Here is a 230,686-nt window from a genome sequence, read left to right on the forward strand (position 1 = left end):
CGCACTGATCTTGGAGATCCATTTTGCAGGAAGCGCATAAGACAAGCTTGCGTTTTTCATTCTGATGAATGACGCGTCTACGAAAGATGCATCTGACACCGTATAGTTACTATATGCAGTGTAGGCTGCCCTTCCGGCCGGCGTATTGGTCACTGCTGTAACCAGCTGATCTTGCGAACCCAATGCCAGGTAGTCATTGACAACGCTTGCCGCGGCATTGTATCCAAATCCCGGCGGATAGAATGAAGATCCAAGCAAACTCCTGCCTTTTTGTTTGACAAACTGAAAGGTAAAATCGAGGTTAAATCCCTTATAAGTAATTGAATTGGTAAGTCCCCCGAAATATTGCGGATAAGTGGTACCAACATAATACCGGTCACCCGCACCAGTGGCGGCAAAACCGGCGCCAATCAATCCGTTTCCGTTTAAATCTGCGACAGTTGGTAAGCCGGTCGTGGGATTAATACCTGTAAATTGATACAGATAGGCTGAACTCGTGGGATTTCCAACCTGATATCTGGAATAGTAACTGGTTCTCTCGATTCCCGGATATGAGCGAAGCTTGTTTCTATTTTTGGAAATATTAAATGAAGAAGTCCAGGTGAAGATTTTGCTTCTAAAATTTGTGCTTGTTAATGAAAGTTCAATGCCTGAATTCTCAATAAGTGCAGGTAGATTTGACTGGTATCCTGAGAAACCTGATTGTGTACTTACAGGAAACGTCAGCAACTGATTATCTGTTCTGTTTCGATAAACCGAGCTTGTAAGGGACAACCGATCGTTAAAGAATCCCAGTTCCAAACCAATTTCAAGTTTTTTGGTTTGCTCCCAGCGAAACTCGTTGTTAGCCACTCTAGAGGGCTGAAGACCTGCTGAATTATTATAGATATATGGATTGTTGGTATAACTGTCGAAGTATTGATAGTTACCGATTTCATCATTTCCGATGATGCCAAAGCTACCTCTCAACTTCCCGAAGCTAAACCATTTGGTTTTGTCCTTAATGAACTTCTCTTCAGAAAATATCCAGGCTGCCCCTGCCGAACCAAAATTGCCAAACCGTCTATTGGGTCCGAATCGTGAGGAGCCGTCACGGCGAAATGAGAAGTTGGCGATGTAGCGGTTTAAAACATTGTAGGTGGCGCGACCGAAAATCGAGGCATACTTGAATTCTGATGAGGATGTGGTGTAAAGCCTGGTCCTTGCTGCCGCGATGTTACTTAGGAATTCATCAGAAAGAAAATCAGTTGCCGAAACATTGTAAGGCTGGTTTGATTGTTTGAACTGCCAGGAACCACCTGCTAAAATATCCAGATTGCCTTTCCACACGGGGAGCTTATAAGTCAATTGGGGTTCAAAAATGTAGTTATTGGTATAGGTATAACTTTCGTTCGCTGTACCGCTGGTCGGAACGGGAAATGCGTTCATATTCAATGAACTCAGCGGCCTCACATTTTTAACCCTGGAGTCGATCTTGCTATAGCCTATTGAAGTCTTGATGTCAAGCCCTTTCAAGATATTATACCTCAGATTGAGGCTGGTGAGAAAATTACTCGAACGTGCATCATTTGTCTGTTGAAGAAACGCCAGTGGATTGTTGAAAAAATTGATGGCGTACAGGCTACCGTTGGGATTATATAGTGGAAAATTAGGCGGTAGGCTGTAAGCATAGTTTGCTAAATCGGTAGCCGTTATGTTGTTTTGGTCTGCGGTATACAATGCTGAAAGTCCAAGTGAGAACCGCTGATCTGAGGAGATGTGGTTGACGTTCAAATTCGCGCCACCTCTTTTATAACCTTGCTCGCCTGGATACACATTACCTTCTTGATGGTAAGTTCCACTCAGGTAGAAATTTGTCCTGGCATCCCCCCCTGAAATGTTAGAGGTGATGTCGTGGGTCTTTGCCGTTTTTCCCAACAGGAATCTGGGAAAATCTGTATAGGCGTTCTGATCCCACACCAACAAATCAGGATCAAAAGTAGCATTTGGAGATGCAGTCGGATTGTTAGCATAACCCTTCCTTCTCAAAGCCAGGTATTGATCTGTTTTCAAAAGTTCAACGAAGTTGGGAACAACCGAGGCTCCTGTTGAGGCATTCACAGAAAACTGGGTTTTTCCGGCCCTACCTTTCTTGGTGGTGATCAAAACCACCCCGTTTGCGCCGCGTGAACCGTAAATGGCTGTCGCATCGGCGTCCTTAAGAACCTCGATACTTTCTATATCAGCAGGATTAATGATATTCATCGGACTTGTTTGGCCCTCTGCTGATTGAACGGCATCTGTGCCGGAGACTGCGGCAGTAATTGGTTCAGATAGAAATGGAACGCCATCCACAACATAAAATGGTCGGTTAACTCTGTCCAAAGAATTGGCTCCTCGTATGGATACATTCATACCAGCCCCCGGAAGGCCATTTGCCTGAACGATAGAAACCCCTGGCATTCTGCCCTGAAGCGCCTGAAGAACATTTGTTACTGGCTGCCTTTCGATTTCCTTGGCCGTAATGGATGCCTGGGAGCCTGTACTGGTTCGCCTGGTCGTGGTACCATATCCGATAACCAAAATCTCATCTAGTTTTGATGGATCAGGCTTCATCATAACATCTACGGTTCCTGCGGCGTTCACGGGAACGGCTTGTGTTTTGTAACCTATAAAAGAAAATTCAAGTATATTGCCCGCGTCTGAAACGCCGATGGCATAAATACCTTTGGAATTTGTAACAGTAGCTTGAAGCCCGTTTCTTACTTTGACAGACACGCCCGGCATGCCTTCATTATTTTCATCGGTAACCCTTCCCTCGATAACAAAAGGCTCTCTGGTTTGCGTTTTTCTAGATTGTGGGGTGAGCGTGCCTGATGGAGACCCTGGATTCGCTTTTATCAGGACAAACTGGTTTTTGAGTACTTCATAAGTCAAGTTATTCGCCGCCAGGAGGTTTTGTAAAATATCTTTAATGGGTGCGTCTTTAAAAGTTAAGTTTACCCCGGCTTTTTTGTTGACAAATTGATTGCTGTATACGAGCCTGAACGCGCCCTGATCAGCAAGCAGTTTGACTGCATCTTCAAGTTTTTGACCGGTAAAAGTGATGGATATGCGTTTATCCATCAGTTGGGCCTTAACCGGTGTCGCCCATGAAAACTGGAGGGCAAAGACTGCTATCAAAATTTGAATCAATGAAATCTTCATAATTTTCATCAAAATAGTGCGAAGATCACTGGGTTTCGCTGGTCGGGCAAAAAATCCGGCAACATGCCGAGAATTTAGGGCAGGGTTTAGCCCTACGAACATTTTTTTGTACATTTGTTTGGTTTTAGTTGATTTGAAAGGCTTCTAATTCTACGCAGCAGGGTGTTCGAGCACGCCTGCTGTATTTTTATATATGGTAATCTATTCCATTAATTGCAACCTCCTCCTGTAAGGGTCAATATATTGTCTGTTTTTGTATATTTTGCATTCAGCGCCGCAGCAACAAGGGACATAGTGTTTTCTAATGACTGATCAGTAAGATCTGCAGAAATAATACAGCCGGCGTATGCATCAGCATTAGCGTTGATGGTTACATCAAATTTTTTCTCTATTCTTTCTTTCACCGCAATAAACGGGGTATTGGAAAATCCCATGTCATACTCGGTTCCATTGAAAATACTTTTTTTGTTGTCCGCTCTGGCTACCATAACCTTGGGTGATGGTAGCTTTACACTGGCTTCCAATTCGTTACCGGAAGTGATGACCAGGGGAGCAGATTGCTGTACAGCTTTATTTTTAACATCTAAATTAAACACAGCAACTTTTCCGGTGAGGACGGTTAACTTAAACATGTTACTGTTTTCATTAATGTTGAAGCTTGTTCCTAAAACTCTTGCCATATACCTGTTGGTTTTTATGATAAACGGGTGTTTTTTATCTTTGGCAACCTCAAAAAGCGCTTCTCCTGAAAGAAGGACATTTCTGGTTGAGTCCTTAAAGGACTCCGGGTATTGTATCTGACTTTTCCCTTTTAACCAGACAATTGAACTGTCGGGAAGATATATTCTGATTACTTTTCCAGCTGTGGAAGTAACGGTTATCATAGTGGGTTGACCGCTACCTAAATTCAGGGAAAAGAAAAGGATAGTGCCCAATGCAAAAAACATTATCGCAGCGGCAGCAGCGTATTTAAGAAACGGATGAGTTTTAGGTTTACTTAAAGTTAAATTGCCTTTTACAGCGCTTAACATTTCATCGCGTAATTCCAATCTACTCCCCTCTTTGAGATCCCAGATCAATGGGGAATCACTAGTTAAGGAATACCATTCTTCCAATTGTTTCAATTCCTTTGGGGTGATCTCCTTTTTGTGGAGCCGCTCAATCAGAATTTCTATTTCTGCAGTATTTAGGTTTGGCATTTTTATGTTATTACAGCATATAGTCTGTAAAAAACTAAAATACCCTTGCTCAAAAATAAATAAAAAGAAAAATTTTAGAAAAAAAATGCATTTATAGATATAAATACCATCCGGAACCTTATTTTCAGAACTTTTAAGGCTTTAGTTAAGTGGCCCTCGACCGTTTTTTCATTGATTTGCAATCGTTCGGCAATTTCTCTTGAAGATAAACCTTCCTCCCTGCTTAATTTATAGACTAATCTGCATTTTGTGGGCAACTGTTCTACAACAACCTCTAATTGCCTTCTTAATTCATTAAAATCTAAAAGATAATCTGTTGTATTCTCGGCATTACCGACAAGAGATACATCATCCAAAGAAACTTCTCTGTTTCGCTTGCGCTCCAGCAATTTATCATATATCTTATATTTGAGGGCGGAGGAAATATAGGTCCTAAAAGTATAAGTAAGTTTTACGCCCCCTCTCCTGTTCCAGAGTTGAGTGAATACCTGCTGAACAACGTCTTTTGCATCATCTTGTGACTGAAGCTTTGAAAAGGCAACCTCCAAGAGAATTTCCCAATACCTATTGTATAACAAAGTGAAGGCACGATCGTGGTCATCCTGCATTAAGCCAAACAAAACTTCGTCAGATTCCTCACTCAGTACCATCAATATTGGTTTAAATATTCACGAATATAATAGCTAGGTTTTATTTAATTTACACAATCGATAAAAAAAGTGTATTACGTGGGCTAAAATGGAAGGTTTTAAGAATAAAAATATCGTACGCAATTTAGGATCGAATGTTTATATTGCAGTTAAGATCAAAACCGTCAACAAGGTCTCCGGTAACACTTGCAATCTCCACCCCTGACCGATCATCCGAAAATACCATATCTGCGTTGTTATAAGTATATCCAGCCATGCCCTTTCCATAGCCGTTTACCAGGGACAGGGCCGTGCCATTACCCTCGGGAAAAGCAATCTGGGTAATCACCATCGAGAGGCCGGCCGCGTTGTAGACATGAACATGTATATGAGTAGACCGGCCGGGGTACCATCCGGGAAAGATAGAATTGAATAGCACAGCGCCGGATGCATTTGTAGTTTGTCTGCCCCGCAAGAAATGTGCGTTTCTCAAATTTGCACTTTGCAAATTTGTCCCGCCGTACTCTGAATAATTCCCTTCCGCATCACAATGCCAGATGTCAACAATGGCTCCCTGTACTGGCGAGCAGTTGTTGTTTGCATTGCGGATATTGATCCTGATCCTCATTTCATGACCGGTTCTCCCGTCAGTGATGTTGCTCCTCACCAGACTATTCGGCACATTTGTAGGAAACGGGCCTTCTATCTCCGCAGGCGTTGCAATGCAATTGGCATTAGCGGAGGAGACCGTTCCCGGTGTACCCGTTCCGGAGGATTCAACATTAACTGATCCCTTTTTACAGGCATCAATAAAAACGGGAGTTGATATGGCGCCAATCAACAGGCTTTTTATAAAATTCTTTCTTTCCATGTTAGCTTATTATTTACAATAATAGTGTTCAGTGTGGGATAGTTATCGTTATAGATAGTCAATAAAAGGCATCTGCCGGATACGGTTGCCGGTGGCGGCGAAAATCGCATTGGCCAGGGCCGGTGCTGCAGGCGGCAGTCCCGGTTCTCCGAGGCCTGTCGGATTTTCCTGCGTATCAACAAACCTGACATCTATTTCCATAGGGGCCTGGTTCATCCTGAGCATTTGATAACTATGAAAGTTTCGTTCCGCTACAGCACCATCGATGAAAGTCGCCTTTGGGTACATCGCGTGAGATATACCATCGATAATCGCACCTTCAACCTGATTCTCCGCACCACTTAAATTGATCACCCTGCCGCAGTTCACCGCACAAAAAACCTTCATGATCTTAGGTTTTCCATCAATTAGCTTGACTTCAAAAACCTGAGCAGCATAAGATCCGAACGAGAACCAGGTCGAAAATCCCCGAAACACACCTTTTTTTTGTCTTCCCCAATTGCTCATGCTCGCCACCAGCTCTACCACACTCTTAAATTTGTGCGGGTCATACCCTAACTTCGCATAATCTTTGGAAATCGCCTGTTGAAAAATATCCAGCCTAAAAGCCACAGGGTCCTTTTTTAGCTTCACACAAATTTCGTCTATAAAACTCTCAGCTGCAAAAGCCAGCGTATTGGCTCCTGGCGCTCTCCACCATCCCGTCGGGATATTGGTTTTCAGAACATGGGTTTTAGTACTATAATTCTCCAAAACCCCGGCTATGTAGCTGTCACCTCGGATTCCGGCCATTCCTGCCGCAGACTGATGCCAGGATAAGAGACTGTCAGCTGAAAGTTCTGCACGGTAGCGGAACATTTCGGTAGGCCTAAAGAAATCATTCTGCATATCATCTTCCCGGCTCCATTGAACCTGCACTGCGCATTTTGCTGCTGCTGAAATCAGCGCGGCCTCAACTGCACTGTCGGTCATCAGCTTTCTTCCAAAACCACCACCTTGGCGCGGAACACCTACACGAATCTTTTCCTCGGGAATGCCCAGAAGCCTGGACACCTCACTTCGAACCTGTGCAGGAACCTGCGTTGGGCCGTATAGGTCAGCCTCACCCGCTTTTACCTCGGCGAAGAAGTTGAGCGGTTCCATTTGTCCATGTGATAGCGAGGGCAGCTTATAGGTAACGTCCAAAACATTGACTAGCCCTTTGCTTTCATTCCCGGAGTTTTGCTTGCTAATTGGCTGCTGTTGAATTCCCTTGTCAATTAATGATTCCAGGAGCGCAAAATGTTCTGCGGTACTTTCAAGTTTTTGTGAATTGTTCCAGGTGAGCTTAAGCGCTTCACGACCTTTTTTTGCTGCCCAGGTGGACGTTGCCAGCACCGCGACCGCATTTTTTAGTCTTACTACTTTTTTGACGCCATTTACTTCAAGGGTGGCCCTATCATCGAACGCTGCAAGGGATTTTCCATAGGCAGGGGCGCGTGCAACCATCGCGTATAACATTCCCGCCTTTCGGGTGTCGATGCCAAAAAGTGGTACTCCTGTTGCGATTTTAAAAGCATCGGCATCAGCAATCCGGGTGCCTATTAACTTAAAATCCTTCGGATCTTTAAGTAATGGATTTATTGGGACTTCCAGTTTTGATGCTACACCTGCTAAATCCCCATAAGAAAGTATTTTAGATGTAGGCCTATGGACAACCTTTCCGTTCTCCGCCAGACATTCCTTAACAGACACGCCCCAGGTTTGGGCCGCCGCTGAGACAAGCATTTCCCGGGCGACAGCGCCAACTGTACGTAGGGCGGAATATCTTCCTCTGACAGAACCGCTTCCCCCAGCTGTCTGACGGCCAAGCCTTGCATCAAGTGGTGCAAGTTCAACGTTTACATCCTTCCATTGAACGCAGAGTTCCTCTGCGATGATCATTGCCAATGAGGTTTTTACCCCTTGACCGATTTCTGGATTCGGTGCCAAAAGAAGGATCTGACCACTGGGATTTATCCGGATATAACCATTAGGTAGAAATTCGGCGAAACCAGCGTCATCAGCTTTGACGATTTCGCCCAGACCAGAAAGCCCCAGCAAGAGACCTCCGCCTGAAATTGCAGATGCTTTTAAGAAAATCCGCCTTGAGATTGTTGGTTTCATGATGATTGTCTTTTGTTTTTTTGAGCGGCGAGTTGAATGGCTTTTCGTATTCGTATGTATGTTCCGCACCGGCATATGTTCCCGGACATTGCATGATCAATGTCGTGAACAGAAGGATTGGGGTTTTCTTTGAGCAGAACTGCTGCTGACATTATCTGTCCGGCCTGACAGTAACCACATTGTGCAACATCTACTTCCTGCCAGGCCAGTTGGAGGGGATGTTTACCATCCGGACTTAATCCTTCTATGGTTACCACTTTTTTCCCTCCGAGGCTAGAAACAGGCAAGATGCATGAGCGCACGGCCTCACCGTTGACATGAACTGTACAGGCTCCGCATTGGGCAACTCCGCAACCGAATTTAGTACCCAAAAGATTTAATTGATCGCGTAGTACCCAAAGCAGTGGTGTATCTGCATCCGCTTCTGTTTCAAAAGCATTACCATTTACTATTAAAGTATATTTAGGCATTATTATTAAGATATTTGTAGTAAATAAATCGAAAAAAACTCAAGTTATTTTTCATTTGCAAAAGTATGCAGGGAAAGGATGGGCAATAAATTTTGGTTTTCAGCAACACTATATTTGATGAATGTTTACGGCTTGTTCTTTCGTCCATTACAGCACTGATTATCTAATTGTCTGATTTTGACAGGCTCTGCTTTTACAAAAAATTGCATTTTTGAAAATCATCCCTGCGCACACGGTTAAAAAAACCAGTGCATACAAAAGCATCAAATTTTTAAAGAAGAGCAACCTAATTTTCCTCAATTTCATTTCTATAGCTATTGTCTGTCTATCCTGTATAATCTCCCTGCATCCGTAACCGCATACAAAGCCTGGTCAGCGCCTTGGGTAATATCCCGAAATCTTTGATTTTCCCCAGCAAGCAATCTCTCTTCTCCTGTAACCCTGTTATTTTCTATAACCAACCTGACGATGTGCTGGCCGGATAAGGCGCCAATAAACAAATTATTTTGCCATTCGGGAATACGGCTTCCTGCATAAAATGTCATTCCGCTTGGGGAGATCACCGGATCCCAGTAATAAACAGGCTGTTCCAATCCATTTTGCTGTTGAATGCCGGCACCAATTCGTGCTCCATCGTATTCTATGCCGTAAGTAATCGTTGGCCAACCATAATTGGCGCCTGGGTTGACTCTGTTGATTTCATCTCCGCCTCTGGGACCATGCTCGCTCTGCCACAATTCACCTGTAACAGGATGCCGTGCCAAGCCTTGCGGATTTCGGTGGCCGATACTATACAATTCGGATAAAGCGCCAGCTTGGCTAAAGCCCGGGTTTCCAGCTGCCGGTACCCCATCTGTTGTGATTCTAACAATCTTCCCTAATGCCGCTGTGGTTGACTGAGCAAGTGGCCGGGTAGCTAAACCTGAACGCTCACCGGTACTTACCATGAGGTTTCCGGTTTGATCAAAAAGAATACGCCCGCCATAATGGGCGGTGCTGTTTGCGGCAGGACCTGCGCGATAAATTATTGAAACATTGGTCAAGCTGGTTTCATTTGCTGATAGCATACCCTTTGCTACCGAAGTTAGGGTTCCTCCTGCTACATTTTCGGAGAACACCCAATACACCATTCTATTGGTTGAAAAGTTCGGTGAGATGCATAAGCCTAACAATCCTCCCTGCCCGTTTGAATTAACTGGTGGAATACCGGTAATCGCGGCACTGACATTTCCAGTTTGCGTAACGATACGCATCGTCCCTTGTCTCTCGGTAATGAGAAAGCGACCATCGGGCAAACTTGTAATGCCCCATGGTGCATTTAAGGAAGCGGTAAGGATTCTGTTTTGAATGGGCGTACTTGTTCTTACTCCAGCAACTCTGGTCTGCCCTGCAAAAGCAGAACGATAAGTGGTATTGGCCTGACCCGTCTCTACAGCAGTTGGGGACGGCGGATTCACAGGACCTGGATCTATGGGATCATCGTTGTCTCCCTTTGAACAGCTTAAAAAACAAGTTACCAAAGTTGTAATAACTAATAATCGAATGTTATCTCTCATATATTTAAGTTTATATTATTAGAATGAACAAGTGCTGCCGTTGCAGTAGGGAATTTCAGTGTACTTTTAGCAGCGCAACTTCTAAATCGGAATATGTTTAGAACATGCTGTACCAGTCGCTCGCTATCTCGCCCCTCAGGTCAGAACCCAAAATAATCTACATTTTTCGGCCTTATTTCTGATAATCAAAGTTAATCAACGACATTCAGGTGAGGATTATAATATTCAAACAGATGTGTAAGAAAATCAAATAATCAACCTGCTCTCCAAGAAGGTTTCTGTTAAAACTTTGATATTTAGCCAAAATAAAAACCGCTAGTTCCCTTCGGTGATGTATGATAATGGAAAGACGAAAGCGAATTAATCAAAATGTTTACATCGATACAGGGCGCATTCGCATAAAGTTTAAACCTCTACAAAATATCTTATTTCCTTTCACAAGTCATCAATCACTTGCAGACGGTCTATCTCAAACTGAGGTGTTCAGTATATTTTTTGATTGTGCCGATATTTTTTATTCTGGTGACAAGGCGACTATTTAAAAGAGGTGGATTCTGAGGGTTTGATTTACAGGCAACTTGAAATGGAAACCTCATTGATGATTAAACTTTTCAGGAAGGGTCATAAAAAGAGTAAGGCGGAAAATCCATCCCGCCAAACCGTCATCTACCTATGAAAACTTTGTATATAAAAATCACTTAAATAAACTATGCTACAAAAATAATGGTCTATACAATGGACAGATAATAATTATCAAACAAATTATTAAGCATTTCAAACAAATTTTACTAATTTGAAGCAAATATCTCTTTAAGTGTAAAGCCTAGAAAGATGTTTGCACATTATGTGCGTCGGGGGCTTGGATCTTAAAACGATACATACACAATTCATTACGGCATAAATGATTGAAAAACTTAACATTTTATTTGATTTCCGTTAATTAAAAAACGATCCTCGGCATATCTTTGTAGGATAAATCCTTAATTTAGGGGTATAGAGGAATATTTATAGATTGAGCCTTCAGTTGGGCTATAGGGCCTCAATGCCGCTCTTTTAAAGTAGATCCATAAACTCCTATTCCAATTTTGAAAGGGAATTAGGAATGGGTATTAATCGTTCGAATCAGTTTTTTTTCAGCAAGCATTAATTATCAGAACATATGATAACACTAAACATCAATAAACGGTCGTATGAGGTAGAGGCCGATCCGGATATGCCCTTATTGTGGGCAATCCGGGATCTGGTAGGACTTACCGGCACTAAATTCGGATGTGGGGTAGCCCAGTGTGGGGCATGTACGGTACACCTCAACGGCGAGGCCGTTCGATCCTGCGTTACTAAGGTTTCAAGAGCTGTTGGACAGGAAATTGTGACCATTGAAGGCCTATCGGTCAATGAAGAACATGTCCTTCAAAAAGCGTGGGTTGAGCAGGATGTACCTCAATGTGGGTATTGCCAGTCAGGTCAATTAATGTCGGCTGCTGTATTACTCAGAGAGAATCCCTCTCCGAGTGATGAGGATATTGATATGGCGATGTCAGGTAATATTTGCAGATGTGGGACTTACCCAAAGATCAGATCGGCGATACATTTGGCAGCAAAAATGCAGCGGGAGGGCAAAAGTCATGAATAGACGCAAATTTATACAATCGGGAGCGCTCTTGGGCGGCGGATTACTGATTTCCTTTACCATTCCCCAGGCAAACAAACTGACGAACCTTTTGGGCAAAAATGAAGGGACTTTTAAGCCCAATGCTTTTCTCCAGATTGGATCGGACGACAGTATTCTGGTTTATCTGAGCCACGTCGAAATGGGCCAGGGCATTTGGACCACGCTTCCCATGCTGATCGCCGATGAGCTGGATGTTGATCTTGAGCGGATTATTATCAAACATGGAACAGCCGACAAAGCGTTCAACCATACCGGCTATGGAATCCAGATCACCGGAGGCTCATCCACCACATGGTCAGAATTCGATCGTTACCGCAATGCAGGTGCAACAGCGAGAACGCTATTGCTTCAGGCCGCCGCTGCAGCTTCCGGTGTTCCTTTGACTGAGTGCAAGACCGCCTCAGGTGTAGTGACCGCAGGCAACAAGCAGTATACCTATGGAGAGCTTGCCAATGCTTCTGCAAAACTTCCGGTACCTGAAAAAGTTTCGCTTCGTGCCGAGCAAAGCTGGAGATACATTGGCAAGGGAACCAAGCGCATGGATGCGAAGGTAAAGACCAATGGGCAGGCAGAGTATGGCATAGATATAAAATTACCCGGACTTCTGACAGCTGTTGTGGCACATGCGCCTGTTTTTGGCGGAAAGGTAAAGTCCTTTAATGCAGATCAGGCTAGGTTGGTTTCTGGGGTAAAAGAGGTTGTGCAAATCCCTACCGGAATTGCTGTATTGGCGGAGCATTACTGGGCGGCGATGCAAGGCAGAAAGGCGCTGAAAATCGAGTGGGAATCCGGTTCAGGGCAAAATCTGGATACTGTGACCCAGACTGCCGCCTACCGTAAGATCGCATCCAGGGATGGTTTGATCGTCCAGAAAAGAGGAAATGAAAAACTGCGCATGATGAAAGCAGATCGCATTTATAGTGCAGAATATGTATTTCCATATCTTGCTCATGCAGCGATGGAGCCTCTTAACTGTACGGTAAGTATAGATAAAGATATTTGTGAAATTTGGACCGGCACGCAGCTTCCTGGCGGCGAACAGGCGACTGCTGCAAAGATATTGGGTTTCAAACCTGACCAGGTTAAAATAAATGTTCCTTTTCTCGGTGGAGGCTTCGGGCGAAGAGCTACTCCTGCATCTGATTTTGTCAGTGAGGCAGTGCATATTGCAAAGGCTAGCGGTAAAAAGATTAAAATGGTCTGGAGCAGGGAAGATGATCTGAAGAGCGGCTATTATAGGCCTTTCTGCATACATAAGATAAAAATTGGTACCGACGAAAACGGACATCCTATCGCATGGAATCACAATATCGTAAGCCAGTCCATTATGGCAGATGCAACGGCTTTATTTGGACCTGCTCCACCGGTTGATGATACAAGTGTAGAGGGTGTTAAGGGTTCCCCGTACCTATCAGGTATAAATGATCATTTTGTCGGCCTTCATACTACAAAAGAAGTTGTTCCTGTACTTTGGTACCGTTCAGTTGGCGGCACACACACTGGTTATGTCATGGAGACATTAATCGATGAGCTGGCCCACAAAGCTGGACGGGATCCCTTGGCATACAGACAGGAATTACTGAAAGACCATCCTAGACACCTTGCTGCATTAAATTTGGTAGCCGCTAAAGGAAAATGGAATGAATCACTTGCCAAAGGCCAATTCAAGGGAATTGCCGTACATGAGGCATTTGGAAGCTACGTGGCCATAATTGCCCGGATAAGTATTATTGATCATGCAGTAAAAGTGCACCAGATCGACTGCGCTATTGATTGCGGCCTGGCTGTGAATCCAGATGGTGTTAAGGCCCAGATGGAAAGCGGAATTATTTTCGGTCAAAGTATGGCTGTTTATGGTGAGCTGACCATCAAGGGAGGTGTGCTGCAACAGAACAATTTCTACGATTACAGAATTACCAGAATGCACGAGGCCCCGAAAATCAACGTTTTTATTGTGGAAAGCAGAGAAAAAATGGGAGGAGCTGGAGAATGTGCTGTACCGCCCACTGCCCCTGCGATAGCAAACGCAATTTTTGCGGCAACCGGCATGCGCATATATGACCTACCTTTTATAAACTACAAGTTGAAAAATATCTAATATGGAAGCAAATAAAATGAAAATTAAAAAGAGTAGCATGAATCGATATGGCACCTTTATTGCCATAGCACTAATATTTAGCGGGCTTGTTTCCTTATCATCTAAGAGCGAGAAACACGTCTTTATAGTTCCCATGAACGCTAAAAATGACAGTATCGCTTCAAGAAAAGCTTTTATGGAAGCTTATGCGGTTTTGAAACATCCAAGATGTATGAACTGCCATCCTTCAGGAGATGTTCCATTGCAGGGTGATGATAGCCATATCCATACTATGCTTCCGCAGCGAGGGCTTGAGGGCAAAGGTGTTTATGCAATGAAATGTAAAAATTGTCACCAGGATACAAACACGCCCGGACTCCATACGCCACCCGGCAACCCAAATTGGCACCTTCCTCCGGCAAATATGAAGATGGTATTTCAGGGCAAGTCTCCACGTGAACTGGCCGTCCAGTTATTGAATCCAAAAACAAATGGTGGAAAAACCAAACAACAGCTGATTGATCACGTCACTTCAGATAGTCTGGTTTTGGGTGGCTGGAATCCTGGTGAAGGCCGAACACTTCCTCCAGTAAGTCATCAATCTTTTGCAGCATCCTTCAAAAAATGGATAGAAACTGGTGCATATATTCCAACTGAGAAATCATCAGTAAGGAAAAAGTCGAAATAAGTTTAGTCCCTAAAACCAAACAGCGGATCATTCTTGTCTTTTTTGAGATATATGTAAATTTGGAAACATATTTTTTTTCAGCGGCTGAACATCAGATATCATCTATAAACTGGTAAATTTATAGGTGATATCTGATGTCTTGTGTACTTGACAAGTGTAGTAACAGACCTGAGTAGAGCGTTTTAAGTAACGAAAATTATATATCAAAACTTATTTCGCCCAGGGCATTCGGTTTGCAGATCACCCTTACCCCACCGTCTATTGATATTAGTTGGTTTATGATAAAATTACTGCGGGGGACTTTTGGAGAAGACAATTATCATCCAATGGCATTCGACAGCTACGGGCACATACTGCCACAATGCTAAATGCCGGAGGCGTATTTTCCCCATTTAATGATTTCATCACCTGACAACAATTTTTCGGTCGCAATATAATCTGATTGATCAGTTTAAGGAATATATATAGTTATCACAAATTTGTTTGCTTACCTTCCCAGGCGTACCGGATGATGATTGTAATGCGGCTGATTTATCGAAATTTTTAATGGAAAAGTGAATGAGCAGAAAAATCAACTGTTGAAGGTACTCTTTCTTGAATTTGTATTGACAGCTATTAATAGACTCAATTTTATCTACCATCAACTCATATTCAATATTTTGCGAAACAGAAAGCAATAACGTTTGGTGAATGGGTAATCTACCAAACGCCGAGTTCATAAATTCGAAATGGCGCTCAGAGAAGAAATCCTTTTCCAGCATAATGGACTTATAGAACGGAAAACCTCTTTGCAGACTGGCATTACTATCGCCCTGATGAGAAGTGATATATAAATAGTTGCAATCCTTTGCATCAACAAAGTGCGTAAAACTTAACCAACACCGCTTATCATCATATGCTGAAAACATACCACTCCCCGCATGAATGCTTAGTCCATGGTCCGGTAAATACAAATTAGATTCTCTGACTTTCTCAGGCATTATTTTTTTTATTAAGCGTTTGATAAATAATCTCATCTATTTTTGTGGCATTAGCGGTTAAAGCGAACAAATATTGTTTATAAAACTTAATATTCAGAACACGATTCTTTAAGTCTCGCACTAATCTACCAAAGGGCATATTTAGAATCTGACGACTCCTCTTTTATAAGTATCAGAATCTCTTCAAGAAATATCATTATACAAAATTAACCGGTAAAAGATAAGGTCAATAAAGAAAATCAAACCAAAGATTAAGCTTTTCAAATGTATTTCCATTGAGCTGTGATCGTGGGATGAATAGCGTCTGGATTCCTTACCTGCCGCAGTAATTTTTATGTCCATATAAAGGTCGCTTATTATAAAAAAGAAAACCGAGATCTTCATCCCGGCTCGCTACCTAACCCATATACATCATTTGTGCCTGTATAAGCTTTTAAAGTTCTGGTGAATCATTTTAAACAAATTTGCAAAGATTCCTACTGTAAGGATAATGATTAACAAACAAATACTTAAGCATTTCAAATATTTTAACCGGTTCGACTAGGTGTAATGACACAGGCGCAACGTCGATTGATGAGCATATTGACACATACCTCAGCGAATCCTTTGGACATCAACCGTAAATACGTGATTAAACAGGCATTTCCCGAAATGTTGTTGGATTGATTCCGGTTTGCTTCTTAAAATAATTATTGAAATAGGTCGGGTAATCGAATCCGAGGCTAAAGGCTATTTCGGCTACACTCCAATCTGTGTGCCTTAGCAAAGCCTTCGCCTCTGTAACGATCCGCTCAATGATGTGCGTAGTGGTTGATTTCCCGGTAGCCTCCCTCATCGATCGGTTGAGATGATTGACATGAATGGCCAGGTTCTCAGCAAAATCGTTAGCGTTTCTTAACCTAAGTGGATCATTTGGCGATTCTATTGGAAACTGCCGTTCAAGGAGTTCCAGAAATAGCGAGGCTACTCTTGACGATCCTTTATTGGGCGTTTTGTAATTAGAGGAGGGCTCCATCCTAAGCGCTTCATGAATAATAAGATTAACATAATTTCGGGCTAGATCATCACGATATAAATAGTCAGCGGTATAGCCCCTGATCAATTTCTCCATTATATCGATAATTGGATCTGCCTGTTCCTGACTAAGGTTAAAAATAGGGGTACCACCAATCTTGAATAATGGAGATTGTTGGAGGCTTTCTGAATTATTGTTTGTTTTTAGAAACTCTTCAGTAAATAGACAGGAATAGGCCTTAACTTTCGCAATGTCCTCCCATGCATATGGAATACGTGGCGTGCCAAAAAATAGAGTTATGCCTTCCGTATGAATCGAGCGATCTGCATATTCTATAATACATTCTCCGATGTAGAGACAAATTTTATAGAAATCTTTACGGCTATAGGTAGTCATCGCACTATCAGATGCTAACGAGCACTGAACGTTAAACCCACGGCTTTTACTGATGTGAGTGTCATTTACATCCAGGCTTGAGTAAGAAACCATTTTTTTCATAAACGAAATTAAGAATTTCAAACAATATTAAAACATTCTTTCTCCCAAAATTTAACTATAAAAATAACTAATGCTGTCCTTAGCGTCAATAAATGAATTACACGGGGTTTATTAACTTGTTTTACACGAATCACAGTCCTTGTATAAAAACAATAATTATTTTGCCCCGGATCTCGTGGCTTTACTATTTTAATCCTTTACAACAAGCAAATCTATTTGTAAAAAAAAGGCGGCAAAGATTCGTTTAGCTTGAAATCAGGCTGATGAAAATATTTGATATTCTTAATCAATTCTTTGAATTTCGTTAGCGCAACAAATTTTATATCTGGATATTTGTTTGTAAAATAATCATACTGCCACTTATAAAATAGGACATCAGCCCTGTAATGAGTATAGAAAATTTAAGGGCGCATTCTCTTGGCAAGATAGATAAGAGATAGAATCACTTCGCTTCAACCATTGGAAAACCGAAAATGATAACGATGACCTTTAACTGGGTTGCAATAAACACTTCTTCGAAGAAAAAGGATTGATTTTGCATTTGGGTAACTTAACATAGCATGAAAGAAATACAGGATATCATCAAAGCATACCGACAAGCTGTTTCTGAAAATAGAAAAACTGCATTGGCTACGGTGGTAAAGGTGGATGGCTCATCTTACCGGCGTGCCGGAGCGAGAATGTTGGTTACTGATGAGGGCGTTCTAACCGGAGCAATAAGTGGGGGATGTTTAGAGGGGGATGCTTTGCGAAAAGCGCTTTCGGTAATTCATGCCGGGGAAAACCGGTTGGTGACTTATGACACCACTGATGAGGATGATGCCAAGTTCGGGGTTCAATTGGGCTGTAACGGCATCGTCCATATACTCTTCGAGCCCATTGATCCCACCAGCAAGAATACTCCGATTTCCATTCTTGAATGGACATCTCGATTCCGGGAAAATGCAGCAATTGCGGTACTTTTTTCACTAGAGAACAAGCATCAGATTGGAACCTACCTTGCTCTAAAATCCTGGGATGAGTATAAGTTGGTGATATTGAATGCACCTGAAGGATTAAAAACGGATCTTCAGATTGTCCTGGATGGGAAGCGTTCATTCTTTAAAGATTATTTATCCGATGAAGGAGAAAAAATAAGTGCGTTTTTAGAATTTCTACCTCCGCCCATTTCGATAATAATCGTTGGGGGAGGCAATGATGCACAGCCACTTTCGCAAATTGCCCATTTAATCGGATGGAATGTGGTGGTCGTTGATGGCCGTCCTACACATGCAACACCCCAGCGATTTCCTGAAGCAGATCAGGTTCTTGTTGCAAAGCCGGAAAAGGTCCTTTCTCAGCTGGCAATCGATAAAAGGAGCGCCTTCGTTTTAATGACACATAACTACAACTATGACCTGGCCATACTCAGTCAACTCCTGAGCATTGATACCGGATATATCGGAACACTGGGGCCTAAAAGCAAATTAATAAGGATGCTCAACGAAATCTCTTCGAATAACCAGGATAATATTGACCGGATACACGGACCGATAGGACTGGATATTGGCGCGGAGACTCCAGAGGAAATAGCAATATCAATCATTGCGGAAATCAAAACAGTATTTTCCTCAAGATCAGCCAGTAAATTAAAAGAGAAAATGAGTTCGATTCATTCAATTTAGAAAAAAGCATAATTATGCAAACGGGTATCATCATTCTATCTGCAGGTAATTCGGGTCGGCTCGGTCACCCAAAACAGCTACTAAAGATCAAGGGAAAAACGCTTATTCAGGTGGCTGTTGATGCGGCACTGGCAACCGGGTTCTCTCCTTTACTTGTCGTTCTCGGCACCTATGCAGCAGAAATTTCTGTATTCTTACCAAAAAGCATAATTACCATAATTAATGAATCATGGGTGGACGGAATCTCGTCCAGTATAGCAGTTGGTCTTTCCTCACTCCTTGAAAATTCCCCTGCCTTGGATAATGTAATTATTAGCGTTTCAGACCAGCCCCATATTTCATCATTAGTATTTGTTGCCTTGGTTGATAAATCCAAAGAAACAGGAAAAGGCATTATAGCAAGCAGTTATGAGAATATTAATGGTACCCCAGCATTATTTGATAAAAAATATTTTACTGCCTTGTGCTCACTTAAAGGCGATAGCGGCTCTAAACCAATATTAAAATCAAACCCCGAAGATTTAGAAAGTATTGAGTTCCCAAAGGGAAAGATTGATATAGACTACGATCAAGATTACAAAACACTAACAAAAAACCAATGATAAGAGACTCGTTTGGAAGAATACATGATTATCTGCGTATATCGCTGACAGATAACTGCAATTTTCGTTGCTTTTATTGCATGCCCGAGGAAGATCACGAATTTACAACTCAATCCAGGCTGATGCAAACTGATGAGATTATTGAGATAGCCAGGGTCTTAGTAGAACAAGGTGTAAAAAAAATAAGGCTTACCGGTGGAGAACCACTCGTACGCAAAGATGCAGCACAGATTATCTCTGCGCTTGGAAAGCTTCCGGTAGAACTTGTTATCACTACTAATGGTACCAGAATCGCCGAAATGTTTCCCGTTTTAAAAGAGGCTGGCATAAAAACGATTAATATTAGCCTGGATACACTGCAGCCTGAAAAATTTTTACTGATCACCCGCCGCGATGTCTTTCATCAGGTAAGGAGCAATATTGAGCTGTTACTACATGAGGGAATAAAGGTTAAAATCAATATGGTTGTGATGAAGGGGCTCAACGAAAATGAGATAAATGATTTTATCTATTGGACAAAACACAATTCCATTGAGGTTAGATTTATTGAATTTATGCCCTTTGAAGGAAATAGATGGACCAGTAACAAAATGTTTTCTTTACAAGAAATCCTTAGCGAGGTACAAAAAGATTATACCATACTTCCATTACTGGGAAGTCCGCACGATACGGCCAAACACTTTATGATACCAGGGCATCAGGGATCATTCGCTATAATCAGTACGATGACCGCGCCATTTTGCGGCACTTGCAACAGAATGAGGCTGACAGCAGATGGAAAGCTTAAAAACTGTCTATTCTCAAACGGAGAAACCGATTTGCTCGCACCATTAAGAAAAGGGGAAGCTATTTTACCCCTTATTTTGAGCTGCATTTGGGAGAAGAAAAAAGAACTCGGAGGACAGCTGTTAAGTCATTTCGAACAATTAGATCCCCGTGCGATAAATAATAGAAGTATGATATCAATAGGAGGATAATGCTCACAGTCACACAAGCAAAAACAACTGTTTCGCAATATGCCACACCGCTGAGCCCGGCAAGAATAGTCTTATCCCAAGCCTCGGGATTAGTCTTGGCAAGTGATGTATATTCGGCTTATGATATACCCGGTTTTCGGCAATCCTCTATGGATGGATATGCCATAAAGTATGATAAAAATGCCAAGAGCTATGAGTTAACTGGAGAAATGGCCGCTGGAATTACTACGCCAATGAATTTAAATCAGGGAGAGGCGATAAGAATATTTACCGGAGCGCCCCTTCCCGAGGATGCTGACACGGTGATCATGCAGGAAAAAATCAGCAGGGTTGATCAAAAAATCAGTTTTAACACTACGGGGGTTAAACTTGGTGATCACGTCCGTGAAAAGGGTTCGGAAATTAAAGCTGGGGAATTAGCCATGCAAATGGGAAATTTACTTGGCCCAGCTGCAATTGGATTTCTGGCAGGTATCGGCGTTACCGAGGTTGAGGTTTTCCCTAATCCAACTATTGGGATTATTTTAACAGGCAACGAATTACAAAAACCTGGAAAACCACTATCATTTGGCCAGGTTTATGAATCTAATTCCTATTCGTTAACTGCTGCGCTCGAAAATGAAGGGCTCAATCAGATTAATATATTTAATGCAAAAGATGATTTACAATTTCTAACAGGTGTCTTAACGGAGGCGTTGGCTATTCACGATGTAATTCTGTTAACAGGGGGAGTCAGTGTAGGCGAATATGACTTTGTGGTTCAGGCGACTGAAAAATGCGGGATTATTCAGAGATTCCATAAAATAAAACAAAAACCCGGAAAGCCGCTTTATTTTGGAACTATCGGCAAAAAGTTAATTTTTGGCCTACCGGGAAACCCTTCATCCGTGATGAGCTGTTATTACAACTATGTTTTACCGGCAATAAAGGCACTATCAAAAAAAGACAATAGCGCCAAGGAAATGTTTGCCCAGCTTGATCATGAAATTAAAAAACCCTTGGGTTTGACACACTTTTTAAAGGGTAGATATGATGAAGGCAAAGTGCAGGCCTTAAGCGCACAGGAATCCTATCGTTTACGATCTTTTGCTCAGGCTAACTGTTTAATCGTTTTAGATGAAGAGCGTCAGGAATTCTGGGCAGGAGAAATGGTCAGGATAATAAAGCTACCGCATTAACTATTTGTCAAAGTTTGATCATTTACCAATTCCTTTTTATCATTGAATTAGATTACCAATAGAAAAAAGAAAAAATCGCACAAGTTACGAAAGTATATATTGAACAATAGTTGCCTTGGTGAGGCTCAGATTATTTTTTAACAAAGCTTGAAATTTGAGATGGTATTTATGAAAAGTTTCCATCAAGTCTCGCTATCGCAAAGGCAACTAGTTAGTATTTACATTTACCAGTTATAGAATTAAAATTGTAAAATATGGAAATAGAGATTATTAGTTTTGGGCACATTTCTGAATTCATTCCCATTCAGAAAATTGACATCCGCTCAATTGGCGATACCGATGTGCTAAAAAAGCATCTAGAAGAAAGATTTCCCAGATTAAGCGAAGTAAAATATAAAATAGCTGTAAATCAAGATATTATACAATCAAAACAATCACTCGCTAACCACGATATTATTGCCATCATGCCACCTTTTTCCGGAGGATAATAAAATGCTTGGCGAACGATACAATAGACAAATTATTTTACACGGTTTTGGGATAGCTGCTCAGGATTCACTTGCATCTGCAAGCGTTCTGGTCATCGGGGCCGGCGGACTTGGATGCCCTTCCCTACAATATCTCGCCGCCGCAGGCGTGGGCAATATTGGGATAGTGGATGATGATCTAGTTTCCATAACAAATCTCCACAGGCAAATTCTATATAGGCAATCCGATATCGGAAAGCCCAAGGCGCAAACAGCGGCCGCTCGATTGAACGAGGCAAACCCTGAAATCAGTGTTACTGCCTATAATCTGAGACTAAAAAAGGAAAACATTCTAGCCATCTTGAAAGATTACGATTTCATTCTGGATGGCACGGACAACTTTGAATCCAGATACCTTATCAATGATGCCTGTACCCTACTCAAAAAACCACTGGTCTTTGCCGCCGTTTCCGGATTCGAGGGTCAGCTCGCAATTTTCAATATTGCAGAGGAGACGAGAGAAGCGACTAATTATCGTGATCTTTTTCCCATTCCCCCAAAAGCAGGTGAGATTGCCAATTGCGCTGAAAATGGCATTATAGGTGTATTGCCTGGAATTATCGGAACCATGGCCGCAGCGGAGATAATTAAGCTGATCGCCAATATTGGCAGCACATTGATTAATAAACTTTCCCATCTTAATATGCTCACCCTGGCCAGATATGAACTTAATATATCTAAAGGAAAAGATTACAAGCTTCCTGAGACAGAGGAGGATTTCCTAGCCCATCATTATGGAAGTAATTCTTCTGCAAAGGCCGTAAGAGAAATAACCTTTGATAAGGTACTGGAACTGATTGAACTGGGATCTACTTTGATTCTGGACGTTAGGGAAAGGCATGAGCAACCAGATTTACCTGGTTTAGCTGTTAAGAAAATTCCATTATCTGAACTCCCAATATTTTTGGATGGAGATTTGAAGGCAGAGAACATCATCCTCATTTGTCAATATGGAATCAGAAGCCTGGCAGCAGCGGAGATTTTGTTTGAGCGGTATGCAAATACGAAAAATATCTACAGCTTGAAAGGTGGGATTTTTAAACTGGGATCACAACGAGATAGATTATGAAAAATGAAAGAAAAGTTAAAAACGTATTTATTGAAGGACCGATAACTTCGGATTTCATAGCATTGAGCATTGCCAACCATGCTACCAAGACAGGCATCGGAGGGCACAGCATATTTTTGGGGCAGGTTAGACGCGATCAGGTAGATAATCATTTCGTAGCCGCAATCAACTACACCACATACATAGAATTGGCCTTACCAAAAATTGATGAGATTAGGGAGTCGCTATTCCAAAAGTACCCCCTCAACTGCTTGCACGTTTACCACAGCCTCGGCCAGATCCAAGCGGGTGAAATATGCCTTTTCGTATTCACCTCCTCAGCGCACCGAAAACCAGCAATAGATGCCTGTAATGAGCTGGTGGAAAGGATCAAAAAAGATGTACCAATTTGGGGCAAAGAGATATTTGAGGATAATACCCACCAATGGAAAGAAAACATATAACATGGTAAATATCACAAAAAAATCAAATAGTTTAAGAATTGCCATAGCGAGTGCTACAGTGAAGGTTTCCGGACAGGAAACTATAGATGCTATTGTACAGAGAAAAATCCCAAAGGGTGATGTTTTTGAATTTGCGCGTGTAGCGGGGCTGTTTGGCGTCAAGCGTACAAGTGAGGTGATTCCGGACTGTCATCCACTCCCCATCGAATACACCGCGATTAATTATGAGATTGAAGGCCTAAGGATATTGATTTCCGTTGAGGTGCATACCATTTACAAAACCGGAGTAGAGGTTGAAGCCATGCATGGCGCTACGGTTACTGCCCTAACCCTATATGATATGCTCAAACCAGTTGATAAGGGTATAGAAATTGAAAATGTAAGGCTGATAAAAAAGTCAGGTGGAAAATCGGATTTAAAACAATTAAAATTTCCGAATCTCAAAGCTGCAGTGATTGTGTGTTCAGATTCAGTATTTGAAGGTAAGGCAATAGATGTTTCAGGAAAATCTATTATCGAAGGACTTAAAGATTTTGATATTAACTGCGAGCACTACAAAATCCTTCCGGACGAGATAGATGCGATCAGGCAAAATGCGATTGAATTGTCGCAAAGCGGGATTGACTTGTTGATCTTTACCGGAGGAACGGGACTTTCTCCAAGAGATGTTACCCCTGACGCCATTAATCCCTTACTTGATCAAACCATTGGCGGGGTAATGGAAACAGCCAGGAACTACGGTCAGCAGCGCATGCCTTATGCCATGCTATCCAGAGGTGTAGCAGGCTCTATTGGCAATACTTTAGTATTGACTTTCCCAGGCTCGAAAACCGGAGCCGAAGAATACATGGATGCACTTTTTCCACAAATTCTACACCTTTATAAAATTAAGAGCGGGCAGAAGCATTTTAATAACTGAACTACCTAAAATTCTTATGCGCAACCTATCACGCAGATTATTATTGTTAATCCAAGCATCATGTTTATTATCTGGCAGTTTACTGGCCCAGGTAGCAAAGCCAGATAAAAGTACACTGGACACTTTAAAAACTAAAATACTTGGTGAAGTTGTCGTTTCTGCCTCCAGAACTGCTGAAAACATACTAAAAGCACCCGTAAGCATTGAGCTGCTTAAAGCAGACTTTTTTGCAAGGAGTGCCTCGCCCAGTTTTTTTGATGCATTGGAAAATGTCAAAGGCATACAGATGTTAACCCCAAGTATGGGATTTAGGATAATCAATACCAGAGGATTTGCCAACACTACTAACGTTCGGTTTACCCAGATGGTAGACGGCTTTGACAATCAGGCACCTCATATCGGAGCTCCAATCGGGAATGCAATGGGCCCGAGCGATCTTGATATTGAAAAGGTTGAAATCCTCCCGGGAACGGTCTCGGCACTCTATGGTTTAAATGCGATAAATGGTCTAGCTAACTTTATTACCAAAGATCCCTTTACCAGCGAGGGAATAACCTTTCAACAAAAGACAGGCATTACGCACATCAATGATGCAAATTCGCCGGCAAAGCTATTCTCGGAAAGTAATGTTCGGATTGCTCAAAAAATTTCAGAACGTCTGGCCTTTAAGATCAATATCGGTTACATGAAAGGCTTTGACTGGGTGGCCAATAATACGGATGACCTAAATCCGCTTGCAAATGCGGGATTAGGCATTAGCGGGGGAATTCAAAACCCGGCATATGATCCGGTAAGTGGTTACGGAAATGAATCCTCGAACAGGCGAAGAATTACCCTTCAGGGCAGACAATATCAGATATCAAGAACAGGATACCGGGAAAGTGAAATGACTGATTACGATATCAAAAACATCAAGGTGGATCTTGGTCTGAAGTATAAATTATCAACAAGCTCTACCCTAAGCTATAGCTACAGATTTGCACAGATCAACAATGTTTATCAGAGAGCAAACAGATTTGCTTTAAAGGACTATACTCTTCAGCAACACGCGGCAGAATACAAAGGTGGTATCATTCAGGCCAGGGCATTTGTTACAAGCGAAAATACAGGCAGATCATATAACCTTAGATCTGCGGCAGAAAATATGGATAAAAGTTTCAAAAGCGATAATCGATGGTTTGCAGATTACACTTCGGCTTTTAATGGGGCGGTCTCACAAGCCGGAAACACGGTGACCGAGGCTTTCAACATTGCCAGGCAAACTGCTGACCTAGGCCGCCCCCAGCCCGATACAGAGGCATTTAATTCAAAACTTCGCGAACTCTCTGATATCAACAATTGGGATATAGGCGCGGCCTTGAGGGTTAAGGACAAATTGGTCAAGGGAGAAGTCCAGCTTGATTTGTCCGGAGCGATTAATAAAGACTTTATAAGAAACACCGGACTTGAAGTCATTGGAGGTATGGATTACCAGGCCTACCTGATCAATCCTGATGGCAATTATTTTATCAATCCGGTTGCCCAGGATCAGTTCACATCATTTTCTTATGCTAAAACCGGTGCTTTTCTTCAGGCAGGGAAAACACTAGTTAAGGATTTGGTTAAAGTTATCGCAACGATCAGAGCCGACAGGAATGATTATTTCCCTATTACCTACAACCCACGTATTGCGGCTATAATCAGCCCAGGTAATGGTCAAAGTGTACGGTTTTCATTTCAAAGCGGCTCCAGGTTTCCAAGTATATTTGAAGCCTTTTCAAATGTTAACAGTGGTGGGGTGCGAAGAGTTGGGGGACTGAAAATAATGTCGAATGGTGTATTTGAAAATGCTTATCTCAGAAGTTCGATAGACCGGTTTCAAGCGGCAGTAACTGCAGATTTCAATAATGGCATAGCCACCAATACCGGAATAGAACGACAAAAAGGGTTACTCATCAAAAATTATTACAGCTACCTTGATCCGGAAAAAATCAAGTCTTTCGAACTGGGATATAGGGGCATATTTTCTGGATCAAGGTTAAAAGTAGATGCTGATGTTTACTACAATAAGTATAAAAATTTTATTGCCCAAGTAGAGATGAATGTTCCAAATGTGGATAGCCCTGACGCTATTCCTACTGCCCTTAATGATAGAAACAGGCAATCAAGATATAGGCTATATACGAATTCAAGAAGTATTGTATATAATGTGGGCGGAAGTTTGGGCCTCTCTTATCATTTTTTACAGAAGTATCTCATAAGCGGGAACCTAACTTATGCCAATCTGAGTCGAAGCGAGAATACTGATAGTTTTGAGGATGGCTTTAATACGCCCAATTGGATGAGCAATATATCATTGGGTGGTGATCATTTGCTCGGCAGATTAGGTTTCCAGGCAAGTTACCGCCACCAAAGCAGCTATTACTGGCAGTCTTTTTTAGTCAACGGACAGGTTGGTGCTTTTGGAAGCATGGACACTGAAATAAACGCTACGCTACTTGGTGGAAAGCTTGATATAAAAGTTGGTGGCACGAATGTGCTCAATAATTATTATTACTCCTATCTGGGAGGGCCGTCAATTGGAGCAATGTACTACACCACTTTAACATATAAACTATAATCTAAATTAAGAAGGAGAAGAAAGTCCGGACTTAATGAGTCGCCAAAGATCTCACTTCATTCGCTATTATGTGTTCGGAATGTATATATTTCTGATTTTGAGATAAAACCCGAATTTTCCTAACATTAAACAGAACAATTTTTGGTAACTTTCCAGTTCCATTAATAGATTTCCTTGAACTAATTTAACCCCCTATACTCATTAGGCGTCATACCCGTTTTTAATTTAAATAACCTGGTAAAATGCTGTTGATATTTGAATCCCAGATCACCGGCGATCTCTTTGAAGGTTTTTGAATAGTCAAAAATATCAATTTTGGCCTGCTCAATCATCCTGGACTGTATGTAATCCAGTGCTGTGTTACCGGTTTCTTTTTTAATTAAGTCACCAAAATAGTTTGGGGATAGGTGCAATTGCGCTGCACAGTATGCCACACTGGGAAAGCCAAGTTCTAAGGCTTTACCGGAATGAAAGTAATCATCTAAAATATTTTCAAAACGTACAAGTATATCCCTGTTTTCATGGTTCCTAGTAATAAACTGACGATCATAAAAGCGCATGCAGTAATTGAGAAACAGTTCGATATTAGACACAATCAACGTCTTACTATGCTTATCGATATTCTGTTCTATTTCAGAAGAAATTTTCTCCAGTAAACCCACAATTATTTTTTTCTCTTTTTTGGAAATATGGAGCGCTTCATTGACCTGATAAGAAAAAAGTTATAATCTTTGATCCCCTTACTTAAGTTTGTTCCACTGATCAAATCTGGGTGAAAAACCAGTGCATAACCGGATGGAACAATCGCCACGCCATTACTGTCTATTCCATAAACCTGCCCAGGCGATACAAACACCAAAGTACCATCTTCGTAGTCATAGGGCTGGCATCCGTAGGTAATGTCTCCGCAGCTAACCTGTTTAAAGAAAACTGCATAAATACCCATATAGTGCCTATGGCGGATGATAGTCGGGATTTCACTGAAATTGACGACACTTACCAGGGGATGTAGGGTATCTACGCCCACATATTCATTATAACCCCTTACTGTATCTATCTTTTTGAATTCTTCCATAGCCTTGTTTTTTTAAATTTAAATTTAGCTAAAAAAACCCGTGTTAATCAATACTGACCCCCAATCAGTAAAAGTGGTAAAAAATTCCGTATTATATATAAACAGGAAACTCAGTGTAAAGCAGACCTTTGTAAGGTTGGTTGTTTCGAAAAGTTAGAAAAACAGGCACACAAGCAATAGTGTTGGTAGAATAAAGATAATAGTAAGAAAAACAGTATAATTATGGATAATATTAAAGACAAGGTAATCGTTATTACCGGAGCAAGCAGTGGAATGGGTGAAGCGGCAGCAAAGTATCTCGCTCAGCTTGGGGCAACAGTAGTACTTGGCGCAAGAAGATCTGATCGCATCGAAAAGCTAGCTCATGAGATCAATGAAAATCATGGTAAAGCGCTTGCTATTGCTGTGGACGTAACCCAGGCCGACCAGGTAAAAAAATTAGTGGATTCTACGGTAGAAAAATTTGGGCGTGTAGATGTGATACTTAATAACGCAGGTATTATGCCCTTATCGCCGATAGATCGCTTTAATATCAAAGAATGGAATGCAATGATCGATGTAAATATTAAAGGCGTACTAAACGGCATTGCCGCAGTTCTTCCATATATGAAAGCCCAAAAATCCGGTCAGATTATCAACACTTCTTCTGTAGCCGGCCATAAAATATTTCATGGATCTGCGGTCTATTCTGCTACTAAATTTGCTGTTCGGGCATTAACTGAAGGTTTACGTATGGAGGTAAAGCCCTATAATATTCGCACCACAATCGTTTGTCCTGGGGCGGTAAAAACAGAGTTGCTGGAACATATCACTGAGGCAGACATCCAGCAAGCAAATAAAGATTATGTGGGTGAAGTGGGAATTAGTCCAGAAAGTTTCGCACGAGTTGTGGCTTTCGCTATCAGCCAGCCTGATGATGTAGACATTAATGAAGTCATCTTTCGTCCAACTTCGCAGGAACTTTAGATAACATAAGGTAGCAGCGTTGATCCTATTGCATTCACATCGGATTGGCCCGAAGTCCTGATCCGATGTGAATGCATATCAAAGTAGCACCGATAGACAAGTCTATAATAGATACCAATGTTAAATTATGAATAAGCGAAAATTAGGTAGTTGTGGATTAGAAGTGTCCGCATTAGGTTTGGGATGCATGGGAATGAGCTTTGGGTATGGGCCTACGGGCGAGAAGACGGAGATGATCAAGTTGATTCGTGCTGCAGTTGAAAAAGGTGTTACCTTTTTTGATACAGCAGAAGTTTATGGTCCGTTCACCAATGAGGAGCTCCTGGGCGAAGCCCTTGCCCCCTTTTGGCGAAAAAGTTGTCATTGCCACAAAATTCGGATGGAAGCATGGCGGTGAAGGACCTTCTAGCTTCAACGGTCTGGACAGTCGCCCCGAGACAATAAAGAATGTAGTGGAAGGATCTTTGAAGCGGCTTAAAAGGGAGGCTATCGATTTGTATTATCAGCATCGCGTGGATCCCAACGTACCTATAGAGGAAACTGCGGGAGCAGTTAAGCAACTGATTGACGAGGGAAAAGTCAAATATTTTGGACTTTCAGAAGCCAATGCACTAAACATCCGAAAGGCGCATGCAGAACAACCTGTTTCTGCCTTGCAGAGTGAATATTCACTATGGTGGAGAGCACCGGAAGAATCTATTCTACCTGTATTGGAGGAGTTAGGTATAGGCTTTGTACCATATAGTCCGTTAGGAAAAGGTTTTTTGACCGGCCAAATCAATACAAAAACAGAATTTGATTCCACGGATTTCCGCAATACCCTGCCACGGTTCCAAAAAGAAGCCAGGGATGCAAACCAAATTATAGTAGATTTGGTGAACAGCATCGCTGCAGAAAAGCAGGCAACGCCTGCACAGATAGCCTTGGGATGGTTGCTAGCCCAAAAGCCCTGGATTGTACCCATACCGGGAACAATAAAGGTGCACCGTCTGGAAGAAAACCTGAGGGCCTCCAGTATTGAGCTGAAGGTAACGGAATTGCAACATATTAATGATGCAGCTTCGCGCATCAAATTAATTGGTGATCGATATCCTGCAAGTGCGCAAAAGTCAATAAATCAGTAGTAAACAAGGGCCTATGCAAACTTCGTCTTATTGATTTGCCAGAAATAAGAGCACCTTCATAGGAAGATCCCAATAACCTACTTGTGTCATATCAAATGTAGGAACCGGATCCTGGATGAGTGTTGTTAGAATGGTCATTGGTGCCAACGCAACCACAGTCCAGTAAATTTTTATATGCTTTTCTGACTTCCTCATCGACTCCGAGTCGGTTTTTCGACCATGAATTCAATGGCAGATACTGCCGATGATAAATCACGCGACTTTACCCCACTATCCGTGCGTCACCGTAGCCACAGCACAGCGGTGATGGGAATATGTGGCAGAGAAGCTAGATTCTTTAAGGCAAATCCATTTTTATACAATTATCAACTTAATTGCCAGATCAGTTGATTTTCCGAGCTGAACAGCAATCAAAGGAGAAGGTCTTTAAACAATTCCATTGGGTATTATCGAACAGGTCTCTATGTGCTTTTGCAAGTTTGCAGGAATACTTACAGATACATACAGGCTGCTTTCTGTCAAAAGATCGCCATTGGATTGGTTACCTGAAAAACTAATCTAACTAAACCTGCATTCTCTAAATATTTCAACATTCAGAAACGTCGGCCTTCACCGATTTTGTCTTCCGACACCACAATAGAACAGGCCAAACATTTATTACTTTTTGGGAGCAATGCCAACTAAACCTGCTATAGTCTAGGATTGGAATGCCTTTCATGCTTCAACATAATCTACAAGAAAATTGACGGAAGTACCCCCTTCAAAATTTTAAAAAAAAGTTTGGTCAACAGAGATTAGCATTTGGTGAATATGAACTTAATTTATAGCCTTAGAAAACAGTAATTTGAAAAGCACCAAAAATAAGTTTTAGTGAATAAGGATCAATGGCAATAAGTTAGATTGATCAAGCATCGCTTCGGATTCTAACAGGCGCCTGGTTGTTCCTCGGCAAGTCAGGCAGGTAACAGTCCGTCCCCCACTCTCCTCCTAAGACAAGAAAATTAAAATATTTCCGATCCCTTACCCCCGGTCCACCCCATTTGTCGCCTTATAGCTATAAACTCATTTATTTGATGTATAAAAGAATCACAAACCCATTTTTATCGTGGCATTATGCCGTTGGCGTTAAAGTGGCCAAAAGTAACGATCAGTATTTCGATTGCATTGAGCGTATTGGCCTTTTTACTCTTCCCACTGGCAGGGTTTAAACTTTTCCCTACCTCAGAAAAGCCGATGTTTCTGATCAATATTAAAATGCCGCTACAGGCAAATATCCCAGAAAGCGATAAAGCTGCAAAGCTGGCGGAAATGGAACTTAAAAAGCATAAGGAAATCGTTTATTACACCTCAAATGTAGGAAAAGGTAATCCACAGATCTATTACAACGTGCATCAGCAGGATATAAAACCGGATTTTGCACAGATTTTTGTGCAATTGGAAGAAGAGACAAGCCCAAATGACAAAACTGAACTGATCAAAACGCTCAGAAGCAAATTAACTGATTTCCCCTATGCAAAAATAGAGGTGAAGGATTTTGAACAGGGTACTCCGATAGAGGCGAATATCGTGGTCAGGATTTTTGGAGAGAATCAGGATACCCTGCGATCGCTCTCGTTCAAAGTGGAGGAACTGTTACGTAAACACCCAGGTACTTTTTTCATCAACAATGAACTCAATGCCTATAAATCAGATGTAAAAATCAAGATTGATAAGGAAAAGGCACGGACATTAGGCGTACTGTCCAGCGACATTGACAAGGTGATCAGGTTGGCTGTTGCCGGACTGACTGTTGGGGATTACATTGATGACCGGGGTGATTCGAGGAATGTGGTGATCACCATTCCACGTGATAAGTTTTCAAATCTAAATGCATTGAAGAACCTTTATGTGAACAATTTCCAGGGTGCACCAATTCAGATCGATCAGATTGCAACCATTGCGCTGGAAACCTCCCCCACTGCAATTAACCATTTCAATAAATCACGGTTTGCAAAGGTTACCTCGCTCACTAAGGATAATGTTTTGGCGAACGATATTCTCAAGGATATTGTGCCCGAACTCAACAAGTTAAAAATGCCCAAGGGATATTATTATAAATTATCTGGGGAGGCTGAATCGGAAGGTGATGCGCTAGGCGGAAATTTCCTTTCGGTGATTATCCTCAGTACCTTCCTGTTTATCGCTGTGCTACTGCTACAGTTTAAGACATTTAAAGGAATCATTATCGTTTTGTCAATTATTCCATTGGGCGTTTTGGGCGGGGTGATATTTCTGCTGATGACAGGAAATCCGATGTCGCTGGTATCTATCATTGGTTTCATTGGTTTATCGGGCATACAGGTAAAGAATTCGCTGTTATTGGTTGATTTTACCAACCAATTGCGGGAAGATGGAAAAAGCATAGATGAGGCGATCCATATTGCCGGTGAAACCAGGTTCCTACCTGTTGTACTTACTTCTATTACGGCCATTTGTGGTCTGATCCCGATTGCCATGAATCCCAATCCGCAGATAGCGCCACTTGCCATTGTATTGATTGGGGGTCTGATCAGCTCTACCATATTATCAAGGATCGTTACACCGGTGATGTATAAGCTCATCCCTCCTCAAATAAATGAAACCAAGGATGATTCGCAATAAATTGCAGGAAATTTTACTTAACCTTAAATTGTTTTTGGTTGAACAAGTAAACAGGATTTTAAAAAGTTGAACGGCAGAAGCTTCATAAGTCGAACTTTTAAGGAAGTATCGGCTTATGATGGCCTAAGCGGTGAGCGGGGTAAAACGTTCGACCAAGCATAATAACATGCCACTGAACTAACCTACAGTGAGCTGCAACAGCGCAGTAATGAACCTTAATCATAAAAACCAAATCATTTAGGACTAAGTTATCTGCTGTTTTTACTTTTATCAACATTGATGGCGCTTTATTAAAACTTCCCTTAGCTTTCATCCTCCAAAATGCCGATGTTGAAAGCAATACGTCTTGCGGAGTTAAGCTGGCCGGCAGAACCATTTATTTATGATAGGAGGATCGAAAAGTATAGCTACCGGATGCAACCTGGTAGACCGCATAACCATTTTGATATGCTATGAATTTTACACAGGGTGATTCAGATGCTTTTCTGCCACTTTCAGTTATTTCTCCTATACCTGAAAAGGGTACATGTATACTCGCAATTGTATTAGGAGGGATGGTAACATTTAAGGTGAAAAGATCTTCATTTCGTCGCCAATCAGAGGAAACCGCGCCGCGAATGCTTTTGTAGCTTCCCTTTACCCACTTCAAATCACCTGCCGGTGAGGGTTTTACGATTATTCTTTGGTAGCCCGGGCCTCGGTCATCTTCACTGATTCCAGCCAGTCCATGGAAAAACCACTCATTAATCTGACCGGACATGAAATGATTTTGTGAGCCGAAATCGCCTACGCCTGCATCCCACTTTTCTGTCAGCGCAGTTGCGCCCATTTTCAGTTGATAGCCATAACCTGGCCTGTCTGACTGGTTGTTCATATCATAAATTACATCAGAGTATCCCTCCCTGTCTAATGCTCCCAGCAGAAAACGGTAACCCACCTCACCTGAATTAAAAGAATTCCCTTGCCTGCGGATATCTGCAACCAGAAGTTGAATGAGCGGTTTCCGCTGGCTACTATCTGCTATTCCCAAAAAAACCGGCATCGCATAGGTGGTGTTCGATCCGGTCGCGTATCGTTTTTCCTTGCTGTTGTAAAATTCCTTATTAAAAGATTGCCTGATAAGCTCACTTTTCTTCATATAAGCGATCGAATCTTGCTTAAATCCGAGTACACCGGCCATTCTCCCCATTAGCTGGGTATCATAAAAGTAAATGGCAGTTGCAGTAAAACTCACCGGCGTTAGCTGAGAGCCCCAGGCGGGTTTAGGTCCGATGTCATACCAATCCCCCAGACCGGTGTAAATCAGGTTGTTTTCCCCGGTTGATTCTAAGAAACCTACATATCGTTTCATTCTCTGATAATAGGTTTTTATCAGCGACACATCCCCATTAAAAAGGTACTGCTGCCATGGCACAATGATAAACGAACTCCCCCACTCCGGCGAGTTTCTAAAACCATTATTGATATCACGACTGGCATAGAAAAATTCAGGGGCAATATTTGGAATCAATCCGTTTGCAAGCTGGCTGTCAGACATATCATTCATAACTTTGCGAAACAGGGGCATCAGGTCAAAGTTATACCTCAAAGAGGGGCCGTTCAGGTGGTACTGTTCGAGCCAGCCCTGTTTTTCCCTCTGCGGACAATCGGTCATTATGCTCATCATGTTGCTTCTCTGGGCCCAGCGCACCAGGCTATAAATCTTGTTAAAAAGATCATTTGATGACGAAAAATTACCAATGGCTTCTGCCGATGAGTGAACGACAACTCCAGAAAGTTTCTCTACTACAGGCAACTCTTTCTCATCGATAGCTGGAAAAGTTTCTACCTGAAGGTATCGAGCGCCCTGGTAAAAAAACTTTGGAAAATACTGTTCAGTTTTTGTTGAGCCTATGGTGTATTGCCACCATGCCGGACGAACGCCGTCCTGGGTTGAGGAAGTTCTGTCTACTGTTCCGTCAGGCTTGAGTAATTCTGCGGGAATTATTCTGACAAAGGAACCTTTATTACCTTTAACACTTATCCTTGGCATCACGGATGCGTTCTGTCCAAGGTCGTAAACCCATTTGTTTGCTGAGAGCCTGGTAATTTTCAATGGCTTTAATTCCTGAATGATTTTTATTGGCGCGGAAGAACAGGACAGACCTTTCAGCTCGCCCCCCGGAGCGGTTGAAAGAATAGCATTGACCCACTTATCTGTTGGCAAAAACTTATCGGTGTCCCAACCGGGCTGTAGCAGGCGAACATCATAATCTTCTCCGCCATATAGATTTGAGTATGTTATCGGCCCGGGTGAGACCGTCCATGACTGATCAGTTCCGATAAGTTCCGTTGTACCATCTGCGTATTCCAAACGTAGTGTGGCATTGGCTTTGAGCGGGCCGTAAGAATTGAGAAATTTCACATATCTGATAGAATCGGCCTGGATATTATACATTCCGTTTCCTAAAATAATGCCAATAGCATTATTACCGTTTTTCAATTCCTTACTGATGTCAAAAGTATCATAGAGGGTCGTTTTAGTGTAATCTGTCCAACCTGGCGAGAGGATATTGTCACCAATCTTCTTTCCGTTCACGCTTAGTTCGTATTGGCCCAAGCCGCTGATATGGAAAATAGCCCTGGTTGGCTTAGCTTTAACTTTAAGAGATTTTCGCAGCAGCATTGATGAAAAATTTAAGTCTGAGGGTTTTGGACCTTCGGCTCGATACTCAGGCAAGTCCCGTTTGAGGCTAAAGTCTGATTTTGCGGATTTGTACTGATGGGCATATTTTTCGGCACCTTTTGCCGAAATCCATTTGCCCTTCCAATCCTGGCTGTCCATTATCCCTGTGATAAAAAAAGCCGTTGGGCTATAATTTGAGACAATACCGCGCTCATCCCAAATTCTTACCCTCCACCAATATTTTGTACTGGACTTAAGCCGCTTTCCGGAAAAATTGATATTGTTCATCCGGGATGAATTCACTTTTCCGGAATTCCAGACTTCTGCGATTCCCTGCTCAAGTTGTTTTGGGTTTTGAGAAACAAATATCTGGTAGGCTTGTTGAAAAACCCCTCTGTTGGTTGACGGAGTTTTTATTGTCCAGCTCAAGACAGGCTGAAAGACATCTACTCCCATTGGGGACTGGAAGTGCTCGCATTTAAGTTCTATAGGAAGAGATTTGCTGCCAATTTTTATTTTTCCCTGTACTGGATTAAGCAGGCAAAAAAATAAAACGACACATAATTTGCAAGATAAGCACTGTAGTGTTTTTTTCAATAAGACATTTGTTTTCCAGGTTATCGATTTCATACTTCGGTTTTAGTTTTCTTATTGTGTCAAATTAGAAAAAATTAATATTATTTGGCTTGGGAAAAATCGAACTTCAAAAAGCACTTAACTTGTTTTTTTTCTAAATATTAAAAAAACAGGCAGCTAATTTAGTTAAATAGTCTACCGGTAAATTAGATTAGAAAAATGGGCTCAACACCGCCTCCGATGCCGGCAGCAGACAAAAGGTATTAATCGTTATAAATGCTGCCGGGGCAAAAGTCATACCGATAGGGAGATAGTATGCCGATGGATTGGCTTTTACCCTTTGCCCGTATGCGCCCATCACTTGGCCAGCTGTAACGGTTCTTACCAGATCCAGCCACCTTTTATTTTCAAATGCAAGTTCTACCCTACGCTCACTGATGATTGCATCGCGCACACCACTTTGCCCAACCGCGGTACTTTCGGCCAGTCCGGCATGGGCACGAACCTAATTCAAATAACCCAATCCTTCTATAGCCTTATTTTGTTCGTTTAACGCCTACGCAATAAACAGCAAAGTTTCTGTAAAACGACACACAGGCCAATTGTCATCAGTAGAAACCTCAAAGTCGCACTCCACTTGAATAAAGTCATGCATTTTCCATTTGGGATAGCCCTGAAAATTCTGTTACGAATAGATTAAAATAAATAAAACTTTACAGACCCGGTTGATTTTATAGACTTTCTCTTGTCCCGCAAATCGAAAAAAAGATTCTGGATACACTCTTCAATAAATTCGCCATCCCTAATTATTCTTACTCTGTAACGGTACAACAGAGAAGAAAAAATGGCCATCAGTGAAGAAAAAGCTTTCTCATCACTGCCTTTCATTTTCTCCCATAATGCCACTACCTTTATATTAAAAATAAATTCCTGCGGATTCACTGTCGATTTTAATTTGGTTATGACTAAGCTGCAGGATATGCGACACAAGAATAACAAAAAAAAAGCAGAGTTAGATTATTATTTGAACGCATGAACCTATGATTTACAATTTAGCTGAGAATTAAAATCAAACCAGTTATTCAGTCTCAATGTCAATGTTGCCTGAGCGAGATAAGACAAAATTTCACAGGTCCTTACAGATTCCATTTTTGCAGAAAATTGACGAAATGATAAATGGGGAATGGTTTGCACAAGCAGCTATACTAAATTATGTTTTGGTATGTAATCATAAGTAGTACCGGGAGCTACCGGTAGAATATTTGCAAAATGATTTTTTTTCATTAACATTGGCATATAGAATATCCTTAGGAGCATTCAGGATTGTTTGAGCAATGTGTTACCGTGTCCTGCAATCAAATCCGAAAAATCTTTGTCAACCCCGGCCTGTCAAGAAATCTATCTGTAACGAAATTACGCAACAATCTAAAATATGGTTGTGCTCACAGATGATCGGGCTAATGTTAAGCAGCATAATATGGTAGACTTAGGAGAAGGAACCTGATGGATATTATGGGAAAATCAATGAGACTTTGTGGTCGGTAGGGCCGACTTGGGAAAGCTGGACCTGGCCAGGATATTATGGAAAGCCCATCGAGGTGGAAGTGTATTCCAGATATCCAAAAGTCAGGCTATATTTAAACGGCAAATTAATTGAGGAGAAAAGGTCCGGTGAGTCCGAAGCATTTAAAACCGTTTTCACTCTTCCTTATCACCCTGGACAGATTAAAGTATTGGGATTTTCTAAAGATGGAAAGTCTCGCGAAACTGTTATGTTAAATACGGCCGGAGCTGCTAAAAAAATATCACTTGTTGCAGATCGTAAAAAAATTTCGGCAGATGGCCAGGATCTGTGCTACGTGAGTGTGGAAATTCAGGACGCGAAGGGCATACATCAATCCAATGCAGAAAACCTGCTAAAATTTGATCTTGAAGGTCCGGGTGAGATCATTGGTGTGGATAATGCTAACTTAAAAGACCTGACTTCTTATAAAGCCCATGTGCGCAATGCTTGGAAGGGGCGGGTGTTGGTGATTATTAGAAGCTTCAAAAGGCCAGGAAAAATGAAATTAAGAGTGAGTGGAGATGGCATCAACTCTGCCGGAGCGGTCATAGAATCGATATTGCTATAATTGAGGTGGTAAAGGAAAGCGCCTTTTAACGAAAAGTAACTGTAAATGAGAAATGAGTACATATACACAAACTCTTTCAATCTGTGATATTTTTTCTTAAAATTTAGTTCGAGTTGATTATAATTCTATTAAGAAACCTATTACCGGATTCCAGACAAATAAAATATTCATGATAGGCTCAGTTGCCTGACTGTAAAGTAATTAAGATTTATCGAAACCAACTTTTATAAAAGTTTACACTTGTAAGTATGATTTACCTGATGCTTAATGTATCAAGTGATCTTAAAGATTTTTTTGCCAATTTATATCTATAAAGAAACATAGCCACCCAATAGGAGCATTTACTTACATCGTTACCACTAAATATCCGGATAACAAGCTCAGGGCTTGGTTAAGCGAAAATGCAGGCTGCTTTTCTGACCAAAGATAAAGGATGATTTTTGAATTTCCACGCGCTCCCTGGTGAATTCTGAAGTACTCTTCCATACATTACGAGCGTACGCGATGCGTGAAAATGACCATATAGATATGCGATTTTATCCCCCCTAAAATTTAAGAAAATCTTTCAATTTGCAGAATAATAAGGGCGCAGGAACATACGATTTAAGTAAGTTGTACCCCGAAAAAAATTCTAACCAAAATTTAAAAAATCATTATGAGAAATTACTATCCTTATCAGGGAAAGATGGCCATGCTACAGATTTTTTTGTGCCTGCTCATTTTCACGAGCTGTAAAAAATCCACGACAGAACAAACTGAAACAACCTCAACGTTCAAAAATCCAGTGGACAATAAGAAAGCATTATCCAATGTACAAGGAGATGTGAATGTGCATGATCCCTGCGTCTTCAGGGTTGGCTCAACAACTTACTGTTTTTCTACCGGACCATCAATTAGAATTCGCAAAACAACTGATCCGTCAATGGAAACCGGATGGAGCTATGTAGGATACGTCTGGACTACACAACCAGCTTGGATAGCAGAGCGGCTTGGCGCAACTCCTCCTGATATATGGGCACCAGATGTTAATTTTTGGAATGGAAAATTCTATTTATATTATGCAGCCTCTATCGTGGGTAATGGATTAAAGGCAACTATGGGGCTAATGACAGCGACCAATATAGAGGGTCCATGGACGGATGAGGGTGAAGTGACCAATCAAAATTACCCAATAGACCCAGACCTTCAATGGGTTGGTGCGCAACCATATATGACATGGGGATCATGGGGAGGAACCTACATTGCAAAAGTAGATCCTGCTACAGGCAAGTTATCAACCACCGATACCAATATCATTAAAATTGCGAGCGGAATTGAAGCCCCTTCAATTGTTCAAAACGGAGGGTATTTTTATCTTATGGGATCGAAAGGCACGTGTTGCAGCGGTGTGAACAGTACATATTATACTTCAGTCGGAAGGTCAAGTAGCATATTAGGACCTTATGTAGATGCCAGCGGAAAAACAATGCTCAGTGGCGGCGGGACAACAATCTTAACAGGTATGGGAAATGAAATCGGAACAGGTGGGGGAGATTGGTTTTCGGTAGGCTCAATTAAATACTTCGGCTATCACTTTTATGACGGGGACCAAAATGGCCGGGCAACACTGGACATTCGACAGATTAATTTTTCCGGGGGATGGCCGGTTCTCGCCCCCCCTATCGGTGGGATAGAATCCGGTGCTACTTACAATATAATCAACACGTATAGTAAAAAAGGAGTGACGATACCAAACTCATCAATAGAAAACAATACGATTATCCAACAATATGATTACTCCGGGACTTCGAATCAGAAATATGTAATTACGGATTTAGCCAACGGCTATTACAGGATATCTCCGGCCTACCAAACCACGCTTGCGCTCGATGGTGCCGGTACAAACGATGGGGCACGTGTGCAAATATATGCTTGGTGGGGCGGCAACAACCAGCAGTGGCAAATTACTCCATCAGGTTCTCAATATAGAATTACAAACCGGGCAAGCGGCAAAGTCTTGGATGTTCCCTCATATTCCACGTCCAATAATATTGAAATCGACCAGTACACCTGGAATGGTGGATCAAATCAACTGTTTTCTATTTTCAGGCTAAAACCAGTTCAATAGAACTTTCACCGTAAACACTGAATATCAACTTGCTTTAGGGGATTGCTTAAAAGAGCAGTCCCCTAAAACATTTCCGGCCAACAGCTATTGAAATCAGAAATAAGATAGATTAGCCTAAAGATTCAAATTTCTATCTTATTTGGGCCCTGATCACTTAAACTTGAATTGATATATGGCAAGGTGTTAAGAGTACTTAACCATCGAAATCACATAATTGATAAGTTTCGGATGATCGGTTATCCTTTTCAAACAGCTATTTAGCTTTACTGAAGTTTTGGTGTAATACCAGGAGACCTCATCTTAAATTCACCAAACCTCATTTCAAGGCTGTTTCAAATGTCAAATTAACCCGACTTTATAGCTGCGGCGATTTACCTTAACCATCATTGATAATTCAAAATTTAGAACTTCTGAAACTTTCAGATCATTGTCTGGCTAGTGAACCTATCTTTACCTACAATGTTGGTATCCTATGTTTTAAGCCTAATAAAAAAACGCCATTCCTTTCGGAATGACGTGCAAACTAACCTAGTGACTTATTTATTTTAACCGTAGAAAAATCAAAAGTGTAAACATAGTTCAATAAAGCTAAGGGCATCCTACAAGACCGTTCAAAGCACAACCCTGGTGCTTAGCTTAAATATTTACCATTCATCTTGAAGTTACATTTGACAAAAACTATCAAAAGGTTAGGTATGAGGTTCGAAATAGTATTCCGTGTCCCAATTACATATTTTTTAATCCGCTTCGGGTTGATGAACATGCATATTACTATTGAAAAGGCTGCATTAAGATTATTTATTTTAATATATTTTGCCAGTCCCTTAAGTTTTAATCTTGCACTGATATCGAAAATCAGTGCAAAATGTTAATACCCGGGATTTTGCAAGAATGACGGCAATTTTAAAATCTCGCTCTGTGGAATAGGCATAAGGTAATTTGCAGGACGAAAGCTGTGCCTACGGATGGAGTTAGCAACATTATAGTTATATGATGTGGGATCCAACGAGGTTGAGGCAGTTCCTGCTTTAGGCGTTATCAACATAATCTTATTGAACTGATTTTCGGTTACTTCAGCAATCTTCCAGCGTCGTTCATCAAAAAACCTCATATCTTCGAAAGCCATTTCTGTACGTCTTTCTTTTTGAATCACCAAGCGAAGTTCGTCTTGCGTAATACCCTGTTTAATGCCGTAGCGCAAATCAGTGCCAGGCAAAATTCCTGCACGTGCTCTAATTTTGAAAAGATTGTTTAACGCTTCTGCAAGTTGTCCCGATTCATTTAGCGCTTCAGCGTAATTCAAGATGATTTCAGCATATCTTATTAATGGATAACCTCTATCTACATTGGCCGAGCTACCTGCCGCCACGTTAACATCACACATCTTTCTTCCATAATAACCGGTTGTAGTTGCTATTCCTGTTCCATCTGCAGGTGCATTTACGTAAGTAAAAACAGGGGTTTGCGCACCGGCATTATTTGCATACAATGAGCCATTAAAGATGACTGTATATGCAAATCGCGGATCACGGTTTGCATAAGGGCTGGCCGGATTGTAACCTGATGTTGGATCAGTAATCTGCTTGCCATTCCTCATATCAAATGCTTCGACAAGACTATGAGAAGGGAAACTATTGAAAGCCCCGGAGCGCGATGGAGGGCCGAAATGAAACTCAAAATCCCGGTTTGGAGCCTGCGTAAAGGTAAAGATCAATTCATCATTTTTTCTTGCCAGAAAACAGCTATAAAACCCAAAACCCGGAGCAGTTGTATTGTCTACTATCAAACTATACTTGTTCATATCAATAACCTCTTTAGCCGCCTGGGCTGCCCTTGTCCAACGGTTTGCGTCATAGGTAGGATAAGCAATAACCGATGCAATAGGTCCAGATTTTTCAATCCCACCCCCGTTGAACAATGGGCTTGCAGCGGTTAACAGCACCCTTGATTTCAGCGCAAGGCACATTCCCCTGGTAATGCGGCCATAATCCTGATCCAGTCGATCTAAAGGTAAGATTGCCGCCGCCGCGTCCAATTCGCTAACAATATAATCTACACATCGCTCATATGTGCTTCTCGGTACATCAATAATGTCATTATTGCCATAAGTCTGATCTCCAAGGATTGCTATTCCCCCGAAAGTTCTCACCAGATAATGATAGTACCAGGCTCTTAAAAACCTGGCCTCGGCTGCGGCAGTTCTTTGGGTTGACGGACTTAAAGGCGTCGAGGGCAACTTTTGTAAAAACAGATTTACGGCCCGGATCTGAAGATATGGCTGGATATACATGTCTGTAGTGGTTCCTTTGACCACGTTAAGTGGGCTTACGTTGCCGGAATAAATAATCACCGCCTGCTGACCGGCCCCGCTAAATTTATACTCGGCATCATCAGTAGCGATATCTAAATTGCCATGGCTGTCCCAGCGTCCTTTATTAAAAGAAAATCCACGCCCGGCATAAATTCCATTTAAGAAGCCAAGTGTCCGTACACTGTCACTGAATACAACTGTTGCATCTTGCCCCGCGTTGGCCTGATCAAGATAACTCGTTGCTTTCTTGCAGGAATATAATCCTGTTAGTAGGAGCATAATAAAAAAATATTTCTTCATTGTCTATTGCTTAAAAAGTTACAGATAAACCTAAGTTGTAGAGCCTTTGTGGCGGGTAATTAGAATTGGTATTGTTACTGGAAATTTCCGGATCATATTCGTAAAGCGAACCTAGTTTCGTCCAAGTGATCAGGTTAGTCCCGTTGGCGTACATCCTGGCGCCCTTCAAGCGAACTTTTTCTACCCATGCCTGTGGAATGCCATAACTGAGCTCAATAGATTTCAGCCTTACATAATCCCCCCTTACATTCCAAAAATCGGAAGGTGAAGTTGGAATAGATATCGCGTTTGGAGTTAATGATAAGATTGGGTATTTAGCATTATCGCCAAGTTCTGGTGTCCAGCTTTGCTGATGGATGGCTTGCGCATTGGATGCGAACGCCTGAATTGATTCACGAACGCCCGCCACGTTGAAATTAAGCGCTCCCTGAAAAAGAACATTTAAACTTAATGTTTTGTAATTTGCGCCAAAGTTAATTCCTAGTATTGTATTTGGTGTATTTGAATAACCAAAATAAGATTGGTCTGCATCGGTAATGGAACCATCTCCGTTCAGGTCTGCATACTTCAGATCTCCCGGTCTGGCCCCATTCAGTGGTTTTGCACTATTGGCAACGTCTGCTGCATCTTTATAAAAACCTAGAAAAGTATATTGTCTTGGTGTATTGATTGGATTCCCGGTAGATTGCTGATAAGGAAAAAGCGGTAATGCTTCATCCTGGAATAAAATTTTGTTCTTTGCCACCGAAACATTTCCCCCTATCCTGTAGCTAAATTCCTTACCGATCTTACTATTAAATGTCATCTCTGCCTCAAAGCCCCGATTATTGGTACGACCCAGGTTTACAGGAGGAAGTAACTGACCAAAAATAAATGATACGGTTCCTCTATTCGTTAAGATATCATACCTATCTTCATTGAAAATATCTACACTACCCGTTAGGGAGCCTTTAAACATACTGATATCAGCACCAATGTTTAACTTTTTTACCTTCTCCCAGGTTACGTCCTGATTTGCTAGGCGACCTTCGTATATAGCAGTGAAGGCATTATGAGAGTTGCCGAAAGATGCACTCCCACTATTGTTATAAGTTTGGAGATAGGCATAGGCAAAGTTTCCTATATCATCGGTACCTACCAGTCCATAAGAGGCCCGCAATTTTAAACGGTCTACAAATTTGATGTTATTTTTGAAGAATTTTTCTTCAGATATATTATAGCCTATTGATACTGCAGGGAAAAAACCATATTTTTTTCCATCAGCGAAAACCTCTGATTTATTGTAACCAATGTTGAAATCAGCAATATACTTTCCTTTGTAATCATAGCCCACGCGTCCGGAAAATCCGCTGGTTGGTACCGGTATAAAGTTCAGGATCCTATTGGTGTTATTTGGATCCCTTAAGCCAAAGAAACTACGGTTGTTATATAAGGCCAGACCTGTAAAATGGTGTGAGCCGAAAGTCCGGTCATAATTAAGGGATGCCTGAGGGTTAATTGTTCTTGTAGTTGCGCCCGGACTGTAGTTAAGCGAATATACACCAACTCTATAAACATTTGGATCTCTTGGGGTATAGGTTGCTGTTAAAGGGTTGTAAATGAACGATGGAAAAGCATTTCTGGACAAGCCGCGGGTATAGGTATAAGTACTTCCGTAAGCTATTGTTCCCGTCAACGACAAGCCTTTGGTTAAAAAATCCAACCGTTGTGTAGCAGAAGCGTTGAGGTTCATATTATTCTCAAAATCCCTGCTGTAGCCGCCCAATGTCAAAGCCTGCACCAGGTTTGGAGAATTATACCGGTTTGGCTGATTATTGCTATATCCATAACTTCCATCAGGATTGTTTATAGGATAGGCAAATGGTGCCAGGGTTAAAAAACTATTGTAGAAATAAAACACATTTGTTATACCATTAATGTTCGGAACTATCGGATTATTCCGCTCCCCAACATTACCGAATAAATTTAGTTTAACATTTAAGGTTTTGGTCGCCTTAATGTCTAAATTTGAACGATAATTGTACCTGTTGTAGTAAAAATTGTTATTAACGTCTTCATTTTTCCCAAAATCATTTAAGATTCCATTTTGGGAAACCATACCTAACGAGGCGAAATACTTAATCACCTCGTTACCTCCGCTAATGTCAAAATTATTGCGCCATTGATAACTAAAATCACGAAACAAGACCTTCTTCCAATCAACATCCGGATGCCCATAGGGGTCAGCTCCGGATTGGAACAGATTCAGATCATTAGGTGTGTAAAAGGGTGTTAGTCCGTCATTTACCCTAGCTTGATTGTAAAGCTGAGCTGACTCATAAGCATTTAAGAACTTAGGCAACCTTGTTGGCTGGGAAAGTGCATATTCAGTTCGGAAGGTTATTGATGGAGGGCCAACAACTCCACGTCTGGTGGTAACCAATACTACGCCATTTGCACCCTTAATTCCGTATACCGCCGTTGTGGAAGCATCTTTCAGGATACTTACACTTTCAATTTCATTGGCATCTAAACGGGCAAATTGTGCATAGGTAAACTCTATATCATCCACGATAATGAGCGGTTGATTAGAGCCCGTATAAGATCCGGTTCCACGAATAAAAAAAGTTGCACCATCAGATCCCGGCTGGCCACTGGTCTGCTGTGAGCTAAACCCAGGTAAACGGCCCGCCAGTGTATTCTGTAAACTCGCGGATGGATTTCTCCTGATGTCTGCACCAGATACTGAACTGATTGCTCCTGTTAAGGTAGCCTTTTTGGTGGTACCGTAAGCAACAACCACAACTTCCTCTAAACCCTTCACATCTGCATCTAAAGTAATTGTCATGGGGTTAAACTGCCCTACGCTTACTTCTTTGGTTAAAAAACCTACCCCTTTCACAATCAAGATTCTGCTCTTTCCTTTTAACGTGATGACAAATTTTCCATCCGTGCCTGTAGAAGCTCCATTTCCGGGTATATCTTTTTCAATTATACTTACACCAGGAATCCCACCGGTATTATCAACCACCTGGCCATGGAGTGTAACATTCTGAGCAAAGATGAATTTTGACAAAATGGTTAATGCTATAAAAAATATATATTTTTTCATAAAATAATTTCAGTGCTAACTTATATATGAATAATTACCAACCTTCATTCTGTATCAAACTCCTATTTCTGATGATCTCAGCATAAGGAATTGGCATGATATAATTTCTGGAAGCAAATGTGATGTTTGCAACATTAGATGTAGTATAGGTGAAGGTGCCTGTTGTAGATCTGGTGATCATACTACCATGTAAGGTTCCGTTCAACACCTGACCGGCAATTTTCCATCTTCGGATGTCCCAAAAACGCTGTTCCTCAAATGCCATCTCGATCCTGCGTTCATTTTGGATAAAGGCGCGCATTTCATCCTGGGACATTCCTGCCCTGATGCCATAAACCGAACCTGCCCCGGGAGTAATTCCTGCTCTGGCCCGCAAGCTTCGAAGTGGTGCATATGCATCATTGGTTCGACCTACCTCATTCAAACATTCAGCATAATCAAGTAGTACACCGCCATAACGAAAAATGATGAAATTGTGATCTTGAGTACTATAGGCCGTACCTGTGGTGAAATCGGCCATAAATTTTTTAGCATAATAGCCAGTTCTGGTTTGTACCGATACACCTCCGGGTTTGTCTCTTCCGCCTTCAAAAGTTTCTACATTTCTAGCGTTCAACCATCTCATCCCATTATAGAAAACGGTATTATCCAACCTTCTGTCTCTACCCGCATAAGGATTGCTCGCTATATATCCGGAAGCAGGATTACTGATACTTAGCCCGTTTAACATCGGGAATGCGTCAACCAGCTCCTGTGTTGGACTAGTCAGACCATTATTTAAGGGCGTAGTATATCCAATAGGACCATTGCTTGTTTCGATATCAAAGGTTTTGCCACGTTGTTTGGCCAAAATAACTTCAGTATTTTTTCTTGCAAGAAATAAACCGCTGAAGTTGTTTACCAGAGAATAAGAATTTAAACTGATTAAATCCTGAACTGCATTTAAAGCAGTTGTCCACCTGGCGGCATCATAAGTTGGATACCCTGCAAGTGATTTTTTCACCGGATCATTAGATATACTACCTCCATTATACAAAGGGCTTGCGGCATAAAGTAACACTCTTGCCTTAAGGGCAAAGGCACAACCTCTTGTAATTCTTCCCAAATCTGTATCCGCTACCGGCTCAACCCTAAGTAAGTTTTTAATAGCTTCGCATTCGCTTACAATATAATCGACACATTCCGAAAATGTATTTCGGGGGATTTGAAGATTATCCTCAGGAGTTAATATTTTATCTCCAATTAAGGGTACTCCACCATAGCGTTTGATCATCTCGAAATAGTTCATCGCTCTAATGAAGCGGGCCTCAGCTTTCCAATACTGAATGGTATTGGGTGCATTTGCATCAACCGGCACGACATCTACATTAGATAAAAAATCATTTGCAGCCCTGATGGCGCGATAGGCATTCCCCCAATTATCATCCGGATTATTGGTAGAATTTAAGCGCCCGTTACTAAAATTTTCTACCACTCGGTTGAGTCTAGAAGGAAGGGCATCATCACTTCCCGATTCAAGATAATCTCCATCAATTCGATTAAAACCATCTGGCAATGATGTGTACAGATCAGCTAAGACCTGCCTGGCAAAATCACCATTTCTATCCAAGGGATCGTAGATATTTGTTCTCCGCAGACCTTCTAAAGGAGTTTCCTCAAATTTACTACATGATGCCATACATAATAGGGCCACCACAAAAGCCATTATAATTCTTTTCATTTTTTAACGATTAAAATTTAACACTTACACCACCATTGATCACTCTTTGGATTGGGTACTGACCAGCAGAAGTTTCCGGATCAACCCGATCGAATGCTGAGCTAGTTAACAGATTTGTTCCATTTACAAATAACCTAATGGAACTTACTTTCAATTTGCGGGTAAAATTAGATGCAATGGTATAACCAATTTCTACATTTTTAAGACGGAGATAATTTCCGCTGTGCATCCAAAACGAGGAGACAATATTATTATTAAAATTGTTCCCAACCGTGAGCCTCGGATAGGTAGCGGTTGTAGCAGTAGCTGGTGTCCAACGATTTAAGCTGTGTTCATAAGCTTGACCAAATCCACCATTTTGGAATTCCCATTCGCTGTTACCTGTTAATAACAAATTTCTGTTTGCTACCCCTTGAAAGAGTGCGCTAAAATCCAATCCACCGTATGAAAAACCGATGGAAGCACCATAATAAATCAATGGATTATCCGTACCGAGCTTAGCCTGATCGAATTGATCAATTATACCATCACCGTTGAGGTCCTTGTACTTGATGTCTCCGGGTACTGGAGCATAACCGACAATTTTAGCCGAAGCGTTAATCTCCGCTTGAGATTGAAATAGGCCTTCGGCAATGTAGCCAAATGGGGTACCTACCGGCAGGCCGGTACGGGCCTGATAAGCATATTCTCTAAAAACTTCATTTTGAAAAACAACTTTCGATTGTAACGTACTTGCATTTCCGGAGAAATAGTAACTGAACTTGCCAAAGGATTGCTGCCAATTCATCTGCAGTTCATAACCGGTATAGCGACTGACACCTATATTCAAGTTGCGAACAGTAGTACCAACGATTGAAGATAGGTTTGCAGCAGTCAAAAGGTCTGAATATTCATTATCGAAGTATTCGGCCTGGATAAATAACCTGTTATTGAATAAGCTGGTTTTGACACCCAGATTAAACTTATCGGCTTTCTCCCAGGTTACATCAGGATTGGCAAGAATATCCTGTCGCAACGCTGCCTGGCTTGCAGCACTTGTGCCAAAAGTGTAAGAACCCGGGCTTCCTACATAGTATTGCTGGAAAACAAAATACCCTGAAGCATCGTCACCTGTCCTGCCATAACTTGAAAATAATTTAAGTTCATTGAGCCATGACAGTTTAGGCATGAATTTTTCTTTGGTAATATTCCAACTCAGACCTGCCGCAGGGAAAATCCCCATTGGGGTGGATTTAGGATACCTATTGGTTTTGTTTAGGCCCGTGGATATCTCTGCGGTATAGCGTTCGTCAAAGTTGTAGGATACATGGGCAGAACCGCCGTAATAATTCAGCTTGAGATCCGAGCCACTATTGATGTTGTCGCTAGATGCTCTAAACTGAGCATCCAGGTGATGCAAACCAAAACTTCTTTTATAACCAATTGCACCTTCCAGGTAGGACTGTCTGTTTTGAAAATCTGTTGCTGTTGAATTGTTCTGAGTACCGTTTGTCCCAAACAACTGATAAGTAGCTGCCACAGCACTGCCGGTCTGCCTGTAAACCGCAAAAGACTTGCTCCTATCGGTATTCTCTGAAACCCCGGAATAAAAAGACACTAAGGCCTGTGCCCACAATCCCGGCGTTATATCGTCAAGATTCCTCCGAAGGGTGAAGTCAGTGATGATATCTCTTCGATAATTTAAGCGGTAACCGGAGTTCACCGTTTGAGCGTAAATGTTATTCTGGAATTGGGTGGTGCCACCGTATGAACCGTTTTCATTATAAATTGGATAGGCATTATTTGGCGTATTCAATATTGAATTGAAAATGTTATCTGCGCCGCTCCCAGGCTGAGTAGTATTGTTGATTCTGCCGAAAAGATGCAGTCCTAATATTGTTTTAGGTGTTAAATTAATGTCTACGTTTGAACGGATCGTGTAATTATTAAAACTACTGGTGGTGGAATAAGCATTTACGTCACTCTCTACAAACTGGCCGCCGAGTTTTTGATATTGCGCACCGATATAATATCGCGCTGTATTATTTCCTCCTCTGAAGGTTAGATCATAACGCTTGAACTGGGTACTGTTTTTAAGCACCTGATCCTGCCAGTTCACATTTGGATGGCCTACCGGATCAGATCCGGTCCTGAAGGCCTCTAAATCTGATTCGGTATAAATCGCCGGATCACCGCTATTTGCTCTTGCTTCATTATAAAGTAGGGCATAGTTGTAGGCATCTAATATTTTTGGCATTTTTAGGCTACTCTGTACACCTTGTTGAGCATTCAGCGTAATTTGTTGCATGCCTGCTATGCCTTTTTTCGTTGTGATCGCTATAACCCCACCCGATGAGCGTAAACCTAACATAGCCGTAGACACCGCATCCTTAAGTACAGTAACCGACTCGACTTCTTCTAAATCAATACGAGATAAATCTCTTGGGATTCCATCCACCAATATGATGGGGCTCTGTCCTCTAAGCAAAAGATTGGCTTCATCGACCGCGGGCCTTCCAGAGGTTTGGTTGGTATATAATCCGGTTAATCTTCCTGGTAGTGCATTTTTGACGCTCGTCACAGGATATTTGACTAAGTCGGCATTGTATACGGACTGAATAGAACCAGTAGTTCGGTCCTGAGAAATTAAAATGTCATTTGTCAGAACAACTGGTTTTTGCCTCATGACCAATGGATTTCTACTGCTTACCATCAGTAGTTGCCGCATGGTACCATTTGCTTCAAATTTGCGCAAAAGTGTATTGCCAATGCTCACGACAATAACGTCCTTGGCATTGGCCGTTAAAACCGCCTTACCTATACTATCGGTAATAATGGATTGCTTAGTTGATTCGTTAGTTACTGTTGCCCCCAAAACCGGGAAGTCGTTTTCATCACTAACCGTGAATACCACATTTCCAATTTTGACAGTATCTTGCTGCGTTGATGGCACCAGAGTACTGGCAAAACTTTGACAACCCATGTTCAAAAAAAATATTTGAATGGATAAAAGCACCAGGTTCTTAAATGTAAATTTTTTAATCATAATTATTAATTTAGATGGAGACTCGTTTTTTTAAGTCCCTTATTTGCAATGGACATCAACAGACTTTTATATTAATAACTTCATCCTCAGCGAACAGGAAAGCTGAATGAAGTTGTTCCTGAAGTTGAAATGCAGAACAAAGCATCTCTGGAATGGATAAACGCGAAGGGATCAGGTGTACTGCTTACATTCATGCATGATTTGTTGATTGCTATGAAATATCCTATTGAAACCTCGCTATGAAAGAGATGATGCGCAGGAGGATAACTTGATGATTTTTTTAAAAAAAAAGCCAATGCAGATCGCGGTGTTTTAGTTGATTTGGTCATAAAGTTTATATTTGGAGTAACAAAGTAACTGTTAATAATGGTGTCGCTGTGAGGGATAATTTCGTAAATAAAGGGGGCAAATTTCAACTGCAATTGTCAAAAAAGGATTTAGACATAATTGAAAGGCATTTTACTAAAGTGGCCTACCCATCACTTCCATGACAGCTGGCTTAGACAATATCACAGGGAGAAAACAGTTTTACAGATACCAAAGTACCTGCAGAGAAAAATATAAAAGGAACAAGTGTATTGTCAAGGGTTGTTTAAACAATTTCAAAATTGCATCAGGCATATAATGCTAAAGGTCGGAGATCTAATTTACACCAGGAAAGATCCTATATTCACCCCCTTGGGGCGGCAAATTAATCTTTACTTTTGGGATAAAACCATGATTAATTATTGTTTATGATAGCAGCCAGAATAACTACGCTTTTGCTTAGTCTTTTATTTTCCATTCATCTTTTTGCTCAACAGAAAAATATAGGAGGAACTCGAAATGGCATTTCTTTGGATTCCATGCAGCTTAGTGATCCTTTCATCTTGGCTGACCATAAATCCAAAACGTATTACCTTACGGGCACTGGGGGTAAGGTATGGAAAAGCAAGGATCTTAAGCGGTGGAGTGGCCCATTTGTAGTGGCGCTGACCGATTCGACATCATGGATGGGAATTAAGCTGGAAATCTGGGCGGCGGAAATCCACGCCTACAAAGGCAGGTTCTACTATTTCGCTACGTTTACTAATAAGTCAACAATTATTGATACTGTTCGGGGCAATAAGATCGAGCGTCGGGCCAGTCATATTTTAGTAAGCGATAATCCGGGCGGCCCGTATGTTCACATGAAAGATAAAACCTACTTACCTGCAGGCAAACCTACTCTTGACGGCACATTTTGGATTGATTCAGACGGCAAGCCCTACATGGTTTACTGTTATGAATGGCTGCAGAATTGGGATGGTACGGTTGAAAAAACAGAACTTAAAAATGACCTTAGCGGCTCGATTGGCGATGGTAAACTTCTTTTCAAAGCAAGTGAATCTCCCTGGAGCAGGGAAATAGAAAATGGCAGAATACGCAAAAGTAAGGTAACAGATGGTCCTTTCATGTTTCGTACAGCTACCGGGAGGCTTGGTATGCTATGGACGAGCTGGATCGATGAGTTTTATACTCAGGGTGTTGCCTACTCCAAAAGCGGTACGCTTGATGGACCGTGGATTCAGGAAAAAGAACCTATTACGCCACCAAACTTTGGTCACGGTATGTTATTCCAAACATTTGAAGGCAAGTGGCTGATGTGTCTACACAGCCATGATAACATTAATGGCAGATTCCGCCGGATCCCGAACTTTTTTGAAGTCGAAATCGGCGGAGACAAATTGGTTGTCGGGCGGAAATATATTACTTAAGATTGAAACTTTCCTTAGTCTAGAGGGCGTTGTACCGGCAATGGGTTTCTACACAATCTCTTAAAAATATTCTTTTACTGCTCAACGCCGCGGGGGATGGTACTTTGAAGTGCCAAAGTATCCGAAGCGATTTGTAAATCCTCAAACATAAGCCTCTACCTATCAAAAAACAGAAGCACTTATTCTGTTTGTCAGAGCAGAATGAATATTTTTCCAGACATGAAATTCAAACCAGTACCTGTTGGGTTTGATAGTACCATTTGTACTACTATTTTTTGATTTCCCGCCCCCTGGGATTGAAGTGTGTGATTTGGCAAGGAGTGTCTTATTCAAAGCAAGCTAGCATAGTGCTTAAAAAGATCAGTCCACACGAGAAGGCATTACCGGAAATCAAACCATAATACATTGGTAATACGGCCGTTTAATTGTATATTTTTCTGACTTTGCGGTCCCATCTCCATTGTTTTACTAAACTTTGTACCAATTGGCTGTATGAAGTCCATAAAGCCGAGATTACCTACAGGGTAATTTACGGTGGTATAATCATTATAAGCATTTTTAGGACTGCCAGTCTTTAACATTTGTAAGAACATATTGTTGCTTTCGGTAAATACCTTGAAAGGAAACTCATGATTTTCGAGTTGCAACCATCGCCACTCGCTGTGATTGCCTTTAAACTCCGGGTATTGCCAACCACTTTCACCTGTTACCGTATTGTTATATTTTTTCTCCCAATAGCCGAACTCCAGCCCCTTTAATCTGTTTTTCCATACATGGTAAGGCCCCCTACCCAGCCATTTCATACCGTTTATCTTTTCTTCAGGATAATTAAAAGATATCCCCATGAAATCAGCTTCGCCTTTTTGTTCGTAACTGTAGCTTAATTTTATCGGCAAACCGGGCGAAAAAGTCCATTCGACATTTAAACTGTTATCTTTCCCTTTGTAACTCGCATTTACTTTTAGATCAGTTCCATCTTTTCGGTGCGTAAAACCGACTAATTTCTGATCGACACCTGCAAGTGCGGGCCCCTCTGTTAGCGACAGTATATCTTTCCCTTTAATTACCTTTTCCAGATAACCCGTTTTGCTGTCAAAACTAAGCTGCACCACACCGTCGGCTACGATTAATCGATCTCCGTCAAGATTGGCAACGATAGCGGACGGAGTGGAATGTCCAACCTGCAACCATTGCGAAACAAACTCACTAGCTTGTTTGATTGGCCAGCTGTAGGTAAATAGTTCGTGCTGATTTGGATCCAGTACAGTTAGATACAGTACATCCTGGTTTTCCCATCCCGATGGCAGATTAAGGTCTAACCATCCCCGTTCACCTGGCTTTAAGGAAAGTGATTTGGCCTTACCTTTTATACCTTGTCGATGCTGTCCGGCTTTTAGACCCGTCCTGTAGCTTTTTAATTCCCATTTAAAAGAACATTGATTGGCATTGGTAAACATGTATCTGTTTTCGACTTCGAGCAAACCCTTAAACCCTGGAGCCAGGTTTGTCTTCGCAATGTAAATCGGTGACCAGATTTCTTTAATCGCATAATAGCTACCCTCCTTTTCATGGTATGGACCCAATATCCCATCAGGTGCATCTGTTCTGGAACCATCAAGGCTATCTAATTTATCCTTACGTTCTACCAATTCATCAGCAAAAACCCATAGAAAACCTCCTGCACCATGAGGATGTTGCCTCATCAAATTCCAATAATCATCTAATCCTGCACCATGTCCGCCATCGTAAAGGCCATGCAGAAACTCGGTTGGGAAATATACCTTATCATCATAAAGAGCCGAGTTCACAATGTAGTTATAGCTTGGATAATGCTTGGTATCGGTATCTTCAAACCTTGCCCATGGATGGATCAACGGCCTTTTCTGGAGATCATATTTCCTAAAATCCTTATCCAGGTTAAAGTTAAAGCCTCCCTCATTGCCATTATCCCACATGACCACACTTACATGGTTAATGTCTCGTTTGATCATTTGCTCAACCAGGCGATGCCCTGTGCTATCATCATAATTATTCTGCCATCCGGTAAGCTCATCTAAAACCATTAGGCCCAGGGAATCACAAACATCCAGGAAGTACTCATCAGGTGGATAATGAGACATTCGAACTGCATTCATATTCATGTCCTTCATCAGATTCACATCTTCGATGCTCAATTTCTTGCTGCTTGTGCGTCCGCTTGATGGCCAGAATGTATGCCTATTTACACCTTTGAAAAGCACTTTTACATTATTAAGATAGAAACCGTCCTTAGGCCTTAGCTCTACCGTTCGGAATCCAAACTTCTTTTGTTGAGTGTGTATTATAGTTCCATTGACATTTTTCAGGTTGACGATCAATTTATACAGGGTCGGAGATTCCGGACTCCATTTTTTTACATTGCTTAGTTGGCCCTTTAGAGTAGATGACCCCTCCTTTATGGCTGAATGGAGTACTTTGAGTACTTTGTAGCTTGAGATTTCTTCTACAACGGCTTCCACAGACCCTGCATTGCCAACGGTAGCGACTTGTAGGTTTAGTTGGCCATCTGCCTTTGCATCCAGATTGATCTGTTCTATGTATTGTTGTGGTAGGACCTCAAGAAAAACAGGGCGAAAGATACCGCCAAAGATCCAGAAATCAACATCTCTTTCGGCGTGGTTAATTGAATTATTTGCTGACTTTTTGCTAACAGTAACCTCTAACAAATTATCGCCACGAAAATTCAGCATCTCGGTAACATCATATTTGAAGCGATAAAATGAACCCTGATGTATTTTGCCGGCTGATTTACCATTAATCTTTACTTCGGTATCAGTCATGGAGCCCTCAAAAACCAAATTAATGGTCTTCTTCCCCTCCCAATGAGGAGAAACCTTAAATTTATATTTATAGAGTCCCTGTTCACTGGACTGTTTTTCAGGTTTTATTTTACCATAATCATAATTACCGAAACCTTGCAGTTCCCAACAGGAAGGCACCTGGATTTTGCTCCATTTTTTACTATTCCTTCCCGCTGTACAGTAAAAATCCCAGTTTACCGTATGGTCCTTATCTACTCCGGATAGATATTGGATCTGTGTTGTTTGCGAAAAGGAATCAATAGGCCAGCTGGTGACAAGTAATGATAATAATATCAGAAATCTAATATTCTTGGGCATGGAAAAAAAAAGAAATGATTTAATTTTCATATGAGGTGTTGGATTGATTAGGAAAAAATGAGCTTCGCAATCTAATCAAATAGCCAAGTTGGCGTTCAATTTCGGACAGCAAATTTCATGTTAATATACAAACATTGCGTGGTAGTCTTTGCCTGGCGATCTTTTAAAAAACCGGAATCATGGTGAAACCATAATGATAGGTTTTGTTGCGCAATCTGTATTGTTTATGAGGGTAGGCACCCCAGCTCGTGTCGCCGCCAATTCCCATCTGCTGCATATCGAGGTGAAGCTCGACAATGTCCTTTGAAACTATTTCATTGGAATGTTGCGCCCTTTCCAGATCTGGCTGTGTGTAGTTATGGGCATTGACATTCAACAGTGAGTCCGCTGTAATCAACAGGCCTATTCCTTTGTTATTTACCAGCTTCGCCCACCTCACATCCGTCTTATTTCCATTTTCCTGAGGAGAAATGTATGGTGTGGTCTGGTCTTCTACGCGGCCACTGTAAATCCCGATGAATGCAGCCGTTTTCCGATCCCAATAACTCTCAAAGGGGCCTCTTCCGTACCAGGTCAACTTACCAAATTCACCACCCATGGTTAATCGCATTCCAAATCTTGGCAGCTCCGGCAAAGTTTCTTCCCCTTTATCGAAAGTGGTTTCTACGTGCACCTGACCATCAGCGGATATTGTATATTCTGTTTGCAATGTTGATGATTTTCTATTCTTTAGATTTGATCTGACTGTAATTATATATTTAGAATTACCGTGAGCCATTCCCTCAAACGATTGCACGTCTAGATTAGATTGGATGTTCTTCCAAATGGCCAGTCGGTCAGGCGATTTGTTGCCAATATCGTTACTCGTCGGCACTCGCCAAAAATCAGGATAAAGGCCATCTTGCAATAGATTTCGCCCCCTAAACATCATGGTCAGGAGTGCACCCGATTTTTTGCTAAAAGTATATTGAAAGTCTTTTCCGAAAACGATGAGTTTCGAGGAATCGCTGAGGTAGGTCACCTTAACTGTAGTATCGATTAAAGCCCTTTTCAACAGAACTTTATCGCTTAAAGGCAGTTGTTCGCTTGCCACAATATGACCGGCTTTCAGCATTCCGGAGGATGTTTTTAAGCAGACCTCGAAATTGATCAGGTATTCCTTTTTCTTGTCTGAAGTAAATCTTGAGGTCGGTATGTTAACCAGCATGCTATCCCCTGGCATCACCTCAAGTCCAGGATCAATAATACCCTTGGCTATTGGCACACCATTCTCTAAGATCGACCAACGAAAATCAAAGTCGGACAGGGTGGTGAAGGCGTAAACATTTTTGATCCAGAAACTTCCTTGACGGACTCGGTCCCTAAAAATCTTTACATTCTGATAAACTTTTTTAACTTCGTAAAGGGAAGGTTTCGGCGATCGATCCGGAAATACGAGCCCTTTAATGGCAAATACGCCCTCACTGGGCGTTCCAACCGGTGAGAGGTCTCCTCCATAACCGTAAAAAGCTTTACCATCTGCCGTAGTTTTTGCCATTCCCTGGTCTACCCATTCCCAGATAAATCCGCCCTGTAATTTGGGGTAATTTTCTATTACATTCCAGTAGTCCTGAAGGTTACCAACACTATTATTCATCGCATGGGCGTATTCGCACATGATCAACGGACGCGTCTGCGGGGAATTGGAGTATCGAATCAGTTCTTCAATGGTATGGTACATCGGAGCAACGATATCGGTATACTTACCGGTCCACTCCTGTTCATATTGAACCATTCGGGTATTGTCCTTACCTTTCAACCAGGCATAAGTTTTATGGAAATTTTCTCCTTTTCCTGCTTCATTGCCTAAAGACCAGATTACTATCGATGGATGATTTTTATCCCTCTCAAACATTCTTCTTGTGCGGTCCAGATGCGCGGGATACCATGAAATCGAATCAGCTGTTGGCGTCCGCATATTGTAACCATAACCCTGACTGATATATTTGCCAAGCCCATGGGCTTCTATATTGGCTTCATCAATAACATATAGCCCATACCGGTCACAGAGTTCGTAAAAACGAGAATCATTTGGATAATGGCTACATCTTACCGCATTAATGTTGTTTTCTTTCATGAGTTTGATATCAGCTGTCATGCTTTCCAGGCTTACAACATGTCCGCTCGCGGGATCGTGTTCATGACGGGTGACGCCTTTAATATAGACTTTCCGTCCATTAATGAGAAAATTACCTGAAATGATTTCAACTGTCCGGAAGCCGACCGCTTGGGAAACAACCTGAATGACTGCGCCTTTGTTATCCATAACTTCAATCAACAGCTCATACAGGTTCGGCTTTTCAGCGCTCCACTTAAACACTTGTGATACTTGTTTCTTAAAAGCCAGGGTTTGCAAACCATTTCCTTTCAGGCTCCAATCTTTTGTCCCCGAGTACACAACGGCTTGACTTTTAGGATCGAGTAGTGATATGTGTAACGCGCCACTCCTGGTCATCGTACCAAGATTCCTCATTGAGATGTCGACATTAAGTTGCCCGTCCTGATAGTTGTTTTTTAAACCGGCATCAACGCGAAAATCCCAGACTGAGGCATCTGGAACTGTATAGATGTACACATCACGTTCGATTCCGCTAAAGCGCCACATGTCCTGGTCTTCCAGCCAGCTTCCGGCATTCCAGCGATAGACCTCTAAAGAAATATCATTATTTCCGGGTCGTACAAAACCGGTGACATCGAATTCAGCCGGCGTTTTACTGTCCTGGCTATAGCCAACCTTCTTTCCATTCACCCAAACATAAAAGGCAGAGTTTACCCCTTTGAAATGCAGGAAAACACGATTTCCTGCTAAACTCTGCTTAAGTTCAAATTTACGTTTGTAGGAACCTACGGGGTTGAACCTTTCTGGTGCTTTAGGAAAAACAGCCTGAAAGGGATAAATGGTATTGGTATAGTAGGCCACATCATATCCTTTCAGTTGCCAGTCTGCGGGCACATCGATCTTATCCCAAAGTTTGGTATCAAAGGTTTCCTTGAAAAAATTGACCGGACGCACAGAAGGGTTAAAACTCCACTTAAACTTCCATTCTCCGCTCAACAGTTGGTAAGATGATTTAGGGAGCTGGCTTTTAAGCAAAGCCTCAGAGACCGATTTATAACTAATAAATGATGTCCTTGGTGCTTGGGCATTTACTTGGAATACGCGGTAATCCTTCCATTCCTGCTGACCGAAAGAAACCGTGATACAAAAAATTGTTGGCAGTAAGATCAGATACCAATTTTTCATGATAAAAATTTAAGTTTAGGTTGGCACTTAATACATTCAAAAAGAAACCAGACTTACAAAGTACGCTCATGAAGGCTGAAAAAAGGGGGGTATCTCTTACAATTTAAAGGGGGGTATTTCCAATAATTTGGAATATCTCAGTGCATTACTTCATTTTAATACTATAAAGCGTTGCGATCATAGGTCGCTTGGTCTTCCATCAGATATTTTTTTTTAAAGGCTGCTCTGTGTCTCTTTATAAACTCTGAAGGTTTGATGCCATAAATTTTAACAAAATGCGCTCTGAAATATTTGATATCATTAAATCCCACGTGGATAGCCGCTTCATTCACATTACAATTGGTGTTGATCAGCATTTCTGCTGCTTTCCTGATGCGAACGAATCGTATAAAATCATTCACCGTGCGCCCTGTGATAAGCTTAATTCGTTTGTAGAAGCTCGAATAACTCATGGCCATCTCATCAGCAACCCTTTGCACATCAAGGTCATTCTCCAGCAAGTTGAGCTCTATGATATCAATGCATCTGTAAATAAAGTCTCTGTCCACTTTTCCAAGGTCATAGACGCTATTTTTGAGAGTCACTTTATTGTAAAAATAATGTTGTAGATCTGCCCTACTTCGAAGAATACTATTCACTCTAGCCACTAGAAGACTACGCTCAAAGGGTTTGGCTATAAAATCCACCGCGCCGATTTCAAAGCCCTGCAGTTCGATGTCCGAAGTGGCTTCCCCAGTAATCAGTATCACTGGAATATGGCTCAGAGCAGTATCAGTTTTCAACGTTCTGCAGAGTTCCAGCCCGCTGAGTTCATCCATATTAATGTCACTTATGATGATGTCCGGGAGATATTTCCTTATCATCATAAGCCCGATTTCGCCATTTTCAGCCTGATAGATTTTATATTCGCTGAGGAAAATCGAAGTGATGTATTCTCTCATGTCAGCATTATCATCAATAATCAGAATCGATTGCCTGTCGGATATTAAAATATCTAGTTGCGAAGGTGCTAGATCAGCGGTAGTGGCAGGTTGTCCTGAATTGCTGTCAGATTGGTAGCGTTCTTTATCAAGGGGCTCAAGGAAACTATCTTTTTCAAGCAGTTCCCCGGCTTTAAAATGATCCGTGCCTTTACACAGCCCCATAACAAATGTTGCGCCTCCAAACTCATTGTTTGAATATCGGATACTTCCGTGGTGGAGGTCCAAAAAGTTCTTCACGAGATAAAGTCCTATCCCGAAGCCAGCACGTGACCCCGCAGCGTCTTTAACCTGGTAGTATTTATCGAACAGTTTGTCTTTTGTCCCCGGGGGTATGCCTGGTCCGGAGTCTGAAACGGAGAGGTAGACCATATCTTTATCCTCACTGATTTCAATTACAATCTGACCGCCCAGGGGGGTAAATTTTATTGCATTGGAAATCAGGTTAAAGAGTACAATCTCTAATTTTTCAACATCTGCATATATGGGAGAATTCAGCCCCCCATCCTTAAATTCATAAATAATCTGTTTTGATTTAATCTGGGAGCCGAAACAGTCATAAACCTCTCGAGCTAGTGATACAAAATTTATTTTCCCTGCTACGACCGCACTACTTTCACTTTCCACCTTTCTAAAGAGCAACAAATGATCGACCAAACCTAGCAACCGCTTTGCATTTTTGTAGACAATATTTAGTTCACCGTTTTTGTCCTGAGGATTGGCCATTAGCATGTCCTTGATCGGATTGATGATTAGGGTCAATGGCGTTTTAAATTCATGACTTATACTGGTAAAAAATGATAACTTCTTCTCATTTAGCAGATGCTCCTGCTCGGCTTTGATTTTGGTCAGTTCCATTTCATGCTTCAGTTTAAGCTGCCTTGCTCTGTACAACAAATAAAGAATGGGAACGGCAACAAGTATTGCCAGATAGGCAAGATAGGCCCCCCATGTACGATACCATGGCGGAAGAATTGTTATCTTGACTACCAACTCTTTTCCAGACCAACCTTCATTAATATCGATGGACTTGATGCGAAGGATATAGTCGCCTTCACTCAATCTGGAATAATATGCGGTGCGTAAACTGCCAACCTGATTCCAGTGCTTATCCCAGCCTTCAAGGTAATAAGCATAATTTACGTTCTGGGAAAATGGATATTCCAGTGCCACATAATCTATGGCGATGGATGCCTGGTTATAAGTTAGCACGATTTCCTTCATGTTTACCACGTTCTTACTTCCTTCAAATGTAGAATCCTTTTGAATAGAGATGTTGTTGATCCTAAAGTCTGTCAGGTATACCTTCGGGGTATCGGCCATTGTGGCGATATTTTTGGGATAGAATTTATTAATCCCTTTCAGGCCGCCAAATAAGAGTTCTCCGGAACGGAGTTTTAACGCGGCATTTGCATTAAACTGATTACTCTGCAGCCCCTGGGAAGCAAAAAACCGTCGAAACTTTCCCGTATTAGCATCAAAACTGCAGAGTCCGTTAAAAGTGCTCATCCAAAGTTTTCCTTGTTCATCCTCAAGAATGCTCAGCACCGTATTATCAGATAGACCTTGAGCAGTGGTGTAGCGCTTTATACGACCATTATTACGATTCACCAACAGCAGGCCACCACCACCGGTTCCAACCCAAAAACGCCCCTGCCTATCTTCATATATCGCATGAATAGTGTTTGAAATGACAATGGTCGTATATTTTTTTTTTTCCGGATCGATCTTAATCAGATTATTGTTTGCAACCCAGAAAATCCCTTTCCTATCCTGGTACATTGCAGATATATCAATCAGGCCGGCATCATAGAGGGCAAACCTGTCAGCTACACGGTCATACCTGTAGAGTGCGCCGCCACGCGTAGCAGCCGCCCAAATCTCACCACTGGAGTCGAGATATAGCTTCCATATGCTGGGATCATAATTTCCGGTAAGCTGATTAAAACATTTATAATGAACAAAGTCATCACTTTTGCTGTCATAGCGATTAATTCCACCATTTAAGGTAGCAAGCCAGATGTTCCTTTTATTATCTTCGATGATGCTGAATACAAAATTACTACTTAAAGATTTCAAGTTGCCTTTTTCCTGAAGATAGTTTCGAAATAAATTTTTCCGGGGATTCCAGTAACTCAGACCGCCGCCAGAAGTCCCAATCCATATATTACTATTGAAGTCTTCGCAAAAAGACCGTGTAAAGTTATTAATCAGGCTATTTCCATTATCTGGGTCATTTGCAATGGTTTCAATGGGCATTCCGCCCCTGATTCCAAGAACATTCACACCTCCGCGCAGTGTTCCCAGCCATATATTTGATTTAGGATCCTCAAAGATCACATGAACTGACGCGGAGCTGAGTCTTCCATTGGTTTTTCCGGCGCCAATGATACGAGCTTTTGCACCAGGTCTATCGAAGAGGTTAACTCCACCTCCATCAGTAGCTACCCAAAGCTGATTATTGGACCTTTGATGAATCTGCATCACGCTACTGTTATTCAGTTGGTAAGATTTGTTGAGGTTTTCAATTTTACGGGACTTTATATTGAAGCTGAAGATTCCGGATTCCGAACCCATCCACAATAAATTACCAGACTTATCTGCTACCATGCAGGTCATCGCCTTGAGCTGGGTATTTACAAAGATGATTCTGTTTGTTTTTGAATCATAAAGCCCAAGGCCGCCTTCCTGCACAAATACCCAGACTCTTCCATAATCATCTATTGTCAGCGTCTGGACATTGTTGCTTTTGCCCCCTGTAATTAAAACCTGATTAAAAAAATTAGCACCTTTTCTTTGCAAGAAAAAACCCTGCGAGCAGGCCATGTATACATTACCTTTGAGATCGGCTGCCAGAGCATTTACCTTGGCATCGCTTAGCTTCATCTTTCCTCCTAACCGTTTAAATTGGGTCCTGTGAATGTTACCGTCATTATAATCATAAAATGATAAACCTTTATCGGTACCTATCCAGATTTTATTATCCTCACCTTCAGCCAATGCAGTAATGTGATTATCCGGAAGGGTTGAAGCCGCGTTCCAGCTGCTTTGATAAAGATTGAATTTAGAACCGTCATATCGGTTCAATCCGTTATATGTTCCAATCCACATGAATCCGAAATGGTCGCGATGGATACTAGTCACCATGTTATTGGAAAGTCCTTGATCAAGGCCCAGGTAGCTTACAGTATAGGGAGTCGCAAATGTCAGAAATACGTTCAAAGACAAAAAGCCCAAGCAAAAGAATAGTTTTTTTATCTGGCCCGGTTTAAACATAAAAGATTGAATATTTGGTCTTGGTAAGAGTTCAAAGTTAGTTTTTTTTGTTTGATATCTTAAATACTTTAGCGAAAGAGATTACTTATTTCACATTATTTATTATTTACCAACGGGAGAATTAAATATTCCGCTTCTGGTACATACCAATCGGAGTGTGCCTTTTCTTTACAGAAACATAATATTTTAAAGTTCTCAATCTATTTAATTACAAGCGTTTGAATTGGAATAATGTTCCTCGCAGCAGGACAACTTTACTTGAATTCTTAAGTCACTTACTATACTGTATTAAATAAGAGGTGATAGCGTAACGCTTTAACAAAGCAAGCCTTCCGAATGTCCGGAAGGCTTGTCTAGATTGGAAAAGTACGAATTTTTTACTAGCCGAAGATTAATCATGATCATCGCGAACAGGATTTTTACACTTAATTGCCAGTAAGTTTTGTTTTGCTATCGCTCATTGCTTTTTATAGTTAATTTCTAACTATAAAAAAGATTTAGGTCACTTAATAAATGAACTGTTCACCGTGGTGCCAGAAACTTTGATCTGATAGGGCCATTGCTCATCATTGTTATTATTGTAATCTGGGTTATGTTTCCAATGCTCGTTGGGTGCTCCCATGACCACCAACCATAAAGAAGACGTATTGGCCGGGACAGTAAAGTTTATGCTTCCGATCGCCCTATTTGCAATTGGACCATAAACCCGCATTCCATCCGACTTTTCGGCAACAAATCCATAGCGCCATCCTGCTTTGTCCGGATTCATAACATTATATCCAGCGGCTGAAGTTAACCCCTTAAAATCAACTGTTACATTCGTGTTTGCAGCAGGTATATCTAAGCGGACACCATTATAACCATAATTCTGCGGAGCATTACTAGGTGCAATTTGTAGCCAGCCGTTACTAACCTGATTTAATGTAGCAGTGTGTAGGTTTGCAAAGCTGGACATCGTAGTTCTATCCCTATCGATATCCCAAGTAATGAATTTACTGTAAGCATCGAACATTTCGTCGTTAAAAGCAGCCTGGGTTCGCCCTGTTAATCTTTTGTAGGTCATTACAAAATCGTCGCCCACCTGAGCAGAATTCCACAAGGTGCCCAGAAAATTTTCGCCCCGCTTACTGGCCCAATATTCTAGTACGAAAGGCGAGTGGTATTGGTTATCTTCATGCGTGTAAGATAGGTAGGTTTGGCTAAGAAATGCACTCACGTGATAAGATTCAAATAAAGGCCAATTACCATAATACCTCCATAACATATATTGAGAACTCATTTCCCAATGTGTACCGTCAGTAAAACCTGCCTTCCCATCGCAATGAACCATGTATTGGAAAGCATGGCCCAACTCATGGGCAAGAGCTCCATAGGGCTCGCTTTGTAGGCGTAAGGGGTAAAGAAGCAAAACCCCAGTCTTATCATCTGCTCCAGCCCCATATACTGTCCCAAAATCTTTATTATAAAACAGGTAAACAACCATTCGATAAGTATCGGTAAGCGAACTTCCCTTATTTACAAATTTAAGACCATCCCGGTAATAGGTGTACATGGATTCCAATCTGGAGATGATGTTAGTCATCGAGACCTGATAGCCCGTGGGTGCTGTTTCAGGATTAGCTCCGTAACCCGCTTCCCAGAAGATGATAAAATTATCACTTGCGATCGATCGATTAGTGCAGAAGCGACTGGCAGGACTATCATAATCCGTTCTGGATTGAACAATGTACTGGTTGGCCGCTCCATCCCAGATGTAAGTTGGAAAGTAGATCTGTTTTCCCTTAGCGTTGTTAAACGTTGTAGTTTTGACCGTTGTTAAATCTTTTTTAGGGGATGTTTCTTTCGGGACATCAGTTGGCAGTGGTATTATTTTCTGACAGGATATTGCCAGCATTACACAAAATACAAGCATTGCTCTTAAGAGAGATTGCTTTACAAAGATTAATCTCATAATCATAACAGAAGTTTTAGTTGATAAATGGCACGGTTAGCTATGCCGTTAAATTTCATGCACGGAACTTAACGAAGTTGAGCATTTTACTCATGCTTTTAACTTCAAATTTTACCAACTAATAACCAAATTTTGACTACGAATTTTATAAAAATGAAAAAAGGAATTTATGATCTTATCATTTGGGTGTGGGCTACCATTGCCTTTAACCCATATTAGGGTTGGCCCTAGGTGATTTTGGAAGAGGTATTTGGAAGCTGGCCATTGTTTAACATTCCCGTTATTATTTGGCAAGTATTTCCTTCAATCTTTGCGTTACCCTATTATCATACAGACTATGCCTAAAAGATATTCCTGCTCGCCCAGCGGCGCATACCGCTTGACCAATCTGATACAGTTGTAGATCCATTGGAAGATTCTATTTCTCCAGCCTCTGAAAACAAAATTGATCAACTTTCCATTTTCGAAAAGAATGGTCAAGATGGATGAAAAAATATTAGAAACCACAATAAATAGGTCAAATAAAACCGCATTCAAAACCTTTCAAGGTTACTGAACAGCATAGAAAAAGGTGAGATTTCTACAGAACTCGTTATTATGCACGTATTTGAAAGGGGCATAGAACTCGAAAAAAACTTGACAGCTTTAGCACGAAATTCACTCATCTAGCAGATATTGCCAGGAAAATAACAGAAATACATGCACTGCATTTTCCCAACAGTTCTTTTCAGAAAAAAGAAGACAGCCTAAAGGCCAAATATCTTGCCCAGATCTTATCGGATATCCCACGGAAACGCAAAAGATCAAGGTACACTGGATCTTTGGGATGACCTTATCTGTTTTCACGAATTTTAAGAGATCTTTAAGGTATGTTTCCGTCTCCGCAAGAATTCCGTGCCTATTGGCCGAACAAATTTCTGCCAGGGTCCAGCCCGCCTTAAATTTTTAAACATTGGAAAGATGCTTGAACGAATAAAGTGTATAGTTATTATTTAAAAGATTTGTCTCTTCCAGGCATTTCTGAAATCTATTATAGGGCGTATTTTCTCCAATCCTTTCCGGTCCGACAATCGAAGTAGTAGAACCAAGCAGATAATAATCATCCGGATAAGTCGCGATCTTTAGTGGCTTTAGCTCCTTCAACAAACTAGGGTCAATATGTACGGGCAGTGACTTTTTATTCTTAGCGACTGATGCCGGAACCGTAATTACATTTCTTTTTAGATCGATATACTTCAATTGCAGGTAACGGAGCTCCTTAGGCCTGATACAGGTATAGTAAATCATGCGAACGAATAAAAGACAATACTGATCGTGTTTTTTTAACCAAGTCGTAATCTTTTTGAAGTCCTCATCAGAAAATATCTGGTGCGATTCGGTCTTGATTTTAGTTCTGGTCTCCGTATCGGTAACTGGATTAACAGGAATATATTTGTTAACCTTTAGATACCTGAAATAGTTGTTGAGAATGATTCTAGCACTGTTATAGGTCACACCAACCCATTTCTCATTTCTTTCCATTGTATTGAGAAAATCTGTAATCTCATAATCTGTGATATCGGTTACTTTTTTATCCTCGCCGTAATAACTGATGAACTGGTTAACCTTGGAAAGGTAAGATCTGCGGGATTTCTCCCTGGTACCCTTTGTTATATGGTATTGTTCAAACAGTATTTTAGCCTGCAACAGGTTTATCGAACTGATCTGTTTTTTGAGTCCGCATTGGATCTTTCATCAAGCGGATTCCAGCCATCTTCCAATGCCACCGTATAAGCTTCGCACAACCTTGTAAAATGCTTAAGCTTTTCGTTTGGATCTTTTATCCGGTTAAGGTTCTTAGTCGGCCTGAACCTTTCCATCTGACCAGTCTGTGGGTTGTGAAAAAAAAATCGACATACCAGCTCTGGAGGGCTTCTTCTTTAGCCCAGGTGCTACCTTTAGGAACAGATTCAATCTTATTTCCCTTAAACAATCTTGGAATGGTATAGGGCAAGTCCGGAATTTCCATAGAATTCAAAGTTCTATTTCATGGTGGAATTCTATCGGAGATTGGATTTCTAAAACCATCAAATAACTTATCTCTAGTTGTTTGATGGTTTTTTGTGGAGAATGCCATATTAATTGACCTCTCTTTTTTCTGTGGCTGAGTTTTGGCTGAGCAGACGCCATTTAATTCAATAAAACACTGAACATCAGTATTTTTACGAGTACCTATAAAGAATATCGGAATCTCCATTGTTAACATTGCTTATCAGATCCTCCCCCTTCGTTTACTTTCGAAAAACTCCTCTTTCAGCTCACTCTTATAAAACCTGTCCCCACCTGGTAGCTTACTTGGCTTCAAGATCCCCTTTCTTACCTTTCTCTTATAAGTGCTTTCACTTATCCCAAGATACTCCATCACCTCAAGCCGGGTCAGTATCTGATCCTCCGGCAGTTTTAATTGGCCATAGGACTTAGAATATATCAGTTGCATAAGTTCATAAATTTTGAGCAAAACGTCCAGGATAGCATTAAGTTTGTCCATAGTGATTTCCGTTAAATCAGATAGAAAAATCTGGTTTTGATACAATAAACAGTTGATGCAAAAAGACTAATCTATGATCAATGTGTCAAGTTGCAACATGGTGGTAAAAATTACCACCCCATTTTTACAGGCAATATGAGGCAGTCTATTTAAACATTAAAAAACCTTACCTAATAAATTTATCACGGCAATAGCGCTATTCATCCTCTCAGGATAACTGCTGGTGTAGTTTATTTCCCGAAAAACATTACCTCAACTAAATTTAGGAGAAACTTAACGCCTCCTAAATTTTCAAAATGGATTTTCAACTGGATTATTTTAGACAGATTATCTATCTCATCAACAACAACCTTGGTTTGAATGATGATGATTTGACGAGTCAGACAGCCATCGAGGAAGAAACTCAAAGAATAATTAAAAAGATAGATACCTACCAACCACATGACATTTCCAACTTTCCCGATTTTATCCATTTTCTGCTCGGAACCCTAACACGGACCGCAAAGGAAATAGAGGATATTCTTTCATTCAGGGAGGACCTGACCGACGATCTGAAAAAGCTACTTGAATTAATGTTAAACGGAATAGAAACCATCATCCGACACATACACACTTATTTCAGCGACCAGTTTGACTACAACACCCTTTTGACCAAAAAGACAATTTCAGACCATGTGAAACAACTTGATATAACAACCGAAGAATATCTTTCGTTGTTAAAAAAATCCAATATAGACCAGGAGCTTATCGAAATATTGTTAGATGCATTATATTTAAGGTTGGCAGATCCACCACGCTTTCGGCATTTAGCATTCAGCGACAAGCTACTTGATTATCTGCACAAGAACATAAAAAAGCATATACCAAAGGAGACACTGATAAATAACCTGATTTCCTGGGAATTTAACCATCCCAGGTTCTTCGAATATTACGTACACGGTATAAACGGAAAACTTAAGGATTCTATTACCATTTCAGAACATTTCAGGGAACTGATCTTTCTGAAAAAGCAGATCTCCCAGGTACCAAGCGAGAACACTATTTCCTATAACCCTTATCTACCCCAAATAAACTGTTCACTGCTGCAGGTGCTCGAATCTGAACTGGACTTTATGAAACAACTTGATTTCCTTAACTCAGAGCTGATGAATTCAGGGATACTTGATGCTAAGTACAAAGTCTCGCTTTCGGTAAAGCAGCTGGCCTACCTTATATTTCTAGCTGTAGAAGTGGGTATCATAACTGAGCGCAAGGCCAAAAGGGTACATGAATACATCATTTCACACGTCAGTACAACAGAAACGGAAAGAATTTCAGAGAAAAGTTTCAGTAACGGCTACTACGTTCCAAGTGCTGTTGATATCGGCGTTGTAAGCGATAAGTTGGCTGAGATGCTTGCCAAAGCCCAAAACCAATTTTAATCTTTTCATGAGTATAGGATACCCACGCAATAACCAGTGAATCTACCGGTTTAGAAACTGTGTCATGCAAATAAATGAATCACAAAGGGAGTAAAAAATCAAAAAAAATTAAGTTCATTTTTCTGGGGTGGTGTGAGGTGGTAGAAAATACCACTTGACCAAGCACCGAAATCCTTTTTATTTGGATTTAAAAACATGGATTACGAATCATTTTACGCAAAACTTAACGGATACCATCCATTGAGCAGCCCCTTAAGGGCTTATTTAAAAGTTGTTTTAAGGGAGATCTTTTTAACGGCCAATAACCCGATTGATACATCACACTGGAAGGACTACCCACTGATATTCATCAGTAAAGGGACACTTAAAACAAAACTGGACAGTAAGGTTGAACCAGGAAGATCCCTACTGCTTTTCCATTTTGAAGGCATGATGCTGCCACAGTTCCTCGAGAGGAACCAGGAAGACTTCCAGTTAAAGACAACCGCCATCGGTGAAGCTACATTGATAGCGATCCCCTCGGACCACCTCCACAACCTTTACAAACTGTTCCCAGAATTCCACAAAGTGATCGAAGGAATCACCCTAAATAATTTCACAGAACTTTTTCACCTGGCATTCGACATCAAAAATGTAAAATCAGATGACCGCTTGGCCACATTGTTAGAACTCCATCCAAATATATTTCAGCTGGCCCCATCCATAGATATAGCCGATTCAATTGGCATGCATGCCCATACACTTAGTACACTGAAGAATAAATACTTCAAAAATAAATAGCCCTCAGTTCTGCCCCAGGATCTAAAATCTAAATCCCGATATGCATTTGTTCCTAAGCAGGAACCTTAAAACAGCCTGGGTATGCTCAATTTTGATCGGTAATCAGAAAAAAATGAAAGAACCTATTATAAAATTTGCTTCAGGCCTGCTTATAATCCTCTGGACCTATACCGGAGGTTCAAAATTATTGAACTTCATTTCATTTGAACACCAGCTCACACTGCAAAATTTTTCGCCCCTTTTAACCAGTATCTTAAAATATACAATTCCCATCTTGGAGGTTTTTACCGCGGTTTTGCTTTGTGTCAAAATAACCTTTAGGATTGGTTTAGTTCTATCCCTGATAATAATAGGCAGTTTTACGGTTTATACCCTGTTGGTCCTTACAGGATATTACCCAAAAATACCCTGCAGCTGTGGGGGCATCATCAAAGCTTTAAGCTGGAGAAACCATCTGATCTTCAACCTATTCTTCTTTGCCCTCAACATAACAGCGCTCAGTTTATCGATAATTAAAGAAAGGAGGCCTCGGCAGGTATAATTATCCGGGACGCTCGGGGAAGTAAAGTACCTGACCCAGACCGAAAGGTCCAGCAATAATCAATCACTTAAATTAAAGTGGCACCGCCACAATACCTAAATGTCAAAAACAACTTTAACATGAAAAATTTAAAAAAAATCTCGTCAGGCTTTTTAGCCTTAGTTTTCGGAATCACATTGGTGGTTACCCAATCTGCATTCAAAACCCCTACCTCTGCCAAAAGTGGTAAACGTATCCCGGTAACGGTATATTATCACGGCCCGGATTTCAGTCAGGCCAATGTGACCACTGAAAGCAACTGGAACACAACCCCGAATACAGGCGGATGTGACAGCGAACCTGAAGTTGCCTGTTCTGTAACTATTGATTCTGACTACCTATCAGGCAGTACTTTGAGGACAGAAGCCGACTTACAGGCCCTTGAGTCAACTTCAAGCAGATACTATATTTCTGGCTCCGACGACCCATCAGCTGTTTATGTAAATAAAACCTTTTAACCAGCTATTAACAAGGTCAGGGCCATCCGGCCCTGCCTTGCCATTAACTAAACCTAAATTCAATTCTGTGGGATACCGGTTTCCGCTATGATATCATCCGGTAATGGAAGCGCATAAAAAGGCGCATTCGGTAAAAGCTCAGATACCGCTCCATTGACCGACCTCCTCAAGATGATCCCTGCACCTATTTTGTTCAGCCGCTTGATATCGGACCACCTGATATTCCTCATCAAAAGCTCCTTCCGCCGTTCAGCGCGGATCCTGGCAAGTGCATCTTCTACATTAGATGCAGCAACAGGAACATAGGCAACCGTATTCTTCCACCTTGATCTTAACAACAGGTTAAGATCATCCATCGCCCCGCTCAGATTTCCGGCAACCGCCCTTCCCTCAGCCCGCGTGAGGTATAGTTCATCAGTGGCAAAACCACTAAAAAAACCGGTAGCGCTGGAACTGTAGCTGCCCTTGAACTGTTGATAAAGCCCGTTGGCACGGAAAAACGCCCTTTTACGGAGATCATTAGCGGAATACGAGGCATATAACGCCGTATCGATCTTAGCCCTGGTTGTATTCAACAATCCAAAACCAGCATACATTTCAGTATAAAATATCGTTTCCCTGTTGAACCTTCTAAAAGGGATATTCTGATCTAAACCGATAATATCCGGATCCCCATTATAATCCATTAAGCCTCCTTTTATTTTCAGGCATTCATCAGCGTACATCGCAGCATGTTCATAGTCATTCATGCAAAGATAAACTCTTGAAAGAAGCGCAAGAGCTGCTGCCTTGGACGGTCGCAACGGATTCAAAGGCGTCTCCGGGAGCAGAGAAAGAGATTCTTTTGTATCGACGATAACCCTGTTCAGGCAGTCCTGAACGCTGGACCGAACCGATCTGACATTAAAATCAGAAACGAGCCGAAGCACAATACCCGGATCAGTTGGAGAACCCGCCACATCATAGGCAGCCCCAAAATTTACAGTAAGAAAATAGAAATAATAACTTCTGAAAAACAGTGCCGAGCCTTTAACATTGTTCCAGTCTCTCCCGTTTTGCGAAGTCCGTGCAATACCACCCAGGAGGTCCAGACAAAGATTGGCATTGTATATCGGCAGATAAGCTGTCGACCAGTCATTGGCAAACCGATAGGGACTTTTTCTCCATCTATAGATATCCTGCATCCTTTCCGAAATTGCATCATAATTTACTTTTGGCAAAAAGAAATCATCACAGGAATTTTCCCCATAAGATGGTGTCCTGGCCAGGTTCATCAAGGTCGCATCATCAAGTATCCCCTGGAGATCAGCAACGGTGCCAGGAACCACCAGCTTCGCATCAGACTTGACATCCAGGTATTTCTTGCAACCGGCAAATGTTATCATAGTCAACACGGCCATAGATAACAAAACATATATTTTTTTCATATTCATCCATTATTTGGTTAAAACGTACCCCTAACACCCAGTGTGTAAGCCTTAGTAGCCAAAATCTGATTCTGAAAATCCGGATCGGCAACAGATTGGTCAGCCTTCCATAACAGGCCAAGATTGGCAGCATTCAGAAAACACTCCAGGTTACGGAAAGGGAACTTCCACTTTATTGTATTTACCAGCCAGCTGAAATTCACATATTCAAGCCGGATATTATCTGCCCGTATCACATTGGGTTCAGCTACTGAATAAAAAGAGTCCCTGGACGTATTCAGCGGATAGATAAATGCCGGGACCGTAGTCAGCAGTTCATCCCCGGGCTTCTGCCAGCGTAATCCAAAGTCAGCATGCCCGATCCCTGAATTCACCAGCGTAGAATATTCAATGGTCTTTTTCATTGCGTAGTAACCTAACCTATAAGAAATATTAAAAGAAAGGCCAAAAGACTTATACCTGAAGGTATTGACCAGCGAGCCAAAATGCTCCGGTGATGCTGAACCAAAATATTTAAGATTTCCCCCTGTCAGATTCGCCTCGTTCAGCATCGCCGCGTAATCTGTACTCAGCTTACCATTGAGATACCCCTGCGGATTTCCAGAACCATCAAGTCCTCCCCATCTGTAAGCAGAAATCGCATAAAGCGGTTTACCCACTATCGGATTGATCGACGCGCCCGCGCCCAATAAACTCGCCAGTGCGTTTATATTTCTTTCCAGATATTTCACCGTTTTACTTCTGTTGAAATTGTAATAAAGATCCGTACTCCAGTTGAAAGAACCTGCTGATACATTCTTACCGTGCAGCTCAGCATCTATTCCATAACCCTTCATATCGGCAACATTCCTCATCAGCTGGGGAGCACTGCCCCAGGTCGTATAATCGTAATCAGCCAGTCCATAGAGATCCGTTCCCTTTTTCAGAAAGTAAGAAAGCGCACCACTTAACCTTTGCCCCTTTGAAGCAAAATTCAGCGTGAGGTTAAACTGAGAGAGTTTCTCCCACCGCAGATCAGGATTATTGATGCTCCGGATCCTGGCAAATGGAAGTCCTAAAACCGCATTTGTACCATAAATACCAACAGGTAATGCCGTTCTGGTCAGATCCACATTGCCGCTGTAACCAAATGTCCCTGTAATGCGCAGCACAGGCAGCCAGTCAATAGGGTAAAAACCCTCATCTGAAACGGTCCAGCCCAAACCCGCCGACCACAACGGCTTCCAACGGTTATTGGTATTCGCCCCGAAAATATTCGAGCCGTCCCGCCTGATACTGCCCGAGAACGTATACTTGCCCTTATAGGTATAACCGACATTGGCATACATACTAATAAACCTATATTTTAAACTCGACAGCGCATCCCCCGATCCGATCTGCATTGAATTTCCTGTAACAAAATCCTGGAAAACACCCGTATAATCCACATTCCCAAAACTCAGCGGATCTTCCTGATAACCATAAAACATATTGGCATTTGCTCTGGTATCACTCTGCCTAGCTTCAGTTCCGGCAATTACATTTAGGGAATGAACACCAAAGAGTTTATTGAAACTCACCTGCACCCTACCTGTTGCCGAACTCACCTCCTCGTCCGTAGTCCGGAGCATTCCCCCCCGTGGGATATTATATCTCAGCGTGCCCGTAGAAGGAATGATCTGACTGAAAGAATTGACCAGGTTCCGTGCATAAAAACTCTCCGCATCAGAAATATAGGAAACCTTCGAATTCTGGCTCTCGTGCTGATAACTCACATCCAGACTCAGATAATCCAATATTTTGTATTTAAGCAAAAGACTTCCGAATATATCCTGTCTGAAAGAAGTATTATAAACATGCTTATATTCTTCGGTAGGAAAATAATTCCAGTCCAATAACCTTCCCCCGCCCAAAGTATCCGTAAAGGACGGCCTGTAAACCTGTGCCCAGCGGAGCGGTTCCCCATTCTCCCCCCGCAGCCTGACATAAGGAGGCTGGCGGTTGGCATAGGCTAGCACCCCGTATTCCGGCGCACCTGAACGTAAACCGGAAGAGTTTATATATAGGTTAGTAGAAAGACTCAACTTTTCATAAAGTTTAAAGTCGTCACTTACCTTCAAGTTATACCGGTGTGACCGTGCAAAATTCTGCTCCCTGACATGATCATAAGCCCCTGAAACCGTATAGGCATGCTTAGGGCTCCCTCCCTTAATATTGACACCATATTGCTGCGTCAATGCGTTGGTATAAAATTCATCAAGGTATTCCCTCCTCAGATCCACTGTTTTTAGCTTCTCCAGCTCCAGGTTAACCTGTTCAGAACTGATCTTCCCTGACCGTTCGGCCAGCAAAAGTTCCACCACAGGTGTCAGCGACTGGTATCCTGTCGCGATCTGGCTATCAAAGAAACCTTTACCGAAAAGCAGCTTTTCTACAGCTATATAATCAGCGGAACTCATCTGTGAAACCTTCGTAAGATCCGGTAGCGCCCTCAGAGTAGCATTTGCAGTGAAACTGATGGTTGCCGCCTGATTGACACGGCCTTTCTTGGAAGTAATCACGATCACACCGTTGCCCGCTCTGGCGCCCCATATGGAAGCAGCAGAAGCATCCTTTAAAATTGATATATTTTCAATATCAAACGGATTTATATTGGCAATATCTCCATCATAAATAAACCCATCCAGCACAATCAGCGGATCCAAGGGGCCATTGATTGTACCCAGCCCCCTGACCGAAATACCCGTCTTATTCTGCGGGTTACCGTTTGCTTTGCCCACATTCAGCAGCACACCCGAAGACTGCCCAATAATCCGTTCAAGGATATTCGTCCCCGTCCGCGCATTAAGCCGCTTTTCATCCACCACTGAAACCGTACCGTTTATTTCATTTGGCCGCACCTTCTGATAACCTGTATTGATCTCAACCTGCCCCAGATCCTTAATATCCGGCACCAGCCTGATTTTTACGGGCTGATCGGCATCCGAGAGATTTCTGATGATCCGCGTCGTGGTAAAATAGCCAAAGGCCGATATCGTAACCGTATCGGGAAACTTTCTGATCGGAATTGAAAAATTCCCCAGCGAATCGGCTGATGTACTGATACTGGATTTCGCCCTTATAAAAATCTGCACCCTACTGAGGTCCGGAGCAAACACATTCCCCTTAAGCACAGCGAGATTGACCTTAGGCCTGCTACCTCCAACCTGGGCCAATGCGCCGGAAACCTGCAGAAAAAACATCAGCAAAAAAGCACCTAAAGAAATAGCGGACCTCCACAAATATTTGTTCATCAATCCCATCATCTTAAAACTCCTTAACCGGTATAACAAGATCCAGACCGGCGATAAGCCTGGCAATATTCTCATCCGTTACCGCCCTGGCATTGGTCATCGCCTTCAAACGCCTGTCCGCCCCGATCCAAACCACATGGGGATAAAGCTTATGAGGGAAAAGAATCTGCGTAAAAGTCCTTTCGGAAATTACCGGCAAGCGGACCTCCTCACCATCCGCTATCCTCTTTTCCAGAAACAGTGCGATATTTTCCACAGAATCAACATTTGAGTCATTGACCAACAGCACCTGTAGATTCTTACCATACTTCTCCTGATATTTTTCCATCTTTGGAAAACCCTTGATGCAACTACTACACCAGGTCCCCCAGAAATCCAGGATCAAAGCTTTACCTTTTAGCGAAGACAAAGTGAACGGCTTTCTATCACCATTCACCAGATTTTGAAACAGAAAGTCCGGAACCTTTTCCCCCACCTTCAATGGGATTTTACCGTAAGGACTATCAATTGCTTGTTTTTTGCTTTGCGTATATCCCTTAAAAAAAAGGCATAGCACAGCCATTCCGATAAAAATTATCGATTTTTTCATAATTGTTCAGTTAGTTGATTAATAGGAAAACCAGATCTAAAAGCAATTTTAGATCTAATAGAAATGCCTACAGATGGTTTAAGAACCAATACCCAAACCATAATAAAATTTAAGCGTTGCCACCTGCAGGCAGAAGCAACATCATTCAGGATTTTTTGGTTTCAATGCATACATCCGATCGAACGGGCATGAACATAGGGAAGAAATTTGGGACCATAAAAAAATAAGGATACCTGGGCCATAGCAAGATAATCCACACCTAAAGTATTGGTCAGTCACTCGAAAAAATGGATTACTTTTTTTCATACCCGTATTGGTTATACGAGTCTTGATGGAATGTGCTCAATAAATGTGAGAACTACAAACCGTGGTGCAATAAAGTTTCTGACGCCTTACGTGACACGGAATTACAGCAGTTCCCACATCTATTTCGAAACACAAATATATTATATTTCTACATATAGATATGGGCATTAATCTGCTGTCCTACGTCACGGCGTCAGAAATTGCGACCGCAAGACTCTTATTAATACCTATTTAATACACTCCAAATATAACTAAAAAATCCAAAAACCCTACTATAGTAGGGCAAACAATTTTTTCATTATTCTTTACTTAGTTTCAATGGGCAAAGCATCTGAAATTGAGCAGTTTGTAATTGATAAAGTGAGGGAGATCAGGCTTTTAAAAAATGTTAGCCAGAAGCAACTGTCGATTTTAATGGGCTTAAATGGAAAATTTGTCGGGAACGTTGAAAGTACAAAAACTCCTGACAAGTATAACCTAAACCATCTAAACAAGATCGCAGAAATCTTTGAATGTTCAATCAAAGATTTTTTTCCAGAAAAGCCAATATCTGGAGAAATCGAAAGGACATATCCGAAGTAAATTCTGCTAATTAATCAAAAAACCGTAATATCCTTATTATTCACATTTAACAATAAATAAGAAAATGAAATAAATCAAGTACACATCAAACCAACCTTAAGCTTATGAAAAATAAGATAAGATGCGTGATCATCGACGATGAGAAACACGCCATTGCGCTACTCAAAACCTACATCGGTTCAATGCCCAATCTTGAACTGTTCAAAACCTTCAACAATCCACTCGAAGCCCTTTCGGGCATCACCGCTGAAGACGAGATTGACATCATCTTCCTGGACATTGAAATGCCACATCTTTCAGGCATAGAACTCGCGAAGGAACTCAGGCCAAAGGCCAGGTCCATTATCTTTACCAGTGCTTATAACAGATCGCTTGAGGCCTTTGAGGTCAGGGCTAACCATTATCTGCTTAAACCAATTAACCTCGCTAAATTTACCCAAACGGTCATGGGTATAATCGATAACGAACTTTCCAAAACCGACGGACAGGGAAAAAACATTAAATTTTTTAAGACCGGTGAAAAGGGGAAACTTTCCAGGATCCATAAACAGGATATCCTTTATTTTGAAAGTGCAAAAAATTATGTCAGTATGGTTACTGCTGAAAAAAAGGAGCTGGTATACCTGACATTGAAAGAAGTAGAAAAGATTTTCAATAAAGACCTATTTTACCGGGTACACCGTTCCCATGTAATCAACGCGAAAAAAATCCAGAAGATAGTGGGCAACACGATCAACCTTGGACAGGGATATCAGGTACAGATGGGAGGCACTTATAAAAGTAACCTTTTGAAGTTTTTAGAAGAAAAGACTTTGTTAACCGGCCGGATTTAACAGATCTTAAAATTTAACGGTCTACATTGATATGTGTCCCGGTAACGGTAATGGTGAGACTGGTCACGGTTGGATCAGTACTCTGGAGATTTCGGTCTCCTGCCGTGCGGAAGATAAAAACTGTTTTTTTCTTCAGCCTTTTCTGCTGGTGTTTCATAGTTTATTTCCTGAAACTAGGGGCAGAAAAATGCCAGAAAAAAGTTATTACACCGGGGATAATTCAGGGGTGACCAATACGATTATAGCCGTGATGAACAAAATTCTAAATTTTATAAAAAAGCAAAAGATCCACCTGATCGGATGGACAGTCTTCATCCTATGTGAGATATTTATTGTCGGCTTTTCCACTGGCCTGTTCGGTGATACTGAAAGCTATATTATCCATTACATCATAAATATTTTGCTCTTTTATTTCTGTGCACATTGGGCATATCCCATAATATTCAGAACTAACTTTCACTGGATATGGAAACTTCCACTAATCGGGGGCTTCACTTTTTTATGTTATCTACTTATAAATTATATTGTAGATACCAGGATTCTAAAGCACCAGTCCTGGAAGACTGTTCAAGAACTCGAGATGGGCCATAAATATGTTCTTGGTGTGTTATATCGGGCCGCGATGTTTATGGGAAATGCAGCCTTTTACCATCTGTTTCTTGTCCACCTAAAAGAAGTCAAGATCAGAGAGGCTGCTGAAAGAGCCAGTTTTCAGATCCAGCTTACCAAAAGGGATATGGAAGCAAAACTCGAACAGTCTAGAAACTCCTACCTAAAGGCACAGATCAATCCCCACCTACTCTTCAATACACTCAGCTTTATCTATCAGGACATATTGGCCAGCTCCCCAAAAGCAGCTGAAGCAGTAATGACCTTATCCGACCTCATGCGTTATAGTATAGATTGTGAGTTTACAGAGTCTACTATCCCCCTGAAAGAAGAGATAACCCAAGTAAAAAGCCTCATCTTGCTTCACAGTACACGGTTTGAGGAGAAACTTAGCCTTACCTTTGAAACCGGAGACGGCATAGAAAATATAAAGTTCATTCCCCTTGTACTGGTAACACTTGCCGAGAACATATTTAAACACGGAATCTTTCTTGATCCCCAACATCCTGCCAAGCTAGTAATTAGCTACTGCGGTGAATTCCTTAGCATACAATCACGAAACCTGCCGAATAGAAAAAGCAGGGCAACCAGCATGCACAAGGGATTGGAAAACATACGCCAAAGATTGGAGATAGCATATGGAAGCGACGCAAAAATGCGCTATGGGATTAGGGAGCAATACTTTGAAATTGAAATCAAAGTGAGGATCGATTGATGGCCAATTAACAAAACCAACCATTTTCAGCCTTATAAAACTGTATCAAAATCTATCATTATATGAAAATACTAACCGCAAAAATTATCGTTATAGTTGGCTTGTTTAGTTCCCTATCATCCCGGGGGCAGCTTCCACAGACCAAAAGTGTCAATGGCCTGCTAATGACCGTTGAAAGCAATCTACTCCATGTACCGCCCAAAGACAAATATATAAAGGTGGCAGACAGCCTTGATAAAAACCTCATCAGGAATCCTGATGATACAACCAGTCTTTTCTATCGCGCTCTAATCTATTATACGCATAACCAGATGTTGGCAGAACCCTATCAACATACAAAAGGTACTTTAGAAAACCTGACCAAGGCAAAAGAGCAGATAGAAAAAGTAATAAAAACAGGCATGAAAGACTTCAGGGCAAAACAGCTCAGGGCCCAGATTTATAGTGAACTCTGCTTCCGTTTTACGAACGATGAATCCTGGATGTTCAGCAAGGCACAGATGATATCCAGAAAAAAGTTGTTTGATAACTACAAAGTTATGGCAAACGGCTATATCGATGAACTGGCCATGCAGGACAAAAATAACGCCTATCAGTATACAAAAAGGAAAATAAGTTATACTTATAAACTTTAAAGAACGCCTATCTGAAGTAATTTGCTCTATCTTACAGAAGGCCCGTATACGAAAAAATTATTTCTTACATTAAAACCGTTTAACCCTTTTTTGCGTATAATTGTTTCGTAAGGGGTGAGAGCCTTACATCAACTTTCAGTTGAGAGCGTTAATTTAGATGGGGGTAATCATTAATTTGATTATCCTTTTTTGTTTTCAAAACGAGACTTATCATTAAAAGAAAATCTCAAGCTTGCCTTTCTTATAACCAGGCTTATCCCACTCTCCGACTATAAAGTAAAATATTCCAGATTTCTCCTGAAAACACTAGCATCTCCATTCCCTTACCGCAGTTGAAGCAAGATTTTTAAGTTTCCGGTTTTTTATTTATTTTGTTTAGATGGAAATAAATGAGTCAAGCGAATTTGTTAAAGCAAGAGCATTGCTCCTAGCCGAATATTTCAGTCAGCGCGGATGGCTAGTAACCGCAGGAAAAAACAACTGCATACTGATTTATGTACAAAATGAAGAGATATACAATTTTACGGAAGACCAATTGATGGAGATAATATGTGAATCAGACTGGCATATACCGGGAACAGGCTTAAAGACCAGCCCGGTTACCTACATGTTTTACCACCGGGGCGAATTTTACAAAAAATTCGAGGTACTTTCCAGTAGTGAATATGACATCTACGATAATGATTGAATAGTAGGTAACTCAATGAAAAGCTGACAAATCCAGTGAAACCAAATATTTATAGGCTGTGTTGACAATTTAGAAACATCCTAATAGCGGCAGTCAGTTTTGACCGGGCAATGGTGCATGGAAAACCGCTGCCGAAAAAACGGGCGGGCGAAGCCCGCCGCCGGACAGTTTTTGAAAACCTTACATCGGTATCTTCTATGAACAAAAACTGTCACGGCTCAGAAAAAACCACAGTTTTCCATGATACCAACCCGCAACCTCTGCCATAGGAATGATGCTCACCAAAATTTATTCTTATCGTTTTATCCCCTTTATTTTTCTAAGTGCTATGCTTTTGCTTCTATATAAAATCTCATACCCATTGTTCCCGATCACATCTTTAATAATGTGCTCTGCATGGCGGATGCGAACGGCATCCCCTGCCGATATGCCCATATCTGATAAATTATCGAAATGTGGCAAGGTCTGTGCAATTTCCAGTAAAGCACTATAATCTGTATTTTCCTTTAGCCTGCTCATGATCTTAAGTTTTATGGGAGCGGTGCTGCCGCTCCCGATGAATTAATTTAACTGAAAGGCCAAATTGCCATTTTTGCCAAGGTCTAAACAAAGGTCAAATGCTGACTGTCCCCTTTGCTTAGCTGTTCCCTCAATAATGGATTTAAATTTGGCTTCGCTATCCTTAAACTTTCGGGCATTCTGATAGTAGCCCGTTACGGCATTGTATGCCCCGAAAAGTGTTCCTTTGGCAGTATCGATCAACTGCGAGGGTGCGCTCAAGGCATAGGTATAAACTTCATCTACGATATTCTTATATACGCTTGAAGCTTCATCGATCAGTCCCTTTTGCAGCTTGTCCAGAACCTCCCTATTTGGAGCCATTGCCGTCTGCACCAGCTTTTTTAGTTCAGCATCGGTAATGCGTACCCTTGACCAATGGTTAAAAATGGATTCCATTTCGTCCCCGATCCTACCCGAAATGCCCATCAGGGTATGCGCCTGTTTAAGCCTGTCGTTAGCCCCCGAAGAATGACGGATACGGACAACATTAGAAGAATTTTTCAATGCAGCATTAAGCGTATTGTTACATACAATACGCACAGGTGTAAAAGCCGCGGTAATGCTTCCAAAACCATCATGGGAAGTGGTTAAAAACAGATACTGTTCGATAAGGTCATCCTTTCCCACCTTGATATATGAGGGCAGTTTAGCGGTAATAAAAATACGTTCTCCCTTACCCAATGCACCTGCAGTTTCGTAAAGGATACCTTCGCCACCTCCGACGATACTATCAAAAAAAGCAAACGCCTCTGTATTCTGCACCACTTTATAGTCTTTGCCCACTACCCCGAGGACTTCCTCGGTATCCGTCCTAACCGTCGAATAAAAGTTCGGCACTAAAATATCGGGCAAAAACCCGTCATACATTTCATCCTCATCAGGGCTTTTAAAAGTTGCAAGATTATGCGAGTCCACGGTAAACAAAGGCCGTTTCTCCACTGTATAATCAAGCCCTGCAAATTTCAAGGCTTCGGCAGAATTGGGATACGATTCCACTATGGTACCCAGTCCATGCCATGCTTTTTCCTTTACCGAAAAAAAACTGTGTTTATCTGTTCTGCTGTTATAATTTAAGTAATGTGACATATTGAAAAATTTTTAATTAAAATTTGATTAATCGAGAGCGCTAACCGTAGCTGAAATAATGAGCTTTTAAAAAGGGAATGTCTCCGCCAAAAGCCTTAGCATTGTCTAGCTCCGTTTCTTCCTCCTTTGCGTCCCTTCACCTCTATTTCTACCCGTTGGCACAGCTGCCTTCCCACTACTTCCCGTCGAACCTAACAGCTTAACTTCTGAGGTATGAAAGGTCAGCGATGCCTTAGCCTCACCGTCACTATTGATGTATGCATTGGCACCCACCCTGCCGTAAAGCTGAACCCATCCCCCCTTTTTAAGGTATTCTGCGATACCTGTGTTCAACCAGTATGAACACTCAAAAAATGTAGTAATCTTCTTTTGTTCCCCGCCACTGCGGTAACTGTCATTGATAGCAATTGAAAAGTTTACCACTTTCCGTTCTCCGCTCAACGTCTTTACCGTTGCATCTCCTGTTAATCTTCCTGTAATTTCCATGATCAAAAATTTTAAGTTTTACATTGTTTTTGTTTCCTTTCCCCTTTTCCCAAAAAATCTTTTCAAAAGAAAAAACGGAAAAAAAGAAAGTCCGGAAAAACGGGGGCATAGAGAACGAAGAGCTATAAGTCCCGGAGGGTGTTCTGGCGCAGCGAGAACATTATGCGCTCGCAGAGAAAGGAGCGCCCGAAATTCACGACCTTTTTATCCGTTTCGATTGAAAAGTTGATGCTGGAGATGACCGAAGCAGATCTGCAAGGGCACAATCAGCTTGCCGTGTATAGTCTAATTTAATAGTGGCTTAGTAGCGCTCCAAATTAAGCTAATTAATTTGCTAGCTTAATAGGATTTCAGGTGCTTAAACCCCCTTGATAATGATTATCTTCGTGCATCTAATAAAAAGTTATGCCCTTAATTAAATCAAAAAAAAACAGGACAAAAGTTCTAAGTTTATCAACACTACCTTCACTCCTACTAACCTTCCTATTGATTTTACCTTTAGTCACTTTATCTAAGCCTGATGACAATATCAAGGTCTTACAGAATAAAATCGAGAGGTTAGAAAAAGAACATGCCATTCAGAAAAACCAGATGGAAAACACCGTTCTTCTCTATCAAAGTACAAACGACAGGCTCAACAATTACTTAAGTTATACCGCCAACATAGCGACAATCTTCGGGATCCTAATTGCGCTTGCAGGGATATACATCGGTTTTGAGAGTCTAAAATCGCAGAAACGAAATAATCAAGCTATCCGAACACTGGAAGAAGCCAAAGCCTATGTAGAAGGGAAAAAAAATGAATTCGACACTCTTCTCTCCTCAAAGAAGACCGCACTTGAAGACGACTATAAAAAAATTATCGATTTGGTTCGGGATCGGTTACTCACAGACATCGAAGTCGAAACAAGTAAGATCAAACGAATTGCAGAACTCAAAACAGAAGAAATCAGCAGTATGTCGATGCCTGAAAGCCAGGAAAAAACGTTAAGTTTATTAGAAAAACGATTGGAGTTCTTTGAAAACATCGGGATACCAGACGACCCAGAAATCCTATTCTCAAAAGCAAAAATTCTTGTTGAGAAAAAAATGTATGCTGAAGCCAATGAACTCTTGGAAAAAGTTGTCGCAAAAGTACCAGAACATAAATTAGCGTATTTTCATCTCGGCTATAACTACGGACAGATAAATAATTCTGACAAATCCATAGAAAATTATCATAAACACCTTTCCATAGATCCAAAAGCTTCAGGTGCACACAACAATCTCGCCCTTCAGTACAAAGATAAAGGGAAACTGCTGGAAGCGCTGGAGCACTTAGAGAAAGCCATAGTGGAAAGTCCAGATAACGAGCTCTACATTAACAACAAAATTACGGTACTTTTAAAACTGGACAGTATTAACAAAGTAATAGAAGCTTATAAGAAACTCATCAGCATTAAGCCAGGTTCGAACTACTATAATTTATTACTAAAATATCTGATTCAGGAAAACAGGCAAAGCGAGGTTATCGCCTATTTTGACGAGGCAATAGAAGTTTTCAGTGACAATGCCGAGTTTTCCAACCAATATGAGTTCCGTAAAGCGACATTTATCGGTGAAAAGGGAAAAAAAGATGAAGCAATCAATATTTATCAATCTCTAATCAGTGAAGGCTACCGTGTTGAAGCCTGTTACATCAATATCGCAGAACTAAAAAATGATCTCGGTGACAGAAACTCTGCTATAGAAATCCTCGACAATGGCATATCAAGTAATCCCCTATCATCATTATTATATATCAACAAAGCATTCGTTCAGCTCCCAGATGGTCAGAATATTGCAAAAAACATTTTGGTAGAAGGAGGCGAGAAAATAAATAATGAGAACTACTATCAAACTGCAGGCAGATTTTTCAACCTGAAAAACGAATTTGAAATAGCAAGATTTTGCTATGAGAACGCCGTGAAGATATCAGAAAGTAGACTTTCCAGTCAAGGCGAACCCGAAGAAGGAAATCTATTAAACCTTTATGAGGCTAAAATCATATTGGGTGAAAATACTAACGATTTTAATCAGTATTACCGGGGACAAATTAAAAGTGAAAAATATAAAACTATACTTTCAACTCTAGACATCTTCCTATCAATAAGCACTGAATTCACCGAAGCAAAGAAGTTGGAAGCAATCAAAAAACTTAAAGAGCTAAACATTGAAGCAAAAGAAGAAAAAGAAACCGGTTGGGATTTCACAGATATGAGGTTACATGTCGAAAAAAACTGCAGTGCTGATAGCGCTGGCTTTGTCGACAAAATGATAAAGTATATTGATAGGGAAATCACATTTGAATCACTTGAGCTTTAATTGTTCTATAAGCCATTCTGGGGTTTACAATTTTGCAATGTTTTTTCTTCTTTGTCCAAGAAAACCTAACTTACAGTCATAAATAGTCGTTTCGGATATTTATGCTTTTGTATATTTTTTAAATAATCAAAATAATTAATGCTCAACTCAAACTCGCTTTCCAGTCACAAGGTATTTCACCTACCATTTAGTCTTTACCTGATGATCTGCTTATTGGTTCCTTTTATTTTTGGATGTAAACAAAGTGATGAGGGTCAAATCAAGGAGGTTTGCAGAAGTTTTATCAGCGGTAGGATTGCATTGAGAGATGGAGATTCGTTGGTACTAAAATCTGTTACAGAAGACTCCTTGTTTAGATTACTAATGCTTAATGAACAGTATATAAAAGTCGTGGATGCTCCAACCATGAGGCCAAATCTGGACATCTATCCAACAAAAGTTACTATTGAAGGAAATCAGGCCACATGCAAGATGAGCGGAGATGAATTTTATTATATAAACCTGTTGAAGAAGAATGATCGCTGGATTGTTAAAGGAGAAAATGATATATATGCAAGCCCGGATAAGATTGCCGCTGTTAAAGAGAAAATACGAAAGTATCAACTATTTCTTGTAGATAAACCTGCAAAAGACTCTGTTCTTCGGGTTGTAAACTTTTTTTTCCCCGGAGTACAAAGCGGTTTTAAAGATAATAATTTTAAATATCTGGAGTCGCTGTGCGATCGTTCTACAATAAGTTTTATCCAAAAGTTTTTTGACTACGCTAGACAGAGAACTGGAACACCCATACTGATCTCTGAAATCAATAGTAACAATTCTATTGTTGGCAATGTTTCTTTTAAAGGTAATGAGGCAAGCTTTAAGTTCTACGAGGAAGAAATTACTATAGAGCTGAAGAAGGTTGAAGATGATTATATCATTACAGGGTTTAATCATATGGCCTCAAAAGATATTAGCCGGCCAATTATGGAAAAAAAATATCTGGATCTACTCAGATCAATGAAATTTATAAGTCAAAAGGAGTTTCGCAGTCAGGATATCAAATGATTTTCCAGATTTTATACGATGCCCACAAAAAAACAAATATTATCACTGCCGGATAACGATGGGTGGACAGAGCAGATTGTTAAAAGGTAAGCCGCGGATTAAGTTTAGATCCTAAATGAAGTTAATTATAGATGTATCCTATAAAGGAGCACAAGCAAAAGTAGTAGGTGGTTTCTTCGAAACCTGGACCGATAGCTCGCTACTGCAAATCAGTTCAAAAATTGTAGATAATGTAGCCGAGTATGTGTCTGGGGAATTTTATAAAAGGGAGCTGCCCTGCATACTGGAATTTCTGGAGGATATCGATCTGCAAGAAATAGATTTGATCATCATAGACGGTTTTATATATCTAGATGATGGTGGAAAAAAGGGCTTAGGTGCCTATCTTTATGAGTCCATGGCCATGGCAATTCCTATAATCGGTGTGGCTAAATCAAAATTCTATAATAACAACAAACTGGTAAAAGAAATATTCAGGGGTCAGAGTAAAAACGGGATATACATCTCTGCAATTGGTATCGATTTAGATACTGCATCCGCTCTGGTCCAAACGATGTCCGGAGATTTCCGCTTACCTGACCTGATTAAAAAAGTTGATACCAAAACAAAAATATGGCCGAATCATTCTTAAAGAAATATCCAGCTGATCAAAGGCTTTTCAAGTCTGAAAACTCAACTTATCAGGGTTGGAATAGCAATTCATGCATTTTTGGGATCCGTCATCATAACAACCCGCTTCCATCTATCGACAAATTGCCCGATAATACACCAGCGTTTATGCTTACTTTGGGGAGGGGAATTTTGAGATCATTGAAAACCTTATAGAAAAAGGTTTACATAAGCATTTGGAACATTTAGCAATCGGTTCTCAGATTTCCAATTATAAGTTTGGGTTTAAAAATTATGCCAGGATATCGGAATTGCTATCAACGGTCGAATTCCCAAAATTGAAAACTTTTGAATATGGTGACGAATTTCTTTTAGCCAATCAAGACATGTATTATCCGAATTTGGGAGATATTACCGGAGCACTTAAAAATATGCCTGCTTTGGAGCATCTGGAATTATTTGGTGTATTTGAGCTTAAGGCTAAGGTAAACTTACAAAAGCTAAAGGAAATTACAATAGGATCCAACTGGGTAACTGATGAGCAACTGGGATTCATCTCGCAAAATACGCTCGATATACTTCTGGCCTCAAACTTTGTAAGCCTGGAGGCGCTGGAACTTGATCTAATCTGCGGTCACTCCTATACCACTGGCGTAAAGCATTTCTACGAATTAAATGAGCGCCTATTATTAAATTTTAGGGCATTGAACAGGCTATATATCTGTGGGCACTTTAAACAGGGCACAGTTGACAGGTTATCAAAATTACTTTTTGGTAAAATACAAAAACTCTCATTAAAAGATATAGAAGAGTCTTAAGCCGGATCATTGATAAATTATCTAACCCTTGAGGGCAATCCCGGGCTTGGTATAGGAAAACAAAGACAACAACAATAAATCAAATAGCATCAGTCAAATCTTCAATCTGCCGATTATTTCAACCTCTTATTGAACCCATGGATATACAATACACCATGGCAACAGTCATAAATATCGGTAAAGCCACACCCATCCCCCCTAAAAAGCAATATAGCAAGTTCATGATCGATCTAGTTTTTATAGAATAACGCAAATAATGATCTGGCGGACATGAATTTAAACAGTTAATCCGAAGACTGAAAGAGATTTAACAAAAATCTATCCAGTGTAAATTTAGAAGACAGCATCTTAAATATCAAATAGTGCCAGTTATCTTGTTTTGTGGTATACCTTTAAAACTCCACGCTTCTCCGAAATACTGGATATATATTTAATCCTTACCAGTTTTTCCAAGAACTGCCTAATAATGGAATGATCAGCAAAACTCGGACGCTTTGTAGCATCGCTGATTTTCGCATATTCACCTCCGAGATTCTCCAGAAAAACATTTATCCGTTCGTGATTGCTTATGCCCTGGATCAGTAATAAGTTGATCCTGTTCAAATGCGAAATCCATTGGCAGTTTAACAGTTCCACTTTTAAAGCATCACTCAGATCAAGTGTGTGATCATCCAGCATCATCTGCCCAAGGCCCACCATAATCTTTTTGTTTGCGACCACTTCCGCCTCATCGCACCTTTTTAATATCCTCATTTTTTCGGGATTGCTCAACAGAACTGAAGGCAGCACAAGTTCTATATCCGGTGCATCAAATTCCAGTTCATCAAGTTTATCCAGCAAACTTTTCTTATAAAGTTCGAGGAGTCTGATATTCTGTCCCGGATGATGTTCTTTCAGTGCATCAAAACTTTTTTTCACCGGTTCAATATCCCTGTTATTGACCAATGATCTTGCTTTTTCGGAAGATATGTTTTCGATTTCCAGATTACTAAACCACCATGGTGAAGATTTGGAAATATGCTCAAAAGCCTCCTCACTAATCCCATTAGTAGTCAGTAATGCCCGGCAAAAAGGAGAAAAGATATCTTTTTCTTCCACTTTCAGTGGCATTTTCACCAAAGACAATGCCTTCGCATTATCCAGTACATTGATAAAATTTATCGATTCTGCCGAAACTGTACTATCCGAAATCTGAAAATCATACAACAGGTTTTCCCAGTTCGGAGCAACCTTATCTTTGGCCAGCAGATATTTCACGATAACGGTATCTTCCAGATCTGAAAGCCTGGTAACCTTTGTCTTGACCTGGTCGATAACCTTAAGCGCATAATCATGCGCCAGATATTCACTCTTTAAAAGTTCGATATAGTACGGTTCTTCTTCAGCATTATTGGAAACAATCTGGAGATAGATATTGGTCACATAATCATCAATATAATCAGTCAGATAAACAATAAGTTGATCACAGCCCGAGGTTTTAACCGCTTTAAAATTGGAAACATCAAAATTCACTTGATCCCAATCTCCAAACATCAATATCAATGAGCTAACCATATGGATGTTGATCTGATAATGATCACCCTCATAGATAAAAGCATTAATATCATCGGAAAATGCAGATAAATCTAAATTGGCGAACTTAAGATCCAGCACTGTAATCAGATCTTTTAATATCTGTTCATCATTTACGCTAGAAAGGGTATCGTTATCATTTTCCAATCTTCTTTCCAGTCCTGAATTAACCGCCAAAGATTTAAACGAGCTAGTATTGACCGATCTGATCATCAAAATAAGCATCTGGTCCTGTTGCACCTCTGTAAAATCTGTTCCGCTCTCCACAAATCCCCAAAAACCCGCCCAATACCTACAGATATAATCCAGGAACAATGCAATTCCCACCCCATCTTTTAAAAATCCTTTAATAAATTTCAAAGAAAGTTCCGAGCCATCTTTCAATACACCAAATATAGCCGTAAGCTCTTTTTCATAAGCATCCTTATTTTCCAATAAAAAATCTACTAGGTTATAATTAAGTATAAAATGGTTCTCAAAGTCGAGTGGATTAATCTGAAGAATAAGCTTATCGATCCTGTTAAGCTTATAATCAAACTCACCAATTGCCCTATTTCTAAGATTAATCTTGAACTGGTAATCTGCACGGGTGATGCTTCCCTCATGGAAAAGTGATATATAGTCCAGGTAATCCTCGGCGATATAACTGTTCCTAAGTGCCATATCCACAAAGGCAATGTTAAGCCCGCATTCTTTTTTGATACCCAGGTCCACCCCATCCAATACCAACTGGGCGATATTGAATTTTCTCACAGCAGCTTTCTCTTTTTCCAGATCCTGTATCTTAACCTTAAGTACATTGATCCTATCCGACTCCAGATCCACCAATTCTTTTTCCCGCACAACATAAGCTTTCTTGGGATTAACTTTTTTTTCAAGATCCGCAAAGGTAATATTCAGATCAGTTGTCGTCAGGGTTTCTCTCCGATTGTAATAATCAATAGTCCGGTTATTATATTTCAGCCGATCCGTTCTGAGATATTCAAAGTTTTTATCTTCCGCGAGCTCCTCAAAGGATATTACATTACCTGCCACAAGAAAGGAGTCTAACCGCGGAAGTCCTTCCAGTGCTTTAAGAACATAAACCGAACGCAGTTCTTTTATATGCCTTGCATAAACATTGCTCAGCAGCTTGATCTCATCCCTTAATACCTCTATCGTTTTTTCCAAAAGATCGGCCTGCTCTCTAATATATATAGCTTTTGAGTTAAGAATTTTGAAAAGTTCGCCCTCGTTATAGCTCAGTTTCACAAAATCGCCCGGATGGATATTCTTATAAACGATTATTGCAAAAAGTTTATCCTGGACCAGATTTTCATTTAGTTTCAGCTTGTACAGGTAGAACTCGTTATTAATATTGTGCAGAAGCCGCATATCATCAATATAATAACCGATATCCTCGATAAAAGTATCGCTAAGACTATAACCAAATATTTTTTTCTTACCCAGGATAATATTGCTCGAATTGGAAGAATTGATGATAGGGATAACTGGGATAATGAAATCAAAAAATTTTGTCCGGTCCTTGTCCGCAAACATTTCATCCCTTACCGCGTAAATGAATACGATTTCTTTACGTTTTGTCTTCCGGGAATTATTGAGTAGCAGATTGATTTCCCGCAGTTTGGTAAATATTTCCGTTTCCTGAAAACGGTCCAGGTCTTCGATCACCACAACATTGTAAGGCCGCACACTAAAAAAATAAAGGATCTCATCGATATGATGGTTAAGGATCGACTTGTTGATGTTATCACCAAGCCCAAACTCCGCATCCTGAATGGTCAGCTTATTAAGCGTAATCGCACTGATCACCCTGATTGACTTAAATATGACCCAGAAAATCCCGGTTATAATAATTGCCCTACTTGCATAAAATAGCACATCACAGCCAAATGCAGAAAAGGGAAAATCTTTGAAAGTCCCCTGTACCATATAAGGAAAGAAAACATCAAGAACAGCTAAAAGGAACAATGAGTAGGCCAGTGCATAAAAAAATAGTTTTTTAGCACTATAACTTTTGATCTTTTTGAACCTTGAATCCGGGATCTTCCGGTCTTCCTCATGATAAAAAATCTGTTGAAGGATACTGACCTCAATCAGCCGGAGCAGCTCAGTCTTATCGGTCTCGATCAAATTACCGTCTGCATCTTTTTTAATCTTCTCCTCTTTAAAGGTTGCTAGAGAAATATTCAGGAATTTAAGGTCATTCCCCAAATACCTTTCTTGAAAGGTCTTGAGGATGCTGCTTTTCCCAGATCCATAAGGTCCAGTTAATGCAATGTTTTTGATATCCTCGCTACTCCGGTTTTTCAATGCCCACAAAAGTGCCTTCCCATAGTTGCCATTTTCATCACCATTGGCAATAGGAGACAACGAGGTATAATCCATTTTGGCATCATCTTTTTCCAATAAGAGATAATGGATTTTTTTTGCTTTTCCCTCTATAAATTTAAACAAGGAGAGCAGGTGTTGCCTGATCCAGATTCTAATCTGCATAACTATCATTAATTTAGATAAAAGTCTGGGAGCACAGACATTAAAATGTAAATATAACAAATTATCCACCGTATCCATTCCCTATAAAACCTTCACATAACACCTACATATGGAATAGTTGATCATTTCAATTGCACACCAAACTTAATACAAACTTTGCTGTGTCTATATTTTTACTTGGTGGTTAGAGAATTTAGATTTTTCCATGCCTAAATGTGATCAATAAAAAAACAAGCCACTTCTTTGTGCTAATTAGCAGGATATAAATTAACCCACAATAAATCTAAACAAATAACCATCTAATCCCCCCAAGCCCCGTTGAGAATTTATTGCAAACCTTATCCGTTCGTTGCATAACCAATTCTTAAAGTATTCTGTTTATTTCCTTTGTTTCCCCCTTTTCCCAAAAATCTTTTCAAAAAAAAAAAAAAATCCGGAAAAATGGGTGTAAAGAACGGAGAGCTGTAAGTCCCGGAGGCTGTTCTGGCTGCGCCAGTACATTATGCGCTCGCATAGAAAGGAGCGCCCGAAATTCATGACCTTTTTGCAACAGATAGAGCTACAAATCAATCATCCGACAAAAGCCATCGCAGATTATAAATTACCGACAAGGTTATCCTGTACAATTTCTCCTCGGCCTGTATCAAACAGAATATTTAACCCTAAAAAATAGCAGTAGTATCTTGTAATTTGACCTTAATCGCCGATGGCTATTTATCCAAATATATACCAAGGTCATGGATGCCTACCAATCATAACAGATAATCTATCCGATATCCTTATCTTTGGTGTGAACTGAAGATAAGATTTAAAGCTCTATCAATGAAAATCCTAATTGACACTAATATTTTCCTGGATTTTTACCGCTCCAACAGAACGCCGGTAAACGTTTTTGCTACGTTGTTAGAAAACATTGATAAAGTTATCCTCACCGACCAAATTATTCAAGAGTTTGATAGATCACGGGAAAAGGTAATAAAGGTTATGCAGCAGAATTTTCAATCTGAATCCTCCCTGGACAATTTTTCCAGTTCATACTTAAAGAATCTTGAGGTATTTAAGGAACTGATCGAATTACAAAAACAATATAGGACAAAACAAAAAGAAGTAATTCTTGCGATTGATCAGATACTAAAAGATCCCTCAGAGGATGAAATCGCAACTTATTTCAAGGAATTTGTAAACTTATCTCTTGAAAACGGAACTGTATACTATACCACCGAAGAAATCATTGTCAGGGCAGAAAAACGAAAAAAAGTTGGCAATCCACCAACATCTGACAAGTATTCCATCGGGGATGAAATTAACTGGGAAATCGTGTTAGAAAATGTGAAAGAAGATATCATTTTGGTGGGAAGAGATAACACATATACCAACAACCTTAGTTTACTCCAAAAGGACTTTCACAGGGCAACTGGTTTTATTATTTCGGATCTGACCGAAAGTATAACAGAGGCGCTACAAAAAGCAGGCGTCAATACCAATGAAGATACAGTAGAAGAGGAAACCAAATCCATTGAGGAAATCAGACACTACAATAAATACTGGAAGCGCAATATAGAAGAAGCGTAACCGACAATCATATATAGTTATTAAAACAACAATCAGTAAAAGCCGACATGAGTAAATTTGTAATAACAAGACGATCAAATGGGGAGTTTCAATTTAGGCTTCTTGCACCAAATGGCCAGACGATATTAGTCAGTGAAGGTTATTCTGCTTTAAGTAGTTGCGAAAATGGGATACATTCGGTGAAATCAAATTCGCAAAGCTATTCCCAATATGACCGAAAAACATCATCAAACGGCAAATATTATTTCAATTTAAAAGCTACTAATGGACAGATCATCGGTAGTAGCGAAATGTATGAATCAATGCAAGCTAGAGACAATGGAATAGAAAGCGTAAGAAATAATGCACCTGGGGCAAACATTGAATTATAAATATTAGATCAAATTCTGCATAATAAAAGAGATTTAATCATACAAAAATGGCGAACAAAACCATTATCATAAAAGCCTCAGACTATTGTTATCCCACCAGGGAAGAACTTCAGGCAGTCTACAAAACCAATCCCGATCTCTATCCCTTTGGCTATAAATCAGATCATCCAATCATATCACTTGCCTCAAGACAAAAAGGTATTATAGAAGTCTATCGAGATGATCATTTACATTATTGGGACGGTGTGCTTCTCAACAGAAACGGTGCACTTTCCCATACCTACCATAATGCCATAGTTCATTACACTCGTGGTTTTCCGGAAGATGAAAGCGTTTTTGACCATCAACACTACATTAACCGGATACAGTTCGACTATTATTCAGAAATATTCTATTACCATTTCTCAACGGTAAAAGATACTATCGGTCAGATACTGAATGTATATTACACCATGGGATTTGATGTGACGAAGGTATATTTCAAAGATGTCCTTGTAAAGGTCCCAAACAAAGCGGTTTCAAAGGCCATCAAGGATTTTAACATGCGGACCAAAGTGACCACCAACTTCCGCAACAGCTTTACGCACCGTACTCCCATCAATTATCCAGATTCCAGGAGCACCATCGAATTAAGCGCCAGCAAACTTACTTATGGATCGGCAAAACACAGTTTCGTTAAACCGTCGGTTATCAGGGATAATATGGAATTAACCTTTAAGGCACTCGCGACATTAATAAATGGACTTAAAATGTTGTTACCACAAACGATAGAAAAAGCCTAAAATTTTTAAAGGTTTAATATTTCAACTACATGTCATAGTGCTCCGCGCAATCGGGGCAACACTTTAACGCTTGAACCCTCATTTTGCTAATTCCTTCCCAGAACTTCGTATTGGTTAAAAAAAATGCGCACGAAAATCTTATTTTATTTGCTGCCCAATTTGGCGGAGAAGATCCGCAATCAATCCAGTCTCCGGATCCTTAAACTTAATGTACTGCGCATAAAGTTGCCCAGTGTAAGCTATAAGCTCCTCTTTATCTTTGAAACTGTAAGTTTTAGTGCCCGAACTCGCCGATATGAATGTAGTAGGCATAGGGATATCGACACCATTGGCCGTGGAAATTTGCAATGTTATTTTTATATCTTCCATATTAAAATTCTTGGTTGCAAGAATAGCTATTTTTCTTTATTTGCCAATACAAAACGTTATATTACTCATTCTTAGATTACGCTCATTCAATGCAAGCAAAAGACACTATCGAGAACCTAGCGGAATATATCCGTTCAGACCTAAAAAAATCTAGCAAATTTGAATACTTAATACCATCCAAAATTATTCTGATAACTCTTTTCGATACGTTATTTTTCGCAAGCATGAACTCTGAAGAGGGAGAACTAATCAAAGTTAGAATTGCTTTTTATGATCCTAAATCCTCAGAAAGCCTTAAAAGGAGTAACCAAATTGAGCGGTTCAACTTTATACCCTTTGAAAAACCTATCCCATACGGCATTAATGCGATTGTGAAACTTTCAAAATCCGCAGATCCTTGGAGTAGTTCCCTTGCTGTTTTTTATGACGAGGAAGATAACTTGATCATCCACGGTTTAATCGATCAAGCAGTGCATTCAGAGAGTTTTTTCAACAGAGAAACGAGTAGTAGACCTGATCAGGCTGGGTTTTTCCAAGTTTCCATCATTGGAATTGGCAGCCTTTCGGTCATTAAAGGTTACGAACTGATTGCTACATTCAAGCAAAATGTCTTAGTAACTGATTTTTTGGATGTATTAAGATTCGGACCAATATCTAAATTATTACGGAACAAGTCAGCAGCTTTCATTCCAGGCATTGATAAATTCATTCAATCAAATAATTTTAAGGTCGACATTGCAGATTATGAAAGTGATGCCGTAAATATCTGGCGTGATACCATTTCCAGAATACTGATTCACATCCGGAATTATCACCATGGCGGTGCATTTTTGATTACCCCAGAAACTAAGGGACTGAGAATAAACTATCCCATAGAATATAATCGGCTCTCCAGATCTATGTCCAGGATAATCAAATGGAAAATTGCGAGCGACATCGTAGAAGAAGAGATTAACGAGCTTGATGGCAAGAAGATAAGTTCAGGATTATTTGACGAATACCGTTTCGGCGTTGACAAAAAAAAATCCACAGAGAATGAACTGAAGGGATCTATTCGGTTTATTGCCTCGCACAGTTGTGTGGATGGTCTTATCCTGTTTGACAACAGCTTGAATGAAAAAGGCTATGGTGTGATAATTGAAGAAATTGATCCCCCAGAATATTATTACCAAGCCAATGACAATACAGGTTCGGAAGCAAAGTTAGAACCTAAGTTGAGCAAACAGTTTGGCACCAGACATCAGTCCATGATTTCATTCTGTAATACAAATCCTGACTCAATTGGATTCGTCATCTCACAGGATGGAGATATTCGGGTCTTTACAAAAGTTGGCGAAAAACTAATTATGTGGGAAAATATCAAAACGCAAAAATATTTTAGAACTCCAGTGCTCAGAAAGACACCTACTACCAAATTGAAAGCACTATAATCATGACATTGACAATGGGTAAAAAAGATAGATCGGCGAAAAAGTTGATCACTCGCATTTCAACTGGCCGATAATTCCAGCCGAGTGTCCGCAGGATGCGAGGCTTCCGGCCGTCCAGATGGACGGCCTTCCCAATTTCCCCAATCACCTTGAAGCAATCAGTTTCTGATAAAAATACTCCCAATAGGCATGCAACCTCTCGTCCAGCGCTGCAAACCTAGGATATTCATCCACCGAGTTCTAAAAACATCCGCTTCCTCGATAGTAGCCTCCAAGTCTCTGCCCCTGATAGACCTTCCTAAAAAATCTATTACAACAACCATAAATTCCTATTTACCCTTAATTGTAAAATCCCTAAACTTCTGATTTTTTTGGTTAAAAAAATCTAGCCGATATCCCTTATCCATTGCTATGCCCCGCCCTTACTCTCCAAAGCTTTCCAGCTTTACCTCATTTTCACCAAGCCAATATCTTGCACAATCCGAGAGTTCGCCCAACTGTTGGCCAAATGGCAAAAGCGCAGACCGTAAACGCTCCCGATCCTCCTCTACCCCTTCAAAAGAGGAACACATAAAATTGCCATAAACATAAAAGTTAGCATCATTGCAAACATCAAAACCGCACAAGCCGTCTATTTCATTTCTAGCCTGCTGCAGAATACCATCCATCACGATATAACAGGGATCAACGTCCGATACCTTCAGCCCACATTCATTACAAAACCGTTCTATCTGATCAAAAGCCCAAGCCCCATCAAATCCTGCATCAACCGCCTGTGAAACCGCTTCCTTAATATCCAAATAACCAAAAGGACAAAAAGCCTCCATAAAACTTACCATCTCATTTTCTAGGTTCGCCAAATTTTCCATAACCAAATTCTTAAAGTATCCTGTTTATTTCCTTTGTCTCCCCTTTTCCCAAAAAATTTTTTCAAAAGAAAAAACGGAAAAAAAGAAAGTCCGGAAAAACGGGTGCATAGAGAACGGAGAGCTACAAGTCCCGGAGGGTGTTCTGGCATAGCCAGAACATTATGCGCTCGCAGAGAAAGGAGCGCCCGAAATTCACGGCCTTTTTATCCGTTTCGATTGGAAAGGCCCAAATATTAGCCAACAGTCATGAATGTTAACTGATACAAGTTTTCATTTAATGAAACCTTATGGGCAACTGAGTAAAGCTGAAACATTTTTTGCATCTCTAAGAATGTATCAAAACACAATGTACTATGGAACCGCCCTAAAGAATAATTTCAATAATCTTACCTCGCTTTATTAATCATAAAAATGAATAGCTACTTATTCCATAATCACTCCAACCAAATACCTAGTAATGGGTATTTTAGATGTAAATGTAGATTTCTAAATTCGACTATCTAATCAGCCAAATAAAATATATTGCATTTGGTGACCGAGACCAATACTCAAATTAATCGCTCACACTCCATGAAAAAAACACTACTTATTCCTATTTTATTGCTGTTGCTTTCAGCCAGCGCACAATCACAAAATTTAATCGATTCAACCAAGAGTATAATGCTCTACACCGATGAAGATTTCAAACCGGTCCAGATTTTTGGAAAAGCTAACGATCAGAACTATACTATGGGATTTGGCCTGGGATTTAGTTCGCAATGGTTGCACAAAAGCTGGGTGCTTTTTCCAAATGAGATCATATCTTCCCTTTTTATCCGAAAAGAAAAAAAGCAGGACACCAACATTGTTCGGCTTTCGCCGTCCCTAACACTGAACGGAACGGCTTTTACACCGCTAGATCTAAGGCGAAGCGATCCCGTAATTGGAGACAGGCCATATGCATTTTTATTGGCACTTTCTACCAAGGAGTTATTTTTGAACATTAAAAAAAATAGCCTTATCACCACAGAATTTTCCTACGGATTAATAGGAACAAAGGTGGGGCAATGGGTACAGACCAAGATCCATCACATGATAAACGATACAGCAAATACCCCTATCCCTATGGGCTGGGACAACCAGATATCGAAAGGAGGCGAACCCACGTTCTTATACTCCTTTAAATATGAAAAATTATTGGACAAAATTAAACTTGCTGAAATAAGAAATCTCTTTGAGGTTAAATATGGTGTCGAGGCTATGATAGGATATTACACAGGTGTTGCTGGCAATCTAGGTATCCGTTTTGGTCTGCTTGACCCCGCTAACTGGTATAAAGGTACTTCTCATCTGAACAATCAACATGGAATACTGAAAGCTACCCCCAGATCGCATACTGAGGCTTACGTTTTCGCCAATGCAAGGCCCATGTATAAAATATACAATGAGCTACTGAACGGTGGATTTAAGACTTCTACTTACACGCTTTCTTTTGATGAAGTCCAGCAAGCCTCGGTGGAATGGAATTTTGGTATTGGGCTCGCATTTCCAGGGAAACGAAACAATGCTTTTGCAGTCAATTGGATGTTAAACGCAGGTAGAACCAGCGAACTGAACACCGCTTTCAGCAGGTCTCACCAATGGGGTACAATAAACTTAACCTACAACTTTGGTGGTAGCAGGCCTTAGATAAAGAAAGGGCTTCTCCATCTAGATTTCCAAATGATAATATTTTTATTGAAAAGTGTAAATTAACAAGATTAATCATCGGATATGGAAGAAATACTACTAAACGAGGCAGAAATTGCAATAATCAGAATCCTGAAAGATTTCAATGATGATGAATTTCATATCATTAAACATTCTGATTTAAAAGCCCTACTAATTAATGACTTTAATTATGCGGTTGAAAGACTTGAAGACATGTCTTACGCAGAAACAATGGGAGTGGGAATACAATCGTTTTACGCTGGAGGGGAAACTCCACAGAACAGCCTGCAATGGGGATTCAATATCAGGCTGATAGACCGATCTATACTAGAGAATTGTGACCCCATAAAGGAATTTTTATTTTAAAGTAAATTGACGAAACTGGTGGCCACATGATGGAGGCATGTGACATTTCAAGCGATTATAGGTTTTCTGGTGAGGCTATGCCTCGGGAATATATGGACCACCTGGCATGGGATTGTACTTTTGTGGATACCGAAAAATTAACATTGATTACTGGCGAGCATGATACAAAGAGGCAGTCTTTAAAAAGGACTGCCTCTTTGCTAACAGTTGTTTCTTTTAGAATCATCTAGTTTAACTTTCTACCGAATGTTAAACTAGGGAGTAAACCTATTCCCAAGATTTTTATGCGTGCGTTCCGTAATTCCGCAAAAATATTCTTTGGCTCATCTGGTGCCTGCGTAAGTGTAGAAGCAAATACAGATCTCATTTCCGACCACATTTCATCTGTAATAACCTTGGGCTTATCCATTTTTAAAAACTTAGCTGCCAGTGCTGCAATTCTTGGAGATGTTATTTCGTAATCTGCCATATTAATGATATGTAGCGGATTTTATGCTACAATACAAATATACCTATAACTTTCAAGCGATTCCGAAGGGGATTCCTGTTCCCGAAAACCGGCAAGATACATCTAACTCAATGCAGCTTTTTTTCAAGTTCTTCACACAACTTATAGAAGAACGACTGTACGCTACCTCCATGTCCTAGAGGAATGTTAACAATTATTAATTTTCAAAACCGGATGAAATGGGTATGGATAAGTGATATCATATGCACCCTTTGTTCAACAAAATTCTTACTGCTGCCCTTAATACTATTAAACAGAATCATCCTATTTTTTCGACGCAAAACTTCTCTTTGTAATTGCGATATGATTACCTTTGTACAACAACACCATGCCAAATTCATCAAACAAAATCACAGCGATATCGGCCAATAGCCTCGCAAGAAGCTACTCGCCACTACTTTATCCAAGGAAATTGCGTGAACTTTTGGAGGCGGTTGTTCCAGGCAGCAACTACTCGGCTTTCGATAAATACTCCCTTCACTTTGAGGTCAACAGACTTCTTTCCGGAAATTACAGAGGGGAGGAGCTGATCAAATACCAGATTGCCAAACGCTACCTGCTAAAGGATACAGTAGCAGCTTTTGAGATCAGGGTCGGAGAAAGCCGTGCGGATTTTGCAAGTATAAATGGCGTCAGCCGCTGTTATGAAATCAAGACTGCATTGGACAATCTCGACAAACTCGACAAACAGAGTTGGGACTACGCGAGTGTTTTTGAGTACAACACGATCATATTGGATGAAAAACATCTTTTACGCGCAGAACGGGATCTTCCTATGGGGTATGGAATCATGATCATCGGAAAGAACTCACTCAAACAGCACCGAAAGGCTTTAAAAAATGATAGAATTTGTTCGCTTTGCCAGCTTGAAATGCTCACGGCAAAGGAACTATCACTATTTTTCGGTGGAAAAAGGAATGACCTGGAAAGCATTTCCCTGAAAACCACACCTACAATGATCAATAAAAAGTTTAAACTGGCGCTAAAAAAACGCTACCAGGATAAATGGAATTTTGTCCGTAAACACCACGGTCAGATCCTACCTATCGACTTCCAGTTTTTCTTCAGCACACAGGAACAACCATCACTGCTATATCAAAAGAACTTCTAAATCGCTCCCTGTTCGATCAACGTTTTGATCGAATGAAGGTAGTGCATAATCGAAATCCATTTGTATTTGGCCTGGTTCTTTGCTGGTTCCTCATTCTGACTGATCCTCACCAAACGGTCATAACCTAGATTCCCGCTGACATATGGCGAACCCGTTTGAACCCACTGCTGCACATAACCGCTGGATAACACCGCAGGGATTATCGTCGTCTCAAATTCAGAAAGGTTTTTTGTTGGCCCACGGTAACCATAATACAAGTTGTCATCCGGATTGTAGAAAACCATCCCAGGACTGATGCCACCGCCGGCATTCAAATCATCACGTTTTACCCCCGCATAATCTCCAAAAGCATCAAAACCAAACTGCGGGAGCGAGAAAAGCTCCATCAGGCTGTTGTCTGCCAGGGAAATAACCTGTTCATGTTCAAGATCTACATTCTGGATGTCCGTATTGATGGCACTTCTCACCACCACCTGAAAATTGTCCGGAAAAATATCCCTTAAGTATTTGCGGTGTTTTTTCACGATCGGATTGGTTATACTTGTCTTTTCCAGATCGTAAACGATGATATCACTATCCCTTAACTGAAGCTGTTGAAGCTGCTCAAATGCAAGATCAAAACGTTCATTGTAGATCCGGAAAGCGAGCTGGGAAAAAATATCCGACAGCACATCGAACTGTCTAATCAATGTGTCCCTTTCCTCAGATATGGGTTCAAGGATCGATATTGTGGGGATCAATCTATCGGCCATTGCTGAAAACTGCGCATAAAATGCTATCCGCTCATCCAGCCTACTGATTGTCGAAAGGAAAAATGTCCTCACCTCTGAGCTGGTGCTCACCTTTGGAGCCAGGTAAATTGGCAGATCAATCAGTACTTTTTCAGCCCGAGTATTTGCAATGATATCCGAATAAATCTGAAAAGGACTTCGCTGGTTATCCTTACGGTCCTTATCCTTAATAATTTCAATCAAGGGTACCATACGGTCGCCAAAATCAAATTTCTGAAGCACATCGATCTCCTGCTGCCTTGCCCTGAGAACGGGAAAATATTTATAATCCATGTTAATTTATCTTTAAATCCCTAATCGCCAAAAGCTCCTCTTCTTCCCAGGTTTCTGCAAGTTCATAACTTTCCTGATTTTCGATATAGTCTTCGACAAATGCATCGAATTTATCGGCTGTCCATTTATACTTTGCGTACACCCGGTCGATGGCTATATTTTTATTCAATGCCGTTTTTATTTTTTTCTGGCACATCATCAGATAATCTTTTTTCCCGGCACTATCCTCAAAATTCTGGATATGAACATAGCCATTAATAAACCAAATACCATCCTCTTCAACAAGAATCCTGTCCAAAACCGATTCTTCATCCGCACTGAATTCCCCTAAGCTACGCATTTGCCCAATAAGCGAGTAAAACGAATCGGATATTATGACCCGCGGTTGCACGGCCTTCTCACTTTCCAGCCTGTAGGCATTTACCAAGGGTACCCCAGCTGCCATGTCGCGGCTGTCCAAAAACCAGCCTGCATCGATCCCGCCCCTGATAAAATACCCTTCTTTGATAAATTCATAGTTTAATAAATTTACCAGTTGGATAATCTCTAGGAAAAGTGTTGGCTGTTCGGTTTCCTCAACTACATAATCAATGGTGATACATATATTGTCACTGAACAGGTAATGGTTGCAGCTTTTTTCCTTGATCCATCTGACTGAGTCCTGGAATATCTGCAGTAACCTGTTTAGTGTTGGAGACTCATGATAAAGTTCATCTTCGGGGATACTGTTATCCATTGCCTCCTGCTCAAATTCGGGCAGCATGTTGCTAAAACCCAAAATGTCGATAAAAACTACAATCTGTTTGGTATATTTCGGCACAATCTACTATCTGTTACTATAAATATAATAAAAATCGATGAACTCGATATTACGGCTAGGCTTAATGCAAATAATATATTTTGTAGCAATAAGAATTACTCAACAAATTCAATGATAAATTCATACATCACTTTCGTACTGGTGTAGGCAGCATAAGTTTGATAAAGATCATTTTTTGCCAGGTTGGCGAAATCCGAAACAGATTTTAGTGCTACTGCAATGGGTTTTGGATTTCCACAGTTATACGCACTGTAATACAATCCATATGCCTCCATTTCCAATCCGAGCAACTTTCTGTCTTTCCCTTTCAATTCGCTGATTACGGCAGTGTTCTCGATTATACCTGCCACTGAACTTACCGACCCTATATGAACTGCAAGCTCAGTGTTGGGCACATCGTTCGGTTTCCATCCATCCTTGATCGATCTTAACAGATTCGAATTATTTTTAATCTGCACCATTCTCTGGGAAACATCTACATTCAGCCGCAGATGGTTTGCTGCCGGAAGGAAAACTGAATTTCCGTCTGCATCCTCGGAAATCTTGCCCGCTCCCCCATCCCAGCATTCATCTACAACAATAACATCTCCAAACCCGTGGGTATCGGATTTCTTTACGCTCGCAGCGATACCAGGCATAAAAATATATCTTGGCCGAAAATTATAGATCAACTTCATTGATAATACCGCACTAGCATTCATGCCCATCTGCGGTGCACAGGCTGCAACTACCCGGAACCGTTTATCATCCCTCTCAAATATAGTTTCAATAAAACTCGACGAATCGCCAGGAAAAACCAGCTCCTTCCATTCCTTTGATAGTGCCTTCACTGCTTGGAATTCCCTCTCAACGGCGGTGATGATGGCTATATCGAAGTTATATGACTGCTCGGTATTCGCTGCCGCCATCTTCGCCAGCAAGCGCTGCTGAACACCTTTTAGCAAGGCTTGCTGCCACTCAATATCAGATTCACTGTATTGTATAACTGATAATATATTCTCTTTAAAACCGCTGCTAGCCTTTTCCAAAATTTCCGCCTTTGCCGTAAGGCCTATGATATGGGAGGGAACTTTATAAATGTCCCTAGTCAGCACTTCTTCGAGCAGTTTCATTCCCCCATCCAGATCAACCGGATCCTGCTTTCTTTGCGGGATAGCAATATCCAAGATAAGCAGATCGTAAAAGTTAGCTTTAAGTCTTTTTTTAGCGCTCAAACAATCCACCTCATGATCTATAGCTTCGACATCAATCCCCTTGATTTCTTCCAATGTTTGTAGAATATTCCGCAACTTATCGGTTGTATCCTCAACTATTAATATTTTTAACATTTATATATTTTTTAAACCTGCTTCCTGTATTTTGGAAAGCAGAATTTCTTCCCAACTTGTATAACTTATCCGGTAAGGAACAGCTCCCAAATAGTTCTCAGGGTACTGTTCGGTTAACCTGGCATCCAGATCCGCTAAAGTTATTTCTTCCTCCCCCTTACCAAACAGATCAAACTGGGTAACAACGACCGCCTTGGTACTGATTTCCTTTCTTACCATCTCGGCCAAAAGCATTTCGCCACCAAAGGATTGGGAACGACCTCCGCTTTCCTTTGGTGGATTGATATCAAAAGTTGGCATGGTCATATCCAACAATATCAGATCAAAGCGCTCCGCTTTTAAAGCCTTCAGACCGCTTTGAAATGATCTTGCCTCAATTAGTTCACACTCCAGATGAAGTTGAACAAAATCAACGAGTAGTTTCCTTTTATCCTCGTCATCTTCTACTAATAAAATTTTCATCATGATTATATTTGCTCAACAGGTTCAAATTTGTAAATTCTAAAAGGGACACTTAAAGTGATCTGAAACTGGTTTCCGTCGACTCCAAAATCAACGCTTGGCCTTTGTGTAAAATCGGCATTGTACATATCCCTGATATTGGTATAAATTTTGAATAACCCTGAACTTTTATCCTTAGCCAGGAACTCGACAAATTCACCGGTATCGAGAATTGCCTGCTTCTTCTTTAAATCGGTACTGAGTGTATTAGCATCTATTTCGACACCGAGGTCATTCACGACCTTACAGTAGACCATAATGCATTGATCAGACTCTTCTACAGCCCAAATTTTGATGTAGGCTTTTGGAATTTCAAGACCTGACCGTTTCACCACATTCTCAAAAATATTGATAAATACATCCACAAAGCGTGCGATCTGTCCATGTATAGAAAACTCAAGCTCTTCTGCATCAATATCAATTTCAAACAAGGGATTCTCTTCCTTTATACTCGCTTCAGCAACCCATATCGCATCTTCCAATTGATAAGGAGTAGAACTTCCCGCCGATGATGGAATGAACCACTCAATTATTTTATCAAACTGTGCCTGCAGATCGGTTCTTCCCTGACTTATTGCACCTTGAAGTTCGAGGAAAGGTCCATATTCACCGGTAAGTGCGGCCTCTTGAAGATTATTTAAAAGTGTCTTTGCTTCCTTTCTTGCTACTTTGTTAAGCTTTTGGCGAATCTCCAAGAGCACATAGATTAATTTTTGTTCAAAAAGGCTAATGACATTATTGACAAACTGCTTTAGGGAAGTATCCTTGTTGGTGGTATCGTAAATCCTTTCGTAATCAAATTCAAATAATACAAAATCAAATAAACCATTTGGTTTACTTGGTTTTGTAATCTGGAGCCAGTTATTTGCTATTTCGGAAATCAATCCATCATAGGCAGAAGAAAATTCCGTAAATGAACGGTCTAGTTCCTGTACAATCTGCTGTGAATACCCCTTAAATTTGTCCAGCCAAAATTTGTTTTTCATATAAGGTCCATCCTTTGCCTGTTTCTTTGTGATAAGATTATGCTTCTGAAGTGGAATCCGCATTGTCCTTTCGAGTTCTCCATGCCGTATGCGGGTGCTGATAAAACGGTCCAGGCCAACATCTGAGGAAAGGTAAGATTTGCCGATAGTTTCAATCATATAACTCAGCAAAGCAAAAACCTCATTGACCGGTACATTGATTTTTGATGCGTCCTTAGTGTCTGGAATTTCAAGTTTGAATTTTTCAATGTTCTTCGAATTTTGGCTAATTGAATTCACACCATGACGAAGGTACGCCTGATACCTTCCATAAGTTTCTGCCAGTTCTCCCTGTGCCCACTCCTTAACACTCTCTATATCTACGTAAACTCTACTTTGGTCAATTTCCTGTCTACGGCTTAAAATTACCTGTCTCCGAACCAGGCCATTGATTTCCTGTTTGTATTCTTCCTCATTGTCCGGATCAATCTCAACCAACCATCTACAAACATACAGCCTTTCGGCAAGGACTTCTTCAGTCCCACCTTCAAAAGCATCTGACATATCCATTGTCGATTCCACACAGATGAACCTTAAATAATAAATAAATTTTTCCTTTGAATTGGGACCAATATCACGGGCTAGTTCCGAAGGTTTGCTTACGCCATTTTTTGTTAAATAATCTTCATAAGCAAACCTTCTGGCAGTTTCAAATGAACTGTCCAGGTTTCTTACGCACGCATCAAAAATAATAGGTAGCTCAATCAGCGAATTAACACTCTTCCAACAGGCGGTGCCAGGTTTAATTTGTGCTGCAAGCTCTTTCAGGGGTAAAAATGGGTAATATGATCTGTTATGGACAAAACAATCTGCCGCAGTTTTTGTCGCCTGAATCAAATCGTTGCATTCCAAATGGGCATGGGATATAATTCCATAAGCCCTACGTTCAAAATAGCCCGAATGGCTATGACAAAGTGGCCCTGCATGTAAGATTGCTGCACCAAAATTAGAAGCCTCAAAATATTTTCTGGCCGATAAAAGGTCAGCTTGCATCGAAGACAGTCCCCCTAATCCAAAATGCTCTGACGGCTCCAAAAGGAAACTATGGTACCCGACACTAAGGCTAGATGGATAGATAAGATCACACAGTGCTCTATAACGGCCTGCCATATCCAAATCCAGCTGATAATCTATCAGCACCGGATTCAGTTTACTATCGCTCAAGAGCATTTTTTGCCCAGCTTCTATCCGTCGCGGGAACTGATTCTCCTGGTTTATGCTAATCGTAATAGCCGATATCCAGCTAAAATTTGAAAAGTTCAACGCTATCTTACTCAACGTATTATAGATATCATTAACCCCTTTAACTCCTTTATTAAAGACCTTGCTAATTCCATCAATCATCAAATCACGGAGGGAACCATTTATATAATCGTCTGCTTCCTTATCATAAACTGCTGGGTCTAGAGCATCCGACCCTAATATTGCACAGGAATAGGACTTGACCAAAATGCCCATAACATTGCATGGATCTATGTCAAGAGCCTTGTCCGCCTGCGCGAATGCTTCCTCATAATTCCCTTGTAAATAAAGTTCATACGCGTGATTGCCCGCAGATTTCAGCTTATCTTCCTGAAAGTCCATCCCCAACAGCGCACACATCAGGTCCATTCTGTCATCAGCTATCTTATTCTTAAAATGCGCCAATGCAGAAAACACTTTGATCAGGTCTATGCTATTTTTACTGACCACCATATGCTGTAGGGCTAATATAAAAGCCTCATAATAATCAATGATCGAGGTAGAGTAACTCTGCCTAAGTATATGTGCATAACCATCGAGGTCTGCAGGTAAAATATTCAGCAAATGATAGCCCGCAAACTCTTTATAACCGGGTTGCAGGTCTGGATCCAGCTGGTCAAGGATCGGCTCAAGCTCACCTTTCAATCTTCCCAATGAAGTCTGGGGTTCGTTTGCTACGCTATTCCAATATACAATAAACTTAATCAGACTACGGTCCCTCAATTGTGATCTTATCTTCTGGTTAAATTTCTTTTGTGGTTCCAGACCCAATGTCAGCTGTAAAAAAGCAGTCCTTGTTTTGATTAGCCAGAGAGAAGATCCGAACTGCCGCTCAATGGTGTCCAAATAATTACCGGCAGACTCATATTCTCCGCACATCAGTGCATTAGAATAACTGTTGGAATACCTTATAAATTCTGAAATATACTTGGTGTTTACCGAGATAATGTATCTGGCCCATAAAAGTTCTGAATTGGCTTCTGTTTTTAAAAGCCTTAATGAATCCAGGTCCCTAACTGTCCTCTTGCTTTTCCCATTCAACAACATAGTGGTCCAATCCGGAGACTTGACCATTTCATCAATGAATGCCTTGTAATAGTCTGGCAGTAGGTTTGCCCTTAAAACCGGAATATTCTCATAGGCTTTTGCCGATCGGATACGAAAATATTTTCCTTCGAACCTTTCTGATTTTATATTGTTCGAGGCAATTCTTACACGTTTTAAATGTGAAATTGGTTTATGTTTTGACATCCTATATTACGAGTGCATTATTTTAGACTTCACCTAGCTTCAACGGGTTGTTGTCTTTATTAGTTATTGAATTAATAGTTATTTGGTTAGGGCCTATCATTTTCAATTACGCCCCAAATTCAAGTCCGCCATTCAGACGCAGACTTATTGATGCTCGATCATTCCATCTAAAGGAATGTTCGAGTTGCTTAAATTATATGCAAGTTATACGGTAAATAATCATTTTTGTAACTCTCATTACCTGCGCCACGTACAGCGCAACCTCGTTGTGAGGCACGACATTGATTTTTCCCATTTTTATTAATTTATTTTGACTTTTTAATTGTTTGAATATATGTTGTTTTCGGACTACTCTTAACCTGTGCATTAGATACGAACCTACCCGTAATAGATATCCCGCCCCATACTACACCACCCATTCCGAGGCATAGCATCTTTAAGTTACCCGCCAGCCAAAAGGGAACACAAAACACGGCTAACCAATCTCCCCATAGACTATAAACCACGGCATTCCCAACTGGTGAAAAAACCTGCAGGATATATCGCTACATCCTGCAGTATCTTAGCTGAGCGCGCCGTCAATACCTTGATGAGACGGAGTACTTTCAATATCATTTAAAAAGCCTACAAAATCCTGCAACACATTAGTAATGTGCGCAAGCTCATGCTCTAGGAAGCCCATGGCTACCGGATCCCGATGCAGACTAAATATATCCTTAATGTTATTTTCGTGCTCGATGAGCAGACTGTTGAGCTTTTCAATTTGATCACCCGCAGTAAGCGGCAGCAAAGGCCCCTCCACTCCACGGCTGGCCGCATAAGCACCCAGGCCACCGACAGTCCAGACCTGCCTGGAACTGAGCAGAAAAAGCAGTGAATCAAAGCACTGGAGCAGCGCACTGTGTCGGATGAAGTAAGCCATACCAGCCATACCCCTTTCACGGGTAGAGTTCTTCCAGAAAAAATCAAATTCATCACGTAAATGACGTGCCGTGCAAACGTTGCGGAACAATGCAGCAAATAAATTTTCCACCCTGACTAATTCTTTTTTCATCTTTCCGAATCACCTCTAACAGAACCAATTTGACCAAATAGATTTAAAAACGAATATTTTAAGGACGAAAAGAGAGAATACCTACATGAAAGGATATTTTTTCGGGATGAACTTTAGTTTAAGTTAGTGGTCAAAAGTTGTTTTCGCTCTCCCAGGCGTAAGATCCTGTTTACAGGAACAGCGATTCTTGTAATAAAAAGTTCGCCTTCCCTAGCAAAATGGAATCCTATATCGCCTCCATAAGCAAAACGGAGGCGTTGCCCGATATTTTTCAGACCAGCATTTGTACTGGCCGCCCCAGGCCTAAGGTTTACTGCATTTGAAGTTTCGATAACCAACTTACCCTCATCCACAGTGGCACTGATGCGAATTTCGTGCAGGGCATGGCCAACATCACCGTGCTTGAATATATTTTCCACCAGCGTCAGCAGCACTAGCGGGATAAAACGCAGTTCCATTGCCTGTTCCGAAAAATAGCTCATTACCTTAAGCTCCATATTCTTTCTGAGCTGATAAAGATAGATCAGTTTTTCAACCTGCTCAATCTCCTCACCAAGGGATACCGTATCATCAAGATCACCCGAATCCACCGCATAACGCATCATCTCAGAAAGGGTCATAACTGCCTGGGAAGCCTCCAAGGAGAGTTCTGCGATGCTATGGTAAATAAAATCCAGCGTATTAAAAAGAAAATGCGGATTGATCTGTGCCTTTAAAAAATCGTTCTGCGCCTTTGAAAGTGCCCGCTTTATCTGTTCCTCCTCGATCACCTTTTCCAGCCGCTGCTTCTCCATCTCTTCAGCCCTGCCGCGTTCAACCAGATAGTTTTTAAGGAAAAAATAGGCGGCAGAAAAACCGAACACATAGATCCACCGGTAAAGGATCTTGGAACTGTAGGCCCATGTAAGCGAAAAACCCTCCGAACGGTTGGCAAAACGCCAATGGATCATCATCAGGTCAGTATAATAATTAGCCAGAAGAAAGACCACAAAAAGAAGTGCCACACCGAGTGGAGCGCGCCAGAACGCATGTGTTTTAAGCTTAAAAGCTTGGGGCAGAACCAGGAGTGCAGATAGATAAAATACCCCGATAGTAATCAGATAATGAGAAATATAATTCACTGGATGCCCGAAAGCCCCTACCATCAGGCCGACCGCCACAACCTCATAACAAATAAAGAGAAACCAGACCAGGATATGTACCCAATACTCCTTAAACCTTGCTGAAATAGTTTTTTTCATGTGTTTTTTCCTTTATAAGTAGGATAGTACAGGTACTATCCGAGTACTTTTTTGGGCCTGTCCAGGGCGGCTAGTTTTCATAAAAAAACATTATGAAACAGCCAAAAAACACCCTAAAAACAAGAACCGTATTTGTATTCAGATCAACCAAAAAGCAGTTCAGAAACTTTGATACCACTCCTACAGATGCTACCACAGCGACCTTTACTACAACAGCAACAGGCTCCGGGGTGATCTTCCAATAAACGGCAACTCTTCAGGGCCTGCGCTCAACCTTTACGCTTCGCCCTGAAGAGCTTATCGTCAACAAACTCGTTGAAATATTTCTTATAGTAATCTCCTACCGTGATCTTTGTCCCGGTCACCATCTTGATGGTATTCCCCTCAATATATTCGATATAATCCTGCGCAATGATAAAGCTTCGCTGGAACTGCAGAAAACCTTCCCTGGGAAGCAATTTCTTTGCTATTTCACCCAGCGTGCTGTAAGTCAGAAAACTCTTGTCCCTGGTATGCACCTGCACATAGTTCATTTTGCTTTCCACCGCAACAATGTCACTGTAATTCACTTTGATCAGCCTTAGGTTTTCTTCCTTGCTCTTGATAAACATAAAATCATCGGCAGCTGTTAGACCACCATCCCCCGTTTTCTGCGGAAAGAGCTTATTGAAGATAACAATGAACTTTCCCAGGGAATAAGGTTTTAACAAAAATGCATCCGCCTCAACCTCGTAAGCATCAAAGGCATATTGACGGTGCGCAGTAGTAAAGATCAGTTTATCAGTCTTCTGCCTAACCTCCTTAGCAAGCTCAACCCCAGTAATACCAGGCATATCCACATCCATAAGAATCAGATCCACAGGCTCGCCTGCAGTAATCTCTATAAGCGCTTTGAGCGGATCAGTGTAACTTTTGATCAATTGCAGCTGGGGAACCGAGTCGATGTACCGCTTCAATCCCGCCACCGCATGCGGCTCATCATCTACAATTATGCACTTGTACATTACGACTAGTTTCTGTTTGGGTTTTAAATATAGGGCTTTAATTTTTTTTTGATGGCATTCACGCATCTTTTTCCCGAAAACAAGTTGTTTTATGTAGAAAATGAGTCTTATTACAGAGACAGCGGACCAACAAACCAATCATCAGCTGCTACGTATCACCCTTTACCACAGCAACTTTCAGCACCCCAGCCCGTTATTTGGTTTTAACATGACAGGAGTAGCTTGCGGCTACACTTACACTAATCACCAAATATCTAAATAGGAATTCGCCGAATAGCCAGAATTAATCATGAGCACATATAAACAAGATGGTAGACAAGTTTTTTAGTTACCATTTTTTATCATGACATGGATTTGCCCGACAAAAATATAGAGGTGATTTTTTGGCATCAAACCAGAATTAACAAAACTTAAAACACTAATCAACAACCCATTACACTCCAAGGTTCGACTCCCTTTCGCTCCATCATGGAAATGATAAACACCACCCCGCATCTACAGGAACAAAAACAGTAATATTATTGTGTCTCATTGTTTATAGATCAATTTAGATAACGGACACAAATTCATTTAGCTCAAATGGCACAGCCCGCCAGCTGATAATCCTGCATATGCGTTATGATAAACCGAACGGCTTGGGATCAACAAAAAGTACTAATCCCACATCGTGCCATTAAGCCCCAGTATCAGACCCATCCACAACCCAACCATTACAGCAAAAACGCTCAAAACAAAAAAGACCGTACCTATCCACCCTTTTATTCTTCTAAGTGGCTCAGTTAAGTCATAAAGCAGCCCGATAAACGCACCAAACAAAGGCGTGAGTAAAAGCGGTTTTATACGCCAGTTACTTCCCCATGCAGGATCACCTTTTCCAGCTCCAATAACAAAAACGCTGACCATCACCAATCCGATTGCGCCAACCAACAGCATTCTTTTCAACAGCAAATGGGTAAACAATTTTTTTTCACTTAAATTTTCCTGTACTGTCATCATCTTGATTTTTTTAACAAAACTAAACATTTACTTTGTAATTCAAAGTACTTTTTAATTTATTTTTTTTTTTTAAGCAACTGCCTATCATATATCTGGTAGCAATTGTTAGGATTGATTATTCGGGAAGATTCAAGTCCCCCTGCAGATCCGTAGCAATATCCTATCTTATATACTTACTCCCCTGTCAGGGACAGACGTGGCATCCTTTCGGAACAAAAGATACAGCAGATGGCCCGGCCCTTTAGGGAACAGCGAATAACAACTCCCGCCCTTCTTAATACCAACCAAACAACACCCCATTTTACTGACACAAACAAACAAATAAACAAACCCTCACCTAGCCAATTGCCAAGTCAAAATGTACGATAACCTGCAAAATAAGAGAACTATTTGTTTTTACGCCAGGGCTTTATTAAGTTTAAGAAACAAACCTTTATGAACCAGAACCCAATTGTATTATACATAGACGGCGACAACAATCACAACTTTCTGAACTATACTCAAGATCCAGATAAGATTTCTAAAAATATCAATCATTTTGGAGAAGAATATGCCCAGGATATAGCAATACGAAAACCTATACACACCGATGATGTGGTCAGCATAAACATTGTTGGAAAATACATCTGCATTTTACATACAAACACAGAATTAAAAAGGATGCTGCTTTTTGATTCTATGGCTATTTCGGATGTGGATATGGTTGAGACCTTTTTATCCAAACTATTCAATAGCGCGTTATCGGATGATTTCTTACACAAACTAGAATATCTAAAGTCTCATTCTTCCCCGTCCTTTTATCCAGTTGTGTTAAGCAGTGATATCCCTTTTGAATAATACGATGAATTAGAATACTTCTAGCCGACTACGTTATTCAACAGATTATTGCTCAGATTTTCTGTTGTGAAGTTTTCTTGGAGGAAAAAGCACAAAAAATACAATCAATGACGATGCCACCTGAACGCTTAACCGAATTTCCAACTTCAACAAATAGTTTACACAAAAGAACACTAAGTTATAAACCAGTAGAGCAAGTACTATTTTGATCGAATACCTCATAAGCTATTTGGAGCAATTGATCCATCTATAGGCATTATAAATTTTAAGCTGATCTTTAGATACATTAATTATTATATTCCCTTTTATTTGTTTTTGCTAAACATTACAGCACTACAGCTGCTAAATAATTATCCTTCACTTCGAAACTGTATATTGTACTGACATATAGATATTTATTTTGCAAACGTATGTTTAATTATTGTCTATTGTAAATAATTCTTCATGTTCTACACATATCGTTCCGTTTCCTCCATGTTTAGGTTTGTTTTCTTGATGAATAGTACTCCAGAACAAGCACGAGGTAAAAAAGATGATCATCGAAGCATTTCCGCGCCCACTTATAAACCAGAAATACTAAAGCCTTTAATATCCCGCTTTTACCTTTGAAGTCATTTTCTGATGGTGCCAATACACAATAAGGTTCGCAGCGCTGAATAAAAACACAAGCACTGCAGCTATTTCCAATGATTGACATTTGCTCAACGATTCTTTCCATTCTTTTATTTTCGGATCCCATAACTTCCAGTATTCCTGCTTAGTGATCGAGTGGATTTGCAATTCCGCCCAGAGTTGTTTCCTGTAAGCATCGAGTTCCCTGTTCCTTTGATAGTAATGGTAATAAAACCCACATACCAATACACACAGGGCAAAAAGGAATAACTGTATTTTACGATGACTTGCTTTTGTCATTGGAGGTAATTCATCTGCAAAGGTAGATTATTATCTATTTGTTAAAAAAAATCAAACTAACCTATCTCCATCCAAGTCCCGGCGCAACGTGCTCCAGTATGGCAGATAGCACATGGATGTTGTAATCTACGCCCAAGGTATTTGGAATGGTCAACAATACCGTATCCGCTTCCCGTACCGCTTCGTCGCCAGCCAGTTCCTTTATCAGCTGATCGGGTTCAGCGGCATATCCCCGCCCGAAGACCGCCCTTTGGGTTGGTTCGATATAGCCAAAACTATCCGACCCTTTCCCCTGCTGCCCGAAATAATACCTGTCCTGATCGTTCATCAGCGCAAATATTGAACGGCTGACAGAAACCCTCGGCTCGCGGTCATGTCCCGCTTTCCTCCAGGCCTCCTTGTACAGCCTGATCTGCTCGGCCTGCTGGATGTGGAACGGCTTACCATTTTCATCAAACTTCAAAGTAGAACTCTGCAGGTACATTCCGTGCGCTGCCGCCCAAACAGCAGTCGCATTGGAAGCGGCTCCCCACCAGATGCGCTCGCGCAGTCCCTCAGAATATGGTTCCAGCCTTAACAGTCCCGGCGGATTGGGAAACATCGGATTGGGATTGGGCCTTGCAAAACCTTCACCTTTCAGTCTATCCAGAAACTCCAAAGCCTTTTGCCTTCCCATATCAGCATCGTTCTCTCCATCCTTGGGTGCAAAACCGAAATACCGCCAGCCTTCGATCACCTGCTCGGGCGAACCCCTGCTGATGCCCAGTTGTAACCTGCCACCAGAGATCAGGTCGGCCGCACCGGCATCCTCGACCATATATAAAGGGTTTTCATAGCGCATATCGATCACGCCCGTTCCGATTTCGATCTTAGCAGTTTTTGCGCCAATGGCCGAAAGCAGCGGAAAGGGCGATGCCAATTGCCTTGCGAAATGGTGTACCCTGAAGTAGGCTCCGTCAAGGCCGATTTCTTCAGCCGCAACGGCAAGGTCGATAGATTGTAGCAAAGTATCACTGGCGGTACGCGCCTGATATGAGGAATGTTCCGACCAATGCCCGAACGATAAAAATCCGATTTTCTTCATTTCATTAATTGCTAAATCCAAAGTTACCATTACGCCTATAGCGCCAAGGTCATCGTGCAGTCATAACCTCCATTACCCTTCAGCAAACAATTGCCATAGCTAATTGTTCCAAAGTCAATTATGTCAAGAAGAAAACAGATACGGTCAAAGGAGCAGTTTGCTGCTGCGCTCGAACTGGAAAGAGCGGGCGATAAGGCGGCCGCATTAAAACGCTACAGGCAATCCGCCATGACAGATCCTGCTAATTTCCACGCCTGGAACAGGCAGATGGTGCTTTTGCGCAAAACCGGATCAAAAGAAGATGAGGCCAAGCTCATCAAACTGGCCATAGCCGAATACCAGAAATCCCACGAAACCAAACAACAGGACTGGCTGAAAGAAAACCAGGCCAAGGCAGACAGCACCCGGGAACTGGCCCATGTACTCGGGCTTTTGGAACCAACAGGCCTTCCGAAAAGCGACGACACCATCATCGGGAAATGGCAGGCCAGGCTATACCTGCTAGAATACCGGATCAAAAATGCACGGAAGAAAAAAACCTTGTCCAAAAAGCCTGTACGCAAATTGCCAAAAAGTGCAGCTTCTGCACCTAAAAAGCGTAAGCAAAACGCCCCTACCAAAGCGAAGCCGGCAAAAAAGCAATAAGGTCAATCCAATCTGAACAGGTATTCGTTACCGTTCCCCAGCGATTCGCTGAACAGATTTTTAACCGCTCAAATTCTCCAGGCACCGTAAATACGCCGCCAGTCCGGACAGATATTTACGCTCAAGAAAGCCCCTAAGATAACAGTATACGTTTCCGCCAGCCGTTAATTGCTGCCTGATCTCTATAAATTTTATTTTTCCATATGGATTATCGATCCAAAGATAAAGTAGCAGACCACCGGCCATAGCAAAAAAGAAAGAAAATAATCCATGAAAAACGACAATCAAAAAATGGAAGAAATACCCAGCATCATTAGATAATACTTTGAACCCCATCTCATAACGATGGCCATAAACAATAAAAATTCAAGTGTAATAGAGCCCCATGTAACCAGACTAACCCCGAAAGCATTTTACAAGACGGTTCAACTCCCTTTCGATCTAACCCATTATCAAAACATTTTTTTCCTTTGCAACAGGGATAAATCGGATACCTGCCAGTGAATAAGGCCTGCAGGCGTATGAGCGGATAGCCCGCCATTTGCCCAAACAACAAAGACATATTATCAAAACCCTAAACAAAATCACTATTTCTATGTCGTACCCGTTAATAAAGTGTCCACACATCTGCAGTACGTTTTGCTGTCCTGTTGGCAGAAGACCTTATAAACGATAAAACAAGTTTAAAAACGTTATAAATCAGCCAATACACACTTTAAGCGGTAATCAGTGCACATTCTGGAGCGAAATGAGTGGCCATTTTAGATGGGAATGACGAGTTGGCTTCAACTTTTCAGTGATAACGATAGATATAGTAAGTATTTAAAAAAGTAAAGTGTTCTAGGACAGATTCACGTAATCATTTACTTTTTTTGTGTATAACACTTCTCTTATTATTATTTTAATTTGTCTTGAACGACAATGCTAATTAGCGATTAGATTCCACGTTAACTGATCGTAAGGTAAGAGAAATATAAAGCTTTCCATCCATGAAGATACTATTTACAAAATCAATCTTATTACTATGGGCTATAAGTTTATCTGCCCAATACAAGAATAAAACTCCCTTGAAGTTATGGTACGAAAAGCCTGCAAAAATCTGGGTGGAAGCACTTGCGTTGGGCAACGGAAAAACAGGCAGTATGGCTTTCGGAGGCATCAATTCCGAACATTTTCAATTAAACGACAATACCCTATGGTCAGGATTTCCTGAACCTGGAAATAACGCTAACGGTCAAAAACTATTACCGCTATTAAGGGAGGCCATTTTTAATGATGATGCTACGAAGGCTAATCAGATTTGGAAAAAAATGCAAGGGCCGTATAGTGCGAGATACTTGCCGTTGGGCGATCTACACATTGAATATGGATTTAAGGATAGTACCGTTTCAGCATATTATAGAGATTTAGATATTGAAAACGCCGTTTCAAACGTAAGTTTCAAGCTGGGGGAGGTTACCTATAAAAGAGAGAGTTTTATCAGTTATCCCGACCGGGTTATGGTTATCAAACTAACTGCTGATCAAAAAAGAGCTATGAACATAAATATTTCAATGAGCAGTTTACTCAAATACGTAGTTAATACATCAAATAATGATTTACGTTTAATTGGAAAGGCTCCTAAACATGTAGCTCATAGAAATTCGGAACCAAAACAAATCGTTTATGACGAAAAGGAAGGAATGAATTTCGAGGCACTGCTAAAAGTATTGACGACTGACGGAAAAACAGAAAACTTTGAAAAAGGATTGACAATAGTAGGTGCAAGCGAAATTGTATTATTGTTATCTACCGCTACAAGTTATAATGGATACGACAAATCGCCGGGTTTGGAAGGTAAGGATCCATCAATTGAGAACAGCCAAAACATCTCCCTTGCGTCTAAAAAAACTTTTGATCAACTAAAATCTGCTCATATAAAAGACTATCGAAGGCTATACACTAGGGTTTCTTTTAATTTAGGAAATGACGGAGAATACAACCAGGCAACCACAAATAGGTTAAATAATTTCAAAACAAACAAAAGTGATTTAGGGCTGCATGTGCTCTATTATCAATTCGGCAGGTATTTAATGATCGCCAGCTCAAGACACAACGGTCTCGCAACTAATCTTCAGGGAATTTGGAACAACCTGATCCAGCCAGCCTGGGGTAGCAATTATACGGTAAATGTAAATACACAAATGAACTATTGGCTTGCAGAAAACACCAATCTTTCCGAATGTCATGAACCGCTGTTTGATTTTATATCCCACCTGTCCAAAAACGGTGCAGTAACTGCAAAAGTAAATTACGGAATAGACCAAGGATGGGTTGTTCATCATAATAGCGACATATGGGCAAAAACATCTCCAGCTGGTGGTTATGAATGGGATCCGATGGGTATGCCGAGATTTGCATGTTGGCCAATGGCCGGTGCCTGGCTGAGCACGCATTTATACGAACATTATCTTTACACAAACGATAAAGCTTTTTTACGTAGAAAGGGTTATCCGCTAATGAAAGGCGCAGCACAATTTATGCTGAAATGGTTGGTTACCGATCCAAAAAGTGGTTATCTGGTGACAAATCCGTCAACATCTCCAGAAAATGTGATAAAAATTGATGGGAAACAGTCAGAGTTAACAGTGGCATCCACCATGGATATGAGCATCATCCGGGAGCTTTTTCAAAATTGTATAGATGCCGCTAAAGCTTTAAAAACCGATCGGCATTTTGCAGTCACGCTAGCGAAGACTAGGGCGAAGCTCTATCCTTACCATATAGGCAGATACGGGCAATTACAGGAGTGGTTCCAGGACTGGGACAATCCAAAAGATACCCACCGTCATATATCGCAACTCTATGGGCTGTACCCGGGTCACCAAATTGACGTTTATAAACAAAATGCACTTGCAAATGCCGCAAAAACGTCATTAATACAGCGCGGCGATTTTAGTACTGGCTGGTCTATGGCATGGAAAATAAATTGGTGGGCAAGATTACAAGATGGCGATCATGCATATAGAATGGTTTGCTCCGGATTAAACATGATTAGTCCGGATAAAGACGGTATTGACTATGGTACCGGTGGCGGTGGGGTGTATCCAAATCTTTTCGATGCTCATCCACCATTTCAAATTGATGGGAACTTTGGGGCTACTGCTGGTATAACTGAAATGTTAGTACAAAGCCAACATAAAGAAATATTTTTATTACCCGCATTACCAACTGCCTGGAAAGATGGCTCAATAAAAGGTGTAATGGCAAGAGGAGGCTATCAAATTTGTGAGGAATGGAAAAACAACAAATTACTTACTGCCGAAATCAAAGCTGTCACAGGTAGTGGAAAATGTAGGATCAGAACGTTTAATCCAATCAGAATAAAAGGAGTAATTGCTAGAAGCCAAAAATATCTACTACCAAAAATAACAAACAAATCAATAAGCAAAGACAAATTGCAGTTAAAAGATAGTTATCTCACTGAATTTATTGCTGTAAAAGGTAAAAATTACCAGATCATTGGATTATAATACCCTGATGACAAAAAAACGATAACATTGTATCGGGACCATAACCTACTTGAGATAGTTTTTTAAAGCAATTTTGGCAATTCACCTTTCAAATGTGAAATCCGGATCGCAGGTTCAATCCCAGCCTGAATCTAGTGTTGTTTTCCAGTTGATCAGAGCTAAGAAGCAGTTGAATATCGTTATCGATACGATATATGCAGAACCTTAATTTTACCACAGCCCGCCTGCGCATCCTTTAACTAATTCGCCTATATTTAATATTTATTGCTCATCAATCAAATGTTGGATTTTAGTAGAAACCCCGTAGCAGCTGTGAATCGTTCATCTTACGCTTCAAAATTTTACAGGAGGGTGAGCGCAATTTTAATTCTTGTAAAAATGGGCAAATGGCATTGAGCAGGTATAAAAAGCAAAGCTCAATTAAGTTTTTCTCTTTCTGATAATGACAAATCCGATTGAGGCCAAAGCACCTAACGAAAATAAACTGTAGCCATCAAGTGGACATTGAACAAAATTCACCGTTGCCACATAACCGCAGCGACTTATTCCTGAAACCACAACTTTACAATTCTTATAATTGCTTGGGGATGGACTGATATTATAACACCTGCTGCCTATATCTCCTGAAGAAAAGCTATTCTGATATATCATTACACTGTTTTGCGCACCTTGAGGCATGCAGCCAGAAGCGGCATAAGATTCTGACGTTCCTGTTGGAAGGACATAAATAGGAAAATCTGTTCTTACCGCGTAATCGACCCCGGTAATTACACATCCACTATAACTCTGTCCCCAAAGCCCCAGACAAGGCAAAATAAAAATGAAAACCAATAAATATTTAGGCAAATAAGACATACGATATAAACTGAATAACAAAGATTTCAAAAGAAGATACCAGCAACATTTACAAATAAACAGCTTTGTAACATTTCAAAACTTAACCAAAACAACAAATGACTGAACGAAAACAGCCTTTCTTCAGGCGCATTATTTGGATTAAAGCGGCATGAATTAAATAATGTCATACCCTTATAAATAGTTATTTCCAAGCATAATATCATTCTAGCATCTGTGTATGGCTAAAATATATAAGGTGGCGAATGCAGATATTTTTATGGTTGCATGCAATTTTTTATTTTAAAGAAAGACAAACGCATTAATCATCTTGACAATTGCGTTTACATTTCGAACGCAATTAAACTATACTTTTGGGCAGGTTACTTTTTTAGCAGCTGGTCGTATCGATACCTTTACTATCATTTTTAAAACCAGTATGCTACTTTGAAAACCTACATCAAAGTAGCATATACCGGAAGAAATATCTTGTAGCTATACCTTGGCGAATCAGCTAATGATTTGTTTACATAAGAAAAGTTAGTGATGTTCATCACTTAGTATACACATAAGATTAATTTATTCAGATATATAGCCCCCCTCAAAATAAACTATTGACTTGTCACATTGTTAAGTTGATGATGATGCTTCCAGATCAGATCATCAAGATGGGAATAGATGTAAATAGTATTACATGGCAAGCAAAAAACTGTTGGCTGTTCTAGCCTGGTGTAATCAGTGAACTGGAAATAAAAAGTGTAATTGTAAAATAATAGAAATTGATGCTTAATTGAATGTTAGAACTTTCAGTTGTTAATCGAAAAAAATCGTCCCAAGCAGAAACTGTATTGGTAATTTTTATTACCTCTTCCAGGAATATAAAGCTTGTGTTTAGGGTTCGCATTACATTGTTAACTACATTTATACTTAACGGATATTACAAACCGGGTGTGGTTGGATTAAATTTGTGAAATGCTAATACATGTACAATTCTAAAAACATAGTCGGGATTTTACTACTGCTGAGTTAATTTTCTTTTTCTCATGAGAAGACATTATATCGAGTTTATCAAAAAAATAGGCGTTATAAGCATAATAGTGCTCTGCTTGGCATCATCCATATCCACAGCGCAGCAAACCAAGTTAAAATTCAGGCGGATTACTGTTGATAATGGGCTACCTCAAAATGTTGTGATGAGCATTTTGCAAGATAGAAAAGGCTATATGTGGTTTGGCACCTTTTCTGGGGTAACCAGATTTGACGGTATCCATTTCGAGACTTACAAAAACAACCCCAAAGACAATCACACCTTAAGCAATAACAGGGTTTTAAAAGTTTTTCAAGACCATGATGGATTTATTTGGGTCGGTACATCGGATGGCTTAAACTGTTATGATCCGTTAACCAACTCCTTCATCCGTTACCAATTTAAAGGTTTGAATGCCATCAAGAATGTCTATGATCTGGTTGAAGACGCCCGTGGCAACATCTGGGCGGGAACAGACTATGGTCTTTTTTACATTGCGGCAAAAAATAAAAAGAAGGGCTTATTTTTACCTGGGAAAATTGTAAACTCACCTATTCAGAGCCTTTATGTGGATGATAAACAGAGACTTTGGATAGGAAATAACGATAAACTGCAAATTTATGATCTTAAGAATTCAGTATTTGTAAAACTCGCTAATCACCTGCCAATTCACTCAACCCTATTTAACAGTGTCGTTCAAAGGATTGTTCAGGATCATGATCAAACCTACTGGATAGCGACGGAGAATGCGGGACTTTTTGCCTACGATGCCAAATTCGGAAGGTGCAAACAATACACCAAAAATGAGGGACTTTTGAGCAACACCGTCCGGGGTATCACCGAGGCGGGTCAAAACTTATTTTACATCGCTACTAGAGAAGGGTTAAATGTCCTGAACAAAAAAACTGGCCAACTCGGTTCATCAGTACACGATCCCAATGACGAAACATCAATTGGACATATATCGATAAGGTGCATAACCAAAGACCGGGAAAATAACATCTGGTTGGGTACATTTAATGGCGGATTGTACATCAGTTCACAACAATCTGGCAATTTCGGGCACGTTAAGGTAGGAACACGATTGGGAGCAGGTCTATCTTCCGGGATTGTGAATGCAGTTTTTCAGGATACCGATAGATCTTTTTGGGTTGGAACCGACGATGGTGCATTAAACCATTTAGACTCGAACTTCCTAGCCAATGACATCATCAATAACAACATCGATGTGGTAAGCGGAAAACCAGGAAGTATAAAAGCCATAGCACAACATCCTGATAAAAATAAATTTTGGGTCGGTACGGGCTCAGGGTTAAAAATATTCGACAAACGGCAAAAAGTATTCATTGATCTGGATATGAAGGCAAAATCGTTGAGGCCGGCCACCCTACAAAGTTTTGTTCTGTTAAAAGATAAGAAGGGCATTTGGATCGGTACTAATGTACTTGGATTATATTATTTAGACGACAAAATGATACGCTCAAGTAATGCTATTTTCAGCAGCATCGGGTTAGGAAACTTACAAAATATTACCGCACTTTTTGATGATGGGGAACATTTATGGATAGGAACAAAAGTATCTGGTCTTCATCGATTGAATAAGAAAACCCATCAGTTAAAAACCTTTACAAGCAATCCGAAGTTTGATCATACCCTCACCAATAATGCTATTTTGAGTATCTATAAAGATAAAAGTAGAAGACTATGGATTGGTACAGACGGCGGGGGACTAAATTATTTTAGCAGCACAGATGACAAATTTTATACGATTGATGAATCACTCGGGTTAGCAGATAATAGCATTCAGCAAATCTTGCAGGATAGCGCTGGACATATTTGGGTTAGTACAAATAAGGGGCTTTGCCGTATTCAGTTTAATACATTCACACTTCCTTTTTCCGTTCAAAAGATCAAAATATCCAATTATGTTGTTGCGGACGGTATTCAAAGCAATCAGTTTACCACCAGTTCACTCATCGCAAAAAATAATACCCTGATTTTTGGAGGCATCAACGGTTTAACCGTTTTCGACCCAAGCAGAATCCTTTCAAATTTGACTAAACCGCCTATTGTTCTCACCGATTTCTTAATTTTTGATAAATCGGTTGATTTCAAGGATCCGAAATCACCATTGAGACAACCTATCGATGAAACGAGCGAAATTGTGTTACCTTATGATAAAGCCTATTTCAGTATTAAATTTGCAGCTCTTAGTTATGTGAACCCGCTAAAAAACAGATTTGCTTTTACATTGAAAGGGCTGTCAAACGACCGATGGCAGTATACGCGCGAGCCAGTGGCGACTTATACCAACCTCGAGCCAGGAAATTATGTATTTACTGTTAAGGCTGCTAACAATGACGGAATCTGGAATGACACACCAAGAACATTAAGAATCGTCATATTGCCTCCATGGTATAGAACATTGTACGCATACCTATTGTATACAGCTTTGGGAATAGGTGCTATTTATGCTTTTATAAAGTACTCCAAACGTACAGCAAGGCTTCAGGCGCAGCTGGAGTATGAGCAAAAAGTACATCTCAAAGATCAGTTATTAGCGAAAGATAAGCTCAATTTCTTTATGAATGTTTCTCATGAAATCAAGACACCGCTAACCATGATTCTAGCTCCAATAGAGAGACTGATTAAAGTGAATGTAAGTAATAAGCAAGTCATCCAACAACTTAAGTTACTACAGAATAATGGAAACAGATTATTTAGACTTGTAAACCAGTTACTGGAACTGCAAAAATTCGAAACCGGAAATGTAAACTTACATGCTGGTCAACATGAGCTAATTGCTTTTTTAAACGAGCTGATCCAGGCTTTTAAAGAGCTGGCTAATCAAAAAAACATCCACCTTTCGCTACATACAAATTTGCCTAACCTATTTCTTTGGTTTGATGAGGATAAAATGGAAAAAATAATTTTTAACCTCTTATCAAATGCAATAAAATTTACCCATGAATTTGGTAAAATAGTAATTTCGGTTAAGCCGGTAGCAGCACCACAAGAAACAGAATCGATCGAGATTGCGGTCTCCGACAATGGTAGAGGAATGGATGAGAAGCAGATAGCAAACCTTTTTGATGAATTCCCTCATGATGAATCTTATTATTCGCAGACTGGGAGCACAGGCTTAGGATTGGCTTATACCAAAAAACTGGTCGAACTCCATCATGGCCAGCTTACTGTAGAAAGCCTGCCGGAAACCAAAGCTGAAACAGGCAGCACCACTTTTACTGTCATTTTGCCATTGGGCAATAGCCATTTGGGAATCAACGAAATGATAGATAATAAAAGATCAGGGCAGATGCCGGATTCGATGGTGGCAAAACATCCTGATCTAGAGGAAAAATTCCTGCTTAGAAAAGCCGCGATAATGAAAAACGAAGCCAGGAAAAAGCTGAATCTCTTAATTGTTGAAGACAATCTTGAACTGTTAATTTTTTTAAAGAGCGGTTTCGAAAAGGATTTTATTATCGATACAGCCTCAAATGGAATTGAGGGTTTAAAAATTGCTAAAAAAGTAATTCCGGACATCATTATTTCCGATATCATGATGCCAGGCATGAACGGCATTAAACTGAGCAAAATACTCAAATCAGAGGAGTCTACCAGTCATATCCCTATTATATTGTTAACAGCAAGAAGCCAACAGATTTTTCAGGCAGAGGGCCTAAACACCGGTGCAGATGATTACTTAAATAAGCCATTTAATTTTGATATCCTGGAAATCCGGGTTTGGAACCTGCTGGAAAACCGTCAAAAAATGCGTCTGAAATTTCAAAGGGCCATCATGCTTGAACCAAGACAAATACAGATTCCAGAGACAGATGAATTGTTCATCAACAGACTTATCACCTACATAGAAGAAAACGTGGATAACGTTGATTTAAGTGTTGAAGATCTGAACAAAAAATTCTCAATGAGCAGAAGTACTTTTACCAAAAAACTTAAAGCATTAACCAACCAAACCGGCGTGGAATTTATACGAAATATTAGATTAAAATATGCTGCAGCTTTGCTTTCCAGCGGAAAGTTTACCGTAAATGAAGTGGTTTTTAAAGTCGGATTTGAAGATGTGAACTATTTTCGTAAATGTTTTAAAGCTCAATTTGGCTATCCCCCTAGCCAACAGTCGCCAAAATAACATTTCCACACAAAACACTAAATTACAGTCATTTAAAAAATAAATCATTCTAAAATTCAGATAACCGAACGATTATGACATGGTATTTTGAATAAAATGCCATGAATTCTGAGCACCCCATAGGACTAAATTAGCATCAATCTGCCAACTTATAGGATAAGGCATACATGGCAAGATTTATAATTTAACAACTAACTGAATATACTATGGGTTACGTCAATTCCAGCGCTGCGCTGCTACCTTTTGCAGTATGGCAGTCATCGACTAAAATTTTCTCCGCTGCCGCAAATAATACCGGCAATTTTAGTGTAAAATCATTCATTTTCAAATCTGTTAAGTTTTATTCGAAATGAAACCACAACACCTAAAAGTCATAGCAAATCCTGCGCATTCCTTCAGTGTACGGCGGGACTATGCTCCGATCTTCGAAAATGTCTGGCATTTCCATAAAGAAATTGAGCTCATTCATTTCGAAAAAGGAAATGGTACCCAATTCGTTGGAGATAATATCAAAAAATTTAAATCAGGTGATCTTGTCATGATCGGGGCCAATCTACCCCATTTTTGGCGTTTCGACGGAGGAAAGGAGTCCACATACGATATAGATGTGATTCACTTCGATACAGATGTTTGGGGCGAAACTTTTTTAAATCTTCCTGAAAATAAATTGATCAGGGAACTAATCGACTATAGCCGATATGGTATTGAAATTATTGGAGAGGTAAAAAAGAAGGTTATTCCTTTGATAAAACACCTAAGCCATGCCCCAACGGTGCATAGGCTTACAATACTGATACAAATATTAAGTTTACTGGCCGATAGTGTTGAACATATGCAGCTATCTTCAACCCGCTTTAACTGTGGACTGCAAAGTTCGGAAAGTAAACGAATTAATGATATCTATAAGTATTCCTTTGCAAACTACAAGCAAAAGATTGCCATAGTAGACGTTGCCTCCGTAGCTAACATCAGTCCATCTTCCTTTTGCAAATATTTCAGGAATCAGACCGGAAAAACCTATTCGCAATTTTTGATAGAATACCGAATTGGTCTGGCATGCAAACTCCTTATAGAAGATAAACTGACTATTCAACAAATCTGCTATGAGAGTGGCTTCAATAACTTTGTGAGTTTCCATAAACACTTTAAAAAATTAACAAATAAAACACCCGCAGCCTATCAAAAGGAGTTTTTTTTTAAACGAAAAAACTGATTCGACAGATCATTTTTCGTGAATTACCCTTTAGCATTAAGACATTTTTATTTACTGATTGGCTGAAATCGTTAAAAATATACGAGTATAAAAAGCTGTAATTGCATTCCACAATTAACCAAATATGATATCGCTTTTTAATCTGTTTAGCAGACTGAAAAGATAAAATTCCAAATTTATGAGAGAAAGAATGTTTACTATTTTATTTAATACACCGTTATGGCTGCTAAAGTGCCTTGCATTAATATTACTGCTGGCATGCTTTTACCAGTCAGCAAAGGCCCAGGATCTAATCACCGTGAACGGAACTGTTAAAGAATCCACTGGTGTGTTACCCGGTGTAACCATTACCGTTAAGGGCACCGCTCAGGCAACCTCAACAGATGATAGCGGTAAATTCAGCATCAGGGTTACTCCAAACGCAATATTAACATTTGCGCTGATCGGGTATGCGCAGCAGGAAATAAATGTTGGCAACCGCACAAGTATCAATGTGGTGCTGAGTTCGACCCAAACTGATTTGGAGACCGTCGTAGTGGTCGGCTATGGGGTACAAAAAAAGGCTAACCTGACCGGTGCTGTTGCATCGGTTTCAGGAGCAAGCTTAAATAAGCGGATTTCAACAAACCCCACCCAGCTTTTACAAGGTCAGCTACCTGGATTATCCGTAACTCAGGCATCGGGTGAAGCAGGTGCAGAGGGCAACGTCTTAAGGGTGAGAGGGCTGGGGTCTTATGGAGCCGGAAGTGCACCGTTGATTATTATCGATGGTATACCAGGAAGCTTAACAGCTTTGAACCCCGAAAGCATCGAATCTGTAACATTGCTAAAAGATGCCGCATCGGCGGCAATTTATGGCTCCCGTGCGGCTAATGGCGTATTAATTGTAACCACTAAGCAGGGTAAAGCCGGTAAAACGCAAATTTCTTACAGTTACAACAATGGCATTACCTCGGCAACAAGATTACCGGATTTTATTTACAATTCTGCACAGTACATGCAGCTATATAACCAGGCGGCAAAAAATTCTGGAGTGGCGACACTTTATACTGATGCCCAGATTGCAAGCTACACCAATCCAAACGAAAAAGATCTATATCCAGACTATAATTGGCTTAATTTAATGCTTAGACAGGTAAATGTTCAGACGCATAATCTAAATGTATCTGGCGGAAATGAGAAAACAACCTACAATGTGGGCTTGGGCTATATTGACCAACCCGATATTATGCGTGGATTCAGTTATAAAAAGTACAATATGCAGTTCAACATGAATGCCAAAATCAACAACCGGATCACATTTGGAAATAACATCACCCTGAACTACGGACAACGAAAATTTCCATCAATAGGTACAGTTTCGCTAGCGAATTCTCTAAATGGTTCAATTAGTCAGGATATTTTTCTTTCAACATTATCTCAATCTCCATTATATGGGCCGGTGTTACCTGACGGCAGTAACCGCTATACCCATGTTGTGTATACGCTTCCAAATGGTACGATCACAAATGGCCCTTCGCCAAATAAAAATCCTTATGCAGTAACCGAAAATGCAACTGGCAGCAACAATGAATACACTTTGCAGGGAAATATATTTATAGACGTAAAAATATTAGATGGCCTGCAATGGAAAACCAGTCTAGGTGCTAACGTTGCTTTCAACAAATTGTACGCATTTAAACCTGTAATACCCCAGTATGCCTGGCTTGCCAGTCCTAATGCCATAGCGACTAGGCTACTGGATGTAGGCGGTCAGGGCCTAACAGTAGTAGACGAAAACACAGTCAACCCGGCTGGTTATTCACAATTAACCTATACAAAAAAAATAGATAAACATAATATCTACGCTTTAGCCGGTACTCAAACGGACTACCTGAAAACACAATCATTATCTGCTGCCCGTGTCAATTACCCAAATAACCAGGTTCAGGAAATCAATGCGGGGGGTACTGGTGCCCAATCCAATACAGGAACAGCAAGTGAATGGGCCCTTAATTCGTATTATGGTAGGATAGCCTATGATTATGACGGAAAATACCTGATTGAAGGAAATGCAAGGTACGATGGTTCCTCCCGTTTCAGAAACGGACGAAAATGGGGCTTCTACCCATCCGTATCACTAGGCTACCGCATTTCACAGGAGGCTTTCTTCAAACCTTTGCAAAAAGTGGTATCTGATTTGAAAATCCGCGCTTCAGTTGGAAAGCTGGGTAACCAAAATATTGGTACCTATCCATATCAGGATGTTTATACCACCGGCTTTTCTTACCCAACCATCACGGGCTTATCCGACGGCGTACGCCAGACACGCCTGGTTGATAATGATATAACCTGGGAAACCACCAGACAAACTAATATTGGTATAGATATCGGATTTTTAAAAAACAGGCTTTCCCTCACAGCGGAATACTATAACAGACTCACCACGGATATCTTGAGCGAGGCGATCATCCCATTATACATCGGCTATGATGCACCTACCATCAATAATGGCACCCTAAGAAACAGGGGGCTGGAATTCAACCTATCTTATCGGGATAAAATCGGTGAGTTAGGATATTCAATAGTGGGTACCCTTCAGGCAAATCAAAACAAATTGATAAAATACGGTACCCAGTCCATCGGCGCTACCAATATCATAAGGGAGGGACTTCCATATAACAGCTTTTATGTCTATGAATTTGAGAAAATATTCCAGTCAACAGCCGAAATCACCGCCTCTCCTACCCAGCCCTTTAGTCCTGTACCAGGTACTTTTAAATTTAAAGACATTGATGGTAATGGGGTGATCAATGAAAACGACAGAACGGTTGTCTCGGGAATGTATCCCCGGTTCGATTATTCACTGAACCTAAACTTTGATTACAAAAACTTTGACCTCTCCATCTTTTTATATGGCTCGCAGGGGCAGAAACAATATGTTAACGGTTGGGGGTTCCAACCATTTAACCAGGGCTCCGTGCCAACAACAGACTGGCTAAATGCCTGGACGCCAACTAACCCCAGCGAAACTATGCCATTGATCTACCTTACCGGATCGGGCTTGGTCAATTCAAATATTTCTACAGTGTCAACATATTATCTGCGAGACGCGTCTTTTTTGAAAATAAAAAACGTGCAACTGGGCTACTCATTGCCGGCAACTTGGGTAAAATCCATAGGAATGAGTGCCTTACGGGTATATTTTTCAGGGGAGAATTTATTTACGTTGACCAATTACCCCGGACTTGACCCAGAGCGTGTGCCAAACAATACACGTTTTCTAACACACCCACAAAATAAGGTAATCAACTTTGGAGCCAGAGTAACATTTTAATTGTATTAACATGAAAAAGATAACAACATATTTATGCATCATTCTGTTTACAACCGGTGCAACATCGTGTAAAAAAGATTTTTTACAAAAGGATCCCTTAGCACAGCTTTCTGAAAACACATTCTATAAAACTCAAGGCGATCTGGACCTGGCCTTAGCAGGCTGTTACAACTATTTGGTGCGGGGTGCAAATGCAACCAGTGTTGGCGCATCGGCTGCAGGCGTCGGCGGTGCATATGCACTTTGGGAAACGCTAACTGATAATGCTTTTACGAATAGCTCCAGCGGATTGTTAAACACGGTAACCCTTGGACAATACGAATCTACAACGGGAGGGATACTTAAGGATATGTATGATTATAGCTATGACGCCATAGCCGCCACCAACTTGCTTATTTCGAAAATCCCGGGCGTTCCATTGGCGGATGCATCCAGGAAAACATACATCGCCGAAGCGAGATTTCTAAGGGCATATCATTACTTTATATTGACGCAGTTATATGGGGATGTGGTATTGACAACCACACCTTTAGGTTTCTCTTCAGCAGATATTTCTATGAAGAGAACTGCAAAAACGATCGTGTTGGATTCGATACTCGCTGACTTGGATTATGCCGCAGCTAACTTACCAAATACGAGTTATTCCGGTCACGCGGTACGTGGTACAGCACTTGCCTACAAAGCAAAAGTGTTATTAACCAATAGCCGTTGGGCTGAGGCGGCCGCTACCGCAAAGCAGGTTATGGATGAAAAAGTTTTTACCCTGTTCGATAATTACGGTTCAATGTTCTTAAAAGCGGGTCAATCCAGCAATAATAAAGAAATTATGTTCTCTGCAAAATTTTTACCTCCTAATTTATACAGCCAACAAGATTGGCTACTATCCTTCGATGGTGCATTAGCGCTGAACCCGCTTAAATACCTGGTTGATGATTACGAATGTATCGACGGATTGCCTATCAGTAAGTCTCCACTTTATAGCGCGACAACCCCATATTTAAATCGCGACCCAAGACTGAAACAAACCGTGATCACCCCAGGTGATCTAAGAGGGCTAACACCAAATTCGGCTTTTATAACAACAGCAAACATTTCTTTTTTGACCCGCAAAGGCGTAGACCCAAGTCGTTATCCTACAGGCTACTCTACACAAAGTGACCAGGATAATATTTTGATGCGTTATGCTGATGTTCTGTTAATGTATGCAGAAGCCACCAATGAGGCAAGCGGGCCAGATGCCACTGTATATGCAGCGGTAAATATGGTTAGAACGCGTCCATCCGTTGGAATGCCAGCACTGCCAATCGCACTGAACCAAGCGGACATGCGGAAGAAAATAAGACATGAAAGAAGAGTTGAATTTGCGATGGAAGGACAGCGTTTCTTCGAGTTAAAAAGATGGAATATGGAGAAAGATGTGATCCCAACGATTGTAAATCCAAATGGATCTAAGCGAGTTTATCAGGCACGAAATATTTTGTGGCCCATTCCGAGGTCCGAGCAGGATATTGCAAAAAGCCTCGGCAACAATGATTTTCAAAATGCCGGCTATTAAATTTAGCGTAGGCACTGACACACCTATTTTGTGTTTATTAATTCAGTCTTTCACTTGATCTACCTCAATAACACGAGTCAAAATCCGTCAAATAGATATGGCATCAAGAAAGTGCAACTTTAGCATCACTATTGCGACGATTTTACCCGTGTTTTTACGGTTTGGTTTTTAAGCATGTAAGTCACTCACGCATATGAAGGAACAATGCAGCGGCGGCGCGGAGCTATTAACGGATAACCAGCTTAGAAAAAGAAATCCAAACGCCCATGGTTTTTGAGTTTTTAGCCGACAGTTTTAATTTTTATGAACCTCAAGACAAACTTTTTAATTATTCTTTCCTTTTTTATCATCACCCAAACATTGCATGCACAGAATATTATCTGGCCAGATTTTATGCAGAAACAAGAACTGAGGTGGAATGCAATGGGCAAAAATTACTATCAGGGCCTAATTCTGGGAAACGGCCTATTGGGCCTCAATATATATGCGCTGGAAGCAAATGTGATCAGATTTAATATAGGCAGGACAGATGTTGTGGAAAACCGTACAACACTATATCCCAACATAAATAAGCTTTACACGCAGGCACGCCTTCCGATCGGCTATTTTAAACTTGAAACAAAAGGAACAATAACTTCTGCTGTAGCACATCTAGATATCTATAATGCCATTGCCAGAGGCAAAATAATAACTACCCTAGGCGAAATCAAATTTAGTGCCTACGTGTCTGCATTAAGCGAAGTGATGGAAATAAAACTCCAGAACACCGGAGGGGAAAAAACATCTGGATTAAATTTCGTTCCCGAAATCAGTGCTAGTCCAAGGCTGGCGTTCAACATGCCAGATAAGCCGATAGTTTATAAACCTAATCCTCCAGTAATAAAAAGCTCAAATAATGGTCATACGATATTTCATCAGCTTTTGTTAAACGGTGGCGGATATGCTACGGCATTTAGTTCTGAGAAGGCAAATGGAACTGAAAAAATCAGGATCAGCATTGGTTATGATGGAAATAACCAACTGGATGAAATTAAATGGGCCGAAAGCATGCTAAACCAGTTTGCAAAAAACACTGACACTGAAAATTTTAACCACCATAAGATCTGGTGGAACAGTTACTATAAAAAAAGTTTCGTTTCATTGCCCGACAAAAGGATGGAGAGTTTCTACTGGGCCCAACTGTATAAAATAGCTTGTCTTACACGGGCAAACAAACCCATGATAGATTTAATGGGTCCCTGGACAAGTGCAACACCATGGCCCGCAATTTGGTGGAACCTAAACGTTCAGCTAACCTATGCCCCAATAGCTGTCATTAACCACACTGAATTTTATAAACCGTTATTAAACACTTTGGCTGCTAACAGTGCGGAACTGAAATCCAATGTTCCTGCACAATGGCAGTACAATTCAGCCTTTATAGGGCGGAGCTCTTCTTATAGTTTAAGGAGCAGGGTTTCAAATGAAGACATTGTATCTGGAAAATTTGAGGCTGCGAACTTAACATGGGCAATGTACTATTGTTACCAATACTACTTATACAGCCATGACGAAACAACATTAAGAGCAACAATTTTCCCATTACTCAAGCGCTCTACCAACTTCCTGATTCATTTACTTGAGAAAGACAAAAACGGAATTTATCATTTCCCGGTATCTGTCTCCCCTGAATACAATCAAAATGCAGCAGATGCAAATTACGTGATCGCGTCATTAAAATGGGCGTTAAAAACCCTTCCCGAAATCAACAAACGGTTCAGACTTAACGACCCCGACCAATCCAAATGGCTGGAAGTCAATTCAAAACTAACAGACTACCCCAAAGACTCTACCGGATTTCTGATTGGTAAAAACCTCCCACTGGAAAAATCGCATAGACACTATTCCCATTTATTAATGATCTACCCCTATCACCTGATCAACTGGGAAAATAAAACCGACAAACCAGTTATCGAAAAATCCTTAAGTCACTGGATTTCATTAAAGGGAGCCCTCCAAGGCTACACTTTTACAGGAGCGGCATCAATTTACGCTACCATGGGGCGGGGCGATTCCGCAATTAATATGCTGAATCAATTGTTTGATAAATACATTAAGGATAATACCCTGTACCAGGAGTCCGGTCCGGTAATTGAAACACCCTTATCAGCTGTATCTTCGATAACCGAACTTCTGCTGCAGTCATGGGGGAATAAAATAAGAATATTTCCTGCAGTACCTTCAAGCTGGCATAACCTGTCATTCCAGGACCTTCTGGCAGAAGGCGCCTTTGAGGTTTCAGCAAAATATGAAAACAATAAAACGACCTATATAAAAATTAAAAGCAATAGTGGTGGAATTTGTACTGTTCAAACCGATATGAAGCCATATGCGATTTTAAATGCATCAGGCGCCAAAAGGAAATTCAGCAGCGAAGTATTTGAACATAAACAGCTCATTAAGTTCAGTACAGAGCCAGGTGAAATAATAGAATTCACCAATTCAAAAGAGGTTGACAAAGCTATTCTACCTGTACCTTATGAATACAACACTGATTGGTACTGGGGAGTAAAGGCACAAACACGAAAAGGAAAACAGTAGCATTAACTGTTTCTTCGACACCTGTTTTGCCTGTAAAACTAGTGGGCAACCTATAAAATGGAGGGTCACCGACGATGACCTGCCTCCATTTTATAGGTTAATACCAAAATATTAAGCATGTTTTTTTGATTAAAAACCTAGCATCTATAACAAAACTAGGACTAACGAATTAATTTACCCCAAGCGTACAACAAACTACCATTTTCGTTTAGTTTTCGCTTCGATAATACCACTAATATTGTTCTTGCAACAGATAATAATATGCGTAGACCAATCATTTCAATAGTCAATTCGAGCACCTTTGGAAAACACTTTTCAAAACACCTCGAAATCCTCGAAACTTTTGCAGAAATCAGGCACTTAAGCGTACCTGCTGATATTGACCCTCAAGAACTTGCTTTCAAACTCAGTGGCAGTAACGGCATCATTGCCAGCGTAACACCGAAGTTCCCAAGAGAAACTCTGGAGCGATGCGGACAGCTGGTACTGTTGGTACGCCATGGGATCGGCTGCGATAACGTCGATCTCCGGGCAGCGTCAGAATTGGGCATTATGGTATCAAGGGTTAAAGGATTGGTAGAAAAAGAAGCCGTTGCCGAATATGCAGTTTCGCTACTATTAGCCGTCACCCGGAAAATACCATTGGGCGTACATGCCATAAAGGAGGATAACTGGGCAGCCCGCTCGGGCATGATCGGCATGGAGATAAAAGGCAAAACCATTGGCATTATCGGATTGGGCAATATAGGATCAAGATCTGCTGAGATCCTTTCCAAAGGCTTTGGAGCAAAGATTATCGCTACAGATCCATATATAGAAAAATCCAGATTTGCCCAGTTTGATGCAAACGAAGTGAACCTGGAAGAGCTTCTTCAACAGTCAGACATCATACTCTTCCATTGCCCGCTTAACCGTGAGACAAATAGGATGATTTCAAAAAAGCAATTTTCGAAAATGAAACACGGTGCGGTACTGGTTAATACCTGCCGCGGCGAACTGCTGGATGAGGAAGCGTTATATGTTGCATTAAACGATGGCAAACTGGGTGCCTATGCTACCGATGTTGTAGAAGGGGAACCGATTGACGGGAGCCACAGACTGGCCAGACTCAATAATGTACTTATTACGCCCCATCTGGGTGGCTACAGCTGGGAATCTTTGTCGGGAATGGGAGAAACCTGCGTGAATGATTCGATTGCGGTCTTTCAGCAGAGCGGTATCCCAGGCGAACTGGCAAATCCAGAAGTTTTGAAAACTAAAACCAGGAAATGGCACTCGCTTTAACGATCGATCTCGGCACAACCAATCTGAAAGTCGGACTGGTTTCAGAAAAAGGAGAAGTTATCTACTCCATTTCGCGAGGGATACCAACAATAAAAAAAATAAATGGCGAGCTCGCACATCATCCCGAAAAACTAAAATCCCTGCTCCTTAAACTTTGCAAAACCATGGTTACAAAAAACATGGACAGAGAGATAAGGTATATAGTACCGTCCACCTATCAGTTCGGCTTAATGCTGCTTGACGATAAAAAAAAGCCGCTGACGGGCTTAACATTACTCACCGATATCAGGGCACAGCGCACTTTTGAAGCATTTAAAAAAGAATACGCAGATTTTGATATTTACGCCAGGACAGGTTGCCCCCTGCTGACCAACTACACCCTTCCGCGACTATTTTATCTTTCAAGAAATGAAACAGATATCTTTGATAAGGCAAAATACTTTATTGATAGCAAAGCTTTTTTATTTGAGTGGTTGACTGGCGAACTTGTTACCGACATCAGTACAGCGGCTGCAAGCCAGCATTTTAATATAAACAGTTATAGCTGGGATGTGCAGTTATTGTCAAAGATAGGTATCAGCCTGGCCCAACTTCCTGCCATTGAAGATGGCACCAGCTATACAGCTCTGCTCAAAGAGGAACTTCAGATTACCCTTGGATTAAAAAAAAACATCAAGGTTCTACTGGGCGTATACGATGGTGCAGCACTCGCCATTGGTTTAGGTGCACTTAAATCTCAAACTGGTGTTATAAATATTGGTACCTCTGCAATGCTGCGGGTAGTTGGGGATTATGCTGCCTTCGATAATAATGCCAATAAACGCATACAACCTTATGCATTGACCAAAAAAATATTTCTAAATGGAGGGGCATTGAATAACGCAGCTTTACCGCTAAACTGGCTGAGGGAAAGTTTGTTTGACGTAGATCTGAACTCACCAGAAATTCTGCAGCCACAAAGTACTTCTCCGTTAATCTGCCTGCCATACTTAACAGGTGAAAGAGATTCGGCTTATGGTTCGTATGCGTCTTGTGTTTTTTTCGGGCTCAGGCAGTATCACAACAAAACTGACCTGGCCCGCGCAGTAATGGAAGGCGTTGCCTATTCGCTAAGGTACATTTATGAAGCACTTACAGAAAACAGTTTACAGATAGACGAACTTTATATGGGTGGGGGCGGCACGCAAATCAGCGTTTGGCCACAAATATTTGCCAATATTATCGGCCTTCCGATAAATATATCCCCCATTGAGCATATTGCACTGGTCGGAAATGCGATGCTCGCTTTTTCTGCTGAGAATAAAAGTGTCAATCCTTCAGTTAGAGAACTGGTTCTTGAAAATCAAGCCGTCCGGATTATACCAGATAGTGCCACGGCACAGCATTATGATAAAAATTATGCATTTTTTAAAAAACTCAGGGAAAAACTTGGGCCGCTATATAAAGAACATATCGAATTAAGCATTTAACCTACATTTCGGCACCGTGCAGATTTGTACTCAAATCTGCTCCAGGCAGAACAGTTACCGGTGAATAAGACAAAATGACGACATAGTCCAGGGGATAAAAACGAGCACAATAAGTGTTATTTTTTCAATCCTGAACATGAACAAACTGATCTTCTTCCGGAATCTAAATGCCCATAACAATCGTTTTCAATCCTTCGGCACTCACTGATACGGCACTTTGCCCTTTGTTTAATTTTACCTTAACAATAGCTCTGCCATTATAGGCCTGCACTTTGCGAGAGCCCGACGAAGTTCCTTGGTTATCTACTAATTTACCATCACCAGTTAACCCAAAAGTTATCCAATTTATGGCATCCAGGCACTGCACGCCCTTATCATCGAAAAGCTTTACCTCAACAGTAGCCACATCACCCTGCTGATCAATTTTCTTCAACTCCATCTTCGCCGGTTTGGTCCATTTTTCGGTCTGGTAAGTAAATTTAATTTCGTCTTTTATGGCCTCATTTCCTTTTTTGGCGATTACTTTAACCGTATTTTCGCCTTTTATAAAAGGGAGGTTCCAGCGCAGGCCTGCAGCAGGATAATCCTGACTGTTGCGTTTTTTGCTACCAAAACTTTTACCGTTTAGGAAAATTTCGGCTTCGCTACAGTTCGAGTATACTTTAACCATTTTCTCTTCACCTTCATCTCCCCATCGTACCGGCCAGGTATGGCCGTAGATGTGTACCATCGGTTTCTCTGTCCAATAGGATTGAAAAACATAATAGGCTTCTTTTTTGGTGAAATCGCGTTCCAATACCCCTTTCTGGTTCACGTAGGGCACAGGATTATCCGGACGTACAGGGGTAGAGAAATCTTTAAAAGGCCAGTAGGCGGTCCCACTTAACCAGGGCATGCTTTCCTGTTCCTTTAAGTGCCAATCAATTAAGTTCGTGATGTACGATTCGCTCCAGTCACCATCTTTCGAAATCCTGGCTGCGCCGCCATATAAAGAGGCATCACCAGCTCTTTCGTCGGCACTGCCTCCGGTTTTAATCTTACTCAGGGCCCTATCCGGGTTTTCAGAATGGCGTAAGGCGTGACTGTCACCTCCCCATTCTACATGTAAAAACCGTTTGACCTTCGCAAACTCATCTTCCGAAGCTTTTTTATAATCGGTGTAGGCACCACGGTACCAACCTGCCCAGATGGAGGGCGAATACACATCTACAATATCGCTGCAGAAATCGCAACGGCGGATGGCGGTATAACGCGATTGATCTAGCTGGTGGGAAAGGTCATTCAGTTCCTTCATAAAAGCCCTGATTTTTTCTTTGTCAAATTCTGGAAAATCGCCTGGCCAATCATTTTCGTTGCCCAGGCCCCAAATGATAATAGCCGGATGGTTATAATGCTGTTCAATCATACTGGTGAGCATCCTCTTGGCCTGTTGTTTGTAAATATCGCCGCCTAAACCGCCACGGCACCAGGGAATTTCTTCCCATACCAAAATACCCAGACTATCACAAAGGTTTAATACAATGCGTGATTGCTGGTAGTGGCCCAAACGTATAAAATTAACGCCCATATCTTTCATCATCTTTATTTCCTGCCGGATCATCCCTTCAGTCATGGCTGCTGACACCCCTGCATGATCTTCATGGCGATGCGTGCCGCGCAGCAATAAACGTTTTCCGTTCAACTTAAAAGGCCCTTTCTCTACAAATTCGATATGACGGAAACCGATTTTCTCTTCTCCCTTGTAATTGCCTGCTGAGGCGGTTACTTCATATTGCAATTTGTATTGTGACGGTTTATCGGCACTCCATAAAACTGGCTTTTTAATTTCAATATCCCAGAGTTGCAAATCATTTGAAATTTCTATTTTTTTATCCGCCTCGTTCACAATTTTCCCGTTTGGAGCAACCAATTTTAATTTAACATTTGCGTCTGCCACATGATCGGGATTATAAAATCTGGCCTTAACACTTAATTTACCTAAATCACCCTGTACATCTACTTCTGCTTTGGCAAACATTTTATCAATCGAAAGTGACGGTGTATAAACCAGGTTGAGATAGCGGTAGATACCGCCATAAATATTAAAATCAGATAGATTGGAAGGAATCATTTCGAGGTCCCTTGAATTATCGGTCTTCACAGCGACAGGAACCTGACCTTTAAACTGCTTTTGATAAACATCGGTCTTTTTAAAAGCAGCGACCGCATCAGTAATGTCAACCATCCATTCGTCATAACCGCCAATATGTGTACCCACTTTGGTGGTATATACATAAACTTCTGTTTTTTGCCCTGCACCTTCAAAATGCAGGATCGTTCTGCCGTTTGGATAAGGATTTGAGAGGTTTAGTTGTGTACGATACCAAGCCGGTCCCTGGTAATAGTTTACATCAGGATCGACCGCATCCTCTGCATTTACGCAATGTGGCAAACTTACTTTCTGCCAAAGGGGTACCGCTTCCGGACTGCCTATACTAACGGGGCGGACGGCTTCCCAGATCCCTCCTAAATCCCCCTTTAAAAACTCCCAATTGTTAATTAATCTGACATTTTGTTGCGCTTTAAGATGAAGGCTAAAGCATAGCAATAAACCGAGAATGAATTTTATATTACACCACATGTGATCATCATAAGAAAGAAAATAATCGAATTTAGCTTGTAGAACGAATAACAAATTGAATAATGCATGTCAATTTTATTCCTTACAGATGAGTATCCCAATATTAGCAAACATACCATAGCCGAGGCTTAAAAAATAACTAAAGTGTCATTCACACAGCGAAGGCGAGATACCCAAATATTACCTTTAGCTACAAATACCACCTTTTGTATCGGGCCAGCGCCTCCAGATAATAGTAATCGGCATAGGTCAAAGGAACATCAACTTCTGATCCCGATGGTGCAGATCCCGTACTGTGTAAAAGCAGAAAGCCACCGTTTTCATTGGGTTTTGCAGTATATTGCGGAGAAGAAAGGCTTACAATCATCTGAACTGCCTGATCAATATAGTAAGTCCTTTCATTGCCCTTACTATATTGGCCTAGCTCCAACAGTGCAGAAGCGATGATCGACGCCGCAGAAGCATCACGATAAGTATCCGGAATATTCTCAGCATCGAAATCCCAATACGGAACCTTATCAGATGGCATCGCGGGATGGCTTAAAATAAAGTTGGCAATATTCCTTGCAAGGTTTAGATATTTTTTATCCTTTGTGAAGCGGTACATCATCGTGAAACCATAAAGTGCCCAGCCCTGCCCTCGGCTCCAAGCTGAACTGTCTGCGGCGCCTTGCCATGTTGCTTTTCGGATTACCCGGCCAGTGGCCATATCATAATCGACGACATGGTAAGAACTGAAGTCTTCCCTAAAATGGTTTTCCATCGTCCGGTCAGCGTGGTTAATTGCAATCCTCGCAAATTCAGCATTCCCCCCATTCGCACTTACCCAGAGTAAAAGCTCAAGATTCATCATGTTGTCAATAATTACAGGCCCCTTCCAGATCTTATTGGCATTCCACGACTGGATGACTTTTGCATTGGGCCGGTAGCGCGTTGATAGTGATTGCGCAGCAGTATCGATCGTTGGTTTATATTTTTTATTACGAGTAATTCTGTAAGCATTACCAAAACTGGAAAACATCATAAATCCCAGATCATGATTGCCGGTATAGTGTTTTTCTTTTTCCAATACGGTGAGCCTTCTTTCTGCCTCAGCTAAAATTACCGTGTCATGTGTATACTCATAAATATACATCAACGATCCAGGGAAAAAGCCGCTGCACCACCACTGCAAACTACTGGTTTCTGATTTGCCCGTATTGAAGTAATATGTTTTTGGCATCCTGTCAATTGGCGTATTTTTCGCAAGCAACTTATATTGTTCGGCCGCCAGTTTAAACTGCCTATCGATAAGGGCAGCCATCGACTCAGGCTTATGAGCAGAACATACAAAACAGAGAAAAAATAGAGAGAAGAAAGAAATCAGTTTCATTTTTATCAGATCATTAAATTTATGGCATTGCTAGCTAAAGCTTGTAAAGAGCTGTAACTAAAAAAATTATTCCCAGATTTACCTTGCCCGTTCAAGGAAAATATTACGCTTCATATGGCATACTTAATACTTATCCCCTAGCTATTACCCAATATAACTGGGTTTGGCTCACGCTTGATGACGGAAGTTTTTATAAATCAATCATTGCAGGCCGAAGCCCAAAAATCTTAGCGCTAATCAAGGTTCTGAGAAACATACTGCAAATTAATTGATTCTTTTAATATAAGGTTTAAACAAAAACATCCAATATATAAAGGAGTATAGCAAAATAAGCACACGGCCAGGATAAGGGTACAGCAGAGCGTGACCACTATCCTGTACAAAATTGCCGATCTTGTTAACTGCGGGAGTTATGATGGTATCTGAAGTAAAATCCATCTTAGCACCCCCTCAGATAGCGGCATGGCTAATCCGATTTTTGTGGTGAAATAGTTAGGCAATGCAAACTGTATCATATATATGGCTTACGAATATTTATCTTGTAACATTTCGTTAGATAAAGGGTTACACCTGTTGGCCTACCCCCTATTCTTTTCCAAGCACATCTAAGCTGTCAGATTATTTTAGGCCAAATAGTTCTCAGGCTTTAAATGTTCAGGTTCATTTTTTGAAAAACACAGGTGGGATAATAAAGGGCTCCCCATTTTGACACCCCACACTTCAAATGCATGGCAGACCACTAACCCACCATCTCCTCCGCTCGTGCACGCCATCCCAAAACCTCTTTTGAAGTAAGATCTTGCTCATTGCATTTACTCATTGGCTTTTCTCCTTTAAGTGAGCAATATCCAGACATTTTAAATTTGGAATGCCAACTAACCAAATTGATCCGATACCATTGTAGGTGGGCCAAAACCAATGGCGGATAATAATTATGATTTACAATAACCGTTGTGAAAACCAGATTGGGTAAAATAATAAAAATAGACAAAATGAAAGGAAAAGGCGTGATCCTGGATAGTAATCAACAGAAAATCAGCTTTATACTACCTTCAAACATAGCTAATTTACAATGCTTTGCGCAGGTTTCTTTTGAAATTATCCTTACACAAGAAGGACTTATGGCTGTGAACGTTGAGCTTGAGCGGCAACAAAAAAAATAAATGGAAAATTCTGACCCTCACGCTGACGTTAAAAAGTTGGAAGCGATGAACGGGCAAGGTATCTGAGGGCCTGCAGAATGAACATAACCTGACTTCGCCAAACATGAAAGACGGATCATTAACCCGGCGCTGTCCTACAACAAAGCGCGATTTATTGGAGCAGGGCGAGAGCAAAATATTCGTAATAAACAATTTCTATTGAGGCAACCGGATTACAATGGTAGCAGCGTCATGCGTCTTGCTTTGAAAAGAAAACAATTAAACAATCAGATAAACGACCAACTAACATTTATGAAATCAACATTACAAACAAAAACCAGGGCTTCCTGCTGTTACAGACATAGGGCCGTATTTATTTTGGCAATAATAATGTCGCTATTATTTTCTGCTCAGATTAGCGCACAAACCATTACTTTTTCGAAAAAGCAGTCTACATTAGCAGCCGTTTTCAGTGAAATTACCAAGCAGACTGGTTACGTAGTGGTTTGCGATAGCAGTTTAATCAGTTCTGCACGGCCGATCGACCTTGAACTCAAGGGCGCTGACTTTGCTTCAGTAATCGACAAGCTATTCCCCCAAAAAAATGTTACCTGGACCCTATCCGACAAAAGGTTATTGATAAAAGCATCGGTAACAGCGCCTAAGCTTACAAGTTCAGCTGGTTCAAATGATATCCAGATCATCGGAATTGTTAAAGATAACCAGGGCCAAATCCTACCAGGTGTATCAGTTAACCTCAAGGGCAGATCAACTGTAGGCACATCTACAGACTTGAACGGACGATATGTACTGAGTGTTCCGAAAAACTCTGTACTCATCTTTTCAATGGTAAGCTACCTAAAAAAAGAAGTACAGGTCGGAACAAAACGTGTAATTGATGTTATATTACTGGAAGACAAAAACGAGCTAGAAGAGGTGGTAGTTACAGCTTTTGGAAACATCCAGAAGAAAACAGATGTAATTGGCTCAATCAGTTCAATATCACCAAAAGATCTAAAAATTCCTTCAAGCAACCTGACCACAGCACTGCAGGGGCGCATTGCTGGAATTGTATCCTTTCAGCGCAGCGGCGAACCAGGCCGTGACAATGCAGACTTCTTTATCCGGGGGCTGGGTACTTTTGGTGTAAATCAAACTCCCCTCATCCTGATTGACAACATGGAGGTAACTACCGACCAGCTCGCAAGATTACCACCGGATGACATTGCATCATTTTCGATCTTGAAAGACGCTACCGCGACAGCCGTGTATGGCTCCAGAGGAGCAAATGGAATAGTCTTGGTCACTACGAAGTTGGGGGTTGAAGGACCTCCGAAAATAAGTGCAAGGGTTGAAACCAGAATTTCAGTCCCCACTGAGAAAATAAGGACTGCAGATCCGGTCACCTTTATGAAGATGAACAATGAGGCAGTACAAACGCGGGACCCTTTGGCAATCCAACCTTATTCTGAAGAGAAGATTGCACTGACCTCCAACGGTACAAATCCAATACTGTACCCGGCAATTAATTGGCTTGATATGGTAACAGAGAACCATGCCAGCACCCAAAATTACAGCCTTAGTGTATCCGGAGGAAGTAAACTGGTGAGCTACGCTGTAAGTGGGAGTTTAACAGATGACAATGGCCTTTTAAAAGTCAATCCTATTAATAACTTCAATAGCAATGTAGATTTCAAGACCTACAATATTCGCAGTAATATTAATCTTAACCTTACCAAGACCACCCAGCTGATGGTAAGGACAATTGGAAATCTGCAAATTTATAACGGCCCACCAGTTACAGGTTCTCAAGCCTATACCCTCGCCCTCAATGCTAGCCCGGTATTGTTTCAGCCGGTCTACCAACCTGGTCCAGAGCAGTCTTATATCCGCCATCCACTCTTTGGAGGCTTTGGAACTGGTAACTATGCAAATCCATATGCTGCAATAGTGAGGGGCTATCAGCAGCGGAATACAAATAACCTTCAGATCCAAATTGAAGGCCGACAGGACCTCTCCAGTATCCTTTCGGAGGGTTTCAGCTACCGGCTGTTAACAAACATCACCCGGGCATCGGAGTATCAGGTTATCCGGCAATATTCTCCATATTTTTATCAACCTGTGGTGAATAGTGTTACGGGTGCGATAACCTATACAAACTTAAATCCATCAGGAAACCTAGCCGGAACCGAAACACTTGATTTCTCGGTAAACGGCCGGGGGTTGAATGCGATATTTTATATGGAAAATGCTTTGAATTATCAGCGGGTATTTGCCGAAAAACATGCCGTTACAGCAATGGTCATTAATACCATCCGCAACAGGCTCACCCAGCCTACCGGAGATGATGGCAACCTGACCGTTACCAGTACATTACCTTTCAGGAATGTCAGTTATTCGGGCAGCTTTACCTACGCATATGATTCGAAATATCATATTCAGTTTGCATTTGGTTATAACGGTTCGGAAAGGTTTGACAAGAAAGCAAGGTGGGGATTCTTTCCGTCTGCCGGTATTGCCTGGACAATCAGTAATGAAAGCTTCCTGAAACCCTTACAAAAAATTGTAAGCAACCTGCGCCTGAGGGCAACCCATGGCCTGGTCGGAAATGATGTCATCTCCAATACACGCTTTTTTTATCTCTCAGATGTAAACCTAAACGATGCGGCGAGAGCTTATTCTTTCGGCATCCCCGGCGCACTCACCACCACAAATGGTATATCCATAAACAGATATGCTAATCCCGAGGTAAGATGGGAAGTCTCGAGGCAGACAAATTTAGGGCTGGACCTAGGCCTTTTTAACAATGCCTTTAACCTGACTGCAGAACTCTACAGGCAGGACCGTAATGATATTGTCCAGGAGCGTGCCAACGTACCCGATGCGCTCGGGTTTTCCAATACGCCACTTGCTAATCTGGGCGGATATCGTTCCGAGGGAATAGATATAGAATCTACCTGTAATTATAATATTAACCGTAGCCTATGGATTCAGGGAAGAGCAACGGTCACCTTTTCTCAAGGCAGGTATACAAAATATGAAGAAGCCAATTATAAATATCCATATCAGACCAGAATAGGAACAGCAGCATCTACAGTGAGAGGTTATATAGCAGAAAGATTATTTGCCGATGATGAAGAAGTGTTTAACAGTCCCAGCCAGAGTGCTCTAGGAGGCGTAGCACGGGGAGGCGACATCAAATACCTTGATGCGAATAACGATGGCATCATCAATTCCGATGATACCATGCCCATCGGCCTTCCGCAGACACCCGGGCTCAACTATGGTTTCGGATTATCAACCGGATACAAAAGATTCGATTTTTCTTTTTTCTTCTCGGGCGTTGGAGCTACATCACTGTTTATCCAGCCGTCAGACATTGCACCTTTCGGTAGCGCGAACGCGCCACGGGCAGTACTCCGAACAGTCGCCGATAGTTATTGGAGCGAGGATAACCAAAACCTATATGCCTTCTGGCCACGTTTAAGTGCAAGCCCATTCGGCAATAACACACAACCCAGTACCTACTGGATGAGGAACGGCTCGTTTTTACGGCTAAAACAGGTTGAACTAGGTTTTAAACTCGGGGAAAAATTTATCAAACGCATTCACCTTCGTGGCCTCAGATTTTACGCAAGTGCAACTAACCTTTTTGTTTTCACCTCATTTAAGGAATGGGATCCAGAGATGGGGAATAATGGGCTTGCTTATCCATTGCAAAAAGTTTTCAATGCCGGCATGTTACTCAATCTTTAAAAGCAATCCAATGAACAAGAAAATCATATTCATCGCAATGATCTTTATCATCAGCACATTGACGTCCTGTAAAAAATTCATCGATATTATACCCGATAATACCCCACAGCTCAGCAACGCTTTCTCTATGCGCACAATGGCCCTGCGCTACCTGAACACCTGCTATAGCAGAATGCCTGCGAACGGGAGTTTTTCTGCAAATCCAGCCTATTTATCAGGTGATGAGCTTTGGCTCAATTCCACTACAAATTTTACGCAAACCGAATATCCCAACTGGTATATTGCTCTTGGAAACCAGAATTCAGATGCTCCATTGAACAACTACTGGAACGGGACGAAGGGTGCAAAAGATCTCTGGGACGGGATCAGGGATTGCAATATTTTCCTGGAAAATATACAGTCTGTGCCAGACATGGATGCTTTTGAAAAAAATCGATGGGCAGCAGAGGTCACCTTTTTAAAAGCCTATTATCATTATTATCTAATGAGGATGTATGGCCCCATCCATATTATGGATACGAATGTAGAATCCTATGCCCAATCATCAGCAACGCAGCTCGAACGTAAGCCAGTCGACGAATGCACTTCCTACATCATCAGTCTGATTGATAAATCAATTGTCAATCTGCCAGACGACATTACCGAGGTGACAACCGAAAATGGTCGGATTAGTAAAGTTATAGCCTATGCCATAAAAGCTGAAATCATGGTTACTGCCGCAAGCCCTCTCTTTAATGGCAACCAAGACTATCCTAACTTTAAAAACAAAGCGGGGGAACACTTTATCAACAACATTTATAGTGAAAAAAAATGGAGCGACGCAGCGAACGCCTGTAAAGAGGCGGTGTCATTTGCAGAATCTAAGGGGAGACGTCTCTTTTCCTGGTCCCCCCTTACCACGATGACGACAGCTCCACAGCAATCTACACGAAATCAAATGAGTTATAGGGAAGCAATAACAGAACGCCAGGGTAATACGGAGCAGATCTGGGTGAACAACGGATCCAGAGCTGATAAGGCGTTTCAGGCCTTAGCCACACCTCGGAGCTACGATCCTGCATTTGCGACCAATACCTCATTGATCGGTTCGATCAGCGCAACAATTAATATGGCTTTATTATTTTACAGTAAAAACGGCGTGCCTATAGAGGAAGACCCTAGTTATGATTATGCTGGAAGATTCGCTTTGCGCAACGTGCCTAATGGAAACTCACCTTATTTCTACAATCTCATACCTGGATACACAACTGTAGGTCTCCATTTTGACCGTGAAGACCGCTTCTATGCATCGCTTTCTTTTGATGGTGGACGGTATTTCATGAGCAGCCAAACCAACGACAATCTCGCCTTCAGTACCAACTATAAGGTTGGTGGAAACGTAGGGATACAAAATCCTACAGACTATTGTGCCACCGGGTATACACCAAAAAAGCTGGTCAGCTACCGAAACGTTTCAGGAGCTTCAAATGCTTATACTGTTTACGAATACGCTGCACCAATAATACGCCTTGCAGACCTATACCTGCTCTACGCCGAGGCACTTAACGAAAGTTCTGGACCAAGCGCGGAGGTTTACAAGTATTTAGACCTGGTTAGAGCAAGAGCAGGATTGAAGGGGGTACAGGAATCATGGGCCGCATTTTCCAGTAGCCCAGCAAAACCAAGCAGTAAATCTGGACTGAGGGAGATTATCCAACGCGAACGCGGAATAGAATTAATGTTTGAAGGTAAACGTTTCTGGGATCTGCGGCGCTGGAAAACTGCGACCAGTGTGCTGAACACAAACATTACGGGCTGGAGCATACGTGAGACCAATCCAGAGCAGTATTACCGGCAACAGACACTCTATAGCCGGAAGTTCGGTACGAGAGATTACCTGTGGCCTCTGGAAATTAACGAATTGAGAAGGAATGCCAATCTGAGCCAAAATCCAGAATGGTAATCTATGAAATTAAACAGCTAAAAATGAACGGACATAAAAAATTATTAACGTTAGGCATAATCAGCATTTGCCTCTCGTGCGGCAAATCAGAAAGCCCTGAGCCGCTGCGTATCGGAGCAGCGACCGCTGAGGTAACAGGCATTACCAGCCAGCCGATTCCAGGTGGAGCAGTTTTGAAATATAATATACCTCAAGGTGATGACGTGAGATATGTAAAAGCGACATATAAAATAGATAACGGTACAGTGAGAGAATCTAAGGCTACGATATACAATAATTCGCTCACCATAGAAGGTTATGCAAAAGCGGGCGATTACGATGTCCGAGTTAATGCTGTAAGTGTTGGAGAAGTTGAATCACTGCCCGTCAACATCAAAATCAAAACCTTAAAACCTGCCCATCAGGCAGTACTGGATAGCATAAAGAACAACCAACAGTTGTACCCTACCTACGGAGGAATAAATATCGACTATGCCAATCCAACAGGAAGTAACCTCATCATGCGTACAATGACGAAAGATACCGATGGTAAATGGCAGATCGTGCAGACCACTTATACCAAAGAAAAAAGCGGCAGAATCAGGCTGCGTGGATACCCCATGGTCAATACAGACTTTGCGTTGTATATCACAGACAGGTGGAACAATAAATCCGATACTTTGGTCAAAACATGCTTGCCCGTATCGGAAATACAATTTAATAAAGCATTATTCAAACAATATAATTTAGCTTCAGATACCTATGTGCCACACACAGGTGCTAGCAGGGCCAGAGCCATGCCTGTTCTCTGGGACAATATTTGGGGCGGTACGGGTACAATATTTCATACCTCTACGGCAAGTTCAATGCCCCAGTGGTTCACCTGGGACATGGGGGTTAAAGCGAAATTGAGCAGATTTATGTTTTATGGCGATGCAAATTCAGCCAGTACCATATTTGGCATTGGCCAACCATCTTCATGGGAACTATGGGGAAGTAATAATCCGGGAACTGACGGTTTGTTCAATAGCTGGACGAAAGTGGGGACCTTCTATTCCCTAAAGCCATCTGGTCTGCCTCAAGGACAGATCACAACTGCAGATTCAGATCAGGTTAAGAATGGTGAAGAATTCGAGGTAGACCCTACTTCTGGGGCTTACCGCTATTGGCGATGGAAAACACTTTCGACCTGGGGCGGGGTTCCATATGTCTATTTTGCAGAATTCTCCTTTTTCGGGAGCATCCAATAATGATAACCAGAAATATAAATCCTAGATGATGAAAACAAGACATACCTATCAACTTCGGTACAGTGCATACTGTTTATTCTATAGCCTACTGTTCTTCTCCTGTACAAAGACACCGCTGTATAAAGACTACTTAAAACAGACCGAAAAAGTTTATCTCGGCAGGCCGGATTCGGTTTATGTTCAGGCCGGTCTTAACCGGGCAAAGATCTTATGTTTTTTAACAGCAGATGCAAGGGTAACGAAAATGAGGGTTTATTGGAATAGCCGCCGCGACTCTGCTGAAACAGAAGTATTGCCCGTCGACTACTATAAATTCAAGGCTGTAAACATTCCCAATCTCGCGGAGGGGATTTACACCTTTCAGTTGGCTACACTGGATAATTCGGGGCACCGGTCAGTGCTATCAGAGGCCGTGGGAAGGACTTATGGCAACAATTATATTAACAGCTTGGGCAACCGTGCTGTACTGAACATTGTCACCGTGGGTGGCGTAAAAGTAGTTAATTGGCTTGCGGAAACAGATGCTCAAAGCATTATCGTTGGAGGCAAGGTGACCTATCCAAAAGTTGGGGGAGATTCAATAACCGTAACTTTGCCAAAGTCTGTTAACCAGACTGTACTCACAAATGGGTTGAGCAGTGGTAAGCTGACAGTCAGAACAGCCTATCTGCCACTGCATTCAATTGATACGTTATATGCCCGGCCAACAGTGATCAACTATTAGGGCGATAGAAATATCATAAACAAGTATTTTTTAATCAAATAAAAACCCGCCGCTGTTTTATTAATGAAAACAGCGGCATTTGTCTTGGGAAATCGGCATTTTAAAGCCAAGACTATGCGTTAATAAAGTATATCAAGGTGAAATGCCGGCATTTGATATTTGCTAAAACCTACCTATGGGTGCCGTCCGATTTTGCAGGTTAACAATTCATCTCTACGACTAAACATTCGGGAAACAAAATTGCCACCCTTATTCAATATTAACCGAGAGAATGTTTTCATATCCCTTTTTGGTTTCAAGAAAAGCCGCAAAGAACCTTAGGCATACAAAGAGTTGCGTATCAGCCAGCTAAGATCATTTTTTTACATCTGTCTTATTTTTTTGACAATTTGGTTTAATTAATCACCACTTACGTTAATTAAATCCGAAAAAGAACTGATTAATTTAGCTATTGACCAAAAAGATAAATACTTACAGAGCCTTGACTTTCATCATTAAATCGCCTGTCCGACTTAACCGGCAGGTTTTGATTCTCGACATTGGACATCAGATAAAACATATAATCATTTACTAAAACTACCCTTATGAAAAAACTAAATTTAGCACATTCTTTACGGATCTGCAGTTCGACAACACACCTGATAGCAGGCATCTTTGCCATCACCTTTGCGCTGTTATCTTGTAAAAAAGACACTACCTTAAATCAGGCCGATTCTGATATCACCCTCAAAACAAACCGGACAGCGGCTGTCGGCGGAAACAATCTGAACAATCCCCAACTAGAATTTACCTTTACAGAAAAACCCTTTGCCGCAACCGAAAAGGAAAGGTTGAAAACCTCTTTGGTTGCAGCAGATTTTATACCTGTCGGTTTGCGTGCAAAATTAGGTACCCCCTTATCCGTTACCATCACTGAGCTTACCGGATCCGGAACGCTTCCAGAACTGATCATTGGAACTTATAGTCGCAATACGGTAAAAACGTACCCGCTTCAACTCGGTGTCAATTCAATTACACCGACTAATACTGGGGAAGTTTACATCCGTTATGCCTCTAAAGCACCGACAGGCAAACAGGTGAAAATAAAATTCAACAGTGGTTATCAGGCCATTCCATTTTTTAAGCTTGGCACCACCACTCACCAGGAATGGGTTGATATGCTCTCCGCAGATACCAGTGCCACAACATCAACGGTAATATTACTGGGGAAAAATGTAATACTTGCTGTCTCAAAAGAAAAGGCCCTATTGTATAAAGATGAAGATCAACAGGCTTGTCTAACATTGATCGACAATTATATCAAGTACGAAGATGATTACAGCGGAATGGACGGAAGTTCAGACATTAATGCACCAAGGAAACTAAAATTCTTGATTTCAGAGGTTTCAAGTGGTTATATGGATGCGACCCAATACCGGATCAGGATTATCAACACACAGATCAATCGCATACTGACCTATGCCACACTAACCAATAATCCACATGGACTGCTTCACGAATTGGGCCACCACCATCAGTTGGCAAAAATGACGCCTTCATTTATGGGAGAGGTAGTTCCCAATATTTACTCCTATGCCGCCAGAAGAGCAGTCAACCCATCATTTAAGGCTATATCGACTACCTCCTGGGACAGGGCATTTAGCTACCTGGCCAAACCAAATTCAGATAAAACGGTAGAGTCAGCCGCTGACCGCAATGCCTTGTATCAACAACTCCAACTCGCTTTCGGATCCGTATTTTATCAAAACCTTCATAAATATTACCGGAATAATGTAGTTACAACGGCAAATGATGAGGACGAGAAAAAGCAGTTTATGGTGATCAGCTGTCTGACAAGCGGAAAAAACCTGAGTGCATTTTTCAGAAAATGGGATTTTAGTGCTGATTCCACAGCATTTGCCGCCCTCGATGCACTTGGATTACCAGCACCTGCGACCGACCCAACCACCCTTCGCGAGCAGTAGGCTAGTTTCATAGCCGATAAAGCGGATGGCGTTGTCTGATGAGCCGTCCGCTATAATTTTCCAATCATCCAAAGGGCCTGAATACACCATCACCTATCCCCTGTTCCTTAATACCCATTACAAAGCCTTAAAAAAATAAAAGTCAAACTAGTGACATGACCAACAGGACAATTCAATGTTGAACATTTTTGATAAAGACCGAGCCGTTAGCGAATCCAGCCCAATTATTTCTCTCTGTATGCTTATTATTAATTACTTAAACTAAATACCAATGGCATTGGCATCTCCCCTTACTTTACAATATTGCACCAGCGGATCACAATTCCAAAAGCCATTGTCTCCAGATGATGATCTCAAAAAAATAAGCTAAAAATCAAGTAGTTCTTTATACAAATATGTCCAGTATCTAAAGGGAGATGACATAAACAGCAAAAATATACTTTGCCATTATGGTTTACGAACTTACCATTTTGATTAACATCAACAATTAGAATTACAGTTAGATTTGTAGTGATAATATTCAAAAACCTTGATGAAACCGGAAGTGTTTGTCCGATTATCAGGAAACACTAAGTTGACGATCATTTAAATAATATAAGCCTATTTTTTGAAAGATATCCGTCAATAGTGATGTTTGGTTAGTTAACTGGGTTACATTGGATGGTGTAACCCTTTTTTGGGTAAGCGTTTTTCAAATTTTATGAATATAATTGATCGTCGACAGCTTCTCTATTTTATATGAGCGGTACATTACTACTTTTAGTCTTTACCAGCTTTATAACAATAAGAGGACTGGTGATTTAGCAGGGCAAAAATGATTACAAATGCTTATTAACAAAGAAGTTGCGGCTTTAAGGGAAAAGAGAAGGCAGGTTTTTGAACTTAGCCGAAGCCAATTATAACCGCAAAGAGACCGTCCACAATTTAGGGCTCTCTGAAGAAACCGTGGAAAGCAGAGTGCGTTAAAATTTAAAATACGTTCTTAGCGATATCATCGTCTTTCTATTTTTTTTATTCCTTAATACTCTAATGATGCAATTAGCTTTGAAACCATATTTCTTGTTACTTTTTTTGCTGCCATGCAATATTTGTTTTATCCAACCAACTTCAGCTCAACAGTCATCCACCCATCAGCAAACGCCACTCATGGGGTGGGCAAGCTGGAATGCTTTCAGAATTGCCATTGACGAAAATATGATTAAGCAACAAGCTGATAAACTTGTATCTGGCAAACTTAAAGATGCGGGTTATAATTTCATCAATATTGATGACGGCTTTTTTGGTGGACGAGATACGATTGGAAACCTGCTAACCAATTCCAAAAAATTTCCATCTGGCATGAAGTCGCTCGCTGACTATATTCATAGCAAGGGGCTCAAAGCCGGGATTTACGCTGAAGCGGGTATAAACACCTGTGCATCAATATGGGATAAAGATACCCTTGGCGTAGGCACTGGTCTTTACGGACATGATCTCCAGGATTTAAACTTAATGCTCAAGACGTGGAATTTCGACTTTATTAAAATAGATTGGTGTGGTGCCGAAAAGATGGGGCTTGATGAGGAATTACGATATACACAACTTGCCAACCAGATAAAAACGATAAAAAGCAGTGTGATTCTGAACATTTGCCGCTGGCAGTTTCCAGGTAAATGGGCGGTACGAATTGCCGATTCCTGGCGGATTTCCGGAGATATTTCAAACAATTTTTCTTCTATACTGCGTATTATAGATCATAATGCCGACCTGTGGAAATATAGCAGTCCGGGGCATATAAACGATATGGATATTCTGCAAGTTGGCCGTGGCATGAGCTATGAAGAAGATAAATCGCATTTTACCATGTGGTGCATCCTAAACTCCCCGCTGTTACTGGGCAACGATCTGAGGAAAATGAGCGATGAAACCCTAAATTTGGTTACCAACAAAGAGGTTATTGCGCTCAATCAAGACTCCTTTGGCTATCAGGCCAGAAGGTTGCAAAAACAAGGAGACCTGGAAGTCTGGGCCAAACCTCTCGGTTTTTCCATGAGCGGAGCCGTCGGTGTAGTTTTACTAAACAGATCTGCAGAAAAGACCGATATTACCTTAGATTTGGATAGTGTGGGAATCAATAGTTCCAAAGGTTATCAAATCCGTAATCTATGGACACACCAGGATGGCAGTATTGCAAAAGATAAATCTCGAAGCTTCGAAGTACCAGCCCATGGTGTAGTAGCCTTAAAAATTAAGGGAACCTCAATACCTTTTAATATTTTCCAATTCGAAAAGGTAAACTGACCTTAATGGTTGGGTTCGTTAGAACCCGGCCATATACATAAGAATTAAGTTGAGGCTAAAATAAAAACAGGTTGGTGTTACCAGCTTTTCTCAACTAATCATCCTAATCGTCAATTCTATCACCAAGTTAAGGATATTAAAAAAGGGATTGATCATTCCTACAAATGATTCAACCCCCTCAAAGCTGAACTTTAAAAACAATCTAAAAGCAATCCCTATTTATAAAGGTAGTTTAAGGCGACTATATCATTTGCGTTAAATGTACGGTTACCATCAGCACAGGCTAACATAAATGACCCGGCATCTGGGCTTGACGGAGTTCCAGGGATCCTTACTGCGCCAAAACCAGCACTGCCTTCATTACCCGCACCTTTGAGGCCACAGCTAAATCTCCGGTCCATGTAATCAGTATGGCGGAAACCAATACAGTGGCCAACCTCGTGCTGTAGAACTGAAGCCACATAATTTACATTTGGATTTGTGCCATACGCTAAGACATTGGTATTCATACTGATCTGATTCCAAGGCTGCCCCGATGATGTTGGAAATCCAGCCTGCCCAAGGGTAATGAAGCCATTAGCATCCACTCCCCTATTGAACCCGATAACATCAATATTACCTTTAACTCCGGCCACAGCTCTTTGAAATTTTAGTCGTAAACCCAGAGCGTTATATCTGGAGATCATGATATCAACAGCATCTGCATAAACCTGAGGAAGATTTGTTACAGAAACAGTGATTACGCGAGGCAGGTATTTAACTATGTTTGTCGTTCGGTATTGCTCCGTATTGGCGATATTTAGATTTGTACCATTAAAGGTTTCATTTAGATTTTGTTCGGTCAACAGGATATCATTTTCTACAAGATAGCCACCCTCAACCAGTTTTACATTATCGGTGCTAAAACCAAGCGATTTGATCTTAGATAATTTGTCTGCTGAAATACTTTTTTGGTTTTCCACAACATCTTCTGTATGATTGCTTTTGCAAGAATACAGGCTGGCAATTAACAAGCTCATTGCCACACATAGCAGTTTTTTTTTCATTTTGGTAGATTAAAATAGTTGAAGTAAATTAAATTGATAAATTTTGATTATTTATACTGTTCAGATTTTGATTGTTAATTGCATTAACCAGATATAACATTATTGTTAGATTGTAAATCAAATCACCCTAATCACGCACCGCCCTTTACACGATGTATCTGATTAATACTACATTGACGTCATTGATCCACAAACATACTTTATAGCAGCCTGAGATATGTAAACAATAATTGCAGATTATTAAATTAAAGTGGCTTTATAACAATCCGCCGTAAATATGTGATTGAAACGTGCGCACAAATCCTTATCCCTCCAAAACCCTTAATGTTCAGTCATTACTTTCATTCTATTGAACAACCTGAAATGAGTAGTCAGTAGATAAACCGCAGTCGATGATCTCGTCTCACCAATCATAATTTTATTATAACATCTTAGTTTATAAACACTTATAAATAGAATAAATTGGTAAAACGGATTAAACAAATTGTTTTGTGCAGCCCAATTTGCAATGTCAAACATATTTGCCATAACCGTTCGCACCAAAACCGACTTGATCTTTTTGGCCACCGGCGCAGGATTTTCAAAGATCAAACTGCATTTGCTTTTTCCTTTTTATTGATGTGCTATAGCTTCCGGTTTACCTTTTCTTTTAATAATAAATTACGAATTGCATACTTATAAGTAATATCAGAATCAACAGAAATGAGATGTAAACTTATTCCAGTATTACCACCTGGAAAATGTAAACTTATTCTATTATTATAAATCAAAAACGACAAGTAAATCCAGGACGAGTCAGCTGACATCCATTTCGATGCAAACTGACGGGCCGTTTCGGCCCAAACTGTACGCGTTGATCTATAGATCAGAATTCCCTACAAGTGATTCCCTTTTATTTTTTATGTTCAAGCCAAAATAAAGGTTCAGGCGTTAAAATGATGTTCAATATAACCTTAGGTCTATTAGATGGCATTTGAGCGCTTCCGGGCATCTTTTTTGGAGGCGTAGAGCTGTGTTTTCTGGTGATATGTTCTGCTGGTTTTGAGAAAAGGATGGGATATCCTGCAGGACTGAGTTAAAGTGAGGGCTTGCAAGAGAGAAGAAATTTGAAACCGGTGATCCTATGTGTTCAGCGGAAAAGGGCAATTCAGGCAGTTGCCCGGCAATCAGATTCACGTAAAGATTGGCCCGAAACGGACTGACCAGTTTAGTTGAAATACACAGTTTACGTCACTATTGTAGTTTTTGCTTCTGTAAGGCACCTTCCAATTCCGCGCCGAGCTGATGAAAAACTTACAAATCCTGTTCCGTTTTTCAGTCGTAGGTCCTAAGTCATCAAACCGTCTCTTATTTATCAAGGTAGGCATTGACCTAAAATTTAATGGTGCATACATTCGGAATATCCATGGATCTGCAACGTAAATAGGATCTTAACCTAAAAACAAAACGTATTACAGCAACCTCTTCAAACTTATCAATGTAACCCCGCTGCGCTCAAAAAACTGTAGATATACGGTTCTGCAAAGAATCCAATGGATAACCAACAAGGCGCCCTAAAGCGCCCTGATATGAAAACACCGTTTTACCTAACAAATAACTGTGGTACATTTCACAGGTGGTGTATGGTGATCATCCGTTTGCTCGGTATGTGTTGGTTCCGATACATTGCCTAAACCGCCAGATAAACGCATAGCCACTTCACTTTCGATACTGGTTACAAAACTTTCCACTTTAAGGTCTTCTAAGCTCAAAGTGATTTTTCCTGATTGATTTTTCATAAAATAATTGATTAATATTGACGCCTACTGGTGATTACGGGGTTTCGGCTTATCCCCGGTTGCAACAGCACTAAGTTAAGTAATCGCAACAATGTTGCAAAAAATATTTATGTTTTTTTTGCCTCCCATTAAACAATATCGTTAAACTGGATATGCTGGTAAAAAAGCCAGACGGTATTGACCAATTCTCATAAGCTAACTCAAACTGCCTAGCAGTGATGCGATGATCGTTCGGCAGTTGAAATCAATAACCAGCTATTTCAACAAACCCTACCTCAATCAACAATCGGATTTGCTTAAGCACTTTCGCTTCTAATTCAGCCAAGACCTTTTCAGTTGGACTCTCGCCGAATAGCATAGATTGAAGCGATTTTACAAAGTCCACACCTTTTGTTTCCCCTTTTTCTATTGCAATTAAAATTATTGAAGCCAGTACACCAACCTGTAATTCTTTTATTTCGTTTCCTTCACTGACGAGTAAATGAATCTTATTTTCTTTCCTACTGTCCGGACGATAAAGTTTTACACGTTCATTTAAGCTCAAAAATTGTTCGATTAAATCTTGATCTGAGAGTTGGAGGCTTTCTTCGAACTTTTTACGCGAATGCATATGTTTTTGTTTAAAGCTAAAATAACCCTTATGTTCCTTCCATAAAGCAACCAGTTGATTTTCAAGGTCAAAAGCAGCCGCGGCTTCGCTATTCTGGGTGTTAGAAATTTCCAGTTGAAGTTTTATCCTGAAATCCTCAATTTCGTTCCCCTCAAACGCGGAAAAGCCCCTTAATTTCGCAAGAGTTCTAACATAATACCTCGAGAAAATTGACTTTTTGACATTGATTTCACCATAATGGTTTTCAAGTACTGATTTTCGCTTATTTTTTGGCATTTTAGGGGTCATGATGCTATCAGAACCAGCGCCTGACAAAGTATACAGAATTGCATAACCAACACCCACTTTCCCTGATAAAAGACCATAATCATCGACACCGCAGGATACATAAGTATTATAACTGTTGGTTTTTCGATAGAAATTTCCAGCATGCTCTAATATGGAAACAATTGGCGTTTTCATCCGATAGTTTAACAAAAAGGGGATCATCCCGCAATAGCCGCTCACTAGGGTAAAGTCTGCACGATCTAACTTTTCCAGGTCACACAAACAGCGCTCAAGTACATTTTGACAATCCTTTGCGTACTTTCCGTCATGTGAGATCTGCAGTGCCATATGCCTGCTCAGTCCGATTCCGGCTGCCCCGTGTGCCCAGGAATTTACATTCGTCATTTCGGGTAAAAATGTTTCCAGCCTCCATTTATGCACATCAGGTTTATTCAAACGGTGCGGACCGAGACGCAGATCCAGCCAGTTTTTAACAGTCCGGTGGAAATACTGCATTTCGTACGCTAAAGCTTGCTCAGCAAGATAAATCAATCCCGAGGCATTAAAATATTGACCAACCTGCATCAATGCCCATGCAATGCCAGACGCGCCATGAGAAAATCCTGTCATGCTATCATAAGCTTTTTTTGACCTGGAGCAATCCCACTTTAAACCCTGCTCAGAAATCCGTGCCTCAACTATTAGCCGATCAACTAACACCTTCACCATGTTCAATACTTTAGGGTGGTTGGTATGGTGATAAAGCAGCGTCATCATCAGCAAATTACCTGTATAGCCACTTAACAGATCTGTTTTTAATAATCCGGTTAGCTGTTTTTCATTATTTAACGTGAGTGCTAAAGCTTTATCCTTGTAAAACCTATCATTTGTAACCTCAAAAATTTTAAGGCAGGTATAGACTACTCCTCCCAAACCGGTGTACAAGGCAAAGAATTTTGGATTTAGTACCTGCTCAGCATTTAAGATCCGCCACATGGCCTTATTTACCATTCTCAAATGATCAACATTTCCATCGAACTGATATAATTTCAATAAAAAGAGAACGATACCGCAATTGCCATTAAACAGATCATAACTTTCCCTAAATTCGTATTCTTCAGGGTTGATGTATGAAGGGGTTGGCCACCAGAGTTCCTGATCAGTTTCTTTAAAATTCAAGCTTAGTTCATCGTAAATTTCGTAAAGCTGTTCCTTTAAGTTTTTGGTCTGTTTAGCTGTAAACATGATTAGTTTTTATACGATTGATTTTCATGGATAAACTGAATGCAAGCTAAAATACAGTACATAATATAAGCCTCTTCATAATTAGAAATACCTAAGCGGTTATTATTCATGTGCATAAAGCTCGATACTACCTGAATTAACTTATCTTCTTTAAAATCATTCGAATTATATAATTTCATTACGCTGATGGTTTCAGATAAATAGTTGTTAAAATCATTATCTATCTCTCTTGCATTTAGTTCTTGCCAAAACTGGCTTGCAGCTTTAAGCATTTGAGGTTTAGCTATTTTAAAAACAGCTTCAAACGTATTGAGCCAAAATAACCTTTGCCGCCTCTTCGGTTCTGTTTTGTTGTAGAGTTTAGGCAACCAGCCTTCCAGAAAGAAATTACACACACCAATTAATGTCTTTTTATCCCATCCGGAAGCAAATAGTAATGTCAGGTGCAGTTTTATGGCCTGTGCCGTAAGCGATTGATCAACTTCCTTTTTCATAATCCATTTTAAGATGTAAACTGATGAACGTTCAAAGTAACGTTCTGCCCAGGGCATGCTCTTCAAGTTCCCATACCGATCTACCTCTGGCTCATATTCGGCAATCTTAATCGACCTGATTATCGATTCTTCTAAAATAAGAGACTGAATGATGAAAGCGTGCCGACTTTCCGCAGCCTTTAACCTCAAACGGATATGATCGCCTCCTTCCCAGTACCTGATAAAAAACCACGGCACGTTCCATTGCTGAATAAATGGATGAACCACCTGTTTTAAAAGTTGATTGGCATCTCCATGATGGTATATATATATAGACAACCACTTATATTGTTGATTTTCCATAAGCTGATCAGTTGTTATACCATTGGATCAGGTATTCTTGTACCTTATTCTGCGCCGGCTTGGGAAATACCTCTTCTAGTGTAATATAATTGCCAGCCCTTACCAATAATTTCTTAAACATGGCTAGCAGCAATGGGCTATGGAATGAAAGGTATTGAGGCTTATAATCATCATGTCGCCCTTCCCTTTTGTCATCTGATTTAACCTGATAAGCACGTTTTCTTAAAAAGAGAAACACCTCATTTGGTATTTCATTGTCAATGAGCCAAGTATTTAAGCTGATGAAATATTCAAAATCTGTTTCAGTCTGATCCTGCTGAGGAATGGTGGCTGTTCTGATACGCCATGTTTTGCGTCTAATGACCACATTTTCCGCATAAACTATCCTGGGTAATACCAATAAATCGGGAACAGGATGTTGGCTCTGGTAAAATAGATCAACCAGTTGAATAAAAGGCTGTAGAGACACCCGGGTATCAGGATTAAAATGTGCAAGCAGCTGATAGAAATTAGACCTATTGTAAAAAGATTCTAAACTTAAATCGTAAATGTATAATTCAGAATCTTCCTTATAAAGCTTTAGTGTATTTTTTTCATCATCGTACTTCACCTTTAAATCGCGTACATTAACTTGGCTCTCTGGTGGATAAATGTTGTTGCCCCCGGGAAGTTCAAGTTCATGAGCCAATAATGGCGGGTGGATGTTTGCATTAAATGTTGAGGCATCGTTCAGTTCTACTTTAATTTTATCCGGATAAAGGTTTTCGTTGTGCTGAACAAAACTTTCGGTAATTTTTTGATCAAAAAGCGATAAAAAGCGACCGCTTACTTTGCCCATTCCAGGCAATATAGCATTGATAACGCCAGCAAAACCATTTTCGCTCCCATTAAACTGAACAAATATTCCTGCAGTTGCATTTTTATGTAGATCTAAGTTATTTGGAAGGCCTGCAAAAAACCTATCGTCTAAACTGATAAGGTTTTTATCGGGATTTTCAATTTGCGACAATTTCACCAAAATGGTATCCTTCCAATATTTTAATGGCGAAAAATCGGCATTTTGAAGCAATCCGCTCTCTTTTTCGGGCTTTTTTACATGAAAATAATAGTCTTTGTAAAAAGTTGTCAGATCAATTGATTCTTTATCTACGTAATGCATTAAAAAGAATTCACGCATTTTATTCCGCTCGTTCCGCATTACATCAAGCGGCAACAGGTAATTGATCAATTCGTTTGTTTTATTGACGAAATCTTTTACCTGTTGTTCCGGCAGTTCTCGCTTTTCGGTTGTAAAGCAATCTTCATAAAAAATATGCCGGGACGAAAAATAATAGGGTATAAATTTATGGATTAAAAATGTTGCTGTTCCAGGATTTTTATCTGTTAACTTTTTATCGGAGGCACTGGTGTAAAACGGAAGTCCAGCCTCTTGCTGTAATTCAGCAAAAACGTTATTTAGTTGTTTTTCTGCGTTCTGAAGAATCCCATAGCGCACAGAAGGAGTAGCTGAAGGATATTCATCCCTATATTTCTGTAAGTTTTCAAAAAGTGCAATAATTGGTCTTACCGATGGTTCTGCTCCTTTTAATGACCCGAGAAACAGCAGTAGTTTATGATCCCATTCTTCGTCCATACCCGAAACCCCTAAGCTCAATTCAAGCATACCTGCTTCAACCATCTTGATAAGGTATATTTTAATGCTTTCATAGCTTGAATTTTCAACGTCCCTGCAAAGATTTAAGATCATTTCTTTAAGCGGAACAGGCTCCTGACATTTATTTAATCGTCTATAAACTACTAATTGTAAACCTATTGCATTGATTTCCTGAAAACACTCTATATTGTTGAGATTGCTTAAAAAGCAGATTTTATCATCTTTAATTTTTGCTGTTATATTCAGTTTAATTAACAAGTGATCATTTAACAAGGGATGCCTTTTTAATATTGACTTGAGGTATTCGAATATTGCATTATTTAATTTTAAGCGGCTACTAACTTCGTGGATAGTATTGAACTTCCCTGCTGCTCCTAATGTTGCTAAACCTGTATAGGTAAAACTGCTAAAAGGCGATGTTTTAAAGGCCATCCTACTGAGGTACCTTAACAAGCTAAACATCACCCGGTGTTCTTTTTGTTTAAAGCAATCCATATCCTTTTTAGTAAAACCGCATAACCGCTCGTAAAGCAATGGACTCGATAACAAAAGTCCGTTTTGCAGTTCAGATCGTTGTACTATTTCCTGTATCAGTTTTCGCTGAAGGTTTTGTTTTTTATCAAAATCTAGGGCATGCTTATTCTTGAAAAGAGTAAGTTCTTCGCTCTTATTTAAGTACGCTTGCAAATCATTCTGCAGCGCTTTTGGCAATAGACAAACATGATCGTGATTAATATTTTTATCGTTGAAAACCTGTCGTTTAAGGTCAATTAATTGCTGTCTTACTTTATCATTCAACTGAAGATTTATTACGGGATATAAAGCATCGCAGAAATTGTTTTTTAACTGTTCCTTTTCATCTATGAGCTTTTTATAAGATGATAAAAGATTTTCAGCATCTTTCAATTTAAGCTGATCAAATAGGTGATGGTCTAATCCTGCATAACGCACCAAAGAATAAGGAAAAATCTGTAGGCTCATATCTATATTTTATTTACCGAGTTCAAGCTGGTTTTTGATCAGGTTATAATAGCTTCCTTTATTTAGCAATAGCATTTCATGCGTACCACATTCCTTAATTTCGCCCTGCTGCAACACGATAATCTGATCGGCATGTTTGACGGTGCTTAACCGATGGGCAACAATCAGCACCGTTTTGCCTTTAAAAAAGGCATTCAGGTTACTCACTATCGAGCGTTCATTCTGTGCATCAAGTGCATTGGTGGCCTCATCCAGAAAGACATAATCCGGGTCCCGATAAATCATCCTGGCGATTAAAAGACGCTGTTTCTGTCCTTCGCTAAGCCCATAACCATCCCTTCCTACCACAGTATCATAACCAAAAGGCATCGACGAGAAAAAATCGTGCACATTGGCCATTTTTGCAGCTCCATAAAGGCGTTCGAAATCTTTCAGCGTTGCACCGGCAAAAATGTTATTGGCGATAGAATCCATAAAAACATAACCATCCTGCATCACAACGCCACAATGTTTCCGCCACGATTTGGCATTCACCTGTCGGAGGTTTTGCTCACCAATAGCAATTTCACCGTCAGTAAGGGCATAAAACTTCAGCAATAGTTTAATAAGAGTCGTTTTACCACTACCGCTCGTTCCTACAATGGCAGTAACTTTTCCAGCCGGAATAGACAGATCGATATCTTTTAAAACATACGGAGAATGCTTACTTCCATATTTAAAGGAAACTTTGTTTAAGGAAATATCAACAGGTCCAACATTTTTTATTGACTCTTTCACCTCCATATCTTCATCCTCTTCCTGTTGCACTTCGTCGATCCGCATTAAACTAAATTTAGTATTTTGCGATACCCTCGCAAATTCTACCAATTGATTTACGGGTGCATTTAGCTGTCCGCACACGTAAGTAACCGCCAGCATACCACCCAGTGTAATCTGATCATTGATCACCAACATGGCTGCTGCATAAGTAATCAATACATTTTTAACTTCATTAATGAATGAACCAACTCCTTGCATGCGCTGATCGAGCTGAAGTGCTTCGAGCTTCAGATCAAATGACTGATCCTGGAGGCTTTCCCATAGTTCCTTTTTATCTTCTTCGCTACCCGTTAGTTTAATTTCCTGCATGGCATAAAAAATCTCCAGTAGTAGTTGCTGGTTTGCAGAAAGGACTTTAAACTTCTTTTGATCGATTATTTTGCGTTTCTGCTGAAAGGAATTAGACCAAAGAATGCTGGTTGCCGCACCGATGATAAAGAGCAGAAATATTTGAAAGTTATAATAAAAGAGTACACCACCTAGCACAAATAAAGTAATGGCAGAAAGGATAAAATTGATGAGGAAATTAGTCAAAAATTCTTCTATGCGCTGGTTATCATTTACCCGCTGCATATTATCGCCGGCCTGTCGGTTATCAAAAAAAGAAAACGGGAGTTTCATCAATTTGGCCAAAAAATCTTTCAGCATGATAATGCTGGTTCTGGCCCCGATACGGAACAGAATCCTGGCCCGCATAAAATCCATCAGCATCCTTCCCGAAAAAAGCATTAACTGACCAAGGCAAATGAGCAAGAGTAAATTGGTATTTTTTCCACTAATCCCTTTATCCACTACCATTTGGGTAAGCAAGGGAATAATTAATGAAAAACCACTGGCCAAAAGCAAACTGATTAATATGGGTAGCCAGCCTTTTCGCTGCATTTTGAGGTAAGGCAATAAAGACCATAAGGAAGTTTTATGCTCGTAAGGCTCTTTAAGATCTTTAAAAGCCTGATCTGGCTGGAGCAGCAAAACCCTGCCCGTTTTCCTTTCCATATTGATTGCCCAGGCAGCTAAAAAATCTTCGATGCGGAGTTTGATTTTACTGTTCAAAGCCGGGTCTGCCAAATATGCATGCTGATCATTTACCTCGTACAATACCACATAATGTTCTTTTTGCCAATGTAATATACAAGGCAATGGAACATTTTCTAATTTATGAAAGGGCAATTCTGCTGCTAGTGTTTTAAAGCCAAGATGATCTGAAGCATCAATCAGATCGATCAGGGTTGTCCCCTGCTTTCTAATCCCGCATAGCTTTCTTAAATATTGCATGGAAAGATTTTTACCGTGATAGGCTGCAATCATTTTTAAACAAACCGGACCACAGTCCATGGCATCGGGCTGCTTATAAAACGGATACTTATTTCTACGGATAAAATCTTTAATCATGAAGAAAATAAAATTTGTAAATGCAATACAGTTGCAAATATGTAAAATATAATGCAACTTTGATGCATTAAATAAACATAAAATTTTCAAATGAGAATAGAAGGTTTTGCCACCTGGCAGATGCTGATCAAAAAAGAGTTATTGTTGAGTTACCGGAACAAAACCGTTCTGATTTCAGCAGTTTCGATATGGCTTTTATTTATTGCCGCTACATTTTGCACCTTCTTAGACTACGATGCCGGTTATAAACAGCGGTTGGCTGCCAACGCCCTATTCAGACAGCAGTGGGAGCACCAAAGGCGTAATCCACATGATGCAGCGCATTTTGGAACCTACCTCTTCAAACCGATTAATGTCCTCAATGTCTTTGATCCGGGTATTAACGATTATACCGGAATTACCTATCGAGTAGAAGCACACATCCAGCACGAAACTAGCAATAGCGCCGCTGAGAACAATGATACGACCATGCGTTTTGGCAACCTCAGCTTTGCACTTATCCTACAGTTGTTGGTCCCCTTATTTCTTTTGTTCATGACTTCTACCGGAATTACCAGCGAAAAAGAGAACGGTACCCTTAAAATGCTTTTGGCCCAGGGCCTAAGTGGCCGCAAAATTATTTGGGCGAAGGTTTGGGCGAATTACCTGCTTATCATTGTAATTATACTTCCTGTTTTTATAATCATGACCATTGTTGTTTTATGCTCAGGCGATATGGCTTTGCTTTTGACCAGGCTTTTATGGATCCTCATTACCTACCTATTGTACTACCTGCTAATGACTTTGTTAGGTACCATTATTTCGGTTGTCAGCAATCATTCAGGAAAAGCGTTGTTTAGTGCTTTATGCTTTTGGATTTTCATGAGCATTCTTTTCCCTAAAATAATAACTGGTATGGCCAGCTGTAGTTATCCGCTAATGTCGCGGGCAGTTTTTAGCGATCTAGTGGAACAGGCTTATAGAAATGGATTAAACGGAAAGGATCCATATGCCGCCCGTGGCGAACGTTATATCAATAGCTTATTGAAAAAACATCAGGTCGATAGCGTTGAAGCATTGCCTTTTAATATAGATGGTTTGACACTTCAGTTTAATGAAGATTACCGTACCAGGGCCTTTAACCATTATTTTAAAGCGGTTGAGAACATTTTTGATCAACAACAGCGCTTCTTAATCGTATCTGGTATTATTGATCCCTTTCTATCAACCAAACGCCTTTCGATGGCGCTGTCAGGTTCAGATTTTTATCATCATGAACAGTTCTTTAAACAGGCACAGGCTTACAGAAACCAGCTCATTAGGAAACTGAACATGCAACTGGCCATGCATGGCAGGAATGTTAAAGGCGAATATGTAGTCGGCCCAAAATACTTCGGCCAGCTTAAAGATTTTAGGTATCAATTACCAATACTTGACCAGCTATTACAGCTAGAAAAAATTGCTATACTTTCTTTAACGGGGTGGATCCTAATATTTATTCTTTTACTTCAGTTTATTGCTTCACGTTCTTTATCTATTAACCATGCAGTTATTTAAAACCATATTCTTATTTGAACTGAGGCTCTTAGCCAGGCAAAAATTTATGCTTGTCTTAATCGGTTTTCTATTTGCAGCCGGGCTTTACAGCATTTATAATGGTTATCGTTTTACTCAAAAACAATTATTGGTCATTGATAGTCTTCGGAACGGATATCAAAAAAAGTATCGGGAAGCTGTAGCCAGTTTTTCAGCTGATACCACTACCGCAGCAGGGAAAACCTTGTTTAATCAGGCTGGGATACCCGCCGTAATTGAATATAAAAATCCTTTATATGCCATCCATAAACCACATTCGTTAAGCACCTTATCTATTGGACAAAGAGACTTGGTGCCTTATTATGATGTGATTACGCGTAAGCGCAATTTTGTACAGGGAACAAATGCAGAAATCTCCAACCCTGAGGTGCTTGCGGCGGGCAATTTTGATCTTGCTTATGTGATTATCTATCTGCTTCCCTTACTCGCCATCGCTTTATCCTACAATACCTTATCGAAAGAAAAAGAACAACAAACGGATAAATTACTTTTCTTACAAGGCATGTATTTTGGCAGGATAATCAGCTCTAAACTGGTTTTTAGGTTCATGCTGATTGGCATAATGGCCTGGTTGCTCAGTATAACCGGTTTTACCAGTTCGGCATTACTGACTTCTTTTGATCCAACAGCTGCTATTTTATGGCTTCTTAGTGTCTGCTCCTATCTTTTCTTTTGGTTTGCCATTATTTTTCTCATCGTCAGATTGAGTCAAAGTTCCTTACACAATGCCCTCTTTCTGCTGGGTTTGTGGTGTTTTTTCTTGATACTGTTGCCCGCAATATGCAATGCCATAGTGCGCTTATATTATCCAATTCCTTTAAAAACCGATGCCGTCGTTGCGTTAAGAGAAAATAGTGAAGCCATTTGGGCATTACCGCGCAAACTACTTATCGATACCTTTTACCTAAACAATCCTAAATACCGAGCTTTAAGGGCGCCTTCGGACACGAGCGAAAATAGCAACAAACGTTTTGCAGCCTATTATGATCTTTTGGGTCACCGCATGACCCAGGTTATTAAAAACTATAATCAGTATCCCGAAAAACAAAATGCGGCTGTCAATAGCCTAAACTGGATTAACCCGACAACAAAAACCCAATATATACTAAATGGAATTGCTGAAACCGGACTGAAAGATTACCTCTCTTATCAGGATCAGGTAAATGCCTTTCAAAAGACCTGGGTTGATTTTATGAGTGACTATATCATATCAGAAAAAAAAATAAGTTTAAATGAATTAAGCGATCTACCTGAATTTAAACTTAAACCGATAGCAAATAAAAATCAGAATATTTTGTTGGGTATTTTATACCTGTTCTCCGTCAGTTTCTGCATCATCTTTCTAGCTAGAAAATTCCGAATTAAAATTTAATTCAAACAATCAATCACAAACCAAAAAATGAAGAAAAAATTTTACCTCATTTTATTTTTATCGATTTCGGTACAACAGGTTTATGCCCAGCACGAAAAGCGGGGCAGATCGGTCCAGGATTCTACCGGCAACGGACGTCAGCTAAGTGAAGTCCGTATTGATGGTCAGAAGGCAATCAAACTAAAAAAAGACACTTTATCAAATAGTTTGAGGATGCAGGCGCCTTTACTACAGATACCACAGAATATCATCAGTATTTCTTCTGTCTTGATACAGCAACAGGGTGGATTACAGTTAAAAGATATGGCCAGAAACGCCAGTGGGGTATATTTCGGATATAACAGTTCTCCTTTCGATAGTTCGGCATCGATAAAAGTGAGGGGATTTAATGCCGCAACCACCATTAATGGAATGCCTAACCGATTGGTTTTGGGCGCGACGCTCGATGACGAGGCAATCATCGAAAACCTTGAATTTATTAAAGGCCCTGCAGGATTTATCAGTGCATTAGGTGAACCAGGAGGAACACTGAATATTGTAAGTAAATCGCCAAAGGAAAAACTGTTAAATGTACAGGTCACCGGCGGCAATTATAACCTTTTCCGTGCTACGGCAGATATTGGCAGCACAACACACAGCAAAGGTTTCTCTTACCGCTTTAACACAGCATTCCAGCACCAAGATTCTTACCTCAATTACATGAAAACCACCAAATATGTAATTGCGCCAGTGTTACAATACCATTTTAGTTTAAAAACTTATTTAATTGCCGAATACAATTACATCCGTGGGGAAGTTAAAAATGGTTCTGCTATCAATAAATTACGCCAGGATAGAGATGTATTGCAAGATCCGATCAGCTTGAATTTCAGTGCGGGGATCGGTTTGCCTTTAAGTGTTTCGCAAACGCATACATTCAGATTCAGCGCCATTCATAAATTTAACGAAAACTGGCAGCTTACCTCGCAATCGAACTTTGTTAAAGCGCCTGGCAATCAATGGTATATGGTATCGGCAAATAACCGGACTTCGATCAGTTTTAATGATCAGGACAAAACCAACCGCATTGCGACCAATTCAAATATATTGGGCGAAACCTATAGTACCAATCTGTTTTTATCGGGTAAATTTAAAACAGGTGCGTTAAGACACACTTTATTAGTTGGAAGCGATTATACCACTGGTAAAGACTCACTATCTACCTATTATGGCACCAGTGCTACCCCATTTGAAAGGAATAAGCCTAACTTTTATGTAAATCCAAATACAGTAAACCTTACCAAAAGATCAATCAAACAGGAAAACCACATTCATTACTCTGCAGCTTATGTTTACGACAACATTGCTTTTGATAAATTTCTGTTAACTATTGGTGCACGTTATACCAACTACCGTAACCGTAATATACTTACTACCACTAAGGGGCCACGTATACCGGATTATTACCAACAGTACGCTTTTTCGCCGCGTACTGCACTAAGCTTCATTCCTGACGCCGCATCTTCTATTTATTTCCTTTATGATCAATCATTTATACCTAAGACGGGTCAGGTAGTTACCGAAACCGTTGATGGCCCACAGGCCGGACAAAAAACTGTTACAGCATCAAAACCTGTTGAACCGGAATTAGGTAATAATTTTGAAATCGGCATAAAAAAGAACTGGTTTGATGGCCGTTTGTTAACCACTGTAAATGGTTTCCATACAGTAAAAAGAAATGTAGCGGCGAGAGATTTCAGAAGTTATGCGGCTTCTGCAGGGCCAATTGCTTATTATCTTCAATTGGGTGAAGTAGTAAGCAATGGTTTTGAGGTGGATGTGATCGGAAATATCACCGATCGTTTATCACTGATCACGAATTATACCTATGTGGATGCCAAAATAACCAAAGACAACAACCTAAACCCAACAGCTGATGATCCATCAATTGTAGGACAAAAGATGCCCGATGTACCTCAACAAGTGTTTAATACCTGGCTGCAATATAGCATTCCTGTAAACGGTTATAACAGAATTTCGATCAGTGCAGGACAAACCACTATCACCAAACTTTCCGCAATCAGTCAAAAGGATACCTATCTGCCCAACTATACCAAATTTGATGCAGGTTTGAGTTTTAGCAGCCCTAGATATATGTTCAGGTTAATTGCAGATAATTTAATCAATAAGCGCTACATGGGATCTGGTGACATTACAACAGAATTTCCATACCCTGGAAACAACTATTTCTTTATCGAAGGTGAACCTTTTACCATCAGACTTTCACTTGGCGTAAAATTTTAATCTTTTATTTATATGTTAGAAGCCATTGGATTGACCAAAAGATACCATGACCATGTTGCCTTGAATAATTTAAATTTAAAGGTAGAGGCTGGAGAAGTGTTTTGTTTGCTTGGGCAAAATGGTGCTGGCAAAACCACTACCATTAATCTTTTTCTTGGATTAACAACAGCCAGTAGTGGCGAGGCCAGGGTAAACAATATGTTGGTAAGCCCCAATAATGAGGAAACTAAACAGTTTTTAGCTTACATCCCGGAGGTGGTGATGCTTTATGGTCACCTGAGCAGTTTGGAAAACTTAGATTTTTTTAGCCGTATTGCAGGGTACACTTACAAAATAAATGAGCTTGAAGCATTTTTGCTTCAAGCCGGCCTACAACCAGATGCTTTTCATAAAAGAGTAAGCACTTATAGTAAGGGAATGCGGCAAAAAGTAGGGATAGCCATTGCGGTAGCTAAAAATGCCAAGGTCATTTTAATGGACGAACCTACAAGTGGCCTCGACCCGAAAGCGACTGATGAATTTAGTGAAATTGTAAAACAACTTTCGCTTGATGGCCGCAGCATTTTTATGGCCACCCATGATATTTTTAACGCGGTAAATGTGGGAACCAGGATCGGGATTATGCGGCAGGGATCCCTTGTACATACTTTAGCTGCCAAAGATACTTCGGAAATTGATCTTCGGAAATTGTATCTGCAGACGATCTAGTGGAGAACCCGTGTCATTGCGAATTTCGTACTGCAAAAAGATGCAAAGGAAAACATACCAAGCTTACCATTGGATACAAGACAACTCTTGAAATAAATCCGACGGAAAAAATATTCTCTTTAAACAGGAACTAGTTTATGTTTCATGACTTTAGAATTGGAGTAGAGGAACTAGGCTAGTGCGGTCAAAGCATATTTCTTTTATTGTGAAGAGCTGCCTTGCCCATAATCCTATTTACAGCTATTTTTGTGCATAAGCTAATCAATATATTATCATGCGCCTATCTGGCTTTCCCATCTTTCAAATAAAGTGTAATTTTTGCAGGAAAAAGTCTTTCAGGATCCCCAAAAAGCGCACAGCTTTGAGCCAATGTGCTTTTTCTAATAGCCGGTTTTCTATAAAACACCATCTTCCCATTATAAAATAATTTCACCTTTCTTTTTAAGTTGACAAGCCTATCTGAAAGAAAGATATCGACAACACCTTTTTTGATTGGAATTGTTTTGTTTAGATCTGCATTGCACAAACTGAACGTTAAACGGATTATATTATCTTCTATATCAAGATAGGCTAACGAACGATCAAACTCCGAAGTTTCAGAAATGTTAGGTTGCTCAGCTATTCCAATATTATAAAAACCTAATCTATACGATCCGTCTAAAGGAAAGTTCACCCAGCTAACTTTTTTCGGCTGAGAATTTCTGGTATAATTCACTAACCAAGGCGATACTTTTTTATAATCGATGCCGTGCCCCCTTCCTACTTGAAGATTTATCTGATGCCTAAAGTTGTTAGGATTCAAGTAAGCTAAACTATCGAAAACCTTCTTTGCAGCCAGTGTAAGGCGATTCCTTCCAAAACCTGAATCAAATTCTCCTGTTTCTAAGGCAAACGCAATATTTCTAAAATTTAAAACCGGGGCGTTCAGTAAAGGTTCTCCCCCAGCCATACATCCTGCTCCCGCCAGATAATCACTGAAAAATGCCCCCAGGCGCTGGCTACCATAGGCGCCCTCAGATATACCAATAAAGTAAATTTGGTTTGTATTAAAATTTTCATTCAACATGGACAATCTAAACAGTTTTTGCCAGGCATACTGTTGAGGCTTGTACCACCATCGATATCTTTCTTCACTTGGTATCTGAGGAATAAAATAACAATTTGCACCATCACGGTAGTAAGCGGCTAATTTTATGGCCATTGGCCACTCCTTTTCTTTTGGTCCTGAGCCGTGCAAAGATATAAAGAGGGGATAGCCGTTTAAAGGTCTATTGCCTTTTGTTAAGAAATAAAATGGTAAAGGTGCTTCATTAGGCAACACCCAACTTAAAATATTAGCTGTATTTGGGTTGGGGTCTGGAAGTTCTATTGTGTCAGTCAATGCTTTGTTCGCCCTTTTCCAATCTTCCCAGATTGACTTTGTAGTCGTTGCAATGTCCCTCGGATCTAATTTACAAAGTTCTTTTACTTTTGGATAATTACTTTGCCCCAGGAGGCCAATGTAGGATCTAAAGATTGAGTAATAGGAACCGTTCTCCATATTTTGGGCATATGTGGTTGCACAGTCAATATTCCAGATAAACAAAACAAAGTATATTAATAAAGCTTTTTTATATTTCATAAAAATTTATTTTCAAATAGCAGACGGCAAGTTCGGTCTAACGATATAAATAATTGATTATCAACTTTTTATACTGAGCGACAATCACACAGTGCAGACGAACTGCCACCTTGAGAATTGCCAAATAAGATAAAATTGATAAGTGAAATTAGAAAGGAATTTGCGTTAGACCTATTAACCTAGCATAACAACTTCAATCTAAGAACTCATTACATCCTTTCTAATAGACTCTTGTTACAAATCTTTAAGTCATGCTAAATTCATCGAAGTTAGCCTCCAGCTTTCATTGTTATGCGAATTTACAGGCTTATAAACCTTCAATAGATTCTATCATGGCACTCACTTCCTTAACCATTTTTGATTGTTCTCCACCACCGCCTCCGGTTGAACGGTACCTGATTTGCCCAGTTTTATCTATAATAAATTTCGTTGGAATTGCTTTGACATCATAGGCAGAAGAGATCGTATTCTTTAAATTTCTTGCCTTATCCTCTGTATCCAGAATTACGTTAAAACTATAATTGTTTGCTTTTAGGAATGTACTGATCCGTTGGATACGATCATCACCGGTTTCCATAGTATTTACAAATAAAAATACGACATCAGGTCTGCCTGAATATTTTTTAACAAGTTCCTGCATAGCAGGGAAGCTTGCTTTACAAGGCCCACACCACATTGCCCAAAAGTCAAGAACTACAATTTTTCCTTTTAAATCGGAAAGCCTAACACTTTCACCCTTTAAATTTAATACTTCGAAATTTGGTGCGAGTATATTTTGCTTCGATTGCGCAATGTGAGCTTTAACCTCAGAATTTATGTCCTTCTCTAAATTCGACAGGTAATCATTAAAATCATCTCCTCTACCGGCTTTACCATAAATTGACCTGAGCGTATCCCGTAAAGCAATTGTCAATTTTCCTTTTTTTATAAGTGGCTCAGCATTTTGCAGTGCCTTTTCATACTGTCCGTCAGCAGCCATCATCATTATATAGCGGTTGCGTGTTTCATTAGACATCTGTTCGCTAGCAGATGACAAGCGCATAGATTCTTCCTGTAATTTAAGGGCATCGCTAAATCTTTTATTCCTGAATAACGCCCAGGCTTCCTCTTTTTTATATACTGAAATAAGGTTATTTATTGCGTTATCCCAAGTTTTTTGATCTGCTGTAGGCCTGGTTTCTTTTTTGTACCGTTCTAACGATAGAATTGCTTCTTTTGCAAGATCAGCCGCTAAATGAGGGTATGTGTCATCCGTATTCATATGGCTAACCAAAGAATTTGCTATGAATGATTTATAATATAAATTGTTTATTTTGTTTACGTAAAATATAAATTTTAAGGAATCATTATTCTGATAAAAAGCCAAGGCCAAATTCCCATATTGGTAATCGAGTGCTGGAACCATATCAATATCTTTTTGGTTTTTGAACTTCTCTCTAAATTCAATAGTCAGCTCTTCTCGTTTGTTGGCATCGGTCTGTCTTGCCAGATTTTCCATGTATTTTCTGTATACTAATTTTCCGGCAGGATATTTCTCCAAGATAATTTTTTCAGTAAGATTGGCTTCCACGCTGTCTTTTAACAGATTATAAAGTTGTTTTTGTAAAATGTAATCTTTTTCACTCTTTCCCTGATCAATTTTTATATCATTTATTTTTTTTTCTATTACCCTTCTTCCTGAAATTTTATCCATCGCATACATCAGTCTGTAATAACTGGGAGTATAACTTTCGGCCAAGAACGGATCTGATTGAATTGCTTTTTGATACAGTTTTAACGCTTCGGTCTTATTTAGCGCTATTCCTAACATAGAGCCTAAAGATTCTAGAACAGCAGCATGAGATACATAAGATTTGGGTTGAATTAACCCATTTTTTCTTGGGTATATGATTAAATGCTCAGTATTTAATATTTTGTTGGCCTGTTTATCGCCCTTTACTGTTACAATGATTAAATCACTTTGAGATTGGGATTTAAATTTACCGTGAATTATGCCATTGCTTTCATAAACATCTACAGGTCCTTCTGACAAAGTATTGTCACCCGTGATGCCGGTTTGCTTGTATTCAATTTTATCTGAACCAACAATTTTACTATTTTGCTTAACTAATTCAAACCTGACCGTGTCTCCAGAATTAACGGGATTTAAAAGTTTAATATTTTGTGCAGGGCACAGCGTAGATATTGTTAAAATATAGACTATGATACTAAAACAACTTAGATTTAATATTGATTTCGATGGATTCATGTGTTTATATTAAAGATGATGAAAATAGGGTACGAAACGGACACCAGCGAGTTTTCTCATTCGGCTTGAAGTTGGAAGTGGCGCAATACCAGATTTTAATTTTATTTAAACAGCTCGGCTATTTTTTGTATAAGCCCCTCACCGCCCAGATCATGTGCGACAATTACGCCATTGGAATTTATTAAAAAATTTCTGGGGAGAGTCTCGACATTATACAGCTTTGACAATGGGTCTTGAAAGCCCTTCAAATTAGCTACATTGTACCAAGGCATACCATCCTTAGCAATAGCTTCAACCCAGTTGACTTTTTTAGCGTCTAACGAAACGCTCAGTATATTCAACCCTTTATTATGAAACTGATTATAAGCCTTGATCAAAGTTGGGTTTTCTTTCCTGCATGGTTGGCACCAGCTGGCCCAAAAATCGAGTAAGGTATATTTACTCTGTTTAACAATTTCAGTCAGATTTATTTGTTGTCCATCTGGTGTAGATGATGTAAAATCTCTAAACTTAGTACCTAAAAATTTCATGGAAGACAACCTATCCAGAACCGCCTTTCCAAATGAAGTGTTCTTTACTCTTGTGGTAAATTTATCATAGATCGGCATCAGTTCTTCGTATCTTTCAAATGGTATCACAAAAGAATCGAACAGGTATAATGCCATGTAGGAATCCGGGTTTTTAGCTGCGAATGATTTCACCGTATCATTTCTAAGTTTGGCCCAGTCTACTAAATCCTGATTGGAACGTACAGGCTTATTGGGATCTGCTTTCACACCATTAACGACGGAGGTAAATCTGTCAAGTGATTGGTAGACATCCTTCATCGCATGCTTAAATCTTATATAATCGTTCATCATGGTATTTCCAGGAAAAGTTGAGTGCTTTAACGAATCAGTGGCAGCGAAAACTACGGTATCGCCTGGGATAATAAAAATTTCGGTTTGATCTTTAGAGTTTTCAAACTTCAACTTTGCAAAAAGTGGTTTCATAACATTTCCAGAAATTATGAGCTTTCCGTTGATAACGGTTGAAGACCCCAACAAAGAGTCAGGTTGCATAAACCCTGGAGCGGGACGGTGCAAGGTAATCTGTTTACCATTATGTTTAATGTTGAGATTACCCGTAAGCGTAAACCTGGCACTCTGGGAAAAGGCACAGATTGGAAAAAGCAAGATCAGTAAAACTGTGTTCAGGTTAGTTTTCATAAAATATTTTATTTTTTAATGTTAGACTATTATAAATTACTTTGTCGATTTTGTGGGAGATTAACTTCTTCTAAGTTTATTCCCTAAAACTTAAATCAACAATTTTTCCAAAGTCTTTAAACGTCTTGGACATCGATAATGAACCGTTAAGAGCAGGAACTGTGTATAGGGTCATAATCCCAGAGAATGCCGGACTAGCTTCCTCATAAGAGCACACAATCAAACTTTGTTCTAGTGCCCTATATTTATCTATGTTTGCTACTGGGGTGTTGTTATTTAAAAATGATTGATATTTTAACAAGCTAATTTTCCTAGCACCCAAATCTATTACCAATGAACTACTTTTGTCCGTTGGATTATAGCGATAAACTTTGGAATCTGTTGCGTACATCAAATAACCATTTGTGGGGTCAATGGCAAAATAAATCGCATTTGCTATTTCTGGAACATTGGTTATTTCTTGATAAAGTTGTGGCTGAAAAGTTGATGAATTGGAAATAATAGTTGTTAAAAAGAATTTGTTCGCGTTGTTTTTAAATACGGCATAGGTTTGGCCAGATAGGTATTTTGTATAATCCATATATACCAAATCCATATCTACACTTCCAGGATTGAAAAACCTTGTTGTACCTACATAAATTGGTACAGTTGGTAGTGTGCTACTACTTCCGCTATGTTGCATGAATCTTTTTTTGTCGATATCATACATCAGAACATACGAGTTTGAAGCAGAGAAGTATGGCGAAATTCTGAAGGCTGCTCCCGAAAGGTCAATATTGATGGCATCGCCAAAAAAAGTCTGTTCAGCAGGATACTCCATCGTCATATCTCCTTTGTTATCCAGTACATACAGACGATTAGGGATCGGGTTTCTAATCTTTTCTGCATAATAGGGCAAGGTTTTGGTTAATACGCCAGATGATGCAAAATTTGTGAAATTCGTAAAGGTATTTTGATCGTTTCTAAGTATGTAGGTAGCTTCATCTGTACCTACAAACACTGCCTTACCACTAGCTCGTGTAAAAACATCTATGCGGTTGCAAAAATAAACTAATTTTGGTTTTCCAGTCAGTTTTACCGAATTTTGAGAAGCTAAAACGTCTTTAAAGGTCTGAGGTTCATCAATGCTGTTAAAATTGATATAATCGAGTCTTGATTCGCCGTTAATGTCGTTTAGTATCAGCCAACCGTTATTAACATTGGTCATTACATTAAGTTCAAAAGTTTTCGAGTATTTTATTCCTGTACTTTTTTCAGTGACCTCATAAAATCCCGTGTATCGAGCAGATGCCAGAGTTGCCAACCAATTTAGGTTTTTTGTCGTACTCATCAAAAACGTGGTTTCAGAAGCCCCAAACCCGCCAGCTTTAATTACGGCGAACCATTTATAAGTATACAAGCTTGTATCGCCAGATTTATCCAACGAAAATGTCAATTCAGGATTTATCTTAAGCACTGTACCTTGAAGTGGAGAATAAGACGGAAGCAAATTCGCTATGTTTACTTCGTTTAGGGTTTCATAATCATAATTTCCAAGATCCTTTCTACAGCCAGAAGAAAAAAAGATTAATGTCAAAATAGCTGATGCTGCAAAAACTAAATATTTTCTTTTCATATTGCTGATTTTTTAAATCCCTAATCCCACTGTCATAAGCGTAACTCCGTCTTTCTCGTAAATAGGTGTGCCGGACAGACGCATTCTAGAAAGATAATTTTTTAAGCTTAGGGCCCATGCGCCTAAACGGGTTACGTTCCCGGGTTGACTTAACCATTCAGGCTCTAATATTTCCTCTACATCCAGATTAAGCAGGCTTATTAAAAGCTTAAATTTTTTCTCACTAAAAGTGCCGAGGTAATTTATAGTAGTAGCAGCTCTGGAGTCCTCTCCGATCGTCCAGAAAGATGGCGAGTTCGGTATGTCATCCAATGTAATTTTAAGGCGTGTGTAGTACTTGGTAAATGGTTTATTAAAACTAACTGTGTCTAAGCTATATAGCTTGTTGCTAAAGTTCTCATTAGGCATTAATTCAAGGTTTAAGAACATACTATCGGTTTTTAGTTTCACTGTTCGGTGAAATTTGATCTGTAGTGTGTCTGCAACTTTTCCTGCTTTGATGGAGAGCGGTTGATTGAGTATTTCATAATCGACCCCCTCAACCATCGTGGTACCAGCAGCAATGCTGAGTAAATAGTTCTCATTTAGGCTTTTAGGGCTACCGATTTTTCTCACTAAAATTTTAATAATAGAGTCTTTAATCGACTCTTTTTTGTAACCGAATGAAAATCGTAAGGAATTGGCTTTTAAAGCTGTTGGAAAATAAATACTGTTTCCAGCACTTTCATTGTCATAAGTAATTAGTGTTTTTTTTTCGCATGCGAAAATCAATATAGCGACTGAAATAACGCATAATAACTGTATTTTTTTCATCAATGTAACATTATCGTTGTGAAATTTCTGCAAAAGGAACAGGCAAAGTATAGCTCATGTCCGACATCGCAGTGGTTGTATTTGTTCCTCCGTTTACTATCAAAGCAGTTTGATTTCTTTTGTAGTAGAAAAATAGTTGACCTTCTCCGTAAAATTCTCTATAATATTCTTTAAGTATATTAGTTGATATATCAGTTAAAGAAGTAGCATTTCCCAACGCCGGAAGGTTTCGTTTAGTACGTAGTCTATTCAGGTAGCTAAGTTTTGCATCAACAGTGCTTTCACATTCTGCGGCAATCAAATACATTTCACCCATTTTTAATAGCGGGACCGTTCTGTAGTTATTATAGGATGTCGTTGCCCCAACTTCGTATTTTGTAAATAGTGGGCTGTTTACAGAAGTCGTCCATTGATAGGTTCTACGATAATCATTTGACACTCCTTCAAAAACCGTATTGTTAAGAAAATTTGCGTTGGGAGCTAATAAGATACCTGTCTGTAACCCTGAAATGAAATTACTGGCATATAAATCAAAAAGAGAGGGATTTTCAACTCCCATAATCATTTCAGTTCCAAAAATTCTATTTGAGGCGGATCTTGATGGATCAGATATTTGCAAATCACTTAGTTCGGTCCATGGAAACTTGGCCTGATTACTTATCAACAATTTTGCGGCATTAAGAGCAGATGCCCTATCCCCCCGCCATAAATTTACCCGGGCCTGTAAGGCCTTAACTGCATAATAGTTCATACGATAATTTCTGGAATCTCTATTAGTAGCGCCGGTTTTCTTGCTCACCTGGGCTTGGGTTAAGGCAATATCAGAGGTGAGCAGCAATGCTTCAGCTTCCTGCAAATCAGCAATGATTTTATTCATTATTTCTTTAGATGGCAGAAAGTCCTGTTTAACAAAAGTCGATTTGTCGTAATACGGTAGGATTGCGCTAAGTGAGTCTTTAGTAAAATTTGGCGTAAAAAGGCGAAGTAGATCAAAGTAATAAAATGCCCTCAGTCCTTTAGCTTCGCCTTTGTACAGATTTAATGTTTTTGCTTCCAAAACAACACCGTAAGTGTCCAAATTTTCTAAAAATTTGTTAACATTTAAGATGCTTTTATAGTAATTTGCCCAGTAAGCCTCAATTTTTCTTTGAGCACTCGCATCAGAATAATTATTGGTATAAAGTGTACGGTATTGGTTGGCACTATTGTTTGCAGCGTATAATTTGGCGAGTATGTCAACACCGGTAATAGTGAGTTCACCGCCATACATTGCAGTGCTGCCATGGTTGAGATAAATACCATTTAAAGCATCGGCGAAACCTTGTGGCAAGCTGTAAATTTGCTTTTCGGTAAACTTATCTTCCGGCCTTACATCAAGCCATTTTTCGCAACCTGTGAGCCAAAAAAGCATTAATATAAGAAAACAGCATATGTAATTATGTCTATTCATTTTGTTTTATTTTAAAGTTGCTCTTAGACTTATTGAGAAGGATCTTGCAAAAGGGTAATCAATACCTCGTTCCAGCCTAATATTAGAGGCATAAAAAACGTTATTTAAATATCCATTTAATACTAGGGCTGATAGTGCCGCCTTGTCGAGCCATTTTCTCTTGGAAAAAGTATAGCCAACATTTATTGACTCCCCATTAAATACAGTTTCTTTTTGCACAAAACGAGATGAAATACGAGTTAAGCTACTTGAAGCTATGTTTTTAAAAGGACTAATATCACCTGGATTTTGCCATCTATCATAAAGTGCCCTTCTATCCTGATTAAATTGCAGGTCTGACAGTTCTATGTTTTCTACTTTTTCAAATAAGTCTGTATTTAACTTACTTCGGCCGATAATGTAACGGATATAAACACCGAATGTTAATTGTTTATATGCAAGGGTTGTTTTTAAAACGCCCTCAACGATTGGATTTGAACTAGCCACCACAACTTCGTCATTAGGATCGTAATTAAACGTTTGTTGGCCATTCTTTTTCAGGAAAACTTCTTTACCCGTTGCCGGATCTATCCCAAATGAAGGAACTGTCCACAAATCGTAGGAACTATAACCATCCTGATAACGTTTAAGATTATTGCTCAATCCATTTGACGATGTACTTGCCTTTAAACTGTTATTTAATGATGAAAGTGCAGCTCTAAAATTGCCATACTTTTGTTTAAAAGCAGAGGCGGTTGCACCCAGTGTCCAAGTGAATTTTCCAGGTTGATATATAGGCGAAAAATTAATGATGGCTTCAGCACCTTTTACTGTAGATATACCCAGATTGAATGGGAATTGCGTAATTCCTGTCGATAGCGGTACGGAAATGCCGATAGCAAGCGGATTGGTAATTTTTTGATAGGCATTAAACTGAAAATCAAGCTTATTATTAAATAAATTAGCATCAATACCGACACTTGCTTGTATCGTATTCTGAGGCTTAAGATCGGGCGCCCCCAGAATAGAGAGTACTGCCCCCTGTCCAAATCCATTTATTGCACTAAGATAGCTATAGGTAGATTCACTTATGTTTCCAAAATTTTCATTACCTGTTACACCTATATTTCCTCTTATTCTCAAAATACTAATCCAATTCAATTTCGATAAAAACTTTTCATTGTTCAGGTTCCAACTGATCCCACCAGAATAAAAAGAATTAAACCGTTCATTAGATCCAAATACTGTTGAACCATTGAGTGTGTAATTTAAGTCGAGATTATACCGACCAGCATAAGAATAGTTGATTGAAGTACCCAAAGAACTTCTTCTAACCAAAGTTGTTGGTGCTGATGGCTTCGATCCGGTTTCAAAACCATAAGCAAATGAAGGATTACCATTACTAGCATTCGGAAAACCAACTGCATTATATGCTATAGCTGTATTTTTTCGCTGCACTAATTCTCCCCTTAAAAACGCTGTTACAGAGTGTTTTTTATTGAAAATCCTATTATATGTTAAATTTATATTAGCATTGTAATCCAAAGAATTTGTTCTACTATTTGTATATCTACCTTTTAAAGTTTGGTCAGTTAGGTTATCGTACATTACGTTCAAGGGAGATACAAAACTGACATCTTCCGAGGAATTTTTGTTGATTTGTCCATTGAATTGAACCCTCAAATAGGTTGTTAAACTGACATCAACTTGAAAATTATTCATGAGATTAAAGTTATTACCTTTGCTGTAGCTATTTAACGAAGCGTTGTATAAGGGATTTACGGTACGTGCTATAATGTTATTTTCCAGGTACTTTTGAGAGGTTGTTGGCAAAGTATAATATGGATTAACCCTTGCCCACACTGTAAAGCTACCATAGGGAGAATTTTCATTGTTGCTCCCATTTACATAAATCCTATTGCTGACGTTTATTTTGCCAGTGCGATAAGTCAAATTAAAATTGGCACCCCAATCATTTCTTTTAGACCCAATCATCGTTGCATTATTCGTTTTCGTGTTTGCACCAATATCGTAGCGTATATTATTATCTCCCCCACCAGCAGTAACCGAGTGTCTAATCGAAAAACCTGTTCGCAAAGGCTGTTGTAACCAATATGTATTTACACCACGTTTGACATCTCTTAGCTTACTATTATAAAGGCTGTCATATGTTAATTGTGATACTGCTACAGGCGCAACATATCTTCTAGAGAGTCTCTCAAATTCTAATTTTTCTGCGGCATTCATTAAATTGTATGAGGTTAGATCAGGAATTTCAACATTTAGATCTGATGTATAGCTAAATCTGAGTTTACCCGGCATGGGTTTTTTTGTTTCAACGACAATAACGCCATTTGACGCCCGGGAACCATACATTGATGTTGATGCGGCATCTTTGAGGATAGTTATTGAGGCGATGGTATTCATATCCAAATCAATGATTATTCTGAGCGAAGTCTCAAATCCGTCCAAAATAAACAATGGTAAATTTGGATTACTTGAAAACGCATCTCTGAGTGCTGTAGTTTCAATACTCGTTTGTCCTCTTAATTCAAAATTGGGTAGAACATTAGGATCAGAGCCACTCAAGGTATTTTCAATCTGCAATATGGATGGATCTAACGTTTTTAGACTTTGCAAAATATTCTGGTTACCCAATTGCTTTAGTTGCTCACCACTAAAAGTAGCAGTAGCACCTGTAAAAGACTCCTTTTTTCGTGTAGTCATTCCCGTGACAATTACATCTTGACCGAGGGTTGTAACACTCTCTTTTAATAATACATTAACAGATAGAATAACGTCTTTTTTTACTTCTCCAAATATTGTCTTCGTCTCGAACCCTATCGATTTGATAATAAATTTATACTTCCCAGGATTTAATTTAGGAAAAGTAAAAACTCCATTTTTATCGGTATAGGTTAATGCTGATGCAGTGTTAGCATCATTTTGAGCAGAGATCGTAGCGTTAGGAAGAGCTCCTTTATCGTCCTTGACAATCCCTTTTACCGATGGATTTTGCGCAAATGAAACATGACCAAGAATTAAAAATAGAGGTATTAAACATTGGATTTTTTTTTGAATCTGCGTAAATGGTTTAATCACAAATATTTTATTAGGTTGTAAATAATAAGTTCAGTTAATAAGCAGCATGTTTCAAAAAAAATTCATTGCTGATTCGGCATTTTTATCGTTGAGACATGAGCACAATGATATATCTATCACAGTCTTTTATTTTTAAGCAAGCCAGAATTTCAATAGCCATTTATTTCATTGGCTAGTCATTTGACAAACCTCACTTCTATTTTTTTGTTGAATTAAATTGTTCGGCAATTTCAATTCAATATATCGGACTATGATCTTGTTTCGTCAAGCTCCACCTCAAACCATTGAAGAACAACAATCACTTGATCTCCAGCATATATCTCAACATTTTTTTTCTTCTATTCTACCCAGGCAACCTTTACATAAAATGATATCCTCATATCATGAGCGGATGCAAAATATCAGATCTAAAATTCGGCTAGCATCAAGTGATGCATGTGCAATTTTGGAGCGTCGGCAATTTTCCATATTGTGCCAACCTTTCCTACTACACTTTAACATATATTGGAGAGTTCTGTCATAAAATGAAGAACCTTCATTATTCATTACTTTTCCGAACTGATATTGAGATCAGTAGCAATTTATGTTACAAAAGAAGTACAATTAAAAATTACTTTTATAAATAAAAATGGCAGATAATTAAATGATCTCGGTATATAGTTAAATTAAAAGTTCACTCCTTCCTCCAAAAATCTATATCTGGAAAATCAGATGGCTATGCACGTCGATCCCCACGCCTGACGGTGACTGAAGTCAGAGAATATAAATATGATGAAGTTAAAAATTTCATTAAAAACAGCCTTGGCTATCTACTATTGATTTCAAAATGGATATATTAAAACTGACAAAGGATATATCCAGATCTTGCTAAAAAGTTGCAATGGATTTCTTTCTTAAGAAGGACGAAATAATAGATGAAAACGATCAGGAGATTTCCTTCGACCTGCTACCTGCCCAAGAGGGTCATGCACAGTAGCCATAGTTTTCTTCGAGATATCGATCACCCAGGTGGGACTACGTGCGGCCGATATTGAAAAATGGCGAAAATAGTAGCAATTTTGGGCAAAAGTGCCACCCGTTCCCTGTTCATGCTTAGTCTAGGAAAATATCATCAGTGTAGCCACAAAAGGAGACATAGGCTATAATAATTCCTCTATAAAACGAAGTAAATAATTGTTCAAGATAACAAATCAATATTTACAGGTTGACTTATGGCAAAACAACGGTTGAAATTCTGATTGATTTCAAGTACATAAAAAATCTAAGGGATCAGTTTTTCTACCGATTCTGAATGCTTTTGTTACTTTGCTATATCTAATTAGAAATTGCAATCAAAAAAACAGATGTGAGTTTTTGGAGTCAAAACTAAAGGGAAATATGCTAAAATATGATTTACCAATAATAATAGCCATAGGTTCGGCTCCCTTTGATCCAACACATCATTAGGCTATCTTTAATTCTGCCGCAGGGATAGCAATGGATACCAGCCAGTGGTCAAGGCCTGCGAGCCTATAATTATGCAAATCATCCTGATTCATTCCTTTATGAACATTGTAATAGGGGGATGACTTTAGCATACGCCCTTAAGGAACATGATACCGTTCATTTCATTAGCCAATTGCATCAGAATTTCACTCACAGTTTGGAATCCGAAGATTCACCAACTACTTGTTTAGGGAATGCAAGATCAAAGAAATGGAAACTGCTGTGCCCACAAAAATAAAGGGAGAGAAAGAACTACCTATGAAAATACATCCACTCAACGTTTAGCATTTGCTAACTATCGGGACTTAATCCTACTTCTGCTACATAATCTTTGTTTGCTTGTTGAATATCTGTTTTGGAAATCTGGACCAGTAATTCTATATTCACAGCGCTAGGACACACAATCGTTGTGCGGATTATAAGGTTTTTACTCCACCCCTAAACCTTCGGTCAATGCACGTACTGCATATTTGTACACCGCAGAACTATAGAAAACTTTGTGAACCGCCACGGGTTAAGTGTTCATAATTTGACCAAACTTCTGTTCTTTCAGAAATGGAAACACCGCCAAAATGCCGTTCAGCACACCTTTCATGTTGACATCGATCATCATATTCAGTCTTCGGCCTTAATTCTGTCCATTGGCGGCAGAGGCATGATGTCCGCACTGTTCAATAGCACACATACTCGTCCGAGTTGTTGAACAGCGGTGTCTACCAAATTCTTCACCTATTTCAAATTGATTACGACTACTGGTACCGCTAGTGCCTTTCCTCCGGTTTCATTCATTTCATTGGCTAAATTTCCATTTTTTCGTCTCTTCTTGCGCCGGGAACTACGAGTGCTCCAAGTGAAAATCAATGCTTTACCGCTACTTCGCCCGTTCCACTGCTTGCTCTGGTAATAATTACTACTTTATCCTTAATATTTTCAATGATTGATTTATCAATTTTATTGCCGTTTAATATTTCAATCCCCGATTTTCACAGTGCATCACAACGGTTATTGACCAGACCCATTTTTTCAGTTTTCATTTCAATCTCCATAAATTTCCGGAGGTGAATGTAAAATCAGCAGCCCCGAAATCTTCTAGGAGGTGTGAAAGTTTGGTGTTGCCGCGTAATGTACCAACGTCAATTGTTATAAAATATCTTGTTGAAAAAAGCTTGCATTTGAGCAGCAGAGGGTACACCATAGCTGGCAAATGTCGCTCTTGTAGCTTCATCTGGTTTCCAATCGAAAAAGGCATGTCCTGCACCTTCCACTTGAATATAAGTAACGGACTGACCCGCAGCCTTTAGCGCATCAACATACCGCTGCACCATCGCACGATTTACGATCGGATCTTTTGTGCCACGGAGTATGAAATGCGGAAGAACCCTTTCACCAGCCTTTGGAACATGCGTTGTCGGAGAAATGGCATCTAAATAACCTTCGTCTGTTTGCTCCAGCAACGCTTTAAAGTCTGCCGCCTCGGATGCACCATAACTTGGTGCCGCGGCTTTAACTGCATCGATGATTTTATTTTTTGCCTGGACCAGTGGTCTGTTTTTTGGAAGGTAGCTTGGCATATACTGGTAAATCCCATTGGCAATACCAAAACCACCATCTCCAATAAGCGGACTTAAAGTGGCCGCCGCTTCCGCTAAATGTCCCCCGGCACTGTCACCGGTAATGCCTATTCTGGTCGCGTCACCGCCGTACTTAGCGGCATGCTCCTGAATATGCGCTATTGCTCCAAACACATCTTCAATCAATTGGTGCATGTATGTTGGTTCTGTTTCTCCGTCCAATTTGTTGATCCATCGGTAGTCAATACTGAATACTACATAGCGGCCACCTCTCACCAGTTCGCGAGCTAGGCCTCTCATGATGTCCTCATTGTTGGAGGACCAACCGCCCCCATGAATGATGATGATACAGGGAAGATTTTTAGCGCCTTTAGGTGAATACACATCATATTTCAAGGGCTTGAGTCCTGGCTTCGCGTAAATAACGTCTTGAATTACCCGCACACTATCTACCAAAGAGCTGGAGATAAATGTTGCCCCGACCTTCATATCTCTGAAGACGGGTATTTTCATTACAGGTGAGAAACTTTCATAACTCGTTGTGCCCCAAACACCGCCTTTTACTGTGTAATAAATCGCATCCAAACTGTAGCCCGATGCGGGTATAGCTTTTACCGACAATACAGTGCCTACCGGTATCTTCCCGTCATTAGGGATTTTTGGACTAATAGTATAAGATCCATTCTGGGCAGGAACTGCTGTTATCGTAAAAGTTTCTCCAGTTCCCAATTTGGAAGAAGGCGATGGCATCTGGGCATTTAATTTGGTGCCCGCTAAAATGGAAACGGAAACAACCACTAATAATAATGGATAGGACATTTTCTTATTCATCATACTATTTTTTATTATACACTTCCTCTGTTACTGCTTCTTCCCAATTGACTATTCCTTTTTCAGTGTTGGGAACAATGTATAGTTGCATTAAACCGACATCGGCACTTGCACCATGCCAATGGCGAACATTCGGTGGACATTTTACGACACATCCTTTTTTGATAATTTCGAGAGGTTTTCCTTCAATTTGATGATAACCTACGCCGTCAGTTATAATTAAAATCTGACCAGCAGGATGACTGTGCCAATTACTTCTTGCACCGGGCTCGAAATATACGTTTCCAACTACAGTAGTTAAGCTACTGTCTGCATCTACTAAGCCCGTATGATAAGCATTTCCTGTAAATGTTTCGCTCGGGCCTTTTTCTCCCTTCGGGAAAATTTCGGTTAATCCAGTTTTATCCTTGTCCATTTTTTTCTGACATTTATTTTTGTTGCAAGCTGTTGCCAATACACAAAGTATAACTAGCAACGTCATTTTCAAAAGATTTCCCATTAAGATTTTGATTAATTATTTTCAAATTTAACTACAACATTTCCAGTGCCCAAAGCCGCTTCAAGGCCGGTTGGATTAGCAACATAACCTAATCTTGTATACCTGTAAGATGTGTTGAAGATTTTATAAAAAAGGACCAGCGTATTGTCTCCGTACAGGTTCAAGGCACCTGCTTTAATTGCGCCTCCAACCGATGCGTTTGTCGGAGACCTGTTTGGTAAATCAACATACTTTTCGTTTCCGTTGAGTTCTGTCATATTTAACGTAAGCGGTAACCCTGCTTTAAATGCATTTGCACTTGGGTTGTCATATAAAGTTGCTGTAAAAACAGCTGTGCCTATGGTAATTTTCATTTTTGCTCTCGATGGGTCTGTGCTTCTACTATCTGAGGCTAGCGTTGCTTCTTCACCTTTACCGCAAGTTGCGTTACAAAAAGCAAAAATGATGGCAGTAATTATTATTAAAGATTTCATAAGGCTCGATTTTGAAAAATTAAAATGTAGATGTATCTCATGAATTTACTTTAAATGGGTTTTGAAAAACGTTTCCAACCTGTCAAATGGTACCAGGTCGGTCTTGTCGTAAAGATCTACGTGTCCGGCACCTTTAACATAGACCAACTCTTTGGGCATTGCTGCCCTCTTGTAGGCATCTTCACTAAACTCTCGTGAATGCGCCTGGTCTCCCGTAATGAAGAGCATCGGACGTGGCAATATCGTTTCGATGTCATTGAACGGGTAAAAGTTCATGAACTTAGCATTACTGCTCAAGGTTGGTTTTGTGGTCGTTTCCCTGGACGCGCCCTTTGGCGTGAACTCACCACGCGGAGTCCGATAAAAATCAAAGAACTCACGCTGTATCGGATGTGTGTTTTCATCCAGCTTAAGCACTGTTCCACCAGTATATTTTACTTCGCCACCTGCAAATTCTGTATAACGTTGATCTGCTGCTGTGGCGATGATTTGCTTACGATGCTCCAGGGTTTGGGAATGGTTCAGGGCATCACGGGTGGCCGAACCCATATCGTACATGCTTACCGTGGCAACTGCTTTCATTCGAGGGTCGATTTTGGCTGCACTGATCACAAAGCTTCCACTTCCGCAAACACCGATTACCCCAATGTTGTTCCTATCCACGAAATCACGCGTCCCCAGAAAGTCAACAGCTGCGCTAAAGTCTTCGGCATAAACATCGGGCAGAACCGCATTACGGGGCTCGCCCTCGCTTTCTCCCCAGAACGATAGGTCAATGGCCAAGGTAATAAAGCCGCGAGCTGCCATGTTGGAAGCATATACATCGGCACTCTGTTCTTTTACCGCGCCCATCGGATGGCCGATAATGATTGCCGGATGTTTGGTTCTGCGATCCAGGTTCTTAGGAATGAACACATGTCCTACAACCTCCATTTTATAAAGGTTTTTGAAAGAAACCCTGTACATTTCAATACTGTCAGCCACTTTAAAAATGGTATAATCTTTCGGCGAAATTTTTTTCATTATCTCTGGCTTATTTGATTGTTGCATGGTCTTTTTTTCTGCGCAAGCCTGTGCAAAAATCATCAGGGATACTACCATTATCACTTTTATTGCTTTCGTCATGATGTCTTAGATTTCTGTAATTGATTTTATCAATTTTGCGGGGATTCCGCCTACGATGGTATTGTCGGGTACATCTCTTGAAACCACGGACCCTGCTGCCACGACTGCATTTTCGCCAATGGTTATCCCAGGTAAGATGGTAGCATTTGCACCGATCCACGCATTTTTTTTGATATGGATAGGTTTTGCGATCAAGGAATGCCTGTCTGATATAGAGGTTGGATGTCCTTCCGATAGCAAGCTTACTTTTGGCGCAATCTGCACATTATCCCCAATGGTTATGCCGCCCAGATCCAGAAATACACAATCAAAGCTGATAAAAACGTTTTTACCGATCTTGATGTGTTTACCGTAATTGATGTGCAAAGGTGTAAATACATTAACGGTTGCGTCAATTTCTGAACCTACGATCTGGCTTAAAAAGCTTCTGATTTCTTTTGGTTCAGTTGCATTATTCATTTGTACAAGAAGCTTTTTTGTTTCAAACGAAGCTCCAGCACTAATCTAGAAAAACATATTAAATCTAAAGGCTAAGATACTGTATCAAACTAGCCTATAATTTTGAATTTAATCATTTTCGTATCTTTAAATTAAGAATTTGCATTCAAAAAAATAAAGGTGAGTTTTTGGTGCCTTAAAGCAAACAGTCAATCGCAAAACACTGATTTACATACAAATATACCGATGAGTTCGACTCCCTTCGGCTCCACTGGAATCAGTAACAGAAATCACCAAAAAACACTAAAAGCCTGAAAATCAACAATTTGCAGGCTTTTATTTTTTGGTATTTAGTGGCTTTTTTGACCAAATAACGCATATGCGAGGTGAGTTAAGCGGTGAGTCGAACTACGAAAGTTTCGGACTCACCGCTTTAGGACTTAACTAACTGTTAAACAGCTAGTTTACCAAGTACACATCTTGACTTTTTTTGATTGCAATCTTCCCTCGGAAAAGGGATCAAACGATCGTTCTGTTACAGTGAGGTATTTAAAACGATATCTAAAAAGCTTGAAAGGACAAAAATTTTAGACCATATCTGCTACAAAACGCTTTAGGGTTTTTAGATTACCATACGCATTCCCCATGGTATTATTAAAATAAACAAAAACTTCTTTTTTTTCAGATAGCCATTCAGCGATATAACTGGCATATTCTGCAAGCACATCTTCAGGATAACTTCCCCGATAATTCCCGCCTGGCCCATGAAACCTCAGGTAGCGAAAATTGAGATCTGTATTGTCCATGGGGCTCGCTCCAGCCCCCTTATCATGAGTAACCACGCCAAACCCAACTTCCTCCATTAGCTCCATAACCTCTTCAACATAGAGCGAAGCATGCCTGAACTCCAATGCAATCTTCCACTTGTTTTCCGGATCATGTCCGCGCAGGATGCCCGTTAAACGGGAGAGCTGGGGAAAATCGGCTATCCTGATACTTGGCGGAAACTGGACCAAAATACATCCCTTTTTATTTCTGGCATTATCAATTACGTCCATAAACTTAGCAATATCTGCAGGATCAAATCCCAATTTTGGAGAATGGGTGATGCCCTTAAAAAGCTTAAAGGTAAAACGGAAACTGTCCGGAACCTCTTCGCTCCATTTTCTCACTGTTGATGCTAACGGAATTTTATAAAACGAGCTATTGATTTCAATGCTGTTCATCAGCGAGCCGTAATAACACAGCCTGGAGCGTTCTTTAAACTCCTCGGGATAATGCAGTTTATTGGGTACGGGCAATATCAGCCCACTCGTACCTGAATGATAACCATCGATTTCTTTTTCCATTGTTATGAAGAAAAACATCATGATAGGCCAAATTGTTGTATTTAATACATTTTGACAGGCTATTTCGGTAGCATATAGGATGCATATCTACAGGTATTAATCACCAAAGAGATACTGGCAGGTAAAAATACGTAGTATGCGAAATCTACCTGTTTCGCTCCATATTGATAGGAACCGGACATTCCGGTGGTATGGCTTTTGTAATTTATGACTACACGCTAAAACAAAAACCTATGACACAGAAAGAATTCAGCGACACCATCAGTTTTCACTCGCATTCGCTTAGATCACACGCGCTCAATTTTACCAGAGATCAGGAAGATGCCAATGATCTGTTACAGGAAACCTTGCTCAAGGCCACACGTTTTGTTTCCAAGTTTGAAGACGGCACCAACATTAAAGGGTGGCTTTTCGTGATCATGAAGAATACCTTTATCAACAATTACAAAAAAAACCAAAAAACACGAGACCGCACCGTTCAGGAGGAAGAGATTACTTCTGCCAATCTTCATTATAGCGCGACTACAAATGGTTCGGTAGGTAGTTTTGCCATGCAGGACATCAATCTTGCGCTGTCCATGCTGCCCGAAAAATATGCTGCTCCATTTATCCGCTACTTTGAAGGCTATAAATACCATGAAATCGCCGATGAGATGCAGCTGCCACTAGGAACCGTTAAAACCTATATACATGAGGCCCGGATACTTCTGAAAAAATACCTCAAGCAGTACCAACCATAAACAAAAAGAGGAAAGCAGTCCAAGTAACTGTTTTCCTCTTTTTTATACACCGTGTCAAAAAAAATGAAACAACAATCCCCCTCAAGTGGTAGTGGTAAATACGCATTTTACAGTGACTAATACCCTTATTTCTATCTTTTGTAAGGTCAATAAAGCATAGCCCTGTACTTCTTAACTAATTGGATCTAATTTTTCTTCAGTGCAGTTCTACAATATCCTTAAATTGTCAATTCATTCTACATCAACTAAGGATTCCATTGGTGTATGCAAACCGCATCAGGACTGCGGTATTTTTAGCACCTGTTTTATCTATGAGGCTTTGACGGTGGCCTTCCACAGTCCTACGGGAAATGAAAAGTTTATCTGCAATTTCAGCGTTGGTCAACCCCTGACCGATAAGTTCAAGAATTTCAATTTCCCTTGAAGAAAATTCAGATCCATGAATGCCGATAGACGCTGGAAGTGATTTTTCAATCATCTTATCAATAAGCTTAATCGAAAGGCACGAACAGACATAGCGTTCGCCCGAAAAAACTTTTGAAAGTGCGAAAAACAGTTCATTTGAATTTACAGATTTGGTAAGGAAACCCATTGCTCCCCCGCTCATGGCCTGATATAAATGTGATTCATCTTCAAGCATAGAAACAAACAATACAGGAACGTTAAAACCTTTTTCTTTAATTATCCTTACCATTGTTATTCCATCAACAATGGGCATTCCAATATCAGAAACGATCAGATCTGCCTGGCAGCCCTGATCCAGCGCATCGAGTACCTCCTGTCCGTTCCCTGCGGTAAAAACAATTTGGTATTCGCCTGTAGATTCCAGAAGCATTTTAAGTCCGTCCCTGATGACTTTGTGATCTTCTGCTAAAATAATTTTTTTCATTATGAATTGACGCAATCGGGACAAAGCTGTTTTGTGTTGTCGGAATAGTCATATTCTAAATAACACACTATATTCCATAAAGTTTTAGATCGCGCTGTTCAATTTGCCGAAATTAGAGGCCGTATGCATAAAGGCCAAACGTTATGATAACGTTTGGCCTAATAGAGATCCGTTCCGGGAATATTAATCTTTATTGTATTCGCTCCATTGGGCAATACCTTCAGGTTCTGAAGATTTGACTTCGGCACTTTTTTCTTTACTCATTTTAATATTCATCACCGCTGTTGCCTCAAGTTCTTCTGCCTTACGTTCGGAAAGATCGGTAAGTCCTTCGGTCTCTTTCACAAATGCGACTGGATCTGCTATCAATTCCCATTCTTTACCCATTCCCGGCATTTCACCCTTATTCCAGGTACCTGTAAATGAATTTTCTGGGGAAAGGTTAAAATATTGTTGAGTGAACCGTGGGTCGGCCTGCAGTACACCTGGGGGAAAGTTCGGTTGAATGGTATCCAATGCTGCCTCGAACATCTTAAAATGGGCAACTTCCCTGGTCATCAGAAAGGAAAGGGTTTCCTTCACATATGGGTCATCGGTAAATTTCATCAAGTGTTCATAAACCAGTTTGGCCCGCGACTCAGATGCCAGATTTGATCTCAGGTCAACAGTTAGATCGCCATTTGAATGGATATAAGATGCACACCATGGGATACCCTGGCTGTTTGCCAGTCTGGGCCCACCGCTGCTGAGCATTACAAAATGCGGGTTGGCAGTAAGCGCTGAATGGATGATGTTTTCCTTTGCTGCCTTGCCATCAAGTACCTGCATGATCTCCGAGGAATCCGCAGCATCCTTAAGCTCCCCATTTACGCCCTTTAGTAACATCTGGATGGTTGCACCGACAATTTCCAAATGGGAGAACTCTTCGGTAGCGATATCCATCAGCATATCATATTTATCGGGATGGGGCTGCTTGGCACCAAACGCCTGCGTAAAATATTGCATGGCCGCTGCCAGCTCGCCGTTCTCGCCGCCGAACTGTTCTAATAAAATATTGGCAAAAACCGGGTCAGGCCTGGAAACCCTTGCATTAAACTGTAGGTCTTTTGAATGATGAAACATAAGCTTGCTGTTTTGTTAACTGTTTAAGAAGCCGTTATAATTTCAGCTTCCGCATTAAACACATCAAAAAAAGCAATCTGGTTTGCACTTTTAATAAAACGGGTAGTCTGGCACAGAGCAGGTATAACTACCGTAAATACCCGTTTGTGCAATCTAAACCGCTCCTACTCAAGAAAGCAAAACAATACAATAGAAAAATAGGTTTTGTAGGTCAAACAAAACAATTAGGCAATGAAAGGATTATCTCCCTGGGCAATCTCCACGATGGCAGAATTCGAAAACGCTATCCAGATAGGTAAAACAATTATAGGATCAACAATATTCAAGGTATTGCAGACCACCGGTTCGGTATGGATCTCGGTCAGTCGTGGATCTAATGATCCAATATATTTCAGCCCTTGCCCGATAGAAACCGGTGGGATTACAGGCATCAGATCCAAAATACAGGATAGCGCCTTCCATATCAATTTAGTAACAATGATCGGCATTATCGAAATTGATATTAATACCGGAGAAGATGCTTTCCCATTTTTGACTTTTAAAGCTGTACTTACACCAAAAACAGATCTTTATTTTCCTTTCTGCGCACGTGACATCTTAACTGCACAATCTGCATCCGATAGCAGGAAATCATGGGGAGAACTCCACCTAAGCCAAATCGGCACGCGTTCCGGGATAGCCTATTTTAGCAAAGAAAAGAGTATGTTTAGGGTACTTTATCTTCAGAACCTTACTGCGCTATCCCCTTACGCGGAGCAGACTGGAACAACACTCTCAGGGGTTGTTTCCGGGCAATTGCCAGAAATCGGGCTTTCACTTCCCGCGACTACCGAAAAACCATTAAAAAAAGGCCAAAAGGTTGTCATTTCGGATGCCTATATCTGTTTAAAACCGATGGAAGCAAGACAAAGCGACCTCAGCCTTGATTATCTTGATCTACTGGCAGCGGCATATCTCTTAATGCCCCGGCCGGATACCCATTACTTAGAGTGGCCGGAGATCCTGAAAAAAGGGCTGAAAGACCTGATTGAAAATCCAGGCTGCTGGTCGATGGTAGGCGGCAAAAGTTACTTCAATGCCTATGTAAGCGACTATGAAACCCCACCTGAGATTATGGTACAGCTTGCCGTTCTTTTGCCACTTATTGATTATGTGGAATGGAGCGGCGAGGACCTTGGAATAATTAAAAGGATCAAAAATGGCCTGCCTGCTTTTTATAGCAAAAAACTTAAAACAATTGTGCGCTGGCATCCCGCAGCAGAGGATAAACTCAAAGGAGATGAAGAGCAGAAGATGCCAATGGTTATGGATTCCTGGTACCTGCACCATCCCCTGCTCAACCTCTCCAGATTAGCACTAAAGGGTGATCACACTGCAGAAGGGCTCTTCCTTGATTCCATTGGCTACGCAATTAAGGTTGCCCATAAATTCAAATACGAATGGCCGGTTTTTTATAAAATGGATACACTGGAAATTATCAAAGCAGAAACTGCCGATGGTGAAGGCGGGGAACAGGACGTTCCGGGACTTTACGCCCATGTGATGCTACAGGCTTATGAACTCACTGATGACAAAAAATACCTCAGAGAGGCAGAAAAATCTGCGAAAAAGCTTGAAGCTATTGGTATGAAGATTATGTACCAGGCTAATAATACTGCTTTTGCTGCAGGTGCACTCTTAAGATTATATAAGATTACCGGAAATCAACGCTACCTAACCTCAAGTTACAGGTGCCTGGCTTCAATTTTTCAGAATGTGCAGCTCTGGGATTGCAATTATGGTTTTGGAAAACATGTACCCACATTTTTTGCATTATTTCCACTTGCCGACGCACCATATACTGCCGCTTATGAAGAACAGGAAGTTTTCTGCGCCATGCACGATTACTTAAAACATGCGGAAGGCATTGAGATCATGCCAAGTATCAGGCTCCTCTGCACTGAATTTATCCGCTATCTGGTAGAACGTGCACCATATTATTACCCACCGATGCTGCCAAAGGAAATGATATCAGAAAAGGTAAAGACCGGCGAGATTGATCACAAACTCTGGATTGCCCTTGAAGATATCCAGGATGGGAACATGCAGAGCGGCACCGTAGGCCAGGAAGTGTACGGGGCGGGAAATGCGTTTGGCATATTGCCACGTCACTTTATCCGCTTGGACAAAGAGGACTTTCTCATCTTTGCCGACTACCCGATAACAGCATTGAGGCACGGGAAGCAGTCGGTCAGTTTCAGACTGCAGGGTGATGGGCGCATCAGTTGTAGGACGAGGATCGTTCCGGTAAACGGGACAAAGAATTTAAGCGGCATGGATTTTACTTTAGTGGCAGACGGCAAGGAACTCAAAGCCATTAGAGGCAAAAAGGGAGAACTGGAAAGCTTTGTTCGCGGAAACGTAAAGGTGGATATTTCCTGGATAAAATAAACTCACAAAAAATGGAGAGGTTATAAATACCTATATGCAAGTGCCAACTACCTGTTTACGCAATTTCTCAAACCATTTCTCTGCTCATCAGGTTCATACTATACAAAATAACTAAACATAAGATATATGGCAACTCCAACAAAAGCGGCAGCCGCTCAGAAAAACGGCAAAACTGCAACAAAAAAAACCACTGGCAATACCACAGGTAAAATTGAACCTGGTGAATTCCACGAATTCTTCATTGACGAATTAAAGGATATATATTGGGCGGAGAAACACCTGGTAAAAGCGCTTCCAAAAATGAAAAAAGCTGCGACAAGTCCAGAATTGGCCACAGCGTTTGAAAAACATACCCAGGAAACCCAAACTCACATTGATACATTGGAACAGGTATTCGAATTGCTTGATGAGAAACCTGCAGCAAAAAAATGTGATGCGATGGCAGGGTTACTTGAAGAAGCAAACGGCATCATCGAAGATACTGACGCAGGAACGATGATCCGTGATGCTGGTCTGATCCTCGCAGCACAAAAGGTAGAGCATTATGAAATTGCCACTTACGGAACCTTAAAAGTGTTCGCTGAAAACATGGACCGTTCGGACGTAGCTGATTTATTGGGACAAACCTTAGAGAACGAAAAAGCAACAGACGTAGCACTTACCGAAATTGCAGTAAGCGCAATAAATGCTGAGGCGGCAGCTGAATAAAAAAACATTGCTGTCACAGAATTTTATTAATACTCTGATATCAGAGCTTTATAATACTTTAACATTATTACATTTGAAGCCGCGAAACTGAAAGTCGCGGCTTTCTATTTGGCTTTTATTTTTTGGTATTAGTGTTTTTTTGACCAAATAACGCATATGCGAGGCTGTCCGCAACAGCCAATTTACGGAAATTCAAAAAAGTATACCGGCACTGACGCCAAAAGTATTAGCAAAAGAACTTAAACAGCATCAATTAATCAAGAGGGTAATAATTGAAGATTACTCCTATAGAAATTGCTTACTATATTGAGCCTTATGCAAATACATTGACACCCATTATTTATGTGATGAAAGATTGGGGTATTAACCATCGTGAGAAAATTTTTAAAAAATAAAATTACTGGTGGGCGGGTATTCCCAAGTAGCGGCTCTTTCCCACTTTGGTTGTGAAGGGTAATCTTAACTAAAAACTTTAAGGTGAATACTTCCTAAAACACTTCTAATGACCATTCTATTTACTGAATTTTGCTTTTGAATACGATCGATGCGGAGAGTAAAGGAAATTACCTGAACCTTTCGGCAGTTTTCTATTGACAATAACAAAATTATACTGATGCAACGGTCTTTCAGTGATTTTTAAATTATTTTATTTTTTTTCATTTCTTATACCCCCTAAGTCATCTTTCAGGGATTATTATCAAAAAAGGCACTGTCTCCAGGTGCCGGTAATTATAATCTAAAAAAATAAAACCATGAAAAAAAAAATTAAATTGGCGTTGCTCTTCATCTTCACATCGGTAGCAATAGCTGGCTGCAAAAAACAAGATCAAGATTCAATGATAGAAAGGCCCGTAAATGAAGTTATTTCAGCAGCCTAAAGATTATACACACCGGACTTTTGATGAATTAGATATGGAAAGCTTAATAAAGAGTTTCAGGATTTTGATATTTACTATATCAGTCATCTTCTCAGGATGTATATCCAAGAAAAATATTGAGTGTGGTGGATATCCTTATACTTCACTCGAAAAAGTACCCAGAGGAAAAATGGGTATACTTACAGGAAAGGCATATTGGAATCTTCCTCATCATATTGCCGGGCCAACAGCCGATTCATTTTACGTTTATGGTCATTTTGACAGTATCCTTTTCAAAGGTCCAGCTTCGTCAAGCATGTACAGAAAAACCGATATCCGTGCAGCGTCCTGGAAAGCTAAACCCAGCTATGGCAAACTGAATTTTGTTGGCAATTTTAAAGCAGCGCATCTTCCCGGGTTGTATGTAAGTTATTATTTTTCAAAAGATAGACGCAATATACTTCAGGCGCTCTACACTAATCCAGGAACATTGGTTGACGCGGCATTATTTCATAAAGACAGTGTGAACGTTTTGAAAAAACAAGGCATTGTCGTTGAACCTTCACAATAGCCTGATTTCTGGTTAGAAAGGAAAAGTTTATTATTTATTAGCGAACGCTGTGTTGGCTCAAATCGACTTTGGTACATGTGGGCATACCGTTTCGGTAGGGACGCATAGGAAACGGACAAAAAGCCCGGTTTTCTATGCGTTTTCTCGTTTCAGTATCCCTGTAGCGCGCTAAAAATGTGCCGAACTAAGCAATATTCTCCAAATATTTCACAACCTCTTCTTTTTTTCGGCTCGAAACCAATATCCGCTCGTTATTTTGCATCAGTAAATAACCTTCCCGGTAAAACTTTTTAACGTATTTGAAATTTACCATATAAGATTGATGGCATCTCAAAAATCCGAATGGTGTTAATAAATTTTCATATTCCTTTAGGCCTTTAGAAACCAGAATCTCTCTTCCATCTAGTAAATGGAAGGTGGTATATCCTTTATCACTCTTGCAAACCACTATATCATCTATCGCAATGATTTCAATGTATTCGAAGGTTTTTAGCGCAATACGCCTGGTAGCACTCAATCCTTGCGCAAGGTAATGGGCTTTGGCAATGGCCAACTGCTGTTGACTAAACTGCTCCTGTTCCTGATGATGATAACATTTATTAATAATTGCGCTCAAAGAAATTTCATCTATGGGCTTCAGCAAGTAACCAAAAGCGCCTAAATTTAACGCCTGAATAGCATACTGATCATAAGCAGTTAGAAAAATAACCTGAAAATCTTTCATTCCAATTTCATCGAAAAGCTGAAAGCTATCGCCATCTTTCAACCGGATATCCGCAAGAATAATATCGGGCACCATACTGGGTATTTCGACCAAAGCTGTTGATACCCTATCGGTGAAACCTACTATTTCAAGATAACTGATTTTCTTTACAATCTGCAAAATATGCTGCATAATTCGCACTTCATCTTCAAGGATATATAACTTCATTTTGTTTTATTCTATTCTTCAATTAAAGGTATGGTGATTTCAGCAATTACGCCTTGCTCCTCTTTTTTATCATTAACGGTAAATGCTGCATGCTGCTCTTCTGACGAAAAAAGTAATGCCAATCGCTCTTTAAGTATAATCTGCGCCAAAGACTGCTTATTTTGGTTTTCTTTATTATGATTAACAATTCCGCTGCCGTTGTCATCCACCTTAATCAACAACATCTTATCTACCTTACTAAATGAGATCTTCAACATACCTTTATGACTGATAAGCCTTAAACCGTGTTCTATGGCATTTTCGACAAAAGGTTGTATCAGCATTGGGGGGATAAGTGTACGTTGAGGGCTTAAATCTTCATCTACAATTATCTGGTAATCGAATTCCCCCTCATAACGCATTTGCTGAAGCCTGATATAGTTGGTCAAGGTATTTAATTCTTCACTTAGCTCAATAAAATCCTTTCGGTTTTGCTCTAAAACGCCACGAAGTAAACTCGAAAATGAATTGAGATAACAAACCGGTTCATCCACATGGCCTGAGGTGATTAAACTCTGAAGGTTAGCAATTGCATTGAATATAAAATGTGGGTTTAATTGGGTTTGCAATAGCTTTTGTTCGATGTTTAACCTTTGATTCTCAGACTGCAGCAATCTGTTTTTCTCTTTTAAACGTTGTTGACGGTAAATAAAGTAAAAGAATAAAAAAATAGCCAGAAAAACCAAGGTAAGTAAAATAAGTGTCCAGCGCTGCTGCTTTATAGCGGCCTCATTTGACTTATTAAGCTCATTCAGTTTCTGAATGCTTTGATCCTTTTTCTCTGTTTCGTATTTCTCCTGGAGATCAGCAATCTTAACTGCTTCAATCGCTTGATAATTCCTGAGTTCTATGGTATAAGCAGAATCTGCGGCCTCCATAGCATGTACAAAATCTCCCTTGTACTGATAAGCCTCCTTAAGCCCCTGGTAATACAGTCCGTTTTGTTTCTTAAACTGATTCTTCTTTTCGCGCGCAATCCCTTCCCGATAATATTTGATAGCCGAATCGGCCTGTTTATTCCGCATAAAAGCCGTTGCCAAATTGTTGTAAGCGATATCGTTCAGGTTATCATGTTTTTTGAGATAATTGAAATATAACCTACTAAACTCCACCGCTTTTTCATTCTGATGCTGTCTGGCATAAATCTGAGATTCGTTATTGTAAGAACGGGCTATAGCAAGGCTATCGCCAACTTTAACAGCCAGTTCGTGAGCCTTACCATTATAAAATTTCATTTTTTGATCATCATTTAGTCTGGCTGCCAGCAGAAAAGAAATATCATAATAGCGTTGTTTAACAACTGCATGAGTTTTGTATGGATGATTTTCATAATAGAGCACCGAGTATCTGAGCGATTCCTTCTCATTGTTGTTTTGAAAATATGCCTTAGCCAACAAATCGTAAAAACGGTAAGTGATAGGGCTATGAACTCGCTCCGCAATCTTCATGGCAGAAATTATTTTCTCCATTACGCTTGATTCGACGAGTAACCCGTCCCCAAAACTCTGACTTAGAATGCTGTAAGTTTTCAAAAGTTCTACCGCATCATTAGGCGTTTTGCCTTTCATCTGCTTAAATTCAAGCAGAGCACTGTCTGGTTTCCTTTCCAGCAGATATTTTCTTGCCTTAAAATAGTGAAGATAGGAACTAACAGGACCTTGGTCAGCTTTAATAAGATTGTTTTCCTGATTAACTGCGCTTTTGAAGGCCTCATTAGATAAGGTATCCAAGGCTAAAATCGCCCCCAAAGAATCCTTCGCTACACTTGCCCTCTGGCTGTTCTTATGCTGTAATTTAGCCCTTCCCTCTTTATTTTTGCATGCACTGCATACCAGGATTCCACAAAACAGAAGATGAACATATATGGTTAATCTACTACTCATTAATCAAATTATTTTATTTAATATCCTCTAATTCTAATCAACCTGATACCTTAAAAGTTTTCTGAACTGATAAAACACCCTTTCAATTAACCTTAAATCATGTGTTACAATTTCCGCTTTGCCTTTTAACTCCTTGTCAAAAATCAAACTTTCATGATGAGAAGTTTTCAACCCATTAGGGAGCATAACATCTACATAATAATTTCCTTCGGCATCAGGGGTCAAAGATATGTTTTGCACCCTTCCTTCTACAATACCATATTCCTGAAAAGGATAATTTTCTAATTTGATCAGCACTTTGGCGCCTGGATGAATCTTCCCTGAATTGGTGGCTGAAACCAACATCTTCCCGATCAGCTTTTTGTTATTATTGGGCAAAATAGATAAAATCGCATCCCCCTTTTTCACAAATTGATTTTCTCCCCAAAACTGCTGAAAACTTGCCATCCCATCTGTTGAAGAAATAAGGAGATAATCCTGTTCCCATTGTTTTAATGACTTTCTTAATTGTTCGAACAGTTGCAGCGTTTGAGAAGCATAACCGATTTTGTCTTTTTCGGTGTTTATTATAGCACTACTTTTTGTTTTATTAAAATTTGAGATGCCTTCTTCTGCCTGAGATATTGAAATATTGATATTTTCTAAACCTTGTTGTGCCTGTAAAAATTTAATTCTTTCGCCTTCGAATTCCATGGCTGAAATAACTTTCAGGCCAAAGAGTTTTTGTGCGCGCTGATAATTTTTTGTCGTGAGCTCGAACCTTGCCCGTTCCAAATCCTTTTGTTGCTTTAACGATACAATTCTTCCTTTATATTCGACTATATTTTGGTCCGCAGCGATATGCTCGGGGGTGTATGGGCGCAGTTTTGTAAACAATTTTTCATCCTGAAATGCTTTTGCAAAGGCATTGTAGTCGCCCTGTAGTTCTCCTAAATTAAAACCTGAGGTCTTTTGAAGGGGAAATGAAAATAGTCGGGATGATGATGTAGCATCCACAATTTTCTTTAATTCAAGCATGTTTTTATAATCGGCTGTAGATTGTAAAACCATTAATACCTCATTTTTGCGCACCTTCTGGTGATCTCTGATGAAAATTTTTTCAACTTTGGAATCCGTTCTTGCCTGAAGCCGCTCTGGTGGATGGTGTGAGGTTACAATAATGGTAGCGGGTACAAATTCAGGATATCTGATCACATAACTCATCATTAAGATCATCAAAATTGCGCAAAATACGATCACATTTCCCCAACGAACCATCCAGTGAGGAGGTTCAGCCAATACGTCCTGAACACTTTCTGAGCGCAGTTCTATATCGTCTAGCAGGTCTTTTTTAGTTTCCAAGTTCCAGTTGATTTTTGATTAATCGGTAATACTCCCCCTTTTTAGAGACCAGTTCGGTATGATTGCCTTCTTCCACGACCATTCCTTTATCCAATACGATAATTTTATCGGCATGTTTTACGGTAGATAATCTGTGCGCAATGACAATCGCAGTCTTTCCTTTGAAAAACTGCTCCAGGTTTTCTATAATAATCTTTTCGTTATTGGCATCTAATGCACTTGTAGCTTCATCAAAAAAGATATAATCAGGTGATTTATACACTGCTCTTGCAATAAAAAGCCGTTGTTTTTGACCACCGCTTACGCCTAAGCCTTCGTTTCCAATTTTGGTATTATAACTCAAGGGCAAGCTTTCTATAAAGTCTTTAATATTGGCAATATTGATTGCCGTGCGTAACTTTTCTTTATCTATAACATCCTCACCTATGCCAATGTTATTGGCAATTGTATCATCAAACACATAACTTTCCTGCATTACAACACCACAATGGTGGCGCCAAAACCTGGGCGAAATGTTTTTCATATTGGTATTTCCTATTTTAATTTCACCAGAACTTGGCTCATAAAACTTGGTCAATAACTTTAGCAGCGTTGTTTTTCCACTCCCACTTGCCCCAACAATAGCCGTTGTTTTTTGGAATGGGATGGTGAGGTTTAAATCTTGAAATACGAAGGAATTTGAACCTGTATACCTGAAAGAGAGGTTATTTAGCTCAATATTTTGTTGCGGTATTTCTGTAGCATATTGCTCACTTGCATGCTCTTCATCTTCCTTATCATGAATCTCTCCCAAACGTTCTAACGATATTCTGGCATCTTGGGCCTGCCTGATAAAATCAATCAATTGCAATAATGGCGCATTGAGCTGGCCAATAATATATTGCACAGAGAGCATCATACCCAAGGTCAGGTTTCCACTTAGCACCAGTTTTGCAGCCAGAAAGCTGACCAGAATATCTTTGATCTGGTTGATAAAACCACCCCCAACAGATTGCCATTGTTCCAGCGAAAGAGACTTTATCTGTACTTTAAACAGTTTGACCTGTAGAAATTCCCAATCCCATCGTTTTTGCTTCTCCGCATTGTGCAGTTTTATTTCCTGCATGCCATTAATGAGTTCAATTACCTTACTTTGTTCACGCGCAGTTTGAGAAAACTTTTTATAATCTAATTCCTTTCTCTTTTTAAGGAAAAAGCTGATCCAGCCGATGTATAAAATTGCTCCGATTAGGTAAACGATAAACAACCGGTAATCGTAAATCAACAAAATAACACTAAAAATGATGAGGTTAACCATCGAGAACAGGGTATTGAGCGAGGAATTGGTCAGCAACTGCTCAATTCTGTGGTGATCGTTAATTCTTTGCATGATATCACCTGTCATACGGGTATCGAAAAAGCTGATAGGCAGCCTCATGAGCTTAATGAAAAAATCTGAGATGATCGATATATTGATCCGTGCAGACAGATGTAACATGATCCAGCTCCTAATAATTTCTATGCCCATTTTACCCAGAAAGAGCATAAGCTGAGCGAGCAAGACCAGGTATATAAAATTGATATCCTGGTTCTGAATACCTACATCGACAATACTTTGAGTCAAAAAAGGAAAAATCAGGGACAATATACTTCCTGCCAAAAGACCAATAATCAGTTGGATAATAAGTGATTTATATTTGAACAGATATTTGGATAAAAAAGAAAAGCTTGCCTTCTTTTCTTCGTCGTCAAATTCACTTTTATAAAATGCTGGTGTAGTTTCCAGAATTAACGCAATACCTTCCTCGGTGTGTTCGTCGGCATTTTCACCAATCCAGCTTTTTATAAATTCGGCCCTGGTATATTTAATTAAGCCGTAACTGGGGTCTGATATATAGACGTTTTTTGCTTTATCAATTTTGTAAACTACAACATAGTGATTTTTATTCCAGTGCACAATGCATGGCAAAGGAGCCTCTGCAAGCAGCGTATTAAAATCTATTTTAACACCCAGTGTCCTAAACCCTAAATTTTCTGCTGCATTGCTGAGGCCAAACAAACCACTTCCTTCTCTGGTAGTCTCCGAAAGGGTTCTGATTTGCTGTAAGGGAATGCTTCTCTTGTAGTATTTAGCTATAATCCGCAAGCAGGTAGGACCGCAATCTTTACTGTCGGGCTGTTTATAAAATGGGAAGGACTTCATATTAGATAGACCAGGCTTTTTCAAATTCCTCAGTTAATTTCTCTTGATCAATCGCAATTCCGGATGCAGAAATGGCCACTCCAACATCGCTTAAAGTTCGGTAGCCTGTTTCATCATCCCACTTAGACAGATATGGATTATACCGACATTCGATGTCATGATACCATTTTTCATCACCCTTAAGGGGAACACGACTATCTACACACATATACCTAAACTCACAGTCCGTGCAAACCATCGTATCGTTTTTTTTGATGCTACCTAGTTCCTGAAATGCATCTGAAGAGATGATGGTTAAAAATTGTGCTTTGGTAAGGGAGGGCATGTGGCCATAACTCGTTGCATTCTTTAATCCATTTTTAATATGGCCGGTAGCATCGATGTAGATCTTTCCAAAATAATAGGAATGGTAATTATATGCCTCAAAAAAATGCTCACTATTAATATCGAGTTTATCATAAGTTAGTTTGCTGCTGTAATCCTCAAAGCTTTCTTCAAAAAAATTATAGTAAATATTGTGAATCAATTTTGTTTTCTCAGTTACATCCGTACTGAAAAAATTAACTGAAAAAACCAGCTGATTGTAGCTGAATGCCTCGCAATATTCTTCAAAAAGCTCAGCGTTAAAATTTTCGATGTATAGGTAAATGCCGTCGATTTCTAGTGTAGCTATTTTTTTAACCAACTTTAACAGATCTGCGTTCAATTCATGTGCGATAATGGAAATATTCATTAAATATTTATCGGCCATAAAATCCAGGAGATTTTCATCGATATTGGCATGAACCACCAGGTTGCTGAACTGATTTGGTGTATGTAGATTTCTGTCAAGGGGGATAAACCGTTTCCGCTGGCGGGGATCAGAAAGTTCAAATATGATTTCTTCCTGCATTAAAAAACTAATCAGCTCCTGTCTTTCCCCGGCATCCTTAATTTTAGAAAACTGAATAAAGTCGTTAGTATCCAAAATGGCATGATACTCGTTTGGGATAAAAAAATAATCTTTTCTGAGTAGGTCATAAATAATTGCCCTATTGTAGCCCTTAACGGGAATACACAATTGGTTTCTCAAAAATAGTTTGTTCATAAGGGCGATTTGTAGAAAAGATCCAATTGTAAGTGAGTGGTGTTGAATAAATTTGAGCACCTGGTTTTAATCAGATATTTAGGTTTCTCCTTTTTCAGTAAAGATTTCAGATGCACAGGTGCGGTGCCGTTTTGAATTTCAAGTTTTATTTTCTCCATGTTATAACAATGATGCAATCTCCTTTTCCAGCTGGTAGTTGCAAGGATTTGAAACCATTCCAAATTGACCTATGGGGTTCAGATCCAAAAAATAGTATTGCTGATCTTCCATAGCACAAACCACATCAAATGAAGCACAGTTCAGTCCGATCGCGTCTAATAATTTTTGTATTTTACGTTCATAAGATCTCGGAAACTGATAGGGAGTCAAGCGGTTGGGCTTCGTGTAATCATAGTTCCTAAAATCTACATTGGTATTTTTATTGTTCTGAGAAAAAATAGCCATTGCGTAAAAATGGCCATTGAGATAGAAGGCCCTAATCTCATAAGCCTTAGTGATGTTTTTCTGGAAAAATGTAGGGACAAATTGGTCTGGCAAATCATTGATATCCGCTAAAGTGACTTCTGCGGTATAGGACAAATGAGCAAAATCATCCTCATCAACGATACTGAATGGAGCACTTAAGGGTTTAGAAATCAGTTGTTTTTCCTGATGAAAGAAATTTAATAAAGTATTTTTACAACTGGTAACCAGAAAATTAGGTGCCGGAATAGCATATTTTTTGCAGAGGTTCATCAAATGAAGTTTGTTGATGTCTCGGGTCCTGAAATTGTTTATAGCCGGTATTTTATCCAGCACATAATAAAAGTACTGCACCAAACTGGCAATTTCACTCGACAAGTAGTCTTTGATCAGCGCACTACTGAAGTCTTTCATCAAATATAGTCCACCTCTGCGATACCATATTTTCGTGATTTGTGTACTGCTCACCCTATCACCATCAATTCTTAGTATAAAATCATCTTCCGTAAGTGAAATAATTTCTACATCAGCATTTTCATTTAGCCGAATGAATGCTTTTTTCATATGTATTAACCAATTGATTACCCTACTGGTTGAATAATCATCGTTGACCGAGAAAATTAATATCATAATTGGGTTAGATTATTAGCGGCTGTTTGCATTTTGATTATACCAAATGGAGGACATTGGTCCCCCATTCTGGTTGATAGAGATTTACCAGGTACTTGTGGTTTGGCTCAGCACTTTACCCTCATCGTTGGTCATAGTTGTGACACTGTCACTACAACAATTGCTTGAAGTGTAAGTAGAACATGAGCTAAAAGTTCTGGCCAATTTGCCACCATTGATTTGAGCGTCTTTTAAATCAATTCTTTTTGCGAATAGTGCTTTGTTGTTTTTCATAAGTCTTTTCTTAATTTATAGCTAAGTTTATACGGTTTATTTACAAACGTAATCTGTGCAGGCGCTGATTGGTTCTCCACAGTCGTTTTTAGTCACATACTGGGTGTCGGTACAGCCACCACCGCTAGTCGCTGTTGAGGTTACTGTGCTGGATTCAGCAAGTCTTCCGCCATTAATCTGGCAGTTTTTTAGCTCAATCCGTTTTTCGAATAATCGGTTACTTTTCATAATTGTTTTAAATAAATTTTGATAGATAATTCGCCAACTTACCCTGGCGTATGGGTTGTTGCTAGCAAATTCGGCATACCTAGTGACTAGCGCAAGAAACAATTTATATCTGAGCGCTTTAAAGCGATATCCGTAGGCAACCAATAAATATTCGTTTTATAAAAACTGACCAGGTACTATCGATTGATAACTGTTATGAGAAAAGAAGCTATCAACGGAATAGCTGAAGCTGAATAGTTACTCGACTGCCTTAGATGCTTGGTACTTATCAAAAATTACTGAAATAAATAGAGGCGTAGGAAAAAATCACGCACCAATAGGAAAACAGTAAGATGAACCTTACAACTTCTACGACTATCTTTATAAGAAACCGTCATAATGCAGTAAATTGCAAACAAATTAATTAGCGTCGTTATTCTTTATTAATGCTTTCAACTTTATTATAAAAATTAACTAAAGCATTAAAAGAAAATCATGAACAGTTTGAAGTTCAAAATAAGCCTATTTTTTTTAAGTATGATGACTTTGTTGTCATTAATAGCCCAAGCTCAAACCTATACAGGCTGTGTAATATATGAAGCTTCAGGAGATCCACGTGTTAGTGACGGCATCTATACAACATCATTGGGAACCACTTCCAGTTGCAACGGCTATACTGTTCAAAATTATTCTTCAACACCAGCAACTTCAGCACTATCCAGCTATTGTTATACCCCAGCTTTAGATAATGCTTCTCCTGCATTATTCAGGAATTGCGTAACAGCTGGCAGATGCGGAATTATTAAGACAATTACGATAGTTAACTGCCCAGTAGATGATTATATCATATACCTAACACTTGCATTATCTGCATTGGCCATAAATATGTTGAGAAAGCAGTATTAGGCGATTTCTTTTCTAAAAAGATTACAGACACAGCACAAGATCTGCATCTATAAGTACACCCTATAATTTTTCTAATATCTTGATCATCTTCCAGTACAAAAACCTTAACCACAGCAATAATAAGCCGTAAAGATGATCATGATAGAGAAAACCTGTGCCTACTTTACCTAAAAAATAAGGATTGCTATGGTTAATTCAGGAAAAGAAATTTCATTTACTTTTTTCTTTCTAAAGAAAAGGAAAACAGACCAGGGAGGTAATTCCTCTATCTACATGACGATTACAATAGAAAAGAAAGCGTCGATTCTTGCAACTGGCAAACAGCGTGCAGAACCGACTGGTTTAATGGCAAGATAGTGCGAAGTTCTACCGGGACCATACCGCAAGCTCGTAGCCATCCGGATCAAGGAAATCTACTAACATTATAGAATTCTGTGAACTGCATACCTTGTTTAGCTATGCGATCAAGGTTTGGCGTATTGATTTCCCCACCATAGCAACCCAAATCAGAATAACCAAGATCATCAGCCATTACCAGCACAAAGTTTGGTTTTTTATTTGCTTTCTTTTGAGCAAATACATCTTTTGGGGATGATAGCGTAAAGCTGGCCAAAAGCCCAAAAACAAATATTGAATTTTTATTAACGCTTATTTTCATCTCTTAATAATAGGATGGCAAATTACTTTTTTATCCTGTTCTCTTTGTTAACTTTTTAAATACATCAGTCTCTTTCTGATCTATTTAATAAATTGCCGTAGCAGGTAAATCGTTAGGCCAAATAGCCAAGGCTGCTTGGCATACCATTGGTTTACTTTTTCTTTAGACCATTAATCGCTTACAAGTTTAGCGTAATCAACTTTGCGGGGGACCAATCTGCCTGCGCAAATAAACAAGGCAAAAAGCCCGCATAGCATTTCTCAGATCGTTTGATTAATTTTTGAGTTTAGGCAGAGATTCCCACCAGGCAAGCAGTTCGGTTTTTAATTGATTGGTTATTTTAACCTGCTTGGCGCTTAACTCGGTAGTTTCATTTTTATCTTTTACAATGTTATAAAGCTGTACGTCAGAGCCATCACTATTCATAAGTAACTTCCACTCACCAGCGCGCACAGCCAGATTTGGGCTTCTATTGGGCTTGGCAGGATATTTAAAAGCTATATCATTTCTGCCGTACTCCCAAAACATATTTTTTTTCCTCAATGATGATTTTCCAGCGAAAACCTTACTCCTGTCTAACCCGTCTCCCTGATAACCTTCAGGTAATTTTACCCCGGCCATATTGGCTAACGATGGCAATAAGTCTATTGCACTTACTTCCGAGTCCACATCTGTTTTTCCCTGAGGAATATGCCCTGGCCAACTAATTAAAAACGGCATTCTGGTCCCCCCCTCATATAAAGATAATTTGCTGCCTCTTAATCCACCAGTCCTGCTCCCTTTAAAGCTAGGCAAAGGGCCGTTATCGCTGGTGAAGATGATGATGGTATTTTTGTCTTCGCCCATTTTTTGCAAACCGTCCATTAATCTTCCAACCTGTTCATCAAGTTCTTTCAGCACCAGTTTAAATGCCTGCTCAGATTCTTGTCCTAAAGGAAACTTACCTGTATATTCATCTCCAACATTGGGTACCCATGGCGTATGAACATCATCTGGCCAAAGATTTACAAAACGTGGCTTATCTTTATTTTCTTTAAAAAATTCAAGTGTTTTATCCACAAAATATTTTGTCCTGTCCCAGCGTTTTATGCTGTCTCTATCCGACCAGATCCAATTTGTAGCAGTTAACAGCGGGTCTGGCTCAGGACTTTCATAGGTACTGGCATGGGCATCGTAACCATATTTTTCAAAACCTGGTGCATCCTTTACATCTCGCCCACCGCCCATGTGCCATTTACCAAAATGACCGGTTGCATATCCGGCAGATTGAAAAATACGGGCAATAGATGGCGCTTTGGGATTTAAGTAATCTGCTTGTTGCGCATTTTTATTATGTTTTTTATTATCCAGATAAGTACTAAAATTCCACCTTCCCGGATACATACCGGTAAGCAGGCTGGTTCTGGATGGCGAACAGATTGGTGCGCCACTGTAATATTGGTTCAGCATTAAACCATTTTTAGCCAAACGATCAATATTAGGTGTGGGCACAAAATTTCCACCAAAGGTGCTTACATCGCTAAACCCCATATCATCAACAAGAATGATAATGATATTTGGGTTTTTGTTTTGGGCGAAACCCGAACAGCTTAATACAAGCAAAAAAAAAGCAACTAACAACTTAAAATATTTCATATTAATCTTTTGATTTATAAATTTTTCAGCATCAGATAGCCTTTGGTTAAGTGAGCAGCCTAATACTTACGCTCACGTTATGGCTCAAAACTGCTGTTGGGGTTCTGGCTGATACCCAGCTTATCAGCGATCTCTTTTGTAGCCCCTCGGTTATTAAATAAATCTATAGTCATTGTCCTAAAAGATCATCAAACACTCGTTTGCTCATCTATTCAAATTTAAAAGTTTCTGCTCAAATCTGACAACTAAATCCCTCTAGTTAAATACAGCAACTCCAGGCCTCTTGATGCAGCGCGCAACAAAACCTCGATCTTTCAACATATGTATCAGAAAAAAAGCCATATGTAGTACCCGCTAACACTTGATTTATTTAAAATTGATTAATTAAATCACTAACCAAATCTACTTATGAGAAACAAAATTTCATGCGTGCTCACTGCAGCACTATTATTTGCTGGTTGTTCAAAAAATGAAATCAACAAAGCAGAACTGTTAATTCCGCAAAAAAAGGTCACAGCGCTGAGATCGGACTCCGTTAAGGGAACCCTGGCAGCTCTCGCCGTACAGGGTACCGCCGAAATTAACGCCTCGACCGTGCAACAGTCTATAAAAGGGTTCGGTGGAGCCAATATTTTAGCATGGACAGGGGACTTAACAAGTGCTCAAAGAAGTACAGCATTTTCACCGACAAACGGCATCGGTTTAAGCATAGTTCGCGTACGTGTCCCTAATTCCTCCACAGAATTTCCTGCTGAAAAAGCAACTATCGACGCATGCAAATCATATGGAGGTTCAGCCATCGCCTCAGCATGGTCAGCACCCGCATCAATGAAAACCAATGGAAGTATAATAGGTGGCAAAATCAAAACAACTTCTTATTCTGCCTATGCCGCACATTTAAGTGCGTTCAATAGTGCAGTTGGCGGCCTTGCCGCCATTAGTCCCACGAATGAGCCTGATTATCAGGTCAACTATGAATCTATGGAACTTACAGCTTCGGAAGTAGCCGACTTTGTTGCTGCACAGGGCAGCAGTTGCGGCGCACCAATTATGGCACCAGAACCATTCCAAATGAACCAGACTTATATTAATACCTATCTCAGCAATGCAACTGCAAAATCAAAAACCAGTTTTGTATGCGGCCACATTTACGGTAAAACACCTTATAACCTGGGGAATATTGGCAAACCGGTATGGATGACCGAACATTATACCAATTCCAGCATAAGTGGGGAAGATTGGCCAAATGCGATGACAGCAGCCAAAGAGATCCACGACTGCATGAACGCAGGATGGAGTGCATATGTATGGTGGTACATCAGAAGAAGTTACGGGCCAATCAGCGAAAGCGGCAATATTCAAAAATTAGGTTATATCATGGCCCATTATGCCAGATATGTGCGCCCGGGATATACCAAAATCAGCTGTACTTCAAATCCAAGTACCGGTGTTTATGTTACCGCATACAAAAGCGGAACAAAATTAGTGCTCGTTATCATAAACCAAAATACATCCGTTACTTATCAGCCCTTTAGCTATACCGGAATTTCAGTCAATGGATTCGACCGCTATTTTACAACAAGCACAACAAATCTTAGCTCAAATAGCTTCACGGTTTCGGGCGGAAGCTTTGGCATCAACCTTTCTGCATCAAGCATTACAACACTTGTATCTTATTAAAATTGCATTTCCCTGGCCAAATAGTCAGGGAAATTCCCAGTCATTTATTAAATCAGTTCAAGATATTTAACAAGGAACTGTAAGAAATTACGGTTTCACTAACACATGTCCCAATATAATATATTAAAAAAACAAAAGAACCTATACTGGAGTGCTCATTCCCATGCAGGTTTCCAAGGAACGATCGACTTCAAGTCCCAGATACGGGTGTAAGCCCTTTCAAGAACAGGTTCAAAAAGGCTAAAATAGACAGCCCATGAAGGGCTACATTTTAATATTCTTAAAACTATTATCGCCCAGGGTTGTTAATTTAGATCGGGTATTAATGTGAATGTACCTTCTTTAATTAAATAATTGCCGCCCAGTATGGACTTAACTTCCCAAAATCAACTGTTTACCTTTAAGTCGATTTTTGAAAGCTTGGAAGACGCAGTAATCTGCCATGACATTGATTTTAACATTACAGATATAAACCCAGCGGCAGAGCAACTGTTTGGTTTTACCAGGGAGCAGATCGGAAAGCCAGTTTCCGGAACAATGGAAAATGCCGTTTTTGAAGAGTATGAGCGCTTAGTAAATACTGTGCGGAGCGGTGCTAAGATCAATGATATCCGTACCGTACGCCGATCGGTAACCGGGGAAGACCTGCATGTTTCTATCACCATCTCACCAATTACTGATGCTGGGCAAAAATTGATCGGCTTTTCCCAAATGATCCGTGACCTTTCAGATGAGTATGCCGCTGAAGAGCAGCAAGCTACACTGGCAGCCATTATTGAAGGATCCGAAGATGCAATCGTCTCTAAAACGCTGGATGGTTTTATCACCAGCTGGAACAAGGGAGCACAAGGAATTTTTGGTTATTCTGCATCAGAGGTAATGGGGAAGCATATTACTATCCTCATCCCTCAGGACCGGATACATGAAGAAGATTACATTATCAATAAGGTAAGGGCAGGCCAAAGAATAGAACATTACAAGACAGTACGTTTGGCTAAAGACGGAACTGAAATACCGATATCGCTTACCGTATCGCCCATAAGGAATAGGCAGGGCCGCATTATTGGGGTAAGTAAGATTGCACGTAACATTACAGCCCAAAAACTCGCCGATGAGAAGCAGGCCGCATTGGCTGCTATAGTGGAGAGTTCTGATGACGCCATCGTAAGCAAAACACTCTCAGGCATAATCACCACATGGAATAAAGGAGCTGAAAATATTTTCGGCTATAGCGAAAACGAAGCCGTTGGCCAACACATCTCTATATTGATCCCACCAGACCGTCTTGATGAGGAAGAACGCATTATCAGCAGTATCAAAAGAGGTATAAAGATAGATCACTTTCAAACCATCAGGATAAGCAAGGAAAACAGGGAAATCCAGGTCTCCTTAACAGTTTCTCCGATAAAGAACAGTGATGGAATAATCATTGGCGCCTCAAAAGTAGCCAGGGATATCACTGCCCAGAGAGAAGCAGAAAACGCCTTAAAGAGCAACTCCCAAAAGCTCATGATCCTGAATTCGATAGGCAAGAGCATCAGTGAGCAACTGGATGTTGATGTGATTTTACAGAAAGTGACCGATGCGACAACAGAACTTACCGGGGCTGCATTTGGCGCTTTCTTTTACAATAAAATTAATGAGGAAGGTGAATCCTACATGCTCTATACGCTCTCAGGTGCTCCCCGTGAGGCGTTTGAAAAATTTGGTATGCCCCGTAATACAGCTGTATTCCATACCACCTTCAGCGGTGAGGGCGTTGTACGTGTAGACAACATCAGAAAAGATGAACGTTATGGCAAAATGGCTCCCCATTTTGGAATGCCCGACGGGCACCTGCCTGTGGTCAGTTATCTGGCTGTGCCCGTTATTTCCTCAACGGGGACGGTAATCGGCGGGCTTTTCTTTGGTCACCCAGAACCCGGCATATTTGTTCAGGACCATGAAGATCTGGTGGTTGGGGTTGCTTCTCAGGCAGCCATAGCACTCGATAACTCAAAACTTTTTGAAGAGGTTAAAACCCTCAGCCTTAAAAAAGATGAATTTATAGCTTTGGCTTCCCATGAACTCAAAACACCACTTACCTCGATGAGCGGCTTTCTTCAGGTGCTTCAAAAAACAGCTTCAGATGGACTGAACAAAGTTTTTTTAGATAAGGCGATCAAACAGGTGGACAAACTCAATATCCTTATCAACGACTTGTTTGACATTTCCAAGGTTCAGGCTGGCAAATTACAGTTCAATTTTGAACAGTTGGATCTTGGTACACTGATCGGTGATATCTGCGAAACATTTGAGCAGACCGTTCCCGGACACAATTATATTTATGTACGCGAGGGAGACCTTGTTTTGCTGGGGGATAAAATGAGGATGGAGCAGGTAATTACAAACCTGATTGGCAATGCAGTAAAGTACGCGCCCCACTCCCGGGATATTAATATAACGGCTGTAAACCACGACCATGAAATAATTATTTCCGTAATAGATTATGGCACTGGTATTCCTGCCGCCGAACAGGCCCATATATTCAGCCAGTTTTACAGGGTAAGAGAAAAAGACCGGAATATATCCGGACTTGGACTGGGCCTTTATATTACCAAGGAGATTATTGAACGCCATGGAGGGCGGATATGGGTGGAAAGCGAACCCGGTAAAGGTGCTACATTTAAATTTGCGGTTCCCCACCTGCAACACACACATTAAAATCTAATATAACAAAGACAAACACAAATGAGCAAAAAATTAGTTTATGTCCTGGAAGACGATGCGGATATCAGTGAAGTGGTCAGTTATATCCTGTCTGAAGAAGGTTATGAGGTAAATGGCTTCCCTACTGTTGCAGCTTTCAACCAAATGATCTTACAGAAATTGCCTGATATAGTGATACTCGATATCATGTTACCCGACGGTAACGGACTCGATATCTGCAGACAATTGCGCATGGATGAGCGTACCTCAGTTGTTAATATCATTATGATGTCTGCCAACACAACCAAGACCGAAATTATGGGTTCTGGCTGTGGCGCAGAATTTATAGCAAAGCCTTTTAATATTGACCATTTCGTTGCCCGGGTAAACCGGTATGCTTAAATTGGTTTAACTCCATACTTATAACCATCAGGCCAGCGAACTGAAAATTTTTCAGTCCAAAGCTGAAAAAAGTTCAGAATTTATGAAAATTTTTCAGCCAGGGTTTCTAAAAAAGTATTTGAATATGCTTAAAAGCATCATTGGCACAGCACTTGACGTTGACTTTCAAAACCACTTAGAAGGTTTTAGCGAAAATTAATTAATTAATAGTCCATTTTTTTAAACCATTAAAAAGGAGAACATACTATGACATTGGTTAAATTCAATCCAGAAAAGAAAAACAGTACATTATTGCCAGGCTTTAATGACATTTTCGAATCCGTACTGGGCGACACATTTTTTTCAGACCGCAGAATCAACAGCCTTCCTGCTGTAAATATCTCAGAGTCTAGTGAAGAATATCATATCGAGCTTGCGGCTCCCGGTCTGAAAAAAGAAGATTTTAAAGTTTCGATAGAGCGAGATATGCTTACTATTTCTACCGCACAGTCTGGTGAAAACAACACATCGGAAAAAACCTACAACAGACGTGAATTCAGCTACTCGGCTTTCACCAGGGCATTCACACTTCCTGAAAGCGCCGACGTGGAGCGTATCCAGGCAAGTTATAGCGACGGGATCCTTAAACTCACACTTCCAAAAAAAGAAGAAGCAAAGGCAGTTTCAAGACAGATCGAGATTCGCTAATAAATTTGAAAATGCCGCGCCAAGCGGCATTTTTTTTAATTCCGAAGTATACAGATTATAGAACCTAAACGAAATGGAATCTACATTAGCAATAATGGTGGTGCTTCATTTAAAGGGCACTAAAATTACCTATGGAAAATTTACGCTTGGAACAGACCAGGACACTGCATTTGAAACCTTTAACCTGCTCAAAGGAGAAAAGGAATCTTTAGGTGCCTGTATGATCCAGATGGAACTTATCCAGGAAATAGCAGGGCTTCCGGTGCCTTTAGGAACAATATCTTGCAACCTGGAGCAACTAAAGGAAAATGCAGGGATTATTTCGAAAGAAATCTTCCGGATCGCGCAACTCGATGACCTGGAAATCAAGCCATTGCAATAGGTAAAAAAAGAGGAACATATTTGCGGGTATGCGCACATATCCGGACGGTGATTGAAGGATTTTCAAAAATATAAGATGTAACAACGAGCAGATTATGGAAACAAAAAAAATATTTATTGTAGAGGACGACCTGATGTTACTGGAAACATTGCAAGAAATTCTTAAGTTGTACGGTTATCAATGCCAAGGCTGTCACGATCCGGAGAAAGCGGTTAAACAGATTGAGCATTACCGCCCAGATCTGTTGATTTTGGACTACATGCTGCCCGAATGGAACGGAGGAGCGCTTTGCAGCGCCATCCGCGCTATCGATGGATTTGAGTACGTCCCCATCATCATTATTTCTGCCTATACTAAAATACTGTTTTCACTGTCTGATTATGGTTGCGATGCGATATTGGAAAAACCATTTTCGATCCAGGAAATCACTGGTCTCATCAGCACCCTACTTTCAGAAAAACGCAGCGACAGCGGTCTTCTTCCAAAGATCAAAACCGTAATAAAAAATATGCTGCAAGAGGTAAAGGCCAAAAGCATTTAGTGGCTTTATTGATTTGCAGAAGCAGGATAAATTAACAAATTGTTAAAAAGCAATGCAGCAAAACAGTGCCGTTTAAATGTGTTCTGTTGGAAAAGATCAAACAACTTACTGCCAAATACTTTAAAGGCAAAGATAAAAACATCAGGCCGGTAGCTGCCCTGCTAATAGGAGGCATATATTACATTACCTAAATTGCTCATACGAATAACGGTCTGATCTGTTGAGTTGATATCAGGAAAGCACAGGCCGAAATAAAGAAGACCATTAAACAAATCATTGAATGGGCATACCGTTGAATCTTCTATTGTCCGATACAGTAATTCAGTAATTGGAGACTATCAAAGTTTTATATCTCTTCAAGCAAAAAATGTAGTATAAAGCAGTATAAATTTATTCCAAAAATAATTGCAGGTTCGATGCTGGGATTTACATACTATTTATCAATCTTCTTTAGTTACCTTAACATCAGTAAAGTGGCCTAACGTTCCAGGACCTATCCATAACCCGATACTTCCCCGAATATCTTTACCCTGCTTTAAGTCATTTACAATTAAAGTAGGCTGAGCAGCACCGTTAACATACAGCCTGGCAGTTTCATCCTTTACTACAATTTTTATTTTGATCCATTCTGCAGGCAATATATCCACATACGCTTCATACTGTCCTGGTGTTTCCTTTCTTAATTTTTCCCAGGGATATCCCGGAATAGAAATATACTGGGTGGAATGGTTTCTGCGCAATTGATCATTTGCCCGGCCATTGGTAGGGCGTAAATAAAAAACCTCCATTTTTGATGCGTCTAAAGCCGACCTGAACGCAATACCTACAAAGCCACGGGCAGATTCTCCGGCATTTGCAAGTGGTTGTCCACAAATTGTAGCTTCAATTACGCCGTTATGAAATTCGATATCCTTCAAAATTGCAAGCGTATTGTCTCCATTAGCTTCACCTTTTATCTGCATGGCTAAGGCATTTTTACCTTTATAGATAGATTTTTCGACGGTTACCTGAAACGGAATTACATCAGATGGAATTATTGATTTGTGCTGCGCTTTAGATTTCGAACTAAATACTAAGCTTAACACCAAAATAAATAAAAGCTTTCTAGTCATATGGAAAATAATTTTCAGTATTCTAATCAATCTAAAATAAGAAAAATAATGTTTTTCAAATCCATAAAGGCCGATATATCCGCTGCGATGGCCGGTTAATGATATGACTGTAGCTGAAGGAACCTGGCTGGCACAGTTATATTTTTTTGAATAGGTTGCCATAATTTTTGTTTTTAGTGAGCAAATGTTTGTTCAAAAAAGGATTGCTGTTTATACCGCTATGTTTAAATCCATGCTCCAAACCTAGCGGCTTTATGGCATTGCCACCCCATTTTGAGCTAAAATGAGCTAAATTGGACCAATTTACACGGATAATGAACTAAAATGGACCATTAAGGTTGGCCCGCGCTGCCACAGCCAGACCACTTGTGGCAGCCAGCTTAAGGGCAACATGACCATAAGCGGTGTGCCGGATCGGCCAAAACAGGCATTTGCTTTACCTTTTTGGTAACCAAAAGGTAAAGAATAGGTAAGCCTGGGGTAACCCTGGGGTTAACTTGGTAGCAAGAAAGGGTAAACAACAGGTAAAGAAGGGGTAATCAGAAACAGTCCTTTTCGCTGACTTTCCAGCTAGGCAGTCAGCAAATCTTTCAGATAAAAACGATCGCTACCAGATGGTTTTACGGGCTTAAAAAAGAAAGCCATTAAAAAAAAATTAAATATTACGTAACGTCCTCTACCGGATTAAAAATTACCTGAACTACAGTCTGTAAGAGCGCACATTCAAAAAGAAACAGACCGTAAAAGTCTCTGATGAATATTTCTCCACTTTGCTTCACTTCATAAAAAAACTAATATACTTTCTTGAAATTAAAGGTTTTGACGGTGAACTGCCTAAGCAGATTTCGGCACGATCTAAATCAAAAATAAACGTAAAAAAGACGCTTATAAAAAGCTGCTTTTTCTTATTTAGCTTAACACCTTGTAATAAAACAGGAAAACGAAGAATTTACCCCCTAATTTAGATTAGATTACCCCTCACTACAAGCACATTTTTTATGGTTAATTTGTTTTAACCAAGTATAAAAATCTGGTGAACTACCAGAAGTATCTTTTACAATTCTTTTAATCGTTACCGCTGTTTAGGCAGCAGCAGTAAGGAACGGGCATGTGATTACAGGATAAACCAAAAGCGTTATAAACCAGCCATTTTAAAAAGCTGAACCTTTTAAAACAAGGTGATTACTATAGTTTATTGATCATAAAAAGAGGGACTCACCTCAAACGAGTAGCATATGTCCTCTTTAAAATAACCAAACGAACATGTTCATATGCCTGTTCATTCATTCTTACCTAATTTTATGAAAACAAAATCATTTACTTTACCCTCAGCCAGCATATTGATGCTCGGATTTGTTTTATTTTTTGGCAGTTGCAGAAAAAACGATCTTCCTGATCCAGACAGCACGGATAAGCTTTCGGTGAAAGCAAAACTGGGTGCAATACCGCCAAATGAAACCCCATTGTCTGTAACCAACGGCACCTTTTATATCGTGAACCGAAAAAGTGGAAAAGTACTCGATGTTGGTGGTTTTCAGACTGCTGACGGCTCGAATGTTTCTCAATATGGCGGTACAGGCGGAACAAATCAAAAATGGAACTTAACCTTGCTTACCGGTGGTTACTATTCGATTATTGGGGTGCATAGTTCTAAAGGGCTTCAGGTAGACCAGGCAGGAACAGCTGATGGGGATAACGTGAATATATCTACCTATTCGGGCGCTACAAACCAGCAATGGCTATTTACTTCATTAGGCAACGGATATTACCGTATCATTAACCGAAACAGTGGTAAGGACCTTGAGGTTACCAGCCAGTCAATCGCTGATGGTGCCAATGTTGCACAATGGACTTACAACGGCGGAGAAAACCAGCAATGGTCTTTGTTGACGGTCAATGCAAGCGGTCAACTGAATTGGGTGCTTAATAGTACAGGGGTACCGGCTGATGTACTCGCGCGGATTACCAGTGCGATGAATGATGCCTGTGCAAGATATAACGCGGGTGCCAATTGGCCCGCCCGCACACTTACTGTACAATATAACACTGGTGTGCCCACAGCCGATGGCAGTACAAACGGGAATATACGTTTTGGTGCAAATGCCAGTTACCAGAATGTGCGTACGGCAATGCACGAAATTGCCCACACCTATGGCGTTGGCATAAGCACCGGATGGACGTCAAATACCAGTACTGGCGATTTCCTTGGCACAAACACAGTTGCACTTGTCAAAATTTTTGATGGCACTAGTGGTGCAATACACACAGGAGGTGGGCATTTTTGGCCTTACGGTTTAAATTATGACAATGAATGGAGTGAAACAAATGCCTTTAGACATGTAAAATTAGTTTTTGCAATGCGATCAGACGGGATGTAGAGCAGCAGATCTGTAGCTAATATTGAATTGAAGAGGGTGTATCATAAATGAAATTTCACCTCAGATGCTGTCATGTTGAGCCTGTTGAAACACCTTAAAGCGTATTTAAACAGGTCCTTCGACAGGCTCTCTGTAGGAGTCCTTTGGACAGGATGACAAATCTATATTTATGATACAACCTCTTTTTAAAAAGATATTGACCATAAAGAACGTTGATATTTTTCATTTCCCTATGAGTTGGTTAATAACACTCGCTCACTTCAATTCGGGTATTTGTTCTGTTTTTAATTTAAAGGCCTTTATCTTATAGGCCTTCCTTTTTCTGCCCTATATTCAGAGGGCGATACCTTATATTTTGCTTTACACGACTTAGCAAAATAATTACAGGCACATTGACAGACTCCAATAGAGTGGTCGTCTTTCCCGCGCAGGCGGGAACCTTAAAGCGCACGCTAGTAGCGATAGAGATTGCTTCCCCGAAAAGTAGGGACAGGCTGTCGGCTGGAAAAAGCCTTCCTAGTAATGAAGATTCCTAAGAAAGGTCGTCATCTCCACTACAGGAGATGACGATACTTAGAGATCATTTAACGTGGTTTTATTTGGTTTCTACAGCTCAAATACGGTAAAAGAATAAGGTTTTAGTTCGAAAGATTTAAGATTCGAAAAATCCATAGCTGTTTTTACAGGTTGGATTTTGTAATCACCCGGAAGACCGGATATTTCTTTTTTAATTACTTGTTTGTTCACAGCACTGAACTTGGACAGATCAATATTAGTCTTAACTGCGACTGGAAGCATATTTACAATTTTGATGAATAATTTTCCTGATTTTTGGTCACGCGTAATGGAATATGCCACACGCTTAATTACATCTTCTCTCTTCACTGAAAAATCAACCCGTGCAGGAATGAATTCATCTCCTACGTTTTGACCGTAAAGCTGTTGCACATAATATCCAATGGTGGGCTTAACTTCTGTATTATTAAAATAGATCAGATCAGGATTCCACTGCGTATGTTTTTCCTTTGCCAACAGTGGTGCATAAGAGGCCATAGATACCACATCTCCATTGCGCTCCAGGGAGGTGAGATACAAGGCTTCAGCTAAAGCAGTTTCCAGGTTTGTCCTGTTCCCCCCTGGGAGGCTTGCCGCATACTCGCCCAGATAAACTTTCGATTTACTTCGGTCATATTTGTCATAAAAATCCTGATTGTTTATAAACCAGCCTGGTGGACGATAATAATGTTCATCTATCATGTCAACCTTCATTTCGTTGGCCAGGGCCCAGCCTTCCTCATAATCTGTTCCTTCAAAAAATGGTCCTGAAGTTCCAATAATGGTTATTTCAGGGTGTGCTTTTTTAAGTGCTTTATAGATCATGGAAAAATGCTCACGAAAAACGTCTGTTATCTGGTCTTCATTGCCAATACCGATATACTTTAAATTAAATGGTTTCGGATGTCCTGCGGCAGCACGTTCTTTCCCCCACTTTGTACTGGTGGCTCCGTTGCAATATTCAACCAAATCGATGATATCCTGAATATATGCAGGCATATCTGCCATCGGGATTCCGCCCTGCTGCCCGCCCCCATTGGCTCCTGAGTTTTGACAAGGCACTCCAGCGGCAATAACAGGTACTGGCGTTGCGCCGATATCTTCGCAAAACTGAAGGTACTCAAAGTAGCCCAGCCCCATACTCTGGTGATAGCCCCACAAATTGCGGTCAGGAACCCGGGCCTGTAAGGGCCCGATGGTATTTTTCCATCTGTAAATATTATGGATCCCATCTCCATGGGCCACACATCCACCTGGAAAACGTACAAATCGCGGTTTTATCGCTGCAATTGTATCTGCAAGATCTTCTCTAAGGCCATTTCGTCGATTTTTGAAGGTGTTTTCGGGAAATAGTGAAATCATGTCGAGATCAATACGGCCATTTTGCAATGGCCACAATTGCAAGCTCACATCAGAGGCTGAAACCGATGATTTGAGCGTTGTTTTTATTTCCTTCCAGGACTTTGAACTGCAACTGATCAATCCTTTCGAAAGCAAACCATATTTTTCACTAACAAGCCTTACTTCAAACGATTTCTTTCCTTCTGCAACCCGGATAAAACTGGAGAACAGGTAATTTTCCCCTTTCTTGACCGCAATTCCGTCATAACCAGCATTCGATAATGAACTACCTTCGACTGTTAAATTTAGTGCCGCATAATGTGGGTTATTCGGGTGTAGTGGCTGCGCTGTTCGAATTGCAAAATCCCCTTCTTTGCCTTTAAATGTCCAGGAATGATTGCTGTTCCATTTTGCATCATGGTTTTCTTTATCTGATGGCTGATATTCGAAGTCACGATTTTGAATCAGTTCACCATAAAGCCCGCCATCCGCTGCATAGTTGATATCTTCGAAAAATATCCCTGTTAACAGCTTACTTATGGCTTTAGCTTTTTCAGGCGCTGCCGAAATATACAGCTCGGGCTTTGTTAAGTTTGCAAAACGTACCGGATCTTCTTTGGTTGTCTCCGCATCTTGCTGTGCTTTGAAATTCCTCAGCTCCGCAGCTTTATTCAACGCTTCAACCACTGCCCATTTAACTCGGTGCAACTGTCCGCTTACCGTATTGTTTTGAATCGTAGTGGTGATGGTATTGCTTTTATAGGCAGAGAGGGGTACCTCCTTTGCTGGACTATAGGTTTTGAAGTCTTTTGTTTCTGTCTGAAAATAGGCGCCCTCGTTATCCGTGTATACAATCTGATAAATGTCGAGATCTTTATGGTAACTAATTACAGGACGAAGGATATTCTTACCTTTTTCAAAAAAGGGGTAACCTTGCGGTCCCCAATCAATCAGATTTCTTGTTTGAGCATGAGCAAATTGCTTTACCCGATCATTTAAGCTCCATACACATTGCCAAACTCCCCCGCGCCCCTGAATCACATATGGAGTAAACATTTTTTTATCTGATCCCCAGCGGCCAAAGTCCGAGCGAAGATAAACCTGTCCTGTTCCAACAGGTGTCCAGTTATTTCGGTCATCGCTCCATGCAAACCGTAATCCATCATTCCCGTATGAAAAAAGGTAAACAGAATCAGCCGCAGCATGTTGCTTTGGTTCTGATGCAAATAAGTTTCTGCTAAATAGCAAAAGCACCAGCACCATAGATAGCTTACTTAATTTCATACAAAACGCAGCTATGTGGTTTAAGATTTACGGTTATCTGTTTTCCATCATTCTGAACAATTTTTCCTGTCCAGCTATCAGTAACTTTGGCTGCTTTAGCTATCCCTAAATCCGAAAGTTTTACCGAAATTTCCTTTAGATCTGGTTCATCAGAAAGATTGAACAGGGCGAGATAATGCTGGCCGGTTTTAGCATTCGTTGATGTTACCGCAACTTTCTTACGATCGTTAAAGAGAAATTTTACATCGGTACTTTCTCTATGCATCTTAAGTACAGCTTTATTGGTAAGTAGCGAAGTGGTAAAGGGATCTAAACTCGGCATATCACCACCAAACATCAAGGGCGAGCGGAATATGGTGAAGAAGGTCATCAGCACTTGCTGCTCATCCTTGGTCAATCTGCTTGCACGGTCGCCACCTCTTTCTCCGCGAATGGAAATTCTACCCAATGGAATCATATCGCAATCAGGCCAGGTTCCGGGCTTAATATAAGGCGCCCATGGTTGAGCAACATTAATCAGGTGCGTAATATGCGGCCAGGTATCCCATACATCATCCACCATTCTCCACATATTTGCATGTTGCTGAACGTGTTCTGCTTTTTCTATCGGCGTTTCACCTGGTGAAGTGCTCAGCACAATCGGGCGACCGGTTTTATCGATTGCTTTTCTGATGAGTTCTATTTCTCCCTGATGATAAGGACGGGAGAGATCATCTACTTTAATAAAGTCGACACCCCAGCTGGCGTAAAGTTCCATTATTGAATCATAATATTCCTGTGCACCGGGTTTTGTAGCATCTATCGTGTAATTGTCAGTAAGCCATTTACATTGCAAAGCAGTACTATAGATCTGATCGGCAGTATATTTTGTACCTTTAATGGGCATCTTTTCTTTAACGGCAAGCGTGGGGATGCCGCGCATAATATGAATACCAAATTTTAATCCCTTGGCATTTATATATTTTGCCAGGTTTTTAAAGCCCTGTCCATCTGCTGCCGACGGGAACCGGTTCAGGGCAGGCAGATAACGGCCAAATTTGTCAATTACATATTTTGGATCCGTTTGGTTATATCCCCCTGCTTTATCATTTTCCACAAACCAGCGGATATCTACAACGATATATTCCCACCCAAAAGATTTCAAATTGGAAGCCATATAGTCTGTATTGGCTTTTACTTCGGCTTCTGTAACAGAAGAGCCGTAACAGTCCCAGCTATTCCAGCCCATTGGAGGAGTTTTCGCCCAATTCTTAAAATTCTGTTGTGCGTAAGTTTGCTCAATTGTGAACATTGAACAAAGTAAAATCAATACTAATGTTATTCTTTTCATGCTTTGATATTTGGTCTTTAACAAATATAAATAATAAACGTTAAATCAACGATTATTATTTAGTCATTTAGTGTTTATCAAAATAATATTACTCAAGTCACAACACCAATGTCGTTAAGTTAAGGGCTTTTAACCTGAGCTCGATACTTAAAAGTCGTCTCCTGACCCATAGCGCAGCGGAAGCTACGCAGTAAATTTATTTTATTAGCAGTTTTTATATTATTAAAGGCCTAACAGCTACTTGTAAAACAAGTTCAGCATGACGATGAGAATAGGAATAAACCTTGTCTTATTTTAGCTCGAATCCCTTTTATTGCGCTGTATTCTAAAGGAAGTACCTGGTATTTTCCCTGAATGCCTTTGCAAAATAGTTAGGGGTGCTAAAACAGACCATATAACAGATTTCAGAAATGGTTTTGCTGCTTTTCTCCAATAAAACCGCCGCTTTCTCGAGCTTAACAGAATGACGATACTTCTAATCGACTCAACTCTTTAAAATTCTCCTGTCATTTATATTGATTTTTATACCCTATATTATTCCTCAGGATGACAAATCTATATTTATAATACAACCTCTTTTTTACATAACCTCGAGTCAATAGGTTTTAAAAAGAACGATACAATGTGCGAGAATGGAAGGTAAATCTGCCTGCTTTCGCACTAAAAGCGCTTAGCAGGATTAATTAACGGTAAACTGAAATAAAAAACCGAGCCCTTTGCTAACTTGCTTTCCGCCCATATCTTTCCGCCATGTCTCTGGATAATCTCAGCAGATAGATAAAGACCTATTCCAAAACCGGCAACAGTACTCATCCGATTGTTTTCTACCCTGTAAAACCGTTCGAATAGTTTTGGGATATCGTTTTCATCTATCCCCATCCCTTTATCCATTATGCGGAATACCGCCATACCGTCCTCAAGATAACTGTCAATAATTATTTCACTATCGGTCGGCGAATATTTCACTGCATTGCTGATCAGATTATTGACCACATGTCCAAGTTTGTCCCTGTCTGCGTTCACAAAAAAACCTGGCTGGAATGCAAATTTGATGTTATGGTTGTTTACTGTTGCAATATATTCCTCTACCACTTCCTTAAGCAAGGCAGACATTTCTACGGGCTGGAAATCCATCAGCATTTTTCCCGATTCCAAACGAGAGAGGTTCAGAAAACCATTGATCATGCCGGTCATTTTATTGATCTGACGCTCAGCGCCCTGGAGGGCCTTATCTGCAAAGCCGTTCGGCGTACCCTTGGCTTTCAGCTGCATCACCTGAATATAACCTTTCATGGAAGTAAGCGGTGTCTTGAGTTCGTGACTGACCATCGCAATAAAATCGTTCTTGCGCTGTTCATCCCTTTTCTGATCTGTCACATCCATCAGAACAGCATAAAAGCTATCAAAATCGCCATAGCTGCCCTTTTTTAACTTACCTACTATCCTCATCCAACGGTGCTCACCAGAAATAAGATGCCCGATCGGATAGGTATAATCCAGGGGCTTTCCAAGATTAATGCATTCGTGGAGAACCCCTTGAAGCGCTGATAGGTATTCAGGACTAACACAGCTCAGCACCATTGTCCAGCTTACCTCCCCCTCCAAGGGCAAACCGCAAAGTTTCCTGAACCGCTCTGATACTTCAACCCGTCCTGTTTTGATATCCAGGTTACAACTGCCCAGCTCTGCTGCGTCGAAGGCCGACTGTAGGTTATCTTCGCTCTCCCTCAACGCATCGAGTGCATCTTTAAGCTGAGCATTTACTTCTTTCTGAAGATCGTTGACTGCTGCGAGTTTTTCATTGATGGTCTCAAGCTCCTGTGTTCTTAACCTGACTGTATTTTCAAGATTTTCATTGAGTTCATCTGCATTTTTTCTTGCCACTTCAAGTTCCCTGTTCCTGGTTTCCAAAAGCAACTGGTTTTTCTTCAGCTCACTCAGATCGGTAATAATGACACTTAGTGAAGTGCCTTCATCAAGGCTAAGGGCCTTTAGAGAGAGCTGAACCGCCGAGTAAGTTCCCGAACTGTTGATGATATCTACTTCTGCCCTAGTATCTACTTCCCAGGCTCCATCAATTGTCTCTTTAACAAAGGCCTGATCTTCTGTTGAAAAAAATGTCAAAAAGTTTAGACCGATAACTTTTTCTAAAGGTAAGCCTAAAAGCCTTGCAAATTGTGAGTTGCAATACAGTACCCTATATGATTCATCGAGGGTAAGTGCACTTTCGGTCATCTGTTCGATAAAGATTCTGTAGGTATGATCAGCACTCTTAAGTGTAAAAAGCTGATGACCATCCTGACCGTTTACAATCAGGGCATCAACTTCTCCCGAGCGGATTGCATGGATAATATCGTTGGCCTCCTCGAGCTGGATACGAAGTTCTTCATAGGCCCGCTCGAGCCTGATATGTTCACTTGACTTCTGCATAACTTAATAACTGATACCCAAACCTTTCAATACTTTTTCCTTGTCAGAGCAGTCTCCGATCAGCTTTTTGATAGGAACCGGCGATTTTTTAATCAACATCGGGATGGCCGTCACATCTTCCTGCTGCACTAACAAGGGCTGCTGATGTGCATCAATGATATCCAGCTCGTACCTGCCGGCAATAAATTCCTCGCATATTGCGCGGATGTTGACAACTGCCCTTGCGGAAACTGGTGATGCACCTGCAATAAAAAGCCTAAGCGAAAAAAAATCTGCGCTTTGGGTACTATCTGGATGATCCGGGTTTCCTGTCTGCATAACTAATTTTTAATCTTTGCACGTATATCCAGTCCCACCAGAACCTTTTCCTCATTTGAAAGGTCACCTATAATTTTGCGGACCGGTTCAGGCACTTTTTTTACCAGTGTCGGAATGGCAAATATCTGATCACCTTCAGCCAGCTGTGGCTTTTCCAAAAGATCGATCACTTCAATACTATATTTTCCTTTCAGATGCTCCTCGCAGAGCTTTTTCAGGTTTTCCAGTGCGACTACCGATTTATTGGTTTTACCGGCCACATATAGCCGGAGTTCGTATGCTTTACCCACTATTTATTTGTTTTTGTGTATATTTTTTTCTTCCCGCCATCATCCCCCCTGCGCAGATTGGCCATTTTGCTTATCGTTTCGCCCATAATCTGTTTTTTTAACGCCTCTTCAACATAAACTTTATTCAGCTCCTCTTCCGCTGATTCATATTCGGATCGTAGGCTTTCTATTTTTGATTCTAAAATTTTCCGTTTGCGCTCAAGTTCACGGTCTTTACGGCTGACAGCCTGGGCGTGGATAACCTCGCCGGTCTGCTCCATAAGCATTCTTGCTTCCCTCGCCGAGCCGGTAAGTACGCCTTCTTCGGTAAGATATACATCCACCAGGTCCAATCCCTTATCTGTAATCACAAATTCGCGTATCTGGTTTGAATGTTTCATTCCTCTAGACTTCATGATATACAATCCGCGGTTCCGCTCACCGTTACTCTCAATATCACGGATTAAAAGCCAGGCATCAACAAGCGAAGAAACCCCTTCATCGGTTTGTTCATTGACGATATTATTAAGGGTGAGGGCTGTAAACATTACCGTAATCTGTTCAGCCTGCAGAAAATCGATCAGGCGCACAAGCATTGTTTTCACATCGCTAACCGATCCTATCGTGATCAGGTTGGTGATCGGATCAAGTACAACAACAGATGGCTTAGACTTTTTAATTGCCTTATGGATCGCTACCAGATGCATCTCCAATCCGTACAGAGTAGGGCGTGAGGCGTAAAATTCAAGCGTTCCTTCCTTAAGGTGTTTTTGAAGATCTATGCCTATAGAACGCATATTTCTGATAATCTGTTTTGGGGATTCTTCGAAAGCAAAAAAAAGGCATTTCTCTCCCCTCAGGCAGGCCGCATTGGCAAATGTTGCTGCAATACTGGTCTTACCCGTGCCGGCCGTGCCTGAAACCAGGATACTGCTCCCTTTATAAAAGCCAGAATTTCCCAGCATTTTGTCCAGCGCGGCAATACCTGAGGGCAAGCTTTTTGTGGAAACCTCATGATTCAGCTCCAGGGAGGTAACGGGAAGCACCGAGATACCCTCATCATCGATCAGAAAGGGATATTCATTGGTTCCATGAACCGATCCCCGGTATTTTACAACCCTGAGCCTCCTGGTAGAGATCTGGTTGATAATCCTGTGGTCGAGTAAAATAACACAGTCTGACACGTACTCTTCTAGGCCCTGACGGGTAAGGCCATTGCCTCCACGCTCACCTGTTATGACCGCCGTAACGCCTTTCGATTTTAAAAACTGAAAAAGTCTCCTGATCTCTGCCCGCAGTACTGCTGTATTATTTAGGCCTGCGAAAAGGTTTTCGATGGTATCAAGTGCCACCCTTTTAGCGCCTATACTGTCAATTGCGTATCCCAGCCGGATAAAAAGCCCCTCCAGGTCATACTCTCCGGTCTCCTCAATCTCTGAGCGGTCAATATGCACATAATCCAACCTTATCTTCTTATCCTTTTCTAACTGTTCTAGATCAAATCCAAGTGATGCTACGTTCGCTTTAAGTTCCTCGGCCTTTTCTTCAAAAGCCATAAATACTCCTGGTTCACCATATTCCATGGCCCCTTTTACAATGAACTCTATGGAAAAAAGTGTTTTCCCAGAACCAGCCTCACCACAAACGAGTGTAGGTCGTCCCGAGGGCAGCCCGCCTAATGTAATCTCATCAAGTCCAGAAATACCAGTGAGTGTTTTAGGAATTGTACCAGTTGAGTGCGTTCCCAGTTGATTTTTTGATTTAGCCATTTATTTTTTAACGCTTAAATCTATTAGATAATAGTAATATTGATTAGTTCTTTTCAAAAACAAACAGGGAATATTAAAAAATGTTTGTAATAAGCGAATATATCGACGCAGGGAAATATTTTGCTTAAATGGATAATAGCTATACATCCGTTACAGGCCAATAATCAAAGCAGTGGAAATATTATACCAGTCTGTTCATCCGACATTACAGGTTATTCCGCAGCTACCCGGCAGGACATATTAAAAGCGGGCATCCATACCGGATGTCCGCTTTTAAGGTGCTAGGCATTTCCGCCCGCATTCCCGGCAAGATCTCCTCCAACATCATCTTCATCATCAATTTCACCGGTAAGCCCCCGTTGAACCTCGTTATCATCAGCTTCTTTTTCTTCGTTGGGACTTATTCGCGACTGTTCATTGCCGTTTTCATCTTCGTTGTCTTCTTCCTTTGGATCGATGTAATTTTTCATAGTATCTGTTTTATTGTAAAACAGATACTTTATAACTATAGTTTCAAAAAATTAGCAAATTGGCACCAGTGCGTTGGCCTGCCCAAAAGCTGGTCGGGATAGGAAGATTCGAACTTCCGACCTCCAGCACCCCATGCTGGCGCGATACCTGGCTACGCTATATCCCGTTTGGTGAATTCCCTTTAGGAAACACGAAAATTGATACAAAGATATATCACATTGCGCTTTTGACAGAAAAATTTTTAAAAAAAGCTGAGGCATTCTTCAATTTTCAACAAAAAATGAGCAGTGCTTTACCTTAAACTTTTTAACAATGCGAATGTTATATAAAAATGGAAAACATAGAACAACTCATTATACCTGCCGCAAGAAAAGGCGATACGGAGGTTTTAAAAGAACTATTGCGCAACGGAGTGAACATAAATTTTCAGGACGATAAAGGTTATACTGCTCTGATTATTGCCTGCTACAACAACCAGCCGGAAGCCGCAGCATACCTGATTGCTTCGGGAGCAGACTTGAATCTTGGAGATCAGGGAGGCAACACCGCTTTAATGGGTGCGGCATTTAAAGGTTATACCGATATTGCAAAATTATTGATTGAAAGCGGAGCAGACCTTAATCTTCAGCATGGAAACGGTGGCACTGCACTGATGTTTGCCGCAATGTTTGGCCGCAATGAAGTATTAAAACTACTTTTAGCGCATGGTGCAAAAACGGGGCTCCAGGATATCAGGGGGCAGCATGCATTAGATCTGGCCATTTTGCAGGGGAACGAAGCCGGAGCAGAACTGCTTGAATTGTACAGCAAAAATGCTAATCTTGCAAAAGCGCCTTAACCAGGCCTTTCCACTGCGGATATGAAAAGCCCAGCTTGGCCGCCATACCCACCATAAAATTCCTTCCCTTATCATAAAGGGTGCCATTATCTGTATTTGGCACTTCATTTCTGCCATGTTCTTCCGCAGTTACATATTGTCCGGTTTGTGTAATGATAAAACTTGATGTGGCTTCACTTTTTAAAAAGTGGGCAGTTTCCTTTTTTTGTGACAAAGGATGTGCGCAGGGTCTTACCCTCATGCACAAGGTTTGCTTCTTACCGTCGCTTTCTGTTGTGATTTCCTCGATTTGAACCCAGTCATAGCCCATTCCGGCCTGCGTTCCGGGACCGGGAATATCGATCCTGATATAATCATTTAACTGCGCCTGCCTTTCTGCACGGATGCCTTGCGGATCGATTAATTGGAAAGCGGAGATGCCTGCATAACGGCCCCACTCGTTTACGGACAATAATTTAGTGCAGGCCCGTTCAAAAACCTCTAACGCTTCTGCAAGGGTGCTGCAGTTCTTGCGTTCTATTACATCCATCTCGCTACCTGTATATTGAGCAGGCACGGTTTCTAAGTTATTTTTATTTTCCATAGCCAATAAATTTGGTGAAGGCTGTTCGCCTTCACCCGGTTTGTTTCTGAAATTATGCAGGTATTTTTCTTTGAACTTCACGCTCCCAAAAGCGGTGCAAGGCAATCATTTCTGCAAAAGTCTTGGTAAGGACATCAA

At 40.4% G+C, this 230,686-nt stretch carries 161 protein-coding genes, 1 tRNA gene and 2 pseudogenes (2 of these 164 running past the window's edge); 74 read left to right on the forward strand and 90 right to left on the reverse strand.

Annotated features, from left to right (window positions below):
- From AC1RJ8_RS06470 to AC1RJ8_RS06500, 7 genes are all read right to left on the reverse strand, one after another.
- A protein-coding gene (locus AC1RJ8_RS06470) for a TonB-dependent receptor (protein ID WP_492953089.1) crosses the window boundary here: on the reverse strand, positions 1-3,105 show its 5' portion. It extends 135 nt beyond the left edge of the window; the window shows 3,105 of its 3,240 coding nt (coding positions 1-3,105); it begins with the start codon at positions 3,103-3,105; the stop codon falls past the left edge of the window.
- A gap of 290 nt (positions 3,106-3,395) precedes the next feature.
- Positions 3,396-4,310: a FecR family protein gene (locus AC1RJ8_RS06475; RefSeq protein WP_492953088.1), complete on the reverse strand. Its 915-nt coding sequence runs from the start codon at positions 4,308-4,310 to the stop codon at positions 3,396-3,398.
- Positions 4,311-4,459: 149 nt separating this feature from the next.
- Positions 4,460-5,035: a sigma-70 family RNA polymerase sigma factor gene (locus AC1RJ8_RS06480; RefSeq protein WP_492953087.1), complete on the reverse strand. Its 576-nt coding sequence runs from the start codon at positions 5,033-5,035 to the stop codon at positions 4,460-4,462.
- Positions 5,036-5,159: 124 nt separating this feature from the next.
- Entirely contained in the window at positions 5,160-5,885 is a 726-nt protein-coding gene (locus AC1RJ8_RS06485; RefSeq protein WP_492953086.1) for a dioxygenase family protein, read from the reverse strand.
- Positions 5,886-5,933: 48 nt separating this feature from the next.
- Positions 5,934-8,030: a xanthine dehydrogenase family protein molybdopterin-binding subunit gene (locus AC1RJ8_RS06490; RefSeq protein ID WP_492953085.1), complete on the reverse strand. Its 2,097-nt coding sequence runs from the start codon at positions 8,028-8,030 to the stop codon at positions 5,934-5,936.
- On the reverse strand, positions 8,027-8,500 hold the full coding sequence (locus AC1RJ8_RS06495) for a (2Fe-2S)-binding protein (protein WP_492953084.1): 474 nt from the start codon (positions 8,498-8,500) through the stop codon (positions 8,027-8,029). The genes AC1RJ8_RS06490 and AC1RJ8_RS06495 overlap by 4 nt, the downstream gene beginning before the upstream one ends.
- A 314-nt stretch (positions 8,501-8,814) precedes the next feature.
- A complete protein-coding gene (locus AC1RJ8_RS06500) occupies positions 8,815-10,056 on the reverse strand; it encodes a PQQ-dependent sugar dehydrogenase (protein ID WP_492953083.1) in 1,242 nt (413 codons plus the stop codon).
- Positions 10,057-11,215: 1,159 nt separating this feature from the next.
- Here AC1RJ8_RS06500 and AC1RJ8_RS06505 point away from each other — a divergent pair.
- The 3 genes from AC1RJ8_RS06505 to AC1RJ8_RS06515 are packed head-to-tail and all read left to right on the forward strand — an operon-like array spanning position 11,216 to position 14,493.
- Positions 11,216-11,689: a (2Fe-2S)-binding protein gene (locus AC1RJ8_RS06505; RefSeq protein ID WP_492953082.1), complete on the forward strand. Its 474-nt coding sequence runs from the start codon at positions 11,216-11,218 to the stop codon at positions 11,687-11,689.
- Complete coding sequence (locus tag AC1RJ8_RS06510) at positions 11,682-13,826, forward strand: xanthine dehydrogenase family protein molybdopterin-binding subunit (protein WP_492953081.1); 2,145 nt, start codon at positions 11,682-11,684, stop codon at positions 13,824-13,826. Before AC1RJ8_RS06505 ends, AC1RJ8_RS06510 begins: the two co-directional genes overlap by 8 nt.
- A 1-nt stretch (position 13,827) precedes the next feature.
- On the forward strand, positions 13,828-14,493 hold the full coding sequence (locus AC1RJ8_RS06515) for a hypothetical protein (RefSeq protein ID WP_492953080.1): 666 nt from the start codon (positions 13,828-13,830) through the stop codon (positions 14,491-14,493).
- A 446-nt stretch (positions 14,494-14,939) separates the two neighbouring features.
- On the opposite strand, the gene AC1RJ8_RS06520 is transcribed toward AC1RJ8_RS06515, so the two are convergent.
- Both AC1RJ8_RS06520 and AC1RJ8_RS06525 read right to left on the reverse strand, forming a co-directional pair.
- Complete coding sequence (locus tag AC1RJ8_RS06520) at positions 14,940-15,473, reverse strand: hypothetical protein (RefSeq protein WP_492953079.1); 534 nt, start codon at positions 15,471-15,473, stop codon at positions 14,940-14,942.
- 631 nt (positions 15,474-16,104) lie between these two features.
- The gene (locus AC1RJ8_RS06525) at positions 16,105-16,986 is read right to left on the reverse strand and encodes an AraC family transcriptional regulator (protein ID WP_492953078.1); all 882 of its coding nucleotides are present in this window, start codon (positions 16,984-16,986) and stop codon (positions 16,105-16,107) included.
- Positions 16,987-17,546: 560 nt separating this feature from the next.
- Between AC1RJ8_RS06525 and AC1RJ8_RS06530 the strand changes: the two genes are divergently transcribed.
- From AC1RJ8_RS06530 to AC1RJ8_RS06570, 9 genes are all read left to right on the forward strand, one after another.
- Entirely contained in the window at positions 17,547-18,650 is a 1,104-nt protein-coding gene (locus AC1RJ8_RS06530; protein WP_492953077.1) for an XdhC family protein, read from the forward strand.
- 14 nt (positions 18,651-18,664) lie between these two features.
- A complete protein-coding gene (locus tag AC1RJ8_RS06535; protein WP_492953076.1) occupies positions 18,665-19,252 on the forward strand; it encodes a nucleotidyltransferase family protein in 588 nt (195 codons plus the stop codon).
- Complete coding sequence (gene moaA, locus AC1RJ8_RS06540) at positions 19,249-20,229, forward strand: GTP 3',8-cyclase MoaA (RefSeq protein WP_492953075.1); 981 nt, start codon at positions 19,249-19,251, stop codon at positions 20,227-20,229. Before AC1RJ8_RS06535 ends, moaA begins: the two co-directional genes overlap by 4 nt.
- Positions 20,229-21,407 carry a molybdopterin molybdotransferase MoeA gene (locus AC1RJ8_RS06545; protein ID WP_492953074.1) on the forward strand — a complete coding sequence of 393 codons (1,179 nt, stop codon included), beginning with the start codon at positions 20,229-20,231 and terminating at the stop codon, positions 21,405-21,407. Before moaA ends, AC1RJ8_RS06545 begins: the two co-directional genes overlap by 1 nt.
- A 254-nt stretch (positions 21,408-21,661) precedes the next feature.
- Positions 21,662-21,895, forward strand: a complete 234-nt coding sequence (locus tag AC1RJ8_RS06550; protein WP_492953073.1) for a MoaD/ThiS family protein — start codon at positions 21,662-21,664, stop codon at positions 21,893-21,895.
- A 4-nt stretch (positions 21,896-21,899) separates the two neighbouring features.
- Positions 21,900-23,003, forward strand: a complete 1,104-nt coding sequence (locus AC1RJ8_RS06555; protein WP_492953072.1) for a ThiF family adenylyltransferase — start codon at positions 21,900-21,902, stop codon at positions 23,001-23,003.
- Entirely contained in the window at positions 23,000-23,446 is a 447-nt protein-coding gene (locus AC1RJ8_RS06560) for a molybdenum cofactor biosynthesis protein MoaE (protein ID WP_492953071.1), read from the forward strand. The genes AC1RJ8_RS06555 and AC1RJ8_RS06560 overlap by 4 nt, the downstream gene beginning before the upstream one ends.
- Before the next feature lies 1 nt (position 23,447).
- The gene (moaCB, locus tag AC1RJ8_RS06565; protein ID WP_492953070.1) at positions 23,448-24,365 is read left to right on the forward strand and encodes a bifunctional molybdenum cofactor biosynthesis protein MoaC/MoaB; all 918 of its coding nucleotides are present in this window, start codon (positions 23,448-23,450) and stop codon (positions 24,363-24,365) included.
- Between the two features lie 16 nt (positions 24,366-24,381).
- Positions 24,382-26,964 (forward strand): TonB-dependent receptor, encoded by a 2,583-nt coding sequence (locus AC1RJ8_RS06570; protein WP_492953069.1) that lies wholly within the window; start codon positions 24,382-24,384, stop codon positions 26,962-26,964.
- Between the two features lie 179 nt (positions 26,965-27,143).
- Here the strand turns inward: AC1RJ8_RS06570 and AC1RJ8_RS06575 are convergent, their stop codons facing one another.
- Together AC1RJ8_RS06575 and AC1RJ8_RS06580 are read right to left on the reverse strand one after the other, a co-directional pair.
- Positions 27,144-27,626, reverse strand: a complete 483-nt coding sequence (locus AC1RJ8_RS06575; RefSeq protein ID WP_492953068.1) for a helix-turn-helix domain-containing protein — start codon at positions 27,624-27,626, stop codon at positions 27,144-27,146.
- 2 nt (positions 27,627-27,628) lie between these two features.
- Positions 27,629-28,039 (reverse strand): hypothetical protein, encoded by a 411-nt coding sequence (locus AC1RJ8_RS06580; protein ID WP_492953067.1) that lies wholly within the window; start codon positions 28,037-28,039, stop codon positions 27,629-27,631.
- A 222-nt stretch (positions 28,040-28,261) separates the two neighbouring features.
- Here AC1RJ8_RS06580 and AC1RJ8_RS06585 point away from each other — a divergent pair, with 222 nt between their 5' ends.
- From AC1RJ8_RS06585 to AC1RJ8_RS06595, 3 genes and pseudogenes are all read left to right on the forward strand, one after another.
- Positions 28,262-29,005 carry an SDR family oxidoreductase gene (locus tag AC1RJ8_RS06585; RefSeq protein WP_492953066.1) on the forward strand — a complete coding sequence of 248 codons (744 nt, stop codon included), beginning with the start codon at positions 28,262-28,264 and terminating at the stop codon, positions 29,003-29,005.
- Between the two features lie 232 nt (positions 29,006-29,237).
- A pseudogene (locus AC1RJ8_RS06590) lies at positions 29,238-30,129 on the forward strand (aldo/keto reductase).
- Positions 30,130-31,206: 1,077 nt separating this feature from the next.
- Entirely contained in the window at positions 31,207-32,769 is a 1,563-nt protein-coding gene (locus AC1RJ8_RS06595; protein ID WP_492953266.1) for an efflux RND transporter permease subunit, read from the forward strand.
- A 376-nt stretch (positions 32,770-33,145) separates the two neighbouring features.
- Here AC1RJ8_RS06595 and AC1RJ8_RS06600 read toward each other — a convergent pair whose 3' ends face one another.
- Positions 33,146-36,064, reverse strand: coding sequence for a family 78 glycoside hydrolase catalytic domain (locus AC1RJ8_RS06600; RefSeq protein WP_492953065.1), 2,919 nt, complete (start codon positions 36,062-36,064; stop codon positions 33,146-33,148).
- Positions 36,065-36,221: 157 nt separating this feature from the next.
- A pseudogene (locus AC1RJ8_RS06605) lies at positions 36,222-36,503 on the reverse strand (RagB/SusD family nutrient uptake outer membrane protein); the annotation flags it as partial.
- 1,039 nt (positions 36,504-37,542) lie between these two features.
- On the opposite strand from AC1RJ8_RS06605, the gene AC1RJ8_RS06610 reads away from it, so the two are divergent.
- Positions 37,543-38,142: a DUF4982 domain-containing protein gene (locus AC1RJ8_RS06610; protein ID WP_492953064.1), complete on the forward strand. Its 600-nt coding sequence runs from the start codon at positions 37,543-37,545 to the stop codon at positions 38,140-38,142.
- Positions 38,143-38,833: 691 nt separating this feature from the next.
- On the forward strand, positions 38,834-40,249 hold the full coding sequence (locus AC1RJ8_RS06615) for a family 43 glycosylhydrolase (RefSeq protein ID WP_493008040.1): 1,416 nt from the start codon (positions 38,834-38,836) through the stop codon (positions 40,247-40,249).
- Positions 40,250-41,117: 868 nt separating this feature from the next.
- Here AC1RJ8_RS06615 and AC1RJ8_RS06620 read toward each other — a convergent pair.
- Genes AC1RJ8_RS06620 through AC1RJ8_RS06635 form a run of 4 tightly spaced genes read right to left on the reverse strand, consistent with a single transcriptional unit; the run spans position 41,118 to position 50,696 of the window.
- Positions 41,118-42,860 (reverse strand): RagB/SusD family nutrient uptake outer membrane protein, encoded by a 1,743-nt coding sequence (locus AC1RJ8_RS06620; RefSeq protein WP_492953062.1) that lies wholly within the window; start codon positions 42,858-42,860, stop codon positions 41,118-41,120.
- A 10-nt stretch (positions 42,861-42,870) separates the two neighbouring features.
- The gene (locus AC1RJ8_RS06625) at positions 42,871-45,951 is read right to left on the reverse strand and encodes a SusC/RagA family TonB-linked outer membrane protein (protein WP_492953061.1); all 3,081 of its coding nucleotides are present in this window, start codon (positions 45,949-45,951) and stop codon (positions 42,871-42,873) included.
- A gap of 34 nt (positions 45,952-45,985) precedes the next feature.
- On the reverse strand, positions 45,986-47,671 hold the full coding sequence (locus AC1RJ8_RS06630; RefSeq protein ID WP_492953060.1) for a RagB/SusD family nutrient uptake outer membrane protein: 1,686 nt from the start codon (positions 47,669-47,671) through the stop codon (positions 45,986-45,988).
- A 10-nt stretch (positions 47,672-47,681) separates the two neighbouring features.
- The gene (locus AC1RJ8_RS06635; protein WP_492953059.1) at positions 47,682-50,696 is read right to left on the reverse strand and encodes a SusC/RagA family TonB-linked outer membrane protein; all 3,015 of its coding nucleotides are present in this window, start codon (positions 50,694-50,696) and stop codon (positions 47,682-47,684) included.
- Between the two features lie 734 nt (positions 50,697-51,430).
- On the opposite strand from AC1RJ8_RS06635, the gene AC1RJ8_RS06640 reads away from it, so the two are divergent.
- Positions 51,431-52,432, forward strand: a complete 1,002-nt coding sequence (locus AC1RJ8_RS06640; RefSeq protein ID WP_492953058.1) for a glycoside hydrolase family 43 protein — start codon at positions 51,431-51,433, stop codon at positions 52,430-52,432.
- A gap of 380 nt (positions 52,433-52,812) precedes the next feature.
- Here AC1RJ8_RS06640 and AC1RJ8_RS06645 read toward each other — a convergent pair whose 3' ends face one another.
- The 6 genes from AC1RJ8_RS06645 to AC1RJ8_RS06670 all read right to left on the reverse strand — a co-directional run bounded on the left by AC1RJ8_RS06645 (position 52,813) and on the right by AC1RJ8_RS06670 (position 67,607).
- The gene (locus tag AC1RJ8_RS06645) at positions 52,813-55,590 is read right to left on the reverse strand and encodes a glycoside hydrolase family 2 TIM barrel-domain containing protein (RefSeq protein ID WP_492953057.1); all 2,778 of its coding nucleotides are present in this window, start codon (positions 55,588-55,590) and stop codon (positions 52,813-52,815) included.
- Between the two features lie 163 nt (positions 55,591-55,753).
- Positions 55,754-58,873 (reverse strand): beta-galactosidase, LacZ type, encoded by a 3,120-nt coding sequence (gene lacZ, locus AC1RJ8_RS06650; RefSeq protein ID WP_492953056.1) that lies wholly within the window; start codon positions 58,871-58,873, stop codon positions 55,754-55,756.
- Between the two features lie 161 nt (positions 58,874-59,034).
- Positions 59,035-63,129: a hybrid sensor histidine kinase/response regulator transcription factor gene (locus tag AC1RJ8_RS06655; RefSeq protein ID WP_492953055.1), complete on the reverse strand. Its 4,095-nt coding sequence runs from the start codon at positions 63,127-63,129 to the stop codon at positions 59,035-59,037.
- 502 nt (positions 63,130-63,631) lie between these two features.
- The gene (locus tag AC1RJ8_RS06660; protein WP_492953054.1) at positions 63,632-65,080 is read right to left on the reverse strand and encodes a DUF6055 domain-containing protein; all 1,449 of its coding nucleotides are present in this window, start codon (positions 65,078-65,080) and stop codon (positions 63,632-63,634) included.
- A 945-nt stretch (positions 65,081-66,025) separates the two neighbouring features.
- On the reverse strand, positions 66,026-66,766 hold the full coding sequence (locus AC1RJ8_RS06665) for a tyrosine-type recombinase/integrase (RefSeq protein WP_492953053.1): 741 nt from the start codon (positions 66,764-66,766) through the stop codon (positions 66,026-66,028).
- Positions 66,767-67,331: 565 nt separating this feature from the next.
- Complete coding sequence (locus AC1RJ8_RS06670; protein ID WP_492953052.1) at positions 67,332-67,607, reverse strand: helix-turn-helix transcriptional regulator; 276 nt, start codon at positions 67,605-67,607, stop codon at positions 67,332-67,334.
- A 296-nt stretch (positions 67,608-67,903) separates the two neighbouring features.
- On the opposite strand from AC1RJ8_RS06670, the gene AC1RJ8_RS06675 reads away from it, so the two are divergent.
- The 4 genes from AC1RJ8_RS06675 (at position 67,904) to AC1RJ8_RS06690 (ending at position 70,846) form a co-directional block, all read left to right on the forward strand.
- A complete protein-coding gene (locus tag AC1RJ8_RS06675; RefSeq protein WP_492953051.1) occupies positions 67,904-69,028 on the forward strand; it encodes a hypothetical protein in 1,125 nt (374 codons plus the stop codon).
- A gap of 195 nt (positions 69,029-69,223) precedes the next feature.
- Positions 69,224-69,808 carry a cyclic nucleotide-binding domain-containing protein gene (locus AC1RJ8_RS06680; RefSeq protein ID WP_492953050.1) on the forward strand — a complete coding sequence of 195 codons (585 nt, stop codon included), beginning with the start codon at positions 69,224-69,226 and terminating at the stop codon, positions 69,806-69,808.
- Positions 69,809-69,920: 112 nt separating this feature from the next.
- Positions 69,921-70,349: a MauE/DoxX family redox-associated membrane protein gene (locus AC1RJ8_RS06685; RefSeq protein ID WP_492953049.1), complete on the forward strand. Its 429-nt coding sequence runs from the start codon at positions 69,921-69,923 to the stop codon at positions 70,347-70,349.
- Between the two features lie 119 nt (positions 70,350-70,468).
- Positions 70,469-70,846 (forward strand): hypothetical protein, encoded by a 378-nt coding sequence (locus AC1RJ8_RS06690; RefSeq protein ID WP_492953048.1) that lies wholly within the window; start codon positions 70,469-70,471, stop codon positions 70,844-70,846.
- Between the two features lie 59 nt (positions 70,847-70,905).
- Here AC1RJ8_RS06690 and AC1RJ8_RS06695 read toward each other — a convergent pair whose 3' ends face one another.
- The 3 genes from AC1RJ8_RS06695 to AC1RJ8_RS06705 are packed head-to-tail and all read right to left on the reverse strand — an operon-like array spanning position 70,906 to position 76,134.
- Positions 70,906-72,273 (reverse strand): RagB/SusD family nutrient uptake outer membrane protein, encoded by a 1,368-nt coding sequence (locus tag AC1RJ8_RS06695; RefSeq protein WP_492953047.1) that lies wholly within the window; start codon positions 72,271-72,273, stop codon positions 70,906-70,908.
- A gap of 17 nt (positions 72,274-72,290) precedes the next feature.
- On the reverse strand, positions 72,291-75,545 hold the full coding sequence (locus tag AC1RJ8_RS06700) for a SusC/RagA family TonB-linked outer membrane protein (protein ID WP_492953046.1): 3,255 nt from the start codon (positions 75,543-75,545) through the stop codon (positions 72,291-72,293).
- 13 nt (positions 75,546-75,558) lie between these two features.
- Positions 75,559-76,134, reverse strand: a complete 576-nt coding sequence (locus AC1RJ8_RS06705; protein ID WP_492953045.1) for a TlpA family protein disulfide reductase — start codon at positions 76,132-76,134, stop codon at positions 75,559-75,561.
- Positions 76,135-76,758: 624 nt separating this feature from the next.
- Between AC1RJ8_RS06705 and AC1RJ8_RS06710 the strand changes: the two genes are divergently transcribed.
- Both AC1RJ8_RS06710 and AC1RJ8_RS06715 read left to right on the forward strand, forming a co-directional pair.
- The gene (locus tag AC1RJ8_RS06710; protein ID WP_492953044.1) at positions 76,759-77,022 is read left to right on the forward strand and encodes a helix-turn-helix domain-containing protein; all 264 of its coding nucleotides are present in this window, start codon (positions 76,759-76,761) and stop codon (positions 77,020-77,022) included.
- 104 nt (positions 77,023-77,126) lie between these two features.
- Positions 77,127-77,855, forward strand: coding sequence for a LytR/AlgR family response regulator transcription factor (locus tag AC1RJ8_RS06715; protein WP_492953043.1), 729 nt, complete (start codon positions 77,127-77,129; stop codon positions 77,853-77,855).
- Between the two features lie 13 nt (positions 77,856-77,868).
- Here the strand turns inward: AC1RJ8_RS06715 and AC1RJ8_RS06720 are convergent, their stop codons facing one another.
- Positions 77,869-78,012 carry a hypothetical protein gene (locus AC1RJ8_RS06720; protein ID WP_230145082.1) on the reverse strand — a complete coding sequence of 48 codons (144 nt, stop codon included), beginning with the start codon at positions 78,010-78,012 and terminating at the stop codon, positions 77,869-77,871.
- Between the two features lie 30 nt (positions 78,013-78,042).
- Here AC1RJ8_RS06720 and AC1RJ8_RS06725 point away from each other — a divergent pair, with 30 nt between their 5' ends.
- From AC1RJ8_RS06725 to AC1RJ8_RS06735, 3 genes are all read left to right on the forward strand, one after another.
- The gene (locus AC1RJ8_RS06725; RefSeq protein ID WP_492953042.1) at positions 78,043-79,179 is read left to right on the forward strand and encodes a sensor histidine kinase; all 1,137 of its coding nucleotides are present in this window, start codon (positions 78,043-78,045) and stop codon (positions 79,177-79,179) included.
- A 62-nt stretch (positions 79,180-79,241) separates the two neighbouring features.
- Positions 79,242-79,814 carry a hypothetical protein gene (locus tag AC1RJ8_RS06730; protein ID WP_492953041.1) on the forward strand — a complete coding sequence of 191 codons (573 nt, stop codon included), beginning with the start codon at positions 79,242-79,244 and terminating at the stop codon, positions 79,812-79,814.
- A gap of 379 nt (positions 79,815-80,193) precedes the next feature.
- Complete coding sequence (locus tag AC1RJ8_RS06735; RefSeq protein WP_492953040.1) at positions 80,194-80,502, forward strand: hypothetical protein; 309 nt, start codon at positions 80,194-80,196, stop codon at positions 80,500-80,502.
- Between the two features lie 294 nt (positions 80,503-80,796).
- Here AC1RJ8_RS06735 and AC1RJ8_RS06740 read toward each other — a convergent pair whose 3' ends face one another.
- The 3 genes from AC1RJ8_RS06740 to AC1RJ8_RS06750 form a co-directional block, all read right to left on the reverse strand.
- Entirely contained in the window at positions 80,797-81,021 is a 225-nt protein-coding gene (locus AC1RJ8_RS06740; protein ID WP_492953039.1) for a hypothetical protein, read from the reverse strand.
- A gap of 42 nt (positions 81,022-81,063) precedes the next feature.
- Positions 81,064-82,149 carry a DUF932 domain-containing protein gene (locus tag AC1RJ8_RS06745; RefSeq protein WP_492953038.1) on the reverse strand — a complete coding sequence of 362 codons (1,086 nt, stop codon included), beginning with the start codon at positions 82,147-82,149 and terminating at the stop codon, positions 81,064-81,066.
- 105 nt (positions 82,150-82,254) lie between these two features.
- Positions 82,255-82,635: a single-stranded DNA-binding protein gene (locus AC1RJ8_RS06750; RefSeq protein WP_492953037.1), complete on the reverse strand. Its 381-nt coding sequence runs from the start codon at positions 82,633-82,635 to the stop codon at positions 82,255-82,257.
- A 405-nt stretch (positions 82,636-83,040) separates the two neighbouring features.
- Between AC1RJ8_RS06750 and AC1RJ8_RS06755 the strand changes: the two genes are divergently transcribed.
- The 4 genes from AC1RJ8_RS06755 to AC1RJ8_RS06770 all read left to right on the forward strand — a co-directional run bounded on the left by AC1RJ8_RS06755 (position 83,041) and on the right by AC1RJ8_RS06770 (position 87,452).
- Positions 83,041-84,978, forward strand: coding sequence for a tetratricopeptide repeat protein (locus AC1RJ8_RS06755; RefSeq protein ID WP_493008036.1), 1,938 nt, complete (start codon positions 83,041-83,043; stop codon positions 84,976-84,978).
- A 138-nt stretch (positions 84,979-85,116) separates the two neighbouring features.
- A complete protein-coding gene (locus AC1RJ8_RS06760; RefSeq protein ID WP_492953035.1) occupies positions 85,117-86,025 on the forward strand; it encodes a hypothetical protein in 909 nt (302 codons plus the stop codon).
- Between the two features lie 115 nt (positions 86,026-86,140).
- Positions 86,141-86,656, forward strand: coding sequence for an endonuclease V (locus AC1RJ8_RS06765; RefSeq protein ID WP_492953034.1), 516 nt, complete (start codon positions 86,141-86,143; stop codon positions 86,654-86,656).
- Between the two features lie 316 nt (positions 86,657-86,972).
- A complete protein-coding gene (locus AC1RJ8_RS06770) occupies positions 86,973-87,452 on the forward strand; it encodes a hypothetical protein (RefSeq protein ID WP_492953033.1) in 480 nt (159 codons plus the stop codon).
- A gap of 369 nt (positions 87,453-87,821) precedes the next feature.
- Here AC1RJ8_RS06770 and AC1RJ8_RS06775 read toward each other — a convergent pair whose 3' ends face one another.
- On the reverse strand, positions 87,822-91,520 hold the full coding sequence (locus AC1RJ8_RS06775; RefSeq protein ID WP_492953032.1) for a YobI family P-loop NTPase: 3,699 nt from the start codon (positions 91,518-91,520) through the stop codon (positions 87,822-87,824).
- An 822-nt stretch (positions 91,521-92,342) separates the two neighbouring features.
- Here AC1RJ8_RS06775 and AC1RJ8_RS06780 point away from each other — a divergent pair.
- The 3 genes from AC1RJ8_RS06780 to AC1RJ8_RS06790 are packed head-to-tail and all read left to right on the forward strand — an operon-like array spanning position 92,343 to position 94,245.
- Positions 92,343-93,092: a PIN domain-containing protein gene (locus tag AC1RJ8_RS06780; RefSeq protein WP_492953031.1), complete on the forward strand. Its 750-nt coding sequence runs from the start codon at positions 92,343-92,345 to the stop codon at positions 93,090-93,092.
- 47 nt (positions 93,093-93,139) lie between these two features.
- Positions 93,140-93,463, forward strand: coding sequence for a YegP family protein (locus tag AC1RJ8_RS06785; protein WP_492953030.1), 324 nt, complete (start codon positions 93,140-93,142; stop codon positions 93,461-93,463).
- 47 nt (positions 93,464-93,510) lie between these two features.
- Positions 93,511-94,245 carry a Cthe_2314 family HEPN domain-containing protein gene (locus tag AC1RJ8_RS06790; RefSeq protein WP_492953029.1) on the forward strand — a complete coding sequence of 245 codons (735 nt, stop codon included), beginning with the start codon at positions 93,511-93,513 and terminating at the stop codon, positions 94,243-94,245.
- Positions 94,246-94,383: 138 nt separating this feature from the next.
- Here the strand turns inward: AC1RJ8_RS06790 and AC1RJ8_RS06795 are convergent, their stop codons facing one another.
- Positions 94,384-94,614, reverse strand: coding sequence for a hypothetical protein (locus tag AC1RJ8_RS06795; protein ID WP_492953028.1), 231 nt, complete (start codon positions 94,612-94,614; stop codon positions 94,384-94,386).
- A gap of 89 nt (positions 94,615-94,703) precedes the next feature.
- On the opposite strand from AC1RJ8_RS06795, the gene AC1RJ8_RS06800 reads away from it, so the two are divergent.
- Positions 94,704-96,044 (forward strand): putative sensor domain DACNV-containing protein, encoded by a 1,341-nt coding sequence (locus AC1RJ8_RS06800; RefSeq protein WP_492953027.1) that lies wholly within the window; start codon positions 94,704-94,706, stop codon positions 96,042-96,044.
- A 422-nt stretch (positions 96,045-96,466) separates the two neighbouring features.
- On the opposite strand, the gene AC1RJ8_RS06805 is transcribed toward AC1RJ8_RS06800, so the two are convergent.
- Entirely contained in the window at positions 96,467-96,913 is a 447-nt protein-coding gene (locus AC1RJ8_RS06805; RefSeq protein ID WP_492953026.1) for a hypothetical protein, read from the reverse strand.
- Positions 96,914-97,483: 570 nt separating this feature from the next.
- On the opposite strand from AC1RJ8_RS06805, the gene AC1RJ8_RS06810 reads away from it, so the two are divergent.
- Positions 97,484-98,581, forward strand: a complete 1,098-nt coding sequence (locus AC1RJ8_RS06810) for a lipid A-modifier LpxR family protein (protein ID WP_492953025.1) — start codon at positions 97,484-97,486, stop codon at positions 98,579-98,581.
- An 84-nt stretch (positions 98,582-98,665) separates the two neighbouring features.
- Positions 98,666-98,968 (forward strand): hypothetical protein, encoded by a 303-nt coding sequence (locus AC1RJ8_RS06815; protein ID WP_492953024.1) that lies wholly within the window; start codon positions 98,666-98,668, stop codon positions 98,966-98,968.
- Positions 98,969-99,194: 226 nt separating this feature from the next.
- Here the strand turns inward: AC1RJ8_RS06815 and AC1RJ8_RS06820 are convergent, their stop codons facing one another.
- Positions 99,195-99,437 carry a hypothetical protein gene (locus AC1RJ8_RS06820; protein ID WP_492953023.1) on the reverse strand — a complete coding sequence of 81 codons (243 nt, stop codon included), beginning with the start codon at positions 99,435-99,437 and terminating at the stop codon, positions 99,195-99,197.
- A 367-nt stretch (positions 99,438-99,804) separates the two neighbouring features.
- On the opposite strand from AC1RJ8_RS06820, the gene AC1RJ8_RS06825 reads away from it, so the two are divergent.
- Positions 99,805-100,587, forward strand: coding sequence for a sce7726 family protein (locus AC1RJ8_RS06825; protein WP_492953022.1), 783 nt, complete (start codon positions 99,805-99,807; stop codon positions 100,585-100,587).
- On the opposite strand, the gene AC1RJ8_RS06830 is transcribed toward AC1RJ8_RS06825, so the two are convergent.
- From AC1RJ8_RS06830 to AC1RJ8_RS06860, 7 genes are all read right to left on the reverse strand, one after another.
- Positions 100,584-101,651 (reverse strand): beta family protein, encoded by a 1,068-nt coding sequence (locus tag AC1RJ8_RS06830; protein ID WP_492953021.1) that lies wholly within the window; start codon positions 101,649-101,651, stop codon positions 100,584-100,586. The genes AC1RJ8_RS06825 and AC1RJ8_RS06830 overlap by 4 nt on opposite strands.
- A 1-nt stretch (position 101,652) precedes the next feature.
- On the reverse strand, positions 101,653-102,471 hold the full coding sequence (locus tag AC1RJ8_RS06835; RefSeq protein ID WP_492953020.1) for a hypothetical protein: 819 nt from the start codon (positions 102,469-102,471) through the stop codon (positions 101,653-101,655).
- Between the two features lie 95 nt (positions 102,472-102,566).
- On the reverse strand, positions 102,567-103,799 hold the full coding sequence (locus AC1RJ8_RS06840) for a phosphorylase family protein (RefSeq protein ID WP_492953019.1): 1,233 nt from the start codon (positions 103,797-103,799) through the stop codon (positions 102,567-102,569).
- Positions 103,800-104,264, reverse strand: coding sequence for a response regulator (locus tag AC1RJ8_RS06845; RefSeq protein WP_492953018.1), 465 nt, complete (start codon positions 104,262-104,264; stop codon positions 103,800-103,802).
- 2 nt (positions 104,265-104,266) lie between these two features.
- A complete protein-coding gene (locus AC1RJ8_RS06850; RefSeq protein ID WP_492953017.1) occupies positions 104,267-107,818 on the reverse strand; it encodes a hypothetical protein in 3,552 nt (1,183 codons plus the stop codon).
- Between the two features lie 562 nt (positions 107,819-108,380).
- Entirely contained in the window at positions 108,381-108,872 is a 492-nt protein-coding gene (locus AC1RJ8_RS06855) for a hypothetical protein (RefSeq protein ID WP_492953016.1), read from the reverse strand.
- Positions 108,873-108,985: 113 nt separating this feature from the next.
- Complete coding sequence (locus tag AC1RJ8_RS06860; protein ID WP_492953015.1) at positions 108,986-110,113, reverse strand: sensor histidine kinase; 1,128 nt, start codon at positions 110,111-110,113, stop codon at positions 108,986-108,988.
- Positions 110,114-110,205: 92 nt separating this feature from the next.
- On the opposite strand from AC1RJ8_RS06860, the gene AC1RJ8_RS06865 reads away from it, so the two are divergent.
- A complete protein-coding gene (locus AC1RJ8_RS06865; RefSeq protein WP_492953014.1) occupies positions 110,206-110,358 on the forward strand; it encodes a hypothetical protein in 153 nt (50 codons plus the stop codon).
- A 24-nt stretch (positions 110,359-110,382) separates the two neighbouring features.
- Here AC1RJ8_RS06865 and AC1RJ8_RS06870 read toward each other — a convergent pair whose 3' ends face one another.
- Together AC1RJ8_RS06870 and AC1RJ8_RS06875 are read right to left on the reverse strand one after the other, a co-directional pair.
- On the reverse strand, positions 110,383-111,117 hold the full coding sequence (locus AC1RJ8_RS06870; RefSeq protein WP_492953013.1) for a LytR/AlgR family response regulator transcription factor: 735 nt from the start codon (positions 111,115-111,117) through the stop codon (positions 110,383-110,385).
- A gap of 654 nt (positions 111,118-111,771) precedes the next feature.
- The gene (locus AC1RJ8_RS06875; protein ID WP_492953012.1) at positions 111,772-112,113 is read right to left on the reverse strand and encodes a hypothetical protein; all 342 of its coding nucleotides are present in this window, start codon (positions 112,111-112,113) and stop codon (positions 111,772-111,774) included.
- A gap of 435 nt (positions 112,114-112,548) precedes the next feature.
- Between AC1RJ8_RS06875 and AC1RJ8_RS06880 the strand changes: the two genes are divergently transcribed.
- The gene (locus AC1RJ8_RS06880) at positions 112,549-112,950 is read left to right on the forward strand and encodes a hypothetical protein (protein WP_492953011.1); all 402 of its coding nucleotides are present in this window, start codon (positions 112,549-112,551) and stop codon (positions 112,948-112,950) included.
- A 585-nt stretch (positions 112,951-113,535) separates the two neighbouring features.
- On the opposite strand, the gene AC1RJ8_RS06885 is transcribed toward AC1RJ8_RS06880, so the two are convergent.
- Complete coding sequence (locus AC1RJ8_RS06885; protein ID WP_493008037.1) at positions 113,536-113,862, reverse strand: hypothetical protein; 327 nt, start codon at positions 113,860-113,862, stop codon at positions 113,536-113,538.
- Between the two features lie 61 nt (positions 113,863-113,923).
- Positions 113,924-114,946: an LLM class flavin-dependent oxidoreductase gene (locus AC1RJ8_RS06890; RefSeq protein WP_492953265.1), complete on the reverse strand. Its 1,023-nt coding sequence runs from the start codon at positions 114,944-114,946 to the stop codon at positions 113,924-113,926.
- A 120-nt stretch (positions 114,947-115,066) separates the two neighbouring features.
- Here AC1RJ8_RS06890 and AC1RJ8_RS06895 point away from each other — a divergent pair, with 120 nt between their 5' ends.
- Positions 115,067-115,591, forward strand: coding sequence for a hypothetical protein (locus AC1RJ8_RS06895; RefSeq protein ID WP_492953010.1), 525 nt, complete (start codon positions 115,067-115,069; stop codon positions 115,589-115,591).
- A gap of 989 nt (positions 115,592-116,580) precedes the next feature.
- Complete coding sequence (locus AC1RJ8_RS06900) at positions 116,581-119,103, forward strand: glycoside hydrolase family 95 protein (RefSeq protein ID WP_492953009.1); 2,523 nt, start codon at positions 116,581-116,583, stop codon at positions 119,101-119,103.
- Positions 119,104-119,523: 420 nt separating this feature from the next.
- On the opposite strand, the gene AC1RJ8_RS06905 is transcribed toward AC1RJ8_RS06900, so the two are convergent.
- Positions 119,524-119,958: a hypothetical protein gene (locus AC1RJ8_RS06905; protein WP_492953008.1), complete on the reverse strand. Its 435-nt coding sequence runs from the start codon at positions 119,956-119,958 to the stop codon at positions 119,524-119,526.
- A gap of 1,022 nt (positions 119,959-120,980) precedes the next feature.
- Between AC1RJ8_RS06905 and AC1RJ8_RS06910 the strand changes: the two genes are divergently transcribed.
- The 7 genes from AC1RJ8_RS06910 to AC1RJ8_RS06940 all read left to right on the forward strand — a co-directional run bounded on the left by AC1RJ8_RS06910 (position 120,981) and on the right by AC1RJ8_RS06940 (position 136,537).
- Positions 120,981-125,120: a hybrid sensor histidine kinase/response regulator transcription factor gene (locus AC1RJ8_RS06910; RefSeq protein ID WP_492953007.1), complete on the forward strand. Its 4,140-nt coding sequence runs from the start codon at positions 120,981-120,983 to the stop codon at positions 125,118-125,120.
- Positions 125,121-125,469: 349 nt separating this feature from the next.
- Entirely contained in the window at positions 125,470-126,333 is an 864-nt protein-coding gene (locus tag AC1RJ8_RS06915; protein ID WP_492953006.1) for an AraC family transcriptional regulator, read from the forward strand.
- A gap of 178 nt (positions 126,334-126,511) precedes the next feature.
- Positions 126,512-129,649 carry a SusC/RagA family TonB-linked outer membrane protein gene (locus AC1RJ8_RS06920; RefSeq protein ID WP_492953005.1) on the forward strand — a complete coding sequence of 1,046 codons (3,138 nt, stop codon included), beginning with the start codon at positions 126,512-126,514 and terminating at the stop codon, positions 129,647-129,649.
- Positions 129,650-129,659: 10 nt separating this feature from the next.
- On the forward strand, positions 129,660-131,204 hold the full coding sequence (locus AC1RJ8_RS06925; RefSeq protein ID WP_492953004.1) for a RagB/SusD family nutrient uptake outer membrane protein: 1,545 nt from the start codon (positions 129,660-129,662) through the stop codon (positions 131,202-131,204).
- A gap of 303 nt (positions 131,205-131,507) precedes the next feature.
- Positions 131,508-133,784 carry a glycosyl hydrolase family 95 catalytic domain-containing protein gene (locus tag AC1RJ8_RS06930; protein ID WP_492953003.1) on the forward strand — a complete coding sequence of 759 codons (2,277 nt, stop codon included), beginning with the start codon at positions 131,508-131,510 and terminating at the stop codon, positions 133,782-133,784.
- Positions 133,785-134,045: 261 nt separating this feature from the next.
- The gene (locus AC1RJ8_RS06935; protein WP_492953002.1) at positions 134,046-135,068 is read left to right on the forward strand and encodes an NAD(P)-dependent oxidoreductase; all 1,023 of its coding nucleotides are present in this window, start codon (positions 134,046-134,048) and stop codon (positions 135,066-135,068) included.
- Positions 135,053-136,537, forward strand: coding sequence for a gluconokinase (locus AC1RJ8_RS06940; RefSeq protein WP_492953001.1), 1,485 nt, complete (start codon positions 135,053-135,055; stop codon positions 136,535-136,537). The genes AC1RJ8_RS06935 and AC1RJ8_RS06940 overlap by 16 nt, the downstream gene beginning before the upstream one ends.
- 163 nt (positions 136,538-136,700) lie before the next feature.
- Here AC1RJ8_RS06940 and AC1RJ8_RS06945 read toward each other — a convergent pair whose 3' ends face one another.
- Together AC1RJ8_RS06945 and AC1RJ8_RS06950 are read right to left on the reverse strand one after the other, a co-directional pair.
- Positions 136,701-139,157, reverse strand: coding sequence for a glycoside hydrolase family 2 TIM barrel-domain containing protein (locus AC1RJ8_RS06945; RefSeq protein ID WP_492953000.1), 2,457 nt, complete (start codon positions 139,155-139,157; stop codon positions 136,701-136,703).
- 190 nt (positions 139,158-139,347) lie between these two features.
- Complete coding sequence (locus AC1RJ8_RS06950) at positions 139,348-140,529, reverse strand: glycoside hydrolase family 88 protein (RefSeq protein ID WP_492952999.1); 1,182 nt, start codon at positions 140,527-140,529, stop codon at positions 139,348-139,350.
- 992 nt (positions 140,530-141,521) lie between these two features.
- Between AC1RJ8_RS06950 and AC1RJ8_RS06955 the strand changes: the two genes are divergently transcribed.
- From AC1RJ8_RS06955 to AC1RJ8_RS06985, 7 genes are all read left to right on the forward strand, one after another.
- Positions 141,522-141,692: a hypothetical protein gene (locus tag AC1RJ8_RS06955; protein ID WP_492952998.1), complete on the forward strand. Its 171-nt coding sequence runs from the start codon at positions 141,522-141,524 to the stop codon at positions 141,690-141,692.
- A 369-nt stretch (positions 141,693-142,061) separates the two neighbouring features.
- The gene (locus tag AC1RJ8_RS06960; RefSeq protein WP_492952997.1) at positions 142,062-145,427 is read left to right on the forward strand and encodes a SusC/RagA family TonB-linked outer membrane protein; all 3,366 of its coding nucleotides are present in this window, start codon (positions 142,062-142,064) and stop codon (positions 145,425-145,427) included.
- Positions 145,428-145,437: 10 nt separating this feature from the next.
- Positions 145,438-147,369: a RagB/SusD family nutrient uptake outer membrane protein gene (locus tag AC1RJ8_RS06965; protein ID WP_492952996.1), complete on the forward strand. Its 1,932-nt coding sequence runs from the start codon at positions 145,438-145,440 to the stop codon at positions 147,367-147,369.
- Positions 147,370-147,392: 23 nt separating this feature from the next.
- Complete coding sequence (locus AC1RJ8_RS06970; RefSeq protein ID WP_492952995.1) at positions 147,393-148,598, forward strand: DUF5000 domain-containing lipoprotein; 1,206 nt, start codon at positions 147,393-147,395, stop codon at positions 148,596-148,598.
- 25 nt (positions 148,599-148,623) lie between these two features.
- Positions 148,624-149,322, forward strand: coding sequence for a DUF4998 domain-containing protein (locus AC1RJ8_RS06975; protein WP_492952994.1), 699 nt, complete (start codon positions 148,624-148,626; stop codon positions 149,320-149,322).
- A gap of 584 nt (positions 149,323-149,906) precedes the next feature.
- Positions 149,907-151,286, forward strand: a complete 1,380-nt coding sequence (locus AC1RJ8_RS06980) for a M60 family metallopeptidase (RefSeq protein WP_492952993.1) — start codon at positions 149,907-149,909, stop codon at positions 151,284-151,286.
- A 1,146-nt stretch (positions 151,287-152,432) separates the two neighbouring features.
- Positions 152,433-153,566, forward strand: coding sequence for a glycoside hydrolase family 27 protein (locus AC1RJ8_RS06985; protein WP_492952992.1), 1,134 nt, complete (start codon positions 152,433-152,435; stop codon positions 153,564-153,566).
- 215 nt (positions 153,567-153,781) lie between these two features.
- Here AC1RJ8_RS06985 and AC1RJ8_RS06990 read toward each other — a convergent pair whose 3' ends face one another.
- The 6 genes from AC1RJ8_RS06990 to AC1RJ8_RS07015 all read right to left on the reverse strand — a co-directional run bounded on the left by AC1RJ8_RS06990 (position 153,782) and on the right by AC1RJ8_RS07015 (position 164,194).
- Positions 153,782-154,612: a M57 family metalloprotease gene (locus tag AC1RJ8_RS06990; protein WP_492952991.1), complete on the reverse strand. Its 831-nt coding sequence runs from the start codon at positions 154,610-154,612 to the stop codon at positions 153,782-153,784.
- A 1,586-nt stretch (positions 154,613-156,198) separates the two neighbouring features.
- The gene (locus AC1RJ8_RS06995; protein WP_492952990.1) at positions 156,199-156,390 is read right to left on the reverse strand and encodes a pinensin family lanthipeptide; all 192 of its coding nucleotides are present in this window, start codon (positions 156,388-156,390) and stop codon (positions 156,199-156,201) included.
- Between the two features lie 244 nt (positions 156,391-156,634).
- A complete protein-coding gene (locus AC1RJ8_RS07000) occupies positions 156,635-158,512 on the reverse strand; it encodes a lanthionine synthetase LanC family protein (protein WP_492952989.1) in 1,878 nt (625 codons plus the stop codon).
- Between the two features lie 2 nt (positions 158,513-158,514).
- On the reverse strand, positions 158,515-159,348 hold the full coding sequence (locus tag AC1RJ8_RS07005; protein WP_492952988.1) for a thiopeptide-type bacteriocin biosynthesis protein: 834 nt from the start codon (positions 159,346-159,348) through the stop codon (positions 158,515-158,517).
- A gap of 7 nt (positions 159,349-159,355) precedes the next feature.
- Positions 159,356-161,983 carry a lantibiotic dehydratase gene (locus AC1RJ8_RS07010; RefSeq protein ID WP_492952987.1) on the reverse strand — a complete coding sequence of 876 codons (2,628 nt, stop codon included), beginning with the start codon at positions 161,981-161,983 and terminating at the stop codon, positions 159,356-159,358.
- Between the two features lie 9 nt (positions 161,984-161,992).
- Positions 161,993-164,194: a peptidase domain-containing ABC transporter gene (locus AC1RJ8_RS07015; RefSeq protein WP_492952986.1), complete on the reverse strand. Its 2,202-nt coding sequence runs from the start codon at positions 164,192-164,194 to the stop codon at positions 161,993-161,995.
- Between the two features lie 90 nt (positions 164,195-164,284).
- Between AC1RJ8_RS07015 and AC1RJ8_RS07020 the strand changes: the two genes are divergently transcribed.
- The 4 genes from AC1RJ8_RS07020 to AC1RJ8_RS07035 are packed head-to-tail and all read left to right on the forward strand — an operon-like array spanning position 164,285 to position 170,132.
- Positions 164,285-165,730, forward strand: a complete 1,446-nt coding sequence (locus AC1RJ8_RS07020) for a DUF3526 domain-containing protein (protein WP_492952985.1) — start codon at positions 164,285-164,287, stop codon at positions 165,728-165,730.
- Complete coding sequence (locus tag AC1RJ8_RS07025; RefSeq protein ID WP_492952984.1) at positions 165,717-167,141, forward strand: DUF3526 domain-containing protein; 1,425 nt, start codon at positions 165,717-165,719, stop codon at positions 167,139-167,141. The genes AC1RJ8_RS07020 and AC1RJ8_RS07025 overlap by 14 nt, the downstream gene beginning before the upstream one ends.
- A 27-nt stretch (positions 167,142-167,168) precedes the next feature.
- Entirely contained in the window at positions 167,169-169,424 is a 2,256-nt protein-coding gene (locus tag AC1RJ8_RS07030; protein ID WP_492952983.1) for a TonB-dependent siderophore receptor, read from the forward strand.
- A 12-nt stretch (positions 169,425-169,436) separates the two neighbouring features.
- Positions 169,437-170,132: an ABC transporter ATP-binding protein gene (locus AC1RJ8_RS07035; protein WP_492952982.1), complete on the forward strand. Its 696-nt coding sequence runs from the start codon at positions 169,437-169,439 to the stop codon at positions 170,130-170,132.
- Positions 170,133-170,412: 280 nt separating this feature from the next.
- On the opposite strand, the gene AC1RJ8_RS07040 is transcribed toward AC1RJ8_RS07035, so the two are convergent.
- The 13 genes from AC1RJ8_RS07040 to AC1RJ8_RS07100 form a co-directional block, all read right to left on the reverse strand.
- Positions 170,413-171,753 (reverse strand): hypothetical protein, encoded by a 1,341-nt coding sequence (locus tag AC1RJ8_RS07040; RefSeq protein ID WP_492952981.1) that lies wholly within the window; start codon positions 171,751-171,753, stop codon positions 170,413-170,415.
- A gap of 307 nt (positions 171,754-172,060) precedes the next feature.
- Positions 172,061-174,001, reverse strand: coding sequence for a TlpA family protein disulfide reductase (locus AC1RJ8_RS07045; RefSeq protein ID WP_492952980.1), 1,941 nt, complete (start codon positions 173,999-174,001; stop codon positions 172,061-172,063).
- Between the two features lie 101 nt (positions 174,002-174,102).
- Positions 174,103-174,993 (reverse strand): TlpA family protein disulfide reductase, encoded by an 891-nt coding sequence (locus AC1RJ8_RS07050; RefSeq protein ID WP_492952979.1) that lies wholly within the window; start codon positions 174,991-174,993, stop codon positions 174,103-174,105.
- A 292-nt stretch (positions 174,994-175,285) separates the two neighbouring features.
- Positions 175,286-176,824 carry a PKD-like family lipoprotein gene (locus tag AC1RJ8_RS07055; RefSeq protein ID WP_492952978.1) on the reverse strand — a complete coding sequence of 513 codons (1,539 nt, stop codon included), beginning with the start codon at positions 176,822-176,824 and terminating at the stop codon, positions 175,286-175,288.
- A gap of 12 nt (positions 176,825-176,836) precedes the next feature.
- Positions 176,837-177,637 (reverse strand): DUF4843 domain-containing protein, encoded by an 801-nt coding sequence (locus AC1RJ8_RS07060; RefSeq protein ID WP_492952977.1) that lies wholly within the window; start codon positions 177,635-177,637, stop codon positions 176,837-176,839.
- A 10-nt stretch (positions 177,638-177,647) separates the two neighbouring features.
- Entirely contained in the window at positions 177,648-179,087 is a 1,440-nt protein-coding gene (locus AC1RJ8_RS07065; protein WP_492952976.1) for a RagB/SusD family nutrient uptake outer membrane protein, read from the reverse strand.
- Positions 179,088-179,093: 6 nt separating this feature from the next.
- Entirely contained in the window at positions 179,094-182,168 is a 3,075-nt protein-coding gene (locus AC1RJ8_RS07070) for a SusC/RagA family TonB-linked outer membrane protein (protein WP_492952975.1), read from the reverse strand.
- Between the two features lie 2,618 nt (positions 182,169-184,786).
- Complete coding sequence (locus AC1RJ8_RS07075; protein WP_492952974.1) at positions 184,787-186,058, reverse strand: alpha/beta hydrolase; 1,272 nt, start codon at positions 186,056-186,058, stop codon at positions 184,787-184,789.
- Position 186,059: 1 nt separating this feature from the next.
- Entirely contained in the window at positions 186,060-186,554 is a 495-nt protein-coding gene (locus AC1RJ8_RS07080) for a cupin domain-containing protein (protein ID WP_493008038.1), read from the reverse strand.
- Between the two features lie 11 nt (positions 186,555-186,565).
- On the reverse strand, positions 186,566-187,027 hold the full coding sequence (locus AC1RJ8_RS07085; protein WP_492952972.1) for a cyclophilin-like fold protein: 462 nt from the start codon (positions 187,025-187,027) through the stop codon (positions 186,566-186,568).
- Between the two features lie 45 nt (positions 187,028-187,072).
- Positions 187,073-188,152: an alpha/beta hydrolase gene (locus AC1RJ8_RS07090; protein WP_492952971.1), complete on the reverse strand. Its 1,080-nt coding sequence runs from the start codon at positions 188,150-188,152 to the stop codon at positions 187,073-187,075.
- Between the two features lie 6 nt (positions 188,153-188,158).
- The gene (locus tag AC1RJ8_RS07095) at positions 188,159-188,611 is read right to left on the reverse strand and encodes a sugar O-acetyltransferase (protein WP_492952970.1); all 453 of its coding nucleotides are present in this window, start codon (positions 188,609-188,611) and stop codon (positions 188,159-188,161) included.
- A 566-nt stretch (positions 188,612-189,177) separates the two neighbouring features.
- Positions 189,178-189,939: a DUF72 domain-containing protein gene (locus tag AC1RJ8_RS07100; RefSeq protein ID WP_492952969.1), complete on the reverse strand. Its 762-nt coding sequence runs from the start codon at positions 189,937-189,939 to the stop codon at positions 189,178-189,180.
- 233 nt (positions 189,940-190,172) lie between these two features.
- Between AC1RJ8_RS07100 and AC1RJ8_RS07105 the strand changes: the two genes are divergently transcribed.
- Positions 190,173-190,679, forward strand: a complete 507-nt coding sequence (locus AC1RJ8_RS07105) for an RNA polymerase sigma factor (protein ID WP_492952968.1) — start codon at positions 190,173-190,175, stop codon at positions 190,677-190,679.
- 241 nt (positions 190,680-190,920) lie between these two features.
- Here the strand turns inward: AC1RJ8_RS07105 and AC1RJ8_RS07110 are convergent, their stop codons facing one another.
- Positions 190,921-191,568, reverse strand: a complete 648-nt coding sequence (locus AC1RJ8_RS07110; protein WP_492952967.1) for a response regulator transcription factor — start codon at positions 191,566-191,568, stop codon at positions 190,921-190,923.
- A 183-nt stretch (positions 191,569-191,751) separates the two neighbouring features.
- Positions 191,752-192,690 carry a manganese catalase family protein gene (locus AC1RJ8_RS07115; protein ID WP_492952966.1) on the reverse strand — a complete coding sequence of 313 codons (939 nt, stop codon included), beginning with the start codon at positions 192,688-192,690 and terminating at the stop codon, positions 191,752-191,754.
- A 231-nt stretch (positions 192,691-192,921) separates the two neighbouring features.
- Here AC1RJ8_RS07115 and AC1RJ8_RS07120 point away from each other — a divergent pair, with 231 nt between their 5' ends.
- From AC1RJ8_RS07120 to AC1RJ8_RS07135, 4 genes are all read left to right on the forward strand, one after another.
- Positions 192,922-195,120: a hypothetical protein gene (locus AC1RJ8_RS07120; RefSeq protein WP_492952965.1), complete on the forward strand. Its 2,199-nt coding sequence runs from the start codon at positions 192,922-192,924 to the stop codon at positions 195,118-195,120.
- 126 nt (positions 195,121-195,246) lie between these two features.
- Positions 195,247-195,828, forward strand: coding sequence for a YciE/YciF ferroxidase family protein (locus AC1RJ8_RS07125; protein ID WP_492952964.1), 582 nt, complete (start codon positions 195,247-195,249; stop codon positions 195,826-195,828).
- Positions 195,829-196,580: 752 nt separating this feature from the next.
- On the forward strand, positions 196,581-196,706 hold the full coding sequence (locus AC1RJ8_RS07130) for a hypothetical protein (RefSeq protein WP_492952963.1): 126 nt from the start codon (positions 196,581-196,583) through the stop codon (positions 196,704-196,706).
- Complete coding sequence (locus AC1RJ8_RS07135) at positions 196,684-197,256, forward strand: hypothetical protein (RefSeq protein ID WP_492952962.1); 573 nt, start codon at positions 196,684-196,686, stop codon at positions 197,254-197,256. The genes AC1RJ8_RS07130 and AC1RJ8_RS07135 overlap by 23 nt, the downstream gene beginning before the upstream one ends.
- Before the next feature lie 184 nt (positions 197,257-197,440).
- On the opposite strand, the gene AC1RJ8_RS07140 is transcribed toward AC1RJ8_RS07135, so the two are convergent.
- The 8 genes from AC1RJ8_RS07140 to AC1RJ8_RS07175 form a co-directional block, all read right to left on the reverse strand.
- Positions 197,441-198,187 (reverse strand): LytR/AlgR family response regulator transcription factor, encoded by a 747-nt coding sequence (locus AC1RJ8_RS07140; protein WP_492952961.1) that lies wholly within the window; start codon positions 198,185-198,187, stop codon positions 197,441-197,443.
- Between the two features lie 11 nt (positions 198,188-198,198).
- Positions 198,199-200,109, reverse strand: coding sequence for a histidine kinase (locus AC1RJ8_RS07145; protein ID WP_492952960.1), 1,911 nt, complete (start codon positions 200,107-200,109; stop codon positions 198,199-198,201).
- A gap of 33 nt (positions 200,110-200,142) precedes the next feature.
- Positions 200,143-201,450, reverse strand: coding sequence for an HlyD family secretion protein (locus AC1RJ8_RS07150; RefSeq protein WP_492952959.1), 1,308 nt, complete (start codon positions 201,448-201,450; stop codon positions 200,143-200,145).
- The gene (locus AC1RJ8_RS07155) at positions 201,440-203,632 is read right to left on the reverse strand and encodes a peptidase domain-containing ABC transporter (protein WP_492952958.1); all 2,193 of its coding nucleotides are present in this window, start codon (positions 203,630-203,632) and stop codon (positions 201,440-201,442) included. Before AC1RJ8_RS07155 ends, AC1RJ8_RS07150 begins: the two co-directional genes overlap by 11 nt.
- A 1-nt stretch (position 203,633) precedes the next feature.
- Positions 203,634-204,719, reverse strand: coding sequence for a hypothetical protein (locus tag AC1RJ8_RS07160; RefSeq protein ID WP_492952957.1), 1,086 nt, complete (start codon positions 204,717-204,719; stop codon positions 203,634-203,636).
- Between the two features lie 159 nt (positions 204,720-204,878).
- Positions 204,879-205,811 carry a grasp-with-spasm system ATP-grasp peptide maturase gene (gwsG, locus tag AC1RJ8_RS07165; protein ID WP_492952956.1) on the reverse strand — a complete coding sequence of 311 codons (933 nt, stop codon included), beginning with the start codon at positions 205,809-205,811 and terminating at the stop codon, positions 204,879-204,881.
- An 84-nt stretch (positions 205,812-205,895) separates the two neighbouring features.
- Entirely contained in the window at positions 205,896-206,084 is a 189-nt protein-coding gene (locus AC1RJ8_RS07170) for a hypothetical protein (protein WP_145954256.1), read from the reverse strand.
- Positions 206,085-206,120: 36 nt separating this feature from the next.
- The gene (locus tag AC1RJ8_RS07175; protein ID WP_145954257.1) at positions 206,121-206,312 is read right to left on the reverse strand and encodes a hypothetical protein; all 192 of its coding nucleotides are present in this window, start codon (positions 206,310-206,312) and stop codon (positions 206,121-206,123) included.
- Between the two features lie 516 nt (positions 206,313-206,828).
- Here AC1RJ8_RS07175 and AC1RJ8_RS07180 point away from each other — a divergent pair.
- Positions 206,829-207,197 carry a hypothetical protein gene (locus AC1RJ8_RS07180; RefSeq protein ID WP_492952955.1) on the forward strand — a complete coding sequence of 123 codons (369 nt, stop codon included), beginning with the start codon at positions 206,829-206,831 and terminating at the stop codon, positions 207,195-207,197.
- A 403-nt stretch (positions 207,198-207,600) separates the two neighbouring features.
- Here the strand turns inward: AC1RJ8_RS07180 and AC1RJ8_RS07185 are convergent, their stop codons facing one another.
- A complete protein-coding gene (locus tag AC1RJ8_RS07185) occupies positions 207,601-207,855 on the reverse strand; it encodes a sulfatase-like hydrolase/transferase (protein WP_492952954.1) in 255 nt (84 codons plus the stop codon).
- A gap of 273 nt (positions 207,856-208,128) precedes the next feature.
- Entirely contained in the window at positions 208,129-209,490 is a 1,362-nt protein-coding gene (locus AC1RJ8_RS07190) for a sulfatase-like hydrolase/transferase (RefSeq protein ID WP_492952953.1), read from the reverse strand.
- A gap of 408 nt (positions 209,491-209,898) precedes the next feature.
- Between AC1RJ8_RS07190 and AC1RJ8_RS07195 the strand changes: the two genes are divergently transcribed.
- From AC1RJ8_RS07195 to AC1RJ8_RS07220, 6 genes are all read left to right on the forward strand, one after another.
- Positions 209,899-211,170 (forward strand): glycoside hydrolase, encoded by a 1,272-nt coding sequence (locus AC1RJ8_RS07195; protein WP_492952952.1) that lies wholly within the window; start codon positions 209,899-209,901, stop codon positions 211,168-211,170.
- Between the two features lie 366 nt (positions 211,171-211,536).
- Positions 211,537-213,873 carry a sensor histidine kinase gene (locus AC1RJ8_RS07200; RefSeq protein ID WP_492952951.1) on the forward strand — a complete coding sequence of 779 codons (2,337 nt, stop codon included), beginning with the start codon at positions 211,537-211,539 and terminating at the stop codon, positions 213,871-213,873.
- A 27-nt stretch (positions 213,874-213,900) separates the two neighbouring features.
- Positions 213,901-214,260, forward strand: coding sequence for a response regulator transcription factor (locus tag AC1RJ8_RS07205; protein ID WP_492952950.1), 360 nt, complete (start codon positions 213,901-213,903; stop codon positions 214,258-214,260).
- Positions 214,261-214,506: 246 nt separating this feature from the next.
- On the forward strand, positions 214,507-214,947 hold the full coding sequence (locus AC1RJ8_RS07210; protein WP_492952949.1) for an Hsp20/alpha crystallin family protein: 441 nt from the start codon (positions 214,507-214,509) through the stop codon (positions 214,945-214,947).
- Positions 214,948-215,020: 73 nt separating this feature from the next.
- Positions 215,021-215,329, forward strand: a complete 309-nt coding sequence (locus AC1RJ8_RS07215; protein WP_492952948.1) for a hypothetical protein — start codon at positions 215,021-215,023, stop codon at positions 215,327-215,329.
- A gap of 94 nt (positions 215,330-215,423) precedes the next feature.
- A complete protein-coding gene (locus AC1RJ8_RS07220; RefSeq protein WP_492952947.1) occupies positions 215,424-215,870 on the forward strand; it encodes a response regulator in 447 nt (148 codons plus the stop codon).
- Between the two features lie 440 nt (positions 215,871-216,310).
- Here AC1RJ8_RS07220 and AC1RJ8_RS07225 read toward each other — a convergent pair whose 3' ends face one another.
- Positions 216,311-217,144 (reverse strand): hypothetical protein, encoded by an 834-nt coding sequence (locus AC1RJ8_RS07225; RefSeq protein ID WP_492952946.1) that lies wholly within the window; start codon positions 217,142-217,144, stop codon positions 216,311-216,313.
- Between the two features lie 1,139 nt (positions 217,145-218,283).
- Here AC1RJ8_RS07225 and AC1RJ8_RS07230 point away from each other — a divergent pair.
- Positions 218,284-219,360, forward strand: a complete 1,077-nt coding sequence (locus AC1RJ8_RS07230) for an RICIN domain-containing protein (protein WP_492952945.1) — start codon at positions 218,284-218,286, stop codon at positions 219,358-219,360.
- Positions 219,361-219,966: 606 nt separating this feature from the next.
- Here AC1RJ8_RS07230 and AC1RJ8_RS07235 read toward each other — a convergent pair.
- The 8 genes from AC1RJ8_RS07235 to AC1RJ8_RS07270 form a co-directional block, all read right to left on the reverse strand.
- Positions 219,967-222,540 (reverse strand): alpha-L-arabinofuranosidase family protein, encoded by a 2,574-nt coding sequence (locus tag AC1RJ8_RS07235; protein ID WP_492952944.1) that lies wholly within the window; start codon positions 222,538-222,540, stop codon positions 219,967-219,969.
- Positions 222,527-223,870: a glycoside hydrolase family 27 protein gene (locus AC1RJ8_RS07240; protein ID WP_492952943.1), complete on the reverse strand. Its 1,344-nt coding sequence runs from the start codon at positions 223,868-223,870 to the stop codon at positions 222,527-222,529. The genes AC1RJ8_RS07235 and AC1RJ8_RS07240 overlap by 14 nt, the downstream gene beginning before the upstream one ends.
- A gap of 660 nt (positions 223,871-224,530) precedes the next feature.
- Positions 224,531-226,300 carry an ATP-binding protein gene (locus tag AC1RJ8_RS07245; RefSeq protein ID WP_492952942.1) on the reverse strand — a complete coding sequence of 590 codons (1,770 nt, stop codon included), beginning with the start codon at positions 226,298-226,300 and terminating at the stop codon, positions 224,531-224,533.
- Positions 226,301-226,303: 3 nt separating this feature from the next.
- A complete protein-coding gene (locus tag AC1RJ8_RS07250; protein ID WP_492952941.1) occupies positions 226,304-226,618 on the reverse strand; it encodes a circadian clock KaiB family protein in 315 nt (104 codons plus the stop codon).
- A 2-nt stretch (positions 226,619-226,620) separates the two neighbouring features.
- Positions 226,621-226,908 (reverse strand): circadian clock protein KaiB, encoded by a 288-nt coding sequence (kaiB, locus tag AC1RJ8_RS07255; RefSeq protein ID WP_492952940.1) that lies wholly within the window; start codon positions 226,906-226,908, stop codon positions 226,621-226,623.
- On the reverse strand, positions 226,908-228,656 hold the full coding sequence (gene kaiC / locus AC1RJ8_RS07260) for a circadian clock protein KaiC (protein WP_492952939.1): 1,749 nt from the start codon (positions 228,654-228,656) through the stop codon (positions 226,908-226,910). Before kaiC ends, kaiB begins: the two co-directional genes overlap by 1 nt.
- Before the next feature lie 281 nt (positions 228,657-228,937).
- Positions 228,938-229,126, reverse strand: a complete 189-nt coding sequence (locus tag AC1RJ8_RS07265) for a hypothetical protein (protein WP_230151409.1) — start codon at positions 229,124-229,126, stop codon at positions 228,938-228,940.
- Positions 229,127-229,216: 90 nt separating this feature from the next.
- Positions 229,217-229,293 (reverse strand) — tRNA-Pro (locus AC1RJ8_RS07270).
- A gap of 165 nt (positions 229,294-229,458) precedes the next feature.
- On the opposite strand from AC1RJ8_RS07270, the gene AC1RJ8_RS07275 reads away from it, so the two are divergent.
- The gene (locus AC1RJ8_RS07275) at positions 229,459-229,965 is read left to right on the forward strand and encodes an ankyrin repeat domain-containing protein (RefSeq protein WP_492952938.1); all 507 of its coding nucleotides are present in this window, start codon (positions 229,459-229,461) and stop codon (positions 229,963-229,965) included.
- Here the strand turns inward: AC1RJ8_RS07275 and AC1RJ8_RS07280 are convergent.
- Together AC1RJ8_RS07280 and AC1RJ8_RS07285 are read right to left on the reverse strand one after the other, a co-directional pair.
- Positions 229,943-230,629, reverse strand: coding sequence for a hypothetical protein (locus tag AC1RJ8_RS07280; RefSeq protein WP_493008039.1), 687 nt, complete (start codon positions 230,627-230,629; stop codon positions 229,943-229,945). The two genes, AC1RJ8_RS07275 and AC1RJ8_RS07280, sit on opposite strands and share 23 nt — an antisense overlap.
- Positions 230,601-230,686, reverse strand: the end of a protein-coding gene (locus AC1RJ8_RS07285) for a catalase (RefSeq protein ID WP_492952936.1). 2,107 nt of this gene lie beyond the right edge of the window; the window shows 86 of its 2,193 coding nt (coding positions 2,108-2,193); its start codon lies off the right edge, out of view — the gene reads right to left on this strand; its stop codon occupies positions 230,601-230,603. The genes AC1RJ8_RS07280 and AC1RJ8_RS07285 overlap by 29 nt, the downstream gene beginning before the upstream one ends.

This window comes from Pedobacter sp. GW822-FHT03F06 (genome assembly GCF_058801365.1).

Bases quoted from the DNA above. Each gene is read 5' to 3' on its own strand.
- AC1RJ8_RS06480 (WP_492953087.1), bottom strand. From the start codon at position 5,035: ATGGTACTGAGTGAGGAATCTGACGAAGTTTTGTTTGGCTTAATGCAG.
- AC1RJ8_RS06485 (WP_492953086.1), bottom strand. From the start codon at position 5,885: ATGGAAAGAAAGAATTTTATAAAAAGCCTGTTGATTGGCGCCATATCA.
- AC1RJ8_RS06490 (WP_492953085.1), bottom strand. From the start codon at position 8,030: ATGAAACCAACAATCTCAAGGCGGATTTTCTTAAAAGCATCTGCAATT.
- AC1RJ8_RS06495 (WP_492953084.1), bottom strand. From the start codon at position 8,500: ATGCCTAAATATACTTTAATAGTAAATGGTAATGCTTTTGAAACAGAA.
- AC1RJ8_RS06500 (WP_492953083.1), bottom strand. From the start codon at position 10,056: ATGAGAGATAACATTCGATTATTAGTTATTACAACTTTGGTAACTTGT.
- AC1RJ8_RS06505 (WP_492953082.1), top strand. From the start codon at position 11,216: ATGATAACACTAAACATCAATAAACGGTCGTATGAGGTAGAGGCCGAT.
- AC1RJ8_RS06510 (WP_492953081.1), top strand. From the start codon at position 11,682: ATGAATAGACGCAAATTTATACAATCGGGAGCGCTCTTGGGCGGCGGA.
- AC1RJ8_RS06515 (WP_492953080.1), top strand. From the start codon at position 13,828: ATGGAAGCAAATAAAATGAAAATTAAAAAGAGTAGCATGAATCGATAT.
- AC1RJ8_RS06520 (WP_492953079.1), bottom strand. From the start codon at position 15,473: ATGCCTGAGAAAGTCAGAGAATCTAATTTGTATTTACCGGACCATGGA.
- AC1RJ8_RS06525 (WP_492953078.1), bottom strand. From the start codon at position 16,986: ATGAAAAAAATGGTTTCTTACTCAAGCCTGGATGTAAATGACACTCAC.
- AC1RJ8_RS06530 (WP_492953077.1), top strand. From the start codon at position 17,547: ATGAAAGAAATACAGGATATCATCAAAGCATACCGACAAGCTGTTTCT.
- AC1RJ8_RS06535 (WP_492953076.1), top strand. From the start codon at position 18,665: ATGCAAACGGGTATCATCATTCTATCTGCAGGTAATTCGGGTCGGCTC.
- moaA (WP_492953075.1), top strand. From the start codon at position 19,249: ATGATAAGAGACTCGTTTGGAAGAATACATGATTATCTGCGTATATCG.
- AC1RJ8_RS06545 (WP_492953074.1), top strand. From the start codon at position 20,229: ATGCTCACAGTCACACAAGCAAAAACAACTGTTTCGCAATATGCCACA.
- AC1RJ8_RS06550 (WP_492953073.1), top strand. From the start codon at position 21,662: ATGGAAATAGAGATTATTAGTTTTGGGCACATTTCTGAATTCATTCCC.
- AC1RJ8_RS06555 (WP_492953072.1), top strand. From the start codon at position 21,900: ATGCTTGGCGAACGATACAATAGACAAATTATTTTACACGGTTTTGGG.
- AC1RJ8_RS06560 (WP_492953071.1), top strand. From the start codon at position 23,000: ATGAAAAATGAAAGAAAAGTTAAAAACGTATTTATTGAAGGACCGATA.
- moaCB (WP_492953070.1), top strand. From the start codon at position 23,448: ATGGTAAATATCACAAAAAAATCAAATAGTTTAAGAATTGCCATAGCG.
- AC1RJ8_RS06570 (WP_492953069.1), top strand. From the start codon at position 24,382: ATGCGCAACCTATCACGCAGATTATTATTGTTAATCCAAGCATCATGT.
- AC1RJ8_RS06580 (WP_492953067.1), bottom strand. From the start codon at position 28,039: ATGGAAGAATTCAAAAAGATAGATACAGTAAGGGGTTATAATGAATAT.
- AC1RJ8_RS06585 (WP_492953066.1), top strand. From the start codon at position 28,262: ATGGATAATATTAAAGACAAGGTAATCGTTATTACCGGAGCAAGCAGT.
- AC1RJ8_RS06600 (WP_492953065.1), bottom strand. From the start codon at position 36,064: ATGAAATCGATAACCTGGAAAACAAATGTCTTATTGAAAAAAACACTA.
- AC1RJ8_RS06615 (WP_493008040.1), top strand. From the start codon at position 38,834: ATGCTACAGATTTTTTTGTGCCTGCTCATTTTCACGAGCTGTAAAAAA.
- AC1RJ8_RS06620 (WP_492953062.1), bottom strand. From the start codon at position 42,860: ATGAAGAAATATTTTTTTATTATGCTCCTACTAACAGGATTATATTCC.
- AC1RJ8_RS06625 (WP_492953061.1), bottom strand. From the start codon at position 45,951: ATGAAAAAATATATATTTTTTATAGCATTAACCATTTTGTCAAAATTC.
- AC1RJ8_RS06630 (WP_492953060.1), bottom strand. From the start codon at position 47,671: ATGAAAAGAATTATAATGGCTTTTGTGGTGGCCCTATTATGTATGGCA.
- AC1RJ8_RS06635 (WP_492953059.1), bottom strand. From the start codon at position 50,696: ATGATTAAAAAATTTACATTTAAGAACCTGGTGCTTTTATCCATTCAA.
- AC1RJ8_RS06640 (WP_492953058.1), top strand. From the start codon at position 51,431: ATGATAGCAGCCAGAATAACTACGCTTTTGCTTAGTCTTTTATTTTCC.
- AC1RJ8_RS06645 (WP_492953057.1), bottom strand. From the start codon at position 55,590: ATGCCCAAGAATATTAGATTTCTGATATTATTATCATTACTTGTCACC.
- lacZ (WP_492953056.1), bottom strand. From the start codon at position 58,873: ATGAAAAATTGGTATCTGATCTTACTGCCAACAATTTTTTGTATCACG.
- AC1RJ8_RS06655 (WP_492953055.1), bottom strand. From the start codon at position 63,129: ATGTTTAAACCGGGCCAGATAAAAAAACTATTCTTTTGCTTGGGCTTT.
- AC1RJ8_RS06660 (WP_492953054.1), bottom strand. From the start codon at position 65,080: ATGAGATTAATCTTTGTAAAGCAATCTCTCTTAAGAGCAATGCTTGTA.
- AC1RJ8_RS06670 (WP_492953052.1), bottom strand. From the start codon at position 67,607: ATGGACAAACTTAATGCTATCCTGGACGTTTTGCTCAAAATTTATGAA.
- AC1RJ8_RS06675 (WP_492953051.1), top strand. From the start codon at position 67,904: ATGGATTTTCAACTGGATTATTTTAGACAGATTATCTATCTCATCAAC.
- AC1RJ8_RS06680 (WP_492953050.1), top strand. From the start codon at position 69,224: ATGGATTACGAATCATTTTACGCAAAACTTAACGGATACCATCCATTG.
- AC1RJ8_RS06685 (WP_492953049.1), top strand. From the start codon at position 69,921: ATGAAAGAACCTATTATAAAATTTGCTTCAGGCCTGCTTATAATCCTC.
- AC1RJ8_RS06690 (WP_492953048.1), top strand. From the start codon at position 70,469: ATGAAAAATTTAAAAAAAATCTCGTCAGGCTTTTTAGCCTTAGTTTTC.
- AC1RJ8_RS06695 (WP_492953047.1), bottom strand. From the start codon at position 72,273: ATGAAAAAAATATATGTTTTGTTATCTATGGCCGTGTTGACTATGATA.
- AC1RJ8_RS06700 (WP_492953046.1), bottom strand. From the start codon at position 75,545: ATGAACAAATATTTGTGGAGGTCCGCTATTTCTTTAGGTGCTTTTTTG.
- AC1RJ8_RS06705 (WP_492953045.1), bottom strand. From the start codon at position 76,134: ATGAAAAAATCGATAATTTTTATCGGAATGGCTGTGCTATGCCTTTTT.
- AC1RJ8_RS06710 (WP_492953044.1), top strand. From the start codon at position 76,759: ATGGGCAAAGCATCTGAAATTGAGCAGTTTGTAATTGATAAAGTGAGG.
- AC1RJ8_RS06715 (WP_492953043.1), top strand. From the start codon at position 77,127: ATGAAAAATAAGATAAGATGCGTGATCATCGACGATGAGAAACACGCC.
- AC1RJ8_RS06720 (WP_230145082.1), bottom strand. From the start codon at position 78,012: ATGAAACACCAGCAGAAAAGGCTGAAGAAAAAAACAGTTTTTATCTTC.
- AC1RJ8_RS06725 (WP_492953042.1), top strand. From the start codon at position 78,043: ATGCCAGAAAAAAGTTATTACACCGGGGATAATTCAGGGGTGACCAAT.
- AC1RJ8_RS06730 (WP_492953041.1), top strand. From the start codon at position 79,242: ATGAAAATACTAACCGCAAAAATTATCGTTATAGTTGGCTTGTTTAGT.
- AC1RJ8_RS06735 (WP_492953040.1), top strand. From the start codon at position 80,194: ATGGAAATAAATGAGTCAAGCGAATTTGTTAAAGCAAGAGCATTGCTC.
- AC1RJ8_RS06740 (WP_492953039.1), bottom strand. From the start codon at position 81,021: ATGAGCAGGCTAAAGGAAAATACAGATTATAGTGCTTTACTGGAAATT.
- AC1RJ8_RS06745 (WP_492953038.1), bottom strand. From the start codon at position 82,149: ATGTCACATTACTTAAATTATAACAGCAGAACAGATAAACACAGTTTT.
- AC1RJ8_RS06750 (WP_492953037.1), bottom strand. From the start codon at position 82,635: ATGGAAATTACAGGAAGATTAACAGGAGATGCAACGGTAAAGACGTTG.
- AC1RJ8_RS06755 (WP_493008036.1), top strand. From the start codon at position 83,041: ATGCCCTTAATTAAATCAAAAAAAAACAGGACAAAAGTTCTAAGTTTA.
- AC1RJ8_RS06760 (WP_492953035.1), top strand. From the start codon at position 85,117: ATGCTCAACTCAAACTCGCTTTCCAGTCACAAGGTATTTCACCTACCA.
- AC1RJ8_RS06765 (WP_492953034.1), top strand. From the start codon at position 86,141: ATGAAGTTAATTATAGATGTATCCTATAAAGGAGCACAAGCAAAAGTA.
- AC1RJ8_RS06775 (WP_492953032.1), bottom strand. From the start codon at position 91,520: ATGCAGATTAGAATCTGGATCAGGCAACACCTGCTCTCCTTGTTTAAA.
- AC1RJ8_RS06780 (WP_492953031.1), top strand. From the start codon at position 92,343: ATGAAAATCCTAATTGACACTAATATTTTCCTGGATTTTTACCGCTCC.
- AC1RJ8_RS06785 (WP_492953030.1), top strand. From the start codon at position 93,140: ATGAGTAAATTTGTAATAACAAGACGATCAAATGGGGAGTTTCAATTT.
- AC1RJ8_RS06790 (WP_492953029.1), top strand. From the start codon at position 93,511: ATGGCGAACAAAACCATTATCATAAAAGCCTCAGACTATTGTTATCCC.
- AC1RJ8_RS06795 (WP_492953028.1), bottom strand. From the start codon at position 94,614: ATGGAAGATATAAAAATAACATTGCAAATTTCCACGGCCAATGGTGTC.
- AC1RJ8_RS06800 (WP_492953027.1), top strand. From the start codon at position 94,704: ATGCAAGCAAAAGACACTATCGAGAACCTAGCGGAATATATCCGTTCA.
- AC1RJ8_RS06805 (WP_492953026.1), bottom strand. From the start codon at position 96,913: ATGGAAAATTTGGCGAACCTAGAAAATGAGATGGTAAGTTTTATGGAG.
- AC1RJ8_RS06810 (WP_492953025.1), top strand. From the start codon at position 97,484: ATGAAAAAAACACTACTTATTCCTATTTTATTGCTGTTGCTTTCAGCC.
- AC1RJ8_RS06815 (WP_492953024.1), top strand. From the start codon at position 98,666: ATGGAAGAAATACTACTAAACGAGGCAGAAATTGCAATAATCAGAATC.
- AC1RJ8_RS06820 (WP_492953023.1), bottom strand. From the start codon at position 99,437: ATGGCAGATTACGAAATAACATCTCCAAGAATTGCAGCACTGGCAGCT.
- AC1RJ8_RS06825 (WP_492953022.1), top strand. From the start codon at position 99,805: ATGCCAAATTCATCAAACAAAATCACAGCGATATCGGCCAATAGCCTC.
- AC1RJ8_RS06830 (WP_492953021.1), bottom strand. From the start codon at position 101,651: ATGGATTATAAATATTTTCCCGTTCTCAGGGCAAGGCAGCAGGAGATC.
- AC1RJ8_RS06840 (WP_492953019.1), bottom strand. From the start codon at position 103,799: ATGTTAAAAATATTAATAGTTGAGGATACAACCGATAAGTTGCGGAAT.
- AC1RJ8_RS06845 (WP_492953018.1), bottom strand. From the start codon at position 104,264: ATGATGAAAATTTTATTAGTAGAAGATGACGAGGATAAAAGGAAACTA.
- AC1RJ8_RS06850 (WP_492953017.1), bottom strand. From the start codon at position 107,818: ATGTCAAAACATAAACCAATTTCACATTTAAAACGTGTAAGAATTGCC.
- AC1RJ8_RS06855 (WP_492953016.1), bottom strand. From the start codon at position 108,872: ATGAAAAAAGAATTAGTCAGGGTGGAAAATTTATTTGCTGCATTGTTC.
- AC1RJ8_RS06860 (WP_492953015.1), bottom strand. From the start codon at position 110,113: ATGAAAAAAACTATTTCAGCAAGGTTTAAGGAGTATTGGGTACATATC.
- AC1RJ8_RS06865 (WP_492953014.1), top strand. From the start codon at position 110,206: ATGAAACAGCCAAAAAACACCCTAAAAACAAGAACCGTATTTGTATTC.
- AC1RJ8_RS06870 (WP_492953013.1), bottom strand. From the start codon at position 111,117: ATGTACAAGTGCATAATTGTAGATGATGAGCCGCATGCGGTGGCGGGA.
- AC1RJ8_RS06875 (WP_492953012.1), bottom strand. From the start codon at position 112,113: ATGATGACAGTACAGGAAAATTTAAGTGAAAAAAAATTGTTTACCCAT.
- AC1RJ8_RS06880 (WP_492953011.1), top strand. From the start codon at position 112,549: ATGAACCAGAACCCAATTGTATTATACATAGACGGCGACAACAATCAC.
- AC1RJ8_RS06885 (WP_493008037.1), bottom strand. From the start codon at position 113,862: ATGACAAAAGCAAGTCATCGTAAAATACAGTTATTCCTTTTTGCCCTG.
- AC1RJ8_RS06890 (WP_492953265.1), bottom strand. From the start codon at position 114,946: ATGAAGAAAATCGGATTTTTATCGTTCGGGCATTGGTCGGAACATTCC.
- AC1RJ8_RS06895 (WP_492953010.1), top strand. From the start codon at position 115,067: ATGTCAAGAAGAAAACAGATACGGTCAAAGGAGCAGTTTGCTGCTGCG.
- AC1RJ8_RS06900 (WP_492953009.1), top strand. From the start codon at position 116,581: ATGAAGATACTATTTACAAAATCAATCTTATTACTATGGGCTATAAGT.
- AC1RJ8_RS06905 (WP_492953008.1), bottom strand. From the start codon at position 119,958: ATGTCTTATTTGCCTAAATATTTATTGGTTTTCATTTTTATTTTGCCT.
- AC1RJ8_RS06910 (WP_492953007.1), top strand. From the start codon at position 120,981: ATGAGAAGACATTATATCGAGTTTATCAAAAAAATAGGCGTTATAAGC.
- AC1RJ8_RS06915 (WP_492953006.1), top strand. From the start codon at position 125,470: ATGAAACCACAACACCTAAAAGTCATAGCAAATCCTGCGCATTCCTTC.
- AC1RJ8_RS06920 (WP_492953005.1), top strand. From the start codon at position 126,512: ATGAGAGAAAGAATGTTTACTATTTTATTTAATACACCGTTATGGCTG.
- AC1RJ8_RS06925 (WP_492953004.1), top strand. From the start codon at position 129,660: ATGAAAAAGATAACAACATATTTATGCATCATTCTGTTTACAACCGGT.
- AC1RJ8_RS06930 (WP_492953003.1), top strand. From the start codon at position 131,508: ATGAACCTCAAGACAAACTTTTTAATTATTCTTTCCTTTTTTATCATC.
- AC1RJ8_RS06935 (WP_492953002.1), top strand. From the start codon at position 134,046: ATGCGTAGACCAATCATTTCAATAGTCAATTCGAGCACCTTTGGAAAA.
- AC1RJ8_RS06940 (WP_492953001.1), top strand. From the start codon at position 135,053: ATGGCACTCGCTTTAACGATCGATCTCGGCACAACCAATCTGAAAGTC.
- AC1RJ8_RS06945 (WP_492953000.1), bottom strand. From the start codon at position 139,157: ATGTGGTGTAATATAAAATTCATTCTCGGTTTATTGCTATGCTTTAGC.
- AC1RJ8_RS06950 (WP_492952999.1), bottom strand. From the start codon at position 140,529: ATGAAACTGATTTCTTTCTTCTCTCTATTTTTTCTCTGTTTTGTATGT.
- AC1RJ8_RS06955 (WP_492952998.1), top strand. From the start codon at position 141,522: ATGAAAGGAAAAGGCGTGATCCTGGATAGTAATCAACAGAAAATCAGC.
- AC1RJ8_RS06960 (WP_492952997.1), top strand. From the start codon at position 142,062: ATGTCGCTATTATTTTCTGCTCAGATTAGCGCACAAACCATTACTTTT.
- AC1RJ8_RS06965 (WP_492952996.1), top strand. From the start codon at position 145,438: ATGAACAAGAAAATCATATTCATCGCAATGATCTTTATCATCAGCACA.
- AC1RJ8_RS06970 (WP_492952995.1), top strand. From the start codon at position 147,393: ATGAACGGACATAAAAAATTATTAACGTTAGGCATAATCAGCATTTGC.
- AC1RJ8_RS06975 (WP_492952994.1), top strand. From the start codon at position 148,624: ATGATGAAAACAAGACATACCTATCAACTTCGGTACAGTGCATACTGT.
- AC1RJ8_RS06980 (WP_492952993.1), top strand. From the start codon at position 149,907: ATGAAAAAACTAAATTTAGCACATTCTTTACGGATCTGCAGTTCGACA.
- AC1RJ8_RS06985 (WP_492952992.1), top strand. From the start codon at position 152,433: ATGGGGTGGGCAAGCTGGAATGCTTTCAGAATTGCCATTGACGAAAAT.
- AC1RJ8_RS06990 (WP_492952991.1), bottom strand. From the start codon at position 154,612: ATGAAAAAAAAACTGCTATGTGTGGCAATGAGCTTGTTAATTGCCAGC.
- AC1RJ8_RS06995 (WP_492952990.1), bottom strand. From the start codon at position 156,390: ATGAAAAATCAATCAGGAAAAATCACTTTGAGCTTAGAAGACCTTAAA.
- AC1RJ8_RS07000 (WP_492952989.1), bottom strand. From the start codon at position 158,512: ATGTTTACAGCTAAACAGACCAAAAACTTAAAGGAACAGCTTTACGAA.
- AC1RJ8_RS07005 (WP_492952988.1), bottom strand. From the start codon at position 159,348: ATGGAAAATCAACAATATAAGTGGTTGTCTATATATATATACCATCAT.
- AC1RJ8_RS07010 (WP_492952987.1), bottom strand. From the start codon at position 161,983: ATGAGCCTACAGATTTTTCCTTATTCTTTGGTGCGTTATGCAGGATTA.
- AC1RJ8_RS07015 (WP_492952986.1), bottom strand. From the start codon at position 164,194: ATGATTAAAGATTTTATCCGTAGAAATAAGTATCCGTTTTATAAGCAG.
- AC1RJ8_RS07020 (WP_492952985.1), top strand. From the start codon at position 164,285: ATGAGAATAGAAGGTTTTGCCACCTGGCAGATGCTGATCAAAAAAGAG.
- AC1RJ8_RS07025 (WP_492952984.1), top strand. From the start codon at position 165,717: ATGCAGTTATTTAAAACCATATTCTTATTTGAACTGAGGCTCTTAGCC.
- AC1RJ8_RS07030 (WP_492952983.1), top strand. From the start codon at position 167,169: ATGAAGAAAAAATTTTACCTCATTTTATTTTTATCGATTTCGGTACAA.
- AC1RJ8_RS07035 (WP_492952982.1), top strand. From the start codon at position 169,437: ATGTTAGAAGCCATTGGATTGACCAAAAGATACCATGACCATGTTGCC.
- AC1RJ8_RS07040 (WP_492952981.1), bottom strand. From the start codon at position 171,753: ATGAAATATAAAAAAGCTTTATTAATATACTTTGTTTTGTTTATCTGG.
- AC1RJ8_RS07045 (WP_492952980.1), bottom strand. From the start codon at position 174,001: ATGAATCCATCGAAATCAATATTAAATCTAAGTTGTTTTAGTATCATA.
- AC1RJ8_RS07050 (WP_492952979.1), bottom strand. From the start codon at position 174,993: ATGAAACCACTTTTTGCAAAGTTGAAGTTTGAAAACTCTAAAGATCAA.
- AC1RJ8_RS07055 (WP_492952978.1), bottom strand. From the start codon at position 176,824: ATGAAAAGAAAATATTTAGTTTTTGCAGCATCAGCTATTTTGACATTA.
- AC1RJ8_RS07060 (WP_492952977.1), bottom strand. From the start codon at position 177,637: ATGAAAAAAATACAGTTATTATGCGTTATTTCAGTCGCTATATTGATT.
- AC1RJ8_RS07065 (WP_492952976.1), bottom strand. From the start codon at position 179,087: ATGAATAGACATAATTACATATGCTGTTTTCTTATATTAATGCTTTTT.
- AC1RJ8_RS07075 (WP_492952974.1), bottom strand. From the start codon at position 186,058: ATGATGAATAAGAAAATGTCCTATCCATTATTATTAGTGGTTGTTTCC.
- AC1RJ8_RS07080 (WP_493008038.1), bottom strand. From the start codon at position 186,554: ATGGGAAATCTTTTGAAAATGACGTTGCTAGTTATACTTTGTGTATTG.
- AC1RJ8_RS07085 (WP_492952972.1), bottom strand. From the start codon at position 187,027: ATGAAATCTTTAATAATAATTACTGCCATCATTTTTGCTTTTTGTAAC.
- AC1RJ8_RS07090 (WP_492952971.1), bottom strand. From the start codon at position 188,152: ATGACGAAAGCAATAAAAGTGATAATGGTAGTATCCCTGATGATTTTT.
- AC1RJ8_RS07095 (WP_492952970.1), bottom strand. From the start codon at position 188,611: ATGAATAATGCAACTGAACCAAAAGAAATCAGAAGCTTTTTAAGCCAG.
- AC1RJ8_RS07100 (WP_492952969.1), bottom strand. From the start codon at position 189,939: ATGGAAAAAGAAATCGATGGTTATCATTCAGGTACGAGTGGGCTGATA.
- AC1RJ8_RS07105 (WP_492952968.1), top strand. From the start codon at position 190,173: ATGACACAGAAAGAATTCAGCGACACCATCAGTTTTCACTCGCATTCG.
- AC1RJ8_RS07110 (WP_492952967.1), bottom strand. From the start codon at position 191,568: ATGAAAAAAATTATTTTAGCAGAAGATCACAAAGTCATCAGGGACGGA.
- AC1RJ8_RS07115 (WP_492952966.1), bottom strand. From the start codon at position 192,690: ATGTTTCATCATTCAAAAGACCTACAGTTTAATGCAAGGGTTTCCAGG.
- AC1RJ8_RS07120 (WP_492952965.1), top strand. From the start codon at position 192,922: ATGAAAGGATTATCTCCCTGGGCAATCTCCACGATGGCAGAATTCGAA.
- AC1RJ8_RS07125 (WP_492952964.1), top strand. From the start codon at position 195,247: ATGGCAACTCCAACAAAAGCGGCAGCCGCTCAGAAAAACGGCAAAACT.
- AC1RJ8_RS07130 (WP_492952963.1), top strand. From the start codon at position 196,581: ATGAAAAAAAAAATTAAATTGGCGTTGCTCTTCATCTTCACATCGGTA.
- AC1RJ8_RS07135 (WP_492952962.1), top strand. From the start codon at position 196,684: ATGAAGTTATTTCAGCAGCCTAAAGATTATACACACCGGACTTTTGAT.
- AC1RJ8_RS07140 (WP_492952961.1), bottom strand. From the start codon at position 198,187: ATGAAGTTATATATCCTTGAAGATGAAGTGCGAATTATGCAGCATATT.
- AC1RJ8_RS07145 (WP_492952960.1), bottom strand. From the start codon at position 200,109: ATGAGTAGTAGATTAACCATATATGTTCATCTTCTGTTTTGTGGAATC.
- AC1RJ8_RS07155 (WP_492952958.1), bottom strand. From the start codon at position 203,632: ATGAAGTCCTTCCCATTTTATAAACAGCCCGACAGTAAAGATTGCGGT.
- AC1RJ8_RS07160 (WP_492952957.1), bottom strand. From the start codon at position 204,719: ATGAACAAACTATTTTTGAGAAACCAATTGTGTATTCCCGTTAAGGGC.
- gwsG (WP_492952956.1), bottom strand. From the start codon at position 205,811: ATGATATTAATTTTCTCGGTCAACGATGATTATTCAACCAGTAGGGTA.
- AC1RJ8_RS07170 (WP_145954256.1), bottom strand. From the start codon at position 206,084: ATGAAAAACAACAAAGCACTATTCGCAAAAAGAATTGATTTAAAAGAC.
- AC1RJ8_RS07175 (WP_145954257.1), bottom strand. From the start codon at position 206,312: ATGAAAAGTAACCGATTATTCGAAAAACGGATTGAGCTAAAAAACTGC.
- AC1RJ8_RS07180 (WP_492952955.1), top strand. From the start codon at position 206,829: ATGATGACTTTGTTGTCATTAATAGCCCAAGCTCAAACCTATACAGGC.
- AC1RJ8_RS07185 (WP_492952954.1), bottom strand. From the start codon at position 207,855: ATGAAAATAAGCGTTAATAAAAATTCAATATTTGTTTTTGGGCTTTTG.
- AC1RJ8_RS07190 (WP_492952953.1), bottom strand. From the start codon at position 209,490: ATGAAATATTTTAAGTTGTTAGTTGCTTTTTTTTTGCTTGTATTAAGC.
- AC1RJ8_RS07195 (WP_492952952.1), top strand. From the start codon at position 209,899: ATGAGAAACAAAATTTCATGCGTGCTCACTGCAGCACTATTATTTGCT.
- AC1RJ8_RS07200 (WP_492952951.1), top strand. From the start codon at position 211,537: ATGGACTTAACTTCCCAAAATCAACTGTTTACCTTTAAGTCGATTTTT.
- AC1RJ8_RS07205 (WP_492952950.1), top strand. From the start codon at position 213,901: ATGAGCAAAAAATTAGTTTATGTCCTGGAAGACGATGCGGATATCAGT.
- AC1RJ8_RS07210 (WP_492952949.1), top strand. From the start codon at position 214,507: ATGACATTGGTTAAATTCAATCCAGAAAAGAAAAACAGTACATTATTG.
- AC1RJ8_RS07215 (WP_492952948.1), top strand. From the start codon at position 215,021: ATGGAATCTACATTAGCAATAATGGTGGTGCTTCATTTAAAGGGCACT.
- AC1RJ8_RS07220 (WP_492952947.1), top strand. From the start codon at position 215,424: ATGGAAACAAAAAAAATATTTATTGTAGAGGACGACCTGATGTTACTG.
- AC1RJ8_RS07225 (WP_492952946.1), bottom strand. From the start codon at position 217,144: ATGGCAACCTATTCAAAAAAATATAACTGTGCCAGCCAGGTTCCTTCA.
- AC1RJ8_RS07230 (WP_492952945.1), top strand. From the start codon at position 218,284: ATGAAAACAAAATCATTTACTTTACCCTCAGCCAGCATATTGATGCTC.
- AC1RJ8_RS07235 (WP_492952944.1), bottom strand. From the start codon at position 222,540: ATGAAATTAAGTAAGCTATCTATGGTGCTGGTGCTTTTGCTATTTAGC.
- AC1RJ8_RS07240 (WP_492952943.1), bottom strand. From the start codon at position 223,870: ATGAAAAGAATAACATTAGTATTGATTTTACTTTGTTCAATGTTCACA.
- AC1RJ8_RS07245 (WP_492952942.1), bottom strand. From the start codon at position 226,300: ATGCAGAAGTCAAGTGAACATATCAGGCTCGAGCGGGCCTATGAAGAA.
- AC1RJ8_RS07250 (WP_492952941.1), bottom strand. From the start codon at position 226,618: ATGCAGACAGGAAACCCGGATCATCCAGATAGTACCCAAAGCGCAGAT.
- kaiC (WP_492952939.1), bottom strand. From the start codon at position 228,656: ATGGCTAAATCAAAAAATCAACTGGGAACGCACTCAACTGGTACAATT.
- AC1RJ8_RS07265 (WP_230151409.1), bottom strand. From the start codon at position 229,126: ATGAAAAATTACATCGATCCAAAGGAAGAAGACAACGAAGATGAAAAC.
- AC1RJ8_RS07275 (WP_492952938.1), top strand. From the start codon at position 229,459: ATGGAAAACATAGAACAACTCATTATACCTGCCGCAAGAAAAGGCGAT.